Source organism: Desulfuromonas versatilis, assembly GCF_019704135.1.
Classification (GTDB): Bacteria; Desulfobacterota; Desulfuromonadia; order Desulfuromonadales; family NIT-T3; genus Desulfuromonas_A; species Desulfuromonas_A versatilis.
In genome coordinates, this window is record NZ_AP024355.1 from 3876058 (window position 1) to 4106743 (window position 230686).

The 230686-nt window shown below is 64.7% G+C and carries 202 protein-coding genes, 2 tRNA genes, 1 other RNA gene and 4 riboswitches (2 of these 209 running past the window's edge); of the genes, 75 read left to right on the plus strand and 130 right to left on the minus strand.

Annotated elements, in window-relative coordinates:
• Together DESUT3_RS17460 and DESUT3_RS17465 are read left to right on the plus strand one after the other, a co-directional pair.
• Positions 1-1649, plus strand: the 3' portion of a protein-coding gene (locus tag DESUT3_RS17460) for a putative bifunctional diguanylate cyclase/phosphodiesterase (protein ID WP_221249761.1). The gene continues 1135 nt to the left of window position 1, outside the view; the window shows 1649 of its 2784 coding nt (coding positions 1136-2784); its start codon lies beyond the left edge, outside the window; the stop codon is at positions 1647-1649.
• 197 nt (positions 1650-1846) lie between these two features.
• Positions 1847-3892 (plus strand): sensor domain-containing diguanylate cyclase, encoded by a 2046-nt coding sequence (locus tag DESUT3_RS17465; protein ID WP_221249762.1) that lies wholly within the window; start codon positions 1847-1849, stop codon positions 3890-3892.
• Positions 3893-3923: 31 nt separating this feature from the next.
• Here the strand turns inward: DESUT3_RS17465 and DESUT3_RS17470 are convergent, their stop codons facing one another.
• From DESUT3_RS17470 to DESUT3_RS17490, 5 genes are all read right to left on the minus strand, one after another.
• Positions 3924-4838: a DMT family transporter gene (locus DESUT3_RS17470; protein ID WP_221249763.1), complete on the minus strand. Its 915-nt coding sequence runs from the start codon at positions 4836-4838 to the stop codon at positions 3924-3926.
• Between the two features lie 22 nt (positions 4839-4860).
• Positions 4861-6201 carry a hypothetical protein gene (locus DESUT3_RS17475; RefSeq protein WP_221249764.1) on the minus strand — a complete coding sequence of 447 codons (1341 nt, stop codon included), beginning with the start codon at positions 6199-6201 and terminating at the stop codon, positions 4861-4863.
• 56 nt (positions 6202-6257) lie between these two features.
• Entirely contained in the window at positions 6258-7166 is a 909-nt protein-coding gene (locus DESUT3_RS17480; protein ID WP_221249765.1) for a proline dehydrogenase family protein, read from the minus strand.
• Positions 7167-7250: 84 nt separating this feature from the next.
• The gene (gene pruA / locus DESUT3_RS17485; RefSeq protein ID WP_404827055.1) at positions 7251-8885 is read right to left on the minus strand and encodes an L-glutamate gamma-semialdehyde dehydrogenase; all 1635 of its coding nucleotides are present in this window, start codon (positions 8883-8885) and stop codon (positions 7251-7253) included.
• A gap of 433 nt (positions 8886-9318) precedes the next feature.
• Complete coding sequence (locus tag DESUT3_RS17490; protein ID WP_225911552.1) at positions 9319-11049, minus strand: sigma-54 interaction domain-containing protein; 1731 nt, start codon at positions 11047-11049, stop codon at positions 9319-9321.
• Between the two features lie 303 nt (positions 11050-11352).
• Between DESUT3_RS17490 and DESUT3_RS17495 the strand changes: the two genes are divergently transcribed.
• Positions 11353-11640, plus strand: a complete 288-nt coding sequence (locus tag DESUT3_RS17495) for a hypothetical protein (RefSeq protein WP_221249767.1) — start codon at positions 11353-11355, stop codon at positions 11638-11640.
• 137 nt (positions 11641-11777) lie between these two features.
• On the opposite strand, the gene proC is transcribed toward DESUT3_RS17495, so the two are convergent.
• Positions 11778-12590: a pyrroline-5-carboxylate reductase gene (proC, locus tag DESUT3_RS17500; RefSeq protein ID WP_221249768.1), complete on the minus strand. Its 813-nt coding sequence runs from the start codon at positions 12588-12590 to the stop codon at positions 11778-11780.
• 280 nt (positions 12591-12870) lie between these two features.
• On the opposite strand from proC, the gene DESUT3_RS17505 reads away from it, so the two are divergent.
• The 5 genes from DESUT3_RS17505 (at position 12871) to DESUT3_RS17525 (ending at position 17452) form a co-directional block, all read left to right on the plus strand.
• Complete coding sequence (locus tag DESUT3_RS17505; protein WP_221249769.1) at positions 12871-13413, plus strand: helix-turn-helix domain-containing protein; 543 nt, start codon at positions 12871-12873, stop codon at positions 13411-13413.
• Positions 13414-13465: 52 nt separating this feature from the next.
• Entirely contained in the window at positions 13466-13864 is a 399-nt protein-coding gene (speD, locus tag DESUT3_RS17510; RefSeq protein ID WP_221249770.1) for an adenosylmethionine decarboxylase, read from the plus strand.
• A gap of 238 nt (positions 13865-14102) precedes the next feature.
• Positions 14103-14951: a polyamine aminopropyltransferase gene (gene speE, locus DESUT3_RS17515; RefSeq protein WP_221249771.1), complete on the plus strand. Its 849-nt coding sequence runs from the start codon at positions 14103-14105 to the stop codon at positions 14949-14951.
• 129 nt (positions 14952-15080) lie between these two features.
• The gene (gene speA / locus DESUT3_RS17520; protein ID WP_221249772.1) at positions 15081-16997 is read left to right on the plus strand and encodes a biosynthetic arginine decarboxylase; all 1917 of its coding nucleotides are present in this window, start codon (positions 15081-15083) and stop codon (positions 16995-16997) included.
• Between the two features lie 194 nt (positions 16998-17191).
• Positions 17192-17452, plus strand: a complete 261-nt coding sequence (locus DESUT3_RS17525) for a cytochrome b5 domain-containing protein (RefSeq protein ID WP_221249773.1) — start codon at positions 17192-17194, stop codon at positions 17450-17452.
• Positions 17453-17579: 127 nt separating this feature from the next.
• Here DESUT3_RS17525 and DESUT3_RS17530 read toward each other — a convergent pair whose 3' ends face one another.
• From DESUT3_RS17530 to pilM, 16 genes are all read right to left on the minus strand, one after another.
• The gene (locus DESUT3_RS17530) at positions 17580-20471 is read right to left on the minus strand and encodes a DUF6701 domain-containing protein (RefSeq protein WP_221249774.1); all 2892 of its coding nucleotides are present in this window, start codon (positions 20469-20471) and stop codon (positions 17580-17582) included.
• Between the two features lie 10 nt (positions 20472-20481).
• Complete coding sequence (locus tag DESUT3_RS17535; protein WP_221249775.1) at positions 20482-20871, minus strand: pilus assembly protein MshP; 390 nt, start codon at positions 20869-20871, stop codon at positions 20482-20484.
• Entirely contained in the window at positions 20868-21692 is an 825-nt protein-coding gene (locus tag DESUT3_RS17540) for a prepilin-type N-terminal cleavage/methylation domain-containing protein (RefSeq protein ID WP_225911553.1), read from the minus strand. The genes DESUT3_RS17535 and DESUT3_RS17540 overlap by 4 nt, the downstream gene beginning before the upstream one ends.
• 19 nt (positions 21693-21711) lie before the next feature.
• Positions 21712-22179, minus strand: a complete 468-nt coding sequence (locus DESUT3_RS17545) for a type IV pilus modification PilV family protein (RefSeq protein ID WP_221249777.1) — start codon at positions 22177-22179, stop codon at positions 21712-21714.
• Complete coding sequence (locus DESUT3_RS17550; RefSeq protein WP_318835952.1) at positions 22176-22673, minus strand: GspH/FimT family pseudopilin; 498 nt, start codon at positions 22671-22673, stop codon at positions 22176-22178. Before DESUT3_RS17550 ends, DESUT3_RS17545 begins: the two co-directional genes overlap by 4 nt.
• Positions 22674-22794: 121 nt before the next feature.
• Positions 22795-23214 (minus strand): type II secretion system protein, encoded by a 420-nt coding sequence (locus tag DESUT3_RS21250; protein ID WP_221249779.1) that lies wholly within the window; start codon positions 23212-23214, stop codon positions 22795-22797.
• 155 nt (positions 23215-23369) lie between these two features.
• On the minus strand, positions 23370-23921 hold the full coding sequence (locus tag DESUT3_RS17560) for a prepilin-type N-terminal cleavage/methylation domain-containing protein (RefSeq protein WP_221249780.1): 552 nt from the start codon (positions 23919-23921) through the stop codon (positions 23370-23372).
• Between the two features lie 75 nt (positions 23922-23996).
• The gene (locus DESUT3_RS17565) at positions 23997-25220 is read right to left on the minus strand and encodes a type II secretion system F family protein (protein WP_221249781.1); all 1224 of its coding nucleotides are present in this window, start codon (positions 25218-25220) and stop codon (positions 23997-23999) included.
• A gap of 110 nt (positions 25221-25330) precedes the next feature.
• Positions 25331-27091 (minus strand): GspE/PulE family protein, encoded by a 1761-nt coding sequence (locus DESUT3_RS17570; RefSeq protein WP_318835953.1) that lies wholly within the window; start codon positions 27089-27091, stop codon positions 25331-25333.
• 16 nt (positions 27092-27107) lie between these two features.
• Positions 27108-28667 (minus strand): tetratricopeptide repeat protein, encoded by a 1560-nt coding sequence (locus tag DESUT3_RS17575; RefSeq protein WP_221249783.1) that lies wholly within the window; start codon positions 28665-28667, stop codon positions 27108-27110.
• Positions 28664-29584 carry an ExeA family protein gene (locus DESUT3_RS17580; RefSeq protein WP_221249784.1) on the minus strand — a complete coding sequence of 307 codons (921 nt, stop codon included), beginning with the start codon at positions 29582-29584 and terminating at the stop codon, positions 28664-28666. The genes DESUT3_RS17575 and DESUT3_RS17580 overlap by 4 nt, the downstream gene beginning before the upstream one ends.
• 30 nt (positions 29585-29614) lie before the next feature.
• A complete protein-coding gene (gene mshL, locus DESUT3_RS17585; protein ID WP_221249785.1) occupies positions 29615-31354 on the minus strand; it encodes a pilus (MSHA type) biogenesis protein MshL in 1740 nt (579 codons plus the stop codon).
• Between the two features lie 3 nt (positions 31355-31357).
• Positions 31358-31738: a hypothetical protein gene (locus tag DESUT3_RS17590; RefSeq protein ID WP_221249786.1), complete on the minus strand. Its 381-nt coding sequence runs from the start codon at positions 31736-31738 to the stop codon at positions 31358-31360.
• Entirely contained in the window at positions 31731-32402 is a 672-nt protein-coding gene (gene gspM, locus DESUT3_RS17595; RefSeq protein WP_221249787.1) for a type II secretion system protein GspM, read from the minus strand. The genes DESUT3_RS17590 and gspM overlap by 8 nt, the downstream gene beginning before the upstream one ends.
• Positions 32399-32998 (minus strand): PilN domain-containing protein, encoded by a 600-nt coding sequence (locus DESUT3_RS17600; protein WP_221249788.1) that lies wholly within the window; start codon positions 32996-32998, stop codon positions 32399-32401. Before DESUT3_RS17600 ends, gspM begins: the two co-directional genes overlap by 4 nt.
• A complete protein-coding gene (gene pilM / locus DESUT3_RS17605) occupies positions 32995-33972 on the minus strand; it encodes a pilus assembly protein PilM (RefSeq protein WP_221249789.1) in 978 nt (325 codons plus the stop codon). Before pilM ends, DESUT3_RS17600 begins: the two co-directional genes overlap by 4 nt.
• Before the next feature lie 363 nt (positions 33973-34335).
• On the opposite strand from pilM, the gene DESUT3_RS17610 reads away from it, so the two are divergent.
• Positions 34336-35184: a GNAT family N-acetyltransferase gene (locus DESUT3_RS17610; RefSeq protein WP_221249790.1), complete on the plus strand. Its 849-nt coding sequence runs from the start codon at positions 34336-34338 to the stop codon at positions 35182-35184.
• A gap of 28 nt (positions 35185-35212) precedes the next feature.
• A complete protein-coding gene (locus DESUT3_RS17615; RefSeq protein ID WP_221249791.1) occupies positions 35213-35953 on the plus strand; it encodes a hypothetical protein in 741 nt (246 codons plus the stop codon).
• On the opposite strand, the gene DESUT3_RS17620 is transcribed toward DESUT3_RS17615, so the two are convergent.
• Together DESUT3_RS17620 and DESUT3_RS17625 are read right to left on the minus strand one after the other, a co-directional pair.
• Entirely contained in the window at positions 35924-37963 is a 2040-nt protein-coding gene (locus DESUT3_RS17620) for an ATP-dependent helicase (protein ID WP_221249792.1), read from the minus strand. The genes DESUT3_RS17615 and DESUT3_RS17620 overlap by 30 nt on opposite strands.
• Positions 37964-38356: 393 nt before the next feature.
• Complete coding sequence (locus DESUT3_RS17625) at positions 38357-39277, minus strand: TIGR01212 family radical SAM protein (RefSeq protein ID WP_221249793.1); 921 nt, start codon at positions 39275-39277, stop codon at positions 38357-38359.
• Between the two features lie 171 nt (positions 39278-39448).
• Between DESUT3_RS17625 and DESUT3_RS17630 the strand changes: the two genes are divergently transcribed.
• The 7 genes from DESUT3_RS17630 (at position 39449) to DESUT3_RS17665 (ending at position 52606) form a co-directional block, all read left to right on the plus strand.
• The gene (locus DESUT3_RS17630; protein ID WP_221249794.1) at positions 39449-41074 is read left to right on the plus strand and encodes a two-component system sensor histidine kinase NtrB; all 1626 of its coding nucleotides are present in this window, start codon (positions 39449-39451) and stop codon (positions 41072-41074) included.
• Positions 41071-41436 carry a response regulator gene (locus DESUT3_RS17635; protein ID WP_221249795.1) on the plus strand — a complete coding sequence of 122 codons (366 nt, stop codon included), beginning with the start codon at positions 41071-41073 and terminating at the stop codon, positions 41434-41436. Before DESUT3_RS17630 ends, DESUT3_RS17635 begins: the two co-directional genes overlap by 4 nt.
• 105 nt (positions 41437-41541) lie before the next feature.
• A complete protein-coding gene (locus DESUT3_RS17640; protein WP_221249796.1) occupies positions 41542-44061 on the plus strand; it encodes a mannose-1-phosphate guanyltransferase in 2520 nt (839 codons plus the stop codon).
• 153 nt (positions 44062-44214) lie between these two features.
• Positions 44215-46338, plus strand: a complete 2124-nt coding sequence (locus tag DESUT3_RS17645; RefSeq protein ID WP_221249797.1) for a glycoside hydrolase family 57 protein — start codon at positions 44215-44217, stop codon at positions 46336-46338.
• Between the two features lie 60 nt (positions 46339-46398).
• Complete coding sequence (locus DESUT3_RS17650; protein ID WP_221249798.1) at positions 46399-47439, plus strand: galactose-1-phosphate uridylyltransferase; 1041 nt, start codon at positions 46399-46401, stop codon at positions 47437-47439.
• Between the two features lie 30 nt (positions 47440-47469).
• On the plus strand, positions 47470-52401 hold the full coding sequence (glgA, locus tag DESUT3_RS17655; RefSeq protein WP_225911555.1) for a glycogen synthase GlgA: 4932 nt from the start codon (positions 47470-47472) through the stop codon (positions 52399-52401).
• Positions 52394-52606, plus strand: coding sequence for a hypothetical protein (locus tag DESUT3_RS17665; RefSeq protein WP_221249799.1), 213 nt, complete (start codon positions 52394-52396; stop codon positions 52604-52606). The genes glgA and DESUT3_RS17665 overlap by 8 nt, the downstream gene beginning before the upstream one ends.
• Before the next feature lie 93 nt (positions 52607-52699).
• Here the strand turns inward: DESUT3_RS17665 and DESUT3_RS17670 are convergent, their stop codons facing one another.
• Positions 52700-52993, minus strand: coding sequence for an HNH endonuclease (locus tag DESUT3_RS17670; protein WP_221249800.1), 294 nt, complete (start codon positions 52991-52993; stop codon positions 52700-52702).
• A gap of 177 nt (positions 52994-53170) precedes the next feature.
• Here DESUT3_RS17670 and trkA point away from each other — a divergent pair, with 177 nt between their 5' ends.
• From trkA to DESUT3_RS17685, 3 genes are all read left to right on the plus strand, one after another.
• Complete coding sequence (gene trkA, locus DESUT3_RS17675; RefSeq protein WP_221249801.1) at positions 53171-54523, plus strand: Trk system potassium transporter TrkA; 1353 nt, start codon at positions 53171-53173, stop codon at positions 54521-54523.
• Between the two features lies 1 nt (position 54524).
• Positions 54525-55967 (plus strand): TrkH family potassium uptake protein, encoded by a 1443-nt coding sequence (locus DESUT3_RS17680; protein WP_221249802.1) that lies wholly within the window; start codon positions 54525-54527, stop codon positions 55965-55967.
• Between the two features lie 155 nt (positions 55968-56122).
• Positions 56123-56992 carry an alpha/beta hydrolase gene (locus DESUT3_RS17685; RefSeq protein ID WP_221249803.1) on the plus strand — a complete coding sequence of 290 codons (870 nt, stop codon included), beginning with the start codon at positions 56123-56125 and terminating at the stop codon, positions 56990-56992.
• Between the two features lie 51 nt (positions 56993-57043).
• Here the strand turns inward: DESUT3_RS17685 and DESUT3_RS17690 are convergent, their stop codons facing one another.
• From DESUT3_RS17690 to DESUT3_RS17750, 13 genes are all read right to left on the minus strand, one after another.
• Positions 57044-57151, minus strand: a complete 108-nt coding sequence (locus tag DESUT3_RS17690) for an RCKP-type rubredoxin-like domain-containing protein (protein WP_221249804.1) — start codon at positions 57149-57151, stop codon at positions 57044-57046.
• Positions 57152-57479: 328 nt separating this feature from the next.
• On the minus strand, positions 57480-59225 hold the full coding sequence (locus tag DESUT3_RS17695) for a pre-peptidase C-terminal domain-containing protein (protein ID WP_221249805.1): 1746 nt from the start codon (positions 59223-59225) through the stop codon (positions 57480-57482).
• Positions 59226-59508: 283 nt separating this feature from the next.
• Complete coding sequence (locus DESUT3_RS17700) at positions 59509-60156, minus strand: response regulator (protein ID WP_221249806.1); 648 nt, start codon at positions 60154-60156, stop codon at positions 59509-59511.
• A gap of 64 nt (positions 60157-60220) precedes the next feature.
• Positions 60221-60775, minus strand: a complete 555-nt coding sequence (locus DESUT3_RS17705; RefSeq protein WP_221249807.1) for a DnaA ATPase domain-containing protein — start codon at positions 60773-60775, stop codon at positions 60221-60223.
• A 227-nt stretch (positions 60776-61002) separates the two neighbouring features.
• A complete protein-coding gene (locus DESUT3_RS17710) occupies positions 61003-62262 on the minus strand; it encodes an OmpP1/FadL family transporter (protein WP_221249808.1) in 1260 nt (419 codons plus the stop codon).
• A gap of 86 nt (positions 62263-62348) precedes the next feature.
• Complete coding sequence (locus DESUT3_RS17715) at positions 62349-65627, minus strand: BTAD domain-containing putative transcriptional regulator (RefSeq protein ID WP_221249809.1); 3279 nt, start codon at positions 65625-65627, stop codon at positions 62349-62351.
• A 356-nt stretch (positions 65628-65983) separates the two neighbouring features.
• Positions 65984-66304 carry a carboxymuconolactone decarboxylase family protein gene (locus tag DESUT3_RS17720; protein ID WP_221249810.1) on the minus strand — a complete coding sequence of 107 codons (321 nt, stop codon included), beginning with the start codon at positions 66302-66304 and terminating at the stop codon, positions 65984-65986.
• A gap of 75 nt (positions 66305-66379) precedes the next feature.
• On the minus strand, positions 66380-66736 hold the full coding sequence (locus tag DESUT3_RS17725; protein ID WP_221249811.1) for a translation initiation factor: 357 nt from the start codon (positions 66734-66736) through the stop codon (positions 66380-66382).
• Positions 66737-66816: 80 nt separating this feature from the next.
• Positions 66817-67608: a peptidoglycan editing factor PgeF gene (pgeF, locus tag DESUT3_RS17730; protein ID WP_221249812.1), complete on the minus strand. Its 792-nt coding sequence runs from the start codon at positions 67606-67608 to the stop codon at positions 66817-66819.
• A 106-nt stretch (positions 67609-67714) separates the two neighbouring features.
• Entirely contained in the window at positions 67715-68683 is a 969-nt protein-coding gene (locus DESUT3_RS17735; RefSeq protein ID WP_221249813.1) for an RluA family pseudouridine synthase, read from the minus strand.
• Positions 68684-68953 (minus strand): hypothetical protein, encoded by a 270-nt coding sequence (locus DESUT3_RS17740; RefSeq protein ID WP_221249814.1) that lies wholly within the window; start codon positions 68951-68953, stop codon positions 68684-68686.
• Positions 68954-69018: 65 nt separating this feature from the next.
• Complete coding sequence (locus DESUT3_RS17745) at positions 69019-70440, minus strand: DegQ family serine endoprotease (RefSeq protein WP_221249815.1); 1422 nt, start codon at positions 70438-70440, stop codon at positions 69019-69021.
• A 263-nt stretch (positions 70441-70703) separates the two neighbouring features.
• Positions 70704-71525, minus strand: a complete 822-nt coding sequence (locus DESUT3_RS17750; protein ID WP_221249816.1) for an HAD family hydrolase — start codon at positions 71523-71525, stop codon at positions 70704-70706.
• Between the two features lie 92 nt (positions 71526-71617).
• Here DESUT3_RS17750 and DESUT3_RS17755 point away from each other — a divergent pair, with 92 nt between their 5' ends.
• The 8 genes from DESUT3_RS17755 (at position 71618) to DESUT3_RS17790 (ending at position 76810) form a co-directional block, all read left to right on the plus strand.
• Entirely contained in the window at positions 71618-72238 is a 621-nt protein-coding gene (locus tag DESUT3_RS17755; RefSeq protein WP_318835954.1) for a helix-turn-helix domain-containing protein, read from the plus strand.
• Positions 72239-72402: 164 nt separating this feature from the next.
• Complete coding sequence (gene elbB / locus DESUT3_RS17760; protein WP_221249817.1) at positions 72403-73065, plus strand: isoprenoid biosynthesis glyoxalase ElbB; 663 nt, start codon at positions 72403-72405, stop codon at positions 73063-73065.
• Between the two features lie 459 nt (positions 73066-73524).
• Positions 73525-73683 (plus strand): rubredoxin, encoded by a 159-nt coding sequence (gene rd, locus DESUT3_RS17765; protein ID WP_221249818.1) that lies wholly within the window; start codon positions 73525-73527, stop codon positions 73681-73683.
• An 11-nt stretch (positions 73684-73694) separates the two neighbouring features.
• Positions 73695-73886, plus strand: a complete 192-nt coding sequence (locus DESUT3_RS17770; protein ID WP_221249819.1) for a ferredoxin — start codon at positions 73695-73697, stop codon at positions 73884-73886.
• A 49-nt stretch (positions 73887-73935) separates the two neighbouring features.
• Positions 73936-74619: a lipoyl(octanoyl) transferase LipB gene (lipB, locus tag DESUT3_RS17775; protein WP_221249820.1), complete on the plus strand. Its 684-nt coding sequence runs from the start codon at positions 73936-73938 to the stop codon at positions 74617-74619.
• The gene (gene lipA / locus DESUT3_RS17780) at positions 74582-75463 is read left to right on the plus strand and encodes a lipoyl synthase (protein WP_221249821.1); all 882 of its coding nucleotides are present in this window, start codon (positions 74582-74584) and stop codon (positions 75461-75463) included. The genes lipB and lipA overlap by 38 nt, the downstream gene beginning before the upstream one ends.
• Before the next feature lie 4 nt (positions 75464-75467).
• Entirely contained in the window at positions 75468-76400 is a 933-nt protein-coding gene (gene trxB, locus DESUT3_RS17785; protein ID WP_404827056.1) for a thioredoxin-disulfide reductase, read from the plus strand.
• Positions 76401-76405: 5 nt separating this feature from the next.
• Positions 76406-76810, plus strand: coding sequence for a pyridoxamine 5'-phosphate oxidase family protein (locus tag DESUT3_RS17790; RefSeq protein ID WP_221252595.1), 405 nt, complete (start codon positions 76406-76408; stop codon positions 76808-76810).
• Positions 76811-76999: 189 nt separating this feature from the next.
• On the opposite strand, the gene DESUT3_RS17795 is transcribed toward DESUT3_RS17790, so the two are convergent.
• The 6 genes from DESUT3_RS17795 to DESUT3_RS17820 form a co-directional block, all read right to left on the minus strand.
• Positions 77000-79477: a putative bifunctional diguanylate cyclase/phosphodiesterase gene (locus DESUT3_RS17795; protein WP_221249823.1), complete on the minus strand. Its 2478-nt coding sequence runs from the start codon at positions 79475-79477 to the stop codon at positions 77000-77002.
• 267 nt (positions 79478-79744) lie between these two features.
• Positions 79745-80665, minus strand: a complete 921-nt coding sequence (locus tag DESUT3_RS17800; RefSeq protein ID WP_221249824.1) for a radical SAM protein — start codon at positions 80663-80665, stop codon at positions 79745-79747.
• Between the two features lie 81 nt (positions 80666-80746).
• Positions 80747-81004: a DUF504 domain-containing protein gene (locus DESUT3_RS17805; protein ID WP_221249825.1), complete on the minus strand. Its 258-nt coding sequence runs from the start codon at positions 81002-81004 to the stop codon at positions 80747-80749.
• A 10-nt stretch (positions 81005-81014) separates the two neighbouring features.
• Positions 81015-81806, minus strand: a complete 792-nt coding sequence (locus tag DESUT3_RS17810) for an ABC transporter permease (protein ID WP_221249826.1) — start codon at positions 81804-81806, stop codon at positions 81015-81017.
• Positions 81803-82714 (minus strand): ABC transporter ATP-binding protein, encoded by a 912-nt coding sequence (locus DESUT3_RS17815; RefSeq protein ID WP_221249827.1) that lies wholly within the window; start codon positions 82712-82714, stop codon positions 81803-81805. Before DESUT3_RS17815 ends, DESUT3_RS17810 begins: the two co-directional genes overlap by 4 nt.
• A 15-nt stretch (positions 82715-82729) precedes the next feature.
• The gene (locus DESUT3_RS17820) at positions 82730-83329 is read right to left on the minus strand and encodes a hypothetical protein (RefSeq protein WP_221249828.1); all 600 of its coding nucleotides are present in this window, start codon (positions 83327-83329) and stop codon (positions 82730-82732) included.
• Positions 83330-83534: 205 nt separating this feature from the next.
• Here DESUT3_RS17820 and DESUT3_RS17825 point away from each other — a divergent pair, with 205 nt between their 5' ends.
• Complete coding sequence (locus tag DESUT3_RS17825) at positions 83535-83858, plus strand: glutaredoxin family protein (RefSeq protein WP_221249829.1); 324 nt, start codon at positions 83535-83537, stop codon at positions 83856-83858.
• 98 nt (positions 83859-83956) lie between these two features.
• On the opposite strand, the gene DESUT3_RS17830 is transcribed toward DESUT3_RS17825, so the two are convergent.
• Both DESUT3_RS17830 and DESUT3_RS17835 read right to left on the minus strand, forming a co-directional pair.
• A complete protein-coding gene (locus DESUT3_RS17830; RefSeq protein WP_221249830.1) occupies positions 83957-84406 on the minus strand; it encodes a CBS domain-containing protein in 450 nt (149 codons plus the stop codon).
• Between the two features lie 31 nt (positions 84407-84437).
• Positions 84438-85094 (minus strand): protein-L-isoaspartate(D-aspartate) O-methyltransferase, encoded by a 657-nt coding sequence (locus DESUT3_RS17835; RefSeq protein ID WP_225911556.1) that lies wholly within the window; start codon positions 85092-85094, stop codon positions 84438-84440.
• Between the two features lie 271 nt (positions 85095-85365).
• Here DESUT3_RS17835 and DESUT3_RS17840 point away from each other — a divergent pair, with 271 nt between their 5' ends.
• The gene (locus tag DESUT3_RS17840; protein WP_221249832.1) at positions 85366-88065 is read left to right on the plus strand and encodes a 2-oxoglutarate dehydrogenase E1 component; all 2700 of its coding nucleotides are present in this window, start codon (positions 85366-85368) and stop codon (positions 88063-88065) included.
• Between the two features lie 37 nt (positions 88066-88102).
• Positions 88103-89269 carry a 2-oxoglutarate dehydrogenase complex dihydrolipoyllysine-residue succinyltransferase gene (gene odhB, locus DESUT3_RS17845; RefSeq protein WP_221249833.1) on the plus strand — a complete coding sequence of 389 codons (1167 nt, stop codon included), beginning with the start codon at positions 88103-88105 and terminating at the stop codon, positions 89267-89269.
• 87 nt (positions 89270-89356) lie between these two features.
• Here odhB and DESUT3_RS17850 read toward each other — a convergent pair whose 3' ends face one another.
• Both DESUT3_RS17850 and DESUT3_RS17855 read right to left on the minus strand, forming a co-directional pair.
• Entirely contained in the window at positions 89357-89581 is a 225-nt protein-coding gene (locus DESUT3_RS17850; RefSeq protein WP_221249834.1) for a hypothetical protein, read from the minus strand.
• A 16-nt stretch (positions 89582-89597) separates the two neighbouring features.
• Complete coding sequence (locus tag DESUT3_RS17855; RefSeq protein WP_221249835.1) at positions 89598-90404, minus strand: amino acid kinase family protein; 807 nt, start codon at positions 90402-90404, stop codon at positions 89598-89600.
• 216 nt (positions 90405-90620) lie between these two features.
• Here DESUT3_RS17855 and DESUT3_RS17860 point away from each other — a divergent pair, with 216 nt between their 5' ends.
• Together DESUT3_RS17860 and DESUT3_RS17865 are read left to right on the plus strand one after the other, a co-directional pair.
• Complete coding sequence (locus DESUT3_RS17860) at positions 90621-90875, plus strand: hypothetical protein (RefSeq protein ID WP_221249836.1); 255 nt, start codon at positions 90621-90623, stop codon at positions 90873-90875.
• Positions 90844-91497, plus strand: a complete 654-nt coding sequence (locus DESUT3_RS17865) for an ABC transporter ATP-binding protein (protein WP_221249837.1) — start codon at positions 90844-90846, stop codon at positions 91495-91497. Before DESUT3_RS17860 ends, DESUT3_RS17865 begins: the two co-directional genes overlap by 32 nt.
• Before the next feature lie 12 nt (positions 91498-91509).
• Here DESUT3_RS17865 and DESUT3_RS17870 read toward each other — a convergent pair whose 3' ends face one another.
• Complete coding sequence (locus DESUT3_RS17870) at positions 91510-92868, minus strand: penicillin-binding transpeptidase domain-containing protein (RefSeq protein ID WP_221249838.1); 1359 nt, start codon at positions 92866-92868, stop codon at positions 91510-91512.
• A 327-nt stretch (positions 92869-93195) separates the two neighbouring features.
• Here DESUT3_RS17870 and DESUT3_RS17875 point away from each other — a divergent pair, with 327 nt between their 5' ends.
• The 4 genes from DESUT3_RS17875 to DESUT3_RS17890 all read left to right on the plus strand — a co-directional run bounded on the left by DESUT3_RS17875 (position 93196) and on the right by DESUT3_RS17890 (position 99691).
• Positions 93196-94626: an efflux transporter outer membrane subunit gene (locus DESUT3_RS17875; RefSeq protein WP_221249839.1), complete on the plus strand. Its 1431-nt coding sequence runs from the start codon at positions 93196-93198 to the stop codon at positions 94624-94626.
• Between the two features lie 96 nt (positions 94627-94722).
• A complete protein-coding gene (locus DESUT3_RS17880) occupies positions 94723-96009 on the plus strand; it encodes an efflux RND transporter periplasmic adaptor subunit (RefSeq protein ID WP_221249840.1) in 1287 nt (428 codons plus the stop codon).
• A complete protein-coding gene (locus tag DESUT3_RS17885; RefSeq protein ID WP_221249841.1) occupies positions 96006-99140 on the plus strand; it encodes an efflux RND transporter permease subunit in 3135 nt (1044 codons plus the stop codon). The genes DESUT3_RS17880 and DESUT3_RS17885 overlap by 4 nt, the downstream gene beginning before the upstream one ends.
• Positions 99141-99268: 128 nt before the next feature.
• A complete protein-coding gene (locus DESUT3_RS17890; RefSeq protein ID WP_221249842.1) occupies positions 99269-99691 on the plus strand; it encodes a hypothetical protein in 423 nt (140 codons plus the stop codon).
• 84 nt (positions 99692-99775) lie between these two features.
• Here DESUT3_RS17890 and DESUT3_RS17895 read toward each other — a convergent pair whose 3' ends face one another.
• Positions 99776-100309 (minus strand): GNAT family N-acetyltransferase, encoded by a 534-nt coding sequence (locus DESUT3_RS17895; RefSeq protein WP_221249843.1) that lies wholly within the window; start codon positions 100307-100309, stop codon positions 99776-99778.
• Positions 100310-100330: 21 nt separating this feature from the next.
• Positions 100331-101767, minus strand: a complete 1437-nt coding sequence (gene rnhA / locus DESUT3_RS17900; protein ID WP_225911557.1) for a ribonuclease HI — start codon at positions 101765-101767, stop codon at positions 100331-100333.
• Between the two features lie 187 nt (positions 101768-101954).
• On the opposite strand from rnhA, the gene DESUT3_RS17905 reads away from it, so the two are divergent.
• Positions 101955-103796 carry an ABC transporter ATP-binding protein gene (locus DESUT3_RS17905; protein WP_221249845.1) on the plus strand — a complete coding sequence of 614 codons (1842 nt, stop codon included), beginning with the start codon at positions 101955-101957 and terminating at the stop codon, positions 103794-103796.
• A gap of 280 nt (positions 103797-104076) precedes the next feature.
• Here DESUT3_RS17905 and DESUT3_RS17910 read toward each other — a convergent pair whose 3' ends face one another.
• The 4 genes from DESUT3_RS17910 to DESUT3_RS17925 all read right to left on the minus strand — a co-directional run bounded on the left by DESUT3_RS17910 (position 104077) and on the right by DESUT3_RS17925 (position 108577).
• Positions 104077-106392: an ATP-dependent DNA helicase gene (locus DESUT3_RS17910; RefSeq protein WP_221249846.1), complete on the minus strand. Its 2316-nt coding sequence runs from the start codon at positions 106390-106392 to the stop codon at positions 104077-104079.
• 144 nt (positions 106393-106536) lie between these two features.
• Positions 106537-107163, minus strand: coding sequence for an isochorismate family cysteine hydrolase YcaC (gene ycaC / locus DESUT3_RS17915; RefSeq protein ID WP_221249847.1), 627 nt, complete (start codon positions 107161-107163; stop codon positions 106537-106539).
• Positions 107164-107351: 188 nt separating this feature from the next.
• Positions 107352-107735 (minus strand): VOC family protein, encoded by a 384-nt coding sequence (locus DESUT3_RS17920; RefSeq protein ID WP_221249848.1) that lies wholly within the window; start codon positions 107733-107735, stop codon positions 107352-107354.
• A gap of 20 nt (positions 107736-107755) precedes the next feature.
• Positions 107756-108577 (minus strand): alpha/beta fold hydrolase, encoded by an 822-nt coding sequence (locus DESUT3_RS17925; protein ID WP_221249849.1) that lies wholly within the window; start codon positions 108575-108577, stop codon positions 107756-107758.
• Between the two features lie 143 nt (positions 108578-108720).
• Positions 108721-108802, minus strand: a riboswitch (cyclic di-GMP riboswitch).
• A 186-nt stretch (positions 108803-108988) separates the two neighbouring features.
• Between DESUT3_RS17925 and DESUT3_RS17930 the strand changes: the two genes are divergently transcribed.
• The 5 genes from DESUT3_RS17930 (at position 108989) to DESUT3_RS17950 (ending at position 112310) form a co-directional block, all read left to right on the plus strand.
• The gene (locus tag DESUT3_RS17930) at positions 108989-109441 is read left to right on the plus strand and encodes a Spy/CpxP family protein refolding chaperone (protein WP_221249850.1); all 453 of its coding nucleotides are present in this window, start codon (positions 108989-108991) and stop codon (positions 109439-109441) included.
• 35 nt (positions 109442-109476) lie between these two features.
• Positions 109477-109884, plus strand: coding sequence for a hypothetical protein (locus DESUT3_RS17935; protein ID WP_221249851.1), 408 nt, complete (start codon positions 109477-109479; stop codon positions 109882-109884).
• 64 nt (positions 109885-109948) lie between these two features.
• A complete protein-coding gene (locus tag DESUT3_RS17940; protein WP_221249852.1) occupies positions 109949-110218 on the plus strand; it encodes a hypothetical protein in 270 nt (89 codons plus the stop codon).
• A 23-nt stretch (positions 110219-110241) separates the two neighbouring features.
• Positions 110242-110949, plus strand: a complete 708-nt coding sequence (locus DESUT3_RS17945) for a response regulator (RefSeq protein ID WP_221249853.1) — start codon at positions 110242-110244, stop codon at positions 110947-110949.
• Complete coding sequence (locus DESUT3_RS17950) at positions 110946-112310, plus strand: HAMP domain-containing sensor histidine kinase (RefSeq protein ID WP_221249854.1); 1365 nt, start codon at positions 110946-110948, stop codon at positions 112308-112310. The genes DESUT3_RS17945 and DESUT3_RS17950 overlap by 4 nt, the downstream gene beginning before the upstream one ends.
• A 123-nt stretch (positions 112311-112433) precedes the next feature.
• Here DESUT3_RS17950 and DESUT3_RS17955 read toward each other — a convergent pair whose 3' ends face one another.
• Positions 112434-116408 (minus strand): DUF748 domain-containing protein, encoded by a 3975-nt coding sequence (locus tag DESUT3_RS17955; protein ID WP_221249855.1) that lies wholly within the window; start codon positions 116406-116408, stop codon positions 112434-112436.
• Positions 116409-116507: 99 nt separating this feature from the next.
• The gene (locus tag DESUT3_RS17960; RefSeq protein ID WP_221249856.1) at positions 116508-117152 is read right to left on the minus strand and encodes an alanyl-tRNA editing protein; all 645 of its coding nucleotides are present in this window, start codon (positions 117150-117152) and stop codon (positions 116508-116510) included.
• Between the two features lie 187 nt (positions 117153-117339).
• Between DESUT3_RS17960 and DESUT3_RS17965 the strand changes: the two genes are divergently transcribed.
• A complete protein-coding gene (locus tag DESUT3_RS17965; protein ID WP_221249857.1) occupies positions 117340-118725 on the plus strand; it encodes a cytochrome c family protein in 1386 nt (461 codons plus the stop codon).
• 210 nt (positions 118726-118935) lie between these two features.
• On the opposite strand, the gene DESUT3_RS17970 is transcribed toward DESUT3_RS17965, so the two are convergent.
• From DESUT3_RS17970 to DESUT3_RS18135, 34 genes are all read right to left on the minus strand, one after another.
• Positions 118936-119172: a DUF2442 domain-containing protein gene (locus tag DESUT3_RS17970; RefSeq protein WP_221249858.1), complete on the minus strand. Its 237-nt coding sequence runs from the start codon at positions 119170-119172 to the stop codon at positions 118936-118938.
• A gap of 61 nt (positions 119173-119233) precedes the next feature.
• Positions 119234-119716, minus strand: a complete 483-nt coding sequence (gene lspA, locus DESUT3_RS17975) for a signal peptidase II (RefSeq protein WP_225911718.1) — start codon at positions 119714-119716, stop codon at positions 119234-119236.
• A 242-nt stretch (positions 119717-119958) separates the two neighbouring features.
• Entirely contained in the window at positions 119959-122127 is a 2169-nt protein-coding gene (locus DESUT3_RS17980; protein WP_221249860.1) for an AAA family ATPase, read from the minus strand.
• A gap of 130 nt (positions 122128-122257) precedes the next feature.
• Positions 122258-122938, minus strand: a complete 681-nt coding sequence (locus tag DESUT3_RS17985) for an Abi-alpha family protein (protein ID WP_221249861.1) — start codon at positions 122936-122938, stop codon at positions 122258-122260.
• Between the two features lie 296 nt (positions 122939-123234).
• On the minus strand, positions 123235-125106 hold the full coding sequence (locus tag DESUT3_RS17990; RefSeq protein ID WP_221249862.1) for an aldehyde ferredoxin oxidoreductase C-terminal domain-containing protein: 1872 nt from the start codon (positions 125104-125106) through the stop codon (positions 123235-123237).
• Between the two features lie 247 nt (positions 125107-125353).
• On the minus strand, positions 125354-125920 hold the full coding sequence (locus DESUT3_RS17995) for a YcbK family protein (RefSeq protein WP_221249863.1): 567 nt from the start codon (positions 125918-125920) through the stop codon (positions 125354-125356).
• Positions 125921-126215: 295 nt separating this feature from the next.
• Positions 126216-126674 (minus strand): hypothetical protein, encoded by a 459-nt coding sequence (locus DESUT3_RS18000; RefSeq protein WP_221249864.1) that lies wholly within the window; start codon positions 126672-126674, stop codon positions 126216-126218.
• A gap of 166 nt (positions 126675-126840) precedes the next feature.
• Positions 126841-127869: an LOG family protein gene (locus DESUT3_RS18005; protein WP_221249865.1), complete on the minus strand. Its 1029-nt coding sequence runs from the start codon at positions 127867-127869 to the stop codon at positions 126841-126843.
• Between the two features lie 84 nt (positions 127870-127953).
• Positions 127954-128511 carry a hypothetical protein gene (locus tag DESUT3_RS18010; RefSeq protein WP_221249866.1) on the minus strand — a complete coding sequence of 186 codons (558 nt, stop codon included), beginning with the start codon at positions 128509-128511 and terminating at the stop codon, positions 127954-127956.
• A 121-nt stretch (positions 128512-128632) separates the two neighbouring features.
• Positions 128633-129026, minus strand: an RNA gene (rnpB, locus tag DESUT3_RS18015) — RNase P RNA component class A.
• Positions 129027-129113: 87 nt separating this feature from the next.
• Positions 129114-129824: a zinc ribbon domain-containing protein gene (locus tag DESUT3_RS18020; protein ID WP_221249867.1), complete on the minus strand. Its 711-nt coding sequence runs from the start codon at positions 129822-129824 to the stop codon at positions 129114-129116.
• A 67-nt stretch (positions 129825-129891) separates the two neighbouring features.
• Complete coding sequence (locus DESUT3_RS18025) at positions 129892-131022, minus strand: Nif3-like dinuclear metal center hexameric protein (protein WP_221249868.1); 1131 nt, start codon at positions 131020-131022, stop codon at positions 129892-129894.
• Positions 131023-131135: 113 nt separating this feature from the next.
• Positions 131136-131211, minus strand: a tRNA-Ile gene (locus DESUT3_RS18030).
• Positions 131212-131278: 67 nt separating this feature from the next.
• Positions 131279-133036 carry an RNA polymerase sigma factor RpoD gene (gene rpoD / locus DESUT3_RS18035; protein WP_221249869.1) on the minus strand — a complete coding sequence of 586 codons (1758 nt, stop codon included), beginning with the start codon at positions 133034-133036 and terminating at the stop codon, positions 131279-131281.
• Positions 133037-133096: 60 nt separating this feature from the next.
• Positions 133097-134938: a DNA primase gene (gene dnaG, locus DESUT3_RS18040; protein ID WP_221249870.1), complete on the minus strand. Its 1842-nt coding sequence runs from the start codon at positions 134936-134938 to the stop codon at positions 133097-133099.
• Positions 134935-137298, minus strand: a complete 2364-nt coding sequence (locus tag DESUT3_RS18045; protein WP_221249871.1) for an endonuclease MutS2 — start codon at positions 137296-137298, stop codon at positions 134935-134937. Before DESUT3_RS18045 ends, dnaG begins: the two co-directional genes overlap by 4 nt.
• Entirely contained in the window at positions 137299-137805 is a 507-nt protein-coding gene (locus DESUT3_RS18050; protein ID WP_221249872.1) for a CvpA family protein, read from the minus strand.
• A 37-nt stretch (positions 137806-137842) separates the two neighbouring features.
• On the minus strand, positions 137843-138286 hold the full coding sequence (locus DESUT3_RS18055) for a GatB/YqeY domain-containing protein (RefSeq protein ID WP_221249873.1): 444 nt from the start codon (positions 138284-138286) through the stop codon (positions 137843-137845).
• Positions 138287-138644: 358 nt separating this feature from the next.
• Positions 138645-139334 (minus strand): bifunctional phosphoribosyl-AMP cyclohydrolase/phosphoribosyl-ATP diphosphatase HisIE, encoded by a 690-nt coding sequence (hisIE, locus tag DESUT3_RS18060; RefSeq protein ID WP_221249874.1) that lies wholly within the window; start codon positions 139332-139334, stop codon positions 138645-138647.
• A 95-nt stretch (positions 139335-139429) separates the two neighbouring features.
• On the minus strand, positions 139430-140197 hold the full coding sequence (gene hisF / locus DESUT3_RS18065) for an imidazole glycerol phosphate synthase subunit HisF (protein ID WP_221249875.1): 768 nt from the start codon (positions 140195-140197) through the stop codon (positions 139430-139432).
• Positions 140198-140340: 143 nt separating this feature from the next.
• Entirely contained in the window at positions 140341-141072 is a 732-nt protein-coding gene (gene hisA / locus DESUT3_RS18070; protein ID WP_221249876.1) for a 1-(5-phosphoribosyl)-5-[(5-phosphoribosylamino)methylideneamino]imidazole-4-carboxamide isomerase, read from the minus strand.
• A 59-nt stretch (positions 141073-141131) separates the two neighbouring features.
• Positions 141132-141755 carry an imidazole glycerol phosphate synthase subunit HisH gene (hisH, locus tag DESUT3_RS18075; protein ID WP_221249877.1) on the minus strand — a complete coding sequence of 208 codons (624 nt, stop codon included), beginning with the start codon at positions 141753-141755 and terminating at the stop codon, positions 141132-141134.
• Between the two features lie 6 nt (positions 141756-141761).
• Positions 141762-142352 (minus strand): imidazoleglycerol-phosphate dehydratase HisB, encoded by a 591-nt coding sequence (hisB, locus tag DESUT3_RS18080; RefSeq protein ID WP_221249878.1) that lies wholly within the window; start codon positions 142350-142352, stop codon positions 141762-141764.
• Between the two features lie 67 nt (positions 142353-142419).
• The gene (hisD, locus tag DESUT3_RS18085; protein ID WP_221249879.1) at positions 142420-143715 is read right to left on the minus strand and encodes a histidinol dehydrogenase; all 1296 of its coding nucleotides are present in this window, start codon (positions 143713-143715) and stop codon (positions 142420-142422) included.
• 84 nt (positions 143716-143799) lie between these two features.
• Entirely contained in the window at positions 143800-144462 is a 663-nt protein-coding gene (hisG, locus tag DESUT3_RS18090; protein ID WP_221249880.1) for an ATP phosphoribosyltransferase, read from the minus strand.
• Between the two features lie 104 nt (positions 144463-144566).
• A complete protein-coding gene (gene murA / locus DESUT3_RS18095; RefSeq protein ID WP_221249881.1) occupies positions 144567-145820 on the minus strand; it encodes a UDP-N-acetylglucosamine 1-carboxyvinyltransferase in 1254 nt (417 codons plus the stop codon).
• Positions 145821-145871: 51 nt separating this feature from the next.
• A complete protein-coding gene (prmC, locus tag DESUT3_RS18100; protein WP_221249882.1) occupies positions 145872-146729 on the minus strand; it encodes a peptide chain release factor N(5)-glutamine methyltransferase in 858 nt (285 codons plus the stop codon).
• 1 nt (position 146730) lies between these two features.
• Positions 146731-147798: a peptide chain release factor 1 gene (gene prfA / locus DESUT3_RS18105; protein WP_221249883.1), complete on the minus strand. Its 1068-nt coding sequence runs from the start codon at positions 147796-147798 to the stop codon at positions 146731-146733.
• A gap of 86 nt (positions 147799-147884) precedes the next feature.
• Positions 147885-148574, minus strand: a complete 690-nt coding sequence (gene thyX / locus DESUT3_RS18110; protein WP_221249884.1) for an FAD-dependent thymidylate synthase — start codon at positions 148572-148574, stop codon at positions 147885-147887.
• A 117-nt stretch (positions 148575-148691) separates the two neighbouring features.
• Positions 148692-148898: a 50S ribosomal protein L31 gene (gene rpmE / locus DESUT3_RS18115; RefSeq protein WP_221249885.1), complete on the minus strand. Its 207-nt coding sequence runs from the start codon at positions 148896-148898 to the stop codon at positions 148692-148694.
• A gap of 114 nt (positions 148899-149012) precedes the next feature.
• On the minus strand, positions 149013-150260 hold the full coding sequence (gene rho / locus DESUT3_RS18120) for a transcription termination factor Rho (protein WP_221249886.1): 1248 nt from the start codon (positions 150258-150260) through the stop codon (positions 149013-149015).
• 466 nt (positions 150261-150726) lie between these two features.
• Positions 150727-151527 (minus strand): hypothetical protein, encoded by an 801-nt coding sequence (locus DESUT3_RS18125; protein ID WP_221249887.1) that lies wholly within the window; start codon positions 151525-151527, stop codon positions 150727-150729.
• Between the two features lie 50 nt (positions 151528-151577).
• Positions 151578-152525, minus strand: coding sequence for a tRNA glutamyl-Q(34) synthetase GluQRS (gluQRS, locus tag DESUT3_RS18130; RefSeq protein WP_221249888.1), 948 nt, complete (start codon positions 152523-152525; stop codon positions 151578-151580).
• 140 nt (positions 152526-152665) lie between these two features.
• Positions 152666-154390 (minus strand): hypothetical protein, encoded by a 1725-nt coding sequence (locus DESUT3_RS18135; protein WP_221249889.1) that lies wholly within the window; start codon positions 154388-154390, stop codon positions 152666-152668.
• A gap of 363 nt (positions 154391-154753) precedes the next feature.
• Here DESUT3_RS18135 and DESUT3_RS18140 point away from each other — a divergent pair, with 363 nt between their 5' ends.
• The 7 genes from DESUT3_RS18140 to metX all read left to right on the plus strand — a co-directional run bounded on the left by DESUT3_RS18140 (position 154754) and on the right by metX (position 165533).
• The gene (locus tag DESUT3_RS18140; protein WP_221249890.1) at positions 154754-155185 is read left to right on the plus strand and encodes an RrF2 family transcriptional regulator; all 432 of its coding nucleotides are present in this window, start codon (positions 154754-154756) and stop codon (positions 155183-155185) included.
• Positions 155186-155618: 433 nt separating this feature from the next.
• Positions 155619-156575, plus strand: a complete 957-nt coding sequence (gene cysK / locus DESUT3_RS18145; protein ID WP_221249891.1) for a cysteine synthase A — start codon at positions 155619-155621, stop codon at positions 156573-156575.
• A gap of 274 nt (positions 156576-156849) precedes the next feature.
• On the plus strand, positions 156850-160914 hold the full coding sequence (locus DESUT3_RS18150; protein ID WP_221249892.1) for a CheR family methyltransferase: 4065 nt from the start codon (positions 156850-156852) through the stop codon (positions 160912-160914).
• 1 nt (position 160915) lies between these two features.
• Positions 160916-161350 (plus strand): response regulator, encoded by a 435-nt coding sequence (locus tag DESUT3_RS18155; protein ID WP_221249893.1) that lies wholly within the window; start codon positions 160916-160918, stop codon positions 161348-161350.
• A 121-nt stretch (positions 161351-161471) separates the two neighbouring features.
• A riboswitch (SAM riboswitch) is annotated at positions 161472-161592 on the plus strand.
• A gap of 118 nt (positions 161593-161710) precedes the next feature.
• Positions 161711-162865, plus strand: coding sequence for a trans-sulfuration enzyme family protein (locus DESUT3_RS18160; protein WP_221249894.1), 1155 nt, complete (start codon positions 161711-161713; stop codon positions 162863-162865).
• A 107-nt stretch (positions 162866-162972) separates the two neighbouring features.
• Positions 162973-164121: a trans-sulfuration enzyme family protein gene (locus DESUT3_RS18165; RefSeq protein ID WP_221249895.1), complete on the plus strand. Its 1149-nt coding sequence runs from the start codon at positions 162973-162975 to the stop codon at positions 164119-164121.
• A 67-nt stretch (positions 164122-164188) separates the two neighbouring features.
• Positions 164189-164299, plus strand: a riboswitch (SAM riboswitch).
• A gap of 121 nt (positions 164300-164420) precedes the next feature.
• Positions 164421-165533, plus strand: coding sequence for a homoserine O-acetyltransferase MetX (metX, locus tag DESUT3_RS18170; RefSeq protein WP_221249896.1), 1113 nt, complete (start codon positions 164421-164423; stop codon positions 165531-165533).
• Between the two features lie 146 nt (positions 165534-165679).
• On the opposite strand, the gene DESUT3_RS18175 is transcribed toward metX, so the two are convergent.
• From DESUT3_RS18175 to mnmH, 3 genes are all read right to left on the minus strand, one after another.
• Positions 165680-165940, minus strand: a complete 261-nt coding sequence (locus DESUT3_RS18175) for a hypothetical protein (protein ID WP_221249897.1) — start codon at positions 165938-165940, stop codon at positions 165680-165682.
• Positions 165941-166091: 151 nt separating this feature from the next.
• Entirely contained in the window at positions 166092-168170 is a 2079-nt protein-coding gene (locus DESUT3_RS18180; RefSeq protein WP_221249898.1) for a putative bifunctional diguanylate cyclase/phosphodiesterase, read from the minus strand.
• Positions 168171-168236: 66 nt separating this feature from the next.
• Positions 168237-169319, minus strand: a complete 1083-nt coding sequence (gene mnmH / locus DESUT3_RS18185; RefSeq protein WP_221249899.1) for a tRNA 2-selenouridine(34) synthase MnmH — start codon at positions 169317-169319, stop codon at positions 168237-168239.
• 153 nt (positions 169320-169472) lie between these two features.
• On the opposite strand from mnmH, the gene DESUT3_RS18190 reads away from it, so the two are divergent.
• Positions 169473-169549, plus strand: a tRNA-Met gene (locus tag DESUT3_RS18190).
• A 184-nt stretch (positions 169550-169733) separates the two neighbouring features.
• Positions 169734-170264, plus strand: a complete 531-nt coding sequence (locus DESUT3_RS18195) for a hypothetical protein (protein WP_221249900.1) — start codon at positions 169734-169736, stop codon at positions 170262-170264.
• Positions 170265-170294: 30 nt separating this feature from the next.
• Here the strand turns inward: DESUT3_RS18195 and DESUT3_RS18200 are convergent, their stop codons facing one another.
• The 13 genes from DESUT3_RS18200 to DESUT3_RS18260 all read right to left on the minus strand — a co-directional run bounded on the left by DESUT3_RS18200 (position 170295) and on the right by DESUT3_RS18260 (position 188470).
• A complete protein-coding gene (locus DESUT3_RS18200; protein ID WP_221249901.1) occupies positions 170295-171272 on the minus strand; it encodes a chemotaxis protein in 978 nt (325 codons plus the stop codon).
• 142 nt (positions 171273-171414) lie between these two features.
• Positions 171415-172230: a GNAT family N-acetyltransferase gene (locus DESUT3_RS18205; protein ID WP_221249902.1), complete on the minus strand. Its 816-nt coding sequence runs from the start codon at positions 172228-172230 to the stop codon at positions 171415-171417.
• Positions 172231-172243: 13 nt separating this feature from the next.
• A complete protein-coding gene (gene nifV, locus DESUT3_RS18210; RefSeq protein WP_221249903.1) occupies positions 172244-173383 on the minus strand; it encodes a homocitrate synthase in 1140 nt (379 codons plus the stop codon).
• Positions 173384-173676: 293 nt separating this feature from the next.
• Positions 173677-176634: an EAL domain-containing protein gene (locus tag DESUT3_RS18215; protein WP_221249905.1), complete on the minus strand. Its 2958-nt coding sequence runs from the start codon at positions 176632-176634 to the stop codon at positions 173677-173679.
• 160 nt (positions 176635-176794) lie between these two features.
• Positions 176795-176893, minus strand: a riboswitch (cyclic di-GMP riboswitch).
• Between the two features lie 260 nt (positions 176894-177153).
• The gene (locus tag DESUT3_RS18220) at positions 177154-179355 is read right to left on the minus strand and encodes a bacteriohemerythrin (protein ID WP_221249906.1); all 2202 of its coding nucleotides are present in this window, start codon (positions 179353-179355) and stop codon (positions 177154-177156) included.
• Between the two features lie 211 nt (positions 179356-179566).
• A complete protein-coding gene (locus DESUT3_RS18225; RefSeq protein ID WP_225911558.1) occupies positions 179567-181543 on the minus strand; it encodes a methyl-accepting chemotaxis protein in 1977 nt (658 codons plus the stop codon).
• Between the two features lie 265 nt (positions 181544-181808).
• Positions 181809-182474, minus strand: a complete 666-nt coding sequence (locus DESUT3_RS18230; RefSeq protein WP_221249907.1) for a type 1 glutamine amidotransferase — start codon at positions 182472-182474, stop codon at positions 181809-181811.
• A gap of 115 nt (positions 182475-182589) precedes the next feature.
• Positions 182590-183648, minus strand: coding sequence for a molybdenum ABC transporter ATP-binding protein (modC, locus tag DESUT3_RS18235; protein ID WP_221249908.1), 1059 nt, complete (start codon positions 183646-183648; stop codon positions 182590-182592).
• On the minus strand, positions 183645-184334 hold the full coding sequence (modB, locus tag DESUT3_RS18240) for a molybdate ABC transporter permease subunit (RefSeq protein ID WP_221249910.1): 690 nt from the start codon (positions 184332-184334) through the stop codon (positions 183645-183647). Before modB ends, modC begins: the two co-directional genes overlap by 4 nt.
• Before the next feature lie 178 nt (positions 184335-184512).
• The gene (locus DESUT3_RS18245) at positions 184513-185517 is read right to left on the minus strand and encodes an ATP-binding cassette domain-containing protein (RefSeq protein ID WP_221249911.1); all 1005 of its coding nucleotides are present in this window, start codon (positions 185515-185517) and stop codon (positions 184513-184515) included.
• Positions 185514-186200, minus strand: a complete 687-nt coding sequence (locus DESUT3_RS18250) for a GTP-binding protein (protein WP_221249912.1) — start codon at positions 186198-186200, stop codon at positions 185514-185516. The genes DESUT3_RS18245 and DESUT3_RS18250 overlap by 4 nt, the downstream gene beginning before the upstream one ends.
• Entirely contained in the window at positions 186197-187411 is a 1215-nt protein-coding gene (locus tag DESUT3_RS18255) for an ABC transporter substrate-binding protein (protein ID WP_221249914.1), read from the minus strand. Before DESUT3_RS18255 ends, DESUT3_RS18250 begins: the two co-directional genes overlap by 4 nt.
• Before the next feature lie 183 nt (positions 187412-187594).
• Positions 187595-188470 (minus strand): radical SAM protein, encoded by an 876-nt coding sequence (locus tag DESUT3_RS18260; protein ID WP_221249915.1) that lies wholly within the window; start codon positions 188468-188470, stop codon positions 187595-187597.
• A gap of 639 nt (positions 188471-189109) precedes the next feature.
• Between DESUT3_RS18260 and nifE the strand changes: the two genes are divergently transcribed.
• The 6 genes from nifE to DESUT3_RS18290 all read left to right on the plus strand — a co-directional run bounded on the left by nifE (position 189110) and on the right by DESUT3_RS18290 (position 194215).
• A complete protein-coding gene (nifE, locus tag DESUT3_RS18265) occupies positions 189110-190462 on the plus strand; it encodes a nitrogenase iron-molybdenum cofactor biosynthesis protein NifE (protein WP_221249916.1) in 1353 nt (450 codons plus the stop codon).
• The gene (gene nifN / locus DESUT3_RS18270) at positions 190450-191751 is read left to right on the plus strand and encodes a nitrogenase iron-molybdenum cofactor biosynthesis protein NifN (RefSeq protein ID WP_221249917.1); all 1302 of its coding nucleotides are present in this window, start codon (positions 190450-190452) and stop codon (positions 191749-191751) included. The genes nifE and nifN overlap by 13 nt, the downstream gene beginning before the upstream one ends.
• Before the next feature lie 58 nt (positions 191752-191809).
• Positions 191810-192820 (plus strand): nitrogen fixation protein NifQ, encoded by a 1011-nt coding sequence (locus DESUT3_RS18275; RefSeq protein ID WP_221249918.1) that lies wholly within the window; start codon positions 191810-191812, stop codon positions 192818-192820.
• 113 nt (positions 192821-192933) lie between these two features.
• Positions 192934-193344 carry a thioredoxin domain-containing protein gene (locus DESUT3_RS18280; RefSeq protein WP_221249920.1) on the plus strand — a complete coding sequence of 137 codons (411 nt, stop codon included), beginning with the start codon at positions 192934-192936 and terminating at the stop codon, positions 193342-193344.
• A 20-nt stretch (positions 193345-193364) separates the two neighbouring features.
• A complete protein-coding gene (locus DESUT3_RS18285) occupies positions 193365-193781 on the plus strand; it encodes an SseB family protein (RefSeq protein WP_221249921.1) in 417 nt (138 codons plus the stop codon).
• Between the two features lie 68 nt (positions 193782-193849).
• Positions 193850-194215 carry a hypothetical protein gene (locus tag DESUT3_RS18290; RefSeq protein WP_221249922.1) on the plus strand — a complete coding sequence of 122 codons (366 nt, stop codon included), beginning with the start codon at positions 193850-193852 and terminating at the stop codon, positions 194213-194215.
• A 177-nt stretch (positions 194216-194392) separates the two neighbouring features.
• On the opposite strand, the gene DESUT3_RS18295 is transcribed toward DESUT3_RS18290, so the two are convergent.
• From DESUT3_RS18295 to DESUT3_RS18325, 7 genes are all read right to left on the minus strand, one after another.
• Positions 194393-194752: a NifB/NifX family molybdenum-iron cluster-binding protein gene (locus DESUT3_RS18295; RefSeq protein WP_221249923.1), complete on the minus strand. Its 360-nt coding sequence runs from the start codon at positions 194750-194752 to the stop codon at positions 194393-194395.
• 90 nt (positions 194753-194842) lie between these two features.
• The gene (gene fdxB, locus DESUT3_RS18300; protein ID WP_221249924.1) at positions 194843-195112 is read right to left on the minus strand and encodes a ferredoxin III, nif-specific; all 270 of its coding nucleotides are present in this window, start codon (positions 195110-195112) and stop codon (positions 194843-194845) included.
• 94 nt (positions 195113-195206) lie between these two features.
• Positions 195207-195656 carry a nitrogen fixation protein NifX gene (gene nifX / locus DESUT3_RS18305; protein WP_318835957.1) on the minus strand — a complete coding sequence of 150 codons (450 nt, stop codon included), beginning with the start codon at positions 195654-195656 and terminating at the stop codon, positions 195207-195209.
• 114 nt (positions 195657-195770) lie between these two features.
• Positions 195771-197240: a nitrogenase molybdenum-iron protein subunit beta gene (gene nifK / locus DESUT3_RS18310; protein WP_221249925.1), complete on the minus strand. Its 1470-nt coding sequence runs from the start codon at positions 197238-197240 to the stop codon at positions 195771-195773.
• 147 nt (positions 197241-197387) lie between these two features.
• Positions 197388-198839: a nitrogenase molybdenum-iron protein alpha chain gene (gene nifD / locus DESUT3_RS18315; RefSeq protein WP_221249926.1), complete on the minus strand. Its 1452-nt coding sequence runs from the start codon at positions 198837-198839 to the stop codon at positions 197388-197390.
• A gap of 141 nt (positions 198840-198980) precedes the next feature.
• Positions 198981-199859 carry a nitrogenase iron protein gene (gene nifH, locus DESUT3_RS18320; protein ID WP_221249927.1) on the minus strand — a complete coding sequence of 293 codons (879 nt, stop codon included), beginning with the start codon at positions 199857-199859 and terminating at the stop codon, positions 198981-198983.
• Positions 199860-200319: 460 nt separating this feature from the next.
• Positions 200320-200838 (minus strand): O-acetyl-ADP-ribose deacetylase, encoded by a 519-nt coding sequence (locus DESUT3_RS18325; RefSeq protein ID WP_221249928.1) that lies wholly within the window; start codon positions 200836-200838, stop codon positions 200320-200322.
• Between the two features lie 355 nt (positions 200839-201193).
• On the opposite strand from DESUT3_RS18325, the gene DESUT3_RS18330 reads away from it, so the two are divergent.
• Entirely contained in the window at positions 201194-201706 is a 513-nt protein-coding gene (locus DESUT3_RS18330; protein WP_221249929.1) for a L,D-transpeptidase family protein, read from the plus strand.
• On the opposite strand, the gene draG is transcribed toward DESUT3_RS18330, so the two are convergent.
• The 6 genes from draG to DESUT3_RS18360 all read right to left on the minus strand — a co-directional run bounded on the left by draG (position 201687) and on the right by DESUT3_RS18360 (position 207373).
• Complete coding sequence (draG, locus tag DESUT3_RS18335; RefSeq protein ID WP_221249931.1) at positions 201687-202631, minus strand: ADP-ribosyl-[dinitrogen reductase] hydrolase; 945 nt, start codon at positions 202629-202631, stop codon at positions 201687-201689. The genes DESUT3_RS18330 and draG overlap by 20 nt on opposite strands.
• A gap of 151 nt (positions 202632-202782) precedes the next feature.
• Positions 202783-203577: an NAD(+)--dinitrogen-reductase ADP-D-ribosyltransferase gene (locus DESUT3_RS18340; RefSeq protein ID WP_221249933.1), complete on the minus strand. Its 795-nt coding sequence runs from the start codon at positions 203575-203577 to the stop codon at positions 202783-202785.
• Between the two features lie 52 nt (positions 203578-203629).
• Positions 203630-204193 carry an ANTAR domain-containing response regulator gene (locus DESUT3_RS18345; protein ID WP_221249934.1) on the minus strand — a complete coding sequence of 188 codons (564 nt, stop codon included), beginning with the start codon at positions 204191-204193 and terminating at the stop codon, positions 203630-203632.
• A gap of 160 nt (positions 204194-204353) precedes the next feature.
• Positions 204354-205556, minus strand: a complete 1203-nt coding sequence (locus DESUT3_RS18350) for a hypothetical protein (RefSeq protein ID WP_221249936.1) — start codon at positions 205554-205556, stop codon at positions 204354-204356.
• A gap of 22 nt (positions 205557-205578) precedes the next feature.
• A complete protein-coding gene (locus DESUT3_RS18355) occupies positions 205579-206055 on the minus strand; it encodes a cytochrome C (protein ID WP_221249937.1) in 477 nt (158 codons plus the stop codon).
• Positions 206056-206113: 58 nt separating this feature from the next.
• A complete protein-coding gene (locus tag DESUT3_RS18360; protein ID WP_221249938.1) occupies positions 206114-207373 on the minus strand; it encodes a hypothetical protein in 1260 nt (419 codons plus the stop codon).
• 494 nt (positions 207374-207867) lie between these two features.
• On the opposite strand from DESUT3_RS18360, the gene DESUT3_RS18365 reads away from it, so the two are divergent.
• From DESUT3_RS18365 to DESUT3_RS18400, 8 genes are all read left to right on the plus strand, one after another.
• Positions 207868-208308, plus strand: a complete 441-nt coding sequence (locus DESUT3_RS18365) for a hypothetical protein (RefSeq protein WP_221249939.1) — start codon at positions 207868-207870, stop codon at positions 208306-208308.
• 136 nt (positions 208309-208444) lie between these two features.
• Entirely contained in the window at positions 208445-208927 is a 483-nt protein-coding gene (locus tag DESUT3_RS18370; protein WP_221249940.1) for a nitrous oxide reductase accessory protein NosL, read from the plus strand.
• Positions 208924-209211, plus strand: coding sequence for a hypothetical protein (locus tag DESUT3_RS18375; protein WP_221249941.1), 288 nt, complete (start codon positions 208924-208926; stop codon positions 209209-209211). Before DESUT3_RS18370 ends, DESUT3_RS18375 begins: the two co-directional genes overlap by 4 nt.
• Positions 209212-209230: 19 nt before the next feature.
• Positions 209231-210388, plus strand: a complete 1158-nt coding sequence (locus DESUT3_RS18380) for an ABC transporter permease (protein WP_221249942.1) — start codon at positions 209231-209233, stop codon at positions 210386-210388.
• Position 210389: 1 nt separating this feature from the next.
• Positions 210390-211088 (plus strand): ABC transporter ATP-binding protein, encoded by a 699-nt coding sequence (locus DESUT3_RS18385; protein ID WP_221249943.1) that lies wholly within the window; start codon positions 210390-210392, stop codon positions 211086-211088.
• Entirely contained in the window at positions 211085-212092 is a 1008-nt protein-coding gene (locus DESUT3_RS18390) for a hypothetical protein (RefSeq protein ID WP_221249944.1), read from the plus strand. Before DESUT3_RS18385 ends, DESUT3_RS18390 begins: the two co-directional genes overlap by 4 nt.
• Before the next feature lie 50 nt (positions 212093-212142).
• The gene (locus DESUT3_RS18395; RefSeq protein ID WP_221249945.1) at positions 212143-212730 is read left to right on the plus strand and encodes an SCO family protein; all 588 of its coding nucleotides are present in this window, start codon (positions 212143-212145) and stop codon (positions 212728-212730) included.
• Between the two features lie 4 nt (positions 212731-212734).
• A complete protein-coding gene (locus DESUT3_RS18400) occupies positions 212735-214447 on the plus strand; it encodes an amino acid ABC transporter substrate-binding protein (protein ID WP_221249946.1) in 1713 nt (570 codons plus the stop codon).
• Between the two features lie 100 nt (positions 214448-214547).
• Here DESUT3_RS18400 and DESUT3_RS18405 read toward each other — a convergent pair whose 3' ends face one another.
• The 10 genes from DESUT3_RS18405 to DESUT3_RS18450 form a co-directional block, all read right to left on the minus strand.
• Positions 214548-215012 carry a hydrogenase maturation protease gene (locus DESUT3_RS18405; RefSeq protein WP_221249948.1) on the minus strand — a complete coding sequence of 155 codons (465 nt, stop codon included), beginning with the start codon at positions 215010-215012 and terminating at the stop codon, positions 214548-214550.
• Positions 215013-215118: 106 nt separating this feature from the next.
• Positions 215119-216396, minus strand: a complete 1278-nt coding sequence (locus DESUT3_RS18410) for a Ni/Fe hydrogenase subunit alpha (RefSeq protein WP_221249950.1) — start codon at positions 216394-216396, stop codon at positions 215119-215121.
• Entirely contained in the window at positions 216381-217130 is a 750-nt protein-coding gene (locus DESUT3_RS18415; RefSeq protein ID WP_221249951.1) for an NADH-quinone oxidoreductase subunit B family protein, read from the minus strand. Before DESUT3_RS18415 ends, DESUT3_RS18410 begins: the two co-directional genes overlap by 16 nt.
• Positions 217127-219025: a 4Fe-4S dicluster domain-containing protein gene (locus DESUT3_RS18420; protein WP_221249952.1), complete on the minus strand. Its 1899-nt coding sequence runs from the start codon at positions 219023-219025 to the stop codon at positions 217127-217129. Before DESUT3_RS18420 ends, DESUT3_RS18415 begins: the two co-directional genes overlap by 4 nt.
• A gap of 180 nt (positions 219026-219205) precedes the next feature.
• Entirely contained in the window at positions 219206-220390 is a 1185-nt protein-coding gene (nrfD, locus tag DESUT3_RS18425) for an NrfD/PsrC family molybdoenzyme membrane anchor subunit (protein ID WP_221249953.1), read from the minus strand.
• On the minus strand, positions 220380-221309 hold the full coding sequence (hybA, locus tag DESUT3_RS18430; protein ID WP_221249954.1) for a hydrogenase 2 operon protein HybA: 930 nt from the start codon (positions 221307-221309) through the stop codon (positions 220380-220382). Before hybA ends, nrfD begins: the two co-directional genes overlap by 11 nt.
• 3 nt (positions 221310-221312) lie before the next feature.
• Positions 221313-222452, minus strand: a complete 1140-nt coding sequence (locus tag DESUT3_RS18435) for a hydrogenase small subunit (RefSeq protein WP_225911559.1) — start codon at positions 222450-222452, stop codon at positions 221313-221315.
• 86 nt (positions 222453-222538) lie between these two features.
• Entirely contained in the window at positions 222539-223018 is a 480-nt protein-coding gene (locus tag DESUT3_RS18440; RefSeq protein WP_221249956.1) for a hydrogenase maturation protease, read from the minus strand.
• On the minus strand, positions 223015-224580 hold the full coding sequence (locus DESUT3_RS18445; protein WP_221249957.1) for a nickel-dependent hydrogenase large subunit: 1566 nt from the start codon (positions 224578-224580) through the stop codon (positions 223015-223017). Before DESUT3_RS18445 ends, DESUT3_RS18440 begins: the two co-directional genes overlap by 4 nt.
• 474 nt (positions 224581-225054) lie before the next feature.
• Complete coding sequence (locus DESUT3_RS18450; RefSeq protein WP_221249958.1) at positions 225055-226413, minus strand: sigma-54-dependent transcriptional regulator; 1359 nt, start codon at positions 226411-226413, stop codon at positions 225055-225057.
• Positions 226414-226628: 215 nt separating this feature from the next.
• Here DESUT3_RS18450 and hypA point away from each other — a divergent pair, with 215 nt between their 5' ends.
• From hypA to DESUT3_RS18485, 7 genes are all read left to right on the plus strand, one after another.
• Entirely contained in the window at positions 226629-226970 is a 342-nt protein-coding gene (gene hypA / locus DESUT3_RS18455; RefSeq protein WP_221249959.1) for a hydrogenase maturation nickel metallochaperone HypA, read from the plus strand.
• Positions 226971-226972: 2 nt separating this feature from the next.
• Complete coding sequence (hypB, locus tag DESUT3_RS18460) at positions 226973-227716, plus strand: hydrogenase nickel incorporation protein HypB (protein WP_221249960.1); 744 nt, start codon at positions 226973-226975, stop codon at positions 227714-227716.
• An 87-nt stretch (positions 227717-227803) separates the two neighbouring features.
• Positions 227804-228034: a HypC/HybG/HupF family hydrogenase formation chaperone gene (locus tag DESUT3_RS18465; protein WP_221249961.1), complete on the plus strand. Its 231-nt coding sequence runs from the start codon at positions 227804-227806 to the stop codon at positions 228032-228034.
• A complete protein-coding gene (gene hypD / locus DESUT3_RS18470) occupies positions 228031-229122 on the plus strand; it encodes a hydrogenase formation protein HypD (RefSeq protein WP_221249963.1) in 1092 nt (363 codons plus the stop codon). The genes DESUT3_RS18465 and hypD overlap by 4 nt, the downstream gene beginning before the upstream one ends.
• A 115-nt stretch (positions 229123-229237) precedes the next feature.
• Positions 229238-230248, plus strand: coding sequence for a hydrogenase expression/formation protein HypE (gene hypE / locus DESUT3_RS18475; RefSeq protein WP_221249964.1), 1011 nt, complete (start codon positions 229238-229240; stop codon positions 230246-230248).
• Positions 230245-230463 (plus strand): indolepyruvate ferredoxin oxidoreductase subunit alpha, encoded by a 219-nt coding sequence (locus DESUT3_RS18480; RefSeq protein WP_225911719.1) that lies wholly within the window; start codon positions 230245-230247, stop codon positions 230461-230463. The genes hypE and DESUT3_RS18480 overlap by 4 nt, the downstream gene beginning before the upstream one ends.
• Before the next feature lie 103 nt (positions 230464-230566).
• Positions 230567-230686: the beginning of an RrF2 family transcriptional regulator gene (locus DESUT3_RS18485; RefSeq protein WP_221249966.1), read on the plus strand. The gene runs 285 nt beyond the window's last position; 120 of the gene's 405 nt are visible here — the first part of the coding sequence; its start codon is at positions 230567-230569; its stop codon lies off the right edge, out of view.

The following is a 230686-nucleotide window of genomic DNA, read 5'->3' on the forward strand; positions in this document are numbered from 1 at the left end:
TTCTCGAATGCGACACCGAGGGAAGGATCGTCTTCGTCAACACGGCCCTCTGCCGGATCAAGGGCCAGTCCGCCGAAGAACTGGTGGGAACCCCGTGGTGGAGGGTCCTGGTCGATCCCGCACGCCATCAACAGGCCGCCGAGAAGTTTGCCCAAATCCTATGCGAAGCGCCGGCGCCGACCCCCCAGGTGCGGACCATCAGCCGCCCCGGCGGGCAGAGGATCGAGGTGCAGATCGACTGGGACTACCTGCGCAACAAGGCCGGCGAGGTCAGCGGCATCATCGCCGTGGTCACCGACATCACCGAACAGCGCCAGTCGAAACAGACGCTGGAGAGCCTCGCCTATTTCGATCCGCTGACTGGCCTGCCCAACCGCAACAAGTTCAGGGAATGCCTCGAGCAGATTGTCGGCGAAGCCCGGGAGTTCGGCTGGCAGGCCGGGGTCCTGTTCCTGGACCTGGACCGCTTCAAGCATGTCAACGACCTGCTCGGCTTCGAGAGGGGTAACGAGGTGGTGGGCCTCCTCGCGCTGCAGTTGCGCGAGGCGCTGGGCGAGCGGGGGGTGATCGCGCGAATCGGCGGCGACAAGTTCGCCTGCGCCCTGCCCGAGCTTTCCGGGGAGAGCGAAATCGAACAGGTGGCCGGCAACCTGCTTGCCGCCGTCGGCCGCCCCCTGCATATCGGGGGGCATGAACTGCAGTGCTCGGCCAGCATCGGCATCGCCATGTATCCCATGGCCGGCCAGGACGCCGATACCCTGCTGCAGAACGCCGATTCAGCAATGCACCAGGCAAAGTCGCAGACCCGGGGGAGCTGCAGCTTCTACTCCGAGGACATGAAACGGGGGGAGATGCAGCGCCTGGCCCTGGAAACCCATCTGCGCCACGCCCTGCCCCGCAACGAACTGGCGCTGCACTACCAGCCCCAGGTGCATATTGCAAGCGGCCGCACCGTCGGCGTCGAAGCCCTGCTGCGCTGGAGCCATCCGGAACTGGGCATGGTTTCGCCGGCCACCTTCATCCCGGTGGCCGAGGAGTCGGCGCTGATCCTCCCCATCGGCCAATGGATTCTCGAAACCGCCTGCCGCCAGGCCCGGAGCTGGCAGGATGACGGCCTGCCGCCGATCCGCGTCTCGGTCAACATCTCCGGCCTGCAGCTCAAGCAGCCCCACTTCGTCGACCTGATGGAGCAGACCCTGCGGCGCACCGGGCTGGGCCCGGAATGGCTGGAGCTGGAACTGACCGAGACCATCATGATGGAGAACACCGAGGACAATATCCGCACCCTCTACCAGCTGAAGGCGCTCGGGGTGCACCTCTCCATGGACGATTTCGGCACCGGCTATTCCTCCCTGAGCTACCTGAAGCGCTTCCCCATCGACAAGCTGAAAATCGACCGCTCCTTCGTGCGCGACCTGATGACCGACCCGGACGATGGCGCCATCGCCGAAACCATCATCGCCATGGCCCACGGCCTGGGCCTGGAGGTCATCGCCGAGGGGGTGGAGACCGCCGACCAGCTGGAGTTTCTCCAGGCCCGGCACTGCGACAAGTGCCAGGGGTATTTCTTCAGCAAGCCCCTGCCGGCCGCAGAGATCCCGGCATTTCTGAGCAGGAGCCTGCCCGGCAGCTGGGTGGTTCACCTCTGATGCACATCTGCCGGGGCGCACCTGCCGCCCCGGCGGAAAAACGGCTTGATTTTTTTCTCTTAATTCGCATACCCTTCAATTTTTAACCGCTCTTGCCGCCACGGCTGGTCGGGTATTTTTTGTGCACAGGCCGCCTCCGGATTCCTGGTCGAACCGTTCCAACGGGTCTCGCCGGACGGACGCTGCGAGAGAAGGTCATGCCGGCACTTCCCAAGCGCTTCACCACACGGCAAATCAAAACGCACGGCGCCTTCGCCCTGTCGACGGTGCTGGCGATTGTCCTGGCGACCCTGTTTCTCCGCCATACCCTGGTAAAACTCTCGCTCCAGGAAGCCCACACCCACCAGCAGCAACTGGCCCGCGCCATCGCCCATCAATTCGAAGGGGAGATCGGTCACTACCTGGCCAGCCTCGAGCTGGTCGCCCGCAGCGACACCTTCTCCCGCCTGGACCATGCCAAGCACATCGATCCGGCCATCCGCGGTGTCGATCCGGCGCTCGAGCCGGAAAAACATCGCCTGCTGGCGGGCCTGATCGAACCCGCAGGGCCTTTCTCCGCGGTATTCCTGATGCTGCCCAACGGCGACAACTACTTGTCCCACCCTTTTTCCACCCAGCGCAATCTCAACCAGTCCAATTTCGCCGACCGGCCCTATTTCCAGGCCGCCCGGGAGACCCGCAGCCGGGTCGTCACCGGCGGGTTCCTCGGCGCCAGCGGAAACCTGGCGGTGGTCATCGACCTGCCCCTGCTGGACGAGCAGGGCCAACTCCGGGCACACCTGGGAGGGGTTTTTCACCTGGGTCGGCTCTCGGCCATCCTCGACGAAAGCCGCCGCAACGAATTCGACACCGGCTTTCTCGTCGACCAGACGGGGCACCTGATCGCCCACAGCAATCCCGAGTATCTGGAAAACGGAAGGAGCCGCAACCTTGCCGATCACCCCATGCTCCGGCCGGGGGCGGATGAGAAGCAAGGGGGCGGGGCGCCGCGGACTCGTACCTTCACCGACCCCTTGAGCCAAAAGGAGTTGCTCGGCACCATAGTTCCCCTCGACTGGGGATGGCGCCTGGTGCTGGCCAAGGATCTCAGCGGCGTTTACGCCAGGAACCTACCGCCGATTCTGCGGATATCGACCCTGGTCGCCCTGCTGCTGCTGGGCATCAGCGGCCTGGGCCTGGCAACCACCTGGCGCATTGGCCGGCGCTGGGCCCTGGCCGACCGGGCCCTGGTCGAGAGCGAGGCGCGCCTGAAGCACATCTACGACCACTCCCCGGTCATGATGCACTCCATCGACCAGCAGGGGCAGATCTGCAACGTCAACCGCAAATGGCTGGAGGTCACCGGCTACCAACGGGAGGAGGTCATCGGCCGCAGGGCGGATTTCCTGATGAACGAGGAGTCGGCGCGCCGGGCCTTCGCATCGGTGATCCCCAGAATGTGGAAAGAGGGTTTCGTGCGGGATGTGCCTTACCGCTATATCCGCAAGGACGGCAGCGAGATCGACGTGCTGCTCAACTGCGACGCGACCATCGACCCTTCGGGAAAGCCCGTCAGCCTTTCGGTGGTCAGAGACGTCACCGAGCAGAAGGAAGCGGAGGAGGAACTCAGGCGGGCCAAGCAGGAGCTGGAGATCCAGGTGGAGCGGCGCACCGCCGAACTGCGCAAGACCAACGAGGGACTGCGCCAGGAGATCGGCGAGCGCCTGCGGGTGGAGGAGAAGCTGCGCGCCGCGGCCATTACCGATGAATTGACCGGGCTGTTGAATCGCCGGGGATTCTTCAAGATGGCCGATCACCAGCTCAAGGTCGCCCAGCGTGCCGGCCGGGAGCTGCTGCTTTGCTACTGCGACCTGGACGGCTTGAAGCTGATCAACGATCTGCTCGGCCACGCCACCGGCGACCAGGCCATCATCGATGCCGCCGAGGTCCTGCGGCGCACCTTTCGCCAGTCGGACATCATCGCCCGCCTGGGCGGGGACGAGTTCGTGGTGCTGGCCAACGAAACCGCCCGGGACAGCGAAGAGGCACTGGCCACCCGGCTGCACCACCACATCGATGCCCACAACCGCCAGCACAGCCGCCGCTTCAGGCTCTCCCTGAGTTTCGGCAGTCTGCTCTTCGATCCGGAAAATCCATGCGGCATCGACGAACTGCTGGCCCGCGCCGACCGCCTGATGTACCAGGACAAGCAGAACAAAAAAACTGAAGAGACCGACGACTGCAGTTCCGGCAAGCTCTTCTAACCGCCAGGCGCCCCTCCCGGCAATCCCGGCCTCAGCAGACCCCCTTGGCCGATGCTGCCACCTTTCTCCCCCCGACGGTCAGGATCACCAGCCCGCCGAACAAAAGAACGATTCCCGAAAAAGACAGAGCCGTGAGCCGTTCACCGAGAACCACCACACCCAGCAGACCCGCGGTGAGCGGCTCCGCCAGGGACAGGGTGACAGCGGTGGCCACGGAAACCTTGGCCAGGCCCCGGGCGAACAACCAGTAGGCCAGTCCGGCGGTCACCAGCCCCAGGTGCAGAATGACGGCTACCCCCCTGGGTTGGGCCAGCCAGGCCAGATCCCGGCCCAGCATCAGCGGCGCCAGAAGGACCGCGCCGAGGCAGAAAACCACTGCCATTACCGCATCGGGCGAGCGGCCTTCCAACAGCCCCTTGATCGCCAGGGTATAGGCCGCGTAAGAAGTTCCTGCGCCAATGGCCAGGGCAATGCCGAGGGGATCGACGCTGACACTGCCGCCGCTGGCCATCAGCAGGCCGCAGCCCAGAATCGCCAGCGCGGTGGCCAGCAGCCAGCGCCGACCCGGGCGCTCGCCGCGAAACAGCAGGCCCAGCAGGCCGGCCGCCACCGGTGAGCTGCCGATGCCGACGATCGTCCCCACGGCTACCCCGGTTTTGGCCACGGCGGCAAAAAAACAGACCTGGTAAGCGGCGGTAAAACCGGCCGCGCAGGCCGTTGGCAGCAGAGGCCAGTCGCGCAGCCGGCCGAGCCCCCCACGACAGAGCGCCAGAAGCAGCAGGGCAAGACCGCCGATGACCAGACGCAGCGCGCCGATGACCGTCGAGTCGAACCCCGCCGGGGCGAAGGCCTGGGCGGTGCCGGTGGTGCCCCAGAGCACCGCGGCCACCAGCACAAACCCGGCGCCGCCGGATCGACTTGGGGAGGAAGCAGGATCGGTCTGCATGAATCCTCTCTGTAGACGAAAATCAAGGGCTGGAGGCTGGCCCGCCCGGCGGGGCTTTTTTCAAAACCATCGCCTGGGGCCGGACCAGGTAGCCGATGGACAGGAACCGGCCGAAGATGTAGGCCATGGCCGCCCCGGTCATACCAGAGAGCCCGGAGTATGCCACGACCAGCCCCAGAAGTAAAAAGATTGCGGCCGCCTCGATGGCGGTGGCGACGGTGATGGGGCCGGTGAGCCGCCCGACCATGAGGATCGAGCGCTGGAAGCTGATCCAGACCGTCAACGCCGGAATGATCGCCATGATCATCAGCGGGGTGGTGGCGAAGGCGGCAAGCTCCGGGGTCAGCCCCGACACCCCCACGAACCAGACGTCCGCCAGGGGGGTGAAGGCGATCAGGGCCAGCACCGCCGTTGCCGCCGCGGCCACCCGCACGGCAAAATCCCGGAGCATCCGGTAGTGCTCGAAATTCTTTCCGACCAGGGCCAGCGCCACCTCCTGAAAGGAAAGACCGATGGCCCGGAAGACGAAGGTCAGCCCGTAGATGACCGGCATGACCGCCAGCGATTCGACAGGAAAAGCCCCTCGCCCGAGAAAGAAGGTCACCATGGGATGGACGCTCAGGCCGATGAAGGGGGTCAGGGCCAGGGGCAGGTAGAAGCGCCCGATCTCCCGGTAGCCCATGGGCTCGGCATCGGCATCGACCGGCGCGGCCAGGGCGTCGGCGATGGCCCCCGCGGCCATGTAGCGGGTCAGCAAGGCCTCTGCGGTCACCCCCGCCGAAAGGGCCAGGGCGCCGACGCAGGCTCCGGGGATGGCGGCGAAGCGGTAGAGGGCCAGGGCGGTGGCCGCCATGGCCACGACCCGCACGCTGGTGGCGACGGCCACCCGGCGGGTCTTGTGGCCGCGGATCAGCACCCCCTGGTAGAAGCGGCGAAAACCGATGGCCGCCGGCCAGGGGAGCAGCAGCACCAGCGACAAGTGGGTGAGCCGCGCCACCTCGGGGGTCAGCCCGATGAGCCGCCGCCCCACCAGGTCGAAGACCGGCGGCACCACCAAAAGCGCCAGCGCCGCCGTCACCCCCAGGTTGAGGAAAGTGGAGAAATTGCGCAGCCGCCGGTAGGAATCGGCGTCCCTTACCAGGGTGGCGGCGGCGCTCATCAGCATGATGATGGGCGACTCGGCCACCAGCCCGAAGGCATAGGCCACCCCGTAGGCCGCCAGGTTGTGCGCGGTATCGCCCATGCGGGCGATCACCGCCGCCAGAAACGGCCCCTCGATGGCCATCATCAGCCAGGTGGCGGCCAGCGGCGACCAGAAGCGGAAGATCTGGGCGTGGGTAAGCTGGGCGGGAGGTTGGTTCATCGGTTCGGAGCGCCTTGGGTTTTGCTTTTGACCTGCCCATCTCCCCCCGACAGGGGTCAGTAGCGCTTCAACCCCAGCATCTGCCTGAGGGCGTGCTGGGCGATCATGGGGTTTTCCTTGAGCCGGCGCCTGGAATAAGGGAGCCAGGATTCGCCGAAGGGGACGTAGACCCGCAGGCGGTGGCCGGCATCGACGATGATCCTGCGCAGCTCCTCGTCGACCCCGAGCAGCATCTGGAATTCGTAGTCCTCGCGCTTGAGGCCGTAGTTCTCGATCAGGCGCAGCGCCTCGAAGACCAGCTTCTCGTCGTGGGTGGCGATGCCCACGTAGGCCTTGTTCTGGAACATCTTGTCCAGGCAGTGGACGAAGCTGCGGTTGATCACCGCGGGGTCCTTGTAGGCCGCGCTGCGCGGCTCGTTGTAGATCCCCTTGCAGAGCCGGAAATTCATCGGCTGATCGGAAAGCGACTCGATGTCGGCGGGGGTGCGCCGCAGGTAGGACTGCAGCACCACGCCGACCCGCCCGGGGAACTCTTCGCGCAGCCGGCGGTAGAAATCGATGGTGTCGTCGGTGCAGGAGATGTCCTCCATGTCGATGCGCACGAAGTTCTGGTACCGGTCGGCCAGGGCGACGATCTCGCGGATGTTGGCGAAGGCCTGCTGCTTGTCGAGCAGCAGCCCCATCTGGGTCGGTTTGAGCGAGAGGTTGGCGTCGAGTTTCTCGCGGTCGATGGCGTGCAGGATCTCCAGGCACTGCTCCTTGAAGCCGCGGGCCTGGTCGAGGGTGGTGATGAATTCGCCGAGCACGTCGATGGTGCTCATGATCCCCTGGCTGTTGAATTCCCGGGTGACGTTGACCGCGTCCTGGAGCTTCTCCCCGGCGATGTAGTCCCGGGCGAAGTAGCCCACCATGGGGCCGGGGATGTGCATGATGGTCTTGCTGACGAGCAGGTTGAAGAGCGACATGGTGGTCACCTCGGGTAAGGGGCGGTCTCGGCTGGGGATCCTGGCTCCCCTCCCCCGCGGGGGGAGGGGAGCATCACGGCTGCCTTATTTCTCGTTCATGAAGGGGTATTCGAAGGCGACCGGCGCGTCGAAGGTCTCCTTGACGGTGCGCGGGGTCACCCAGCGCATCAGGTTCAGGGGGCTGCCCGCCTTGTCGTTGGTCCCCGAGGCGCGCGAGCCGCCGAAGGGCTGCTGGCCGACCACGGCGCCGGTCGGCTTGTCGTTGATGTAGAAGTTGCCGGCGGCGTTCTCCAGCTTGGCCAGGGCCAGGCTGACCGCTTCGCGCTCGCGGGCGAAGATCGCCCCGGTCAGCCCGTAGGCCGAGCTCTGGTCGCAGAGCTCGAGGGCCTCCTCGTAGCTCTCCTTGTCGTAGACGTAGATGGTGAGCACCGGGCCGAAGATCTCCTCGACCATGGTCTTGAAGCGGGGGGTTTTGGCCAGGATCACGGTGGGCTCGATGAAGTAGCCCTTGCTGTCGTCGTAGCCGCCGCCGATGATGATCTCGGCGTCCTCGGACTTCTTCGCGTAGTCGATGTAGCCGGTGATGTCGCGGAAGGCCCCCTTGTCGATGACCGCGTTGACCAGGTTGGTGAAGTCGCTGGGCGGCCCCATCTTGACCCTGGACAGCTGCTCTTCCAGCCCCTTGCGCACCCCGCCCCAGAGCGAGGCGGGGATGTAGGCGCGCGAAGCGGCCGAGCACTTCTGCCCCTGGTACTCGAAGGCGCCGCGCACCAGCGCGGTCACCAACCGGGGGACATCGGCCGACTCGTGGGCGAAGACGAAGTCCTTGCCGCCGGTCTCGCCGACGATGCGCGGGTAGCCCTTGTAGCGGGCGATGTTCTCGCCGACGGTTTTCCACATCTCCTGGAAAACGGCGGTGCTGCCGGTAAAGTGGATCCCCGCCAGGTTGGGGTCCTTGAGGACGATCTCGCCCATCTGGGCGCCGCGCCCCGGGATGAAGTTGATCACGCCGTCGGGCAGTCCGGCCTCCCGGAGGATCTGCATGAACAGCCAGGGGGTGTAGACGCAGGAGGAAGCAGGCTTCCACAACGCCACGTTGCCCATGATAGCCGGAGCGGTGGGCAGGTTGCCGGCGATGGCGGTGAAGTTGAAAGGGGTCACCGCGAAGACGAACCCTTCCAGGGGCCGGTGCTGGACGAAGTTCCAGACGCCCCGGGAGTGGTGCAGGGGCTGCTCCTCGTAAATCTTCGAGGCGTAATAGACGTTGAAGCGCAGAAAGTCGATGAGTTCGCAGGCCGCGTCGATTTCGGCCTGGAAGGCGTTCTTGCTGGTCGACTGCATGGAGGCGGCGTTCATCAGGTGGCGGTACTTGCCGGCCAGCAGGTCGGCGGCCTTGAGGAAGATCGCCGCGCGCTCCTCCCAGCGCAGCTGCTGCCAGCGCTTGCGGGCTTCGAGGGCGGCCGCGATGGCCTGCTTGATTTCGGCCTCGCCGGCGATGTGATACTCGGCGAGCACATGCTGATGGTCATGGGGCATCACCACCTTGCCGAGGTTGCCGGTACGCACCTCCTTGCCGCCGATGACCAGGGGGATCTCGAGCTGCTTCCCGGCGATCTCCTCCAGGGCCGCCTTGAGCCTGGCCCGCTCCGGGGTGCCGGGGGCGTAGCTCAACTGGGGCTCGTTCTGGGGGAAGGGGACCTTGATGACGGCGTTGTTCATAAGATGCATGGTTCACCTCTTTGATGGCGGGTTTCACCTCTCCCGGCCGGCGGTGAAGCCACCGGCAAGGTTAAGTGATTTATATGATATACCTGCCGCGGTGCGCTTCGCAATTGGCCACCCGGGCAGGCGGGGCGATGGTTCTGCCGACAGCTGGGAATTAAGAGCAAAGGCGATGCCAAATGCCGTTTTGCCCCCTGAAGGGCCCTCGCCGCAGGCCACGGCGGCACCCGTTCCCGCCTGGGCCGCACCTGCGTTTGAAAGGGCCGGCGGGCAGCGGCCGGGCGGGCCTCGGCCGGAGACTGCCCGGGAGGGGAATTTCAGCGTCCGGATTTCCCAACATCGAAAACCAGTTTACCAGAAGCAAACCGACGGCCAAATTTATTCACTTTTGAATAAACAGTCTGCGAGCGGGGAGGCGTCGGGAAGAGGATCAGGAGATGCCGTACTTCTTGAGTTTACGGGCGATGGTGGGCTGGCTGACGCCCAGGGCCGCGGCGATTTCGTCCTGGTTTCTGGCGCGGCCGGCCGCCTTGACCAGCACCGCGCGCTCGGCGCTCTCGATGATCTGGTTCAGCGACATCTGCTCGGGCCAGTCCGGCGGCAGCGGGCCTTCCAGGGCGGCCCGCTTGATGATGTTGCCCGGCAAATCGGGCAGGTCGATGATCTCGGTTTCGGACATGACCACCAGGCGTTCGCAGAGGTTCATCAGTTCGCGGACGTTGCCCGGGTAATGATAGCTGAGCAGGGCATCGGAGGCGGCCCGGGTAAGCCGCTTGATGATGCCGGCCCGGGCGCCGAACAGCTCGAGGTAGTGGCGCGCCAGCGGCAGGATGCAGTCGCGGCGCTCGCGAAGTGCCGGAACGTGCAGGGGGATGACGTTGAGGCGGTAGAACAGGTCGAAGCGAAACGCCCCCTGCTCCACCATCTCTTCGAGGTTGCGGTGGGTGGCGGCGAGGATGCGCACATCGACCTTTTTGCTCTTGGTAGCGCCTAGCCGGGTGATGCGCCCGTCCTCGAGAAAGCGCAGCAGCTTGACCTGCGAGGAGAGCGGCAGCTCGGCGATCTCGTCGAGGAACAGGATGCCGCCGTCGGCCAGTTCGAAATGCCCGGGCTTGCCCCCGGCCTGGGCGCCGGTAAAGGCCCCCTTTTCGTAGCCGAACAGTTCCGACTCGATGAGGGATTCGGGGATCGCACCGCAGTTGATCTTGATCAGCGGCTTTTCGGCGCGCCGGGAATTCTTGTGGATCAGGTCGGCGATCAGGCCCTTGCCGACCCCCGACTCCCCGGTGAGCAGCACCGAGGAGTCGGCGCTGCTCACCTTGAGGGCCTGGCGCAGCGCCTTGATGATGCTCGGGCTCTTGGCGATGATCGGGTTCGCTTCCAGCTCCAGTTGCTGCATCTCCAGCATCTGATGCCGGATCTGGTCCTTGAGCGCCTGCTGCTCCTCGAGCTGGCGCTGCAGCCGGTCCATCTCGGTGATGTCGCGTTCGCTGACCACCACCCGCGCCAGCCGCCCCTGCTCGTCGAACACCGGCGTCCCGGTGGAGATCAGCTTGCGGTTGTTGTGGTTGTGCTGCAGCAGGCTGACCACCCTGCGCTCGCGAATCGCCTCGAGCGCCGCGGAGCGGTCGACGAAGCCGCGGCTGATCAGCTCGTCCATCCTGCGCCCCACCACCTCGTCGGCGCTGATCTTGTTGATCCGCTCGCTGGCCGGGTTGATGCGGATCACGGTCCCCTCGGCATCGCAGATCCACAGCCCGTCGGAGGACGAATCGATGATGGCGTCCAGTTCGCCAAGCGCCTGGTCCATGCCGTGGCTGGCGAGCAGCAGGCACAACCAGGCCCCGGGGGCCGAGTCGGAACCGATGGGGCTCAGCCAGGCCAGGTAGCTGGCGCCGCCCACCTCCACCGGCGCCAGGCGCCGGCCGCCGGCCGCCATGGCGCTGCGGATGTCGGGCCACAGCTCGGGCAGCAGGCTGTCGATTGCCGCCTCGGGTCCCGCCCCGGCCACCTCGGCAAACAGGCCCGTGGCGAGCAGGCTCCGGCCCTCGGCATCGACGACCAGCGCCCCTTCGCCGGCAGCCTCGACCACCGCGGCCATCAGCTCGGCGGCGGCCGGCAGCCCTGGCGGCATTCTGTTCGGGATATTATTTTGTGGCATTTCGCTGGCCCGGCTCCTGTCGGGATGGATGAAGAATTGCAATTATACAGGAGTGAATGGCAATATTCAATATTGCATAAGGATCCACCGGGACACGCTGCGCCGCACCGCCGACTTCGCGCCCTCCAAAGCGGCCTGGATCAGGGATGGGTGCCCGCAACAGGCTGTTATTTCAGCACCCCCAGGCCGCTCCCGCCTCCCTGCCGGCCAGGTCCTGGCTAAAGCGGGAATAAAGTCCAACCTTGGCCCGGTTGGTGCAGAGCCGCCGGTAAATGCCAATCACTCAATGACGAGGTAAACAGCATGGGTCCAGACCAGATTCAGTCGCTTGTCCATGAAGACCAGTCCCTGCAGGTAGGGTCCGAGGTCACCGCCTATTGGACGGCGGCGGGTTTCACTTATCACGCCCGGGCCAGGGTCGCCGCGCTCACCCGCAAACGGGTCAGCGTCGTGCTGCTGGAAAACGCCGGTCGCCACGGCGAGTATCCGCTGGGCCGCACCATCGAACTGCCCCGCATCGCCGATTCCAGCGATTGGTCTTCCGAGTCCTGCGTCCGCATGTGGCGGGAACCGGCACGGATTTACGGCTGATTTCTTTCAGGTTGCTTAAACGGCAAAGGGCCGGTCGTGATGACCGGCCCTTTGCCGTTTTTATCGGCCGCTTTTTATCAGACCGATCGGACGGATCCGTCGGATCGGACGCAGCCGAGGCAGAAGCCCTCTCAGAACTACTTCTGACCAAGCTCCCGTGAGCGCCTTGAGGCCGCCGAGACCGCTTCCATCAGCGTGGCGCGCAGGCCGCGCTCCTCGAGCACCCGCACCGCGGCGATGGTCGTCCCGCCGGGGGAGCAGACCTGGTCACGCAGCAGCGCGGGGTGCTCCCTGGTCTCCTTGGCGAGCAGGGCCGAGCCGAGCACGGTCTGCACCGCCAGAGCCAGGGCCACATCCTTGCGCAGCCCCTCCTGCACCCCGCCGTCGGCGAGGGCCTCGATGACCGTGAACACGTAGCCGGGCCCCGACCCGGAGAGGCCGGTCACCGCATCCATCTGGCTCTCCTCCACCACCTGCACGATCCCCACCGACTCGAACAGCTTGCGCGCGACCTGCAGATCGTCCTTGGTGGCGAACCGGCCGCGGCACAGGGCCGTGGCTCCCATGCCGACCAGGGCCGGGGTGTTGGGCATGGCGCGAACCACCCGGGGCGAATCGTTCAAAAACTTCTCCAGGCTGGCGGTGGATACCCCGGCGGCGATGGAGATGAGAATCTTATCCTTGGTGAACGCGCCGCTGATCTCGCCGAGCACCTCCTCGGCGATCTGCGGTTTGACGGCCAGAAAGATGGTGTCGCAGGCCTTGACCAGCGAGGCGTTGTCCTCCTCGGCCCTGACCCCGTAGGCTTCCACCACGTGATCCCGGCGCTGTTCGTTGGGCTCCGAGACGTGAATTTCCGAAATGGGCAGCCCGGCCTTGATCACCCCCTTGATGAAGGCCTCGGCCATGTTGCCGCCACCGATAAATCCGATTTTTCCCACTGATTCCATGCTGGTGATCCTTTCCGTAACTGCAGGCTCCATCCGGCCCCGGCATGGCTGCCCGGCGGCAGCCGCCCGGCCGGAAGTTTTCCTAGTAAATAGAAAAGATTAACCCCTGTCAAGTGCGGCGAAATCCGGGGCGGGTTCGGTCCTAAAAAAATGATTGACAGGGGGGCTGAACCGGAGTATAAATCCGCCCCGTTCCAACAAGCCACTAAACAGCAAGTTTAAAAATGGTAAACTTGGCTTCTGACATTTGGTTTACCATTGCTAAACCCTGGAGAGACTCGTGAAAATCGGGGAGAAACTCAAAAAGCTGCGCCTGTCCAACTCGCTCACCCAGGAGGAACTGGCCAGCCGGGCCGACCTGACCAAGGGATATATCTCCCAGTTGGAGAACGACGCGACCTCCCCTTCGATCAGCACCCTCAAGGATCTGCTCGACGTGCTGGGGGTATCGATTTCCGAATTTTTCGCCCAGAGTCCGGAGCTCGAGGTGGTGTTCGGCGAACAGCGCCGGGTGGTGGCTTCGGAGGAAGGTGGGCTGAAGGTCGAGCTGCTGGTCCCGGGGGCGCAGAACCGCACCATGGACCCGGCCCTGGTGACCCTGCTTCCCGGCGAGGCGATGGACGAGCAGCCCTTTCACGAGGGCGAGGAGTTCGGCTTCGTGCTGGCCGGGCGCGTCGAACTGATCCTCGACGGCAAGAGCCACCTGGTGCGCCGGGACGAGTGCTTCTATTTCCCCTCGGACCGCCGCCACCAGGTGCGCAACCCCGGCAAGACCCCGGCGAGGATCCTCTGGGTGGTCTCGCCGCCGACGTTTTTCTGTTAGAAACAGTATCCAGGAGTCTGGATTCTTCTTTTTTCAAGAAAGGAACCAAGCCATGAAATCTCTCGGTCAGCAGATTGTCGCCGAATTCTACGAGTGCGATTGCGAAGTTCTCAACGATCCCCAACAAATCGAGGAGATCATGTGCGACGCGGCCCTGGCCGCCGGCGCCACCATCGTCACCAAGACCTTCCACACCTTCAGCCCCCACGGGGTCTCCGGTGCGGTGATCATCGCCGAGAGCCACCTGGCCATCCACACCTGGCCCGAGTACGGCTACGCCGCCGTCGACCTGTTCACCTGCGGCGACACAGTGCAGCCCGAAGTGGCCTACCGGGTGCTGAAGGAGGGGATGAAATCCCGCCGCGCCTCGACCATGGAGATGAAGCGCGGCCAGCTCGAGGTGGTCGGCGAGCTGACCCACAAGCCGGTGGAACTGAAGCAGGCGGTCTGACCAGGGCTTGGTCATTCGGCTATTTACTGGTAAGGTTAGACGGTGGTTTCGGGTTGAGGTTGTTTTTCCAGCGAAACCAGATTAACCACCCGCTCGCGATGCTCGCTGAGGGACACGAAGCGCACGAAGAAAGGCCAAGGACCTTTTATCGTTTCACTTCGTGTTCTTCGTGACCTTCGCGGTGCATATACAATATAGATCGGTGGGCAAATCCCACCCTGCGATCCAGGAGTTTGTCATGGACCTGTGGTACACCGAAAAGCACAGCGAAAACGTCGGCATCACCATGAAGGTGAGCAAAACCCTCTTTTCCGGCCAGAGCGAGTTCCAGGCGCTCGAGATCGTCGACACCCTGGAGTACGGGCGGATGATGCTGCTCGACGGGCTGGTCATGGTCACCGAGCGCGACGAGTTCGTCTATCACGACATGATCACCCACCCGGCGCTGTTCACCCACCCCAACCCGAAGAAGGTGCTGGTGATCGGCGGCGGCGACGGCGGCACCATCCGCGAGATCATGAAGCACAAGGGGGTCGAGCTGGCGGTGCTCTGCGAGATCGACGGGCTGGTCATCGACAAGTCCATCGAGCTGCTCCCCTCCATGGCCTGCGAGATCGACGGCAGCAACCCCCGGGTCAAGCTGCACGTGGACGACGGCATCGCCTACATCCGCGACCACCAGGACGAGTTCGACCTGATCCTGGTCGACTCCACCGACCCCATCGGCCCCGCCGAAGGGCTGTTCGAGGAGGACTTCTACCGCATGGTGTTCGGCGCCTTGAAGAAGGACGGGATCATGGTCGCCCAGAGCGAATCCCCCTTCTACCACGCCGACATCCAGAAGAGCATGTACAAGAACCTGCGGGCGGTCTTCCCCATCGTGGAGATGTACCAGGCGTTCATCCCCACCTACCCCAGCGGCTTCTGGAGCTTCGCCTTCGCCAGCAAGCAGTACCACCCGGTCAGGGACTTCGACCGCGAGCGCGCCGCCAAGCGGGATTTCTACACCAAGTACTACAACGAAGACCTGCACCTGGGCGCTTTCATGCTGCCGACCTTCGCCAAGGAGAACATCGCGGAGAAATAATCGGGCGATAAAATCAAGGGCGAACACATAGGTTCGCCCCTACATCGGACCGATCCCGGTAGGGGCGAACCTGCGTGTTCGCCCTTGCCCCGTTTAAACCGCCCCTACCATCCCAGGAGAACCGCCTCGATGAACCCCAGGCAGATGACCACTTGGACCACTGAAGATTCGGCCAGGCTCTACCGCATCCGCGACTGGGGCGCCGGGTATTTCGACCTCTCGGACAAGGGCGAGGTGACCGCCAAGGTCGGCTTCCCCGCCGGCGAGGTGCAGGTTTCGCTGATGGACATCGTCTCGGGGATCGGCGAGCGCGGGCTGCAGATGCCGCTGCTGCTGCGCATCGAGAACCTGCTCGATGCGCGCATCGCCCTGCTCAACGAATCGTTCCGCGCCGCCATGGCGCGCCAGGGCTACCAGGGGAGCTACCAGGGGGTTTTCCCCATCAAGGTCAACCAGCAGCGCCAGGTCATCGAGGAGATCGCCAGGTTCGGCGCCCGCTACGGCCACGGCCTCGAGGCCGGCAGCAAGGCCGAACTGGTCATCGCCCTCTCCACGCTGCCGGGCAACGGCAGCGTGGTGGTCTGCAACGGCTACAAGGACCGCGAGTTCATCGACCTGGGGCTGCGCTCGCTCAAGCTCGGCTACCGCTGCATCTTCGTCATCGAGACCCCCACCGAGCTGCCGATCATCCTCGAGCGCAGCAAGGCCCTGGGCATCCGCCCGCTGATCGGCATGCGCGCCAAGCTCGCCACCACCGTCGGCGGCCACTGGAACAAGACCAGCGGCGACCGCAGCATCTTCGGCCTGACCACCAGCCAGCTCATCGAGGTGGTCGACGAGCTCAAGGCCCAGGGCATGCTCGACTGCCTGCAACTGCTGCACTGCCACCTGGGCTCGCAGATCCCCAACATCCGCGACATCCGCTCGGCGGTGATGGAGGCCTGCCGCTACTACATCAACCTGGTCCGCGAGGGGGCCCCCATGGGGTTTCTGGACCTGGGCGGCGGCCTGGCGGTGGACTATCTCGGCTCGCGGGCCAACCACACCCAGTCGATGAACTACACCATCGACGAGTACAGCGCCGCCATCGTCGAGGTGGTCATGGAGACCCTCGACGCCAACCAGGTGCCCCACCCGACCATCGTCACCGAGTCCGGGCGCCCCACCGTGGCCTACTACTCGCTGCTGCTGTTCAACATCTTCGACGTCACCCACTTCGAGGCGGGCGCCCTGCCTTCGACGCCGCCGCCCGACGAGAACCCGCTGATCCACCACCTCTACGAGGTCCTCGAGCGGCTCGCCGCCGGCAACCTGCAGCAGTGCTACAACAAGACCTGCTTCTACCGCGACGAGATTCGCGAGCAGTTCAAACGCGGCCAGGTCTCGCTGCGCACCCGCTCGCTGGCCGAGAACCTGATCCTCGAGATCCTCCAGCGCATCCTCGCCATTCTCGAGAAAAACGGCGAGACGCCCCCCGAGCTCGAGGGGCTGCGCGAGCAGCTGGCCGACATCTACTACGGCAACCTCAGCGTCTTCCAGTCGCTGCCCGACCACTGGGCCATCGGCCAGGTGTTCCCGGTGATGCCGATCCACCGCCTCGGCGAGCGCCCCAGCCGCGAGGCGATCATCGCCGACATCACCTGCGACAGCGACGGGCGCATCGACAACTTCATCGATGTGCACGGCACCCGCAAGACGTTGCCGCTGCACCCGCTGAAGGACGGCGAGGAGTACTATCTCGGCGTGTTCCTGGTCGGCGCCTACCAGGAGACCCTGGGCGATCTGCACAACCTGTTCGGCGACACCAACGTGGTCAGCGTGCGCATCAACGAAGACGGCAGCTTCGACCTGACCCGCGAGGACCAGGGCGACAGCATCGCCGACATCCTCGGCTACGTGCAGTACAACGCCAAGGAGCTGTTCGAGCGTTTCCGCAAGCTGGCCGAGCAGGGCGTACGCCAGGGCAGCCTCAGCATCGCCGAGCGCCAGGAGATCCTCGAGTGCTTCGCGGCCGGGCTGCGCGGGTATACCTATTTTGAGAGGTAGAACAAGGACACATTAGTCACCACGAAGAGCACGAAGGACACGAAGAAAGGCCCTTAAAGCCTTTTTTCCTTCGTGTCCTTCGTGTCCTTCGTGGTTAATGGCTTTTGCCCCTTCAGGCCGTCAAGAAGACAACCCTCCGACCCTGTGGTAGACTTCTTCGTGTTTTATCTTCTTTTTTCCAGGGAGGAAACCGGATGACCAAGCAGGAACTGGCCAAGTTTGATGGACGCGAGGGGCGCAAGGCCTATGTCGCGGTGAGCGGGAAAATCTACGATGTGACCGCCAGCGCCCTCTGGGAGAACGGCGACCACCAGGGGCTGCACGCCGCCGGCGGCGACCTGACCGAGGAGCTCAAGACCGCCCCCCACGTGCGATCGGTGGTGGAGCGTTTTCCGGTGGTCGGAACGCTGGATGAGGAGCCGCCGCCGAAGAAGAAAAAGTGGGGGTTGTTCTGAGAGCCCCTGAAATCTGCAGCTGACAGCGAAAAGGCCGTTTCCGGTGGGAAGCGGCCTTTCTGTTTTCCGGGGCAGCGGTTCAAACCACCCTCACCCCTGCCCTCTCCCTTAGGGAGAGGGGGCGAAGCTACTGCACCGACTCGCGCAGGTAGATCAGGCGGGAATTCCCCTTGTAGATGCCGAAGCTGGCGCGGGAGCTGGGGCCGTCGTCGTGGCTGCCGTCGCCGTCCCAGTCGTAGCGCAGCCAGAACAGGCTGCTCAGGTCGGCGCCGAGATCGACGTAGCCGTCCCCACCCGATCCGGGGGCGGAGAGCGCAAGAGGGGCGGCGCCGCCGGCGAAGGGGCCGAGGCTGGCGCTGGTGGTGTTGGGGCTGCTCAGGTTGACCTGGAGGGGATTGAGGCCGGTGGTCGCCCCGGCAGGACTGGAGAGCAGCAGCTGCCCCAGCGGCAGGCTGGTGCAGAAATCGCCGCCGTTGGCGACGAACACCCCTCCGGCATAGTGCTGGGCGGTAAAGGGCACCGGCAGGTTGGCCAATTCGGAGCCGAAGGCGTTCTGCAGGGCGAGCCGACCCCAGCGCATCGATTTGCCGTTGTCGAAAGCGATGCCGCCGCCGGGGGTCGCCGAACCGAAGGCGGCGGGATTGCTCCCATAGGCAATGCCGTCGCTGTCCGCCACGTTGATGCTCAGGGCGATCTCGGCAGCAAAGGGTTCGACGGGTGCAGCCCGGGTGAAGGCCAGCCCGCCCCCCGAGCCGAAGGTCAAAGTGCCGATGCCACCGCCCGAATCTGTGATGACAGGATCGACCGGCGGCAGCAGACCGGTATCGAGGGAGCCCGTTGCGCTGGCGTAGACCGGGGCGCCGAGGCTGGCGTTGGTGATCTTCCACCAGGCCCCGGTGTACTTGCCGGTGGTGGCGTTCTGCTTGTTCTGGGCGGTGACGGTCAGCACCGGCGGGCTGAAGTAGCCGAAGGGCTGGCCGAGGTAGGTGAAGCCGCCCGCGGCGCAGGCGGTGCCGAACTGGGGGGTGTTGGCGGCCACGGCGAAATGATGGGGGGTGAAGCGCCCCACCCGCGCGCTGGTGCCGGTCACGTTGAACCCGGGGGCCAGGTAGTCGGCGGCCACCGCCTGCAGGGTGACGTTGCCGACCTCGGCATACTGGACGTTGTTGACCGTGGCGATTCCGCCGGCGAAGCTGGCCGCGGGGATCGCCCCGTTGACCAGGCCGCCCGGCGCCCCGATGGCCGGTTCGAAGGGGGCGACGGGGGTCAGCGCCACGTTGTTGCTGAAATTGGGGGTCAGCGTGCCGTCGGCGCAGGTCGCCCGGACCTGGACGAAAAAGTCCTCTCCCGCCGGCCAGCGGGGGTTGCCGACGGACCCGGCGTTATCCAGCGGGGTAACCCCGTCGGTAGTGGCCTGCACCCGCAGCTGTGGCGGGCGCACGACGAAGGTGTCGACCCCGGTCATCACCAGGCCGGCCTCCTCGCCGCTGCCTACGTAGCGGGCATTGAGCTGCATCCGGCCGGCATCGGCGTAGCTCACCGCCAGGGTGCTGCGGGCGTTGGCGTCGAAGTTGAGGGTCACCCCGGTGCCCGGGGCGCCTGTGGAAAGGTTGCTGCCGTTGAGCACCAGCGGGCGGGTTCCGGTCGCCGGCGCCAGGTAGCCGGACCAGAAACTCACCGTCTTCGACTGATTGGCAAAGCCCCCGGCCGCCACGCACTGCTGGCTCGTGTTGTCCTTGCGCACCGCGCTGATGGTCAGGTTGCCCGAACCCTGGCAGGAGTTCAGGTCGGGGACATCGAATATGAACCCCGAATCGAAGAACTCCATCCCGCAGCTGGCGAGCACCCCGCCCTGATAGCACTGGACGGGATTGGCCGCCGCCGGGCTGGCCGAGGCGACGCTCAGGGTGACGACCCCCGGGGTGTTCCTGCGCAGTTCGTAGGTGGCCACCCCGCCGTTGAGGGTCTTGGCGTCCCCGCCGATCCACCCCGTGGGGGAGAGGGTCAGGTTGACCGGGCTGGTGTAGAGCAGCGAACAGGCCGCGTTTTGGCACGCCCGCACGGTAACGCTGGCGCGCTGGCAGGTCAGGCCGCTGCCGGTGTGTTCGAGGCGAAAATGGTCAACCGAAGCAGCCGGAGCGGTGATGGTCCCCTTGGCGTAATGGTTGAGGAGCAGCAGGCCGTTCTGGCTGAACAGGTTGAGCCAGAAGAAAACCCCGGGGGCCGACGCCGATCCGGCGAGGCTCGGCACGCTCACCGTGGCCTGGGTGGCGCCGGCGGCGAAATTGACCGTCCCGGTTCGGGCTGTGTAGTCGACCCCGGCAATAGCCGTATCGTCTATGGTCCGGTAGCTCAGCGACTCGCCCCCGGTGGCCGGACGGTCGAGCTGCAGGACGAACACCAGGGATTGTCCCTTGGCAGCGGAGACCTCGGCGACGCTCACCCGGGGCAGGTTGGCCGAACCCTCGTTGGGATTTCCCGGGGTCTCCTGCCCCGAATTGCCCGAGCTCAGTTCGGTCCAGGGGCCGTTGCCGTCGGGGTTGCGAGTCAGGGAGAAGCTGTTGGTGTTGCCGGTCCAGGTGGTCGCGAAGGGGAAGGAGCCACACTGGCCGGCCTGGACCGAATGGTTGTTGACGTTCAGGTAGTCGATGACGTTGCCCGCGCCGTCCTTGAGAATGACATCTAGCCGGTTCTTGCTGAAATCGAGCTGATCCCTGCTGACCCCGGTGTAGAGCACCAGGTAGGGTCCGAATTTCTGGGCCGAGGACAGGGAGAGGTTGCCGGTGCAGCCCTGCCCCTGGGTGCAGACCTGCAGCGTCCAGGTGCTGTAGGCCAGGGAGGTGTCGAGCAGCTTGACTTCGACGAAGGGGGGCGAGCCGCGGTAGAGCTCGTTGATGGTGGCGCGGCCCGAAAGCGACGAGCAGAGGGCCGAGGCCTGTCCGGGGGCAAGCCAGCTGCCCAGCACCATCGCCAGGGCAAAAATTGTCCAGGTGCAGCTTTGCAGCAAAGCGCGTTTCATCCCGCCTCTCTCAAAGGCCATAGACCTTGGCCTGAAGTGAACGCTTGATGTAGTCGGGGGTCCCATAGTTGCCCGGCAGATCCGCCTCGGAGTTGATGACGTAAACCGAGTGGGCGGTGGGGCTGCAGGTGACCGTCACGGTAAACCCCTCCAGAACAAAGTTGTCGCTGGTCGCCGCCGCGCACCAGGCGCTGTTGCGGGCCCGCTCGGCCCCCCACTCGATGCCGCTGCGGGCCGCGTGGTAGGCCTTGGCGGCCTGCAGGGCGCCGCTGGCGGTGCGCCCCTGCACGCCGGCAATTTTCACCATCGCCGCGCCCAGCAGCGAGAGCACCACCAGGATGAAGATGGCCGAGACCAGGGCGAAGCCCCGCTCGTCTTTCCTGAAATCGGAATGGTTCATGGCGCGTTCACCACGTGGACCTGGTGCAGCAGGCTGACCTTCTCCCCCTGCTCCTCGATGGTCAAGGTCAGGGTCGCCAGCGCCGCCCGCTGGCTGGTCCCCGGCGCATAGCTGAAGCCGCAGTTGGTCACATGCTCGGCCACCAGGGCCCCGCTCCCCGCCGGGAAAGAGGTGGTGTTCGCCGTCGGCGAGCCGATGGGGTACCCCGAGTAGCGGGTCAGAGTCCCGGCAGCGGGGTCGCAGACGTAGCTGACCGGGGTATCGACGATGAAAAAGCGCTGCTGGGGCGAAGGTTGGGGGAACAGCTTGGCGGCGCCAAGCACGATGTGCTCGGCGCCCGACGCGGCGCTGCTCGCTCCGGCGTTCAGCAGCTGCCGGTTGTCGCCCTGGTAGGCGTTGTTCTGCACGGCGGTGGCGCTCAGGTTGTAGACCACCACGCTGTTGCCCGCCGCCAAGGCCGCCGGGCTCACCGGCCCCGCGGCGTCGAAACTGGGGTCGGCGGCGATGAAGTCGAGGGGATCGCCCCCCTGGTCCCGGTAACGGCTGCCGTCCACCGTGTGCCACAGCTCCAGGTAGGATATCCCCGCCGCCACGCTGACCCGGATGCTGTTGGGCAGCGCCTGGCGGATGTCGCGCTGCATGCGGCGCAGGGCGCTCTCGGCGCTGTCCACCAGCTCGGCGCGGCGCGCCAGCCCGACATACCCCTCGATGGGCTTGGCGATGAACGCCGCGCCCAGCGCGGCGAGAATGCCGGTGATGACGATCACCACCACCAGTTCCACCAGAGTGAAGCCGGCCGATCCGGCGATCTGTTTTTTCAAGCGTCCCCTCATGCCGGCCTCAGTAATCCACGCACCAGCCGCGCAGGGTGAAATTGGTCCCCTGACCGCTCACCGTCACGGTGACCCGGCTGGCGGAGACCTGGTTTCCCGCCGGCCCGAGATTGTCGGCCGCCACGGTGACCGTCACCGAGTAATTTGGGTCGAGCGCTCCGATCAGCGCCCCGTTCTGGTCCCGCACCTTGGCGTCGGGCAGGTTGTTGTAGTCGGCGACGTTGTCGAAGGTTGCCCGTCCCCCCGGGTGAACAGGGGTAGTGTCCGGCCCGCAGGGGTGCAGCAGGACCTCCTCCAGGTAGGATTCGGCGATGGCCACCGCCTGGTGCTGGAGCATCGGGTCGACGCTGTGGCTGGTGGTTTGGTTTATCACCATCAGCACCCCGGAGAGGGCAACCGCGATAATGACAATGGAGATGATCAGCTCCACCAGGGTTACGCCGCGCTCGCGGCTATCGCCGACAAACACTCTCATGGTGTCTGGATATATCCCGTCTCGCCGATGATCTGAAAGCTGCGAGTCCCCACAGTCACGGTCACATCGGACGGCACTGCCCCGACCAGCGCCCGCCCCATGGCATCGAAGGTCACCGAGGGGTGGCTGGAAGTCAGGGTGACGCCGGCCATGCTTCCGCTGGTGACCGGGTGTTCGGCGGTAAGGGAGATGAAATTCGAATCGGAGCAATCGAGTTCCGGGCGCAGTAGCGTATAGCTTGCGCCGGCAATATCGAGTCTCACCGGGCAACCGGTGGACACAGCCAGCTTCTGCCCATAGCGCGCGGCGGCCTGGACCTCGTCGAAAAAGCCACGTTTCTTAAAGTCGCTGGCATCGAAAAGTTTCGGCAGGGCGACCGCAAAAACGATCCCCAGTAACACCAGAACCACCACTAGCTCAACGAAGGTAAATCCACTTGAATTTCTATCAATCCCGGGATATGGCATTTTCGCAAACGATTCAGCTAGTGACATTTCGAAAAAGGGAAATGAATAGTTGGTCGGCCCTATTTTAATAAAAAAGGCAGGGCCTCATCAAAGCCCCGCCTTTTTCAACTGCATCCCTGAAAATTCAGGTTATACCGCGGTCTTTGACTTACCAATCTTTGGAAATTTTCGCTGCAACAGTCGAAGATTCCACATTATCGATCGTAATTGTGTAGGTAGTTCCGCCCAAGGTAGCTGCCAGGGTATTGGTGGCCGGAGCCCACCCCGTAGGCAATTCGTCAATAGCCGCTCTCAGGCAAGTCCCGCTGTTAGCGCCTTCGATCAAGCCTGTGTTGCAAGTGGTCGCATCAACGTAGGCAGGCAGATTTGCTGCAGGTTTACCAATCAGCTTGGCGGCATGGTTCAGGGCCACGGCAGCTTGAGCCGAAGCATAAACCCCATCAGCCTGGGCTTTGTATGCCTCGGTTTTCATGTCAACATACTTGGGAATCGCTACTGCGGCCAGAATGCCGAGGATGACGATAACCACGACCAGTTCGATCATTGTGAAACCTTTTTCATTCCTCATTGCCTTTTTACCTCCATTTTTTTGTTATGGACCCTGAAGTCCGACTCCATGCATTGCTGCATTCATTAACAATGCATTCCCCGTACCATCTCAAACTTTCCTCGAAATAATTCCCCGATAATTTCTGCGGTCATCCCTCCCTTGCGTGAATTCGGCTACTTACCTCGCAACAAAGACTCATCCAACCAGCCATAGGTCTCCAGGGCCGCCAGCTGCAGACCCACGATGGAGCCGCCTGGCGAGCCGTCTTCCCGATCATCGAACACCGGCAGCACCCTGAACCTGGCCGCCGCAGCGCCCCCCGCCGCCGAGCTGAAGTAAAGTTCGTTTTTCACCCGGTAGACCAGCAGCTGCTTTTTCCTGTCGTAGTACCAGTTGCCGCCTTCCACCCCTTCGGGGTCGGGCCCGTCCAACTCCCCCAGGTAGTTCTTCGGCCTCTCAACCAGATGCTCGATGGGGTTGACGAACACCAGCTCGGCGAGCTTTTGGGGGCGGTCCTGCGCCAGGTAGCGGGCCGCCTGCAGACTGAGGGCGCTGCGCAGGGCTCCGGCCTGCATCTCCATGGTGACGCGTTCGGCGTCGACCTGCAGGCCCAGCAGCCGCCCCAGCGCCACCAGGAACAGGATTCCGACGACGACCACGACCACGGCCAGCTCCAGCAGGGTGAAACCCCGCTGATCCCCACCCTGTCGGTTTTTTGACGTCATCGGTTCGCCATAAGGCCCCACCGGCCTGTTCCTCGTCAAATCCCCGGCCGTCAATTGGCGGGAAGTTCGTCTTGCTCACCGCGCGATGGCGGTAAGATTCCACATGGGGAGAAACACCCCCAGAGCCAGGATCAGCACCATGCCGCCCATGGCCACCACCAGGATCGGTTCGATGGCGCTGGAGAGTTTCTTGAGGTCGTATTCGATCTCCCGCTCGTAAAAATCCGCGACCTCCAGCAGGGTGCTGTCCACCGCGCCGGTCTCCTCGCCGACGGCGAGCATCTGCAGCACCAGGGGGGTGAACAGCCTGGTGTTGCCGGCGGCGTTGGTCAGGGTCTCGCCCCGCTCGATGTTGTTGCGCATCTTGTCGATGCGCCCGCCGACGTGGGGATTGTCCACCGCCCGCGCGGTCAGGCCCAGGGCCTGCACCAGCGGCACGCCGGCGCTGTAGCCCATGGAGAAGGCCCGGGCGAAACGCACCATGGTGGCGCGCAGGATGATATCGCCCACCAGGGGCAGCTTCAGCTTGTAGCGCCCCCAGAGCAGCCTGCCCGAATCGGTTTTGAGGTAGCGCAGCAGCAGCCAGCCGCCGACCAGCGTCCCGACCAGCAGCAGCGGCCAGTAAGTCGTGGTGAATTTGGAGATCGCCAGCAGGATTCGGGTCGGCAGGGGAAGATCGGCACCGAAGCTGCGGAAGACCCTGGCGAAGGCCGGCACCACCAGCAGGTTGATGACCGCCAGGGCCACGGCGATGGCGGCAGTGACGAAGGCCGGGTAGCGCAGGGCCTCCTTGACCCGGTCGCGGGTGTCCTTGTCCTGCTCGAGGTAGCGGGCGACCTGCTGAAAGGCCTCGTCGAGCTGCCCCGAGTTCTCGCCGACCTGGATCATGCTCACCAGCAGCGAGGGAAAGACCCTGGGGTGCCGGGCGAGGGCGGCGCTGAGGTCGCGCCCCGACTCGATGTCCTCCACCACGGCACGCAGGGTACGCGCCAGAACCGGCTTGTGGGCCGTCGCTTCGAGCCCCTTGAAGGCGCGGACCAGGGGGATCCCGGCCCGGGTCAGGGTGTGCATCTGCCGGCAGAAAAGGATCAGGTCTTCGACCTCAGCTTTCTGCCGGGCGCGCCAGACATTCCGCAGGGTCCCCAGCACGTCGGAGCCGGCCTGGACCGCGCTGATCTTCAGCGGCGAGATGCCGTTGGCCAGCAGCTGGCCGGCGACGGCGTCCACCGAGGCGGCCTCCATGGTCCCCTCGAGCAGCTCTCCCGAGCTGCTGCGGGCTTTGTAATGATAGTTGGCCATATCCGTAGGTCTCCCCCCTCCCCTTCAAGGGGAGGGTCGGGGTGGGGATGGGCATTGAGCTTCGGGTACCCCATCCCCCTCCTGACCTCCCCCTTGAAGGGGGAGGAACTTCAGGCTTCCAAGGAAGCCTCTTCCGTAGCTGTCGATGCCGGCTCGCTCTCCAGCAGCGCCTGCTCATCCACCTGCCCCGAAACCCGCAGCACCTCCTCCATGGTGGTCACCCCCTCCCTGGCGTACTGCAGGGCGCAGAGCTCCAGGGGCCGGAACCCCTTCTGACGCGCGGCGATCTCGGCGAAGCCGCCGCTGTCACCGCGGCGCAGGGCATCGGCCAGCGGTTCGCTGATCTCGAGCAGTTCGAACACCCCGATGCGCCCCCGGTAGCCGGTGTTGTGGCACTTGGGGCAGCCCAGCCCGCGGCGGAAGCTCACCCCCTCGGGGATCCCACCGGTTTTGGCCCGCAGCCAGCTGCGCTGCTGGGGGTTCAGGGGGTCGTCCTCCTGGCAGCTGGGGCAGATGCGCCGCACCAGGCGCTGGGCGAGCACCGCCCGCAGGGCGCTGGCCACCACGTACCCCGCGGCGCCCATGTCGAGCAGGCGCAGCGCGGTGCTGACCGAGTCGTTGGTGTGCAGGGTGGAGAGCACCATGTGGCCGGTCATGGCGGCGCGCAGGCCGATCTCGGCGGTCTCCTGGTCGCGCATCTCGCCGACCATGATCACGTCCGGGTCCTGGCGCAGGGAGGCGCGCAGGATGCTGGAAAAATCGAGCCCGATGCGGGGGTGAACCTGCACCTGGTTGATGCGCGGCAGGCGGTATTCCACCGGGTCCTCGACGGTGATCACCTTCTTCTCGGCAAGGTTCAACTCGTTGAGCGCGGCATACAGCGTGGTGGTCTTGCCGCTGCCGGTGGGCCCGGTGACCAGGACCATGCCGTGGGGGCGCTGCACCGCCGCCCGGAAGGGGGCGAGGATCTCCGGGGGCATGCCGACCTGGTCGAAGCCGAGAATCCCCCCCGACTGGTCGAGCAGGCGCATGACCACCGACTCGCCGTGCTGCAGGGGCATGGTCGAGAGGCGGATGTCGATGCTCTTGCCGTGCACCCGGATGTTGAAGCGGCCGTCCTGGGGCAGGCGCCGCTCGGAGATGTCGAGCCCGGAGAGCAGCTTGAGGCGCGAGACCAGGGCCCCGGCGATGCGCTTCTCCTTGATGATCTGCTCGTGCAGCAGCCCGTCGATGCGCTGGCGGATGCGCAGCACCGCCTCGTCGGGCTCGATGTGGATGTCCGAGGCGCCGACCTGCACCGCGTCCTCGAACAGCGAGCGCAGCAGTTTGACCACCGGGGCGTCTTCCAGCTCGCTGGCCGGCAGCAGCTCGGCGAGGTTGACCCCCTGGCCGAGCTCCTCGCCGAGCTCCTCGGCGAGGTTAACGATCTGGTCGGTACGCCGGTAGACGGTGTCGACGGTGCGCAGCAGGTCGGATTCGCGCACCACTGCCTGGTTGACCGGGCGCTTGAGGATCTTGACCAGCTCGTCATAGGCGAAGATGTCGGTGGGATCGGCCATCCCCACCAGCAGCTCGCCGTTGGTCTCGTTGAGCACGATGGCCCGGAAGCGCCGGGCGTAAGTCTCGGGGAGCTTGCGGACGGTTTCCGGCTTGTAGCGGTAGTGCTGCAGGTCGATGTAGGGGATCTGCAGCTGGCGGGCCAGGCACTGCAGCAGGCCGCTGGAGGTGACCATGCCCAGCTCGATGAGGGTGTCGCCGAGCTTGTGGCCGGTCTTTTTCTGGGCGACCAGTGCCTGCTGCAGCTGCTCTTCGCTGATCAGGCGGTTTTCGACCAGCATTTCGCCGATGCGTATTTTCTTGCGGATGGCCATCAATCAGCTCCGTTGTTCAGTGAAGCGCCGCCAGGCGTCCCTCGACGTAGCGTCGCAGGTCGGCACCAAGCTGCCCGCTGCGCAGGGCGCCCTGGTAGGCTGCGGAGGCCTCGGGCCCTCGGCCCTGGCTCTCCAGGGCGATACCCAGCCCCATCCACCACACCCCTGCCGAAGGCGCCACGCTCAGCACCCTCCGGTAGGCCTGTTCGGCCAGGGCAAAGTCTCCCAGGCGCTGGTAGACCGCCGCCAGCAGGGCGTGATGCTCTGGATCGCCCCCGACCTCGGGCAGCCCCCCACGGATGAGCAGGTCGCGGGCCTGGATCAACTCGCCGCGATCGACCAGCAGCCGGGCATAGCCGCGGCGGAACAGGGGATGTCCCGGGTGCAGAGCCAGCCCTTCGTTCAGCAGGGGCTCGGCTTCGCTGATGCGGCCGGCGCCGAGCAGCTGTTCGACCAGCAGTTGCCGGGCCTCGATGCTGGCGGGCTGAAGGCGAAGCGCCTGGCCCAGGAGCTCTTCGGCCTCGGCCGGGCGACCGGCGGCCAGGGCAGTCCGGGCGCGGGCCAGGGCCTGCCCGGCATCCTCGCCGGTGTTGGGCGCCTGGGGGACCTGGCCCGGGGACGGCATGGGCGCGGAGGGTAATTCGGTCGGGGCAGGCGCCTGCGGATTGCGCGCAGCCTCGGCGGGCCCGTCCGCCCTTGCGGAGCTCTGCGGCTGCGCCACCGGCGGGCCGGCAGCATAAAGATCGAGCACCAGGCGGTCGCCGAATCGGCGCCCCTTGCTCTCGAACTGTTCGAGGTAGCGGTAATCCCCCTTCATCTGCAGCACCAGCCGCAGCTGACCCTGGCCTCTTTCCAACTCGATGGAACGAACCAGGGGGCTCTCCCTGGGCGGAGCGGGGAGCGTGCCGTCGAAGCGGGTGTTGGGCAGCTCCACCACCAGGCGACGGTTGCCGGCATCCCGCTGCAGCCGGTAGTCGGGAACCCCCGCGAAAAATGCCACCAGCCGCAGGTAGCCTGCCTGCTCGGTGATGCGCAGGTTGCGCAGTTCCACCGTCGGCGCCGGCGGGAGCGCCGCGGGAAGGTCGCCCGCCGCTTTGGCCGGCGCCCCCGGAGCGGGCTTGGACAAGGCCGGACGCGGTTCGGGGAGAGTTTTTTCTGGGGCGGAAATCTCCACCGGGGAGGTAGCGGCAGGTGGTTCGGCCTCGGCCACAGGGGGCAGCTCCGGCTCCGGGATCGCTGCCTGAGCGAGCGGCGCGGTCGGTTCGGCCTCAGCCGGGGTGTCCGCAAGCGCTGGCTCGGCAGCTTCTGCCTCTGCAGGCTCGAGCGGTGCGGGCGGCACCTGGAGATCGACGACCGCAGGCGGAGCGGCGGGCGGTGTTCCATACCACCCCCAAACGCCCCAGAAGGCGAGCAGGGCCAGCAGCACAAGGCCGGCCGGAACCAGCCGCTGCCGTCTTCCCCGGCCCGGAGCGCCGGGCGTCACGCTCGCCCCGAGCGCCGGGCGGGCGACGGGGTCCGCGGCGGCCTGCTGTTTGCGGGCCTCGAGGTCCTTGAGCATCTGGTTGATCAGGCTCACGGCATACCTCCCAGCGCCCACCGCGCCACCAAGGCCAGCCCGGCCAGGATCAGCGCCCCCGTCAAGGCCAGGCCCCAGACCATCGGCGCGGCGCTCAGCCGCTCGCCGAGCGCCGCGTCGGGGGTGTCGGCGACGGCCGCCCTGACCGGGGCCAGGTCGATGGTGGCCTCGCCCCGCCCGAAGGCGGCCAGCAAGGACTTGTGACAGAGGATGTTGACCAGCCTCGGCACGCCTCGGCTGGCGCGGAACAGGCGGTCGATGGCCCGGCGGGTGAAAATCTGCTGCGGGCAGCCGGCGACCCGCAGGCGATGAGCGACGTAACCGGCGACGTCCTCCCGATTCAGGGGCTCGAGCCGGTAGCCGAAGGTGATCCGCTGGCGCAGCTGACGCAGGCCGGTCCCGGCCAGCCGCTCGTCAAGCTCGGGCTGGGCGAACAGCACGATGTGCAGCAGCTTGCGCTTTTCGGTCTCCAGGTTGCTGAGCAGGCGCAGGGCCTCGAGGCTCTCGTCGCTCATGGCCTGGGCCTCGTCGATGCACAACACCACCTGCCGGCCGGCATCGCTCAGCTCCACCAGCCTGGCGGCGAGGCACTTGAGCAGCTCCTGAACCGTGGCGTCGCGCCGGAACTCGATCCCCAGTTCGTCGGCGACCGCCTGGTGCAGCTGGCGCGGGGAGAGCAGCGGGTTGGGCAGGTAGGCGGTGACACAGTCTTCGCCGAGCGAGTCGAGCAGCCGGCGGCAGAGCAGGGTCTTGCCGGTGCCGACCTCGCCGACGATCTTGATGAACCCTTCCCCGGTGGCAAGCGCCACCAGCAGCACGTTGAGCGCTTCCTGCTGGCCCGGGTGCCGGTAGAAAAAACCGGTGTCCGGGGTCAGGGAAAAAGGCTGTTCTGCAAATCCGAAATGTTCCAGATACATGGTCTGGCGCCTTTGTTCAAATTGCTGACCCTAGCGCGCGGCGGGGCGCACCGAGAAGCCCTGTTGTTCGGTCAGGCTGTGCTGCCACCCCTGCTGGAAGTACGCGCCCATCCCCTCGATGCGCTGCCGGGATTTTGACACTTCACTGTCCCAGGCCTGGCTGTCCTGGACCACCAGCGGTCGCAGCAGGATGACCAGTTCGCTTTTGCGCGAACTGGATTGGGTGTGGCGGAACAGGGGCCCCAGCAGCGGCACCTTGCCGAGGTAGGGGACCGAGGCCACGTCCTTGACCACCGAGTTCTGCATCAGCCCGCCGATCACCACCACCTGGCCGCTGCGGGCCCGCACGATGCTGTCGGACTCGCGCACGGTGCTCAGCGCCAGGGGCAGGATCTGCGGCCGCTCACCCACGGTGACGGTCTTCTGCTGGTCGCGGACCTCGCTGATGGTGGGGTGGATGTGCAGGGTCACGCCGCCGGAGGAATCGATCTGCGGGGTGACATCCAGAGCGATGCCGGAGAAGAAGGGCGTCAGGGTGATGTCCGAGGTGGTGGTGGCGGTGGTGCCGGTCACCGTGTCGCTGGAGATGTCGGTGACGAAGAACTCGTCCGAGCCGACCTTGATCACCGCTTTCTGGTTGTTGACCGTGGAGATGCGCGGGCTGGAGAGCACCTGGACGTTCCCCTGGGTCTCGAGCAGCTCGATGAAGGCGGTGAAGTCCTTGAGGTTGAGCGCGGCGCTGAACACCCCGCCGAAGGCCGAGGTGTCGGTCCCCTCGGGCAGCAGCAGGTCGAGGGGGTTGAGGGTGCCGCTGTTGCCGGCGATTTCTGAGATCCCCTGGTTGAACAGCGTTCCGCCGCCGGTCTGGCCGATGACGATGGTCTTGTCCTGGCCCGGGCGGCCGAGCGCGGCCCAGTTGATCCCCGACTGGAAACCGTCGCTGAGTTCGACCTCGAGAATTTTCGCCTCGAGGATCACCTGGCGCTGCAGGGTTCCCTGGATGGCGGTCAGGTAGGCCTCGACCCCCTGCAGTTCTTCGGGCATCGCCCGCACCACCACCACCCCGGCCTGGGGCTGCACCACGACCTGGCGCCCCTCGTGGCTGCCGACGATGGCCTGCAGCGCGGCGGCGAGCTCCCGCCAGAAATCGGCCAGCGACTCGGTGTCGATGCGGCTGCCGGAGACCGCCCGCTGGCTGTCCTCCTGGCCGTTTTTGTCCTCGACCACCTCGCTCACCTGCCCCGAGCTGACCCGGGTCTGGGAGACCCCCCGGCGCACGAGGTTGAGGTAGTTGACGTAGAACACCTTCGACTGAAGGCCGAAGGGCATGACCTGGAAGCCGGTTTCGGTACGATGGAAGGGATAGCCGTAGACGTTGCGCACCACCTCCATGACCTCGGGGATGGTCGCGTTTTTCAGGCTGAGGGTGATCTCGCCGGACACCTCCGGATGCACCACCATGTTGTAGGGGGAGCCGGCGACCAGGCCCATGAAGAATTCGGCGGCCGGGGTCTTTTTGGCCGAGATGTCGAATCGCGGCTCGGCGGCGGCCATCGGCATCCCCGTTACCGCCGGAGGCAGCAGGGCGGTGGAGATCTCGGGAGGCAGGATCACCGGCCCGACCGGGGCCGGCGCCTGGGCGGGCTCCTGCAGCGCCTGGCCGATTTCGCGGCCGGCATCGGCGCCGCGCGGCGGCGGAGCGCAGCCCCAGGCAAAAAGCAGCGCCGTCAGCAGCAGGCAGCGGGTGGCGGACAGAACGTTAGGCCACATTGGTCATTTCCCCTCTTGATGTTGCGCGGATGGCTCTTTCAGGCGATCCGGAGTCAGGTTCAGGGTGTACTCACGCTTGCCCTTTTGCAGCAGCACCGCGGACGGCGTGATCGCCACCACTCGTGCCCCGTCGATGCGATCGCCCTCCACCACGGCCTGCCCGCTGATCACGGCCACCCGACGCTCGGGGGAAACCAGGATCGAGCTGAGCCGCCAATCGGGGGCTTTGCTCCGCAGCGGTTCGGGGGCCCGCTCGGGGGCGGCGGGGATGGGTGGCCGGGTCGGGTCCCGCAGCTCGGCACCCCGGGCGTCGACCGCCAGGGCGAGGGCCGCCGCGAACAGGATGCAGCAGGAAAACCATTTCTTCCGTGAAAGTTCAGACACCGATCCACCCCCTTTTGAGGCTCAGGGTGTGCACGGTCAGACGCACCCGGGAGGTTGGATGGCGCAGCACCTCGATCTGCAGCTCATCCCAGAAAAGATGCCGCGGCAGAGTCTCCAGCTCGCGCAGGTAGGCCAGGGTATCGACGTAGCTCCCTTCGAACTCGATGCGCAGGGCATGCCGATAGAGGTTGGGCATCTCGCCCGGCAGCGCCGCTCCGGCAGGGGCCTCCAGCAGGGCGACCGGCTCCAGGTTCTCCATCCGCAGCAGCCGCAGCCCTTTTTGCCGGGACAGCACCTGCTCCACCAGCCGGGGCATTTCCCGGGGCGAGACCAGGTTGTCGGCCATCCCTTCCAGCTCCGCTCCGATCGCGGCGATCTCTGCCTCCAACTGCTGCAGCGCCAGGCGGTTTTTCTGGTCGGGATCCTGGCTGTGCAGGGCGATCACCTGTTCACCCTGAGCGGTGATCTGCGCGGTCTGCACATCGATCGCCTGGATGCGCGCCTGGAGCAGGCGCCGGCGCTCCTCGATGGGCTGGTAGAGCAGGGCATGCCAGGCGGCCGCCAGCAGGGCCAATGCCCCGAGCAGCAGCAGGGCGCGCTCGCGCAGCGAGCGCTTCTCGAGGCGCTCGCCCCAGGTCTTGAGGCGGCCCAACAGGGGATTCATCGGCTCACCTCCTGATTGCTCAGAAGAAAATCGACGGCGTCGGGCCGCTGTTCGGAGCGCTCGATTTCGAAGCGGCTGAACTCGAGGCCGCCGAACACCGGCTCCTCGGAAAGTCGTCCCACCAGCCGGGGCACCAGTTCCGGGTTCAGGGCGCTGCCCGCCAACGACACCTGCCGGCCGCCCCCGGCCAACTCGATGCGGCGCAGCCAGACTCCCGCCAGGGATTGGCCGGCCAGCCCTTCGAGATGCCCGGAGAACCCTCCGGGCTCCTCGAGCCCGGCCTGGAGCAGGGCGGCCAAGGGCCGCTGCGCCTCCCGTTCGACCGTCAACCGGGCCAGCTGCTGTTTCAGGAGCTGGCTTTCCTGGCGGGGGGGATACTGGTTCTGGATCTCGTCCAAACGCCTGGAGGCTTCTGCCTGATGCTGCTCGATCCTGCCCAGTTCATCGTTCAAACGGTTGGCCTGGGCAAGAAAAGCCAGGGAGGCGATGGTCAGCAGCGCCACGGCGCCAAGCAGCACGCCGAGCATGGTCGGTGCCGAAAGCATGACCCGGGGCTCCAGGGCGGCGCTCTGAAAAAGGTTGATCTGCTGCTTCATGGCGCCCCCTCGACATCGCGCAGGGCGGCTCCGAAAGCCGGCAGGCAGCGGGCCTGGTCCAGGGGCGAGAGCGCGGCCCCTTCGAAAAGCGCCGCCAGGTCCAGCCGGCGCACCGAAATCCCCAGGTAATCCGCCAGGTATTCGGTGAGCCGCGGCACCTCCTGCTCGAGGGGGGCGACCACCAGGCTCTGGATGGCGGGAAGGGAGAAGCTGCTGCCGTAAAAGTCGAGGGAGCGCTGGATTTCAAGCACGATGGAGTCGAGCATCCCCTGCAGCCGGTAGCCGGCTTCCTCTGCGGACTGCCCATCCCCCTCGGCGGCGATCTCCGCCAGGTCGGCCGCGCCGACACTGATGCTGCGGGCCAGGTAAAGGACGCCGCCGCGGCTGATGGTGATCTGTCCCCGGTGCCGCCCCAGCTGCAGCAGCGCCAGTCCCCGCTCCTCCTCGGGCAGCAGGGTCGCCAGGTTGCGCAGCACGAGCTCGGGGATGTCCATGGCGCTGACCTTGAGGCGGGCCGCCCGCAGCAGGGCCGCCCGGTTGCGGACCTGGACCCGGGGAGCAGCCACCACGTAGGCCATTTTTGCCCGCCCCGGCTGGGCGGGGTTGGGCACGAGAAAGTAATCGATGATCGCCTCCTCGACGGGATAGTCGATCAGGTCCCTGATATGCCAGCAGACCGCGGAGGAGATCTCCTCCTCGGGCACCTCGGGGGGATCGACCTGCAACAGGCTGTAATTGCCCACCCCCATCACCCCCACGCAGCGGCTTCGCCCCAGACCGTGAAGGCGAATGGCCTCCTGCAGCAGGGCAGTCCGGTCCTGTTCGCGGCGGGCCTCGATGAATCGGCAGACCGTCACCTGCGGGCGCTCGCCCTCACGGCGCTTGAGATGCACCACCCCGAGCCCGTCGGGGTGTTCGCAGATGCCGGTGACTCCGTCCTGGGCTCCGGCTTGTCGAAAGGGGAATTTCAGCATGGTCACTCCGTTTCGCCCGGCAGGCTTATCCTGTCCCACCGGCCGCTGCGGCTCATTTCATACAACAACTGTGCCAGAAACCCTGCCATCCCGGGTTCTCCGCTGGCCTGACGGGGCCTGAAAACTTAAAAATGTAGCCGGGTTACCAATGTCACACTGGAAACGGGGCTTTTCCAGCGGTACTTGGAGAAAGGGGATTAACGACCGGCCGGTTGAAAGGGGAGAAAATCGCGATAGGCTTTCCTGAATAGAATTAAAAATTCCAAACCGCAAGCGGTGAGTCAAAATTCCGTCTCTCCCCCCCGGCCGAGCCAGCGGAGACAACGCCTGGGGGGGGGCTCAACCAAGGGGGACCAGCCAAGCATGGTCAAAGACTGTTCAGATAGCATCCTCCGCTGCATCACCGAGGGAGATTTCGCAGCCTGGCGCACTCAGCAGGGGGCGCGGGTGGTCTGCCACCGGGGGCGCTATTGGGAAGCTCAGCCCGCGGGGTTTTTCAACGGACTGCACCTGATGGCGCGCATGGCCGCTGCCGAAACGACCAGGCCAACCCCTTTCTGCTGGGGGTATCGGGCCACCCTGCGGATGGAGGAGAGTGCCCGGGCCAACGGGGCCATGCCGGTGCATCTGCTGGGTGATGTGCAAAACTACACATTCGAAAACATCAGCTCGAGAAGGCGCAACAAGATCCGCAACTGCCGAAAACAGGCCGAAATCGTCGAATTTCTGGACCCGCAACCGCTGCTCGAGGGTGGCTACGAGGTGCTGGTTTCGGCACGCCGGCGTACCGGCTACGGCAAGATTCCGCCTGTGGAGGCATACCGCAGGGAGATGGCCGGGTATTTCGGCTCGCGCAGAGGGCTGGTTCTGGCCGCCAGGAGCGAGGGGAGGCTGTCAGGCTATATCGCGGCATTTGCGGTGGAAGGCACCGCCTATGTCCAGAGCGTGGAGCTGGCCAGCGAGGCATTGAGCACCAACATCGGCACGACCCTGGTGTTCGAACTGGTGCAGGCCTGCAGGCGCAGCGGGACCATCGACGAAATCGTGTACGGGCTGCATTCCCGCGAGGATCAGCCGCTTTGCCACTACAAGGAACAGATGGGTTTCCCAGCGGTTCAGGTTCCCGCCCGGGTCTGGTTCATCCCCCTGGCCGCAAGGCTGATCCGCAGCCTTCGGCCCCATGCCTTCTACCGGCTGACCGGCCATGACTGACCGCCGCCTCACCAGGGAGGTGCCCGGCATGCTGGTTCTCCGTCCCCAAACAATCGCCAGGGTCCTTGGCACGATCGTCCTGCTGCTGACCCTGGGTCATATCATTGGCGGGCTCTACGTCTATCTGCGCGGCTTAACGGTCATCCCCTGGGGAGTGGCCCTGTTCCATTTCGACCATGAGGCCAACCTCCCATCGCTCTACTCGGCGCTGGCCCTGTTGCTGGCCGGACTGCTCCTGCTGGCCATCGCCCATGCCGAAAAAGCCGGTCGCTGGTACCGCTACTGGCTGGGGCTCGGGCTGGTTTTTCTGTTTCTGGCCACGGACGAGGCGGTGATGATCCACGAGCAGCTGATGCCGGTGCTGAGGGAGGCCTTCGGCCTTTCCGGTCTGCTGTATTTCGCCTGGGTGATCCCCTACGGGCTTGGCCTGCTCGGGTTGCTGGTCATCTATGCCAGGTTCATCTTCTCCCTGCCGGCCAAAACCCGCAACCTGTTTCTTCTCTCGGGGGGGATTTACGTATTGGGCGCGCTGGTGATCGAGCTGTTCGAGGGGGCCCAAATGGAGGCTGCGGGGGCGAGAAACCTTCGCTACCAGGCCCTGATGAGCTGCGAGGAACTGCTGGAGATGATCGGGGTGATCCTGTTCATCTACGCGCTCAGCGATTACATCGCCGAGCGCCTGCCCGGGCTCCGGATCGGCTTCGGCAACGGCCGCTCGACCGGGGCGGGGCGCCCGGGTTCAATCCCCGAGCATGGCGCGGATCCCTGAGAAGAAGTTGTTGGCCATCGTCTCCTGCTCTTCCTCGCTGGCGGGGGGGCGGCCTTCGCTGGTCTGCGAATCGAGCAGCTCGCCGGGAATCTCCTGAAGAAAGCGACTGGGGATGCGCGGCTGCAGCTGGCCGTATTTCTTGCGCTGGGCGGCGCCGGTCAGCACCAGCTGGCGCTGGGCGCGGGTGATGCCGACGTAGCACAGGCGGCGCTCTTCCTCGACGTCGGCCCCCTGGTTGAGCACGTTCTTGTGGGGCAGAAATTCCTCCTCCATCCCCACCATGAAAACCACCGGGTACTCCAGCCCCTTGCTCGAATGCAGGCTCATCAGGGTCACCGCGTCGCGCTCGAGCTTCTTCTCCTTGCTGTCGCGGTCGGGGCGGTCCTCGTCGAGCAGCGAGACTTTTTCGAGAAAACCGGAAAGGCTCGGCTTCTCCTCCCGCTCCAGATAGGAAGCCATGGCGTTGACCACCTCTTCGAGGTTCTCCACCCGCCGGCGGGCCTTTTTCGGGTCGTCGGTCCCGCGGTAGATCTCGTCCTCGAGCTTGATCTCGGCAAAAAACTCCCGGGCCGTGTCGGCCAGGTTCGGGGTGCGGGCGAAGCGCTGGGCGTAGCGCTCCATCAGCGCTACGAAGCCGCTCACCGCCTCCTGGGCCTTCTCGCCGAGGTCCTCGATCTCGCCCGCGGCGCAGAGCACCTCCCAAAGGGGGCGCTCGCCTTCGGCCGAGGCGCGGATCAGCCGGTCGGCGGTGGTCTCGCCGATGCCGCGCTTGGGGTAGTTGAGGATGCGCAGCAGGTTGACCTCGTCGCGGCGGTTGACCAGCACCTTGAGGTAAGCCACGGCGTCCTTGACCTCCTTGCGGTCGAAAAACTGCTGGCCGCCGATCAAGACGTAGGGGATGTTCTCGTAGCGCAGCTGCTCCTCGAAGGCCCGCGACTGCACGTTGGTGCGGTAGAGGATGGCGAACTCGCGGTACTGCAGCTCGTGGCGGAAGCGTTCGGCGTGGATCCGCTCCATGACCACGCGGGCCTCGTCCTCCTCGTCCATGCAGCGGACAAGCTCGATTGGCCGCCCCTTGTCACCCGAGGTCCAGAGGGCCTTTTCCTTTCTCTGGCGGTTGTTGCCGATCACCGCGTTGGCCGCGGCGAGGATGTTGCCGGTGGAGCGGTAGTTCTGTTCGAGGCGGATGACCGCCGCGCCGGGGAAATCCTTTTCGAAGTCGAGGATGTTGCCGAGGTCGGCGCCCCGCCAGCCGTAGATCGACTGGTCGTCGTCGCCGACCACGCAGAGGTTGCGCCGCTCTCCGGCCAGAGAGCGCAGCAGCAGATACTGGGCGGCGTTGGTGTCCTGGTACTCGTCGACCATCAGGTAACGGAAGCGCTGCTGGTATTTCTCGAGCACGTCGGGGTGTTCGCGGAACAGCCGCACCGTGAGCATGATGATGTCGTCGAAATCGATGGCGTTGAAGGCCTTGAGGGCCTTCTGGTACTTGGGGTAGACCTCGGCGGCGAGGTATTCGTACTCGTCCTGGTAGCGGACGGTGTAGGATTCGGGCGGGATCAGGCGGTTCTTGGCGTCGGAGATCATCCACTGGATGCGCTCGGCGTCGTACTTCTTGCCATCCACGTTCACCGCCTGCATCAGGTCCTTGATCAGCCGCACCTGGTCGGCGGTGCCGTAGATGGAGAAGTTTTTCTTGTAGCCGAGCCGCTCGATGTCCTCCTTGAGGATGCGCACGCACAGCGAGTGGAAGGTGGAGATGATCATCCCCCGGCATTGGCGCTTGCCCACCAGCTCCTCGACCCGCTCCTTCATCTCCTTGGCGGCCTTGTTGGTGAAGGTCACGGCCAGGAGTTGCGCCGGGAGCACGCCCCGTTGGCGGATCAGGTAGCCGATGCGGAAGGTGATGACCCGGGTCTTGCCCGAGCCGGCGCCGGCGAGCAACAGCAGGGGGCCATCGGCGTGGCGCACCGCGGCGAGCTGCTCCTGGTTGAGGGTGGTCAGATCCATGAAAAAAAGCGCCCTTTAGAAATGCAAAAGACAGCGCGGCAGAAAGGGTGCCCGGCTGTCGGGGAGGTCTCCATCAGGAGGAAAAATAGCACAGGAAACTTTTTCGGGGCAAGGGGGCCGGAGGGGCATTTTCACCCCTTGATTTTTAATCCACCTTTCTGTATTTTACGCGCCATGTTTAGAATCATGGTACTCGTCATCAGTGTTGCATGGGCGTCGCTGCTGCTGGTTTCCTGGGGCGGCACTGCGGAACTGCAGTCCGGCCAGACCCCCGCCGCCCATTACCAGAACCAGGGTTACTGAGCCCCAAGGGGTTTCGTCTTTCCGCTGGCAGGCGTTCGGCAGAGCTTTCCGAACCGGACGCCACAGGTTTCTCTACCCTCCCCCGCCGCCTCAGCGGCCCTGCACCCTGCTCCCCTGCCGGGTTCCCCGGCGTTCCAGTTCGTCGTCGATCGCGTTCAGCACCTCCCACTTGTTCAACGACCAGAGCGGCGCCAGCAGTATGTCCCGCGGCCCGTCCCCGGTCAGCCGGTGAATGAGCGTCGCGGGGTGGAGCCGTTCGATGAAATCCGCCGCCAGCTCCACGTACTCGGCCTGTTCGAGAATCGGTACCTGACCCTGCCGGTACAGGTCTCCCAGGGGGGTGCCCTCGAGCACGTGCAGCAGGTGGATCTTGATGCCGTCCACCCGCAGCCGGGCCAGCTCGGCCGCGGTCTCCAGCATCATCGCCCGGTCCTCCCCGGGGAGCCCGAGAATCACATGGACGCAGAGCCGAAGGCCGCGTTCTCTGGCGCCGTGGCAGGCCTGCAGGAAGGTCGCGTAGTCGTGGCCGCGGCGCAGGTAACCAAGGGTCTTGTCGTGGATGCTCTGCAGCCCCAGCTCGAGCCAGAAATAGGTGCGCCGGTGGTACTCGCCGAGCAGGTCGAGCACCTCGGCCGGCAGGCAGTCGGGGCGGGTGCCCACGGCCATCCCCACCACCCCCTCGACGCCTAGGGCCTGGTCGTAGAGGGCGCGCAGCTGCGCCGGGGGGGCGTTGGTGTTGGAGAAGGGCTGGAAATAGGCCAGAAAGTGCCTGGCCTTGTACTTGCGCACCATGATCTCCTTGCCCCGCTCCAGTTGTTCGGTCACCGGGAATCCACGATCAATGCCCACCGCCCCCGATCCGTCGGGGTCGCAGAACAGACAGCCGGGCCGGTTGCGGGTGCCGCCCCGGTTGGGGCAGGAGAAACCGGCGTCGACGGAGATCTTGTGGACGCGGCCGCCGAAGCGCTCTTTGAGGTGGCTGGAAAAGACCTGGTAGCGTTTTTCTCTCATGGGCCGATGATGCCACCGCCGCACCGCCCAGGCAAGGACAAAGCGCCTGCGGGCGGGACCATTAGCCGCCGCTAAAGCCCATTGCAAAGCCGGCCCCGATTGTTATACTTTGGCTCGACTCGCCGGCGCATTCCGCAGCCGCTGCCTTGAGGCGGATTAGGGTGAATTGAAGTGGATCCAAGCTGTTGCTGGAACAAAGAACAGATTGCCGTCGAGGAGTGCCCTTACATCCAGGGGTGGGACCAGCAGCTGCTGCTGAACCGCAAGAGACGGTTTCTGCTGCGCTGCATCGAGTGCCCGCGTTTTCTCGAGGATCTGCGGGCGATGAACGGGCAGCTCGACGGGCTGGCGGGGCTGTTCCCCTATGCCATCGAGGAGCTGCTGGCCCTGAAGATGGAGCTTCAGTCACTGCGCAGCCTCAACGAGACGCGCAGCCGCGAGATCAAGTTCCTGCATGAAGTCAGCCTGGTGCTGCAGACCTCGGTGGACATGGACGAGGTCATCGCCATGGCCCTGACCGCGGTCACCGCCGGCCAGGGCTTCGGCCTCAACCGGGCGATCCTGCTGCTGGTCGACAAGGAGCGGCAGAACCTCAAGGGCTACTTCGCGGTGGGACCGCGTCGCCGGGAGGAGGCCGGCCGCATCTGGCAGGAGATCGCCGAACGCGACCTGACCCTGCGCGAGCTGGCCAGGCATTTTTTCGAAGAGAAGATGGCCGCCGAGCGGGAGCGCTTTCGCGACCTGCTGGAGCTGCTTTCGGTGCCGTTGAGCGACAACGGCCACCTCTTCGTGCGCACCCTCAACGAGTTGACCTCCCGGCATATTACCGATCTGCTCCGTGAACCGCACCTCACCCGCGAACAGGCCGAGGCCCTCGGGGTGCGCGAACTGATCCTGGTGCCGCTGATCAGCAAAAACCGCAGGATCGGGCTGCTGCTGGCCGACAACATCATCAACGGCCGCCCCATCAGCGGCGAGGATCTGCAGTCGCTGGAGACCTTCGCCCTGCCGGTCTCCTTCGCCATCGAGCGGGCCTCGCTCTACGAGCGGCTGCAGGAGGAGCTGGAGCGGCTGACCGACGCCAACCGCCGGCTCCAGGAGCAGCAGGAGCAGATCCTGCGCATGGAGAAAATGGCGCTGGTGGGGAAGATCGCCTCCAACATCGCCCACTCGATCCGCAACCCGCTGACCATCATCGGCGGATTTGCCCGCAGCCTGATCAAGACCACGCCCGAAGACGACCAGAAACGCCGCTACATCGAATCGATCGTGCGCGAAACCAGGCGCCTCGAGGCCGTCCTGCAGGAGGTTCTCTCCTACTCCGAATCGCTGCACCCCACCCTCGACCTCTGGGACGTCAACCAGCTGGTCACCGGGGTCTATGCCGGGATGCAGGAAGACTTCAAGCTCGCCAGGGTCACCTTTCAACTCGACCTCGAGCCGAATCTGCCCCTGGTGCACATCGACTACAAGCAGATGGCTTACTGTCTGCGCAGCATTCTCAACAACGCCCTCGAAGCCATGCCCGGCGGGGGGCTGCTGGAAATCGCCACCCGCCGCGTCGACGACCAGTTGCACCTCACCCTGAAGGACAGCGGCAGCGGCATGAGCGCCGAGACCCTGCGCTCGATCACCGCACCTTTCTTTTCGACCAAGGACCAGGGGAGCGGCCTGGGGCTGTCTCTGTGCGCGCGCATCCTCGAGGGACACGGTGCGGAGCTGGGTGTCGAAAGCCGCGAGGGCGCAGGGACGACCTTTACCATCCGACTTAAAATAACCCAGGGAGGAACCACATGACCCGACTGCTGGTGGTCGATGACGAAAGGGATATCCGGCATCTTTACGCCGCCGAACTCGAAGACGAGGGATACCAAGTGGATACCGCCGGCTCGGGCAACGAAGCCGCGGAGCTTCTGGAGAGACAGGCCTACGACCTGATCGTGCTGGACATCCAGATGAAGGGGGAGAGCGGCCTGCACATCCTGCAGAAGATCGTCAAGCAGAAATCGGACCTGCCGGTGATTCTCTGCACCGCCTTCAGCTGCTACAAGGAGGATTTTTCCTCCTGGCTGGCCGACGCCTACGTGGTGAAAAGCTCGGACCTGACCGAACTCAAGCAGGAGATCAAGCGCCTGCTGGAGAAGAAATCAAAAACTTAAAAAAGAAAAAGCGACTTAAGATTCCAGGAGCCGTGAGGGAAGATCGGTAAGGTTTTTTTCTGACTCCTGAAATCTTTTTCTGGCATTCACAAGGAGGCTCCCTCAATGAAAGCTGTCATCATGGCGGGCGGTTTCGGCACCCGCATCCATCCACTCACCATCAACCTGCCCAAGCCGATGATTCCGCTTTTCAACCGCCCGATCATGCTGCACATCGTCGAGCTGCTGAAAAAGCACGGCATCGACGAGCTGGTGCTGCTGCTCTACCACCAGCCCGAGGTCATCAAGAATTTCTTCGGCGACGGCAGCGAGTTCGGCGTGCGCATCTCCTACGTCACCCCGCTGGAGGATTTCGGCACCGCCGGGGCGGTGAAGGCGGCCTCCAAGTACCTGACCGAGCGGTTCATGATCATCAGCGGCGACCTGCTCACCGATTTCGACCTCTCGGAGGTCATGCGCTTCCACGAGCAGAACAAGGCCCTGGCCACCATCACCCTCACCTCGGTCAAGGACCCCCTGCAATTCGGGGTGGTCATCACCGACAAGCAGGGTCGCATTACCAAGTTTCTCGAGAAGCCGGGCTGGGGGGAGGTCTTCTCCGACACCATCAATACCGGGATCTACGTGCTCGAGCCCGAGGTTCTCGACCTGATCCCCACCGGTGAGAACCGCGACTGGTCCAAGGACGTCTTTCCGAAGATGCTCCAAGAGCAGATGGCCCTGCTCGGCTGCAACCTGAAGGGCTACTGGGCCGACATCGGCAACACCGACGCCTATTTGGAGGCCTGCAGCGACATCACCCAGAAAAAGGTTCAAATTGATGTGAGGGAACGCAGGGCCCGGGAAAGCAAGCCCGACATCCACTTGGGCGAAGAGACCCTGGTCGCCGCCGGCGACCTGTCCCTGCTCGAGGGGATGGTGGTGCTCGGCGACAACACCCAGGTGCTCGGCCGGGCCAAGCTGAAAAACTGCGTGGTCGGGCGCAACTGCGTCATCGAGGACGGCGCCGAACTGCAGGACGCCATCCTCTGGGACAACGTCTACGTGCGCAAGGGCAGCCGCATCACCGGCGCGGTGCTCTGCCACAACGTGCGGGTCGGCCAGGGGGTGGTCATCGAGGAGGCGGCGGTCATCGCCGACGAGACTACCATCGGCGACGAGGCCTTCATCAAAAAGGACGTCAAGGTCTGGCCGCGCAAGGTCATCGAGGGGGGCGCCATCGTCACCACCAACCTGATCTGGGGCGAGAAGTGGCGCAAGAGCCTCTTCGAGGGCGCCCAGGTGCACGGGCTGACCAACGTCGAGCTGACCCCCGAGTTCTCGGCCAAGCTCGGCGCCGCCTACGGCTCGACCCTGCCCAAGGACGCCTTCATCCTCGCCGGGCGCGACGCCATCCGCTCCTCGCGGATGCTCAAGCGCTCCTTCGTCGGCGGCCTGCTCTCCAGCGGGGTCAACGTGCGCGACGTCAAGATGATCTCCCTGCCGGTGCTGCGCTACAAGCTCTCCACCTTCGGCGAGGTCGGCGGTATCCATTTCCGCCAGTCCCCCGAGGACTCGGCAGCCACCGAGATCATCTTCTTCGACGGCGACGGCAACGAGATCTCCTCCTCCACCGCCAAGGGGATCGAGCGCATCTTCTTCAAGGAGAACTTCCGCCGCGTCCACTACTCGGAGCCGGGGGGAATTTCGGAGCTGCCGCGCATCTACGACTACTACCGCGAAGGCTACCTGCGCGCCCTCGACGGCGACATCCTGCGCAAAACCCGACCCAAGATCGTTATCGACCTCAACCATTCCCCGGCGGGGGACCTGCTGCCGGCGCTGCTCAACGAGCTGGGCTGCGAGGTGATCGAGCTCAACTCCCACGTCTTCGAGAGCAGCAGCGGCCACACCCCGGACCAGGACCAGAGATCGCTGGCGCAGCTCTCGCGCATCGTGGTCACCCTCGAGGCCACCGCAGGGGTCTGGCTCGGCCCCTCGGGGGAGCGGCTGACCCTCATCGACGAGGCCGGCGAGGTTCTCACCGACGTCGAGGCCCTGACCGTGCTGGCGGCCCTGGTCTGCCGGGCCGAGCGCAAGGGCACCCTGGTCATGCCGGTGCCGGCCCCGCACAGCGTGGAGCGGCTGGCCGCCGAATCGGGGCTCACCGTCCTGCGCGCCAAGTCGGACGGACGCTCCCTGGTCGAAGGGGCCAAGGGACGCCAGGTTCAGCTGGCCGCCTCCATGGACGGGCGCTTCGCCTTCCCCGGTTTCCAGGCCAACTTCGACGCCCTGTTCACCGTGGGCAAGACCCTCGAGCTGCTCGCCCGCACCGGCCAGAGCCTCGGCGAGATCCGCCGCACCCTGCCCAAGCGCAGCTACCGGCACGTCAAGCTCCCCTGCTCCTGGGAACTCAAGGGGGGGCTCATGCGCAAGATGAGCGAGGACTCGGTGGACCTCGAAGCCTCCTTCATCGACGGCGTCAAGGTGCAGATGGGCGATGACTGGGTGCTGATGCTCCCCGACCAGCACCGCCCCCTGGCCCACATCGTCACCGAAGCCGCCGACGCCAAGCGGGCCGACCAGCTGCTGGAGACCTACCGGCAGAAGGTCGAGAGCTGGAAGAAGGAGCTGATGGGGGCTTAGCGCCCTGTTTAGGCTCCTCCCCCTTCAAGGGGGATGCCAGGAGGGGGATGGGCCACTTCGGGGCGACCCCCATCCCCACCCCGACCCTCCCCTTGAAGGGGAGGGAGCATCAGGAACCCTTTTCACCGCTTCTAAGTTTTGAAAGTATCGCCCATGAAACCCTTGAAAGTCGCCATCCTCTGGCATATGCACCAGCCTGACTACCGGGATCCGGTTTCGGGGCGCACCCTGCTGCCCTGGACCTACCTGCATGCGGTCAAGGATTACGCAGAGATGCTGCGCACCGCCGAGCAGGTTAAAGGGGCACGGATGACCTTCAACCTGGTGCCGACCATGCTCGAGCAGCTCGAGCGCTACGCCCGGGGCGAGGCCCAGGATCTCTGGCTGGAGTCGGCGGCCCGGGATCCTGCCCACATGAGCCACGAGGAGCGCGAGTTCATCCTGGCCCAGTTTTTTTCCGTGCACTCGGAGCGCCACATCCTCCCCTACCCCCGCTACCGCGAGCTGGCCCGGCGCCGCGACACGCTGGGCAGCCAGGCCGCCCAGGGCTTTTCCGACCAGGACCTGCGCGATCTGCAGGTCTGGTTTCTGCTGGCCTGGAGCGGCCACCACCTGCGTCAGGAAGAGCAGCATGTCGCCTACCTGCACGACAAGGGCGAAAAATTCAGCGAAACCGACAAGGCCCGGCTGATCGCTCTCTACGACCGGGTGGTGGCCGGGGTGGCCGAACGCTACCGCCAGCTGGAAGCGGCCGGAACCATCGAAATCTCCGTCACCCCTTACGCCCACCCGATCCTGCCGCTGCTCTGCGGAACCGACACCGCCGCCCGGGCAACGCCGGGCATCCAGCTGCCGGCCACCGCCTTTCGCCACGCCGAGGACGGGCGCCTGCAGGTGCGCCTGGGGCTCGATTTTGTCAGTGCGCAGCTGGGGGAGCGGGCACGGGGGATGTGGCCGGCCGAAGGGGCGGTGAGCGAGGAGGGGCTGCGCATCATGCGCGAGGAGGGCGCGCTGTGGGCGGCCTCGGACGAGGGGATTCTGGCCAAGAGCCTCCCCGGCGGGCTCGGCGACCGGCGCCGGCTCTACCGGCCCTACAGCTTCGAAGGGCTGCCGCTGCTGTTTCGCGACCGCGACCTCTCGGATCGCATCGGCTTCGTCTACGCCCACTGGGATCCCCAGCGGGCCGCGGCGGACCTGCTCGGGCAGCTGCGGCGCATCGCCGAGGCGGTCCCGGGCGGGGTGGTGCCGCTGATCCTCGACGGGGAGAACTGCTGGGAGCGCTACCAGGACAACGGCCATCCCTTCCTGAGCGCGCTCTACCGCGGCCTGCTCGAGGACCGCGCCCTGGAGATGACCACCATCTCCGAGGCCATCGCCGCCAGCGAACCGGTGGCGATCGAGCGCATTGCCCCCGGCTCCTGGATCAACTCCGATTTCACCATCTGGATCGGTCATCCCGAGGAGAACACCGCCTGGGAGTGGCTCGAGCGGGGCCGCCGCGACGTTTTTGGCAAAAGCACCCTGCGGCAGGCCATCGCCGAGGCCGGCGGCGACATCCCCGAGACCGTGATGCACCTGCTGCGCGCCGAGGGGAGCGACTGGTTCTGGTGGTTCGGCGACGATCACGTCAGCGCCCAGGCCGACATCTTCGACCGGCTGTTCCGCCGCCACCTCGAAGCCCTTTACATGGAGGCCGGGCTGGCGGTCCCCCAGCACCTGCACCAGGCCATCAAGCCGCCGCTCAAACCAGGCGCGGTTCACGAGCCGACGGCGCTGTTCACCCCCACCATCGACGGGCGGATCACCGACTACTTCGAGTGGCTGGCGGCCGGTTTCGCCGACCTCTCCGCCGGCGGCGCCATGCATGCCGCCCACGGCGAATTCGAAATGCTGCACTACGGCTACGATGAGCAGAACCTCTACCTTCGCCTCGACCCCAAGGAAGAGCTGCAGGGGCTGATCGGCCCCGGCGGACGCCTGGAGGTCCGCCTCGCCGCCGGCGCTGTGTTCAGGGCCACCCTTCACCCCGGGGCGGCTTCCCTGCCGATTTTCGCCGAGGGTTCAGCCGGGGCTGTCGGCGAGGGGCGCTGCGCCTGCCGGCGCATCGTCGAGGCCGCCATCCCCCTGGCCATCCTCGAGCTGCAGGCGGGGCAGAGCTTCACCCTTTCGTTTCACCTGGTTACCGACGGCAGCGAGTCGGCCCGCTGGCCCGCCGAGGGCCCGCTCAAGCTGGTCTACCGCGGCTCCCCGCTCGGCATCGATGATTGGTATGTTTGAGGCAGGACAAAGGCTGAAGGCTCGCGCCTGGTTACTCCCGCCTCCTGAAAGGAGCATTTCGTGTCCGAACTGCGCTGGGACCCGCTGAAAAAAAACTGGGTGATTCTCGCCAACAACCGCGGCCGCCGGCCCCAGGATTTCATCATCGACCGGGAGAAGGTCGTCATGTCGGCCTGCCCGTTCTGCTACGGGCGCGAAGAGAAGACCACCCACGAGGTATTCGCCATCCGCACCGACGGCAGCCGGCCGAACACCCCTGGCTGGCGGGTGCGGGTGATTCCCAACAAGTACCCGGTACTCGGCATCGAGGGAGACCTCGACAAGCGGGGAGCGGGGCTTTACGACGTCATGAACGGCATCGGCGCCCACGAGGTGATCGTGGAAAACCCCGACCACGAGCGCAACATGGCCGACCTCAGTCCTCTGGAGATCGCCGACGTCCTCAAGGCTTACCAGGCCCGCCTGCTCGACCTGCGCCGGGACTCGCGGTTTCGCTATATCCTGATCTTCAAGAACCACGGTCTCGAGGCCGGAGCCACCATCCCCCATTCCCACTCCCAGCTGATCGCGGTGCCGGTCACCCCGCAGGCGGTCTCCACCAAGCTATCGGCCTGCCGTGAGTATTTCGAACGCAAGGAGCGCTGCCTGATCTGCGACCTGCTCAACCAGGAGCTGGCCAACGGCAGCGGTGTGGTCCGGGACGACGGCGACTACGTCGTCTACACCCCCTACGCCTCGAGCCAGGCCTTCGAAATGCGCATCGTCCCGCGCCGCCACAGCCACGATTTCGCCCTGCTCAGCGAGCAGGAGATCGCCGCCCTGGCCCGAGCGCTCAAGGACAGCCTGATGCGGCTGCGCAGCGTGCTGCGGGACCCGCCTTTCAATTTCGTGCTGCATACCGCTCCGCCCATGCACCTGCGCCTGGGGAAGCCCCATTACTGGAACTCGCTCCCCTACGATTTCCACTGGCACATCGAACTGGTGCCGCGGCTGACCCGCATCGCGGGCTTTGAGTGGGGTACCGGCTTCCATATGAACCCCACCAGGCCGGAGGACGCGGCCCGCTTTCTGCGGGAAACCGACCTTTCCGTTTCTTTCTGACCCCCCCGAAGACCCGGTGATTCCTATACTATGACCCAAGCCAACCAGCACCGCCGTGACTATTTCCCCCTGGCCCTGCAGATCTCCTCCCGGGCCCGGGAAACTTTCGAGCTTCCCGCCGAGCTGCTGCGTGAACGTCCGCCCTCCAGGCTGCGCCCGCTGCAGCAGGTGGCGGGCAGCCTCACCCGGCGCCGCCCCCGGCAACCGGCAAGTGCCGCCCAGCTCAACCTGCTGGCGCTGCTCAACGAGATCTTCCGGCTGGTCGCCGGGCGCTTTCTCGAAGCCCACCGCTGCAGCGTCGGCCGCGACGCCATCCGCATCGACGGCCAGACCCTGACCCTGCCCGCCCTCGGCCGGGCCCAGCAGGTCTTCGTCGGCCTGTTTCCGCCGGCGCAGGTTCTGCACGGCCAGCCCCAGGGCGAGTTTCTGGAGGGGGAGCAGGCCGCCGCCAACCGCCGCGACACCCTGGTGGAGCTGTTCATCCTCGCCACCCAGAGCGCCAACCCTGCGGCGCAGCGCTACAGCGAGCTGTTCGACGATGCCGAATTGAGCCGCGCCGTCGCCTACCGGCAGGCCCTGGCGGAGCTGGACAGCCGGCTGCAGCTGGTGCCGGCGGCGGGGCTGCTCGGCCGCTCGCTGCTGGCCCTGCTGCGGGCGCCCATCGAGGCCGCGCCCGACTCGCTGGCCGCCCAGGTCGCCCACATCCGCGACCACTGGGGGGAGCTGATCCCCGAAGAACTGCTGCGCGGCCTGCTGGTGGCCCTCGACGTGCTCGCCGAGGAAGAGACCATGCGCGGCTTCGGCCCCGGTCCGGCCCAGGTGCCGCTGTTCGCTGGTCCCGACCTGCATTACGCCGAGCCCGAAGCCTTCTCGGCCGACACCGCCTGGATGCCCAACGTGGTGCTGATCGCCAAGACCATCTACGTCTGGCTCGACCAGCTTTCGAAAAAATACCGCCGCCCCCTCACCCGCCTCGACCAGATTCCGGTCGAGGAACTCGACCAGCTGGCCCGCTGGGGCTTCAACTCGCTGTGGCTGATCGGCATCTGGGAGCGCTCGACCGCCTCGCAGAAGATCAAGAGAATCATGGGCAACCCCGAGGCGATGAGCTCGGCCTACTCGCTTTACGACTACATCGTGGCCGCTGACCTGGGCGGCGAGGACGCCCTGGCGGTGCTCGAACAGCGCTGCCTCGAGCGGGGCATCCGCCTGGCCAGCGACGTGGTCCCCAACCACACGGGGATCTTTTCCAGGTGGCTGGTGGAGCACCCCGACTGGTACATCCAGCTCGACCAGCCCCCCTACATCAATTACCGCTTTACCGGCCCCGACCTCAGCTACGATTCGGCAGTCAGCCTGCAGATCGAGGACGGCTACTGGAACCATTCGGACGCCGCGGTGGTCTTCAAGTACCACGACCGCCGCGACGGCCGCACCCGCTACATCTACCACGGCAACGACGGCACCCACATGCCGTGGAACGACACGGCCCAACTCAACTACCTGCTTCCCGAGGTGCGCGAGGCGATGATCCGCACCATCATCCGGGTGGCCCGGCGCTTCCGGGTGATCCGCTTCGACGCCGCCATGACCCTGGCCAAAAAACACTACCAGCGGCTCTGGTTCCCCCAGCCCGGCGGCGGCGCCGGGGTCCCCTCGCGGGCCGAGCACTGGCTGAGCCGCGAAGAGTTCGAACGGGTCTTCCCGGTGGAGTTCTGGCGCGAGGTGGTCGACCGGGTGGCCGCCGAGGTCCCCGACACCCTGCTGATCGCCGAGGCCTTCTGGCTGATGGAAGGCTATTTCGTGCGCACCCTGGGGATGCACCGGGTCTACAACAGCGCCTTCATGAACATGCTCAAGCTCGAGGAGAACGCCAAGTACCGCAGCGTCATCAAGAACATCCTCGAGTTCCAGCCGGCCATCCTGCAGCGCTTCGTCAACTTCATGAACAACCCCGACGAGGCCACGGCGGTAGAGCAATTCGGCAAGCTGGACAAGTATTTCGGTGTCGCCGTGCTGCTGGTGACCATGCCGGGGCTGCCCATGTTCGGCCACGGCCAGGTCGAGGGGCTCAAGGAAAAGTACGGCATGGAGTACCGCAAGGCCTACTGGGACGAAGCTCCCGACGAAGCCTTCATCCGCCACCACGAGGCGCAGATTTTTCCGCTGATGCACCGCCGGCGCCTGTTCAGCGGCGCCGAGAACTTCCAGCTCTACGATTTCTGGAGCGGCGGCCACGTCGACGAGAATGTCTTCGCCTACTCCAACGCCCTGGGGGAGGAGCGGGCCCTGGTCGTCTTCAACAACCACTACGGCGACACCGGCGGCTGGATCCACCACTCGGTGCAGCGCAACCTCCCCGAACCCGGCGAGGAGACCCGCCTGGTGGGCACCACCCTCGCCCAGGCCCTGGGGCTTTCCGTCCAGCCGGACCATTACCTGCGCTACCGGGACCACCGCCAGGGGCTGGAGTACCTGCTCCCCTGCGGCGAGCTGGCCGAGCAGGGGCTGCATCTGCAGCTCGGCCCCTACGAATACCGGGGGTTTCTCGATTTTAAGCAGATCCACGACGCCGACGGCCTCTGGGGCCAGCTCTGCCGGGACCTTGACGGCCGCGGCGTGCCGAGCCTCGACTGGGAGCTGCGGCGGATCCGCTACGCCCCCCTGATCCGGGCCTTCCAGGCGCTGATGGCCCTGGATTTGTTGCAGCAGCTGCCCGCCGCCCTGGCCCTCTCCGCGGCGGCCCGCAAAAAGGAGCCGGCCTGGCTGAAGTTCAGCGAGGGACTGGAGAGTTTTCTCCTGATCCTCACGCAGTTGGCGCCGCACACGGCCCCAGCCGGCCAGCAGCAACAGCGGATTTTGGCAGAAATGACCGCCCTGGCGGCCCTGGCCGGGCGCAAGGGGCGCCGCAAGGAGGAGCAGCAGGCCCTGGAACTGCTGCGCGCCCAGTTGGCCGGCGACGGATTCCCGCGCCGGGCGCTCCCCTACCTGGTGGCTCACCGGCTCGCCGAACCCGAGCCGGGCATCCGCTCGGCCCAGCGCTCGGCCGACTGGTTCGAACAGTTCCTGCTCGAGCACGCCCTGCAGCAGGCTCTGGGCGGCCCAGCCGCCGGCCGCGATGCCCACCTGGTCAGGGTGCTGATCCGCCACCAGCACTTCTGGGCCCCCGGCGGCGGGCAGCGCAATTTCGCCCGCCTGCTGCGCGACCCGCAGGTGCGCGGTTTTCTGCAGGTGAACTGGGCCGACGGGATCGAATGGTTCAACCGCGAGGCACTGGAGGAGTTGAGCGAAGGGCTGTTCACCGCGGCGGTCATCGAGGCCCGGGTTCAATTCGCCGACGATGCCCCGGGACTGCTCGCCCATCTGGTGGCGACCCACGGCGAGCTGCAGCGGCTGCAGGCGCACGCCGTCCAGGCCGGCTATCAGCTCGGCGCCTTCCTCGAACTGGTCCGCAGCGATCTGCAGGAGCGCTTCCCCCGGCCGGCCGTGGGCAAGGCCGCCAAGAAACGCAAGATCCTGCTGGTCTCCTCGGAAGTGACCCCCTTCGCCAAAAGCGGCGGGCTGGCCGACGTGGCCGGCTCGCTCCCCCAGGCGCTGCGCCGCCTGGGGCACGACGTGCGTATCATCATGCCCTTCTACCAGGCCGTCGCCCGGCGTGGCGAGACCCTGGAGAAGCGCGTCGCCAGCCTCGAGGTGGAGATCGCCGGGGCGGCGCACATCGCCAATATCCACCGCGGGGCCCTCGGCAAGGTGCCGGTCTATTTTGTGGAAAACCGCGAGTATTTCGAGCGCGAGGGGCTCTACGGCACCCCCGCCGGCGACTTTGACGACAACCACCGCCGCTTCGGCTTTTTCTGCCGGGCGGTGCTCGAGGCGCTGCCGCTACTCGACTTCCGCCCCGAGGTGATTCATCTCAACGACTGGCAGAGCGGGCTGGTGCCGGCGCTGCTGCGCAGCGAATACGGGGACGACCCCTTCTACTCGGGGACCGGCACCCTGCTGACCATCCACAACCTCGGCTACCAGGGGATGTTCGGCCGCGAGATCCTCGACGAGCTCGGCCTCGACCCGGCCCTGGGCTCGATGCACGCCCTCGAGTACTACGGCGGCCTCTCCTTCCTCAAGGGCGGCCTGATGTTTTCCGACCTGCTCAACACGGTCTCGAAAACCTACTGCCGCGAGATCCAGACCCCCGAGATGGGGATCGGCTTCGACGGCATCCTGCGCCACCGCGGCGCCGACCTTCACGGCATCGTCAACGGCATCGACCCGGGGTTCTGGAATCCCGCTGCGGACCCCGCCCTGCCCGCCCCCTACGATGCCGAGCACCTGGAGGGCAAGGCGCAGTGCAAACGGGCCCTGCAGCAGCAGCTCGGCCTGGCCGTCGACCCCTCGGTCCCCATCCTCGCCATGGTCACCCGGCTCGACACCCAGAAGGGGTTGGAGATCGTCGAGCAGGCCTGGGAGGGGCTGATGCAGCGGCACCTGCAGTTCGTGCTGCTCGGCACCGGCGATCAGAAACACATGGAGCGCTTCACCCGCCTCAAGGACCGCTACCCGGGACGGGTCTCCATCAACCTGAGCTTCGATGACGCCCTCTCAAGGCGCATCTACGCCGGCAGTGACCTGTTTCTGATGCCGAGCCTCTACGAACCCTGCGGCCTGGGGCAGCTGATCGCCCTACGCTACGGCGTGGTGCCGGTGGTGCGTGAGACCGGAGGGCTGGCCGACACCATCATCGACCCGCAGCAGGACCCGGCTCGGGCCAACGGCTTCAAGTTCCGCGAGCCCCAGGCCTGGGCCCTGCTGGGCGCCCTCGACCGGGCGCTGACCCTGCATGCCGAGCGCCAGGGGTGGCGGCAGCTGGTGCAGCACGGGATGCGGGGAAATTTTTCCTGGGAAGGCTCGGCCCAGCGCTATCTGGAGCTGTACCGCAAAGCGATCGAGAAGAGGAATGGCTGAGGATACTGAGGATAAAGAAACTCCCCCGGCAGGAGGGGAGAAGGCCGAGGGGGGCGGCTGCCGTTTTCCCGGCCTCGAGGCGCTGCAGCGCGAGGTCGAGCAGCGCATCCGCGACAACCGGCGGTTTCTGGAGAAATTTCTCGACGAGAACTACGTCGATGAAGAAGCGGAAGAGGACGACCAGGCGCCCGAGGAGGAACTGTAGGGGCACCCCTCGTGGGTACCCGGGGTTTTCGGCGTCCCATCGCCTGGTGCCTGGGGAGGTCCCACGGGAGTTGGGCAGGCACGAGGCCTGCCCCTACGATTTGCCCAGTTTCTCCAGATATTCCTCCCACTCCATCGGCAGCAGGCTCTGCTTTTTGCTGTTGCACTCCTTGCAGGCGGGAACGCAGTTGCCCCGGGTGCTGCGGCCGCCGCGCACCAGGGGCACGACGTGGTCCAGGGTCAGCTCCTTCGGCGGCACCTGGGTCTGGCAGTAATGGCAGCATCCGGCGGCGATGCGGTTCTTCCACCACTGGCTCTTGCGCAACTCGCGGGCCTTCTCCCGCTCGCGGCGCAGCTGCTCTTCAGGCACATCCAGAAAAAAATCCATATTGACAACCTCCTTCGGTTCGGCCCGCCATTGTAGCCCATCCCCGGGCCGGCAACAACCGGGACCAGCGTCCTTTGCTGCGGCCTGCTTGCAGAAAATCGTAATTTATGCCATTTATTAGAGCGCTTCGCCGGACATCAACGGCCCTCACAGCCCCTAAACCAGCGTGAACCCATAATGAAAATCCTGATCATCGGCGCCGGCCAGGTCGGTTACTTTCTCTGCGAGCGCCTCTCCCTGGAAGGTCACGAGGTCACCCTGCTGGACCGCAACCAGGAGCACCTGAGCCGCGCCCAGGACCGCCTCAACGTGCTCGGCATCCTCGGCAACGGCGCCAGCGCCGAAACCCTCGAGCAGGCCGGGATCAAGCAGACCGACATCTTCATCGCCGTCACCGATCTCGACGAGGTGAACATCCTCGCCTGCCTGCTGGCCCGCGAATACAACGTCACCACCCGGGTGGCCCGGGTCAAGAGCATCGAATACTCCAGCCGGGGAGCGGTGCTCTCCAAGGAGAAGCTGGGCATCGACCTGCTGATCAACCCCGACGACGCGGTGGCCGACGAGATCGTCAAGATCGCCTGCCGCAGCGGGGCCTTCGACGTCGCCGAATTCGTCGAGGGGCAGATCCAGTTCATCGGCTACCGCATCAACGAGACCAGCCCCCTGTGCGACCTGACCCTGCGCGAACTGGGGGAGATCCGCGGCATGTACCGCTTCGTGGTGACCGCCATCGGCCGCGGCGGGCGCACCATCATCCCCCGCGGCGATGATACGATCCAGGCCGGCGACAGCATCTTCATCCTCGCCCACAAGCAGGACCTGCCCGCCATCCAGTACATGCTCAAGCTCGAGGACGAGAAGAAAAAGCGCCGCCCGCGGGCCTTCATCCTCGGCGGCGGCCACATCGGCCTGCACATCGCCGCGGATCTGGAGAAGATGAGCTTCGACGTGCGCCTCATCGACCGCGACGAGGCGCGCTGCGAAAAACTCTCGGCCAAACTGAGCAAAACCATGGTGATCCACGCCGAGGGGACCGACGTCCGCACCCTGATCGACGAGGGGGTGGACGGCGCCGACATCTTCGTCGCGGTCACCGACAACGACGAGACCAACATCCTCTGCTCGCTGCTCGCCAAACAACAGGGAGCGCGGCGCATCCTCACCCTGGTCAACAAACCCGAACTGCTCAGCCTCGCCCCGAGCCTGGGCATCGACGCCTGCGTCTCGCCGCGCCTGGCGGCAGCCGGCACCATCCTCAAGTACGTGCGCCGCGGCGAGGTCATCTCCCTGGCCGCCATCGAGGGGAGCAACGCCGAGGTCATGGAGATCCAGGTCAAGCCCGACAGCGGCTGCATCGGCACTCCGCTGAAGAGTTTGAACTTCCCCCACGGAGCCATCATCGGCGCCATCGTCCACAAGGAGAGCTACGAGGTCCCTACCGGCGAAAGCCGCATGGTCGAAGGCGACCGGGTGGTGATCTTCGCCCTGCCCGAGGCGCTGCCCAAGATCGAAAGGTTCTTCGAGTAGCATGAACGCCCTGACCACCCTGCGGATCCTGGGCGCACTGCTGCTGTTTCTGGCCGCCGCCCTGCTGGTGCCGATCCCCTTCTCCCTGTACTACGGCGACGGCGCGGCCTGGGCTTTTCTGCTGGCGGCCGCGGTATCGGTCATCGTCGGCGCGGTGCTGTTCAAGACCTGCCGCAGCGTCAGGGACATTTCGGTGCGCGAAGGGTTCGCGGTGGTCACCTTCGGTTGGACCGTGTTCGCCCTGTTCGGTGCGCTCCCCTTTCTCTTTTCCGGGGCCATCCCCTCCTTTGTCGACGCCGTGTTCGAGACCATGAGCGGTTTCACCACCACCGGCTCGACCATCCTCACCCAGATCGAGGGCCTCCCCGAAAGCATCCTGCTGTGGCGGGCGCTGACCCACTGGCTGGGCGGGATGGGGATCATCGTACTGTCGCTGGCCATCCTGCCGATGCTCGGGGTCGGCGGCATGCAGCTGTTCAAGGCCGAAGTCCCCGGCCCCACTGCCGACCGCCTGAAGCCGCGCATCCAGGACACCGCCAAGCTGCTCTGGGGGGTCTACGTGCTGCTGACCGGCGCCGAAACCGCCCTGCTGATGGCCGGCGGCATGAGCTTCTTCGACGCCCTCTGCCACGCCTTCGCCACCCTGGCCACCGGCGGCTTCTCCACCAAGAACGCCTCGGTGGGCGCCTACGACAGCGCTTACATCGACTGGGTGATCACCCTGTTCATGTTTCTTGCCGGGGTCAACTTCTCCCTGCACTACCAGGCCCTGCGCGGGCGGCTGCGCGAGTACTGGCGCAACGAGGAGTTCGTCTTCTACCTGGCCATCACCCTGGGCGCCACGGTGGTGCTGGTCTGGCTCAACCAGGGGACGGTCTACCAGAGCCTGGCCGACAACCTGCGCTTCAGCGCCTTCCAGGCCTCCTCCATCCTCACCACCACCGGTTTCGGCACCGCCGATTACGAGGCTTGGCCGGTGCTCGCCCAGTACGTGCTGATCTTCCTCATGTTCATCGGCGGCTGCGCCGGCTCCACCGGCGGCGGCATGAAGGTGGCGCGCATCCTGCTGCTGTTCAAGCACGCCCACGTCCAGCTCTACCGGCTGATCCACCCCCGCGCGGTGCGCCTAGTCAAGCTCGGCGAGACCCCCGTCGACAAGGAGGTCATGCAGTCGATCCTCGGCTTCTTCGCCCTTTACATGGGGGTCTTCGTCACCGCCAGCTTCCTGATGGCCGCCCTCGGCATGGACCTGGTCTCGGCCGGCGCCTCGGTCATCGCCACCCTGAGCAACATCGGCCCCGGGTTAGGCTCGGTAGGTCCGGTGGACAACTTCGCCCACGTGCCTGCCCTGGGCAAGCTGGTGCTGACCTTCTGCATGCTGCTCGGCCGCCTCGAACTGTTCACCGTGCTGGTGCTGTTCTTCCCGACCTTCTGGCGCAAGTAGGGGCGAACCTATGTATTCGCCCTGGCAGGTTTAGACACGCCTCCTGGTAGGTAAGCAGGTCCCGGGCAGACACCCAAACCCAGGGCAGACACGCAGGTCTGCCCCTACGGTTGGCGGGCGGGCAGTGCGAATTGGGTGAAGGTATAATGGGGGATATGAACCGACTCCTGCCCCCTCTCGCGCTGGCGTTCGCCCTGCTGATCCTCGGCACCGCAGCGTTGGCCCCACAACCTGCCCTGGCCGCCATGGACCATCAGTTCGTCTTTTTTCCCGAAGCCCACCTGGTCGCCACCCCGGCCCTCTACGACCTGCCCTTCGAGGAGGTTTTCTACCCCACGGCCGACGGCGAAACGATCCACGGCTGGCTGGTCCCGGGTGACCCCGAAAGGCCGCTGGTGCTGTTCTGCCACGGCAACGCCGGCAACATCTCCCACCGGCTGGACAATCTTCGCCTGTTTCACCGCCTGCTCGGCCTTTCGGTGTTCATCTTCGACTACCGGGGTTACGGCAAAAGCAGCGGCAAGGCCAGCGAGGAGGGAACCTACGCCGACGCCCGCGGGGCCCTGGCCTGGCTGCAGCAGCGCGGCTGGCAGCCGCAGCGGATGATCTACTTCGGCCGCTCCCTCGGCGCCGGGGTCGCCGTGCAGCTCGCCCTGGAGCAGCCCCCGGGGGCGCTGGTGCTCGAGACCCCCTTCCCCTCCATCGCCGCCATGGGCTGGCGCCACAACCCCATCCTCTACCTGCTGCTCGGCTGGGCCCTCGACGCCCGCTACGACAGCTTCAACAAGCTGGCCAGAATCCACGTCCCCCTGTTGATGTTCCAGGGCGACCGCGACCACATCGTCCCCGAAAAAATGGCCCGCGGCCTGTTCGAGAGAGCCAATCAGCCCAAGACCTTCCACCTGATCCGCGGCGCCGGCCACAACGACACCTACGAGGCCGGCGGCGAGGCCTACTGGCAGCAGTGGCGGGAATTTCTCCAGCGGCATTTTCCCCCTCCCGAAAAACAGCAAGGGGAAGGCTGAGCGCCTTCCCCTTGTTGTCGGAGAGAAGAGAGAGTCTATGTGATGGGGGGATTACCCCTTTTTGACGAAGTTGGTCTGCTCGTTACAGGTGGGGCATTTCTTGGGCTTGCAGCGCCCTTCCTTCTCATGACCGCACTTTTCGCAATTCCAGGTAGCCATTGGCCAAGTCTCCTTTCGCGCTCGGGTTTAATTTAATACCAAATTGGTCCTTATTTTAGCGGAGCGGTTAGAGATGTCAACTCTTAAATGAACGAAATTATCTGTTGACGCCGAGGGAGACCACGGCCACTGTGTCGATAGATTTTTCGAAATCGGCCATCTGTGGTTGGCTGACCGCGCAACCTGAAAAAAAGAACACGCCCCCCGCAAAAAGAGATAACCACAGTTTCGACAGGTCATGCCCTCCCATTTTCACTCAAGTTGAAGGTGCGGAAGTTAAAACAGGGGGCAAACCATTTCATGGATTGCCCCCTGTTCAAGCCAAAGGTCAATTAAGCGAAGTGTTGCTGATCTGATTAATTATCGTCAGGTTCCGAGTGCTGCCATCCACTTCCAGGACATTCCACCAAAGACCTGAGCCCGTAGTGGGGATATCAAGTTCTTCAACTAGCCCAAGGTTGTCAAAGATGGACACCTTGGCCTGGGAGTTGACAATATCGGGGCTGCCGCTGAAGTTGTGAACGGAGTATTTGTAGGTCCCCGGGAAGAATTCCTTAACGGTTATGGTTTCGGGACCAAACCCTGAGGTATCGTCTACGTCCAGGCCCACGAACGGGGAAACCTCGGGATCCAGCTGGTTGCCGAAATAAATGTGATGCGAAAGCCCCTCGATCGAAGGCGTCACCATGTGGCTGTCCAGGTCCCTCGGTGATTCCCCCCAGGTAAGGACGAACCGCATGTCTCCCCGGTTGGTGATGGCCTCCCCCCCGACGCTTGAAGAACTGATGTTGTACATGTTGCCGTCCCACTGGCCGCCTGTGTTGCTGACCTCCAGGTAATACCATCCCGCCGTGGCGTTGGTGGCTCCCACCGCCTCGGTGTTGCCCGTACCGGTGGACTGGTCGATGAGGGTCTGGTCGGGCCCGTAGAGGTTGAGATCGATATTACCCTTGGCATTTAGGAAGCTAACCTCGACATTCAGACTGTCACCGGGGTTCAGGTAATAACGGTAGAAGTCAGGGTTCTGCTGGTAGACAACCAGATTGTTTTCCGAGGTTGTGCGGAGGGTCTTGGCCGCCGCCAACGAGTTATTGTCTTCGTATTGGTCATCCCAACTCAAGGGGAGAATCTTGATATCGACGTCATACAGGAAATCGTTGCCTACCGAATCCCAATTTTCAATGACCACCCATATCTCGGTATTTTCGGTGATGTTGTCCCCGTAGAGGGATGCTGAGCTAACACTTGCCAATTCATTCAAAAGCATCCCGATTATGGCAGATGAGCTTTCGTTGATAACCATCCCAAAAGCCGACCATCCGTCGGTAGGAAAGGGAATGCCGGCAGTTATATAGTTCAGGGCAAGGGAGATGGTGGCGCTTTTTCCACTGTAATAGGCCGACATGTAATCTGCCAATTCACCAACGGTTGAGCGAAACACCCCATAGCCCGGGGAAACACTGGCAGCGTTGGTGATGTGGTACCTGTTCATCTGGTAGACATCGGTGATGTAATCAAGTTCGGCCAAGGTAATGGATACCACGGTAATTAAAAGCAGCGTACCGGTCAGCAGCACCTGAGGCTGCACCCGATAGGGGGCTCCGCCGGTTGACTGAACCGAAGCCGTGGTCGGGGATGTGGGGTCGCCCTGGTACATGGTCGGCGCCCATTGTCCGGAGGGATCGGAGGTCACCACCTTGAGCATCCCCTGATGCGCCATCCACTGGACATTGATGTTGGGCAGAACCTGGCCGGTAACTTCATCGACGACCTTCACCGTGATGTCATCGCGAAGCTGAGTGCTTGAAATCACCGCTGTGCCATCACTTTCGGTCGGAGAGACCCCAGCTTCGCCAACATAGTTGGAAAGGGTCATGGCTCCGCCATCTGCCATTCCATCTCCGGGAAGAGTGAAGGGTTCGTTGTTCCCAAGCTCATTCGAGGTTGCTGGTTGGTCGTGTCCTCCACCTCCTCCCGAGCATCCAACAAGCGGAAGCACGCTGAATGAAACAAAAAAGTAGAGAACGGTAACGGAAATCCAGCGCAAGCAACCCTTTTTTTTCATCATTTTCATTTTCCACCTCCATTTTTTGGGCCAAATGGCCTTAATGACATCCCAATTGCGGCGGCACTCTTTGCACTCCTAAGCGCAAACTTTCAGTCTTGAATGGTCCAATTGTTTATTAGTTGCCGTAATTGTCCTAATTGCTCTGAGGTTGCTCATATCGAAGAAGGTATTGAGACTCCGCATAACCCTATGGAAATGAAACACAAATAACAATCCGTACATACCCTGATTTTTCACCGGGAAAACCCTGAAAATCACCTGGCCGCGCCCCTCCCCCCCCCAACGCTTTTCACAGATCGATCAGGCCTTCCCGGATCGCGAATTTTATCAAGTCGGCGATACTGTTCAGGTTCAGCTTTTTCATGATGCTGGCACGGTGGGTTTCGATGGTTTTGGGGGCCAGGTGGAGTTCGTCGGCAATGTCCTTGCTGGTTTTTCCCTCGGCAACCAGGTGAAGAATCTCCTTTTCCCTGGCGCTGAGCAGATCCAGTCCGGCCACCGATTCCGCAGGCGTATGGTTCAGGTAGTCATCCACCACCAGGTCGGTGACGCTGGGGCTCAGGTACATTTTCCCCGCCATGACCACCTGGATCGCATGCACCAGCTCGGAAAAAGCACACTCCTTGGAGACGTACCCCCGCGCCCCGGCACGGAACATCTCCATCACCCGTCTGCCGTCCGAAACCACCGAAAGCCCGATGACCCGCACCTTGGGGTTCTCCTGCACGATCTGCCTGGTGGCTTCGATGCCGTTGAGGGCCGGAATCATGATATCCATGATAATGACATCGGGGCTCAGATCTCTGGCCAGTTTGACGGCAGTACGGCCGTTGTTGGCCACGGCAAGGATCTTCATTTCTGTCTGGGAATCGAAGAAATGACGCATGCAGTCATGGAACACTTCATGATCTTCCACGTACAAAATGCCTATGCTCAAGGGCGCCAGTTCTCCCGCCTAATAAACAACCCGACCAACTTCCCACCGACCACGGGCTTTCTTGTCAGTTTTTTACCATCGACCCAGAATCCACCCCAAGGTCCACACGGAGCATCCTGGAGCAACTGAGCTGGATTCGGTCGGTTGCCTCATTCACGTCCAACTCGTCCAGCGAACCGGTAAGGACAACCTGGCCTCCCGCCTGAATGCAGTAGGCCACGAAACGAGCCAGAAACTCGAAGGCTTCCCGTTGGTTGTCGAGAACCTCGATGCCGTCAATAAGTACCGCCCAGACTCCGGAGGGAGGTTCATTGAGGAGCGCTTGTTTCCACACCTTGAGCAACTCACCGCCGGGCTCGAAAAAGGCAGCGGCAGGCAGAGGGAAGATTCTGGCAGTTGGGTGGCACCTGCGAAGCTCGCGATGAAAATAGTGCAGCAATCGGGTTTTTCCGCTGCCTTTCGGTCCCTGAATCAACAGCGGGTTGCCGATCCGGGCCGGCTTGAGGGCAACAACCTGAACGGCTGCGAAGGCCGGAAGATTCGCCGGGGAACTGAGTAGCTGTTCAAGAAGCTGAGAGCAAAAAGGATGAATTTCCCGTTCTTCAGTCATAGTGAACATTGTCCCACCATTGCCAAAGGCATCCGATTTCAGGGTGGCGGGCTGGCGCCCAGCCTCGGCCTGTTCGGCTCCGAGATTTAATGATGGGAATATACGATTTGCCTGCTCACAAATTTCTTACAGCCGATGCCATGCAATATTATTTTTACCCAATAAAAAAAACGGCCGCCCCGGGGATTCCGGGACGGCCTGGCTGGAAAAGGGCAGAATGCGAGGTTGGATGCTGCCTACAACAGCCGCCAGGTCAGGCTCAGCCCGACCATGTGGATCTCGGTTCGATAGGTGCCGTTGGCCGCGCCCCCTTCGGCGGCCCCGACGGCATTGTCCTTGTCGCGGTCCCGGTATTTCTGGAAGGCATAGCCCAGCTGCACCCGGTAGCGCTCCCGGTCCAGATCGACTCCGACGGACACCATCTGGGATTTCGCGGTGGGGATGGAGGGGTCGAAGGTCCGGTCCGGCGCGGGGGTGCCGTCGTAGAGATAGCCTGCCAGCAGCCCCAGGTCCTCGGACAGCTGGTAGCGCCCACCCAGGTGGTAGCCGAACACGTCCTTCCAGTCCCGTTCGGTGGTCGTGGACAGCCCGGAATCGAGGTCGATCCGCAGCCGCTCGAAGTCCGACCAATCCTCCCAGCGGGCCCCGACTTCCACCAGCAGCCGGGGTACCCCCTTGAATGCCAGCCCGGCCTGGGCCTGGCGGGGCAGGGTGATGCGGGTTTCGCCGTCGGTGTTCTGCAGCATGGCGCTGATGACGGGCGGCGTACCGGCAGGCAGCGAAAAGCGGGCCTCACCTTCGATATCGATGTCGATCTCGCTGCGGTAGTGCAGCCCCAACGCCAGGCTCTCCCCCAGATCAAGCAGCAGGCCGAGGTTGTAGCCGAGCCCTTCGCCGTCGCCGCGAAACCTCTGCTCCCCATCGGGCAGGGGCGAGAGCGCGAGCTTTTTCTTCAAGGTGGCGTCGAGCAGCAGCAGGTCGACCCCGCCGGCCAGAGAGAGCCCGGGCAGGGCCTGCCAGCAAACAACGGGGTTGATGTTGAAGGTGGTCAGCTCCGAGCTGGTGGCGATGTACCGGCCTTCCCAGTCCTCGTCCCAGCGGGTACCGAGCCCGAAGGGGGAGAAAACCCCCAGGCCCGCCGAGAGCCGGGGGTTGAAGCGATGGGTGACATACAGGGTGCTGGGAAAATGATTGTCCCCTTCCCCCTCGAAGGTGCTCCCCGAAAGGTCGCTTTCGAACTTGCGCGAGGCATGGATCAGCGTGGTGCCGGCCTGGAACTGGGTCCCGGGCAGCTTGCCGATCAGGGCCGGATTGAAGAATATGGCCGAGGGGTCGTCGAGGTGGGCGACAACCGCATTGCCCTGGGCCAAAGCCCCGGCGCCCTGGGTATAGACCGCGTAGCCGGAGCCGAAGGCTGAGGTCCCCCAAAGGACCAGCGGGAGCAAAAAGGTGATGATTCGGCAAACGTTGCCCGGAAACTGCATTGACCAGTTCATGAAAAAAGCGACCCTCCAGTTGTATTAAATAAAAAAAGAAGGCCGGGATGATTCCACCCCGGCGCGAATGCACCCGACAAAACCGCTCAGGGGGCCGGCGCCCAGAGGGACTCCAGCGCCTGGCCGATCTCCGCGGGAGAATATTCCTCCCGCTCCAATTGCTCGCGGTAGGCCTTGAGGACCTTGCCGGCCTCCACGGGGTTGCCCGCCTGGGTGTACAGCCCGTAGAGAAGCTGCACCAGCGAATGGTTGGTGGGGTCGAGCTTCAGGGCGGCGCTGGCCACCTCGATGGCCTCGGAGACGAGGCCGGCTCCCGCCCGCAGCCGCGCCCAAAGGCCGACGACCTTGAAGTACAGCCCCTCCAGTTCGGCACGCAGCCGGTCCACCGACTCGTCCACCGCCAGCCCGCCCAGGTAGGGTCCTCTCCAGAGCTCCACCGCAAGGTCCAGAGCGATGGCGCCCTGCCAGGGCGCTTCTCGCTGGGCATGGCGCAGCCCGCCCCTGGCGGCGGCCACGAATGCTTCGGCATCGACCCGGCAGTTTTCCAGGCAGAGAATTCCCTTCTGCAGGCTGAGATAATGCTTCACCGGGACGGGATGGAGCAGGGGCTCGAGGGTCTTGCGCAGGCGTGAAAGCAGCGTATCGAAGGTGGAGCGGGATTTTTCCGCGGAGCTGTCCGGCCACAACAGCAACTGCAGCTGTTCCTGGGCGATGCGCCGGCCGGGCGCGGAAATCACCAACGCCAGCAGCTGGCGCTGGGCCGGGCTGAGGTCGGTCTCCCGGACCCGGGTCTCGCCCCCCAGGGCCAGGTTCAGCCCCCCGAAGGCGCGAATCTCCAGTAACGGAATGCAGCCCCCGTCGTTGAGCAGGGCGGTATCGAGGCGCTCTGCGGCCAAGTCCCTGGCGAACTCGGCCTCGATCCCCGAGCGCGCGGCCTCCTGCAGCAGCGCCTGCATCACCTCGGGAATCCAGCCGAAAAAATAGACATAGCCGTTTTTCTTCATGAGCGCCAGGCCGCGGGCCAGGTCCTCGCGGGCAGGCCCGGTCTCCCCGAGTTGCATCCGCAGGTAGGCCCGGTGCAGCAGGGCGCCACTCAGCAGATGCTCATCCGCGTAGGCCTGGGCGACCTCGCAGGCCCGCTCAAGCATGGCATGTGCTTCGTCAGGGCGCTGCAGGCGGGTGAAGGCCGCGCCCAGGACCATCTGGTTGAGGGCGTCGAAGCGCCCGGGGCCAACCTCGATACGCAATCGCCGGGATAGCTCCGAGGCCCGCAGCGCGCCCTCGCCGTCACCGTCCCAGGCGCGGGCCAGGGCCTCGAAATGCAGAAACTGACTGCGGTGATGAGGGCTTGCGCCGACACCCTCGAGGGCGAGCCCATCTTCGGCGAGCCTCCTTAACTGCTGCAGATCCCCCTGGGCCAGGGCGAGGTAGGCATCGTAGATGAGCAGGAAGGGCGTTGCGACGCTCTGGGCCACCAGGCTTTTTTCAAGGGCCCCCCGCAGCAGCACCTTGGCCCGGCGGTAAGAGCGGAAATCGCCTTCCAGAATCAGCCAGCTGGCCTGGGTCATGGAGGTGGTCAACTTGGCCTGGGCGCTTACCCGGGGGTTGAGCAGATAGGGGAGGGCCTGCTCGATCTCTTCGCGCAGGGCGCGCCAATTGCCGACGAAGGCATGCCGATAGCAGCGGATCGCCCGGGTGGTGGCGGTGTGGTTGTCCAGCCCCAATCGCTCGGAGAGTTCCAGGGCCAGCCGCGAGTAGGTGTCGGTCCTGCCCATGTCGTAGTCGAAAAAGCAGTGGCCGCCGGCAATGGCCTGGGCGATGCGGATCTGCCCCGGAGCGTCCAGCCGGTCGCGGTAACGCGCGAACAGCTCCTCGAGCCGCCCCAGGTAGGGCCGGCCGAGATTGTGCCGGGCATCGATCGACACATGGTAGTGCATCAGCTGCGCCAGGGCGAGCATCTCACCCAAGTCATCGCCCTGATCGGCGAAGCACTCCCGGGCCCGGTCCAGGTGCGGCAGGGCAGCCATGGGATCATGGTCCATGCAGATCACGCCGGCATAGAAGGAAAGCCAGGCATGCCGGAACACCACCTGCTCGGGAATCTGCTGGAGAAACCCCTTGAGGGTGATGACCCGGTTGACCGCCATCAGCGCCATGCCGGTTCGCCGCAGGATGGCCTCGGCCAGGGAGAAGTCTCCGGCCGGCAGAACGTATCGCAGCGCCTTGACCGGATCCCCCTGGTCGAGGTAGTGGCGGCCCGCAAGCAACAGGGCGCCGCTGAGCTCTTCGCCGGAGAGCTCCGCCGCCGCCTGTTCCTGGAGAAATTCCCTGAACAACGCGTGGAAGCCCAGGACCCGGTTTCCCTCGTCCAGCCCGCGCAGGAAGAAATTGCGGCGGCGCAGGGTTTCCAGGACCTCCTCGACATCCGGAACCTCCGCCAGCTCCCGCGCCAGCGACAGGGGGATCTCATCGAGCAGAGCGAGCTTATAAAGGGTGCGCCGCAGATGGCCCGGGACCCTGGAGAAAATCTCGGTCTTGAAAAACTCCAGGATCCCCCCCCGTTTGAGCAGTGAGCGGGGCGGATGCGCCGGGATCGTCGTGTAGTGGAAGACCGTTCCCTGGAAGCCGTGTCCCGCCAGGATCAGGCCGGCGATCCACCCCTCGGTGGCGGCATGCAGGTCCTGGACTTCCTGTGGGGACAGGGGAATCCGAAAAATCTCGTTGAACAGGCTGGCGATTTCCGTTTTATCCAGGGCCAGGTCGCTGTTGCCGATCATCGCGCCCCGGCCTCCGTCGACCAGCGGTTCCCAGCCATCGGGGATTTTTTCCCGGGAAAGAATGATCAGCCGCAGGGCTCGGGGGGACAGTTCGGCCAGAGACTGGAGGAAGCAGAGGCTGAAAGAGGCCTGGCCAAGCAGGTGGAGGTCGTCGAAAACCAGGGACAATTCCCCGCTCAGGCTGCCGGCCAGGTCCTTGGCCAGAACCCGGGCCAGGGTCGGGGCCTCGGCGGCCGAGGCTTCGCCTGCGGCCAGCATCTGCTCCAGCAGCGGCGAGCTGAACTCCGGAAGCTTTTCCATCAGCCCGGCCAGCAGGGCGGCGGCCAGAAACACGGGGTCTTGGTCTTCGGGACCCAACTGGTACCAGACATAGGGAGCGGTGGATTCGGACAGGTATTGCATGGCCAGGGTCGATTTACCCTGGCCCGCCTGTCCTTCGACATAAATCAGCTTGGGGGAGGTTGAACCAGCCTTGAGGCGGGTATTCAGCAGGTGTTGGCGAACCAGGCAGGCCCCGGTGGCGTAGCCGGGAGGGTAGAACTTGTTCTTGGGGATTCGGGCACGAATGCGATCGAACCAATGTTCCATCTTGTTCCCTCTTCGCGATTCATCAAATACCGGCCGCGCCGGATTCGTTCAAAGACCAGAAAGCCTTCGGAGCGGATAAGGTTTGCCGATCCGTTGGGGGTTAGTCATTTATTACACTGATCTGGCCACTTGAGTCAATTTTAATCTGACAGAAAGGGCATTTTTCCTCCTCTTTCCCTGCACCGGTTCCGGCAGGGGAAAACCGGAAGCAAAGAACGCATCGAGAGGCGGGAATGGATTGCAAAGGTTCGTGCAGGAGAGGGACGGGGTAAAGCCCCGGTGGTGGGCCGCCGGAAAACAAAAGGGGCTGCACCGGCGAACGCCGGGCAGCCCCTTGGAATGTCGGCTTCTCGAATTCAGTATTTCCTGGCCTCGATGACCTCCTCGACCCACTGGCTGGCGGCGATCATGGCGGGAAAACCGACAGTAGTCAGGGCCAGCAGGATCGTGTGGCGAACCTCATCGGCCGTGGCGCCTTCCTCCAGGGCCCTTCGGGCGTGGGATTTAACCGCTCCTTCGGACTGCTGGCCGATGGCGATGCCCAACTTGACCAGGCGTCTGGTCGCCTCGGGAAGCGGACCGGCATTGTGGCAGGCCAGGGCCAGTTTTTCATAGGCCTTGGCCAGTTCCGGGTGTTGGTCGACAAAACGCTTGTAGGGCGAAGGCAGATAGGACATGGGCGGCTCCTTGGTGGTAGAGGGATTTTCACTCTGCAAGGATAACCCAGGCTCCCCGGCCGTCAAGGGCGTCGGTCAGCCCCCCTTGACGCGAAACCCCTTGCCCTCGAACAAGGCCCGCAGCGTCTCGCGCTGGTCGCCCTGGATCTCCAGTTCGCCGTCCTTGAGCGTCCCGCCGGCCCCGCAGCGCGCCTTGAGCTCCTTGAGCAGCGCCTTGAGCTGCGCCTCGCTCATCACCAACCCCGCGGCGACGGTTACCGGTTTGCCGCGCCTTTTCTCCAGGCGCAGCCTGGCCAGCTGTTTGTGGGCCGGCAGCGATTCCGCCGGCGCCTGGGGACAGCGGCAGTCGGTTTCGGGACGCCCGCACCCGGAGCATTCCCGGGTGACTCCCCAGCCCCTGCCGCCGGTCAGCTTGATCGATTTTTCGGCCATCTGAATTTTTTCCGGGTTGATTTCTGAATGCTGAATCCTGAAAACCGCCGGCCGAAAAGTCCTTTCCGGCCGGCAGCGCCTTACAGCATCAGGAACCCGAGTTGGCGGCCGGTCACCCCGCCGTCGCGGCGGTGAGAGAAAAACAGCTCGCGGTGACAGCAGGTGCACTCCTCGGCCGCCTCGATGCGGGCCGGGTCGAGCCCGGCATCCTGAAGCTGGAGCAAGACGCTCTTGCGCAGGTCGAGGTTCCATTTGCCGAGCGCCACCTCCTTGGCGATCCTCTCCCAGTGACCGGTCCCCTTGCGGAAACCGTCGCGCACCGGGCGATCGACCTCGTACTTGTGGGCGCCGATGCCGGGGCCGACGGCTGCATGGACCTGTTCCGGACGGCTGCCGAAGTTGTTCCCCATGGCCTCGACGGTCTTGCCGAGGATGCCGCTGGCGGCCCCCCGCCAGCCGACGTGCACCACGGCGGCGGCACGGTTGACCGGGTCGAACAGCATCACCGGATAGCAGTCGGCGGTCAGGACGCCGATCATGATCCCCGGCTGATTGGTGACCACCGCGTCGCACTCGACGTTGAGAAAATGGGACAGGTCCGGGTTGGGTTCATCGATCAGCAGGATATCGTTGCCGTGCACCTGCTTGACGGTCAGCAGCAGGTGGGGCTGCAGGTCGAAGGCCCGGGCCAGCGACGAGCGGTTGCCCTCGACGTTGTGGCGGGGGTCCTCGGTATTGTAGCCGAGGTTGAGCGAGTTGTAGGGGGGGCGGCTCACCCCGCCGTTGCGGGTGGTGAAACCGGCATGAATCGAAGCCCCCGGGGCCCAGGAGGGCTGCAGGTAGCTGATCTTGCCCTGGCGTGCGATTTTCATGGAAAACTCCGTTTTCAGAATAAAAGGTGCGAGGACAACGAAAAACGAAAAAGCCAAAATCCCGGGGGATCAGGCTTTGCCTTTATCCTGGCCTCGTTCCTCGCGCCTATTCTTTATACTTTTCGTTGAGATAGTCAAGGATTTCGGCCAAATCGGCCGGGAGGGAGCTTTCGAACTCCATGTAGCTGCCGGTGGCTGGATGCACGAAGCCCAGCAGGCGGGCATGCAGGGCCTGACGCTCAAGGCGCAGCACGAGCTTGCGCAGCTGGGGGTCGCGAAGAGCGTTGGCCCGGCTGCTGTTGCCGTAAATCGGGTCGCCGACGATCGGCAGGTTCATCTCCGAGAGATGGACCCGGATCTGGTGGGTGCGGCCGGTCTCCAGGGACAGCTCCACCAGGGTGAGCCCGTCGCCGTCGAAACGCCGCAGCACTTTCCAGTGGGTCACCGCCCGCCGGCCGACCCGCCCCCGGGTGCTCATCTTCTTGCGGTCGCTGGGGTGGCGGCCGATGGCCTTGTCCACCGTCCCCCGCTCCTGCTGCAGCTGCCCGTGCACCAGCGCCACGTAGCGCCGGGAGATGGAGTGCACCTTGAACTGCCTGGCGAGGGCATTGTGGGTGGCATCGTCCTTGGTGGCCACCATGACCCCCGAGGTGTCCTTGTCGAGACGGTGGACGATGCCGGGGCGCAGCTCACCGCCGACCCCGGAGAGGTCGCGGCAATGGTGCAGCAGGGCATTGACCAGGGTTCCTCCCCGGTGGCCCGCCGCGGGATGCACGACCATCCCGGCGGCCTTGTCCACCACCACCAGGTGCGGGTCTTCGTAGAGGATGGTCAGGGGCAGCTGCTCCGGCAGCGCCTCGGCGGGCGCGGACTCGGGGATGGCGACCTCCAGGACCTCGCCCCCCTTGAGCTTGAGGCCGGCCTTGACCGGGCTGCCGGACAAAAGAACCCGCCCCTCGTCGATAAGCTTCTTCAACTGGGAGCGGGTCAGTTCGGGCAGGCAGTCGGCAAGATAACGATCAAGCCGCTCGGCAGGGCGGCCCCGTTCAAAACAAAACCGGTAGGATTGCCCCATTTACCAGATGGAACTTTCTATTTTGCCGGCCTGTTTGATCATCACGTCGACGATGGCCCGGTCATAAAGGTGGTCGCGATTGGCCATTTCGGCGGCGGTGCGACTGTGGAAATGTTCGCGCCCCTCCTCCAGTTCCTCGGCAAGCAGGTCAAAGATGTTGTCGTTCTTTATCCCTTCCTTGACCTTTTCCTGGTTGTAAAGGGCGATGTCCGAGACGATGGCCCGCGCCAGTCGAAAGGCGAGCTCCGGGTTATCAACAAGCCTGGCCATGTTTCCTCCCATGTCCTGGTGTAACTGCTTGGTCAATCAACGGTTGCAATCGGCGGTTTCGCTGTTCAGGGTGCCGCGAAGGCCAGGTACAGGGTGGTCTCTGCGCGCCTGACCAGCAGCACCACGTTTTTCGCATCCCGCGCCTCCTGGACGGCCCGATCGAAGGATGCCAAATCCTTGACTTCCCGGCGATTGACCGACAGGATCAGATCGCCGGGCTGGACACCGGCCGCGGCAGCCGGGGACGCTTCGTCCACCGCTTCGACCAGCACCCCTTCATTCCCTTCGGCGGGGGCCACGCTCAGGCCGAAAACCTCTCCCTGGGGCGCAGCGCCGGCCTCCAGAGCGGCTTCCTGAGCCTGCTGCGCCGCCAGGGCGACCTGCAGGTTCAGCCGCTTGCCGTCCCGCAGCACCTCGAGGGAAACCTGTTCCCCTGCCGGGGTCCCGGCAACCTGCTGCTGCAAATCCCGTACCCCGCGGATCTTCCTGCCGTTGAAACCCAGCAGAATATCTCCCCGGCGCACCCCCGCCCGCTCGGCCGGGGTGTCGGGCAGGACCTGGTTGACCAGGGCCCCGGTGACCTGGTCCAGGCCGAAGGACTCGGCCAGTTCCTGGTTGAGCGGCTGAATGCTCACCCCAAGCCAGCCCCGGGTCACCTCCCCTTTTTCGATGAGCTGGTCGGCGATGGCCTTGGCCATGTTGATCGGGATGGCGAAGCCGATCCCCTGCCCGGAAGCGACGATGGCGGTGTTGATCCCCACCACCTCGCCATAGATGTTGAGCAGCGGCCCCCCCGAGTTGCCCGGGTTGATGGAGGCGTCGGTCTGAATGAAGTTTTCGTAGTCCTCGATGCCGATCTCCGTGCGCCCGGTGGCGGAGATGACGCCGACAGTAAGCGTACGGTCCAGGCCGAAGGGATTGCCGATAGCCAGCGCCCACTGCCCCACCTGCAGCGCTTCGGAGTCGCCCAGCACGGCGGCGGTCAATTTCTCGCGGGTTTCGATTTTCAGCACGGCCACGTCGGTGCGCGGGTCGATCCCCACCACCTGGCCGTCATAGACCCGCTGGTCGGAGAGCTTGACCTTGATCTGCTCGGCCCCCTTGACCACGTGTTCGTTGGTCAGGATGTAGCCATCCGCGCTGATCAGGAACCCGGAGCCGAGGCTGTGCTCCTTGCGCTGGGCCTGGGGGAGGTCGCCGAACAGATCGCCGAAAAAGTTCTCGAACAGCGGCCCCAGTTCGCCTGCAGAGCGCATCCGCTCGGCGCTGATGTTGACCACCGAGGGGGTGACTTTCTGTGACACTTCGATAAAGGCGGCCTGGGTGGAGAGCAGCTCGGGGGCCGGTTTTTCCACCGGAGGCTTGACCTTGGCGTCGCGCACCGAGGTGGGGACCCGCGCCTCGCGCTGCTCCCGGCACCCCGGCAGCCCCGCCAGAAACAGCAGGGCCGCAAGCAGGGCAACTGCGCCGATTGCCGAACGTTTCATGAGCATATCCTTTCGTACCGCAAGCCTGGGAAGATTAGCGAAGAAAGGGATTTATGTCAATTCTTCGCCCCTTCCCCCGGATCAGGGCCCGAATCCCGAAACTGGCGGGGGATCAGGCCCGGCCAGGATCCGCCGCCCGTTTTGCGGACCGAGGACGCTGAGACGGCGGCAGATGCGAGGCGCAGAGCCGATCTGGGCGCAGGCGTAGCCAGAGCTACGTTGAGCACCAGAGCGGTGAAGGCAACGAAGCAGATGCCCCCGGATCAGGGTCCGAATCCCGAAATTGGCGGTGGATCCTGGCCCAACCTGCCGACGAATTCGAGAAGATCCTCGTGCCCACCCCGGTAATCGGTGGTGAAGCTCCCCTGCTGACGATCCACCAGCCAGGTGTCGACCAGGAACGTGGGGATCCCGGCCTGGCGGGCCGCCAGGTCGTGCTCGGTATCGTTGCCGACCATCACGCACTGGCCCGGCTGCAGCCCGACGCTCTGCAGAATATCCTGGAAATAGCCGGGGTGGGGCTTGCAGTAACGGCAGTTTTCGTAGCTGGTCACCAGGGCGAAGGGAAAATCGTGCAGATTGCCCCACTGCAGGCGGGCGTCCACCAGAGGCTTTGGAAATACCGGGTTGGTGGCGACCACCACCTGCAGATTCCGCGAGAAGCAGCGCTCGAGAATCTCCCGGGCCAGCGGCAGGCTGGTAATCAGTTTTTCCAGATCCTCCAGCCCCTCCCGAAAAAACGCCGCCAGCCCCTGTTCCCACTTGGCGCGGCCGATCCCCAGGTGCAGGCCCACCGCCTCGAGGAGCATCTCCTGGTTGCTGCGGCTGCCGTCGTCGCTGCGCAGCAGGGCAAAGGTGGTGGCGGTCAGCACCCGGGCAAAGGCCCGCCGGTCCACCTGGTCCGCGAAATGTCCAGAAAGCCCCTCCAGGTAGGCGGGGATGAACTTGCTCATTTCGACCCCGAGCAGCGTTCCGTCAAGATCGAACAGTACGGCCCTGACCTGCTCCAGCGGGGGATTTTCCATGCTCATCGACCAGTCCGTTCCTTCCTTGCGCTCCGGCCCGACGCCGACGCCAGCGTCCACAGTACCACAACCCCGTGGCCGGAAAAACCGTTAATCTACCGCCCCGCCTCCCCACAAAGCCCTTGACTTGGCACCGGTCTCAGGTTAAAAACATGAGAAAAAACAGTGAGGTAACTATGGAAAACATCCGGGAGGAAGTCAAGGAGCTGCAGATCGGGATGAAAATCCGCCGGCTGCGCCAAGAGCGCCGCATGACCTTGCAGGCTCTTGCCGACGCCACCGGACTCTCCAAGCCCCTGCTGTCCCAGATCGAAAACGAGCAGGTGATCCCCCCCCTGGCGACCCTGCTGCGCATCTCCAAGGCCTTCAAGGTCGAGCTGCAGACCTTCTTCCAGGAGGAAGGGAGCAACGAGAAGTGCATCCTGGTGCGCGCCGGCCAGAGCCGCAAGTTCCAGCGCCGCAGCGGCCCCGGCGAGGAGCCGCCCCCCTACGCCTATCACTCCCTGGCCTTCGGCAAGAAAAACCGCAACCTCGAACCCTTTCTGGTCGAGTTCGAAGCCCGCCAGTGGCGCGAGGACCTGCAGGTAAGCCACGACGGCGAAGAGTTTCTGTTCCTGCTCGAAGGGACCCTCGAATTCCACTACGGCGACCAGGTCATGACCCTGCAGCCCGGCGACTCGGTCTACTACGATTCTTCCGAGCGCCACGGTTACGTCAGCAAGGGAGATGGCCCGGCCAAGGCCGTGGCGGTTCTCTACTCCCGGGGGGTCTGAGCCCCCTCCCTCCGCCCGCAGCGGCTTGACATCCGTTCGGTTTTTTCTAGGATTTCTTGAATGGCGGCCCGGCACCCCGGGGCGGGGCAGACAACGCCCCTGCAGACCGGGTCCGGGCGAATGCGCCTGATTCTTATCTTTCATTCTCATCACGGAGGTTGCTCATGGCGAAAGTTGGCGTGGTACTTTCCGGCTGCGGCGTCTACGACGGCGCGGAAATTCACGAGGCGGTCATCACCCTGCTGGCCCTCGACCGGGCCGGCGCGGAAGCGGTCTGCATGGCCCCGGACAGCGAACAGATGCACGTCGTCAATCACCTGAGCGGCGAGGTGGCCGAGGGGGAAAAACGCAACGTACTGGTGGAATCGGCCCGCATCGCCCGGGGCCAGATCAAAAACCTCAAGGAGGTCAAGGCGGCGGACATCGACGCCCTGATCTTCCCCGGCGGCTTCGGGGCCGCCAAGAACCTCTGCGATTTCGCCGTCAAGGGGGCCGACTGCAGCGTCCATCCCGAGGTGGCCCGCCTGGTCCGCGAGGTGGTCAAGGCGAAAAAGCCTCTCGCCGCGGTCTGCATCGCCCCGGCTCTGGTTTCCCGGGTGCTCGGCAATGACCAACTGGCCCACAAGCTGACCATCGGCACCGACGAGGGGACCGCCCAGGCCCTCGGCGCCATGGGGACCCAGCATGTGGCCTGCCCGGTCCACGAATTCGTTGTCGACCGGGAGAACAAGCTCATCTCCACCCCTGCCTACATGCTCGCCGGGCGCATCAGCGAGGCCGCCGAGGGGATCGAAAAAACCGTCAGGGCCCTGTTGGAGATGATCTGAGCGCGGCCTGGCCGGCTCCTCCACCCGATATAACAGCAGCCGGACTGCCCGAGGGCGGCCCGGCTGTTTTTTTGACATCTACTGCCAGAATGCCTCGTCCCAGTACCTGAAGCCCCGGTCGCTATCCGAAAAATCGCCATGGCGCTGAGGCTGGTCGCCTCGGCCCGCTCCTTGCACATTCCTCCCCACCTTCATGGCAGTGTTTCCTCCCCCGGAAAAGTCTCCGGCGACGCCACGGCAGCCCAGCGGCCAGGAGCAGCACCTCCTCCGTTTTTTTACAAATTCTAATCCCAATATCCTCTTAATCGCCCCTGGTCAACACCCGGCGGACAATCGGCCAGGAGGCCTGGGTTCTTGCCAGATGAAAAATTTCGTCTAAAATGGTCAGGATATTCGGCTACACCACCCAACCCGGCCGCTGCGGCGGCCCAACTTCAGATGCATTGAACGGAGGATTTCATGGACAAGTACCGCTGCGTCATCTGCGACTATATCTACGACCCCGCCGAGGGCGACCCGGGCAACGGCGTCGCGCCCGGCACCGCCTTCGCCGACCTGCCCGACGACTGGGTCTGCCCCCTGTGCGGAGCGGACAAGAGCAACTTCGAAAAAGTCTAAGGAGACTGACCATGGCCAGGACCCCCTACGTGGACAAGGACGTCTGCATCAGCTGCAACCTCTGCGTCGACTCGGTGCCGGAAGTGTTTCGCCTCGACGACGACGGCGTCGCCGAAGTCTACGACCCCGCCGGGGCCCCCGAAGACAGGATCCAGGAGGCCATGGACGCCTGCCCGGTGGCCTGCATCCACTGGCAGGACTGACCACCTGTCCGGCTGGCCCGCGGGCCAGCCGGACAGGTTCGAGCCAACCATGGGCAGTTTCAGAACCCTGAGACCCGGGCGCCTCCCCTATCGGGAGGCGCTTCGACTGCAGGAGAGGCTTCTCGAGCGCAATCGCCCCGGCTTCGGCGACGTGCTGGTGCTGCTCGAACACCCGCCGGTGATCACCCTGGGCCGAAGCTCGCGGCCGGAGCATCTGCTGCTCTCCCCCGCCGAACTCGAGCGGCGCGGCATCGTCTGCGAAGCCGTCGCCCGCGGCGGCGACGTGACCTATCACGGCCCCGGACAACTGGTCGGCTACCCGATCATCGACCTCGAACGCCGGGGGCGCGACCTGCATCGCTACCTGCGCACCCTCGAAGAGGTCCTCATCGACACCCTGGCGGGCTTCGGCCTGAGCGGGGAGCGGATCGCGGGCAAGACCGGCGTCTGGGTCGGTGGCGAGAAGATCGCCTCCATCGGCGTCGGCGTGCGCCGTTGGGTGACCTTTCACGGCTTTGCCCTCAACGTCGCCGCCGATCTCGCCGGCTTCGAGGCCATCGTCCCCTGCGGCCTGCCGGGCGTCCGGATGACCTCCATGGAGCGGCTGCTGGGCAGGCCCATCGCCATGGCCGAGGTTCAGCGGCAGGTCATCGCCAGTTTTGCCCGCAGCTTTGCAATCCGTAATGCAGGAGATTATGAAGAACCCATCACCCCGCAAACCGGACTGGCTTAAGGTCCGTTTTCCCGCCGGCCCGAGCTACGCCCGGATCGACCGCTACCACCGCGACCAGGGCCTGCATTCGGTCTGCCGCAGCGCCGCCTGCCCCAACCAGGGCGAATGCTGGAGTCGCGGCACGGCCACTTTCATGATCTTGGGCGATATCTGCACCCGCGGCTGCAGCTTCTGCAACGTGGCCTGCGGCGCGCCCTTGGCCATCGACCCCGAGGAGCCCGCCAAAATCGCCCGCGCGGTGGCGGAACTGGGCCTGAAGCATGCCGTGATCACCTCGGTGACCCGCGATGACCTCCCCGATGGCGGCGCTGGGCATTTCGCCAGCCTGGTCCGCGCTATTCGCGCCGAGGCACCTGGCTGCCGGGTGGAGCTGCTGATCCCCGATCTCGCCGGCAGTCGCCAGGCGCTTGGAATTATAATGGAAGCTGGGCCCGACGTTCTGGGGCACAATGTCGAAACCGTCCCCAGGCTGTATCCGGTGGTGCGCCAGGGAGCGGACTTCCGGCGCTCGCTCGGGCTGCTGGCGGCAGCCCGCGAGCTGGCGCCAGCGGTCCCCACCAAGTCGGGAATCATGCTGGGCATCGGTGAAGAGCGGCATGAGGTCATGCAGGTGCTGGAGGAGCTGCGGGAGGTCGGCTGCTCGCTGTTGACTCTGGGACAATACCTGGCGCCGACCCGCGCCCATCACCCCGTGGCCCGCTACGTGCCGCCCGAAGAGTTCGCCGAGCTTCGCGAAGCCGGGTTGCGGCTCGGCTTCACCCACGTGGAGGCGGGCCCCCTGGTGCGCTCGTCCTACCACGCTGAACAACAGTTCGAGGAGTCCCAACATGCCTCAGGCCTGTAAAGCCATCCGCGAAACCCTCATCCTCGGCTCGGGACCGGCGGGGCTTACCGCCGCCATCTACGCCGCCCGCGGCCGCTGCTGCCCGCTGCTGATCCACGGCCAGCAGCCCGGCGGCCAGCTGACCACCACCACCGTCATCGACAACTTTCCCGGCTTTCCCGAGGGGGTTGACGGGACGGCGTTGATGGACCGCATGCAGGAACAGGCCGAGCGTTTCGGCACCGATTTCGTCGAAGGGGAGGTCACCCGGGTGGAGTTGGCAAAGCGCCCTTTCAAGGTCTGGCTCGGGGATGAATGCTACCAGTGCCAGACCCTGATCATCGCCACCGGCGCCTCGCCGCGGATGCTCGGCCTGCCCAATGAGTGGGAGCTCTACGGCCGGGGGGTTTCGGTGTGCGCCACCTGCGACGGCTTTTTCTACAAGGGGAAAAAGGTCGTGGTGGTCGGCGGCGGCGACACCGCCATGGAAGAGGCCTCGTTTCTGACCCGCTTCGCCGACCATGTCACCGTGGTACACCGGCGCGACACCCTGCGGGCCAGCCCTCCTTTGGAGAAACGCGCCCGGGAGAACAAGAAAATCACCTTTCGCTGGGAAACCGTGGTCACCGAAATCCTTGGCGACAAGCAGAGCGGGGTGACCGGGGTGCGGGTGCTCCACCACCCCTCCGGGGAGGAGGAGGAAATCCCCTGCGACGGCGTCTTCATCGCCATCGGGCACACCCCGAACACCAAAATATTCAAGGGACAGCTGGAGATGGACCCGGAGGGCTACCTGATCACCCGGGGCAACTGTGAAACCAACATCCCCGGAGTATTCGCCGCGGGGGACGTGCAGGATGCGCACTTTCGCCAGGCGATCACCGCCGCCGGTTCGGGCTGCATGGCGGCGATTCTGGCCGAACGCTATCTCGAAGGACTCGACGATCAGGAGGAGTGAGGATCATGATCTCGGAGCGGATGAAGATATTTATCGAGAAGGTCAACCTGGCCTTCGTCGCCTCGGCCGATCTGGATGGAGAGCCGCACCTCGGCGCCGGGCGCGGGCTCGAAGTCACCGGCCCCAATCACCTGGTCTTCGAAGCCTGGTTCTGCCGAAAGACCCTCAACAACGTCGCTCAGAATCCCCAGGTGGCCATCGCGGTCATGGACCCCGAAAGCGAGGCCGGCTACCAGTTGCGCGGCATCGTGGAAAAGGTCAGCGACGTGGCCATGCTCAACGGCTATGTGCCGCGCCTCGAGGAGCCCGGCATGCCCCAGGTCCAGTCGCGGATCGCAGTGCGCATCGATAAGATCATGGAATTCTCCCACGGCGCCCACACGGACAATCCGCTCTCCAAGGAGGCCTGAAACCGGAGACGCGCCCAGGCTGTGGACAAAGCTGTGGACAATCCCACCCGCATCCGGGGCGAACCCTTCCCTCCGACATTTCCCCACTCGTCACAGCCACAGCAAGGGACTGAAAATAAAGATTTTTTTCAGAAGATCGCCGCCACCTACCGGCCATTTCCGGTTTTCCCCAGGCGCTCCCGCTGGCTTTCAGCCTGTTGACAAAGTCCGCACCGCGCACCTGGCGCCCCGGGCAAGCAATTTCTCGATCTCTGCGGCCGGCATCGGCGCGGCGAAATAGAACCCCTGCATCTCCAGGCAGTTGTGAAGGCGCAGAAATTCCAGCTGCTCCTTGGTCTCCACCCCCTCGGCTACCAATTTCAGCTTCAGGCTCCTGGCCATGCCGATGATGGTCTCGACAATCGCCGCGTCGTCCTGATTGTCGGGCAGATCACTGATAAAGGAGCGGTCGATCTTGATCCGGTCGACCGGGAAGTGCTTGAGGTAGCTCAGCGACGAGTAGCCGGTACCGAAATCATCGATGGCCAGGTGGATGCCACGCCTCTTGAGCTCGGTCAGGGTCCCGATATTGGCCTCGGCCGATTCCATCAGGACACTTTCGGTCAACTCCAGTTCCAGGTCCTTGGGTCGCAGGCCGGTTTCCTCCAGCGCCTGGTCCACCATCTCCAGCAGATCCCCCTGGCGCAGCTGCACCCCAGAAAGGTTGACGCACATGCGCAGGGCGGGATACCCGGCCTGCTGCCAGAGCGCCGCCTGGGCACAGGCGCTGCGCAGCACCCAGCGACCCAGGGTCTGAATCAGGCCGGTGTCCTCGGCCAGGGGGATAAACAGCGAGGGCGGGATCAGTCCCTTTGCGGGATGTCGCCAGCGCAGCAGCGCCTCCACCCCGCTCATTCGGCCCGACCCCAGGTCGTACTGGGGCTGGTAGACCAGGAACAACTCTTCCGTGGCCATGGCTTGGCGCAGGCTCACCTCGAGCTCGTGGCGCTTGCGGGCCCGACGGTTCATCTCCTCCGAGAAGAAATGGTGCATATTCCGCCCCCCCTGCTTGGCCGCGTACATGGCCATGTCCGCATGTTTCAGCAGGGTTTCGGGCTGGCCGCCGTCTTCGGGGAACATGGCGATGCCGATGCTGAAGCCGACCACCACCTGCCGGTCCTGCAGGTGGAAAGGGGTCTTCATTAGCTCGAGGATCTTCTCGGCCACCATGACGGCCTCGCGCTGGCTTTTGATGCAGGAAAGCACCAGGATGAATTCGTCACCACCGAAACGCCCCAGGGTGTCACTCTGGCGAATGGTCGGCTTGAGGCGCTCGGCGACCATCTGCAGCAGCTGATCGCCGACGGCATGGCCGTAGGTATCGTTGATGTCCTTGAAGCGGTCGATGTCCATGAACAGCAGCCCCACCTGGTGGCTCTCGCGGCGCGCGGTGGCCAGATCGTGCTCGAGGCGGTCGAGCAGCAGGGCCCGGTTGGCCAGCCCGGTGATGGCGTCGGAAAAAGCCATGCGCCGCATGTCCAGCTCGGCCCGCTTGCGGTCGGAAATGTCGATCATGGTGCCGACGATTCCCCCCGGCTGCCCATCCGGATCGGCAAACACCGACTTGTGAAACAGCACGGTGCTCTGGCGACCGTCGGCCGCCTCCACCGCGGTCTCGTAGACCTGCACCGCTCCCTCGCGCAGCAGGGCCAGGTCCGCCTCGTGATAGACCCGCGCCTTTTCCGCCGGGGCCACGTCAAAGGCGGTATGGCCGACAATCTTTTCCCGGGAATAGCCGATGTGCCGGGCGAAGGCGTCGTTGCAGCCCAGGTAGACGCCTTGCCGATCCTTGAAGAATATCGGCGCCGGGATGGCATCGATGATGGTCTGCAGGAGGTTTTTCTGCGTTCGCAATTCCAGCTCCGCCCGCCTTCTGAGCTCGTTCATCTCGCGCAGGTAAACCCCGCCGAGCAGGAACACCCCGCTCAGATAGAGCCCGTGCCGAATCGGCGCAAAGACCCCCTCGTATACCTCGCCGAGGGCCATGTCGGGGATTTTCAGGAATTCGTGCAGAAAAAAGAAGCTGAGCGCCGTCACCACCAGGTTGCGCAGCCAGCCCGAGGTCTCGCGCATCAGCACCAGGGGCGGATAGATCAGCCAGAGGCTGGCGTTGATGCGAAACAGCCAGTCGCACCAGGTCTGGCCGAACTTGGAGCTGGGATCGGCGGTGATATGCCCGGCCCACCACCAGAAAGTGGCCAGGTAACAGATGGCAACGGCGGCGAGACTCCCCAGCAGGAAGCGACGAAAACGCTCCTGGCGGCCCAGCAGAAAGCTCAGGAAGGCCGCCGCCACGACCATGAAGGCCATGTTGCTGAGCGCATGCTCGAGGGGTGGGAAAACCACGTGCAGGTCGTCGTGATGGATGATGCCCAGGGCCTGGAGAAATGCCATGGAGATCATCATCAGTTCCCGGGCCAGCCCCAGGGCGAAGCCCCAGATCAGCAACCGCTCGCGGGCCCCTTCGGCCTGGCGCCGCCGCGACCAGGCCACCGTCAGCAACAACCCCCACATGATGCCGGCCAGGCCGAACTGCACGATGTTGTGGTCGATCCCGCCGCGACCGCCGGTGAACTGGGAAATCAGGTCGAGAATGACGGTGATCGGCTGCGCTGCCCTGTCCTCCATTGCCCCTCCCGAAAAGGTGAAAATCTCTGAATTAGTTTAAGCCAGCAAAAACCGGGCCGCGCCGAGAATCCGCCCTGGCGGGCCTTGGCCCTTCGGGGCCCAGGGCCCGCACCCGCTCCGCTTCTGTCCCGGTGGGGGGGGGGAAAGACCGGTTAAATGGCGGGGAACCGGCGAAAGGGCTTGCCCCGCTCGCCCTTGCCGGTAGCCGGGGAGAAAGCTTTGTCTTGATGTTGGATACCCTGAAAGGGGATGAGAACCGCAAAAAGCTCAGGCCCGGTCAAGCCGCTGCAGGCCCAGTTCCCGGGCGCGGGCCACCGTCGCCCGAAACTCGGCCCGGGTCGGCCGCCGGTCGAGGGGCGGGTATTCGTCGGCCCGGTAGCAGGGGCGATACTGGTCCATGAGATTGAGGTAGGTTCGGGGGGAGATCTCCAGGGCGAGAAACTCGAGGATTTGGTCGCTGCCGGCCTGGTTCTCCGGCAGCACCAGGTGGCGCACCAGCAGGCCGCGCCGGGCGAGGCCGGTCTCGTCCAGCACCAGGTCGCCCACCTGGCGGTGCATCTCCTTGACCGCGGCCCGGTTGACCTCGGCGTAGTCGGACACCTTGAGATAGCGACGGGCGACCTGCGAGTCGGCGAACTTCATGTCGGGCATGTAGATGTCGACCACTCCGTCAAGCAGGGAGAGAGCCTCGGGGCTGTCGTAGCCGCCGCTGTTGTAGACGAGCGGCAGGCGCAGGCCGCGCCCGGCGGCGATCGCCAGCGCGCCGAGGATCTGCGCCACCACGTGGCTGGGCGTGACCAGGTTGATGTTGTGGCAGCCCATCTGCTGCAGGCCCAGCATCAGTTCGGCCAGTTGGGCGTTGCTGAATTCCCGCCCCTCGCCCTGCTGGCTGAGGTCGTAGTTCTGGCAGAAAATGCAGGAGAGGCTGCACCAGCTGAAAAAGATCGTCCCCGATCCCCGCCTGCCGACCAGCGGCCGCTCTTCGCCGAAATGCGGGCCGCTGCTGCAGACCACCGCCCGCTCCCCGGTGCGGCAGCGCGCCCCCTGGGTGGCGAGCAGCCGGTTGACGTGACAGCCGTTGGCGCACAACTGGCAGCGCTGCATGTGGGCCAAGGCCCGCTTGGCGCGGGCCTCCAGCTCACCCGACTCGAACAGCTGCAGATAGGCCGGGGCGAATGTCTCGGCCATGCTCACCTCCTTGGAGAATCCTGCGGCTCCTCCCCTTCAGCACAACCATAACAAGCCGCTCGCCCCTGTCAAAGTGGCCCCTCAGTGCCGCTCCCGGTGCCAGATCGACACGCCGTTGCGCCAGATCTCGTAGACCCGGTGGAAGGGGATGGAGTGCTCCTCGCCCCAGGGGTCGACCAGGCGGAAGACGAAGTGCTCGCCCTCGGGGAATTCGAGCCGCTCGAAGGGGACCCGCAGGATCTCGTCTTCGAGCCGGTCGTAGTAGCCGATCTCGAAGCTGGCATCGCCGAACTCGGGGTCCCAGCGGATGCGGTTGAGGATCTCCTGCACCGGCTGCATCGCCGACCCCTTAGCGGATCAGCCGCCGGCGCATGCGCGCCAGCGACAGGGGAAACAGGACCAGGCCGAACAGCAGCAGGTAGCCTAGGTGCCAGAGCAGGGCCGGTTCGAAAAAGCCCATGGTCATGGCGCGCACCAGGGCGACCAGGTGGGTCAGGGGCAGCAGCTGGGCCAGGGTCTGCGCCCAGGCGGGGAGCTGGTCGAGGGGGAAGAAGGTGCCGCTGAACAGGAACATGGGGGTGATCAGCAGGAAGATCGGCACGTTGAAGGTCTCGATGTTGGGCACCAGCGAGGTGCAGAGCATGCCCAGGGCTGCGAAGGCGAGCCCGCCCAGCAGCGCCAGGGGGAGCAGCAGCAGGCCGCCGGGGTAGCTGATAAGGCCGAACAGGCTGATGACCGCCTGCATCAGCGCGGTGGCGATCAGCGACTTGGTGGCGGCCCAGGCGATCTCGCCGGTGATGATCTCGTCGAGGGTCAGGGGGGTGGCGAGGATGGCGTCGAAGGTCTTCTGGTAATACATCCGCACGAAGGAGGCGTAGCTGGTCTCGAAGAACGCATTATACATGATCGCCACCGCCAGCAGCGCCGGGGCGATAAAGCGCACGTAGGAAACGGCTTGGCCGCGGAAGCTGAATTCGCCCACCAGGGCGGAAAGCCCCACGCCGAAGGCGAGCAGGTAGAGCATCGGCTCGAGCAGCGGCGGCAGGAAGCTGATCTTCCAGGTGCGCCGGTAGACGCTGAAGTTGCGCTGCCAGACCCGCACGAAGCGCCGGGATATTTTGGGTCCAACCACCCCGCTCATTCGCGCAGCTCCCTGCCGGTCAGGCGCAGAAACACGTCCTCCAGGTTGGCCAGGCGCAGGGTGCAGCCGTCCTGGCGGAAATCGCGGGTCAGGTGGATGAACAGCTCGTCGCCCGGCAGGTTGTAGACCAGCAGGCGCCGCCCCAGGTCCTCGAACTCGACGGGCTGCCCCTGCAGGTAGCCGCGCAGCTCGGCGCTGGGGGCGACCACCTCGATCACCTCGCGGCCGACGTAGCGGCGCACCAGTTCGGCGGGCTGGCCCTGTACCAGGATCTTGCCGCGGTCCATGATGATCAGCCGGTCGCAGAGCCGCGAAGCCTCCTCGAGGTAGTGGCTGGTCAGCAGGATGGTCAGTCCGCGCTCCTTGAGCTCTTCGAGGCGCTGCCAGACCTGGTGACGCGACTGGGGATCGAGCCCGGTGGTCGGCTCGTCGAGGATCAGCAGTTCGGGGCGGTTGATCAGCGAGCGGGCCAGCACCAGGCGGCGCTTCATGCCGCCGGAAAGCTCCTGGATGGAGGATTTGGCCCGGCCGTCCAGGGCGAAGAATTTGAGCAGGCTCCAGGCCTCGGCCTCGGCCCGGGCGCGGGGGATGTCGAAATAGCGGGCGAACACCAGCAGGTTCTCCAGTACCGGCAGGTCGGGATCGAGATTGTCCTCCTGCTGGCAGACGCCGATGCGCTGCTTGGCTTCGCGCAGATGCCCCGCAAGGTCCCGGCCGAAGACCTTCAGACCACCGCCGCTCAAGGGGCTGTAGCCGTAGAGCATGCGAATGGTGCTGGTCTTGCCGGCCCCGTTGGGGCCGAGCAGGCCGAAGCACTCGCCGCGGCGCACCTGGAAGGAGATGCCGTCCACCGCGGCGAATTCGCCGAAGCTCTTGCGCAGGTTTTCGGCTTCGATCACCGTGGGCATGTCAGGGCCCGCCCTTCATTGTACGTTCAGGCTGAAATCGAGCACCACCTCAAGGGCGTCGGCCTGGGGGCGGATGGAGCGGACCTCCAGCCCGGCCACCTGGACCTGATAAGGCCCCTGCCGGGAGGCGTCGGCAGCGGCTTGGCGCACCTCGCTGAGCAGCGGGTAGCGAAAAGCCCGTGCCAGGGTGTCGCGGAAGAAGCCGCGAATCAGGTCGTTGTAGATGGGCCTGGGGGTTTCCACCTGCAGCTGGTCGAGCAGCAGCTCGCCGCTGCGGTAGACCGGCACCCCGCTCATCACCACCTGAAAAGCATCCGTCGCGCCGACGCATTCGCCCCCCAACTCGACCCCGGCGCGCCCGCGGAACTGGGCGGTCACCCGCAGCCGCCCTCCCGGCGCTGCCGCAATGACGGGATTCTCGAGCAGGGCGTGGCGGCAGGAGGCATCCGAGCCGCCGTACAGAAAATGGCGCCCGCCCTGCTTGAAGACCTGCTGCAGCAGCACTTTGCGCAGGGCCTGGTAGTGGATCCTGGCTTCGGCGGCCGGCAGGGGCGCGGGGTGGATCAGGAGCAGGGTGCAGGCCAGCAGCAGGCCGGCCGAGAGCCTTGGGTTCATCTGTACAAACCTCCGGGGAAAGGGTGGTCGACCATCGCTAATTGTACATCCATACGGGCCGGCGGGCATCCGCCTGCGAGTTTTTTTCATCCCGTTTTTCCCGAACCCTCGGCAAAAAGACGCGTTGACAGGCGCCCCTCGAGCAGCCATACTTCAAAGAAATCTTTAATCTTGTCTCGTCGATTACCATCGGAGGGTCCAGCCCGTGCGCCAGTTTCTGTTGCTTTTGCTCCTGTTGACCTTGGCCGCCCCTGCCCTGGGAGGGCAGGCCGGGGAGCTGTACGCCAGCTCTGCCACCCCCAAGGTCGAACTCTACACCACCAGTTGGTGTCCCTACTGCAAAAAAGCGGTAAATTTCTTCCGTTCCCGGGGGATTTCTTTCGTCGAGTACGACATCGAAAAGGACAAGCAGGCGGCCCGCCGCAAGCAATTGCTCGACAGCCGGCCGGGAGTGCCGCTGGCGATCATCAACGGCAACCTGGTCCATGGATTCTCCGAGAGCCTCTACCTGGAGGCATTGGGCAAATAGGGCCCGCCGCTGCCCGAGCCAGACCGATAGGCAGCCAGCAAAAAACGCCTCCACAGAGGAGGCGTTTTTTGCTGGCTGTTGGCAACCGCGCCCGCCGTTCAGGGGCGCCGGTTCTGCTCGCGGCGCTGCTCCACCGAAACCAGCTTGACCAGGTCGCTGAGCTGCTCGGCGGCCAGATCGATCAGATCATCCACGGCCAGAATCCCCACCAGCCCCCCGGCCGCGTTGACCACGGGCATGCGCCGCACCCCATGGTCACGCATCCGCTTGATCGCGGTGCTCAACGGCTCCTGCTCGGCGACGGTCACCAGCTCTGAGGTCATCACCTCGCCCGCGTTCACCGCCCCCAGGTCGATCTCCTCGGCAATCAGTTCCACCACGATGTCCCGGTCAGTGAAAACGCCCACCGGAATCCTCTGTCCACCCCGGTCATCGGTGACGATCACGTCCCCGACATGATATTTGCGCATGACCCTGGCCACCTCGATGATCGAGGCGCCACGCTCAACGGTCACCACCTCGCGGTTGCAGGCTTCGCCCACGTTCATTGACATACTCTCCCTGAAATCGATTTTTTGTCTAACCGCGGCGCTCTGCAGGGTCCACGCCCCCCACCAGCGGCACGAAGGCCACACCCAGAACCTCCCGCGTGGAAATATTGCCTGCCTCATCCTTCTCCAGCACCATCAGCTCCTGGTGCAGGTAAGGCAGACCGATGGGGATCACCAGCCTCCCCCGGGACGCCAGCTGCTTTTTCAGCGCCGGCGGTACCAGCGGCGCGGCGGCGGTCACCATCACCCCCTCGAAGGGAGCGTGCTCGGGCCAGCCGTGGTTGCCGTCCCCCAGGCGAACCTCGACGTTGCGGTAGCCGAGCCGCTGCAGCCGGCGGCTGGCCTGTTCGGCAAGCTCGGGGATCACCTCGACGCTGTAGACCTTGCGGACCAACTGCGAAAGCACCGCCGCCTGATACCCCGAACCGGTGCCGATCTCCAGCACCCGGTGGTCTTTCTCGGGTTCCAGCAGGTCGGTCATCAGGGCAACGATGAAGGGCTGGGAGATCGTCTGCCCCAGGCCGATGGGCAGGGCGTTGTCGGCATAGGCGAAGGGGCGCATCGGCCCAGGCACGAACTCCTCGCGGGGCACCTTGGCCAGGGCCTCCATGACCCGCTCCCGCAGCGCGCTGCGCCCCGTCTGACGGCTGGTGAGGCGGGTCTCCGCCTCAATGGTCGCCAGCATTTCCCTTACCTTAGGGGACACCATGGCCGCTCCCCGGTATTAGGTCCAGATAATTTATTTTAAACTATTTTCCGCGAAATTCCCGCAGAGGGACAGGACCCCGCAGGCCCCGGGCCGGCGCCGCCCCCTGCGGACCGGTCAATCCACTTGTCTTTCCGGCACTTTGCACCGGCCATTCATTGCAAGGGGCATACGGCCCTGCTATACTTCTCAGGCTTGCCTGCTTCCAGCGGGTATCTTGATTTATTTAATCCCTCAGGACGGCCATGCCATGAGTTTCGTCGACTATCTCAGCCCCGCCTTCCTCGAAGCCCAATACCAGCTGTGGAAGGAATCTCCCGCCAAGGTGCCCTTCGAATGGCGGGTCTTTTTCGAAGGCTACGAACTGGGGGAGTGGACGCCCCGCGCGCCGTTGGCCGAGGCGCCCGTCTCCGAGGCGATGGCCATCAAGCAGGCCGCGGTGCAGTCGCTGCTCTACCGCTACCGCGACATGGGCCACCTGCAGGCCTGCACCGACCCGCTGAGCCCCTGCCCTGGCGAACACCCCCAGCTGGCGCTGGAGGCCTTCGGCCTGAGCGAGGCCGACCTCGACACGGTCTTCTACACCACCCGCTTCTACAAGCAGAGCGCCACCCTGCGCGAGATTCTCGAGACCCTGCGCGACACCTACTGCCGCTCCATCGGCGTGGAGTACATGCACATCCCCGACCCCGCCGAGCGCCAGTGGCTCAAGGAGCGCATGGAGCCGGTGCGCAACCGCCCCGCCCTGAGCCGCGAGCAGAAGCTGGCGATCCTCAAGAAGCTCCAGGAGGCCTCGCTGTTCGAGTTGTTCCTGCACCGCAAGTTTATCGGCCAGAAGCGTTTCTCCCTCGAAGGGGGCGAGGTGATCATCCCCCTGCTCGACCACCTGGCCCACCAGGCCGCCGCCCTCGGGGTGCGCGAGCTGGTGCTGGGGATGGCCCACCGCGGGCGCATCAACGTGCTGGCCAACATTTTCGGCAAACCGCTGGCCAACATCTTCGCCGAATTCGCCGACACCCAGAAGCTGGCCTTCGTCGGCGAGGGGGATGTGAAGTACCACAAGGGGTTCTCCTGCGACCACCGCTACCCGGACGGCAGCCACATCCACATGAGCCTGGCCTCCAACCCCAGTCACCTCGAGGCGGTGGACCCGGTGGTGGTGGGCAAGTGCCGGGCCCGCCACAGCTTTTTCGGCCCCGGCGGCAAACAGCGGGTGCTGCCGGTGCTGGTCCACGGTGACGCCGCCTTCGCCGGGCAGGGGATCGTCCCCGAAACCCTCAATCTCTCCCAGCTCGACGGCTACCAGACCGGCGGTACGCTGCACATCGTGCTCAACAACCAGATCGGCTTCACCACCGCCCCGGCCCATGCCCGCTCGACCCGCTACGCCACCGACGTGGCCAAGATGCTCAGCGTGCCGATCTTCCACGTCCACGGCGAAGACCCGGAGGCGGCGGTTTTCGTCGCCGGGCTGGCCCTGGAGTACCGTCAGCGTTTCGGCCGGGACGCGGTGGTCGAGATCATCTGCTTCCGCCGCCACGGGCACAACGAAGGGGACGAGCCGGCCTTCACCCAGCCACTGATGTACGACAAGATCAGCCAGCGGCCGCCGGCCAGCCAGGTCTACAGCGAGCGGTTGATCGCCGAGGGGCTGGACAAGAACCTCATCGCCCGCCAGGCCGCCGAGTTCAGCGAACGCCTCGAGGAGGCCCTGCAGGGTGACGGCGGGCCCCAGGACACCGGCTACCAGGGCAAGTGGACCCACATCCAGCGCGACTACCAGGTGCTCGAGACCGCCACCGGCGTCGCCGCGGAAACCCTCAAGGAGCTCGCCGCCAAGATCACCGCCATCCCGGAAGCCTTCACCCCCCACCCCAAGCTGGCCAAGCTCTACGAAAAGCGCCGCGAGTCGGTGCTGGAAGACAGCGGCATCGACTGGGGGACCGCCGAGTCGCTGGCCTTCGCCAGCCTGCTCGCCGAAGGGACGCCGGTGCGCCTCTCCGGGCAGGACTGCCGGCGCGGCACCTTCAACCAGCGCCACTCGACCCTGGTCGACATCAAGACCGGTCAGCTGCACGTGCCGCTGGCCTTTCTCGGCCCGGGCCAGGCGCCGGTGCAGATCTACAACAGCATGCTCTCCGAGGCCGCGGTGCTCGGCTTCGAGTACGGCTACTCCCTGGAGGTGCCCGACGGCCTGACCATCTGGGAGGCCCAGTTCGGCGATTTCGCCAACGGCGCCCAGGTCATCATCGACCAGTTTCTCGCCAGCAGCCATACCAAATGGGACCGGGCCAGCGGCCTGGTCATGCAGCTGCCCCACGGCTTCGAAGGCCAGGGCCCCGAGCACAGCAGCGCCCGCATCGAGCGCTATCTGCAGCTGTGCGCCCACGAGAACCTGCAGGTCGCCTACCCCTCGACCCCCGCCCAGCTCTTCCACCTGCTGCGGCGCCAGGTCAAACAGCCCTTCCGGCGCCCGCTGATCATCTTTACCCCCAAGAGCCTGCTGCGCCACCCGCTGTGCCGCTCGCAGCTGGCCGAATTCACCGAGGGCGGCTTCCGGGAGATCATCCCGGCGCCGAACAACCCGAAAAAGGTCCGCTCGGTGCTGCTCTGCTCGGGGAAGATCTATTTCGACCTCATCGAGCAGCTGGTCCAGGAGGAGCACAAGGAGGTGGCGGTGATCCGGGTCGAACAGCTCTACCCGCTGCGCCGCGACCTGCTCAAGCAGGCCCTCGAGCCCTTCGTCGGCGGCAAGGCCCGGGTCGCCTGGCTGCAGGAAGAGCCGAGCAACAGCGGGGCCTGGTGGTTCATCCGCCACCACCTGGCCGAGATCCTCGGCAGCGAACCGCTCTACGTCGGCCGCGACGAGGCCGCCTCGCCGGCGGTCGGCTCGCACCGCATCCATACCGAAGAACAGAAGCAGCTGCTGGCCGAAGCGCTGGCGCTCTGACCTGCAGATTTCAATCGACATGTGACGGGAGTTTTCCATGGACATCAAGGTTCCCGAGGTAGGCGAATCGATTTTCGAGGCGACCATCGCCAAGTGGCACAAAAAGGAGGGGGAAACCGTCGCCAAGGACGACCTGCTCTGCGAGCTGGAGACGGACAAGATCACCCTGGAGCTCAACGCCGAGGTCGGCGGCGAACTCTCCATCCAGGTCGCCGAGGGCGAAACGGTCAAGATCGGCACGGTGATCGGCAGCATCCGCGAGGCCGAGGGGGCTGCCGAGGAGAAGGCCGAAGCGCAGGAACCCGCGGCGGAGAAGAAGTCCGCCAAGGAAGAAAAAGCCAAAGCCGAGGCCAAGGAGAAGCCCGCGGCGAAGCCTGAAAAGCCCAAACCCGCCGCAGCGGCGCCCGCCAAGCAGGAGAAGGCCAAGCCAGCCGCCGAGGCGAAAAAGTCCGCCCCCCCGGCCGAGCCGCCCCGCGCGGCCCCCCAGCCGACCCGGGTCACCGACGAGCGGGTCACCCGCAAGCCGATGAGCTCGCTGCGCAAGCGCATCGCCGAGCGCCTGGTGGCGGTGCGCCAGCAGACCGCCATGCTCACCACCTTCAACGAGGCCGACCTCTCCAGGGTCATGGCTCTGCGCAAGAAACACAAGGAGAGCTTCCAGCAGCGCCACGGGGTGAGCCTCGGCTTCATGTCGTTCTTCGTCAAGGCCTGCGTCGAAGCCCTCAAGGACTTCCCCGAGGTCAACGCCCGCATCGAGGGGGACGACATCGTCTACCACAACTTCTACAACATCGCCATCGCCGTCGGCTCGGAGAAGGGGCTGGTGGTGCCGGTGCTCAAGGACGCCGACCGCATGCAGTTCGCCGAGATCGAAAAGGCCATCCTCGGCTTCGTCGACAAGATCAACAGCAACAAGCTCGATCTGGCCGACCTCGAGGGGGGCACCTTCACCATCACCAACGGCGGCGTCTACGGCTCGCTGCTCTCCACCCCCATGCTCAACCCGCCGCAGAGCGGCATCCTGGGGATGCACGCCATCAAGGAGCGCCCGGTGGCAATCGACGGCAAGGTGGAGATCCGGCCGATGATGTACCTGGCCCTTAGTTACGACCACCGCATCATCGACGGCAAGGAAGCGGTGAATTTCCTGAAGCGGATCAAGGAGCTGATCGAGGAGCCCGAGGAGATGCTGTTGGAGCTTTGACTTGGGGGGGCGGGAGCCAGGCTGCCTGGACGGGGCCGACTGTTTTATGCGAAAAAGCCCGGAGCGATCCGGGCTTTTTCATTGGGGTCAGACTTCGATCTCCTCCTCTTCTTCCCCCTGGTGCTTGGGTCCCCGCGGCAGCAGCACCAGCTCGGCGCCCACCGTCTCGGCGATGTGCCTGAGCTCGCTCATCCGCAGGTGCTTGCCATAGACCTTAAGGTCGACCCCGGCGACGGCGGCCAGCTGGTAGCGCGGCGTTTTCGACCCGTCGACGTATTTCCTTCTTTCCCGGTAAAACAGTTTGCCTGCCATAGTCAGCTCCCTTTCCTCAGGTTCGGATCCTGGTACCGACCCGCTCGCCCAGAATCGCCTTCTCGATGTTGCCCCGTACGTGGCCATTGACGATCTTGACCTCCTTGACATGATGAGCGTCCTGCAGCAGGTAAAGCAGCTTGCGCTCCATCGCCAGATCCTCCAGGTCCATGCGAAGCAACTCCTCCACGGTGACGTCCTCGATGAGCTCGGCCTTGGGGTCGATGCGCGGATCGGCGCTGAAAAGGCCATCGACGTTTTTCACCAGGATGCAGTTTTTCGCCCCCAGGACCTCGGCCATCAAAAAGGCCCCCGTGTCGGTGCGGTGCGGCGGAATCAGCCCGACCCCCGGCGGGTGCTCGTACAGCCCGTAGGGCGGGGTGCCGTGCATGACCGGCAGCAGCCCCAGGTGCAGCAGGGTCGGCAACTCCAGCAGCTCGCCGGTCTTGACCCGGGTGCCGCCCCAGCGCGAGAGCAGCAGCGCCATCATCTCGGCGTTCTGCTCGCTGATCTTGCCCGCCAGCTCGGCCAAAACCCCCGTCGGCATGCCCAAGTCGATGCCGATGTCGAGCATGTGCCGCACCCGCACGCCGCCTCCGGTGACCACCAGCATCTTGTGGTTTTTCGACAGTTCGCCGATCTCCTCGATGAGCGGCAGGACCACCTCGCGTCCGTAGTCGATGGCCCCGTGGCCGCCGATCTTGACCACGTTGAGATCCGGCACGATGCGCAGCTGAGCCATCTGCGCATGCCTGTTCATCAACCCCTTGCGGACCAGGGTCTCCCCTTTCAGCCGCGAATCCAGCTCATGTCTCTTGCTCATTGTTCGCATGCCCCCATTTTGCAGAAAACCATCCAAATCCAGTCTCTATTTTTCAATTTTACCCCACAATGGCAGGAACTTCCTCTTTCTGCCTGCGATTGGAGACATGCGAACATGGGAAAGGAAATACTTCGGTGCCTGGCGGCCGGTTCAAGGTTTTTCTTATGGCCCGAGCTATACTGGAAACAGGTTGAAAGCCCGCGTGGGAGAAGATCAATGCCGGGAATGATATTTTACCGAAAACGCCTCGTGGCCGAAGGCGGCCTCGAGCAACCCAGATTTCAACTTGTGGCCCTGGCCGGGGTGAATCTGCAGATTCATGGCAGACATCTGCGGCTGGGTGAACTGAGGTTTATCGCCGAAGCCCTGGACGCCGAGCTGATCCAGCTCTCTGCGCCGGAATCCGGCGCAGAAAAGGAAACCATGGAGAGAGGCTCCCATGGAACCTCTTTACACCCTGCACAACATTGAAAAGAAGGTGGGGGAGAACTTCCTGCTGCGGGTGGAAAAACTCGAGCTGTTCGCCGGAGGGCTCTACTCGCTGGCCGGGCCCAATGGGGCGGGCAAGAGCACGCTGCTGAACATCTTGGCCTTTCTGACGTCGCCGGACCGGGGGGAGCTGTTCTTCGCCGGGGAGCGGGCCAGTTGGACGGCAGGCTGGCTGCAGCACAAACGCCAGGAGGTGACCCTGGTGCCGCAGAACCCGTTTCTGTTTGAGGGGACGGTAGGTAACAACCTCGCCTTCGGCCTGAAGGTGCGCGGCATCATGGGACGCAGGCAGCGGGAGCGGATCTACGCCGCCCTCGGGACAGTGGGGCTCGAGGGGTTCGAAAAGCGTCGGGCGCGCGGGCTCTCCGGGGGCGAGATCCAGCGGGTCGCCATCGCCCGGGCCCTGGCCCTCGATCCCCGGGTGCTGCTGCTGGACGAGCCGACCTCCAACATCGACTCAACGCATATAATGCGGCTGGAACAGCTGGTCCCCGAGTTGAGCCGGCGCGGGGTGACCGTGGTCATGGTCACCCACGACCAGGAACAACCCCGCCGGATGGGTTGCTCCATCCTCCCCATCCAGGGAGGCGTCCTGCAATGCTGAGGGGCGCGGGGGTCAATTGCGGCCGGGGGATTCCTGGCCAAAATAGCGGGTCATGGCCATGCGGGCGTATTGGCTGGCGCGGGTGCCGATGAACTTTTCGTGGGCCACCATGGCGGCCACCACCAGTTGGCGCGGCCCCTGGCGCTCCTTGGCGAAGCCCACGAACCAGTCGTAGCGCGCCTCGTGGTCGCTGCTGTCGATGCTGCCGGTCTTGCCGCCGATCTCCAGGTCGGCCAGCGCCCGGTCCTTCTGGTAACCGCGGAAAAATTTGCGGGCGGTTCCCGATTCGACGGTCCCTTCCATCATGCGGCTCAACACCGAGGAGGCCTTGGCGCTCATGGCCTGGGGGCCCCACTGGGGCTGCGAGAGGTAGAGCTGTTCGCCGTCGGCGCCCACGACCCGGTCGACGATGGAGGGCTCGACCATGCGTCCGTCGTTGAGCACCGCCGAGGCCATCAAGGCCCCGTGCAGGGGGGAGATGGTGGTCTCCCGGTTGAACCCGCTGGCCAGCTCGGCCCAGTGGTAAGGCTGATCGCTGATGGTGAAATGACTCGGGGCGAGGGGCAGTTCGAAATCGAGGGGCTCGTTGAAGGCGAAGGCGCTGGCGGACTTTTCCAGTTGCTCCCGACCCAGGCTCAACTGGCCGAGTTTGCCGAACACCGGGTTGACCGATTGGGCAAAGGCCTCCTCGAAGGAGAGGGTATTGGTATTGCGGTTGACCGCCTGGGTCAGCTGCCGCTTGTACAGGGTGTGTTTGTAGCCGTTGAATTGCATCGGCGAATCGGCGGTGTAGCCGCACTGGTCCACAGCCGAGGCGGCGGTGACGATCTTGAAGATGCTGGCCGCCGGAAACTCGCTGAGCAGACAGGGGTTGCCGGAAGGGTTCTCCCTGTCGAAACCGACCATGGCCAGAATCCGGCCCGTGTCGGCTTCCATGACCACGATGCCGAGATAGCGCGAGTGCTTGCGGTCGAGCCGCTCGAGCAGGTAGTTCTGCAGATCGACGTCCAGGCTGGTCTCCACCCGCAGCACCTGGCCGTCGACCGGCAGGTCGAGAGCTTTTTCCGTCAGGTTGTTGAAGGCCTGCTGGTCCAGCAGCTGCCGCAGTTCTTTCTTGCCGGTCAGTCCCGCAGCGGGAAGTGCGGGGAGCGAAGCCTGGGCCGCGCCGATCGGCGAGGGGGAATCTCCGCCGCGGGGCAAGGCCTGCAGACCGAAGAACAGCCCCGTCCCCAGCAGGGCGACCACCAGTCCCCGCAGGGCGACCCGCCGGAAAAGGCGCCTGCCGTTCGATCGCCGCTGCAGCCCGGCCTGGTAATCACGCCAGCTGCCACCCTGCGACTGACGCGAGGAATGCTTGAATGATTTTCGCATGAATCGACTGTCCCTTTCGGGTTCGCCGCACAGGGCCGCTTTCCGGTGATTCTGGACGCCGGGTGGCTTGCCGCCTCCCAAAACAGCCCTTTTTATCATTTTCCCATCGGGAGATCAATCCATTGCGGCAACCAGCGCTGCTGCCGGCGCTCGCCGCCCCGCATCCACAGCCCCCCCTTCCGCCCGCCGAACCGGCGCCAGCCGGACGTTTTTCCCCTTTACAAAATTTTACAATCGGCAGATATCTCTTAACCCCCGCTTTAGAGTATCGTGGGTAAGCTGATTAAAAGGCAGCCCGATGCGATACAGGAAGGATGAACCGCTGGCATGCACCCTGACTTCACCCTATCAAAACCCAGCCGCCGGCGGCTGCTGGGCGTGGCCACGGCGCTCTGGCTGAGCGCCTGCGCCCCGGTCACCCCGCAGCTGCAGCCGCCCGTCGAGCCGCCGGCGGCCTTTTCCGCCGCGGGCGACCAGGCGCTGCCTGAACGCTGGTGGCTGGCCCTCGACGACCCTGGCCTGGACGGGCTCATCGAGCGGGCCCTGGCCGGCAACCTGAGCCTGCAGAGCGCCTGGGACCGCCTCGACCAGGCCCGGGCCCTGGCCCGCCGGGCGGGCGCCGACCTCTACCCCAGCCTCGACGCCGAAGCGAGCGTTTCGCACCTGCGGCTGCGCGAGGGGGGCGAGACCAGCAGCAGCGACGAACTGGGCCTCGGCCTGGTGGCCGGCTACGAGCTCGACCTCTGGGGCCGGATCCGCTCCAGCCGCGAGGCCGCCCTGCTCGACGCACGGGCCAGCGCGGACGATCTGCAGACCGCCGCCCTCACCCTCTCGGCCCAGGTCGCCGCCACCTGGTACCAGCTGGTCGAGCAGTACGGCCAGCTGGAGCTGCTCGAGGCCCAGCGGGCCCTCAACCAACAGGTGCTGGAGCTGGTCACCCTGCAGTTTCGCACCGGCCAGGCCGGCATTGCCGACGTGCTCCAGCAGCGCCAGCTGGTCGAGTCCAACCGCGGCGAACGGGCCCAGGCCGAGGCGCGCGCCGGTCTCCTCGAGCACCAGTTGGCGATTCTGCTCGGCAGCGCGCCGGGGGAGCCGGTGGCTCCCCGGCAGAGCGGGCTGCTGGAGTTGCCGTCGCTGCCCGCGACCGGGCTGCCCGCCGAGCTGGTCCAGCGCCGCCCCGACCTGCGCGGCGCCTGGCACCGGGTGCTGGCCTCCGACCGCAACCTGGCCGCGGCCATCGCCGAGCGCTTCCCCCGGCTCAGCCTGACCGCGCAGCTGAGCACCTCGGGCGGCAAGGCGAGCGACCTGTTCAACGACTGGCTGACGAGCCTCGCCGGCAACCTGATCGGCCCCCTGGTCGACGGGGGCTTCCGCCGGGCCGAAATCGACCGCGCCCGGGCGCTGGCCGCCGAGGATCTGCACACCTACGGCCAGGCGGTCCTCGACGCCTTCGGCGAGGTGGAGGACGCCCTGCTGCAGGAGCGGCGCCAGCGCGAGCTGATCGCCAGCCTCGACCGGCAGCTGGAGCTGGCGGCCACGGTCATCGAGCGGGTGCGCGACCGCTACACCAAGGGGGCCGTCGACTACCAGCGGGTGCTCGACGCGCTGCTCTCCCATCAACAACTGCAGCGCACCCGGCTGAGCGCCCAGCGCGAACTGATCCAGAACCGCATCGACCTCTACCGGGCCCTGGGCGGCGGCTGGGAGCTGGCGCGCGGGGAGCGGGTCACAAGCTTGACAAGCACCGGCCGCGATTGATCCGACGGATCAGTCTGATCGGTCGGATCCGCCGGATCCGACGCGGCCCATTTTTAAGAGAGAAATTCACCGATACCACCACAATAGGAAGTTGCCATGCCCGATAGCGAAATCAAACAGACCGGCCCAACCTCGCAGCAAGCCTCGCCCCTCGCCCGGGCCCTGCGTCTGCTGCTCCCCGTGGCGGTGCTCGGCGCCGGGGTCGCCATCGCCCTCTGGCTGCTGGAAACCAAGCCCCAGGCCAAACCCCGCCCCCAGGGGCGCAACGCCACCCTGGTCGAGGTCCGCCCCGTGCTGTTCGGGCCCCAGGCAACCCGGATCGAGGCCATGGGGACGGTCAAGGCGGCCCGCGAGGTCCAGCTTCGCCCCCAGGTCAGCGGCGAAATCCTCGAAATCAGCGCCGACCTCATCCCCGGCGGTCATTTCCGCGAGGGGCAGCGGCTGCTCAGGATCGACCCCACCGACTACCGCCTGGCGCTGCGCCAGCTCTCCAGCGAGGTCGCCAAGGTGGAGTCGGAGCTGCAGATGGAGCAGGGCAACCAGCTGGTCGCCCAACGCGAGTTCGAACTGCTTGGCGAGGCGGTCAGCCCCGAAGAGAAGTCCCTGATGCTGCGCCAGCCGCAGCTGCAGACCCTGCGGGCCTCCCTCGAGGCGGCCCGGGCCAAATTGGAACAGGCCGGCATCGACCTCAAGCGCACGGAAATCGAGGCCCCCTTCAACGCCGTGGTGATGAGCCGCGAGGTCAACCTCGGCGCCCGGGTCACCCCGACCAGCACGCTTGCCACCCTGGTGGGTACCGACGAATACTGGGTGGAGGTCTCGGTGCCGGTCAGCCAGCTGCGCTGGATCCGGGTCCCCCGGGGCCAGTCCGAGCAGGGCTCCCTGGTTCGGGTCTACGACCGGGCGGCCTGGGGCGAAGGGGTCTATCGGCAGGGCCGGGTGATCCGCCTGGCCGCCGGCCTCGAGGAGCAGGGGCGCATGGCCCGGCTGCTGGTGCGGGTGGAGGATCCCCTTAACCTGAAAACAGAGAACGCCGGGCAGCGCGCCATGCTGCTCAACTCCTACGTGCGGGTGGAAATCGAAGGGGAACAGCTCCCCTCGGCGGCGGCCATCGAGCGGGGTCTGATCCGCGATGGCGACAGCGTCTGGGTGATGGACGGCGAAGGGCGCCTGGAGATCCGCCCGGTGACCATCGCCTTCCGGGGCAGCGAGCAGGTGCTGGTCAGCGCCGGGCTCACCCCCGAGGACCGCCTGGTGGTCTCCGACCTGCCCGCGCCGGTGGCGGGGATGGCCCTGCGGCTGAACGGCGAGCCGGGCACCGCGCCGGAGCGCACCGCCGCGGCGCCGAGCCAAGCGGCCCCCGCCGTGGAGGCCAGGCCATGAGCGCCCTACCTCGCAAGCGCCGGGAGCGCGGGCCGCTGGCCTGGATGGTGCAAAACCGCGTCACCCCCAACCTGCTGATGCTCTTTCTGCTGCTGGGCGGCCTGTTCATGACCACCCGCATCAAGCAGGAGGTGTTCCCCGAGTTCGACCTCGATATGGTCACTGTGCAGGTGGCCTACTCCGGGGCCAGCCCCGAGGAGGTCGAACGGGGCATCGTGCTGGCCGTCGAAGAGGCCATCCGCGGCATCGAGGGGGTCAAGGAGATCAACGCCAGCGCCGCCGAAGGCTCCGGGACGGTCACCGCCGAGCTCGAGGAGGATGCCGACCAGCAGAGGGTCTACCAGGATATCCAGCAGCAGGTCGACCGCATCACCACCTTCCCCGACGATGCCGAAGAGCCCCAGGTCTCCCTGGTCACCCGGCGCCGTGAGGTGCTGCTGATCCAGCTGTACGGCGAGGTCGGCGAACGGGCGCTGCGCGAAACCGCCGAGCAGGTGCGCGACCGGCTGCTGCAGAACCCCGGCATCACCCAGGTCGATCTGGCCGGCGAGCGCGACTACGAGATCCTGGTCGAGGTTTCCCGGGAGCAGCTGCGCGCCTTCGGGCTGACCCTGGGCGATGTCGCCGCGCGCATCGACACCGCCTCCGAAGAGCTTCCCGGCGGCTCGCTCAAGACCACCGGCGGCGACATCCTGCTGCGCATCAAGGACCGCCGCGACTGGGCCAGCGAATTCGCCCGCATCCCCATCCTGACCACCCCCGAGGGGAGCGTGGTCACCCTCGGCGAGCTGGCCGAGGTGCGCGAGGGCTTCGAGGAGACCGACCGCTTCGCCACCTTCAACGGCGGGCGCAGCATCGGCCTGGACGTCTTCCGGGTCGGCGAGCAGACCCCCATCGGCGTCTCCGACGCGGCCCGCGCCGCGATGGCCGAAATCGCCGCCGACCTGCCCGAGGGGATCGACTGGCAGATCAGCCGCGACAGCTCGGAGGTCTACCGGCAGCGCCTCGAGCTGCTGCTGAAAAACGCCTTCATGGGGCTGGCGCTGGTGCTGCTGGTGCTCGGGTTGTTTCTCGAGTTCAAGCTCGCCTTCTGGGTGACCATGGGGATCCCCATCTCCTTTCTCGGCGGCCTGCTGTTCCTGCCGCTGATGGGGGTGTCGATCAACATGATCTCCATGTTCGCCTTCATCATCGCCCTGGGGATCGTGGTCGACGACGCCATCATCGCCGGGGAGAACATCTACGAGTACCGCCAGCAGGGGATGGGCTTCGCCCAGGCGGCGATCCGCGGCGCCCGCGACGTGGCCACCCCCATCGCCTTCAGCATCCTGACCAACGTGGTGGCCTTTCTGCCCATCTCCTTCGTGCCGGGGATGATGGGCAAGGTCTGGGCGGCGATCCCCCTGGTGGTCATCACCGTGTTTCTCATCTCCTGGCTCGAGTCGCTGCTCATCCTCCCCTCCCACCTGGCCCACACCGGCAGCCGCCCCTCCAGCCGCCTGGGCGCCCGCCTGCACGGCTGGCAGCAGGCCTTCGCCGAGAGGTTCGGCCGCTTCATCAACAGGGTCTACGGCCCCTTCCTGGATCGCTGTCTGCGCTGGCGCGCCCTGACCGTGGCCACCGGCCTGGCGCTGCTGCTGGTGGTGCTCGGCTACGCGCTGAGCGGACGCATCGGCATGATCCTCATGCCCCGGGTCGAGTCGGACCGCGCGGTGGTCACCGCCGTGCTGCCCGTCGGCAGCCCGCTGGCGCGGGTCACGGCGGTGCAGGAGGAGCTGGTTGGCGCCATGCAGGCTGTGGCGGAACAGAACGGGAGCGAGCGGCTTTTGGAGGGGATTTATTCCGAGGTGAACGAAAACCAGGTGGAGGTTACGGCTTATCTCACCCAGCCCGGGGTGCGCCCGCTCACCACCGCCGAAGTCACCCACCTCTGGCGCGAGCGGGTCGGGCCGCTGGTGGGGCTGGAATCGCTGCGCTTCCAATCGGACCGCGGCGGGCCGGGCTCGGGCGCCTCGCTGACTGTGGAGCTTTCCCACCGCGACATCGAGGTGCTCGACCGGGCCAGCGTGGCGCTGGCCGAGCGGCTGGCCGAGTTTCCCAACGTCAAGGACGTCGACGACGGCTACACCCCCGGCAAGCAGCAGCTCGATTTCCGGATCAAGCCCGAAGGGCAGAGCCTCGGGCTGACCTCCAGCGAGGTCGCCCGCCAGGTGCGCCACGCCTTCTCCGGCGTCGAGGCCCTCAAGCAGCAGCGCGGCCGCAACGAGGTGACGGTGCGGGTGCGCCTGCCCGAGAACCAGCGCGCCAGCGAGTTCGACGTGGAGCAGCTGATGATCAGCACGCCGGCCGGCACCTTCGTGCCGCTGCTGGAGGTCGCCGAGGTCAGCCGCGGCCGCGCCTACACCACCATCGCCCGCCGCGACGCCCGCCGCACCCTGACGGTGAGCGCCGACGTCGAACCCATCGGCGAAACCGGCCAGGTCATGGCCGCCCTCAACGCCAGCGTGCTGCCCGGCCTGGCCCGCGACTTCCCCGGCCTCTCCTACGGCTACGAAGGGCGCCAGGCCGAGCTGGCCGAGAGCATGCGCAGCCTGGTGGGCGGCTTCGCCCTCGCCCTGCTGGCCACCTACTTTCTGCTGGCGATCCCCTTTCGCAGCTACAGCCAGCCGCTGATCGTGATGATCGCCATCCCCTTCGGCATCGTCGGGGCGGTGCTCGGCCACCTGATCATGGGCTACAACCTCAGCCTGATCAGCATGATGGGGATCGTCGCCCTCTCCGGGGTGGTGGTCAACGACTCGCTGGTGCTCATCGACTACGCCAACCGCCGGCGCCTGGGGGGGGAAACTCCCGGCGAGGCGATCCGCGCCGCCGGGGTACGGCGCTTCCGGCCGATCATCCTGACCACCCTGACCACCTTCGGCGGGCTGGCGCCGATGATCTTCGAGACCTCGCGCCAGGCCCGCTTCATGATCCCCATGGCCATCTCCCTGGGCTTCGGCATCCTCTTCGCCACTCTCATCGTGCTGGTGCTGGTCCCCTGCCTGTACTTGGTGGTCGAGGACCTGCTCGGCTGGCTGCGGCTCGGGCCGGCCTCACAGGACGAAGGGGCGGTTGCCCCCGCCGAATGATCCGCGGCCTGGGCTTTTACAAAACTTTACCCGGCTTGACCCAGACTTTACCCAACTTCAAGGGGAGGTTCGCTACCATAGAGACATGAAGGGAAGACAGCTCGGTCCCGCAACCAGGGAGGTCCCTCATGAAAAACACGCTGCGAACCCAAACCACCACCGGCCGCAACCGCTTCGGGAGGCGCTCCGCCAACGGCGCCGGAGCGCAGCGCCGGAAGCATGCCGGCCATAAGATCTGCAGTTCCTGGATCCGCACCGCCTGGATCGGCGAGTACGCCCTGCATTATCTGCTGGTTTCCCGCAACGGCGAGCCGAAAACCGACGTGGTGCTGCTGCTCACCGGCCCCGACGGGCGCCAGGTGCCCGATGCCCGGGTGACCTGCACCCTCACCGACCGGCTCGGCAGGGTCCGCGAGGTGACGGGGGTCTTCTGGGAGGGGGGCTACCTGCTCGCCCTGGGCCGGATGCTCGGCCGCATCCGCCGCCTCGGCATCCTCACCGCCGTCGCCGGGCGCACGCTGCACGACGACTTCAGCCTCGCTCCGGGGTAGAAGCCTGCTGCGCCGGAGACAACGAAGCCGCCCCCATCCGGGGCGGCTTCGTTGCGTTCGGAGACTCGGGTTCCCCGGCCGGACTCAGCGCCGTTTCTTCCCCCGGGAGCGGGGTTCGGCCGGCTTGGCTGCCGGCTTGGCCGCGGTTTTGAACTCCGGCTCGTAGCCGACGGTGAAGGGCGCGGTGGCAGCGTTGCCCAGGCTCAGGAAATGGGCGTTGTTTTTATCGAAGGGGCAGATGGGCTGAGGGCAGGGCTCAAAGCCGAACCTTCTGTAATAGCCGGGTTCGCCCAACACGAACAAGGGCTGGCTCTTGACCGGCTCTTGCCTAAGGGCAAACCGGAGCAGTTCCGAGCCCACCCCCTGCTTTTGAAATTCGGGGGACACCGCCATGGGGGCCAGATGCAGCCCGCAGACCTCGTTGCCGTTGAAGGCATTGGAAAAGGCAATATAGGCGATGACCTTGTTGGTGTGAATGCAAACCCATTCATGCACCGGTTTGCCGTTTTCGTGGAGTTTCTGAACCAGCCCGGCTTCGTATTCACTGCCGGGAAAGGCACGGCGCAAAAGCGCATAGACCTTGGCGTGGTTTTCTTTCGTGACTTTCTGTATTTTCATCTTGAGAGCCCCTGGATTGATTCAACACAGCCGCAGTTGACCGTCCTCTTCGACCTCGAATTCCGACTCCTCCCTGACCGGAACCGGTGCCTGGTTGGCCGGCCCGACGGGCGCAGGGATGACCTTCTTCTCTTCCAATGCGGGTTCCCCGGGCAGCTCGGCCGCCCGCAACCCCTCCTCTGCCGCCCGCTTTGCCAGCTGGTCGCAGCGCTCATTGAAGGGGTGCCCCGCATGGCCCCGCACCCAGTTCCAGGTGACCTCATGTTTGCGGGACAAGGCAACCAGCTGCTGCCAGAGATCCTGGTTCGCCAGGGCATCGGGGGTCTCCAGGCGACCGTCGCGGATCCAGCCATGAATCCACTCGCTCATCCCCCGCACCAGGTACTGCGAATCGCTGAACAGGCGCACGGTCCTCGGGTTGTTCAGGGCTTCCAGCCCGCGGATCGCCGCCAGCAGTTCCATGCGCTGCGAGGTCGAGGCACACTCGTAACCGCTCAGCTCCTTCTCCAGCTCCCCGTAGCGCAGGACCACTCCATAGCCCCCGGGCCCGGAACTGCTTCCCGAGCCGTCGCTGTAGATCTCGACGACGCCCGGCGGCGGCGGGGTGAAGGCCACCTCCAGGGCCTCGAATTCCAGTTCGCGCAGCAGCGGGATAAGCTCGGCCAGGTTCGGTCGCTGGCGCTGCAGGTCGGGCAGACGGATCTCCAGGGGAACGTCCCGACGGAGGGTGGCCAGGGTTTTCGAGAGCCGGGCCTGGTCGGCATGGGCATGGAGATTCTCCTGGCGCTTTCTGCCGTTCACCAGGTGTTTCCACTCAAGAACCGCTTCCAGCGACCCGAAGCGCGCTACCAGTTCGGCCGCGGTTTTCTCGCCGATCCCGGGAACCCCAGGGATATTGTCCGAGGTGTCGCCGGCCAGGCCCAGGACATCGGGCACCCGCTCGGCAGGCACACCGAAGCGGTCGAGAACCTCTTGCGGCCCCGAACGCCTGCCCTTCATCGTGTCCAGCAGGCCAATCCCGTCGCCGACAATCTGCAGCAGGTCCTTGTCTCCGGTAACCACCGTGACTCCGACCCCTTCAGCGGCATGACGGCGGGCCAGAGTGGCGATGACATCGTCGGCCTCAAACCCGGGGGCTTCCAGGGCGGGGATATTGAGGGCCTGCAGGACCTTCCGGACGTAGGGAAGCTGGAGTGCCAGCTCCTCGGGCATGGCGTCCCGGTTCGCCTTGTAGTCGGGATAAAGGGTTCTGCGAAAGGTCTTTTCCCGGGGAGGGTCGAAAACGACCGCCAGGTAATCCGGCCGATGTTCCTGAAGCAGGCCCAGGAGCATCCGGGTGAAACCGAACACGGCATTGGTCGGCAGACCGCCGGAGGTGGCAAGGTCTCGAATTCCATAATAGGCGCGATAGAGGTAGCTGGACCCGTCCAGCAAATAGAGCTGTGGCGAAAATTTCAAACTTCCTCCCGAGGTGTGCATTCGTTCCTGGGGTTCTGCTCGCTGCATGGCAGGGGTTAGAATCGCACAGACCAGGAATGGAGCAAAACCTTTTTACGCGACCAGAGCGCAAAACCCTGCGTGCCGCATCACGGCAGGAATGCTATGATGGGAAACCCCGTCCCAATTAACACCGACAGGATCGCCCTTGAAATACCCGCCCTTGGCCACCGACAGCAACCCACCCTCCCGACGTTTTTTCGACGTGTTCCGCTACAGCCGCCGCGCCCTGGGGCTGGTCTGGTCGACCAGCCGCCGGCTGGCGCTGATCTTCGCCGTGCTGACCCTGCTCGCCGGGGTATTCCCCGCGGCCGTGGCCTGGATCGGCCAGCTGATCGTCGATGGGGTGGTCGCGGCGATGGGGCAGCACCGGGAGACCGGCAGCGCCGATACCACCTGGGTGCTGCTGCTGGTCGCCGGCGAGGCGGGGGTGGTGGCGCTGATTGCCGGCGCCCAGCGCGGCATCGCCACCTGCCAGGCGCTGCTGCGGGCGCTGATGGGGCAACGGATCAACCTGATGATCCTGGAAAAGGCGCTGACCCTCAAGCTGGCCCATTTCGAGGATTCGGAATTCTACGACAAGCTGACCCGCGCCCGGCGCGAGGCCTCGACCCGCCCCCTGAGCCTGGTCACCCGCACCTTCGGCCTGGTGCAGAACGGCATCTCGCTGGTCAGTTACGCGGTGCTGCTGGTGCAGTTCTCCCCCTGGACGGTGCTGATCCTGGTGGCCGGCGGCATCCCGGAATTCCTGGCCGAGGCGAAGTTCTCCGGCGACAAGTTCCGCCTGTTCCGCTGGCGCTCGCCGGAGACGCGGATGCAGATGTACCTGGAGACGGTGCTGGCCCGCGAGGACTACGCCAAGGAAGTCAAGCTGTTTCGCCTGGGGCCGAAGCTGCTGCAGCGCTACCGGGCGATCTTCGAAAAGCTCTTCGCCGAGGACCGCCGGCTGACCCTGCGCCGCGACAGCTGGGGCTTCGCCCTCGGCCTGCTCGGCACCGCCGCCTTCTACGGCGCCTACGCCTGGATCGCCCTGTCGGCCATCCGCGGCGCCATCAGCCTCGGCCAGATGACCATGTACCTGCTGCTGTTCAGGCAGGGGCAGTCGGCGGTCTCGGCCAGCCTTTCGGCGATCAGCGGCATGTACGAAGACAACCTCTACCTCTCGAACCTCTACGAATACCTCGAGCAGCCGGTGCCGCCCCCCCAGGGGGAGCTGCGCCAGGGGCCGCGGCCGGGCGACGGGGTGCGCTTCGAAGAGGTCAGTTTCCGCTACCCGGGCAGCGAGGAGCCGGCCCTGCAGCTGGTCAGCCTGCATCTCCGGCCGGGCGAGAGCCTGGCGTTGGTCGGCGAAAACGGCTCGGGCAAGACCACCCTGATCAAGCTGCTGACCCGTCTCTACCGGCCGGACTCGGGGCGCATCCTGCTCGACGGCCTGGACCTGCAACAGTGGGAAAGCGAGGCGCTGCGGGCGCGAATCGGCGTCATTTTCCAGGATTTCGGCCGCTACCAGTTCCTGGTCGGAGAGAACATCGGTGCCGGCGACATGCAGCATTTCGAAGACCGGCAGCGCTGGGAACAGGCGGCCGAGAAAGGGATGGCCAAGGAGTTCATCGACAAGCTGCCGCAGCGCTACGATACCCAGCTCGGCAAATGGTTCAAGGGCGGGCGCGAACTCTCCGGCGGCCAGTGGCAAAAGATCGCCCTGTCCCGGGCCTTCATGCGCACCCGGGCCGACCTGCTGGTGCTCGACGAACCGACCTCGACCATGGATGCCGCCGCCGAAGCGACCATCTTCGAGCACTTCCGGGACTTAAGCCGCGGCAAGATGACGATCCTGATCTCCCACCGCTTCTCCACCGTGCGCATGGCCGACCAGATCGTGGTCATCGAAAAAGGGCGCATCGTCGAGCAGGGGAGCCACGAACAGCTGATGGAACGAGGCGGCCAGTATGCCTACCTCTTCTCCCTGCAGGCGCAGGGGTATCGCTGAGGGGTGTTCCTCCACGAGTTCGACCATCTGCAGGGGCTGGTATTCCTCGATAGGCTGGAGAGCAGCCGCGGCCTGGTGACCGAAAAGGAATACCTGCGCATCCTGGCCGAGCGTTCCTGAACCGCCCCGCCCGGCTTGTCCCTGCGCCATTGCCCCCTCCCCTTTGATGCTCTTCGCGTCCTTAGTGTCCTTAGTGTCCTTAGTGTCCTTTGCGTCCTTTGCGGCTTCGCGGCTTCGCGCCCTTCGCGGCTTCGCGTGAGCCAAGGACCTTTTTCCGGCTTCAGCCGAACCCGCCCTCCCCCAGCCCCCACCAGGCCGGCAGCAGGCGCAGGGCCTCGGGTCGGGCGAAGCGGTCGTCGATCAGGTAGATCACCCCCCGGTCCTGGCGGGTGCGGATCACCCGCCCGGCGGCCTGCACCACCTTCTGCAGCCCCGGGTAGAAATAGGCATAGTCGTAGCCGGCGCCGAACAGCTCGCCCATGCGCCCCCGGATCTGCTCGTTCACCGGGTTCAGCTGGGGCAGCCCCAGGGTGGCGATGAAGGCGCCGATCAGCCGCTCGCCGGGCAGGTCGATCCCCTCGCCGAAGGCGCCGCCGAGCACGGCGAAGCCGATCCCCCGGCGGCCGGGGGCGAAGCGGTCGAGAAACTCCTGGCGGGCGCTCTCGTCCATCTGGCGGGCCTGGCGCCAGGCGGGGATTCCGGGATGGCGCTCCTCGAACAGCCCCGCCACCTGCTCCAGGTAGTCGAAGCTGCTGAAAAAGGCCAGGTAGTTGCCGGGCCGCTCCGCGAACTGCCCGGCCAGCAGCGCCACGATCGGCGCCAGCGAGGCGTCGCGGTCCCGGAAGCGGGTCGAGACCCGCTCGACGATCCGCACCGAGAGCTGCTCGGCGCAGAAGGGGGACTCGACCTCGACGCGGAAGGTTTCGGCGGGCAGCCCCAGCAGGTCGCGGTAGAAGCGGTCCGGGCGCAGGGTCGCCGAGAACAGCACCGTGGCGGCGGCCGCCTGGTAGCGGGGGAGCAGGAAGGGGGCGGGGACCAGGTTGCGGATGCACAGCGCGGCATTGCGACGGCGGCCGGGCAGAAGCCGGATATCGAACAGAAATTGGCGGTCGAACAGTTCGGCCAGCCGGCAAAAGTGCAGGGCGTCGAGGTAGAAGCTCTGCAGGGCGCCGTCGAGCCCCGCCGGGTGCTCGGCGAGGTAGTCGGTGACGGCGGCGATCGCCTTCTGCAGGGCCGCCAGCAGCGTCTCCGGCACCTCGTCGTAGACCCGGTAGGGCTCCTGCTGCTCCTTGCAGGCCGCGTTCCAGCAGCGCTGGAGCCTGTCGAGGGGCTTTTTCAGCGGGGCCGGGGCGGCGCTCCGCGCCCCCCGGAAGGCGAGCTGATCCAGCTCGGCGCTGTACATCCCCCGGGCCCGCTCGACCAGGTTGTGGGCCTCGTCCACCAGCACGCCGACCCGCCACTGGTGGGCGGCCGTCAGGGCGTAGAGCATGGCGTGGAGGTCGAAATAGTAGTTGTAGTCCCCCACCACCACGTCGGCCCAGCGCGCCAGCTCCTGGGCCAGGTAGTAGGGGCAGAGCTGGTGCGAACGCGCCGCCTCCGCCAGCCCCTCGCGGTCGAGCCGGCCGCCGTCCAGGGCGGCCTGGCGGGCCGCCGGCAGCCGGTCGTAGAACCCCTTAGCCAGGGGGCAGGAGTCGCCCTGGCAGGCCTTGTCGGGGTGCTCGCAGGCCTTGTCGCGGGCGACCAGCTCCAGCACCCGCAGCGCCAGATCCGGCGCGTTCTGGCCGATTTGCCGGAGGGCCTCGAGGGCGAGGCGGCGGCCGGGGGTCTTGGCCGCCAGGTAAAAGACCCGGTCCAGGCGGTGCCGAGGCATGGCCTTGAGCATGGGGAACAGGGTGCCGAGGGTCTTGCCGATGCCGGTGGGCGCTTCGGCCAGCAGGCAGCTGCCGGCGCCCACCGTCCGGTAGACCGCCTCGGCCAGCGCCCGCTGGCCGGCGCGAAACTCCGGGAAAGGAAAGCCCAGCGCGCTGAGGCCAAGGTCCCGGGCCAGGCGGTGGGCCCGCTCCTGCGCGGCCCAGGCGAGAAAGCGCTCGCACTGCTGTTCGAAAAACCCCTGCAGCTCCGCCGCCGCGAAGCGCTCCTCGAAGCGGGTCTCGCGCTGGCTGAAAATGTCGAAATAGACCAGCGCCAGGCGCACCTCGGCGAGCCCCTCGGCCCGGCAGAGCAGCCAGCCGTAGATCTTCGCCTGAGCCCAGTGCAACCGCCGATGATTCTCGGGCATCAGAGCCAGCTCGCCCCGGAAGGTCTTCACCTCCTCGAGCAGGCCGCGCCCCGGGTCGTAGCCGTCGGCGCGGCCCCGCACCAGCAGTCCCCGGTACTCGGCCTCGAGCGGCACCTCGCGGCGGTAGCCCTCCCCGCGCCGCGCCGCGACCACGCCGTGCCCGGCAATCCCCTCCTGGGCGGATGGGGCCGGGGTAAAGCGCAGGTCCAGATCGCCGCTCTTGGCGGTGAACTCGCACAGCACGCGCACCGCCACCTGGTAGAGGGGCGCACCCTGCACCTGCGGTTCGGAGGATTTTTCCTGGGGTCTGCTGGTCATGCCGGACTTATGAAGGAGAGGAAAATCTTAGCATAGCAAGATGGGGCCGAGTCGGACAAGGGGAGCCGCGACAACGCCCTGGTGTCGGGCGATCCGATAACCTGCCGCTCGGGAAAATCCTCCCCTGCCCCGCGGCCCGGGGCATCACTCAGACCTGGTGAAATAGCTGGTCATGAGGTTGCGGTAGTTCGGAATGTGGTTCGAAAAGAGGGTTCCGAGGCCTTCGATGTCGTTGCGCCAGTCCCGATGCAGCTCGCAGGCCATCCCGAACCAGTTCAGCAGTTGCACCCCCGCCGCCTGCATCCGCAGCCAGGCGCTGTGCCGGGTGACCTCGTTGAAGGTCCCCGAGGCGTCGGTGATCACGAACACCTCGTAGCCTTCCTCGAGGGCCGAGAGGGCCGGAAAGGCCACGCAGACTTCAGTCACCACGCCGGCGATGATGAGCTGCCGGCGGCCGCTCTTTTTCACCGCGGCGACGAACTCCTCGTTGTCCCAGGCGTTGATATTGCCTGGCCGGGCGATGTAGGGCGCATTGGGGAACATCGCCTTCAACTCCGGCACCAGGGGGCCGTTGGGGCCATTCTCGAAGCTGGTGGTGAGAATGGTCGGAAGCTTGAAATAGACGCCGCAGGCCGCGACGGCCAGCACGTTGTTCTTGAACTCACTGGGGGAAAAGTCCTGCACCAGAGAGATCAGCCCTGCCTGGTGATCCACCAGCAGCAGGGCCGCGTCGTCCTTGGCAAGGCGGTTGTATTTGAACGATTTTTCCATGGTTGTGTCCTTCCATGCTTGCCCGGTCCGCGCGGGACCGGGTTAGGGATGGGCCTAGCCGTCCCCGATTTCACTGTAATCCGGATGCCACAGAGCTAATCCGCAGATAAGACCGACCGGCTGTGCCATCCAAATTACCTGGGCCATGACCATCCTCTCTTCGCCTCGCGGAGGCGGGTCTGCGCCCCTCAGCCACCGGCCGGGTCCTGGCCAGGCGCCTGGTCCCGGCAGACCAGGTGCACGATCCCCGCCGGGCTGCAGATCCAGAAACCGTCAAACCCCTTCGGCAGAGCTTCGACCCCGTCGCAGCGCGCCACCCCCTGCTCTTCCAGGTACTTGGCCGCGGCCGCCGTGTCGTCGGTGGTCACCTCCAGCCAGAGCTCGGCCTGGCTGAGCTGCGGGACCTCGTCCAGCCACAGACGCATGCCGGCATAGTCGAAGACCACCAGGGGCTGCTCCTGCTCGATCTGCACCAGGCCGAGGATATCGCGATAGAAGGCCAGGGTCGCGGCGAACTGGTGTGAGGGGATTTTAAGGGCGATATTGCGGCCGGCGCCGAATCGGGGTTTCATGGATTATCTCCAAGCCGTGGCTACTCGCCGAGAAAGGCGAGCAGGTCGGCGTTGACTTGGTCCTTCTGGGTGGTGCAGATCCCGTGCGAGCCCCCCTCGTAGACCTTGAGCCGGGCGTTTTTGACCAGCTTGACCGCGAGCTGCGCCGAGTTGGCGATCGGCACGATCTGGTCGTCGTCGCCATGGATAAGCAGGGTCGGCACGTCGATCTTCTTCAGGTCCTCGGTCAGGTCGGTCTCGGAAAAGGCCTTGATGCAGAAGTAGGCGGCCGGAAAACCGGCCATCATCCCCTGCAGCCAGAAGGACTCGCGCACCCCCTCGGAGAGCATGGCGCCCGGCCGGTTGTAGCCGTAGAAGGGGATGGGCAGCTCCCTGAAGAAGCTCGAGCGGTCGGCCAGGACGTTGGCGCGGATGCCGTCGAAGACCTCCATCGGCAGGCCCCCCGGGTTGGCGGCGGTCTTGACCATCAGCGGCGGCACGGCGCCGATCAGCACCGCCTTGGCCACCCGCTTGCTGCCGTGGCGGCCGAGGTAGCGGGCCACCTCGCCGCCGCCGGTGGAGTGGCCGATATGAATCGCGTTTTTCAGGTCGAGTTTTTCCACCAGCTGCGCCAGGTCGTCGGCATAGGTGTCCATGTCGTTGCCGTGCCAGGGCTGGCTCGAGCGGCCGTGGCCGCGCCGGTCATGGGCGATGCAGCGGTAGCCCCGCGAGGCCAGAAAGAACATCTGGTCTTCCCAGGCATCGGCGCTGAGCGGCCAGCCGTGGCTGAAGACCACCGGCTGCCCGCTGCCCCAGTCCTTGTAGTAAATATGGGTACCGTCTTTGGTGGTGATGGTAGGCATGCAACTCTCTCCTTTCCACGGACTCCCCGGAAAAAAAGGGAGCCGCCTGGGCATACGCCCGCCCCCTCTCCGGGGCGCAGGCGCAAAGCGTTCCCCTCCTCCAAAAAACACAAGCCGAACCACCGGTTTCGGATGTGCAATCCTTCGGCAGCTCGGCCATCTCGCAAGCCTCTGAGACCCGCGGCTTTCTGTCCCTGCCTCACGGCAGGTTTGGCGTTTTCGGGATCATTTCAAAGCTGGTATCACATTACCCCCGTTTGCTGACCTGTCAAGTCAGGTATTATTTCTCCAAACAGGCGGGAGCGGGGCTTCATGTTTCTTCACAATTCCGACAAAAACCGGCAACGCCCCCCTGGTAGATTCGGATCTGAAACATCCACCAGAAGCCTTCCTGTCGAAAAGGAGACGAGCATGCGAAACATCACGAAGTCATTGGTTCTACTGCTGGTGCTGGGCCTCACCGCAAGCCTGCTGGGGGGCTGCAGCCATCGGCACGGCCACCACGGCGACCCCGACAAAATGGTCGAAAAAATGCTGAAGCACCTGGAACGGGGGCTGGACAAGATCGACGCCAGCGACCAGCAGCGCGAGCAGATCCGCCTGATCGCCGGGCAGATCGCCGAGGACGCCAAGCAACTGCACCAGGAGAACGCCCGGGAGCGCGGCAGCATGGTCGCCGCCCTGCTCGCCGATGCCCCCGACCGCGAGGGGCTCCATCAGCGCCTCGACGCCCGGGCCCTGACGCTGACCGAGTTCGGCCACCGGAGCCTGGACCGGCTGCTCGAGATCAACGCGATCCTGACCCCGGAGCAGCGCGCCGAGTTGCAGCAATGTCTTGCCGAGGCCCACGGCACCGCCCGCTGAATGAACCCTGAATGAAAACCCGAAGGAGCCTGCAAATGCCCGAGATCGCCATCGACGAGAACCTGAAACGCCACTTTCACCTGTTCTGGGACAACTTCCCCGCCCCGGTCCTGCTGCTCCACAAGGACCGCACCATTCTCGCGCGCAACCAGGCGGCCGAGGCGGCGGGGATGGTCCCCGGAACCCGCTGCAGCGACCGCGGGGGGGCCGAGGTCCACCGGGGCTGCCTGGCCGTCCAGGCCCTGCGCGAGCAGAGCGCCAAGCGTTCGGTGGAGTACATCGAACAGCTGGGGGTGGTGATGGATTCCTACTGGATCCCCCTGCCCGGCCATCCCGACCTCTACGTCCACTTCGGCATCGACATCACCGCCTTCGCCGCCGAGCGCCTGTTTCCGTCCGCCTGCCGGGGGGGCGCGGCCTGCACCTCCTGCTCCGGCGCCTGATCGGCCCACCTGGGGCCGTCGAACCCCAACTTGGTTCGACGGCCCCGCCCGCGAGGAAATCGCCATGCCTCTTCACAGTCAACTTCCCTGGGAACTGCTCGCCCTGTTTCTGGGGACCGCGCTGGCCAACGCCCCCCTGGGCTACCTGCGCCAGGGGTCCGCACGGTTCAGTTTCGGCTGGTTCTTCTATGCGCAGCTGTCGCTTCCGGTTATCATTTACCTGCAGGCCAGGGCCGAGCCGGGAGTCGCTTTCCTCCCCCTGTGCCTGTCCGGTGCCGCCTGCGGGCAGCTGCTCGGCGGCCTGCTGAACCGCCGGCGCGGCGCCGAAATCTGAAATCCCCGGAAAGGACCCGAGAGATGGAACGCGAGCCGCTGATCAACCTGCTGCTGATCGAAGACGACCTGCGCCTGGCCCAGCTCACCCGCGAATACCTGGAGCGCAACGGGGTGGTCGTCACCCTGGAGGCCGACGGCGAACGGGGGTTGCAGCAGGCGCTGCGCCACCGCTTCGACGCGGTGCTGCTCGACCTGATGCTGCCCGGGCGCGACGGCATCTCGGTCTGCCAACGGCTGCGCGAGCATTCGGATGTCCCGGTGCTCATGATCACCGCCCGCGACGAGGAGGCCGACCGGGTCCTCGGCCTGGAGATCGGCGCCGACGACTACCTCCCCAAACCCTTCTCCCCCCGGGAGCTGCTCGCCCGCATTCGCGCCGCGGTGCGCCGCGCCCGCGGCCAGGCCGGGCCGCGCAGCGCCCTGGTGCGCATCGGCGACCTGGCACTCGATCCCGGCAGCCTGACGGCGACCCTGAACGGCGCCGCCCTCGATCTGACCAGCTACGAATTCGCCCTGCTGCAGGCCCTGGCCGAACGGGCCGGGCAGGTCCTCTCCCGCGAGCGGCTCATGGAGCTGGCCCGGGGCAACGCCGAGGAGGCCTTCGACCGCTCCATCGACGTCCACATCTCGCGGCTGCGGCACAAGCTCGGCGACGACCCGCGCAACCCGCAGCGCATCCGCACCGTGCGCGGCGCCGGCTACCAGTACCTGGCCGGGGGGCGCGAATGAGGCGGCCGCGACGGCGGCTGTTCTGGCGCATCTACCTCAACGGCCTGCTGCTGATCCTCGCCGCGACGGTGGCGGTGACCGCGACCGCCCTGTTGGTGCAGCCCGAATCGCGCTTCCACGGCCGCCCCGAGCGCCTGCACCAGCTGCTCGCCGCCGAACTGCAGCGGCATCTCGAGGCCCCCGCCGAACTCCAGGCCACCCTGGAGCGGTTCTGCGCCACGCTGCAGCGCAGCGGCGCCGTGTATCGCCGCGACGGCACCCGCCTGGCCGCGGCGGGGACCGCGCCGCCAGCCCCCCTCGCCGGGGAGGAGCTGCCCAGGATCGGCGGCTGGCACCCGCTGCGCCAGGCCGACCAGGGGTGGGTGTACGCCACCGCCGTCGGCCCCGGGGACGGCCCCTACCTGCTGCTGGCGGGGCCCGATTCGGGGGGCCTGCGCTTTGCCCTGGCCCTGGCCGCGGTGCTGCTGGTGGTGGCGCTGGTCTCCTGGCCCCTGGTGCGGGCCCTGGCCGGCCCGCTGGAGAGGCTCACCCGGACCTCCCGGGCCCTGGCCGCCGGCGACCTCTCCGCCCGCAGCGGGTTGGCCCGCCGCGACGAGGTGGGCGAACTGGCCCGCGCCCTCGACGAGATGGCCGGGCGCCTCGAGGAGCGCCTGCGCAGCGAGAAGGAGCTGCTCGCCAACATCTCCCACGAGATCCGCACCCCCCTGGCCCGGCTGCGGGTGGCCCTGGAGCTGTGCGAGGACTCCCCCGGCGACGCCGCCCAGACCCTGGAGCGGCTGCAGGGGATGGGGGCCGACCTGGCCGATTTGGAGCGGCTGGTGGACAACGTGCTGACCAGCGCCCGGCTCGATCTCGCCAGTGGCGGCCCGGCGGGCCTGCCGCTGCGGCCCCGGGAGGTTTCCCTGGGGCGGTTCTTCGCCGACACTGCCGCCCGCTTCGATCGCCATCACCCGGCCCGCTTTCTGGAGCTGCGACTTGCCCCGGAGCTGCCAGACGCGCAGTTCGACCCCGAGCTGGTCAACCGGGTCTGCGACAACCTGCTCGACAACGCCGTCAAGTACAGCCCCCCCGACCAGCCGGTGCGGCTGGATGCAACCCTGGCGGAGGGGGGGCTGCGGGTCGAGGTCAGCGACTTCGGCGAGGGGGTCCCCGAGGCGGACCTGCCGCGACTGTTCGAGCCCTTTTTCCGCAGCGACCGCAGCCGCTCCCGGCAGACCGGCGGCACCGGGCTGGGGCTGACCCTCTGCCGGCGCATCATCGAGGCCCACGGCGGCCGGATCGCCGCCAGCCCCAGACCGGCCAAGGGGATGACCTTCGGCTTCACCCTCCCCCTGCAAAGCGATCGACCGGAACCGTCCTAGCCGCGGCCACGACCCTGCCCGCGCCAGCCGGCACGCCCCTCCATCATTGTTTCCCCTGGCCAGACTTTCCCTGTCTGCGCTCCGTTCACAGGGTCGGTTCGGCCCGTATGGCTTGACCCTTTGCTAAGGGGTTACAACCCCGAACTCCACCCGGCTGGCGCCGGCGCCCTGCTCCTCGGGCGCCTTGAACACATCCTGGCGCTGCAGGAAGATCCGCTCCGGGGACAGTTTCCCCTCCTGGATGAGGTAGTTTCTCACCACCGTGGCCCGCCCCCAGGCCAGGGCGCGCATCTGCTCCTCGCCGGCCGGCAAGTGGGCCAGCAGCAGCTTCTCCATCTCCGCCGCCGGCAGCCCCTTGACCATGCCGAAGAAATTGCGCGGCTTGGGGAAATCGGCCTGCCGGTAGACCTGCTCGAGATAGTCCTCGTACTGCTCGGCGGGGACTTCCATCTGCTCGATGGTGCGTCCCCCCAGATCCGCCCCCGCGGCGGCCAGCTCGTTGTAGCGGGCGCTCTTCAGCAGATTCTGCAGGCGCTCCTTGCGGTAGGCCTCGGGGTCGCTCTGCGGGTCGGCAAAGCCGCTCACCTCCAGCTTGAGTGCCGGGCGCTTGTCGAGGATCTCGGCCAGATTGGTGAGCTTTTCCCGCTCCGGCGGAGCCAGGCGGGCGCTGCCCAGCGGGAAGCTGATGGTGCTGATGTCCTGCTGGCCGCCGCCGAGCATCGAGGCGAGCAGGGAGAAGGGGGCCGTGGCCGCCTTGACCACCAGGTTCTTGAGCAACTTCATCACCACCCCGAAAACGCTGAACTCGGGATCGTCGGTGCGCCCCGAGACCGGCAGGTCAAGATGGATCTCGCCGTTGCGGTCCTTCATCAGCGCCACCGCCAGCTTGACCGGAAGGCCGGTCGCCTGCTCGCTGGGCACCTTGTCGCCCAGGGTGAACTGGTCGAGAAAGACGTGGTTGGAGGAGTCGAGCCGCTGCTGCTCGATCAGGTAGCGCAGGTCGAGGGTGAGCTTGCCCCGCTCCACCGGGTAGCCGAGGTAGGTGGCCGTGTAGGGGGTCAAAGGGGAGAGCTCGATGTTCTGGAAGCTCACCTCCAACTCGGCGAAGAGCTCGCGGCCCAGCGGGTTGATGCGGCCGGTGATGGTCAGGGGGGACTGGTTTTCCAGGTTGCCCCGCAGGTCGACCTCGGCGCTGCTCTGCGGGTCGGAGGAGAGCCCGCTGACCCGCCCGCCGAGGTTGAGCATGCGGGTGGAAAAGCTGGGGGTGAGGTGGTTGTCGGCAAAATCGAGCACCCCGCCCTGCAGGGTGATGGCGTCGATACGCACCGGCGCCGGCTCGGTGGGAGGCGTCCTCTCCGGGGGCTCGCCGGCGGTCGGTGATACCGGCTCCTGCTGATAGAGCTGCTGCAGGTTGAGGCGGCCCTCCTCGTCGATGATGACCAGGGCCTGGTAGTTGCTGAGGGCGACCTCGGCGATGTCGAGCGTAAAAGGGGCCAGCTGCCCCTTGACCCCGTCGAGCTGGAGGCTCTCCCAGCTGAGCAGCTTCTGCCGATCGACGCCATCCAGACAAGAGAAGTTGCGGATGCCGAGCTGGCCCCCGAAATCCCCCCGCAACGCATCCTTCTGCCGGCGCAGGCCGAGATCGACCCTGGCGTCGAGGCTGCCGCCGGTCAACTCGACGAGCAGCTGCTCGGGGAGATAGGCGACGAAATCGGTGAGCGGGATGCGCCCCAGTTCGATCCGACCGCGAAAATCGAGGGGGGCGGGGACCACCTTGCCCGACGCCTTGAGCGAGCCGCCGCGGCCGTAGCGCGCCGCCAGCCGGAAGGGGCTCGCCGCGGGCCCGGGCCCGGAGAGCCCCTCCAGCGCAAGGCTGAGCCCGGTCATGTCGAAGGCCGGCTGTTTTGGCTGCATCGCGTCGCGAAAGTGAATCGCCAGCTCCTTGGCGTCGATGGCGCCGACGCGGTAGCCGAAGGGGGCGGGGGTCTCTGCGGCCTGAGGCTCCGGCGCCTTCTCGCCCGCCGGCGGGAGCAGGGCCAGCAGGGAGAGCTCGCCCTGGGCATCCCGGGAGAAGCGCAGCTCCCCGTCGGCCAGCGCCACCATCCCGATCTCCAGGCGCCGGGCCCCCAAATCAAGGGTGCCGCCTTGGACATCGAGCCGCCCCAGCCGCAGGCGGTCCCCCTCGGCCAGCGGGACCGCCAGCTCCCGCAGCTCGACCCCGAATCCTGCCAGCCGCAGCCCCTGCTTCGCGTCGACGCTCAGGGCCGGCGCCCCTTTTTGGTCGCCTCGCAAGGCCAAGTCGAGCCCACCCAGGGTGTAGGCCGGCTGCAGGGGCGGCAGCCGGTCGGTGAAGGCCACCGCCAGGCTGCCGGCGCTGATCGAGCCGATCCGCAGGCTGAAGGGGGCGCCCTCCGCCGGCGGCTTTGCCGGCGCGGGCTCGGCCGCCGGACGCGGCCGCAGCAGCACCGTGGGGGAGAAGACGCCCTGGGCGTCGCGGGAGAGGCGCAGTTCCCCGGCGCCGACCTCCACGGTTTCGACGTCGAAGCGCCGCGCCGCAAGATCGGCCGTCCCGCCGGCGAGGCGAACCCGCTTGAGGGTCAGGCCGTCGTCGCCGACGAAGGGGACGCTCAGCCCCTCCACCTGCAGAGCGGCATCGGCCACCCGCAGCCCCTCGGGGCGGCTCAGGGAGAGCTCGGCCGAGGCGCCAAGCAGTCCTTCGAGCGGGGCGCTGAGCGTGTCGGCCAGGTAGGGGTAGTAGGCCCGCAGCGGCGCCGCGGCCAGGTCGAGGGCGACCCGCAGGTTAAGGGGCTCGAGGGTCAGCGCGCCCTCGGCGCTCCCCTTCTCGCCCCGCCTGGAACGCAGCGCCAGGGTGAAACTCGCCGCCTCGCCCGGGGCCGTGGAGAACTTATCCACGGCGAGGTCGATGTGCTCGATTTCGCTCCTGAAGCCTCCCGGTGGCAGCCGGTCGTCGAAGTGGAATTTCCCCTCGAAGAGCCGCGCCTTTTCGATCCTCACCTGCAGAGGGGGCACGGGCGGCGCCTCGGGCTCCGCCACCAGCGGAGGCTCGGGACTGTTGCCGGCCAGGCGCGAATGGCTCCAGGCCCCGTTGCGGTCGCGGGAGAGCCAAACCTCCATGTCGTAGAGCATCAGCGAGGAGAGCGAAAGCTCGCGCTCGAGCACCCGCGAGGGGTCGATTTTGGCCATCACCAGGGGCAGAAAGAAGACCCGCTCGCCGGTGGCGTCGGGCAGCGTCAGCACCGACAGGGCGAGCTCGCCCCCCACCTTGAGCAGCGGCTTCTCGGTGGCACTGGCCAGGTAACTGATGCGCAGGTCGCTGGAGATGTTGGCGAACTCCACCCGGAAGGGGAGTTCGGTGGGCAGGTAGGCCAGGTAGTAGGGGGCCTCCAGCCGGTCCAGGGCAATCCGCACCGAGGCTTCCATCGCCTCGGCGAAGGGCTTGAGCTCGCCTTCGAGGAGAAAGGGCGCCCCGTTGACCAGGGCGCTCAGGGTCGGGGTGACGTACTGTTCTTCCAGGTGGGGGATGTTGCCGATAAAGGGGACGCTCAGCTCGAGGTCGCGAACGCGGTGAGACTTGGGCTCGGCCAGGGCCCGGTCGACGAAATCGAGGGAGCCCCCGCTGAGGCGGATGTTGTTGACCGAAAAGCGCGGCGGCTCACCGGCCTGCTCCTTATTCGGGGCGGGCGGTCCGCCCAGCTCGAGCAGGTCGGCGAAGTTGAAGCGGCTGTCCGCCTCGCGCACCAGGCGCAGCCGCGGGCCGACCAGTTCGACCTCGCGGAGGATCAGGGCGCGATCGAACAAGGAGCGGGAGCTGACATCGAGCAGCAGCCGCTCGAAGGCGGCGAACTCGGCAGCATCGCCCGCCTCGCTGAGGCCGACCCCGCGCAGCTCGATCCGCCAGGTCAGGGGGTTGATGCTCAACCCCTCGATGCGCAGGGTGCGCGCGGTATGCTCCGCCACCCACTGCGCCGCCTGGTGCCTGATCACCACCGGCAGCACGAAGGCCACGGCGCCGGCCAGCAGCACCAGCGCGACAAGCAGGCCGGCGGCGATCTTCAAGGGAAGTTTCGGGAGGTTCATGACTGATCCGATCTGCTGTCGAATATCCTCTCAAGCTTATCGGACCCGGCAACAATTTCCAGGGGTTCGGGCAAAACCGGCGAGGCGCCGGCCCGGGGCTCAGCCCTCCTCCAGGTAGATCTCGATCCGCTCCTTGCCCTTGCCGATGTTGTTGCGCTTGAGCCGCAAGGGGCCGACCTCCCCGGTACGACGGACGTGGGTGCCGCCGCAGGCGACCCGGGAGAAGCCCTCGATCTCCCAGAAGCGGCGCTCGTTCTCCTGGTCCTCGAAACCGGTGCGGATCGCCAGGTCGAGGCCGATAATCCGGTTGGCCTCGGCGGTGAAGTTCGCCAGCAGCGGGGAGATGCTCCGCTCCCAGGCGAAATCGATCCTGGCCTTGTCCTGGGCGATGTGCGCGCCGATCTTCTCGACCCCCTCGATCTCCCGGTAGACCAGCTCCAGCACCAGCTCGGCGGCAAAGTGCAGGCGCATCAGCCGATAGCGCCGCGCCCAGTCGATCTCCACCCGGACCTTCTGCCCGGGGACCAGCCCGTGGGCTTCCGGCAGGGTGTAGACGATCTCCAGCCCCTCCTTGCGCGCCGCGAGCACCGGAGCGCCGGCAATGGTCCCCCGGTCGCTCTCCTGCCCACCGGCGAAGGCGAAGAAGATGCTGGCATCGAGGGTGATTTCCGCCCCGTTCACCGAGCTGACCGCCGCCTCCAGGGCGGTTTGGTAGGGGTCGTTCCAGAATTCTTTTCGCGTCATGGGATTCCCTTTAGAAATGCCGCCCTCGGCGGCCTGAGGCTGCCCCCCGATGAATCCTCGGGTTGAGTTCTCCGCATACCTTACTCGTTTTCTTGCCCCGAAGAAATCCCCGGCATGATTGACAACCCGGCAGCCACCAGTATATTAAAGACCACTATTTAAAAACACTCATACCAAAGGAGTCAGCATGAATCGTCTCGTCCTTGTTCTCATGGCGGCATTGCCTTGTGTTCTGTTTTTGGGGTGCGGTTATTTCAGTGCCTCAGGCGAAGCCCCGCCGGCAGCCGGGGTGGAAACCATGCCAGCGGCTGAGGTCGCAGCTGCGCAACCGGAGGAGGCGGCCGCCGCGGTCGAGACAAAAGCTGCAGAGCCCCAACTGTTCGAGCCCGGAGCGTTCGAGGATCCCGAGGTCTGTTCGACCTGCCACGGCAAAATCTACGACGACTGGTCCCGTTCCATGCATGCCAATGCCTGGCAGAACCAGTGGTACCAGCCCGATTTTCTGCTCGCCCACCAGGAAACCGACGGCGCCACCGACCTGCTGTGCGGCGCCTGTCATGCGCCCATTGCGGCGCGCACCGGCCTGCTGCCCCCAGCCGACGGCAGCAAGTTCGATGCGACCTCGCGCCGGGGCATCTCCTGCGACTTCTGCCACACGGTAACCGGCGTGGAGCAGATGTTCAACATGGGGCACGTCTCCGAGCCGGGCAACGTGAAGACCGGCCCCCGCGGCGACGGCAATTCACTCTATCACGAGGTGAAATACACCGAGATCCACACCAAGGCCGATTTCTGCGGCTCCTGCCACATGGTCATCCATCCCGCCACCGGCGTGCACATCATCGACACCTGGGAAGACTGGAAAAGCAACGAGTACGGCAAGCAGAACATCACCTGCCAGGATTGTCACATGACCCCCACCCCCGGCGTCAGCAAGACCCCCGGCCGAGCCGCGCTGATGGGCAAGCTGCGGGATAATCTCGCCCACCACGGCTTTGTCGGCGGCAGCTCCTACATCCAGGAGGCGCTTGGCAACCAGGAGCAGGCGGAAAGGTCCCGGGAATTCCTGCGCGCCGCCGCCGAGCTCAAACTGGCCGAACAGGTCAGCGCGGACGGAACCCTCGAGCTGACCGTAGAGGTGCACAATGTCGGCGCCGGGCACAAGATTCCTACCGGCACCACCTACATCCGCGAGATATGGCTGCAGGTCGAGGTCAAAGACCAGGCCGGAAAGGTCGTCTACAGCTCGGGCCACGTCGACGACCAGAACCATGTCGACCCCAACGCGGTCGTCTTCCGGGTCCTCTTCAAGGATGCCGAGGGGAACCTGACGCCCAAGAGCTGGCGCGCCCACGGCATCGGTTATGACCGGCGCATCCCGGCCAAGGGCAAGGACAGCGAAACCTACCGCATCCCCCTGCCCGCCAAGGGCGAATACCAGGTCACGACACGCCTGATGTACCGCTCGTTCACGCAACAGTCACTGGATGAGGTTTACCAACGCACCGGCAAGAAACTGCCGCCGGTGGCCAGCGCCGAGATGGCTGCCGCGAAAACCACGGTCAGGTTCTAGACCGCCAGGTTCAGGGGTGTTGGAAGTTCGGATAAGCAAAGCCCTCCCGGTTCGGGGAGGGCTTTGCTTGTATTCGCGCAGGACTTGAATTTGGGGAGGGAGGGGGATTTTACCTGGACGTCTGGTCACATTCTACACAGGCGAAGGGCACGAAGAGAAGAAACTGGATCAATTTCGCCCTCCACGGTTGACTTGGTTAGACCCCAGGTTTTATCTCTGTTCAATGAGCTCAACAGATATAGTCTCGGGGCTAAAATCCTGCTCGTTGGGCCAGACCACCCCGCCGTAAGCCGCTTTGACCTGTTTAAAATAGGAAGGATTTTTGAGCTCTTTAAAAATACCTCGTTCCAGGTAGGGGCCAACATCGAAAGTTCCTTTACGACCGTCGGAAAGCTCGACCAATAGGGTGTTAGGGCTGTTGGGGATGGCACTGATGACTTTGATCATGGTTTGATCCTTTTCTGGCTTTACCGGAGAATTTTAGAAACACAGCTCCGATTCGAATTAATTAATGTTGCACGTTGCCGCGTTGTTTTTTTACGGAAAGAGCCAGAACCATAACGCATCCTGCCGAGATGGCGATATCGGCGACATTGAATACCCCGGTGCGTAAGGGGCCGATCCCCATGTTCATGAAGTCGATCACTCTGCCGTCGTTGCATATGCGGTCAATCAGGTTGCCGATCCCCCCGCTGAAAACTAGGGAAATGCCCACAACACCCGCCATCGCCATGTTTTTACTGGCAATGAGGTATGTCAGCAGGCCCACCAGAAGGATGCCCACGAAGACGGTGAAAACCCAATACCGCAGATGATCAGGCGTGCCCGCGCCCAGGCCCAGGAAAGCGCCGGGATTTTCGGCGTACTGGAGGCGGAATACGTCGCTCAGGAAACTGATCGGTTCCGAGCCCGCCAAGGTTTTTCTGGCGATGGTTTTGGTCGTCTGGTCACATCCCACACAGGCGAAGAGCACGAAGAGAAAAAGCGGGATCTTTTGCCATTTTCATTTCTGATGCCATCTGCCCTTATAGGCTTGATTTTGGTGCTGAAAATTGACCCATGGGTCCTAATCGGGCTCAAAATACTGGCTCTTTTTATGTATTTTCAGTCAGTTAACTTGATCCGACCCTGCACTTTTGCTGAGCATGGGTCCAAACCGGGGGGAAATTACTGGTGATTTTCGTGTATTTTCGGGCAGTTGACTTGGTCCGACCCGGTCCCCTACCCACATCTCTACAACCTTGACATCGCCTTAAAATGATCAGAGTATCCTGTCTTTTCAAACACTAGTCTTAGTCCGTCCTTGAAGATCTCGTAGTTGAATTCTTTCATGTCAATTATATTTTGACCAAGAGAATGAGATTCACGATTAACATAACGGCAAAACGCCTGAAACTTCATATCCTTAAGTTCAGGCATCTGAAACACGTTATTGAGATCTTTTCGTCTTACAAAATTGAAAAAGTATTCCACAATGTTTCGCATGCAGTTTGCGATAAGGGCCGGCGGTTGCGTCGTGTCATTAACCACTGACCAGTACGCTTGATAGTCATTTTGAATCTCTTCGTATGTCATTTCTTGTATGTCGCTACCGGTTGCTGACTTAGAGATTCGAAAAAGTTTTTGATTTTCCTTCCGGCGCTCATGGTTGGGATCGGTGAGTTCATAGAAAAAATACAAACTATGCGTCAAAACAAATACTTGACTGAAACGCTCAGACTTAAAAAATACGGTTCTTATTAGTTGCCCTACATTGAATATAAAGACGTGAGATAGGCTGGATATTGGGTCATCAATCACTACGATTCGTCTAGCGTGTGTATCCTCGGTGCTAACCCTGCCCTTGCACAGTTCACAGAAGTATAAGAAGCTAATCATCATTTTTTCGCCTTCACTCAGTGAATGGAAGGCATCCCCAGATTCGCCCGATCTAACAACACGATATAGGCGGTCTGAGTGCTTCTTTATCATGAAGTCATCAATGCCAAGATCAAGAAGTCCAGCATTAATTGATGATACAGCATCGTCAACATTGACTGTCTCTTTTTGAGCACTTGCAATCAAACCCTTCGCTGAGGAGATTTCAGTGTAAATTTGACTGATCTCACCTTCAAAAGCCATAATACTTTTGTTCGCCTCTTGGCGGTCTTTATCGAGACGAGAGAGGGTTTGGTCATACTGCCAACGCATCATCGACCAAAATTCGGCCTTGAGAATCTCCAATGAATTCTTTGAATTTTTGAGTCGGTCGTTGTAAGTCAGAATTGCGGCATTAATGCTTCTGACCTCGTCATTGAAAGCAGAAATTTTCGCGGTAGAATCAAACAGGGCTTGAGGTGCTTTTGGGTTTCTTATTTTCTGCTCGATAGCGATTGCGTTGCTGCCAAGTGTAGCTAATAGCTCTTGGTGCCTGGTCGTAAGTGTAGCAATGCTCTCCTTTGCGAAAGGGTGCCCCAGGTAAGTGTTGAGATCCTGTAATTCATTTCGTGCTTCAAGGTATTTTTTTTTAAGACCTTCAAGTGTGTCGATGTCTGCTTGGTACGTTTCATCGAAGTAATTTATTATACTATTGATAACCTCTGAAGTGATCGTTTTTTCTTGGCAAAAGGGACAGGGGTGACTAGTCTCTCCTATGTTTTCCGGGAGATACTCGAGGCCCTGCTTTACCCAATCGGCATTGCCAAGCTTGTCTATAAGTGCAGCAACCCCACTATCATCGTTACCAACTATAGGTTTGACGAGAATGGGATGCGATTCGACATCATGAGCGACGAACGCGAGTTCTGGAAGAATTTCTTGAGGTTGGGCAGAATCCCCCCTCAGACCTTCGACTTCGTCTCGAATAGCCTTGACTGACTTTCCCGGTTCACTTTCGGGCTTGGCAATAGCCACCAAGTGGGAAAAGAGTCTATCTTTTTGCCCTTTCAAGCCATCGAAACAATACTCAAGGACGCGGTCACCTCCTGAATAGGTTGCTTTAATTCTCCAAACCTCGTCTACCGCCTTCTGTTTCTGACCTTCAAACGCCTGCGACACCTTCTGCTTCTCTATCTGCTTGGTATTTAAACGGATCTCCGCTTCTTCAAGGGTAGCGCTAGCCTTTTTGATTTTTTCTTCGGCAGCTCTGTTCTCTTTCGAAAGACTGAAAATTCCCCTTAGGCTGTCGGCAACAAAAAAATTGTCACGGATGAATTTTTGGTTGTAAACCAATATTGGGTCGGAATTCTCCTGAATCTTTCGGCACTTGGTAAAGTTTTCTCCTGCCTGGCCATATAGGTAGTTAGAAATAGTTGATTTGCCCGTGCCGTTCAGGCCGTAGATCAAGTTGATCTTTTTATCTGTTTTCAGCGAAGTAGCATGCTTAAAGCTTGCAACCCCATCCATTTGAAGTTCAGTTATCATGATTGGCCACCCTCGAATTCAATGCACATAACGAATTGCTATAACTGGCGACGCCGTACCGGCACCAATTGATAGAAGCTCTTTCGGGAAGCACCTCTGTATTGTCCGGTTAATTGGCGTGATACTTGTATTATTTCCCAATAATTACTTCTGGGTCACTGGCCGCCTCAATAAAAGCACGACCAGTGTTTGTTAAAACCCATTTTCCAGAAGTTTTTTGAATAAGATTAAGATTGCTTAGGTGCTCAGCAGTGAAATCGGTTGGTTCGTCTGGGATGCTAAATTCAATTCCTGCAACTGCAAGCTTAATTGATTTAATAAATAGGGTTGCCTGTTCTTTTATAGATTTATCAGAACTTTCTTCTGCTATTTTGGCCAAACGCTTCGCGTCCTTTGCATCCATCCGTTTTAAAATATTTATAAAATCTGGATGGACAGATCCACCAATAATTTCCTGAGCTATTAGATTGGCCCAAAGTTCTTTTATTATTTCATCTGTTTCATACGATGAACACTCTATTACATTAATTAATATATTAATTTTTGGCTTATTTTCAACAGTCTTTTTTGTGTTTTTTACTTTTTCATTTGCCTTTTTAAAATGCTGACTAACAATAATTTTTTCAGATTCAACTAAACGCTCAAATTTGGCGTCTATCAATCGACCTAATCCACTTGCTGTAGAAGTTATTGGAGAAATGCAATCTTTAAAGGTTGTGCATGCGGTGTCAACAATTTGAACCCATGCTTTTTGAGGGATTGCCTTTGCTAACTTTCCGACACCGTCTATATCAAGCCCCTCTTCTGTCATAAACATTTGTCCTTTTATTGATTTTTCCCAACGAAGTTAGACAGAATCACGAATATCAAATGCGGCAACGTGTTCTGATATGTGATACACAACATTCCGCGCAGCATGTGAACCCACTCCTTAATCCTTCCCAATAAAGCTACATATTGAAAAAGCGGCCCCATAATGTCAAGCGGAAATCAAACGAAGGCTCACATCCCCCCAAAAAAACCAAGGGCAGGCACACAGGCCTGCCCCTACAAAACGGTCGGTTTCGGATATTCTGTTTCTGTCTTGTGAACTAACCGACTCCCACCTCAGAAAAACTCCCGCAAACTCTCATCAATCCCCATCAGCATCTGGTACCAGAACTCCCGCGCCGCTTCGTACTTGTCCGCGGCGAATTTGTCCAGCCACTCCGCCAGGCGCGGATCGTCGACCTTGTCCACCTCGAGCTTGCGCTTGAGGAAGCTCAGCAGGTAGTCGACGTTGCGCTCGGACTCCCAGAAAATCGGGCTGTTGCGGCTGCTGATGCGGCTGGCGAGCACGTCGACGGCGCGCAGGAACCGCTCCTTGCTGTCGTAGAGCGAGCCCATGACCTCGGGGAGCATCTCTTCGGCCCAGCCGCGGTGGAAGCGGCAGGTGCCGAGGTTGTCGAGCAGCAGCTCCTTCTTCATCCGCTCGGCGCACATCCGCCCCAGGGTGCGGGGCGGGACGAAGTCGAAACTGTAGATCATGTAGTACTTGCCCATGATCGCCATCGGGGCGAGCACCCCGGCGACCCAGTACTGGTTGGGGACCATCCAGCCGCGCCGGTTGTGGGCGGTGTAGACCAGCCGGTCGTGCAGCGCGGTCCCCTTCCGGCGCGAGTGGATGCGGCTCCACTTGCGCACCCCTTCGCGAAAATCGAGGATCCCCCGCTTCTCGAGGATGGCGTCGATCAGCTCGCAGCCCAACTCGGCGTTGTGCGCCGAGTCCTGCTCGAGGTCGAAACCCTGCACCTGCCAGCGGGGCATGCGGGTGACGCCCAGCTCCTGGGGGGAGAGGACCTTTTCGTCGAGCAGGTCCATCAGCCAGGCCAGCACGCCGCCGCCGGAGATGGCGTCGAAACCCATGGCGTCGCAGTGGTGGTTGAGCTTTTCGGCGGCCCGCTGGTCGAAGATGCCGCACAGCGGCCCCAGGGTCTGGTAGGGCTCGTAGTCCTTCTTGTAGATGCCGTGCATCTTCTTGCACACCGCCACGCAGGGTTCGCCACAGGTGGCCTGCTGGCGGGGCTTGATGGTCTCGTCGTTGAACTGCTTGAGGTAGTGCGCGACGATGAAATCCCGGTGCAGCGCCAGGCGCTCTTCTTCGCGCCAGGCGTTGCTGCGGTAGTTGAAGGCCATAACGCGCCCGCCGACCGAGGCGTAGTTGACGCCGAAGGTGCCGCCGGTATCGAACTTTTCGTCGAAGCGGTACTTGCTGGTCACCTCAAGGTCCTTTTTCATCAGGCGCTGGTTGTACTTGTTCTGGAACCACTCGTCGGCCACCTTGCGGTCGCGAAAGTCCTCCTCGACCAGGGTGCCGCCGTAGATGATGGCCACGATGCCGTGGTTCTGCACCAGGGCGCTGCCGAAGCCGCCGCGCCCGGCCCAGGTGTCGACGTAGCTGATCTTGCCCTTGTTGATCGGCACCGACATGATGCCGCCCATGTCGGTGTGCAGGGCCGCGGGGCCGGTGACCAGGATCCGCGGGTCGTTGGCGTAGCGGCCGCCGAACTGCTCGTAGACCCGGTCGGTGAGGGAGTAGACCCCGGTGCGCCCGGTGCGCCAGATCCCCTGGGCATCGACGGGGACCAGGTCGACCTCGATCTCTTCGCCGTGGTTGCGGTTGAGCACCAGCACCGAGGGGGACGGCGCCCTGCCCACCAGGCTGAGCATGTTGATCCCCAGGTTGTTGAACACCAGTCCCGCGCCCCCCATGGAGCTGATGTAGTTGCCCTGCCAGCAGGGGGAAAAGCCGGTCACTACCAGGCGGTTGGAGCCCGGCAGGATCGAGCCGGCGAAGGGGCCGACGCCGAAGTTGAGGCTGCGGTACTTCTCGGCCATGTGCATGCCCAGATCCACCGGCCCGAAATAACGGTCGAACCCGTATTTTTTCGTCTTGTAGAAACCGCTCCCGGCATCGACCAGAAGTACCCGCTGAAACATGTTCAAGAATCACCTCGTGCGTGGAAGTTTATTGGCGGACTTCCCCCCTCGCTCTATCAGCTATCAAGGATACCAATAAAAACACCCCAGCCGGGGAGTTCAGGGGAAAAAACTTGCGGAAAGAAGACCATGGGACCTTTCCGGAGAATGGCGCCCCGAACCAGCCGGCAACAAAAAAGCCCCTCCGAAACCGGAAGGGCCATGCTCTGTCTTTGTTTGGTTTTGTCTCTGCCGCCGGCGCAGCGAGCTACCAGCTGCGCACCTTGCCGGTGTCGACGTGGACGAAGCCCGATTTGGGGTAGTAGCCGACGCCGCCGACCTTGAGGCCGAGCGCGGCCTTGCGCAGGATGCCCAGATCGCGCCCCGGCAGGGAGATGTCGGCGGCCTTGCCTTCCATGTGCAGGCTGTGCTTGGCCACCCCCGAGCTGGCCTTGCGCAGCTGGGCGTTGGTTTCCGGCGAGCGGTAGCCGGAGATGATGTGCACCGGGTCTTTCTCTTCGAGCCGTCGCCGCAGGGCGAACAGCAGGTCGCAGAGGCGGGGGTCGATTTTCTTGACCTTGTTGGAGCGATGGTCCCGCAGCAGGTGATTGATCTCGGCGAGGGTTTCCGGGACGTAGACCCCTTCGGCCCAATAGACTGCTTTTCTGAGGGTTTCCCCGGTATGGATATTATAGAGAGATAAGGTTCGTTCGGGGAGCTTGAATTCCGGCAGGCGCGCCCAGGTGGTGACCGGCAGGGCCAGACCCGCCGCTGCCGCCAGGCCGAGCTTCAAAAACCGCCGGCGGTCGCAGGGGCTGCTTTTCAGGTTTTCCATTCCATTTTCATAAGGCATGCAAAGATCGCCTCCTGTCCTGATTTTTTTAGAACACGACAGGTTCCGCGCGACTTTAGTACAAACTTCATGCCGGTGTCAATCAAGTAGCGACCGACGAAGGTTAGCCTTGATTCACATGACCGTTTTTGGGTCGGTTTTCAGGGCCGGAGAGCGACGACCGGTGGGTCTTGGGGGACAGGGCAGAGGTGTCGGTTTGTTGGCAGATGCAGACACCTGCCGCCAATTGGTGCCCTTTTGCGTTCGCCGGGCCCGGGATATGGCCGGGGCAAACCGCTTAGTTGTGCCGCGGGGCAGCGACCTCCTCCCGGGATTGGCGCCTGCCGAGGGGCGCGGCGGGCAGCCGCTGGTAGTGGGCGGTGATATCCTCGAGAATCCGCGTCGATTCCTTGATCTGGCGAATGATCTCCTTGAAGGCGTGGTTTTCCCAGTCGCACTGGGCGTCGAGATTGATCCGCTGGGGGTTTTTCTTGGTGGTCATGGAGCGGTTGCGCCCGTCGGAAACCAGGAAAATCCAGGCATCGGCGAATTCGTCCTCGACGATCGACTCGGCCGGCAGCCGGGCCCCCTCGACCAGCAGCACCTTGGCGCCGAACAGGTCGGCCACCCGCTGGATCGCCTCGCGGTGCCGCGCCACCAGCTGATAGGAGCGGGCAGCATCGGTGATATCGATAAATATCGCGACCTTGGCGGAACCCAACCTTCCATAATCGACCAGCGCCTGGGAACGGATCATGAGCGGACACCCCTTTTTTAGCGTATTCTCACCCGACGAAGTTTACATACTAGCCGGATATTTTCAGGACGCAAGGCGCCGGGGTACTTTTTGGGCAGGGGCAAGGAACAGGCGGGCGTTCATGGGAAGGCGGGGGCCACAGCCCCCGCCAGTGGAAGGGATTGCCTCAAAAGGAATTGATCCGCCGGATGAAGGCCTTGAGCAGGCCGTAGCTGCGGTGGCTGAATTCAAAGCTCAGCCGGGGCAGGTGCAGCAGATCGGGCTGGTCCTTCTCCTCGGGGTAGGGGCCGGTCTGGTGCAGCGAGTTGCCCGGAACGATGATCTCGCTGAACTCGCTCTCCAGGGTCCGGATCTGCTCGGTGGCCAGCGGCTTGTTGAGCCGGATCACCAGTGTTTCGCCGATAAAGCGGCTGGAGTGGTAGACCCGGTAGAACTGGTCGATGATCTCCACCGCCTCGGCGGGGTCGCGGGTGATGGAGAACAGGCTGAAGTCCTCGCCGGAGATGAGCCCCTTCTTCAGCAGGGTCTTGCGCACGAACTCGAACCAGACCTCCCAGTAATCGCCCTTGTCGTCGTCGATGAGCACCACGGGGATCGGCGGGTTCTTGCCGGTCTGGATCAGGGTCAGCGCCTCCATGGCCTCGTCGAGGGTGCCGAAGCCCCCGGGGAACAGGGCGATGGCGTGCGCCTCCTTGAGAAAGGCGACCTTGCGGTTGAAGAAGTACTTGTAGGTGATGACCCGGTCGCTCTGCGACATGACCGGGTTGGTCTCCTGCTCGAAAGGAAGGCGGATGTTGACGGCGAAGGAGTTCTCCTCGCCCGCCCCCTCGTTACCGGCCTGCATGATACCGCCTCCGCCGCCGGTGATGGCCATGTAGCCGCGCTCGGCGAGCATGCGTGAGAAACCCACGCACTTCTGGTAGATCGGCTCGCTGGGCTCGGTGCGCGCCGAACCGAAGATGGTCACTTTCTTGCGCTGGCGGTAGGGGCCGAAGACCTTGTTGGTGTAGCGCATCTCCTTCATGGTGGTGCGCATCAGCTTGAGGTCGGCCAGGTAGTCGTTCTCCTGCCCGGCCTTGAGGGCGCTGAGGATCATCTCCCGCACGATGGCCGGGTGATGGACGCCAACCTTCTCCATAAGCGCGTCGATCAGGGGATCGATCTCGGTGTTGGTCCGGGTGAAATGCAATTCCATGGACAATAGTTCTCCTCCAGAGAAATCAACCCTCCCCCGGATTTTCTACCGGGCGGAAAGGGCTTTGATTATACCACGCCCGGGTCAGATCCGGTCGAGAAAAGCCCGCTCGCCGAGGCGCTCGGCGCGGATCAGAAAACCGCGCAGGCTCGAGCCCGCGTAGCGCTTGTCGAAGGCCAGGTAGAGGGCCCGCAGCCGCTTCTCCAGCCGGTAGAAGGTGTCGCGCTCGGCGGGGGCGAGGCGCTCTTCGACCTGCTCGCAGATGAAGGTCACGCAGTTGAAGGGGCGCCGCCCCACTTCGAGCCGGCAGCCGGCGGGACCGAGAAACGGGCAGGTGGAGGAAAAATCGGGGTCGGGGACCGCCTCGCCGGCCAGCAGAAAGTCCAGCAGGTTGGCCAGGGTCAAATGGTGGGTGCCCCGCTCGCAGCAGGCCCCCCGGCAGAGCCGGCAGAGTTCGTCGCCGCCGGCCTTTTCGAAAAAGGCGTGCAGCTGCCGCTGCAGCTGCGCGATCTCGGTCAGCCGCCCGGCGATCCACTCGCGCTCGGCCGGGGACAGCGCCTCGACCTCGCGGCGCAGGCGCGCCAGCGATTGCTGCCACAGGTTTTGCAGTTGCTGTTGGTTTTCCATTCGCTGTAAAAACAAGCGGCACCTCCCCGGAGGGTGTGCCGCTGCCTTTTGGAATGCGTTAGGGACGGCCCCCTGCGGCGCCCAGGGCAGGCACGCAGGCCTGCCCCTACAATCCCATCGATTCAAAAACATGCATGGCCGGAGAAGGCCGTAAGCCGGGTTCTGTTCCCCGGAGCGGTTACCCGCACCCGGGACGATGATCATTCCTCTAGGACCGCCGTTGCCGACGGCCTCCAGCAGCCAACCCGGGAGCCTCGGACGGGCCGCCCTCGAACGCTCCCCTATTCGGCCTTGCTCCGGATGGGGTTTACCTAGCTTCCGACGTCACCGCCGGAACTGGTGAGCTCTTACCTCACCCTTTCACCCTTACCCGCCGAAGCCGATGCAGGGCATCGGCACAGGCGGGCGGTCTGCTCTCTGTGGCACTTTCCCTGGGGTCGCCCCCGGTCCCCGTTAGGGACCATCCTGCCCTGCGGAGCCCGGACTTTCCTCCCGCCCCCGAAGGGGCCAGCGATCATCCGTCCTTCTCCGGCCATGCACCCTGAAATCCAGCGTCAGAATCCACAAAGTGCTTTTTGCCTTTTCTGAATTCTGATTCCTGAATCCTGCAGGCTTTTCTACTGCCCCTGCTCCACGTAGAGCAGCCGGTTGCAATGGGGGCAGGTCTGCAGGTCGTCGGCCTTGAACAGGCTGTTGAACAGCTGGGGCGGCAGGTGCATGTTGCACCCCTGGCAGGCGCCGTTGCGCGCCTCGACCACGGCGATGCCGCCGCGCCGGTCGACCAGCAGCTGGTAACGGCTGCGCAACTGGGCCGAAAGCTGCTTGAGCAGCTGATCGCGCAGCTCGCCCTTATCAGCCAGTGCGCCGTCGAAATCGCCCAGGGCGGCGCTGATCTCGCTGCGCCGGCCGCCGACCTGCTCGCTCAGGGAAGTCAGCTCGGTCTGCTTCTCTTCCTTGTCCCGGGTCAGGGCCTCGATCTCCCCGTCCTTCTCCCGGATGCGATCCTGCAGGTCCTTGTTGAGCTTTTTGGCGGTGTCGATCTCCTTGAGGACCGCCACATACTCCTTCTGCGTCTTTATCCCCGGCAACCTGCCTTCGGCCTTTTCCACGTTTTCCTGCTCCAGGCCGAGCGCCTGGGCCAGTTCACGGCGGTCGGCCTGCAGCCCGTCGACCTCGGCGACCAGGCTGTCGACCATGGTCTGGATGCGCTGCACATCGGCATCCAGGGCCGCCTGTTCGTCCTCGAGCACCCGCCGTTTCTCGCGAATGGCCTTCAGCTCCTGATCAAGCCCCTGCAGTTGTTTCAGCAGTTGCAGTTTCTCTTGCACGTCGCTCCTCCAATCTGCGTTTCTGTTTCTTGATTCTGCTACGGTATTGCCAAAAAAGGAAGGGGATTCAGACCACCTTGAACGGGTCTTCCTCCCCTGCCATTTCGATAAATTCCATGTTGATGCCCCGAGCGCCCGCCTCGGTCCGCAGCGTCGCGGCCAGCTCCCGGACCATGATCCGCTCGGTGGGGAAATGCCCGGCATCGATCAGCGCGATCCCCTGGCTCTGGGCGTTCTTCGCCTCGTGGTACTTGACGTCGCCGGTCACCAGCACGTCGGCCCCCTGGCGGGCGGCCTCGGCCAGCAGCGAGGCGCCGCTGCCGCCGCACAGGGCCACCTTGCGCACCAGCGCCGCGGATTCGCCGACCAGGCGCACGGCGGGGGTGTCGAGGGCCTGCTTGACCTGCTCGGTGAACCGCCCCAGAGGCAGGGCCTCGGGCAGACGGCCGATGCGCCCCAGCCCCACCTGGGGGCGGCGGTTGGCCAGGGGGATCAGGTCGTGGGCCACCTCTTCGTAGGGGTGGGCCTTGAGCATGCGCTCGACCACCTTGCCGACCAGTTCCCGGGGAACGACGGTCTCCAGGCGCACCTCGCGAACCTTCTCGAACTCGCCCTGGCGGCCGATGAAAGGGTCGGTGCCCGGCCCGGGACGGAAGCTGCCGGTGCCCGGGGTGCGGAAGGCGCAGCAGTCGTAGCGGCCGATCTTGCCGGCGCCGGCCTTGAACATGGCCCCGGCCACCGACTCCTCGTAACCGGAGGGGACGAAGACCACCAGCTTGAGCAGGTCGGCGTCCCCTGCCAGCAGCGGGGCGGCCTGCTCCAGCCCCAGGCGCTGCGCTAGCCAGTCGTTAAGCCCGCCGACGGCGCGGTCGAGGTTGGTGTGGGCACAGAGCACGGCGATCCCCTCGCGCACCGCGCGGAACAGGATACGGCCGGTTTCGTCGTGAGGGACCAGGGATTTGAGGGGGCGGAAGATCAGCGGGTGATGGGTGAGCAGGGCCTGGGCGCCGGCGGCGCGGGCAGCCTCCAGGGCCGCCTCGGAGGGGTCGAGGGCGACCAGCACCCGGCCCGCCTCGGCCCCCGGTTCGCCTACCTGCAGCCCCACGTTGTCCCAATCCTCGGCGAGGGTGGGGTGATAAAGGCTGTTGAGCAGACCGACGAGATCCTGAATACGGGCGGGGCGTTCTTTTTTCATCATCCGGCAGATTGGGGCTGGAAAAAAAGAGAGTGCAACTTTGGTATCGTTGCACTCTCCCTGAGCTATGGCGTTACATGATTCGAAATGAGTTGGCGACTCATGTCTTCCTTGGGTGGTGGGCCCACCAGGATTCGAACCTGGGACCGACCGGTTATGAGCCGGTGGCTCTACCAGCTGAGCTATAGGCCCTGAACACGAACAATCAGTCTATGCCTTGCCGCAGCTTCTGTCAAGAGTGTTAAACGGGTTCCGGCCGCTACTCGACGAAGCTCTTCAGACGCTTGGCGCGGCTCGGGTGGCGCAGCTTGCGCAGGGCCTTGGCCTCGATCTGGCGGATACGCTCGCGGGTGACGGCGAAGTCCTGGCCGACCTCCTCGAGGGTGTGGTCGGACTTCTCGCCGATGCCGAAGCGCATGCGCAGCACCTTCTCCTCGCGGGGGGTGAGGGTGGCCAGCACCCGCGAGGTCTGGTCGGAGAGGTTCCCCTTGATCACCGCCTCGAGGGGGGAGACCACTCCCTTGTCCTCGATGAAATCGCCCAGCGAGGAATCCTCCTCCTCGCCGATGGGGGTCTCCAGGGAGATCGGCTCCTTGGCGATCTTGAGCACCCGGCGCACCTTCTCCAGGGGCAGCTCCATGCGCTCGGCGATCTCCTCGGGGATCGGCTCGCGGCCCATCTCCTGGACCAGCTGGCGGCTGGTGCGGATCAGCTTGTTGATGGTCTCGATCATGTGCACCGGGATGCGGATGGTGCGGGCCTGGTCGGCGATGGCGCGGGTGATGGCCTGGCGGATCCACCAGGTGGCGTAGGTGGAAAACTTGTAGCCGCGCTGGTATTCGAACTTGTCCACCGCCTTCATCAGGCCGATGTTCCCCTCCTGGATCAGGTCGAGGAACTGCAGCCCGCGGTTGGTGTACTTCTTGGCGATGGAGACCACCAGGCGCAGGTTGGCCTCGACCAGCTCGGTCTTGGCCGACTTGGCGCGCCACTCGCCCTTGTGCACCTCCTTGAGGGCCTCGAGCAGCTCCTCGGGGGCGAAGCCCGATTCCTCCTCGACCCGCTTGAACTTGCGCTGGGCGCTCTTTAGGCGCTTCTCCACCACCAGCAGGGTGTCCATGGGCGCGCCGAGTTCCTCGGAGACCTTGCGGGCCTCGTCCTCGCTCTTGCGCATGCGGCGCAGCAGGCGCTTGATGTCCTTTTGCGGCTTGCCCAGCTCCTTCTCGCAGGCGGCGACCTCGGCCAGCCCCTTCTTGACCTGCTCGGCCAACTCCTTGAGGCGGTCGACGATCTTGGCGATCTGGAAATCCTTGAGACGGATCTTGCGCATCAGCTCGGCGACCTGCCCCTTGATCTCCTTGCACTGGCCTTCCAGGGACTTCTTCTCCTCCCGGGTGACCTCGCCGGCCAGCTGCTCGCGCAGAGACATGAAGCGGGTATCGAGCTCGCGGATCTCGCCGACCAGCCCGAGGATGCGCTGGCGCTGCTTCTCCTCCTCCTCGCTCCCCTCTTCCTCCTCGTATTCCTTGGTGATCTCGGCGACGCTGATCTGCCCCTTCTCGAGGCGCTCGCCGAGGTTGATGATCTCCTTGAAGGCAATGGGGGTGCGGATGATGACGCTGGTCACCTTGGTCTCGCCCTCTTCGATGCGCTTGGCGATCTCGACCTCGCCCTCGCGGGTCAGCAGCGAGACCTGGCCCATCTCGCGCAGGTACATGCGCACCGGGTCGCTGGTGCGCCCCAGGGTGCCGGCCTCGAACTCGGACTCTTCCTCCTCGTCGTCGTCGCCGCCCCCCTCGTCGTCCAGGTCCCGGTCCTTGCGCAGGGCTATTTTCTGCTCGGAGTCGACCACTTCGATGTCCATCTCGCCGAACATGCTCATCACGTCGTCGAGCTGGTCCGAGGAGACCATGTCGGCGGGCAGGATATCGTTGACCTCGTCGTAGGTCAGATACCCCTTCTCCTTGCCGAGGTCGATGAGCTGTTGTACTTCTTCCATGCTGGTTTTCTTCGACATGCCGTCTCTTCCCCTCTTGCCGCCGCCTCTTTGCCGCGGCCTGTGGTTTGCCTGTACTACTTAATAATTGCCGGATTTGAGCTTCCGGTTGAGTTCCATTCGTTCGCCGAGCAGCGCGGCGTGCAGCTGGCCATTGCCCGCCTGCTCGGCGGTGCGCAGCCTGGCGTCGAGCTCGCGCACCTGCTGCTGCAGCCGCTCCTTGGCCACGGCACGGCGGCAGCCGTCGAAGACCCGCTCGAGGTCTTCGGCAAAGGCCGCGTCATCCTTTATAAGAATACCCGAGAGCAGCGCTTTTTGCTCTTCGCTGAGGCTCTCGCGGTGGAGAATTTCGCCGATGCGTTCCTCGTCCCCCGCATAGGCGACTGCCTCCCGGGCGATGGCGAGAACATCGCCGTTGGAGAAGAAGGCCTCCGGCCCCTCGGCGGCGACCCGGCCGCGCACCTCGGGGTCGCGCAGCAGCATCAGCAGCAGCCACTGCTCGGCCTTGCTCCCCCCCGCCTGGGGCGGGGCCTCGCGGGGCCTGGCGGGACCCCCCTGCTGGCGCGGCGGCGCGGGCTGCGCCGCGGGGTGCCCCGGAGGCGGCTCCGGAGGCCGGGCCGGCTGCTGCTGGCGGCGGGGGATCTTCTGCCGCAGCAGCGCCTCGTCGAGCCCCGTGCGGGCCGCCAGGGCCTTCAGATACAGGCTGCGCTCGATGTCGCCGGGGAGCAGCCGCAGCTGCTCCAGCACCTGCTCGGCGGCGCGGGCCTTGCCTTCGATGTTCTCGCCCTGGGCGGCGAGGATGTTCTCCATGAACACCTCGAACACCGGGCGCGCCGCCTCAAGGCGCTCGCGGAAGGTCTCGGCCCCATGCTTGCCGATGAAGGAGTCGGGGTCCTCGCCGGGGTCGAGCCCGACCACCGCCACCGACAGCCCCCCTGGAAGCAGCGCCTCCATGGCCCGGAAGGTCGCCTTCTGGCCGGCGCTGTCCTGGTCGAAGAGCAGCAGCACCCGCTTGGCGTAGCGCTTGAGCAGCTCCGCGTGCTCCTCGGTCAGAGCCGTGCCGCAGGTGGCCACCGCGTTGCAAAAGCCGGCGCGGTGCAGGGCCAGCTGGTCGAAATACCCCTCGACGACGATCACCTCGTCGGTCTTGCGCATCTCCTCGCGGGCCAGGGAGAGCCCGTAGAGCACCCGCGACTTGTGGTAGATGGGCGACTCGGGCGAATTGATGTACTTGGGCAACGAGTCGTCGAGCACCCGCCCGCCGAAGGCCACCACCCGCCCCGAGGGGTCGCTGATGGGAAACAGCAGGCGGTTGCGGAACAGATCGTAGTCCCCCCGCCCCTCTTTGCCGGGGCGGATCAACCCCAGCTGACGCGCCCACTCGGGGTCAAAGCCCTTCTGCGCCAGGTGCTCGGCGAGCGCCTCCCAGCGCGCCGGGGCGAAGCCCAGGCGGTGCGAGCGGGCCGCCTCGCCGCCGTAGCCGCGGTCGCGCAGGTAACGCCGCCCCGGCGCCCCTTCGGGCGCCTCGAGCAGCAGCTGGTGGTAGAACTCGCAGGCCACCTCGCTGATGCGCAGCAGCCGCTCGCGCTCCTCGCGGCGCTTCTCCTCGGCGGGGCTGAGTCGCTCCTCCTCCACCTCGATGCCGACCCGCTCGCCCAGGCGGCGCACCGCCTCGGGAAACGAGAGCCCTTCCATGCGCATCAGGAAGGAAAAGACGTTGCCCCCCTCGCCGCAGCCGAAGCAGTGAAAGATCTGCCGCGGCGCGTTGACGTTGAAGGAAGGGGTCTTCTCCGCGTGGAACGGGCAGAGCCCCTGGTGGTTGGCCCCCGAGCGCTTGAGCGGCAGGTAGCTCGAAACCACGTCGACGATATCGACCCGGTCGCGGATCTCCTGGATCTTCTCTTCGGGTATCCGTCCGCTCATGCCCCCCTCAACTCGACCACGGTGACGTTGTCCCCGCCCTGGGCCACGTCGGCGGCGTGAAACGCCCTGACCTCGCGGTGGCCTGCCAGGTACTCGCGCACCGCCTTGCGCAGGATCCCCTCGCCGGCGCCGTGCACCACCTCGACCTGGCGCTGGTTGGCGAGCAGCGCGTCATCGAGAAATCGGTCGAGCAGCAGCAACGCCTCCTCGGCGCGCTTGCCGATCAGCAGCAGCCGCGGGTTGAAGCCGCCGCGCTCCACCGAGCTGCGCACCCGCCCGGCGGGGCGCTTGCCGGCGAATCGCCGCGGCCTGAATTGCTCGAGCTGCTCCAGGGGCAGGCGCAGCTTCTTGCCAAGCACCGAGAGCTCCACCTCGCTCCCCTGAACCCGCACCACCTCCCCCTCGGTCCCCAGCGAGGTGATGCGCAGAATTTCCCCGACCCGGGTTTCCCGGGGCACCTGCCCCTGGCGGCGCGGCTCGGGGCGCTTTTCGGCCAGGCTCTCGCCGACCTCGCGCAGCTCGCCGACCATGCGCGCCTGCTGCTGCACCTCGACGCCCTCGCGGGCCTGGCGCAGCAGCTCCTTGATCTTGCCTTCCGCCTCGCGCACCAGCTGCTCGCCGCGGCGGGTCGCCTTGGCGAGGATGCCCCTTTTTTGCTCCTCAAACTCCTCAAGCAGGCGCTTGCGCTTGTCGCGCTCCTGGCGGGCTCGCTCGCGCAGGGTCGCGGCCTCGGCCCGGTCGGCCTCCAGCTCGCGGCTGAGGCGGTTGAGCCGCTCGAGCACTTCGAGCCCCTCGCGCTGGTCGCTGCCCAGATACCCCTCGGCACGGGCCAGCACCTCTTCGGGCAGCCCCAGGCGGCGGGCGATGGTGAAGGCGCTGCTCGCCCCGGGAATACCGTAGTGCAGCCGGTAGGTCGGCGCCAGGGTCTGGCTGTCGAACTCGACGGCAGCGTTTTCCACCCGGGCCTGCAGGTGGGCGTAGCCCTTAACCAGGTTGAGGTGGGTGGTCACCACGGTACGCGCCCCCCGGGCCCGCAGGCTGTCGAGCACGGCCATGGCCAGCGCCCCCCCCTCGGCGGGGTCGGTGCCGGTGCCGGCCTCGTCGAGCAGCACCAACGACTCGCCGTCGGCCTCGCGCAGGATCCGCCCGATGCGGGTCAGGTGCCCCGAAAAGGTCGACAGGTTCTCCTCGATGCTCTGCTCGTCGCCGATGTCGGCGAACACCCGGGCGAAGCGCCCCACCCGGCTGTCGGGGTGACAGGGGATGTGCAATCCCGAGCGCACCAGCAGGGTCAGCAGCCCCAGGGTCTTGAGGGCCACGGTCTTGCCGCCGGTGTTGGGGCCGCTGATCACCAGGGTGTCGATCCCTTCGCCGAGCAGCAAATCGACGGGAATCGCCTCGCCCTGGCGGGCCGTGCCGTCGGCGTTGAACAGCAGCAGCGGATGACGGGCGGCCTTGAGCTCCACCAGCGGCTGTTCCACCAGGCGCGGCGCGACGCCGTCGCTGGCCAGGCTGAAGCGGGCCGCGGCGGCGACGAAATCGAGGCGGCCGAGAATCCGTTGGTTGCCGGCCAGGGGCTCGGCTTCGACCCGCACCTGCCCGGAGAGCCGGCGCAGGATGCGCTCTTCCTCCCGCTTCTCCTCGCGCAGCTGGGTCTGCAACTCGTTGTTCCACTCCAGCACCGAGACCGGCTCGACGTAGAGGGTCTGGCCGCTGGCCGATTCGTCGTGGATGAAGCCCTTGACCTGGCCACGGTGGTCGGCCCGCACCGGCACCACGTAGCGCCCGCCGCGCTCGGTGATGATCCGGTCCTGGAAGGCGCCGGCCAGCCGCTCCGAGTTGAGCAGCGCCTCGAGGGAGCGCTTGATCCGCGCGCGCAGCTGCAGCAGCCGCTGGCGGATCTCGCCCAGCTCGAAAGAGGCCCCGTCGAGGATCTCGCCGCGGGCGCCGATGCTCTCGCGAACCGCCCGGCGCAGCTCCTTGAGCCCGTCCAACCCCTCGGCCAGGGCGCCGAGGCGCGGCGCCCGCTCGCGGCCGCCGAAATAACCGCGGCACTGGTGGGCGGCCTCGGCACTGGCGAGCACCTCGAGCAGCGCCTCGGGCTGCAGCCAGGTCCCCTCGGCGCGCAGGTGGCGCAGCAGCTCGCGCAGGTCGCTGCTGCCGCCGACGGGCGGACTGCCCTGCTGGCCGATCAGCGCGCACATCTCGGTGATCTGTGCCAGCGACTCGGCCACCTGCTCGGCAGCCGGCAGGGGCGCAAGCGCCTCGACCAGCATGCGGCCGGGGACCGTGACGGTGAATCCGGCCAGCAGCTGCTTGATCTTGTCGTACTCCAGGACCCGGAGGGTTTCCTCGATCATCTAGATTCCGGTACCTTCAGGCTGTTCGGCAAACGCCCGGCCGCTGCCCTGGAACACCGCCTCGCCCAGCTCGACAAAGGGCGGCGCCAGTTCCGCTTCCTTCAGCGAGCGCTGCATGGCGCTGGGCAGATTGGCCAGGGAGAGGCCGAAAAGCACCACGGCCAGCAGCACGCCCCCCTGCACCAGGCCGAAGAAGCCGCCAGCCACCCGGTTGAGGCCACCGAGAAAGATCAGCTTGACGAAACGCGACAGCAGGTAGCCCAGCACCCCGAAGAACATCACCGTGGCCAGAAACAGCGCCAAAAAGGCGCCGATCACGCAGAGCCGGGCCGGCAGGCCGAAGCTGCCGACCATCAGCTCGGCCAGCGGGGCATGGTAGCGAAAGGCGAGAAACGCCCCCACCAGCAGGCCGGCCAGGGAACAGACCTCCTTGAGCAGGCCGCGCAGCAGCCCCTTGATGATGAAGCCCCCCAGGATCACCAGGATGGCGATGTCCACGAAATTCATCGCTCGCTTCCGTTCCAGGCTCGTTCGCCGGGGCGGGTCAGGCCAGGCGCGCCTTGACCAACTCGCTGACCACCCGGCCATCGGCGCGGCCGACGGTCTTGGCGGAGACGATCTTCATCACCTTGCCCATGTCGCGCATGGAAGAGGCGCCGGTCTCGGCGATCGCCTCCTCGATGAGCTGCCTGATTTCCTCTTCGCCGAGCTGGCTCGGCAGAAACTCCTGGACGATGGCCAGTTCAGCCTCTTCCTTCTCGGCCAGGTCGGGCCGCTGGTTGTCGCGGTAGACCTGGGCCGCCTCGCGGCGCTGCTTGACCAGGGTGGAGAGCACGCCGATCACTTCCTGATCGTCCAGCTCCCGGCGTGCATCGATCTCGCGGTTCTTGATGGCGGTGCGCATCAGGCGGATGACGTTGAGCCGGTCGCTCTCCTTGGCCTTCATGGCCTCTTTCATCGCCGCCAGCAGGTCGTTCTGAATACTCATGGTTGTCTACCCTTCAGGTCAGTTGCCCGACCAGCGCAAAGAGGGCAGCCGGTCGGACCGGTGCCCCTTTGATAAGTTGAATTCGATGTTTCTATTATCACGAAGGACACGCAGGGCACGAAGTTAAAACCTTTATCCCAAAAAACCTCAATCAGCCACGGATAAGATCGGATAACATCTGATAAACCAAAGGCAATGCCATTTTACAGAGCATGACCTTCCGGAATTCGATCCGAATTCTTTTTATGCCTTTAAAATCCGATTTGATCAGATTTGATCCGTGGCCAAATATGTTTTCAGATTAACGGGTTCAGCTTTTCTTCGTGTCCTTCGTGGTGAAAAAGCCTTTAAGAAAAAGTCATTTAGACCGACTTTCCTTTTCCTCGATGCCGGAGAGCCCGAAACGTCGCCGCAGCTCGTCGTAGACCCGCTCGGGGGGCAGGTCGTAGTAGCCGAGCAGCACCAGGGTGTGGAAAAACAGGTCGGCGGCCTCGTAGACCACCTGCTCCGGGTCTCCACCCTTGCCGGCGACGGCGGTCTCGGTGGCCTCCTCGCCGATCTTGCCGAGGATCTTGTCGAGCCCCTTGGCGAACAGGGAGGCGACGTAGGACTTTTCCGTGGGGTTCTGGCGCCGCTCCTGGATGACGTGGTAGAGCGCATCGAGGATGTCCTTGCGGGCGTAGATGGCGGTGGCGTCCACCTCCTTCTCCCCCTCGACGCGCACCGCCCCGCGTTCCCACTTGCGGTAGAAGCAGGTGCGATGGCCGGTGTGGCAGGCGGTGCCCTGCTGGTCGACGGTCAGCAGCAGGCAGTCGGCATCGCAGTCGAAGCGGATGTCGATGAGCCGCTGCACGTGCCCGGAGCTCTCCCCCTTCATCCACAGCTTGCGCCGGGAGCGGGAGTAGTAATGGACCTTGCCGGTGGCCAGGGTTTTGTCCACCGCCTCGGCGTTCATGAAGGCCATCATCAGCACCTCGCCCTCGGCGTCGCGGGCGATGGCCGGGATCAGGCCGTCCCTGTCGAATCTCAACTGTTGGGTAAGAGACATTTGTAAACCTCGTGAGGCGTGAGGGGTGAAGGGTGAGGAGGAAAACCAGATTCGACTGTCAACCCCTCACTCCTCACCCCTCACTCCTCACCATTCTAAAGCCTGACCGCCACGCCGTGCCGCTGCAGGTATTCCTTGCACTCGTGGATGGTGTGCTCGCGGAAGTGGAAGATGCTGGCCGCCAGCGCCGCGTCGGCACCTCCTTCGACCAGACCTTCGCGGATATGTTCCAGGTTGCCGACGCCGCCCGAGGCGATCACCGGGATCTCCACCCGGTCGCTGATGGCGCGGGTCAGGGCGATGTCGTAGCCGTCCTTGGTGCCGTCCTTGTCCATGGAGGTCAGCAGGACCTCGCCGGCGCCGTACTGCTCCATGCGCACCGCCCACTCGACCACGTCGATGCCGGTGGGGTTACGCCCGCCATGGGTGTAGACCTCCCAGGCCTGCGGGTCGGAGCCGGGCACGCGGCGGGCGTCGATGGCCACCACGATGCACTGGGAACCGAAGCGCTCGGCCGCCTCGCGGACGAACTCAGGGCGGTGCACCGCCGCGGTGTTGATCGAGACCTTGTCGGCGCCGGCGTTGAGCAGGTTGCGGATGTCGGCGATCTCGCGCACCCCGCCGCCCACGGTCAGGGGCATGAAGACCCGCTCGGCGGTGCGGGCGACCACGTCGAGGATGATGCCGCGCTTGTCGCTGGAAGCGGTGATGTCGAGAAAGGTCAGCTCGTCGGCGCCCTGGGCGTCGTAGGCCTCGGCCGCCTCCACCGGGTCGCCGGCGTCGCGCAGCTCGAGGAACTGGACCCCCTTGACGACGCGGCCGTCCTTGACGTCGAGGCAGGGTATGATGCGTTTGGTCAGCATGGGCGTTCGCTCAACTTATGCATGGTGCCGCCAATTTTCAAGGGCGGCGGGATTTTTTATTATCGTAGGGGCGAACCTATGTGTTCGCCCTTGGCGGAGACCGGCAGAGATCCGACAAGCAGGGCAGACACGCTGGTCTGCCCCTACCGGCCCTTTTTGGTCAGCGCCACGGCCTCGCGCAGATCCAGCGCACCGGTGTAGATGGCCTTGCCGGTGATCACCCCGACCACCCCGGAGCTTTCGATGGCCAGCAGGTTTTCGATGTCCCTGAGGCTGGAGACACCGCCCGAGGCGATGACCGGGATGTTGATCGATTCGGCGAGTTGGCGGGTCGCCTCGATGTTGGGCCCCTGCATCATGCCGTCGCGGGCGATGTCTGTGTAGATGATCGCCTCGACGCCGAATCCTTCCATCTCGCGGGCCATTTCGCTGGCGCGCTTCTCGGTGACGTCGGCCCAGCCGCGCACCGCCACCAGGCCGTCCTTGGCGTCGATGCCGACGACGATGCGCCCCGGAAATTTCCTGCAGGCCTCCTCGACCAGCCCGGGGTTCTCCTTGGCCACGGTGCCGAGGATCACCCGGTCGACGCCGAGCTCGAGATAGGCCTCGATGGTGGCCAGGTCGCGGATGCCGCCGCCCAGTTCGGAGGGGATGTCGATGGCCTCGACGATCGCCTTGATCGCCTCGCGGTTTTTCGGCACCCCGGCGAAGGCGCCGTCGAGATCAACGATATGCAGCAGCTCGCCCCCCTGCTCCTGCCAGATGCGCGCCTGGGCGGCGGGGTCGTCGTGGTAGACCGTGTCCTTTTCCATCAGCCCCTGCTCCAGGCGGACGCAGCGGCCGTTTTTCAGATCGATTGCCGGCAGGATGATCATGGTGAACCTTTCGTAGGGGCAGGCCTCGTGCCTGCCCGGGGCACCCACAAGGGGCGCCCCTACATTTCGCCGAAATTTTTGAAAATACTCAGCCCCACATGCTGGCTCTTTTCCGGGTGGAACTGGGTGGCCAGGATGTTGTCGCGCCACAGCGCGGCGCAGAACTCCACCTCGCCGTAGCGGCAGCTGGCGGCGATATCCCCCGCATTCTCCGCGGCGCAGTAGTAAGAGTGGACGAAGTAGACGAAGCTGCCGTCCTCGATGCCGTTGAAGATCGGCGCCGGGCGGCGGATGCGGATGTTGTTCCAGCCCATGTGCGGCACCTTGAGCCGCTCGCCCTTCTCGAGCATGCCCGAGGGGAAGCGCAGCACCTTGCCGGGGATCAGCCCCAGGCCCTGGTGGCGGCCGAACTCCTCGCTTTCGTCGAAGAGCATCTGCATGCCGACGCAGATGCCGAGCAGCGGCTTGCCGGCCGCGACGTGGGCCCGCAGCGGCTCGACGAAGCCCCCTTCACGCAGGTTGTGAATGCAGTCGCGAAAGGCGCCGACGCCGGGCAGTACCACCTTCTCGGCCGAAGCGATGTCCGCCGGGTCGCTGCTGACGCGGGCGCTGAAGCCGAGGGTCTCGAAGGCCTTCTGCACGCTGCGCAGGTTGCCCATCTCGTAATCGATGATGTTGATCATGGCGCGCTATTCCAGTTTACCCTTGGTCGAGAGCACCCCCTTGACCCGCGGGTCGAAGCCGGTGGCCTCGTCGAGAGCCCGGGCGAAGGCCTTGAAGATTCCCTCGATGATGTGGTGCAGGTTGTCGCCGTAGGCCAGGTTGACGTGCAGGTTGGCGCCGGCGTGGTTGCAAAAGGCGACGAAGAACTCCTCGACCAGCTCGGTGTCGAAGTCGCCGACCTTTGCCTTGGGCATGTCGACGTTGAACACCAGGAACGGTCGCCCGGAAAAGTCGATGATCACCGAGGCGAGCGCCTCGTGCATCGGCATGGTGCCGCGCCCGTAGCGGCGCACCCCCTGCTTGTCGCCGAGGGCCTGCTTGAAGGCCTCGCCGAGGCAGATGCCGATGTCCTCCACTGTGTGGTGGGCGTCGATCTCGATGTCGCCGGTCGCCTCGACCTCCAGGTCGAAAAAGCCGTGGCGGGCCACCTGGGTCAGCATGTGGTCGAGAAACGGCACCGAGGTGCTGATGCGGTTCTTCCCCTCCCCGTTCAGCTCCAGGCTCAGGCGGATGTCGGTTTCCTTGGTCTTGCGTTCGATTTTCGCGCTGCGGCCCATGGTGATCTCCGATGGCGATGGTGGGGGCGATCCCGGGGATCGCCCTGGGCGAATACGTGATTCGCCCCTACGATTTTTCCAGCCGGATCGAAACCGACTTGGCGTGGGCCTCGAGCCCTTCGAGTTCGGCGATGTGCACGATCTGTCTGCCGAGCCGCTCGAGCCCGGCGCGGCTGAAGGAGACGATGCTCGACTTCTTGACGAAATCATCCACCCCCAGCGGCGAGAAAAAGCGGGCGGTGCCGCCGGTGGGCAGGGTGTGGTTGGGCCCGGCCAGGTAGTCGCCGGCCGCCTCGGGGGTGTGGTGGCCCATGAAGATCGCCCCGGCATGGCGGATCAGCGGCAGGATCTCGAAGGGATTGTCCACCGCCAGTTCCAGATGCTCGGGGGCGATGCGGTTGGAAAAGGCGATGGCCTCCTGGAGGTTTTCGGCGACGATCACCGCCCCGTAGCTGTCGATGGACTGGCGGGCGATGGCTTCGCGCGAGAGCTTGCCGAGTTGCTCCTCCAGCGCGGCGGCCACCTTCAGGCCGAAGGCCTCGTCGGTGGTGATCAGCACCGAGGAGGCGAGCTCGTCGTGCTCAGCCTGGGAGAGCAGGTCGGCGGCGATGTGCGCCGGGTCGCCGCTGCCGTCGTTGATGACCAGGATCTCGCTGGGCCCGGCGATCATGTCGATGTCGACCTGGCCGAAGACCTGCTGCTTGGCGGTGGCCACGTAGATGTTGCCCGGTCCGGTGATCTTGTCGACCCGCGGCACGCTCCGGGTGCCGTAGGCGAGCGCCGCCACGGCCTGGGCGCCGCCGATCTTGAAGATTTTATCCACACCGGCCAGGTGGGCGGCGGCCAGCACGTGGGGATTGACCTCGCCGCCGGGCATCGGCACCACCATGATCACCTCGGCCACCCCGGCCACCTTGGCGGGGACCGCGTTCATCAGCACCGAGGAGGGGTAGGCGGCCTTGCCGCCGGGGACGTAGATGCCGACCCGGTCGAGGGGCCGCACCATCTGCCCGAGCAGCACGTCGGGCTCGTCGGTGGAGAGCCAAGTCTCGGTCTTCTGCTTGCGGTGGTAGGCGGCGATGCGCTCGGCGGCCAGCTTCAGCGCAGCCAGGGACTCTTCGCTGACCGCGGCCAGCGCCCGCTCGATCTCACCCTGGCTGACCTGCATGGTCTTGGCGTTGAGCTGCAGCCGGTCGAACTTGGCGGTGTAGTCGAACAGCGCCTGGTCGCCGCGCTCGCGCACGTCGGCGATGATGTTGCCCACCGCCACCTCGACATCGGCCTGAGCGGCTTCGCCGCGCCCGACGATCTCGGCGAAGGCGGCATCGAAACCCGGGTCGCTGAATCGCAGAATCTTGATCATGACATCTCCTGGAAACCGGGGAGCAGGAAGACGGGAGGGAGGATATGGCTTTTTCTTCTCACTTCTCCCTTCTTCCGTCTCCCTTTATACAGACAGCTTGACCTGGTCGCCGATGACCTTTTCCAGCCCCTCGATGATGCGGGTGATGCGCTGGTGCTTGGTCTTGAGGCTGGCGCGGTTGACGATCAGCCGGGTGGTGATCTCGGCGATGGTCTCCACCTCGACCATGCCGTTCTCCCGCAGGGTGGCCCCGGTGGAGACCAGGTCGACGATGCGCTCGGAGAGCCCGACCAGCGGCGCCAGCTCGATGGAGCCGTAGAGCTTGATCAGCTCGACCTGGATCCCCTTGGCGGCGAAGTAGCGCTCGGTGACGTTGGGGTACTTGGTGGCCACCCTGATGTTGGACCAGTTGACCGGGTCGTCCTCCCGGCGCAGCTCCTTGGGCTCGGCGACCACCATGCGGCAGTAGCCGAACTTCAGGTCCAACGGCTCGTAGAGGTCCTTGCCCTGCTCGAGCAAGGTGTCCTTGCCGACCACGCCCAGGTCGGCGCAGCCGTACTCGACATAGGTCGGCACGTCGGTGGCGCGCACCGCCATGAAGCGGAACTTGCTCTCGGGGTTTTCGAACACCAGCTTGCGACTCCCCTTCTCCATTTCGGGACAGGTGATCCCGATCTTGGCGAACAGTTCCATGGAGTCCTGCATGATGCGCCCCTTGGGCAGGGCGAAGGTGATGTAGTCGCTCATTGAAAACCTCGTGATGCGTAAGCCGTAAGGCGTAATAGGTAATTGGCGAAAGAAGGGGTTTTACCAGTTACGAATTACGAATCACCAATTACGGATTTGCCGTATTAAGCCGGCGCCCGCTCGATCTGGGCGCCCAGGGCCTTGAGCTTCTCCTCGATGCGTTCGTAGCCGCGGTCGAGGTGGTAGATGCGCGAGACCTCGGTGGTGTTGTCGGCGGCCAGCCCCGCGAGCACCAGCGAAGCGCTGGCGCGCAGGTCGGTGGCCATGACCGGGGCGCCGAGCAGCCCCTTGACTCCCTTCACCGTGGCTGTATGCCCCTCGATGCGGATGTCGGCCCCCAGGCGCTGCAGTTCGCAGACGTGCATGAAGCGGTTCTCGAAGACGTTCTCGGTGATCGAGCTGGTGCCGCCGCCCAGCGTCATCAGCGCCATGAACTGGGCCTGCATGTCGGTGGGAAAGCCCGGGTGCGGGCTGGTCTTGATGTCCACCGAATTGATCTTGCGCGGACCCTTGACGCGGAGGCCGCCGTCCTCGGCCCAGACCTCGGCGCCGGCCTCGCGCAGCTTGGCGATCAGCGCCTCGAGGTGGTCGGGAATCGCCCCGTTGACCAGCACGTCGCCGCGGGTGATGGCGGCGGCGACCATGAAGGTCCCGGCCTCGATGCGATCGGGCATCACCGCGTAATCCATGGGCCGCAGCTCCTCGACCCCCTCGATGACCACCGTGTCGCTGCCGGCCCCCTCGATGCGCGCCCCCATCCGGTTGAGAGCCTCGGCCAGGTCGATGATTTCCGGTTCGCGGGCGGCGTTCTCGAGGATCGTGGTCCCCTTGGCCAGCGCCGCGGCCATCATCAGGTTTTCGGTGCCGCCCACGGTGGGCAGGTCGAAATAGATGCGGGCGCCGTGCAGGCGCTTGGCGCGCGCCTCGACGTAGCCGTGGTCGAGGGAGATCTTGGCCCCCATCGCCTCGAGCCCCTTGAGGTGCAAGCCGATGGGCCGGGCGCCGATGGCGCAGCCGCCGGGCAGACTGACCCGGGCATGGCCGAGCCGGGCCACCAGGGGACCGAGCACCAGCACCGAGGCGCGCATGGTGCGCACCAGGTCGTAGGGGGCTTCGACGCTGCGGATCTCCCCGGCGTCGATGGCGAAGGTGCCGTTTTCGCGAACAACATGGGCGCCGAGGATCTTCAACAGCTTCTCGGCGGTGTCGATGTCCCGCAGGTGTGGGACATTGGCCAGACGGTGCCGCCCCGGGGCGAGCAGTGTGGCGAACAGCAGCGGTAGCGAGGCGTTTTTTGCCCCGCTGACCTGGACCTGGCCCTTGAGACGGTTGCCGCCGTGAATGATGATCTTATCCAATTCTATACCCTGCAGGCGCCCGCCAGGGGGCGCGGAAAAAAGGCCATGGCGCTACGAAACGGCCGCCTTGCGACCGCCGACCACCCGGGGCACCCCGGCGTAGTCGTCCCGGCAGCAGATCTCGCTGAGCCCGGCAGCCGCGAACAGCCGCTGCACCGACTCGGCCTGGTCGATGCCGACCTCGACCAGCAGCCAGCCGCCCTGCCGGAGCATGGCCGGGACCCTGGCGGCCAGAATCCGGTAACAGTCCAGCCCGTCGGCCCCGCCGGCCAGGGCGAGGCGGGGCTCGAAGTCTTTCACCTCGGGCATCAGCCCGGCGAGGTCCCCCTCTGGGATGTAGGGGGGATTGGAGACCACCAGGTCGTAGGGTCCGCCTTGGAAAGAGGCCAGATCCGCCTGGCGGAAGTCGACCCGGGCGGCCACCCCGTTGCGTTCGGCATTGCCGAGGGCCACCTGCAGCGCCGCGGCGCTGAGGTCGATGCCTTCGACCTGCGCTTCGGCCAGTTCGTGGGCCAAGGCGATGGCCACCGCCCCGCTGCCCAGGCCGATATCGAGAATGCGGCAGGCGCCCGAGACCCGCTTGAGCCCCTCCTCGACCAGCACCTCGGTGTCGGGCCGGGGGATCAGCACCGCGGGGGTCACCTGCAGCGGCAGGGACCAGAACTCGGTATGGCCGAGAATGTACTGCACCGGTTCGCGCCTGGCGCGCCGGCCCACGAGGGCCCGGAAGGCAGCCTGTTCGTCGGGGGTGAGGGGCTTGTCGTAGTTGAGGTAGAGCCCGACCCGGTCGAGCCCGAGCAGGTCGGCGAGCATGATTTCGGCATCGCGCCGCCCTTCCTCGATCCCCCTCTCGCGAAAATAGCCTGCGGTCCACTGCAGGATCTTCAGCACCGTCCAGCGTTCGGCCAAGCTACTTCTCCTGGCTCGCCATCGACTCGCTCTGGTAATGGGTGGTCAGGGAGTCGACGATCTCGTCGAGGTCCCCGGCCATGATGCTCTCGAGCCGGTAGAGGGTCAGGCCGATGCGGTGGTCGGTGCAGCGCCCCTGGGGGAAATTATAGGTGCGGATGCGCTCGCTGCGATCGCCGCTGCCCACCTGGCTCTTGCGGTCGGCGGCCATCTTCGCCTCCTGCTCGGCGCGCATGCTGTCGAGGATGCGCGACTTGAGCACCTTCATCGCCTTGGCCTTGTTCTTGTGCTGGGACTTCTCGTCCTGGCAGGAGACCACCACCCCGGTCGGGAGGTGGGTGATGCGCACCGCCGACTCGGTCTTGTTGACGTGCTGGCCGCCGGCGCCCGAGGCGCGGTAGACGTCGATGCGCAGGTCGCCGGGGTCGATGTCCAGGTCCACGTCCTCGGCCTCGGGGAGCACCGCCACGGTGCAGGCCGAGGTGTGGATGCGCCCCTGCGCCTCGGTCTCGGGGACCCGCTGCACCCGGTGGGTGCCGCTTTCGTACTTGAGCCGCGAGTAGACCCGCTGGCCGCTGACCATGGCGATGACTTCCTTGAAACCGCCGGCGTCGGACTCGGCGGCGCTCAGCAGCTCGACCTTCCACCCCTTGGTGTCGGCGTAGCGCGAGTACATGCGAAACAGGTCGCCGGCGAACAGAGCGGCCTCGTCGCCGCCGGTGCCGGCGCGCACCTCGAGGATGATGTTCTTCTCGTCGTTGGGGTCCTTGGGCAGCAGTAGCACCTTGAGCTGCTGCTCCAGCTCCTCCTGGCGCTGCTCCAGTTCCTCGAGCTCGGCGCGGGCCATCTCCTTGATCTCCGGATCGGCGTCGCGCAGCAACTCGCGGTTCCCCTCGATCTGCTCACGGACCTTGCAGTAGGCGCCGTAAACCTCGACCACCTCGGAGAGATCGGCGTGCTCCCGGGTCAGGGCACGGAACTTCTCCTGGTTGGCCATGACCGACGGGTCGGAGAGCAGCCCCTCCACTTCGCGGAAACGATCGACGACTTCTTCGAGCTTGGTGAACATCCGGTTCAATCACCATGTAGGGGCGCAACATCTTGCGCCCTTTGATTATTTATAGTCCGTTGCAACCGGGCGGGGTGACCCCGCCCCTACGATAATTCCGCGAATTCCTTGCGTACCTCGAGCATCTTGCCGCAGGTCATCTTCCCCTCGGGGCAGGCGCCGGCGACACAGCCGGGGCCGGCGTCGGCGAACAGCACCGGCGCGGCGCGGCGGGCCAGGCGCAGCATCTCCACGGCCATGGCGCGAATCTCCCACTGGGCCCGGCGGCAGCAGCGCAGGGCGAAGAAATGCCTGAGCTCGCGGCCGTTCATGCTGACCACGATCTTGGTCTCGGCGGCGTTGGGCAGCACGAAACGGGCGTCCTCGGCGGGGATGCCGGCCTCGAGCAGCTGGCCGTAAACCTGGTGGATCTCGTCGAGCAGGCTGTCGAAACGCTCCCTGAGAGCCGGCTGCGCGGCAATCGAAGGGGGCGTCACCGCGGCAAAGCGCTCCTTGTGGGAGACGTAGCGCTGGCTCTGCTGGGAATAGGAGGCGATGCGGTGGCGCACCAGCTGATGCGAGCAGGCCCGGCTGATCCCCTCGATGCCAAAGGTGAAGCAGGCGTGCTCGAGCACCGACAGGTGCCCCAGCGAAAGGATCTTCTGCAGGAAAGCCTCGCGATCGGTGCGGCTCTTCTCCAGAAGCTGTTCGATGGATGAGGCGGAGTAGCAGAGCCGGGCCGCGGCGGCGACCACCTGTTCAGGATCGGGCGTATGGGTCAGTAACTGGACGAGCATGGTTCCCTTGATTTAGGTCCCTGCCGCAGGGCACTCCGGCCGGAGGGGAGAATCCTGAAATCCGTGCGCCGGACAAAAAAAAAGAGACGGCCCCGGAGGGCCGTCTCCGGCGCTTGATTACTTCTGGCCGTACTTTCTGCGGAAACGCTCGATGCGCCCGGCGGTATCGATCAGCTTCTGCTTGCCGGTGAAGAACGGATGGCAGGCAGAGCAGATCTCGGTGGAGATTTCGCCGCCCTTGGCGGTGGAGCGGGTTTCGAAGGTATTTCCGCAGTGACACTTCAGCGTCACGGCTTCGTATTTGGGGTGAATGCCTTCTCTCATGATTCGGTCTCCTTGGTGGCCTGGCTGGTACAGGCCGGATTATTAAACTACGGGCAAAGGAAACTAAATACCACCATCGCCCGGAGCATGCAAGCTTTTTCTGCGGAGGGGGACCTACTGGTTCATGGAGTCGAAGAATTCCTTGTTGGTCTTGGATTCCCCCAGTTTCTCCAGGAGAAACTCCATGCTGTCGACCACGTTCATCTGCGAGAGAACCTTGCGCAGCAGCCAGATGCGCTGCAGGGTGGTCTTCTCCACCAGCAGTTCCTCGCGGCGGGTGCCCGACTTGTTGATGTCGATGGCCGGGAAGGTGCGCTTGTCGACCAGGCGCCGGTCAAGGTGCAGCTCCATGTTGCCGGTCCCCTTGAACTCCTCGAAGATGACCTCGTCCATCTTGCTGCCGGTGTCGACCAGGGCGGTGGCGATGATGGTCAGGCTGCCACCTTCCTCGATGTTGCGCGCCGCGCCGAAGAAGCGCTTGGGCTTGTGCAGGGCGTTGGAGTCAACGCCGCCCGAGAGGATCTTGCCGCTCGGCGGGACCACGGTGTTGTAGGCCCGGGCCAGACGGGTGATGGAGTCGAGCAGAATGACCACGTCGCGCTTGTGCTCCACCAGGCGTTTGGCCTTCTCGATGACCATCTCGGCGACCTGCACGTGGCGGGTGGCCGGCTCGTCGAAGGTCGAGGAGATGACCTCGCCGTTCACCGAGCGCTGCATGTCGGTCACCTCTTCGGGGCGCTCGTCAATGAGCAGCACGATCAGGTAGACCTCGGGGTGGTTGGCGGTGATGGAATTGGCGATGTTCTGCAGCAGCATGGTCTTGCCGGTGCGCGGCGGCGCCACGATCAGCGCGCGCTGCCCCTTGCCGACGGGGGTGACCAGATCGACCACCCGCGCCGAGTAGTTGTCGGGGGTAGCTTCCAGCACCAGGCGCTCCTCCGGGTAGAGGGGGGTGAGGTTGTCGAAGAGGGTCTTTTCGCGGGCCACCGAGGGGTTTTCGAAGTTGACCTCGGAAACCTTGAGCAAGGCGAAATAACGCTCGCCCTCCTTGGGGGGGCGGATCTGGCCCGAAACGGTATCGCCGGTGCGCAGGTTGAAGCGGCGGATCTGCGAGGGAGAGACATAGATGTCGTCAGGACCGGGGAGATAGTTGGCGTCGGGGGCCCGCAGAAAGCCGAAACCGTCAGGGAGGATTTCCAGCACCCCTTCGCCGAAGATCGCGCCGTTCTTCTCGGCGGTGGCGTTGAGGATGGCGAAAATCAGGTCCTGCTTGCGCATCCCGGGGGCGCCTTCGAGCTTCAGATCCTTGGCAATGGCCGCCAGTTCGGTGGCCTTTTTCTCCTTGAGTTCCTTCAGGTTCATTGTTTCTCCTCGACCGCCGTCGGCGGTGCGTCGGGCAGGATCGGTCGCCACGAACGCGCTGCGAGGCCTGCCGCAAGTTTGCTGCAATGTTTAGTGGTGTAAGGGCTTGTTATTTGGAGACGGTTCAAGTGGTTTTATTCGAGAATGGTCGCCGCGCAGGCAGGATATACCCACGGCTCCGCGATCGCATGCAAGTGTGTCACCGCCGATGTCGACTCAGGTGCGACGATGGGCAGGCACATGACTTATCAAGAAAAAGAATAACAGGAAATTCCGAAAGGGTAGCTTCAGGCTGCAGAAAAAGGGGGATTTCGACCGTATTCTGGCCATTCTTACTATCTTTGCGCCCGGATGTCAATGGCTTTTATTGCCAGGCGCCCGCCACAGCCCGGTCCCGGGAAGCTGCCGCCCGGCATCCATCTGGGGCCGGGCGGCAGCGGCTCGGCGCTGCTCGAATGGAACAGGGTCAGCTCGGCTGCTTGCCCTTGAGCATGTTGAGCATGCCGGGCTTGAGCTCCCCGACCAGCTTGTCGAAGAGCGTCTGGTACAGGTTCGGGAAAGAGCTGCGGTTGAAGATCCCCTTGCCTGACTCGGTCAGGGCGCGATCCAGGCCCGGGAGGGTGATCTCCTTGATCTTCACGGCATCGGATTTGTTGTAGTAGGCCTCGTCGAAGTCGGGGTACTGCAGGGGCAGAAACGCCTCGCGGCCCGGGTACTCCCAGACGATCTCCCCGGTGGGGGCGACCACCGCCGCGGTGACCAGGATCGAGTTGTAGGGGGCCTCGAGATAACTGAGCAGGGCCCGGTCCCGGCGGGTCTCAGTCCGGGTGACGCCGTTGAGAATGACCACCAGGATACCGTCCACCAGGTTGCGGTCGGCTATCTGGCGCACGGCCTGGGGATCGAAACGGTAACTGCGATAGGCCTGGTCGCCCTGGCCGCGCATGGTGGCGCCGGTGACCAGGCTGGAGAAGAACTGCTCCGGATCCCCCGCCACGCTCCTGATGTCGAAATAGGCCTTCTCCTCGCGCAGCATGTTGACCAGACGGATCTCCTTGCCGGCATTGTGGCGCCGCAGCAGGGTGACTACGTCCTCCCGGTCGCCCCGGGAAATGGTCGAGCCGTTATCGTACATCAGCGGCAGCACGCCGAGGGTCTGGACCCGCTGGCGGTACTCTTCCTTGGGAATCTTGTAGAACCCGTTTCCGCAGCCGGCCAGCAGCAGGGCCAACAGCAAGGTCAACAGCAGGGCGAACAGACGACGCATGGGAGAAACCTCCTTGGAGAAAAAATTCAATCGCGGAATTGTACCCTAAATCAAAGCGAATGTGTATAGCCGGTGGTGGCGGACAAATCGAAATACCGCGAGGCGGCGGGGATGCGGGCCGGGTCGAAGTACGCGGACCCCCAAGCCAGCACCTCCCTGGCCGGGGCCCCGGCCAGGGCCGCGGGCACCGGCTGGCCGAGAAAGCTCAACACCGCCTGCAGCAAGGCGCCCCCCTGCCCGAAAGGGGGAAGCTCCAGCTGGCCGTGGCGCTTGCTGATCTTTTCGCCGTCGGCGGCCAGCGCCAGCGGCAGGTGCAGGTAGCGGGGCACCGGGTTGTCCAGGCAGCCGTGCAGGCAGATCTGTCGGGGGGTCGACCAGAGCAGGTCGGCGCCGCGCACCACCTGGTTGACCCCGGCCTCGGCATCGTCCACCACCACCGCCAGCTGGTAGGCGAACAGCCCGTCGGCGCGGCGCAGCACGAAGTCGCCCACCCCGTCGGCCAAGTGCTGCTCGAGGGGGCCGAACAGGCCGTCGGTGAAGCAGACCGCCTGCTCCGGCACCCTAAAGCGCAGGGCCCGCGGCCGCCGCCCCGGGGGCAGGCCGTCGCGGCAGGTGCCTGGGTAGATCGGCCCCTCCTCCCCCACGTGGGGGGCGCTGGCCGTCACCTCCTTGCGCGAACAGGCGCAATCGAACACCAGGTGCTTGGCCCGCAGCCGCTCCAGGGCGGCCTCGTAGGCCGAGGTGCGCCGGCTCTGGTAGACCACCTCGCCGTCCCATTCGAAGCCCAGCCCCTCGAGGGTGCGCAAAATGGCGTCCGCGGCCCCGGGAACCACCCGCGGCAGGTCGAGGTCCTCCATGCGCAGCAGCCAAAGCCCCCCTTCGCGGCGGGCCAGGCAGTAGCTGCCCACGGCGGTGACCAGCGAGCCGAAGTGCAGCGCGCCGGTGGGACTGGGGGCAAAACGGCCGATCGTCTTGGATTGTTGGCTGTGGGGGGACATGGAAAAGCGCAGCTCCGGGAAAGCTGCTAAATGATGCCCCCGGGCCGTCGCGACTGTCAAGAATTTCCGCGCGGGAAAAAGGCTGGGGCCCGCCAGGGGACCCCAGCCCTTTATGCTGGCCGATGGAGCCTTCGGACCGGCTACCTGGTCCGCCAGGGGCTCAGCCAGGAGGATCTGGGCTTGGCAAGGCGCAGCAGCTCCCAGCCCCCGTCCTCTTCGAGATTCATCGGGTTGGCCGTACCAAGCAGCAGGGCATCGGCATCCCGCTCGTCGGCAATCATGGTGCGAATCCCGTAGTTCAAGTGGTTCTTGATGCCATCGAAGCTCTCGCACACCGCCGGTTGATAGGAATTTTTGAACCGCCACAAGTCGGCGCCATAGCCCTGCCACAACTGGACTGGAAACAACTGGGTCAGATCATCCAGGACACCGAACAGCGGGGCCATCTGGCCACCCAGCAGATCGGCCACCATTTTGTCGAACAGGTAACGCCAATCCATGGTCCCGACGAACAATTGGCCGGCCGCCACCTGCATGGTCCAGGTGTAGTTGTTGAAGGGGTTGCCGAACCCCGAAGCGCCGTAACGCGGGGTCATCCCGGTGGGTGTGTCGACGAACCGCCCGCGGCTCGCATCGAAGGCGGGCAGCCGCTTTTCGCCGTAGAGCAGTTGGATCTCCGGACGAGCCGAGTCGAGGTAGCGCCCCCGGAAAAGGGCTATGGCCCGGTGGGTAGCGCGCACCGCATCGAGCGCCTGACGGGCGGACTCCGGGTTGCCGTAGACCTGGAAATGGGCCACGGCCGATAGCAGCGGCACGTTCATCGTCCCCCAGTAGAGCCAGCCGTCGAAGAAGGCCAGCGCGCCACCGCCATAGGTAGCCGCGGTGACCGGATCCGGCTCGTACCGATCGGCGCTCCAGACCTTTTTCCAGCCGCCTGCGTCGGCGGCCGTCAAGCCGCCGGCGGGAACCACCGGACTGATGAACACCCCGGCGCGGGCCGCCCCCGGCCAGGTGGAAACCGCGAGGCGCTCGCCCATGGAGGCGAGTTCGGCGCCGCTGCCGTCAAGATTGCCGACCACCTCGAAGGACCAGGGATCAGCCAGGCTGCCTGTCCATTTGAGGACATGGCCGCCGCCGCTGAGAAATTCGTTGCCGCCGAAGCCGACCGCGGTATAGAGCCGCCCGCCGTGGACCAGCCACTTGCGGATATTGTTGTATTGGGCGAAATTCTTCGAGCCCAGGTATTCGCCGCTGCGGGCGTTGAAGGCAAACAGGTTGATCCCGCCCACCAGCGCCGGCCCGCCGAGAAAAACCACATCCCCCAGCGCCCCCGCCGAGCGGATGCCGAGGGTTCCGGCCAGGCGCGGGTCGGGCGGCGTGCGCTTCACCAGGTTATGACCGGCCAGGTCGTAGGTGTAGATACTTGCCGGCCGCCAGTCGCCGATGCTGGAGGGGATGCCGAGGGTGCGCGACGGCCAGCCCTGGCCGAACTCGCAGGTCCAGGAGCTGTTTTCCATCGGCGAATCCATCCCCAGGTAACCGCCGAGCACCAGGCAGTGCACGTTGGGGGCCGTCCCCAGCCAGAGCATATTGCCCGCCTGGGCGAGGCCCCAGACATAGGCCTCGTTGGTTTTCGGCAACGCGTCCCCGGGGCAGCCCCCCGGAGGAATCCCCGGGCCATTCTGCCCGAGCCCGGTAAAACATTCATCGGGCTGGGCGCGGGCGAGCAGTTCGTGGTCCATGATGGAAATCGCGAAACCGCTACCCGTCACCCCGATCTCGAACCCTGCGGCCAATGCCGGCACCATGGATAACAGGGCCACCAGCAAAACAATGCATGAACCTCCCTTCGACCCTCGCTCCATCGCAGCAACCTCCTTTTCAGAAAACCTGCGGGGACCAGACTGCAGACAAAACTTCCGAGAAAATCCAATTAGGCAATTTTAACGCCAAAAGAAATTTCACCTGATTTCGGCGCGATAGGCCGCGCGAGGAGAGCCAACCTGTAAATTGGGCGGACAGGCGGGCTTTACACACTCAGCCCCGTTTTACACCGCGGCTGCCGGCGGACCCCGGCCCCCGATCCCGCAGGAGAAGGAGGGCCGGGGTCCGGAGGCCTTCCCCATCTCCCACCTGAGCGGGCACCGAGTCAAGCCGGCCTTTGCTGTTGACAAACCGCCGGGGGGAATGTATCTATAACCCGTTGAGTAAACAATAGGAGACCCAGCGTGATCATTACCCGCGCCACCGAATACGCCATCCGCGCCCTTTTCCACATGGCCAAGCAGCCCCGGGGCGAAGTCGTCCTGAAAAAGGACATCTGCCAAAGCCAGGAGATCACCCCGGCCTTTCTGACCAAGATCCTGCAGCCGCTGATCCGCAAGGGGATCGTCGGCTCGCAGCGCGGCGTCGGCGGCGGCTTCTACCTGCTCAAGGACCCGGCCGAGGTCACCCTGCTCGACGTCATCGAGGCCGAGGAGGGGCCGCTCTACCTCAACCAGTGCCTCGCCCCCGAGGGGTCCTGCAAGCGGGATGTCTTCTGCCCGATGCATGGCGCCTGGCGGGAAATCCGCGGGGAAATGATGGCGGTGATGGGGCGCTACAGCTTCGCCCGGCTGGTGCAGGACGAAAGCCTGCTGCCCCGGGCGAACAAACCCTGAACGAGTCTCGCCCCCCCCAGAAGAGCAAAAGGCCGCCGCTTCAGCAACGAAGCGGCGGCCTTTTTTTCTTTCGGCTCTGGACAAAAAACACCCTGGAGACCAGGAGGGTAAGTCATCCAGGGCGAATAGGGAAGCTGCGTCCAGCTCCCCGGAAACTCAAAGGTCTGCTGTTTTCTTTCTTCGCCTCCATTATACTCTTATCATCCGCATTCGCAAACCCGACAGCCGGGCCCGCCGGGTCGCCCTCAGGCAAAACGGACATTCTACAGCCACAGAGTATGGTTCATATTTTTTTTCCACAGCTGAGTATGCAGTTTTTTGATTTATTGCTTGACAGGCAATTGGATAAAGAATTATTTTCAGCATGACCGCCGGGCCAGCCCTGTCTATCCGGCGCCTTATCTGAATCACCCGTCATGGAAAGGAGTTCAGGATGAGCCGGATTTTCGAAGATAATTCCCTGTCGATCGGCCGCACCCCGCTGGTCAGACTGCACCGCCTCGCCCCCCAGGGGGGAGCGACCATCCTCGGCAAGATCGAGGGGCGCAACCCGGCCTATTCGGTCAAGTGCCGCATCGGCGCCTCAATGATCTGGGATGCCGAGAAAAAAGGGCTGCTCGGCCCGGGCAAGGAGATCGTCGAACCGACCAGCGGCAACACCGGCATCGCCCTGGCGTTTGTCGCCGCGGCCCGGGGAATCCCCATCACCCTGACCATGCCCGAGACCATGAGCATGGAGCGCCGCAAGGTGCTCAAGGCCTTCGGCGCCAACCTGGTGCTGACCCCCGGCGCCAAGGGGATGAGCGGCGCCATTGCCGCGGCCGAGGAGTTGGCCGGATCCGCCCCGGACAAATACGTCCTGCTCCACCAGTTCAAGAACCCGGCCAACCCGGCGATCCACGAACAGACCACCGGCCCGGAGATCTGGGAGGATACCTGCGGCGACGTCGACGTGCTGGTCTCCGGCGTCGGCACCGGCGGCACCATCACCGGCATCTCCCGCTACTTCAAAAAGACCCGCGGCAAGCAGATCCTCTCGGTGGCGGTGGAACCCGCCGACAGCCCGGTGATCACCCAGCGGCTCGCCGGCCAGGACCTGCAGCCGGGCCCCCACAAGATCCAGGGGATCGGCGCCGGCTTCATCCCCGACACCCTCGATTTGGCGATGGTCGACCAGGTCGAGCAGGTAAGCAACGACGAGGCCATCGACTTCGCGCGGCGCCTCGCCAAAGAGGAAGGGATTCTCGCCGGCATCTCCTGCGGCGCTGCGGTTGCGGTGGCTTCGAAGCTGGCGGCCAAGCCCGAATTCAAGGGAAAAAAAATCGTCGTCATTCTTCCCGACTCCGGTGAGCGCTACCTGAGCAGCGTCCTTTTCGAAGGGATCGTCTGACAGGGGGCGACACCCCCTGGTTCTTCAACTCGCCCAGGCCGCCGGATTTCCGGTTGACGGATTAGTCCCGGATGGGGGAGAATAAACCCTCATGTGAGTCACTCAATGGGGGCTGCCGATGGCATAGCGATGATCAGAGCCGTTTTTTCCGGTTTAGGAGAAAACGGCTTTTTTCATTCCGTATAGAGCGCCCCGCCCGCCCGGCTGGGGGAGGTTGCAGGCCCGGATGGGGATTGCACCACTCCCTTGAGGCAACGAAACGGAAAGGCGGCAGATGAGCCAGTACCAGGATTCGCCCATGGGCCCCGCCGTGGAGCCGGGCGCCGGGCATTCGCCGGCGGCGCCGCAGGAGGCTCCCCGAAAGCCCTGCCTGATCGTCGGGATCGCCGCCGCGGCAGGTGGGCTGGCAGCACTTGAGCAACTGTTCACGGCACTGCCCGCCGACTGCGGCCTGACCATCGTCCTCGCCGCCCTGCCCCCCTCTCCCACCCCCGTGCAACTCGTCGAACTGCTCGGCCGCTGCACCCCCATGCCGATCGTTCTGGCCGAGGAGGACATGCGCCTGCAGCCCGATCGCGTCCATGTTCTTGCCGCCGGCGACGGTCTGGTCGTGAACGAGGACGGGTTCAGGGTGGAGACAGGCGCACCGGGCGGTGCCGGCCCGCACCCCCTGGATCACTTTTTCCGCGCCCTCGCCCGGGAGGCCGGCGACCGCGCCCTGGCCGTGATCCTCTCCGGGATCGGCAACGACGGAGCCGAAGGGGTGAAGGCGGTCCGCGAAGCCGGCGGGACGGTCCTCGTCCAGGAGCCGGGCTCGGCCCTGAATCCGGCCCTGCCCAGAAGCGCCGCAGCCACCGGCGAGGCCAGCCTGATTCTGCCGCCGGAACAACTGGCCGGCAAGCTCGCCGAGCTGGCCCGCCAAGCCTGCCCCCTTCCCGCCAAGGCCTGCCGGAGAGCCCCCTTCGAAGAGGACCTGGCGGCGATTTTCGCCATCGTCAAGGCAAGAACCGGACACGACTTCAGCTCCTACAAACGCAGCACCGTCATCCGCCGCATCGAAAGGCGCATGGCGGTCAACGACGTGGCAGGGATAAAGAAGTACATCATCCTGCTCGAGACCAGCGCGCAGGAACCGCGGGCCCTTTGCCAGGAGATCCTCATCGGGGTCACCAGCTTCTTCCGCGATCCCGAAGCCTTCGAGGTGCTGCGCCGCGAAATCATCCCGCGGCTGTTCGCCAACCGGGACACCGAGGAGCCGGTGCGCATCTGGCATGCTTGCTGTGCCACCGGTGAAGAGGTCTATTCCACCGCGATTCTGATCTGCGAGTTCCTCAAGGAACAGCGCCTGGCGGCCCGCGTGCAGTTCTTCGCCACCGATATCGACGAGACCTCCATCGCTCAGGCCAGGGCCGGCCAGTATGCCGACGAGAGCGTCCAGAGCATCGGGGAAAACCGGCTCAGGGAGTTTTTCACCCGCGTCGACGGGCGCTGGCAGGTCGCCAAGCAGCTGCGGGAAATGATCGTCTTCGCCCACCACAGCCTGATCAAGGACCCGCCTTTCTCGCGCCTCGACCTGCTGGTCTGCCGCAATTTCCTCATTTACCTCAACCCGGAGATGCAAAAGCGCCTGACCACCCTGTTCCACCAGGTGCTCAAGCCCAAGGGGCTGCTGTTTCTGGGCGCCGCCGAAACCACCGGCCGCACCCCCCAGCTGTTCGCCCCCCTGGACAAGAAATGGAAGATCTTCGAACGCCTGGATGGCACCCGCAAGGAGGAGGTGGTTTTCCCCTTCGCCACGCCGGCCCGGCGCTTCAACCGCTCGGGACTGGCGCCGCGCGCGGCCCAGCCTGGCGAGCCCGATCCGGGGAGAATGGCCGAGAGGCTGCTGATCGAGCGCTATTCGCCGCCATGCGTGGTGGTGAACGAAAAATACGAACTGGTCCATGTCTCCAGCCGAGCCGGCCGCCTCCTCGAGGTCCCCGTGGGCGAGCCGACCCGGGACCTGCTGCAGATGGCCAGGGAGGAGCTGCGCCCGGCCCTGCGCGCGGCCATCTACAAGGCCTTCAGCGAAAAGCAGCAGGTGGCATTTCGCGGGGTAAAAATCCCCTTGGGCACAGAGCAGCAGGCGATCAACGTGCTGGTCGAGCCGCTGAAGACCACACCGCCCGCCGAGCCGCTGGTGGTGGTGGTCTTCGAGCCAGCGCCGCGTCCGGCGGAGCACAGCGAAGGCCCCGGTAGCGCGGCCCAGGGCACCGAGCGCGAGCACTCCAAGGACCTGCTGATCCGGCAGCTGGAAGAGCAGCTGCGCATCACCCACGAACAGCTGGTGGCCGTCACCGAACAGCTCGAGAGTTCCAACGAGGGGTTCATGTCGGCCAACGAAGAGCTGATGTCGATCAACGAGGAGTACCAGTCGGCCAACGAAGAGCTGCAGTCCACCAACGAGGAGCTTGAGACCTCCAAGGAGGAGCTGCAGGCCCTCAACGAGGAGATGGCCACGGTCAACGCCGAGCTGCAGGGCAAAGTTGAAGAGCTCGACCGGGTCAACAGCGACCTGGAAAACCTGCTCGCCAGCTCGGAAATCGCCACCATCTTTCTCGATCCCCAGCTCACCATCCGCCGGTTCTCTCCGGCGATGGCCCAACTCTTCAACCTGATCCCGGCCGATGTCGGCCGCCCGTTTCGCCACCTGGTCGGGGCCATCGACTGGGGCGCCCTGCCGCAGGACGTCGACTCGGTACTGGAGTCCCTGGAGCCGGTGGAGCGCGAGGTGGCGGCGCCGGGAGAGCGCCGCCACTACCTGATGCGGGTCCTCCCCTACCGCAACTCCCAGGGAGAGACCGAGGGGGTGGTGGTCACCCTGGTCGACATCAGCGAACACAAACGGGCCGAAGAACAGATCTACAGTACGGCCCTGTTCCCCGAGGAAAACCCCTATCCGATCCTGCGGGTGAGCAGGGACGGACTGCTGCGCTATGCCAATCGCGCCGCCGGCGAACTGCTCGGCCTCTGGGGGTGTTCGGTCGGGGGGCAGGTTCCGGAGCCGGTGCGGCGGGAACTGGCGGCCGCCCTGGAGAGCGGGACCAGCCGCGAGCTGGAAGTTCGCTGCAAAGAACGGGATCTCTCTTTCGTCCTGGTACCCATCGGCGCACGGGACTACGTCAACCTCTACGGGCGGGACTTCACCGAGCGCAACCGCGCCGAGGAAGCCCTGCGGGAGAGGGAGCAGCGCTACCGCAACCTCTTTCACCACAACCATGCGGTAATGCTGCTGATCGATCCGCAGGGCGGGGCGATCATCGATGCCAACCAGGCCGCCTGCAGCTATTACGGCTATACCCTGCAGCAGATCACGGCGCTGAAGATCACCGACATCAACACCCTGCCCCCGGAGCAGGTCCGCTCGCAGATGGAAAAGGCCGAGGCGAAACAGCGCCGGCATTTTTTCTTTCAGCACCGCCTGGCCGACGGGCGGATCCGCGACGTGGAGGTGTTCAGCGGGCCCATCGCCATCGATGGACGCGAACTGCTCTACTCCATCGTCCACGACATCACCGAACGCAAGCAGGCCGAAAGGGCGCTGCAGCAGGCCCATGCCGAGTTGGAGGACAAGGTATCCGAGCGCACCGCCGAGCTCCGGGAAAAGGACCAGCTCCTGCTGCAGCAGAGCCGCCAGGCGGCCATGGGCGAGATGATCAACAACATCGCCCACCAGTGGCGCCAGCCTCTGAACGCCCTGGGGCTGATCATCCAGTCGCTGCCCATGCTCAGTGAAGCGGGGCAGAACAGCCAGGACCATCTCGAGTCCACCACCGAAAAGGCCATGGGGATCATCCTGGACATGTCGCAGACCATCGACGATTTCAGGAACTACTTCAAACCCGAGCGGGAGAAGGTCGCCTTTCATCTCAGCGACCCGGTCTCCCGCACCGTGCACCTGGTCCTGGAGAGCTTCAAGGACCTCAAGATCGCCATCGAGGTCGAGACCGCCCAGGATCCGCTCGTCAACGGCTATCCCAATGAATTTGCCCAGGTGCTGCTCAACATCCTGATGAATGCCCGGGACGCGATTGTCGAGCGCCGGGTGGACGCAGCGAAAATCTCGATTAAAATAACATCGGAAAACGGCCGGGCCAGCATCAGGATCGCTGATAACGCCGGGGGGATTCCGGAGGACATCCTGGGCAAGATTTTCGACCCCTATTTCTCCACCAAAAGCCCCGACCATGGGAGCGGGATCGGGCTTTTCATGTCGAAAAACATCATCGAGAAGAACATGGGCGGACGCCTGCTGGCCCGCAACTCCGGCAGCGGTGCAGAATTCACCATAGAGGTCTGATATGCAGCCACCCCAGGGCGCCACCCCAAAGCCGGGCAAGGGGCCGTACATTTCCATCCTGTGCGTCGAAGACGAACCGACCACCAGGGAGTTTCTGAGCAAAATCATCGCCATCAAGTTCCCCGCCCAAACGATCCATACCGCGGAGAACGGCCAGGCGGGGCTGGAAATGTTCCGCAAGACCCGGGCGAAAATCGTCCTGACCGACATCAGCATGCCGATCATGGACGGGATCCAGATGGCCCGGGAAATCCGCCGGCTCGAGCCCGATGCCTACATCGTCGCCCTCTCGGCCCACAGCCGGGCGGAATATCCGGCCCAGGAGCTGGAAGCCCTGTTCGCCCGCTACATGCTCAAACCGGTGAAAACCAGGCAGCTCTGCGAGGCCATCGACGAAGGGATCGCCCGCAGCAGGGTGGAGCCGCCTCAGATGTGAGGACCGGGATCGGGGCCGTTCCGGCGCCGGGCCCCTATTCAGCGTTTTTTGGTTGACAAATTCCGTTTCATTTCTTATCGTTGCAGTCAACATTCGGCTCACCAAAGCCGACCAAGCATCGTCTTTATCGAGAGTGGTGGAGGGATAAGGCCCGACGAAGCCACAGCAACCGGTCCGCGACGCGGATGCCAGGTGCTAATTCCTTCCCGCCCAAGCCACAGCGCAGGCGGGAGAGATGGGGACGGAGCTTCGATGACCGGACGCCACTTGCGTGCCTACCGCCCTCGAAGCCCCTTCTCGTCTCCGCGAGAAGGGGCTTTTTCGTGCCCCGAAGACATTCCATTCCAAGGGGGATGACCGATGAATCAGAACAACCCGCAGCTCAGCCTGGAGAGCCGCATTGTACAGATCGGCGTGGGGCGCGACGAGCGCACCGGCGCCATCAGCTTTCCCATCTACCCGAGCGCCACCTACCGCCACCCGGCGGTGGGCGAGAGCACCGGCTTCGACTACACCCGCTCGGGCAACCCCACCCGGCAGGTCCTCGAGCAAGGGCTGGCGACCCTCGAGGGGGGCGAGCGGGCCCTGACCTTCGGCTCGGGGATGGCCGCGCTGACCACCCTGTTTCTGCACTTTGCCTCCGGCGACCACCTGGTGGTATCCGAAGACCTCTACGGCGGCACCTACCGGGTCCTCGACCAGATCTTCGCCAAGCTCGGCCTGAGCGCCAGCTACGTCGACACCAGCAACACCGAGGCCGTCGAGGCAGCCCTCACCCCCAATACCCGCGCGATCCTGGTGGAGACCCCGGGCAACCCGCTGCTCGGCGTCGCCGACCTGCGGGCGCTGGGCGAACTCTGCCGTCGCCGCGGACTGCTGTTCATCGTCGACAACACCTTTCTCACCCCGGTGCTGCAGCGCCCCCTGGAATTCGGCGCCGACGTGGTGATCCACTCGGCGACCAAGTACCTGGGCGGCCACAGCGACCTGTGCGCCGGGGTGCTGGTGGCCCGCGAGGCACAGCTGGGCGAGCGGCTCTACTTTCTGCAGAACTCCACCGGAGCGATTCTGCCGCCCCAGGACTGCTGGCTGCTGATCCGCAGCCTCAAGACCCTCTCGCTGCGCATGGAGCGCCACTGCGCCAACGCCCTGCAGGTGGCCCGCTGGCTGAAGACCCACCCGAAGGTCGGCGCGGTCTACTATCCCGGGCTGGAGGACCACCCCGGGCACCAGCTCTCCCGGCAGCAGGCCAAGGGTTTCGGCGGCATGCTCTCTTTCCGCGTCGATTCGCCGCAGACCGCCCGCCAGGTTCTGAAAAGCCTGCGGATGATCTCCTTTGCCGAGAGCCTCGGCGGGGTCGAATCGCTGATGACCCTGCCGGCGGTGCAGACCCACGGCGACATCCCCGAGGCCGAGCGCCTGCGGCTGGGGATCTGCGAGAGCCTGCTGCGGCTCTCGGTGGGGATCGAAAGCGCCGATGATATAATTGCCGATCTGGAACAGGCGTTGGCCTGACAAACCCTTGAACCACGAAGGACACGAAGACCACGAAGAAACCCAGAAAAGGGGGTTTCTCTTCGTGTCCTTCGTGCTCTTCGCGGTGAATTGAAAGAAGATTCGCCATGACCCAAAAAGCCTACCGCACCGCCACGCTGCTGGTTCACCAGGGCAAAGACCGCGACCCGGCCACCGGGGCCTCGGTGGTCCCCATCTACCCGGCCTCGACCTATCACCATCCCGGGGGCGTGCCCGGCGAGTTCGACTACTCGCGCAGCGGCAACCCCAGCCGCGAGCAGGTGGAGGAGGCCATCGCCCTGCTCGAGGGGGGCTGTCGGGGCTTCGCCTACGCCACCGGGATGGCGGCGGTGGGCAGCGCCCTGGCGCTGCTCAAGAGCGGCGACCACCTGATCGCCCCCGAGGACCTCTACGGCGGCTCCTGGCGCTACATCTCCACGGTGCTCCCTCAGCAGGGGATCAGCGTCAGCTCCGTCGACACCAGCGACCTGGCAGCCATCGAGGCGGCGATCCGTCCGGAAACCCGGGCGATTTTCCTGGAAACCCCCTCCAACCCGCTGTTCAAGATCACCGACCTGCGCGCCGTGGCCGAACTGGCCCGGGCCCGGGGGCTGCTGACCCTGCTCGACAACACCTTCATGACCCCGCTGCTGCAGCGCCCCCTGGAGCTGGGGATCGACGTGGTCATCCACAGCGCCACCAAGTTTCTCGGCGGCCACAGCGACCTGATGGCCGGGCTGGTCACCACCGCCGACCCGGAACTCGGCAAACGCCTGAAGTATTTCCAGAACGCCTTCGGCGCGGTGCTCTCCCCCTTCGACTGTTTTTTGCTCTCGCGGGGGATCAAGACTCTCAAGCTGCGCCTGGAAGCCGCCCAGGCCAGCGCCCAGGTGCTCGCCGAGCGCCTGCAGCAGCACCCGGCGGTGACCCGGGTCTACTTTCCCGGCCTGCCCGACTTCGCCGGCCGTGAGCGCCATTTCGCCCAGGCCGGCGGCGCCGGCGCGGTGCTCTCTTTCGAACTGAAGGAGAAGGCCCTGATCAAGCCGCTGCTCGAGCGCATCGCGCTGCCGATCATCGCCCCGAGCCTCGGCGGGGTGGAGACCATCCTCACCCACTGCTGGTCCATGTCCCACGCCGCGATCCCCGCGTCGACCAAGGAGAAACTCGGCATTCGCGAAACCCTGGTGCGCATCTCGGTGGGCATCGAGGACGTGGAGGATCTCTGGGAGGATCTGGCGGCGGGGCTGGCCGACTGACCGCAAGACCATTGACAACGCTGAGGGTTTCCAGTAGAGTTCATCCTCACAATCGCATAGCGCATCGTCTTTATCGAGAGTGGTGGAGGGAAAGGCCCTGTGAAACCACAGCAACCGACTCGCCGCCGGCGGGTGTCAGGTGCTAATTCCTACCCCCTGGGAGGGGGAGAGATGGGGACGGAGCCCGAAGATACCGCCCTTCGCGTATTCCCAAGGCCCCTTCCTGTCGTTCATGGAAGGGGCTTTTTCTATTTAATCGTGGGGTGAATCCGGTATTCGCCCCTGCGTGGGTGGGAAGGTTGACTGATTCCGTAGGCATCGTTAAAACCGAATACGCCGAGTTCGACATCGAGTTGCAGCTCGAAAGCGGCCGGTTGCTCGGGCCGATCACCCTGGCCTACGAGACCTACGGCCGGCTCGACCCCGCCAAGTCCAACGCGGTGCTGGTCTGCCACGCCTGGACCGGCGACGCCCACGCCGCCGGCCGGCACACCGCCGAGGACCGCAAGCCCGGCTGGTGGGACGACATGATCGGCCCCGGCAAGGTGCTCGACACCGAGCGCTATTTCGTCATCTGCTCCAACGTCATCGGCTCCTGCAAGGGCTCCACCGGCCCGACCAGCGTCAACCCCCGCACCGAAAAGCCTTACAACCTCAGTTTTCCGGTGATCATGGTCCGCGACATGGTGCGGGCCCAGAAGCTGCTCATCGATCACCTAGGGCTCGATTCGCTGCTGTGCGTCATCGGCGGCAGCATGGGGGCGATGCAGGCCCTGGAGTGGGGCATTCATTACCCGCAGATGGTGCGCTCGATCATCCCCATCGCCGGCACCGGGCGCACCTCGCCCATGGCCATCGCCCTGAACGCCCTGGCCCGCCAGGCGATCTTCAACGACCCCATGTGGAAGAAGGGGAACTACAAGACCGAGCATCCCCCCTCCGACGGACTCGCCCTGGCCCGGGCGGTGGGGCACATCTCGTTTCTCTCCGACGCCTCCATGCACCTGAAGTTCGGTAGGCGCTTCTCGGCCCGCGACGGCATGTTCGACTTCTTCGGCCAGTTCGAGGTGGAGCGCTATCTCGAATACAACGGCGGCAGCTTCGTCGAGCGCTTCGACACCAACTCCTTCCTCTACCTGGCCAAGGCCCTCGACCTCTATGACGTGGCCTGGAACTTCGACGGGTTGGAGGATGCCCTCTCGCACCTGCGGTGCCCCTCGCTGTGGTTCGCCTTCAGCTCCGACTGGCTCTACACCCCGGATCAGCCCGAGCAGATTGTAAAAACCCTGCAGGCCCTCGGCAAACCGGCCAGCTACCACCTGGTCCAGTCGGACTACGGCCACGACTCCTTCCTGGTCGAGCCGGAAAAGTTCACCCACCTGATCGTCGAATTCCTCGACCGCCTCCAGTGAAAAAGGCGGCCCCGTCGCGGGTGCCGCCTTTTTTGTGTCTGATGTCCCGTCCTGCTCCAAGCCAGAGGTCAAAACCTGAAGGCAATTGGACGCGGATCAAATCTGATCAAGTCTGATTAAAAACCTGATCAAGGCCTTTACTGGTCTTATCCGTCCTTATCCGTTCCTTCCGCCTTTTCCCCTACTATTGCCTTTGCGCCCTTGTTCGGCGCTTCGGGTTTATCCTTTGTGCGCTTTTTCCCCCCGCCGAACAGGTCGAGCTGGTCGAAGCGGTGCTCGGCGACCTTGAAGGGGCGCGGCTGGAAGCGCGGGCAGTCGAGCAGCAGGGCCTCGCCCGGCTGCTTGCAGCTGCGGATGCATTTGCGGCAGAGCGCATTGCAGGGTGGCTTTTTGTCGATCCTGGTCAAGCTCGAGTCCCTCGCGGTAAAAGTTAACAAAGCTGCGAGCTGCACGAAAAATACGAAGTCGCCGACAATCTTGCCTGGGTCCTCTTCGCGTGCTTCGCGGCTTCGCGTGAATAACCAATTTTGCAGTTGTTTCGCCCGCGGCAGCAGCAGGTCAAGCCAAATACTGCTCGACCTCCTGCACCGGCAGGGGCATGGCGGCCAGGTAGCCCTGCACCTCGTCACACCCCTGCTCGCGCAGGAAAACCCGCTGCGCTTCGGTCTCCACCCCCTCGGCCACCACCTTGAGCCGCAGGCTGTGAGCCATGGCGATGATGGCGCGGACGATGGCGGCGTCCTGGGGGTCGCTGAAGATCCCCTTGATGAAGGTATAGTCGATCTTCAGGCAGTCCACCGGCAGCCTTTTGAGGTAGCTCAGGGAGGAGTAGCCGGTACCGAAATCGTCGAGGGTGATGCGAATGCCCATGGCCCGCAGCTGCTCGAGGATGGCCACCGCCCGTTCGGTGTCCTGCATGATGACGGTTTCGGTGATCTCCAACTCCAGCCAGTTGGAGGCGAGGCCGGTCCTTTGCAGCACGCCGCGCACCGTGGCGACCAGGTCGCGGTCCCGGAACTGCTGGGCGGAGAGGTTGACCGCCACCCGGAACGGCGGAAAGCCCCTGGCCTGCCAGGCCCGGTTCTGGGCACAGGCGATCTCCAGCACGCTTTCGCCCAGCGGCACGATGAGCCCGGTCTCCTCGGCGAGCGGGATGAAGTGGCTCGGCCAGACCAGCCCCCGCCCGGGGTGCTGCCAGCGGGCCAACGCCTCCAGGCCGGTGAAGCGGCCGCTGCGGCTGTCGAACTTGGGCTGGTAATGCAGCAGGAATTCGTCCCGGCTCAACCCCTGGCGCAGGTTGTTCTTCAGCAGCAGCCGCTCGCGCACCTGATGGTTCATGCGCTCGGAGAAAAAGACGAAACGGTGCTTACCCGCCTGTTTGGCGTGGTGCATGGCGGTCTGGGCATTGCGGATCAGTTCCTCCCCGCTGAGCCCGTCGTGGGGGCTGAGTGCCACCCCGGCGCTGGCATTGAGAAACACCTCCCCGCCCAGGGTCGTGAAGGGCCGGGCAAAACACTCGAGCAGCCTTTCGGCCATCCCCGCGGCTTCTTCCGAGAGGGAGAAACTGCGCATCAGCACCGCGAACTCGTCACCGCCGACGCGGCCCACCGTGTCCCGCTCGCCGATGCACCCCTGCAGCCGGCGGGCGATCTCCCGCAGGACCTCATCGCCGGCCTGGTGGCCAAGGGTCTCGTTGATCTCCTTGAAATCGTCCAGGTCCAGGTAGAACACCGGAACGATGCCCGTCGGTATCCTCTCTGCAAGGCTCTGCTGGAGGCGCTCGCCGAAGCGCAGCCGGTTGGGCAGGTCGGTGAGCGGGTCGAAGTTGGCCAGGTAGTGCAGCCGCTGTTCCGTCTCCCGGAGCCGCGAAAGGTCAGCGGCGATGGCCACGAAGTGGCTCACGCCCCCTTCCTCGCCGTGAACCGCATTGATCGCCACCAGCGCGGGGAAGCTCCCGCCGTTTTTGCAGCGGATCCAGAACTCCCCCTTCCACTCGCCGCGGGTCACCAGGGAGGCCCGCAGCTTGCGGGCGAAGGCGGCATCATGGACATCGGCCATCAGCGCATCGAGCCCGAGCGCGGGCAGGGCCTCGGGCGGATAGCCGGTCAGCCGGCTGAAGGAGGCGTTGGCGTCGACGATGCGCCCTGCAGGGTCGGTCACCAGGATCATTTCGCCACTGCATTCGAAGACCTTGGCCGAAAGCCGCAGGCGGGCCTCGTTCTGGCGCAGGTCGGCAAAGAGCCGGCTGGAGCGCAGGATGTAGCGGATGTGGTGGTTGAGGTGCGTGGCGTTGATCGGTTTGCTGATGAAATCCGTGGCGCCGGCGCCATAGGCGAGGTTGATGGTGGCAGTGTCCTCGGCCGCGGTCACCATGAGGATGGGCAGGTGCTCCCCCTCGGGCCGGCGGCGCAGGCGGGCGCAGGTGGCGATGCCGTCGAGCTTCGGCATGACCACGTCGAGCAGGACCAGGTCCGGGCTGTGTTCCCTGGCCGCGGCCAGGGCCTCGAGACCGTCCCGGGCCTCGAGAACCGCATATCCCCCTTGCTCCAGTGCATCGCGAAGAACCTTTCTCATGAAAGCTTCGTCGTCCACCACGAGCACCAGGGGAGTCTCGCTTCGAGCGGCAGATTGGCTCATCTGGCTGCTCCTCGCTCCAGGGCCACCCGTCTAATCATCGGGCCAACCCGGAACACATCGGTTTTCTTAGCCGTCGGTCCCGGCCGATGCGGCGACAGTTTTCTTACCAGCCCGCAGGATGCTATCGATGGCGGCCTTGAGGCCGGCCAACCCCTCGTCCTCGGCTTCGATGTCGATCTCGATGCGCTGCTCGGGCCGGGTATAGCTGTAGAGGGGGTCGTAATAAAGCACCATCAGTTCGCGCACCAACAGGCGCCACTGCCCGACCTCCAGCAGGCCGAGCAGGCGTTCCACCGTCTCCCCCCCCAGGCGGCGCTTCAGGGCCTTGATCGGGCCGGTGAAGGCGGCTTTCAGCTCATCCCGGGCCGGGTACTCCTGAAGGATGATCTCCACCCGGTAATCGAGGGAGGCTTCGATCCAGAGGGAGGTTTCCACCTGCAGCGCCTCATAAAGCCGCGGTGGCAGGGCCACCCTGCCGATCAGCTTGCTTTCGCCTTCGGTCAGCGCAAAGCCGTCGACGGGGATCCGCCGCAGGGCATCCCACAGGCTGGCCTCGAAGGCCTTCTGGCTCGGTTGGGCCGAGAGCCCCAGGGCCCCGAAGGCGCTGCCCCGGTGGTTGGCCAGCGCCTCGAGGTCAAGCACCGGATACCCCTGCGCCTCCAGCCGTTTGAGCAGCCTGGTTTTGCCCACCCCGGTCAGCCCGCGCAGCACCAGCAGCCGGCCCCACTCGCCACATTCGAAAAAATCGCGGACCAGCGCCCGAAACTTCTTGTGCCCCCCCACCAATTGCAGCGCCGGGATGCCGGCCAATTCCAGAAAAGCAGTCAGGGCCCTGCTGCGCATCCCGCCTCGCCAGCAGAATACCACAACCGGGCGATTGGAATCACCCCGGGCGGCCAGGGCCTGGTCGACCATGGCCGGGATCTTGGGCGAGACCAGCTCCACCGCCAGGCGGTAGGCTTCGACCCGGCCCTGCTGCTTGTAGACCGTGCCGACCCGGCTGCGCTCGAGGTCGTCGAAAACCGGGATGTTGATGGCGCCGGGGATGGTGGCTTCGGCAAATTCGCCGGGAGAGCGCGCATCCACCAGCAGGGCGCCCTGGTCGCGCAGCGCCAGGGCCAGGGTCAGTTCAATCGTCGGGCCAGACATTTGATTCTCAGGAAAGGTTCGGAAAAACAAGTGATTAAGTCTGTCAGAGTTCTACCAGAAATCCGCCCCCGGCACAAGACGAAACCCACCTGCCGTCGCTGAAGGAAAAAGGTTGACTTGTCTTTTTAAATTATGTATTGTTTGCAACCTCGACGCGGGGTGGAGCAGTCTGGTAGCTCGTCGGGCTCATAACCCGAAGGTCGGAGGTTCAAATCCTTCCCCCGCAACCAAAACCCATCAAGGCCTGCCTTCCCGGCAGGCCTTTTTTGTATCCGCCCGCCCATCACGTCCCTGCCCGGAATCGTCGCCTGAACTGCGGTTGTTATTGGCCAGCGTGCAGATTATAATGGCCTTATGGAATCTCGAGGAATTTTCTCAAGGAAGGAGTGGCTGATCTCTGGTCGGGTACTGGCAATGGTCCTGGTGTTGGCATGGTGCGGCAGCGGCCTGGCCCTGGAGCCGGCCAGCGGCTCCAAGGCCACCAACCTGCCGGAACTCAAGCGCCTGCATCTGGACAAAGAGGTAGCCTTGAAGCGGTTTGCCAAGCCCCGCTTCAGCCTGATGCAGCCGGCCCCCAAAGCGCCGGAGCGCAATTTGCTGGATCCTGATGGGGCGCTGCTACTCGGCTCGATGGGAGGGATCACCGGTTTCTGCCTGCGCAGCGAGACCCCCACCGGCCCCTACCTGGCGGCAGGGATCGCCGATTCGGCCAGCCCCGAAATCGTAGCGGGCCCGGGGACGGCACAACCGGAAACGGCCGGAATGGATCTCGCCTACCAGGTGGGGATGGGCCTGGCCTGCAACCTGGGGGACGGGACCCGCCTCGATTTCGGCTACCGTTTTCTTCCCGAGGCGCTGTTAGAGCGAGGAATTTTTCTCGAGGAAAGTCCCGGCAACGCCCGCGACGACCACAGCATTTCCATCGACCTGAAGGTCCCCTTCTGACCCCAGGTCGCCTTCCCCCGCCGAGACGAATCAGTCCTGCAGGCAGTAGCGATCGAGCAACTCGACCAGTTCGGGGATCTGCGGCTTGCTGACATAGCCGTCAGCCCCGACCTCCTCGCAGCGCACGATCATCTGGTCGGTAATCAGCGAGGAGAACATCAGCACCGGCACCTGCTCGAGCCCCAGATCCTGCTTGATCTTGCGGCAAAGGGTCAAGCCGTCCATTTCCGGCATTTCGATATCCGAGATCACCAGCTTGAGGCTGCGGGAAAAATCCTCCCCGGCCTGCTGCGCCCGCTGCTGCAGGCCGCGGATGGCCCGGTAACATTCCTCGCCGTCGACGAAGGTCTTCAGGTTGGTGTAACCCGCCGCGCCGAGCACCCTGACAATCCCCTCGCGGATAATGGCCGAATCCTCGGCCAGCATCAGCGGCACCTGGCGGCGGCGCTCGGCCAGTTCGGCCACCGGGTTGGCCGGGGAGCCGGCCGCGGGTTCGCTGACGTCATAGGGTTTGACCATCTCCGGGTCGATCTCGGCGACGATATGTTCGAAGTCGACGATCAGGATCTCCTTGCCGTCGATGCTGATGCTCCCGGTAAAGCGCGGATGCTGGCGACCGAGAAAGTCGGAGATGTGATTGACATCCTTCCAGGAAACCCGGTGGATCTGGTTTACCCCGTCGACCAGGAAGCCGTTGACGGTGCGGTTGAACTCGCAGATCAGCACAATGCGCCGCTGCGGTTCGGCGGCGGCGGGTTCGGCCTTCCGGCGCAGATGCTTGCCCAGATCGATCAGGGTCAGGGAGCGGCCGCGGACCAGGATGGTGCCGATCATCGAATCCCCCCCGCCGGGGAGCCTGGTGACGTTGGTCCCGTCGTAGGGAATGATCTCGCGCAACTTGTGGACATTGATCCCGAAGGCCTGGCTGCCGAGATAGAACTCCATGATCTCCATCTCGTTGGTGCCGCTCTCGAGGAGGATCTCCTGCTTCTGGGTCGCCATGGTCATGTCGCACGTCTCCACTTCTCTGTGTTGAATACTCTTTCGGGCCGGGCCGGAGTTCGGCTACGGTTGGCAGTCCGCGAGAATGCAATATCCGTGCTAAATTTTCATGCGGGAATTTTGACAGGGAGGGAGCGCGCGGGGCTGTTCAGCCCATGCTGCCGAGGCTGGCCAGGGCCACCAGCGGGGCCAGCTCCACCCCTTCGCGCGGGCCGCGCGCCATCAGATCGCAGCGCCCCTTGGGGGTGAAGCCGGCGGCGCTTAGCAACATGCGGACCGGGGAGGTTTCCAGAAGATCGACGACCAGTTCGACGCCGGCGCCAGCGGCCGCCAGCACCGCCATGAGCAGCTGGCGATTTTCCCGGGGGCAGAGTTCGGGACTGATCCAGGGGCCCAGCACCTGGAGGGGCCCGGCCTGCTGCAGCAGGGCCACGCTGTTGCCGACCGCGAGCACCTGGCCGCCTCCGGCAAGGGGGGAGAGCAGCCGCTGGCGCGACTCCCCCCACACCAGGGCGTCGCCGGCGAGCAGCAGGGATGCGTCTCCCGGCGGGGCACAGGGGGGCAGTTCGGAGCCGACCACGGCGAGGGACCAGCGCTCGATGCCGCCGATCACCTGGAAACCGTGCTGTTCGTAGAGCGGCCGCCCCATGGGCGAGGCGGTCAGCCAGACGGACTCTACCCCGCGCGCCTCGAGCACCTCCAGGCCGTGCCGGAACAGCAGCCGCCCGTAGCCCCGCCCCCGGAACTCGGCGGGGACGATCAGGTTGCCGATCCAGCCGCTGCGCTGGTGGACCAACGCGGTGACAAAACCCCGCGGTTCGGCTTCGCAGCTCAGGCAAAAGGCGCAATCGGCAAGCTCCCCCTTAAACAGGGCGAGCTCCTGGGGCGGTACCCGCCAGCCTTCCAGGGAGGCCAGTTCGACGAATGCCGGCCAGTGCTCCGGCTTGATCGAGCGTATTTCCACGGCCGTGCTCCCCTCAGGCCACGTGATGGAAGGACCGGCAGAGGGTCAGCAACTCGGGATCGGTCAGCGGCCGCTTGTTGCGCTGGGAGATGCTGCGCACCCGGTCGAGCAGGTCGTTGGCCTCCAGGCGGTTCAGCTCGATGCCGAGTTGGGAAAGGCGGTGGATGAGGCCATGGCTCCCCGAATGCTTGCCCAGCACCAGGTGACGCGCAAGACCCACTTCCTTCGGATCGAAGCTTTCGTAATTGCTTGGATTTTTAATCACGCCGTCGGCATGCAGGCCCGACTCGTGGGAAAAGACCTTTTCGCCGACCACCGCCTTCCACTCGGGCACCGGCCGGCAGCTCGCCTGGCCGACAAAGCGCGAGATTTCCACGAAGCGCCGGGTGTCGATTCCCGGGTCGATGCCGCAGGCGTACTTGAGGGCCATCACCACCTCCTCGAGGGCCGCATTGCCCGCCCTCTCCCCCAGGCCGTTGACCGTGGTGTTGACGAAGGTGGCGCCGGCCTTGATGCCGGCGACCGCGTTGGCCGTCGCCATGCCGAGATCGTTGTGGGTGTGCACCTCCAGGGGCAGATCAACCCGCTCACGCAGGTATTTGACATTTTCGTAGGTGGTAAACGGATCGAGAATCCCCAGCGTGTCGCAGTAGCGGAAGCGGTCCGCCCCCAGGGCGCGGGCGACATCCATCAACTCCACCAGAAAATCGCGATCGGCGCGGCTGGAATCCTCCCCCCCTACCGACACATAGAGGCCACGCTGCTTGGCGAAACCCAGGGCCACTTTGAGCTGCTCCTTGACCCACTCGCGGCTCTTGCGCAGCTTGTTGCGGATGTGGATGTCCGAGACCGACAGGGAAATGTCCACCGCCCCCACCCCGGCATCGATGGAGGCCTGGATGTCGGAAACCACCGCGCGGTTCCAGGTGATCAGGCGCGCCTTCAAGCCCAGATCGACCAGGGCCTTGACGGTGGCCTTCTCCTCTGCCCCCATGGCCGGGATGCCGCACTCCAACTCACCCACCCCCATCTCGTCGAGGGTGCGGGCGATATGTTTTTTCTCCTCGAGGGAAAATACCACCCCCGCGGTCTGTTCCCCGTCACGCAAGGTGGTGTCGTCGATGATGACCTGACTGGCTTTCAGCTCGTTCATGGCTGGCCTCCGGGAGAAAAAAATAAAGCCCCGGGGTCGAATCGACCCTGGGGCTTCATTGCCTGGGAACCGGCGACGGCGCCGGCTTTTTGATCAGTTTTCACTTATCTTGATAGCAGGCTCCGTGCCAAAGCAGGTTTTACAGTAATACCAGCAACTTAAAAAGACCCTCCAAGGCCAGCTGATGCATTTTCAGGCAGCAGGGCCATGACGATGCCCGTTAAAATCGCACGGACGGAGGTTGTTTCGCCGGCAATTGGGGCAATTGCTGTTACCGCGGCCCCTGGTTTCCGTCAAGCGCCTGCCATTTCAAACATTTCGGACAACGCCTCGGCCGGCAGCGGCTTGCCGAAGAAATACCCCTGCAGTTTCTGGCAGCCCCAGGAGGTCAGGAGCCGGACCTGCTCGTCGGTCTCGACACCCTCCGCGATAACCTCCAGGTGCAGGGTTGCCGCCAGGCCGATGATGGCATTGACTATCGCCTCATCGTCCTCGCTGCCAGGCAGGTGCGACACAAAGGACCGATCAATTTTCAGCCGGTCGATGGGGAACTGGCGAAGGTAGCTCAGGCTCGAATATCCGGTGCCGAAATCGTCGATGGACAGCCGGATGCCGCGGGCCTTCAGGTTGTTCAGGGTCTGGATGGTTTCCTGAACATCCTCCATGATGACGCTCTCGGTCACCTCCAACTCAAGGCAGCCGGGGTCAAAGCCCGTCTCTGCCAATACCCGGTCCACCGTGGCCACGAAATCCTGCTGACGAAACTGCTTGCCGGATACGTTGACCGCCATGCGCAATGGAGGCAGTCCCGCATCCCGCCACAGCTTGGCTTGGGTGCAGGCGGTAAACAACACCCACTCGCCCAGACGGATGATCTGCCCGGTCTCCTCGGCAACGGGGATGAACTGCGCGGGGGACACCATCCCCAGGCGGGGATGGTGCCAGCGCAGCAAGGCTTCCACCCCCACCACTTTCCGGGTCGCCGCTTCTACCTGGGGCTGATAATGCAATTGCATCTCCCCCCGGTCCAGGGCGTGGCGCAAATCGTTCTCCAGATGCAACCGCTCCTGGGCTTTTGCCGTCATGGCGGCCTGAAAAAACTGGTAGTTGTTCCGTCCCTGGCCCTTGGCGTGATACATCGCCGCGTCGGCGTTCTGGATCAGGGTGTCGACATCCATGGAGTCGGCTGGATAAAGGCTGATGCCGATGCTGCAGGAGATATAGACCTCGCGGTCGCCAAGCTTAATGGGATGGCCCAGACTGCCCAGAATCCGCTCCGCCACCCGAGCCGCATGATCGGGATCATCCAGATTTTGCAGCAATAGAATGAACTCATCCCCGCCGGGACGACTGAGCGTATCCGAGTCGCGCAACAAAGACTGCAGCCGTTCGGCCACCCGCTGCAATAACTGGTCGCCGGCCTGGTGCCCCAGCGAGTCGTTGATGGTCTTGAAGCGGTCAACATCCAGGAAACACAGGGCGCCGCACTCCCCATGCCTTCGCGAATGAGCGAGGGCCCGCTCCAGGCGGTCGCTGAGCAAGGTCCGATTGGCCAGGCCGGTCAGCGGGTCGTGGAAGGCGAGATACTGGACCCGTTCCTCGGCCCGCAAACGGTCGGTCACATCGAAAACCAGGGAGTAGAGCAGGGACCGTCCCTCAAGTTCCACCGGGCCGGAGAAAACTTCCACATCGCGGGTCTCGCCGCTGGCCAGGCGGTGACGGAACCTGAAGTGACGCCGTTGTTCCGCTTTGGCTGCGGCCATTTCCCGCAGCGCCTCATCTCTGGACAGGGTATTAATGTCACTGATCTGCAATGCGGTCAGCTCCTGCCGGGAATAACCGTAAAATCTGCAGGCAGCCGGATTGGCATCGACTACCGCCCCGGAGGCATGGTCGATCACCAGCATCACCGAGGTATTGTGTTCAAACAGGCTGGCATAACGCGCCTCGCTCTGTTTCAGGCGCTGTTCGGCCGTCCGACGCTCGGTCTGGTCCCGAGTCACTTCGACCAAAGCCAGAATCTGGCCAAGCTCCCCCTTCACGGGCGCGACCGTGGTCTCCAGATGACACTCGGCCCCCTCGCGGAATTGTAGGATCTTTTCCTGCCGATGCACCTGGCCGTCCGCCAGAGCGGCCGTGAGGGCGCAGGAATCGCAATCCGGCCCCAGGTACCGACGGGCCTGGAAACAGTACTGGCCAACCTGGTCACCAAGCAGGGCCCGCTGACTTGAGTTTTGATAGATGATCCGCTTTTCTGGATCGAGAATGGTCACGCCATCGCCAATGGCCGCAAGAATGGCGTCGGTCTTGGCCTTGGCCTCGCGCTCCTGGCCGATGGCGGTCTCAAGGCGTGCCACCAGGTGATTAAGCCTGGCATTGGTCCGGGCCAGGGGTTCACGAATCAACCCCGTGGCAGCAAAGGAAAAATCGCCCTTGGAAAGGTGATCGAAGGCAGTGAGAATCTCATGCTGCAAATTGTCGGCGAAGGCATCCATAACCTTCGCCAAACGACCGATCTCGTCGTTCTGGTAAAGGTTGAGTCGATGATCAAGTTCGCCCCGCTCCAGGGCTTCGATCATCTGCACCGCTTTGCCCATCGGCGCGGCGATGCTTCGGGTTACCTGGACGATCAGCATTATCGCCCCGCCGAGCACCAGCAGGACAATGATCCCCGAGGAGGCGACCACCCGGGCCAGCATCCGGTCGATATCGTCCAGATAGTAGCCGGCACCGATAACCCAGTGCCATTCGGGAAACAGCATGACATAGGAGGTCTTGTCAACCGGCGCCGTCCCCCCGGGTTGCGGCCAGCGGTAGGAAACAAATCCCCCCCCCTCGCTCAGCGCCAGACGGTTCATTTCCAGAAACAGCTGCCGGCCGTCTGCATCGCGGACCCTGTCCAGCGCCGCCCCCTCCAGCAACGATTGCTCTGGGTGCATGAGCATTCGGGGCGCGGTATCGCTGACCCAGTAATAGTTCCCGTTGTCAAATCTTTGACTGCGAAGTATGTGCAGGGCTCGGGACTGCGCCTCTTCGACGGTAAGAGGCCCGTCCGTGACCAGGCGAGCCTGGCTCTCCAGCAGTTGCCAGCCTGCTTCCACCAGGGTCCTGACTTCCTGCTTACGGGCCTCGATCAGACTGCTGCGATACTGAAGCAACAACCAGCCGCCCAGCAACAGGAAGGCGAGCCCCACCGTTGCACTCAGGCGATAGATGCGTTGAGCCAGACTCAAATTTTTCAAGGCCTGCATCAGCCACTCCGTTTACCACACCGGCAACCCAGGGCATCTGCCGTCTGAGAGGCCATTTGCATATTCTACTGCCCGGCACTGCTATTGCGGCGTTACCCCATAAAAAAAACGCACGTTCCGGTTGCCGAAACGAGCGTTTAGAGAGGCAATGCCCCCTTTCTTCGGCAACCCGGCTATCCCAGCTGGCATATCGTAAGACAATCCAGCAGGACCCGTGGCTTTGCGTCACCGGATTACTCCGGTTTTGCTCTTATCGGAAGATGATAACACTGAGCGAAAAGCAATTATCATTCCCATATTTGCAACAACCAACCATAAATCCTTAAATCAGATTCCGCAATTAGCAGACCCCCCATTTACACAGGGCAATCACCATCCCCCCACCCGAAAACACCGGATTCGCCGATTGCCCCCCCGGCCCGACAACCTGCCGCGGATCCCTGGCAAGAAAAAACCCCGGAGCCTGGCGACTCCGGGGCTGGTGATGAAAAATTTTCTAGCGTGGGAAAAGTCAGGGGGCTAACGCACCCCGCGTTCGTTGAAATAACCGCTGTAGGCCTGATCCTCTTCCTTGATATGGTGCAGCAGCCAGGACTTGAGGAAGTTGAACAGGTCGCTGGAAACCACCGCCGCGCCGGATTTCACCTTGGCCTGGAATTCGCCGACCCGGGCCACCAGGCGCTCGTGGGAGGCCTTGTGCTCCTCGTAGTCGGGGTACTCGTGGGCCTGCATCATCCGCTCCTCCTCGGCGAAATGCATTTGGGTGTAATCGACCAGTTTGTCCAGCACCGAGCGCATCACCTCGTTCCCCTTGCCCTGGCGCAGGGCACTGTACAGTTCATTGACCATGTCGACCAGCTTGCGGTGCTGGCGATCAATCAGGCCGATATTGACGCTCAGGGAAGGGTCCCAGCGGATCACCTCTTCGCTGCCGGAGGCGGGCCAGGCCGGCGGCAGGCTGGCCTGGGCCTTTCTCGGCCGGGGTTTTGCCGCGGGGGCCGCGGGGGCGTAGACATGGGAGGCGCTCGAGGTGCCGCGCAGCTGGAATTTGCCCACCAGCTGCCGCAGCTGCTCGGCCTGGGAGGCGAACTCCTGGGCTGCCGCTGCGCTCTGTTCGGCGTTGGCGGTATTGCGCTGGGTCACCTGGTCGATCTCCAGCAAGCCCTGGTTCACCTGGGTTATCCCCGCGGCCTGCTCGTTGGAAGCGGTGGCGATGGCCGCCACCAGCTCCGAGACCTGGGTGATCTGGGTGACGATGCCGCTGAGGGCCTCCGAACTGGCGTTGGCGATGCGCGCCCCATCTTCCACCTTCTTGACCGACCCTTCGATCAGTTCGGCGGTCTCCTTGGCGGCCCTGGCGCTGCGCGCGGCGAGGTTGCGCACCTCTTCGGCGACCACGGCGAAGCCTTTGCCGTGCTGGCCGGCCCGGGCTGCCTCCACGGCGGCGTTGAGGGCCAGCAGGTTGGTCTGGAAGGCGATCTCGTCGATGGTCTTGATGATCCGCGAGATGTCGTGGCTGGACTCGTTGATTTCGGTCATGGCGGTGACCATCTGCTGCATCTGGACATTGCCCTGCTCGGCGGAGGCCCGCGCCTGGCTCGAGAGCTGGTTGGCCTGGGCGGCGCTCTCGGCGTTGCTCTGCGTCTGGGCGTTCATCTGGTTCATCGAGGCCGAGATCTGCTGCAGCGAACTGGCCTGCTCGGTGGCCCCCTGGGAGAGGTACTGGCTGGTGTCGGATACCTGCACCGCGCCAGAGGCGATCTGCTCGCAGGCGCTGCGAATCTGCTGCAGGGTGCCGTCCAGATCGATGCCCAGGGACTGCAGGGCACCGCGGACCACGTCCCTGTCGCTGCGCGGGGAGACGGAAAAGGTCAGATCCCCTTCGGCGAGCCGCTGCAGGCTGGAGACCACCTCGGTCTGCAGGCTTTCGGCGAAATCATCCAGCGATTTGGCCATCTGTCCGATTTCGTCCCGCTGGGTCAGCCCCAGCGGCGGCACCTGGTGGCCGCTGGCCATTTCCTCCACCATCAGGCCCACCTTCTCGAGGGGCCTGCGCACCGCCCGGCCCAGCAGCAGGTAAACCGCCAGGATGGCGCCGAACAGCCCGCCCAGGCCGGTGAGGACCCCGGTCCAGATCGAGGAGGCTTCGGCCGCGGCCATCTCCCCGGACAGCGATTCCCGGGCCACCGCCAAATCCTTCATGCTGTAGCGGACGTAGAGCACGCCGGCCAGGTCGCCGACCTGGGCACTGTCATGACAGTCGAGGCAGGCCTGGTCCAGGCGGTGGGCCCGGGCCAGGGTGACCGCCTCCAGGTCGCCGGACTGGTAGGCCTCGGAGCCGGCGCTCTGCGAACCGTTGAAGACCTCGGGGGCCAGGGGCTGCTTGAGCATGCCTTTCTGGCTGGAGAATACGATCTGGCCCGTCGGGTTGGTCAGGCCGACCTCCATCACCCCGGGGATATTCCCCAGCTCGCCCAGCATCTCCTCGAAGATCTCCATTTCACCCCGCTCCACCGATCCCCCGGCGGCGGTTTCGAGGCTGAGGAACACGTTTCGCGCCCTCTCCTCCCCGGCCTTTTCCAGGGCGGCCAGGGCCCGTTCACCGGAATCGCCGAGCCGGGCCAGGGTCTGCCAGGTGGAGATGCATACACTGACGCCGAAGGCCAGGGCGAGCACTACAAAGAGGGCTCCGCTGACTTTTGCCTGCAATCCGAAACGCATAAGAGCTCCTTATCTTGTAAAATTTCCAAGTCGGCAATGCCTATGGTACCGGTACATTGCCCCCAATAATTTCTTGACACCCCGGCTTGGATTCAAGTCCCGTACCAATTCGCACCAAAAAATTTCGACGGCACGGTCTCGAGGCGGGGCAGCACAAAGGGCCGCCGTATCGTCCGGCGGCCCCTCGCGGCCATCCTGCCCTCAGAAAGGATCAGTACCTGCCGAATTCCTGGTCTTCCAGGGCGATAAACGTCTCCGGGTGCCGTTTCGGGGCCGCTTTGGGTTCGGCCTCGGCCATGGAGCTCCAGGAGATCGCCTCCTGCTTGGGGCTGGGCTTGGCCGGAGCTTGCTTGGTAATTTCCCCGCCCACCTGGCCTTTCAGCTTGAAGCGGTGGAGCATCTGCCCCAGCTGGGCGGCCTGCCCGGAGAGTTCCTGGGCCGCCGCGGCGCTGGTTTCGGCATAGGCGGTGTTCTGCTGGGTCACCTGGTCGATCTGCCCCAACCCCTGGTTGATCTCGCCGAGGCCGGTCGCCTGGTCACGGCTGGCCTCGGCGATTTCCGCAACCAGCCCGGAAATGCGGGTCACCATGCCGACGATCTCCTCGAAGCCGGCCGCGGTCCCCCCGGCGATCCGGGAGCCCGCCTCGGTCTTTTTCACCGACCCGGCGATCAGCTCGGCGGTCTCCTTGGCCGCCGCGGCGCTGCGGGCGGCCAGGCTGCGCACCTCCTCGGCGACCACGGCGAAGCCCTTGCCGTGCTGGCCGGCCCGGGCCGCTTCCACCGCCGCGTTGAGGGCCAGCAGGTTGGTCTGGAAGGCGATCTCGTCGATGGTCTTGATGATCCGCGAGATGTTCTGCCCGGCCTGCTGGATTTCGGCCATGGCCGCGACCATCTGCTTCATCTGCTCGTTGCCGCGGTCGGCGGCCCCCTGGGCCTGGCTGGTCAGCTGGTTGGCGTTGGTGGCGTTTTCGGCGTTCTGGGTGGTCTGGGCCGCCAGTTGGGTCATCGAGGCCGAAATCTCTTCCAGGGAACTGGCCGATTCGGTGGCCCCCTGGGAGAGGGCCTGACTGGCCTCGGCGACCTGGCCGCTGCTGGCGGTGAACTGTTCGGCAGCCCCCTGCACCTGGCCGAGCAGCCCGTTCATGTCCTCGGCCATTTTCTGCAATGCGCCGCGCAGTTGATCCTGGTCGTCCACCGGATGCACCTCGATGTCCAGATCCCCGTGCGCCATGGCCTGCAGCGCAGCGACCACCTCGTGCTCCAGATTGTCGGCGAAGGCGTTGAGGGCCCTGGCCATGTCGGCGAATTCGTCCCGGCGGGCACCGACCTCCAGGCGGGCCGAAACCCTTCCTTTCCCCAGGTCTTCCGCCATGGCCACGGTCCTTTTCAAAATTTTGATCATGGAGACGATGAACCAGACGAACAGGGGGAATAGAACCGCTACGGTCGCCAGCAGGGCGATCCACAACCCGTTTTGGGCTTTTCCCGACGCGCTCGCCAGGCTCGCCTGGGCAGTGGCGGTCAGGCGGTCGGCCTCCTCGGAGACGCGGGTGAAATCCGCCTGGGCCCGGGCGGCGCCCTGGTGGATGTTCTCGGAGAGTTCGCCGAGGGTGCGGGAGATGAAGAAATACATCTTGGCCATGGAAACCAGCATCGAACCCTGCCGGCCGACAAACTCCGGCGTACCGGGCTCCAGGGCGAAGAGATCAGGTAGCTCGTATTCGAGCAGAACCTGCACGTCGCTGAAATTGCCGATGATCTGATCGGCCAGGGTGATGCCGTTGGTCCCGGGAATTGCCCGGTCGGCGCCGGGCATCTCCCGCACCACCTCGGCCTGCCTGACCAGGGCCGCGGCCTGGCCCATGATCTCTTCGACGGTGATCCCTTTGCTGCGCAGGTTGGACCCGTCGACCACGGCCTGCTGGAGGCTGATCAGGCCGGCATTGAGCTTGCCCAGCGCCTGGACCTGGGCTTCCAGGGTCAGGGCGTGGTCGGCGGACTCAGCGAGTTGCTGGCGGGTCTGGATCTGCGCCAGGAAAACGGACTGGGCCGAACGGGAGAGAAAGGTGCTGGCCCAGTAGCCGATGCCGGCGATTGTCAAAAAACCGACCAGGCCCACCAGGGAGATCAGCGTCATTTTCATCCCGATGGTGCGCTTCTCCAACAGCCTGAATCCCCCTGCTTTCATGACCGACTCCTTCCGATAACTGGGCCCACAGATTCCACGTCTGGCTACCGGGGAAACCATTATTGCAATTGCCGCACCAAGCAAGAGACAAGCCGGCTCTGGACCCAAGTCATGGATATTTAGAGGTTCTGCGAAAGGGTCACGCACAGGACGCGGCGGAGCGCCGGCAGGACCAAGGAAAGCCGGCTGCCCAGGGGAGTCGGCTAGGGGAAACCCGTTGCAAGGGGGGAGGGAAAATCGGCAGGAAACGCGGGGCGGGATCGGGTCAATCCGCCTTGCCAAGCAGGCGCAGGAAATTGGCGAGGAGCCTCCCGGAGGTCGCCAGATGCCGGTCCAGGCCGGCGCGAAAACCCGTGACCACCTCCTCCCCGGCGCCGGTAAAACGGCTCCAGGCGGCGACGATCGTCTCGTCCACCTCGGGATGAAACTGCAGCCCCCAGGCGCGCCGATAGCGAAAGGCCTGGCCCGGGCAGTGCCGGGAAAGGGCCAGGTGAACGGCTCCGCCCGGGATGTCGAAACTGTCGCTGTGCCATTGCAGCGAATGGAAGGTCGGGGAGACCCCGGCAAAAAGCGGATCGCTCTGGGCTGCGGGGGTCAGCTGCAGCGGCAGCAGGCCCCGCTCGCCGCGGTGGTTGCAGGTCACCGGGGCCCCCAGCACCTCGGCCAGCAGCTGTCCGCCCAGACAGATGCCGAGCAGGGGAATTTCCCGCTCGACGGCCGCGGCCATAAACTCCTTGAGCGGGGTCAAATAGGGGTAGCGCAGGGTGTCGTGCACGCTCATGTAGCCGCCCAGCACCATCAGGCCGGAAACCTGGGAGAAATCGGGCAGCGGCTCGCCGTCGCAGAGACGCACGACCCGCGCGGGCCGATCGGCCCGCGGCCCGAACAGCCCAGCCGGAACCCGCTGGTCATTTTGAATGATGGTAAGCATCCGCTCCCTCGTGATTCGTGATTCGTGATTCGTGATTCGTGATTCGTGATTCGTGATTCGTGATTCGTGACCGGTGACTCGTGACTGGTGACTCCTCACTCCTGAATTCTGCCCCTCAATACAACCGCCGGAAAGCCGAGGCCTTGATGATCGCGTAAAGTTCCGCTCCGCGGCGGATCTCCAGGTCGCGGGCGGCATCGTGCACCACCTGGGACACCAGCCGCTGGCCGCCGCAGTCGAGCTCGACCCCCACCCGGTTGCCCGTCTCGAACACCTCGGTGACCCGGCAGTGCAGCAGGTTGCGGGCGCTCGAGGCCTCGGGATGGCGCTTGAACAGGGTGATGTCCTTGGAGGAGAGCTCGTACATGGCCGCGCCGCCGCCATTGGCCCCGTCGGAGAGGACCAACTCGTGCTCCCCCCAGCGGTAGGCCCAGAGGTCGTCCTGGGGACGGGGGCTGTGCAGCTCCATCAGGTTGATGTAACCCACCTGACTGGAGGCCATCCGCTGCCGGGCCAGATCTTCCACGGACACCTGGGCGGCCAGGCGCCCGGCCTCGAAGACCAGCACCTCCTCGGTCATCAGGCGCATCTCGTTGAGGGAGTGGGAGATGAACAGCAGCGGGATGTCGAATTCGGAAAAGACCTTCTGCAGGTAGGGGATGATCTGGTACTTGAGCCCCTCGTCGAGCCCGGTCAGCGGCTCGTCCATGAGGATGAAGCGCGGGCAGGTGAGCACCGCCCGGCCCAAAGCCACCCGCTGGCGCTCGCCGCCGGAAAGGGTGCCGACCCCGCGCCCGAGCAGGTGGGTGATGTTGAGCACCTCGGCGATGGCCCCGGGGTCGATCTTGCGCTCGTGCCCGGGGGTGCGCCGGTAACCGTAGAGCAGGTTGCGCTGCACGCTAAGATGCGGAAACAGGTGGGCATGCTGGAAGACCACCGCCAGGCGGCGCCGCTCGGGCGAGAGCCGCACCCCTGTGGCCGAGTCGTAGAGGGGCTCGCCGTCGAGACGAATGTACCCGGCGTCGGGGTGAACCAGCCCGGCCAGCATCCCCACCAGGGTCGATTTGCCGCTGCCCGATTTGCCGAAAATGCCGATGCGGCTCACCTCCACGCGGAACTCGGCGTCGAAGCGGAAGGAGCCGAAACTTTTTTGCAGGCAGACCTCCAGCCTCATCCCCGCACCTCCCGCCGGAAGCGCCTCACCAGGGCCTCGTTGCCGAGCAGCACCGCCAGGGAGAGAACGATGGAGACCAGGCACAGCGACAGCGCCAGGCGGTCCCCCCCGGGCGTGCTGGTGTAGTCGTAGATGGCCAGGGGAATGGTCTGGGTCACCCCGGGGATGTTGCCGGCGATGATGATGGTGGCGCCGAATTCGCCGAGGCTGCGGGCGAACATCAGGGTGGCGCCGGCCAGGATCGAGCGGCCCGAGAGGGGGAGGATGACGGTGAACAGGGCGTCGAGACGTCCGGCCCCCAGGGTGCGCGAGGCCTGGATCAGCTTCTCGTCGATCCCCTCCATGCCGATGCGGATCGAGCGCACCAGCAGCGGAAAGCCGACCACCATCGAGGCGATCACCGCCGCCTTCCAGGTGAAGATGACGCGAATCCCCAGCTGCGCCAGCAGCCCACCGAGCCAGCCCTTGTTCCCCAGCAGGAGCAGCAGCAGATAGCCCACCACCACCGGCGGCAGCACCAGCGGCAGGTTGATGACCCCGTCGAAGAGGGCCTTGGCGCGCATGCGGGTGAACACCAGCAGGTAAGCGGCGACGAACCCCAGGGGGAGCGAGGCGACGGTGGCCACGGTGGCCACCTTGGCCGAAAGCCAGATGGCCTGAAAATCTGCGGGGGTCAGCTCGAGCATGGACGCGAATGACTCGTGATTGCCAATGGGTGAGGGGTGAAATGGGCCTGGCCGCGCGACCCGGGACTCTCCGACAATTCGCGAAACCCGGGTGAAGAAGGCCGGATGAAATTGTCCAACATCTTCGCGGAGAAAGCAAGGCGGGAGAAGGCCGCGGGGCACCTGGCGCCAGCCCGGTCTAAAAATCGAAATCGATGGTCTCCCCGCGCCGCAGCGCCTCGCGCACCGCCAGCAGGCGCCGGTCGAGGGCCTCGAGGGCGCGGCGGTTGGCCCGCTCGCGCTCGCTGGTGACCAGCACCTGGCGGATGCCGCCACCGGCGATGACCAGCCGCCGGTCGCCGGAGAGAGCCAGCAGCGGGTCGTGGGTCGCCATGAGCACGATCTTCTCCTTTTTCACCAGCAGCTCCAGGGCGCGGCGCCGATCGACCCCGGCGTTCTCGATCTCGTCGATGAGCACGATGGGCGAGGCGCTCAGACAGGCCGTGTCGGCGATCATCAGCGCCCGCGACTGCCCGCCGGAGAGGGCGGTGACCGGCGTCTCGGCGGTGAACGGCTCGCCGGCCAGCTCCACGGCGGTGGCGAAGATCTGCTCGACCACCGCCTGGCTGTCGTCGACCAGGCGGCTTTCGGCGTGCAGGGTGAGAAACTCGCGCACCGAGAGGTCCATGACGAAATTCATGTTCTGCGAGAGCTGGGCGACCAGGCGCTGCTCCCCCGAGAGCCGCGCCGCCTCGTCCGGCGGCCGGTCGTCGAGCAGGATGCGGCGGCCGCTGGGGGTGTCCCCCTGGGCCATGCATTCGATGTCGGCCAGCAGCCGGCTCTTGCCCGAGCCGGTGGGGCCGACCACGCAAACCACCTCGCCGGGGGCAAACTCCAACTGGACATCCTCGGGCCGCCCCTGCTTGTCGCGCCCGCCGAGCAGGGTCACCTTGCGCACCGGTTGGTCTCCGCCGTGCTGGAACTGCTCCATGTGCCGGGCGAAATCGACGAACTGGGCGGCCAGCGCGGCGTGGTCCAGGCCGAGCTCGGCTAGCTGCGCGGCCTGCAGGCCGGCGAAAAAGGCGGCGGGGCACTGCCCCGGGCCCGGCATGCCGAGCTGCAGGGCGACAAAGAAATCCCGCAGGTAGGGTCGTTGCTCGAGCAGCTCGCTCACCGGCTGCTGCAACAGCTCGCGTTCGCTCATGAGAAATCCATGGTCTTGACGTTGCCGATCTGGCAATCGCGGCCGATGCGGGTTTCGCCCAGGCAGTAGGAACACAGGGCCGCGGGCATGCTGAAGCGCAGCCGCACCTGCTCCAGGCTGTCGGTCTCGGCGGCCCCCTGCAGATGCTTGTGCAGCAGCAGGGCCCCCTGGCCGGTGAGGCCGTTGACCGGCAGCACCGCCGCGCGGGGATTGACCTGGCGCACCCGGAAGGCGAAGACCTCGCGCTCGGCCTGGGAGACGATGTCCCCCTTGGTGATCACCACCACGTCGGCGGTCTTGAGCATGGGGCCGATCTTGCGCGGGGTATGCACGCCGCTCAGGTTGTCGATCACGCACACCGCCAGCACCTCGCGGATATGCGGCGAGCAGCGGTTGCAGAGCCCGGCGCTCTCCACCATCAGCAGGTCGAAGCCGCTGCGCCGCCCCCACTGCACCCCCTGCTCGATGTTGGCGACGAAGAAATGGTCGGGGCACAGCCCCCCCGCCAGGCCGGTCTTCACCGGGATGCCGGCCTTCTCGTAGCGCTGCTGGTCGTCGCTGGAGAGGCAGTCGAACTTGATGACGCCGACCCGCAAGCCCGCGTCGGCCAGCCCCTCGGCAACCCGCAGCACCACCGAGGTCTTGCCGCTGGAGGGGGGACCGGCCAGGGTGACCAGCTTCACTTGAGCACTCCCTGCACCGCCGGGAGAAACACCTTGTCGATGGCGGCGTTGACCGCCTGGATGTCGTTCTCGCGCAGCCAGTCCCAGCCCAGCCACTTGAGCGGGGCGTCCTGCAACTCGCCGGCCACCTCGGCGTGGGGGACCGGGAAGCGGGCCCCGACCAGGGCCCTGGCCAGGTCGGGGCCGGTCAGGTAATCGAGCACCGGCTTGAGCTCGGCGACCTTTTCCCGCTTCACCTGCAGGGTCACGGGGCTGGCCAGGGCGCCGTCCTCGGGCCAGATGATGGCGAGTTTTTCCCGGTTCTTGACCCGGTGGGCGAAAAACTCGGGCATGACGTAGAGCGCGCCGCCGCTGCCGGCGTCGATCTGCTTGACCATCTGCGCCGGGTGCAGCCCCTGCATGACGTTGGGGGCCAACCGCAGCAGCGCCTCGTTGCCGCCTGCCTGGTAAATGGGCAGCAGCACCGCGTGGCAGAAAAAGTCCTGGTTGCCGCGCAGGGTGACGCTCCCCTTCCAGATCGGGTCCTGCAGATCGTCCCAGCGCTGGGGCAGCGGCCGATCGCCGAGCGTCTCCAGGTCGGCGACGATCACCAGGGGATTGACGCCGAAGACGAAATACTGCTCGAGGGGATCGGGGATGCCGGCGGCGGCAAAGGCCGGGGTCGGCCGGAGCGAGCCGTAACTGACGTAATGCCCCGGCTCGACGAAGCGCTTGTAGAAGCCGTGGTAGTAGAAGACGTTGAAGTCGGCCGAGACGATGATGTCCGGCAGCTCCTCCAGCGTCTCGATGGTGCTGACGAAGGGGTAGTAGGAGAGCTCCTGGTTGAGGTTGCCCTCCACCGCGTAGGTGATGTCGAGCCCCTCGCGCTGCTTGAGCTCTTCGAGAAAGCCGCTGATCACCCGCCCGAAGGGGACCTTGAGCCCGCAGGGCATCAGCGCCAGCAGGGTCAGCTCGCCCGCCTTGCGGATGTCGTCCAGCCCCGGCGCCTCGAAGACGTCTTCCACCATGAGGGTTTCCTGGAGCAGCCGCACGAAGGAGTCGGCGGCGATCCCCCGGCTGCGCAGGGCGGTCCCCAGGGTAAGAAACGGCGCCAGCACCCGCAGGCCGTCCTCGCTGACCAGCGCCCCCAGCCCATGGGCGGCGAACACCGGGCGGGTTTCGGGGTGGCGGGTCAGCAGATTGGCGATGGTCTGATCGAGTATTTCGTTCATGAGTTACCCCAGAGAAAGCAATTGGCCACGGATAAAATCTGATCAAATCTGATTTTCAAGGGCAAAAAATGCGGCCCGAAACCTAGACCTTTATCCAGACCCAACCAAGGCCTTTGATTTATCGGACTTTATCCGATCTTATCCGTGGCCGATTGCCTTTTAATGGTTTGCCTTCCCGTTCTCCTACCCCGCCTTGGCCTCGAGGGCGGCCAGGTCGATGTCCTGCCCCACCACCCCGGCGGCGTCGGCACGGCACTGCTTGCAGTGGCGGGCCTGGGAGAGGATCAGCTCGGCCTGGTTGCGCACCATCTCCATGGTGGCCTCGCTGGGCGGATCGATGTCTTTGAACAGCCCCACCGGGATAACCGGCATGATGTTCATCATGCTGGCGCCCAGCTCGCGCACCTTGACCGCCAGCTCCAGGGTTTCATGATCGTTGACGCCGGGGATGTAGACGTGGTTGATCTTGACCAGCATGCCGGCCGCGGCGGCCAGTTTGAGCCCCTTGAGCTGCTGGTCGATGAGGATGGCGGCGGCCTCCTCCCCCTCGAGCTTGTGGCCGCTGACCTTGATCCATTCGTAGACCTTGGCGCCGGTCTCGGGGGTCAGGGCGTTGATGGTTATGGTCAGGCTGTGCACGTCGTGCTCGACGATGGTCTCGACCATCTCCGGCAGGCGCAGGCCGTTGGTCGACAGGCAGAGGGTCATCTCCGGAAAGGCCTCGCGCACCCGCTTGAAGGTCTCGAAGGTCTTGGGATTGGCCAGCGGGTCGCCGGGGCCGGCGATCCCCACCACCTTGAGCTTGGCGCCGCCCTGCTTTTCCATGTGCCGCTGGACCAGCCGCACCCGCTCCACCGCCTGTTCGGGGGTCAGCACCCGGCTGGTGACGCCGGGCCGGCTTTCGTTGGCGCAGTCGAACTTGCGTTCGCAGAAACCGCACTTGATGTTGCACCCCGGCGCGACGGGGAGATGAATGCGGCCGGCCTTGCTGTGGTCGCCGCCGAAGCAGGGGTGATCGGTCTGGGCCTTCATCTTCATCATGGGGCATCCGGTAGCCATGGTCGCTCTCCTTTTTCAGGGAAAACAAACGGCGCTTTTCGGGTTGATCCGAAAAGCGCCGTTGCCGGTTTGAACGAAAAAAGCCCCGGGAGGAGTCGTCCTCGCCGGGGCTTCTTTGCCATATTTTCAAGGACACCCCATTGTGCCCCCGATGTTTGGGATTTGCCTGTCTTCAAAGCATGGGGCGTGCCAAGCCGATAAGCCTCTGAATTCATTGAATTCACAATCTGCCGCCTGCCTTGCCTGCTTATCTTTTGGGCAGATGAGCCAGCAAAGCGAAGCATTTTTATGCATTCGGCGGGAGCGATCGGGGGCAGCACTGGCGCGTGAATTCAGGCTTTCCAGGTCAAGCCAATGGAATCATAAATTTTTTTCTCTTTTCAGACGGACATGGCGAGGCTTTTGCAGTTGCTTCCAGACAAATAAAATCTTTTCTTACCACGAAGGACACGAAGGGCACGAAGAAAACGCCCGATATTTTGCCTTTACTTCGTGTTCTTCGTGTCCTTCGTGGTGAATTTACCCATTTTCGAATTCAAACCATCGCCCCGGCACCGCCGCCGGGCACGCTGAGCCCCCTCCCAACGGTGCGACGGGACTGATTGATTCTCTGGAAGCTTTTTCAGAAAGGATCGGACCTTGGCACCCAAACCGAAAATCCGCGAACTGCTCGACGAAAGCGCCTGCACCCATAACAAGACCAAGAAGGCCGCCTGCAACGCGCCGACGCCCGGGGCCACCACCGGCGGCTGCGCCTTCGAGGGGGCGCAGATCTCGCTGTTCCCCTACGCCGACGCCGCCCACCTGGTGCACGGCCCCATCACCTGCCTGGGCGCCTCCTGGGAGACCCGCGCCACCCGGACCAGCTACCCGGGGCGCGACCTGACCCAGATGGGCTTCACCACCGGCATCTCCACCAACGACGTGGTCTTCGGCGGCGAACAGAAGCTGCTCGACTCCATCGCCTATATCGTGGAGCATTACGCGCCCGAGGCGGTGTTCGTCTACGCCACCTGCGTCACCGCGCTGATCGGCGACGACCTCGACGCGGTCTGCAAGGCCGCCAAGCAGAAATACGGCATCCCCGTGGTGCCGGTGCACGCCCCCGGCTTCGTCGGCAGCAAGAACCTCGGCAGCCGCCTGGGGGGCGAGGCGGCCCTGGCGCACCTGGTGGGGACCAAGGAGCCCGAGGTCAGCACCCCCTTCGACATCAACCTGATCGGCGAGTACAACGTCACCGGCGACATGTGGCAGTACACCCCGCTGCTCGAGGAACTGGGCATCCGCGTGCTCTCCACCCTGAGCGGCGACGGGCGCGTGGCCAGCATCCGCACCGCCCACCGGGCGCGGCTCAACGTCATCGTCTGCGCCAAGTCGCTGATCTCCCTGACCCGCAAGATGGAGGAGAAGTACGGCATCCCGTCGATCTCCCTCTCCTTCTACGGCAAGCGCGACACCTCGAACGGCCTGCGGGCCATCGCCGAGGCGCTCGGCGACGCCGACCTTGTCGCCCGGACCAACGCGCTGATCGAGCGCGAGGAGGCGCGGCTGGAGGAAAAGTTGCGCCCCTACCGGGAGCTGTTTAAAGGCAAGAAGGCGGTGCTCAACACCGGCGGCAACAAGACCTGGTCTATCGCTTCGGCCCTGCAGGATCTGGGGATCGAGGTGGTGGCGACGGCGGTCAAAAAAGCCACCGAGAGCGACCGCGAGAAGGCCCGCGAGTACCTGGGCGAGAACGGGGTGCTGATGATGGACCCGGGCAGCGAGCAGGCCAAGATCATCGACGCCACCGGCGCCCACCTGCTGCTGGCCGGCGGGCGCAGCCTCTACACGGCGATCAAGAAGCGCATCAGCTTCATCGACGTCAACCAGGAAAAGAAAAAGAGCTACGGCGGCTACGACGGGCTGCTGAACCTGGCCGAGGATCTGAAAAACGCGCTGGAAAACCCGGTATTCAAAACCGTCGCGAAGAGGGCCCCATGGGAGAAGTAATCCGCAAACCGATCAAGCCGCTGCAGGTCAACCCGATCAAGCTCTCCCAGCCGATGGGGGCGACCCTGGCGTTTCTCGGCATCGACAAGTGCATGCCGCTGATGCACGGGGGCCAGGGGTGCGCCTCGTTCACCAAGGTGTTCATGACCCGCCATTTCAGCGAGCCCATCGCCATCCAGACCACGGCGGTCACCGACGTCACGGCGATCCTCGACGGCGGCGACTACAGCATCGTCGAGGCGATCAAGAACATCACCAAGAAGGCCAGCCCCAGCCTGATCGGCCTGCACACCACGGGGCTGCCCGAGACCAAGGGGGACGACATCCGCGGGGTGGCCGCGAAGATCGACTTTCCGCTGGTCCACGTCAACACCCCCGACTACGAGGGGGGGCTGGAGAGCGGCTGGGCGCTGGCGGTCAAGGCGATCATCGAGCAGCTGGTCGAGGCCAGCGAGGAGCTCGACGGCAACAAGCTGGTGCTGCTGCCCCACGTCAGCCTGCAGCCCATCGAGGTGGAGAAGCTCAAGGAGTTCATCGCCGGCTTCGGCTTCGAGGTGCTGGCCCTGCCCGATCTCTCCACTTCGCTGGACGGTTATCTCGGCGAGAAGCAGGGCTCGCTGAGCGGCGGCGGCATCAGCGTCGAGCAGATCCGCGCCCTGGCCGATGCGGGCCTGGTGCTCTCGGTGGGCGATTCGATGCTGGGGGCCGCCAAGGCGCTGCTGGAAAAAAATCCCGCCATGCGCCACCACCATTTCGCCCATCTCTCCGGGCTGGAGGCGACGGACGCGCTGGTCGAGCGGCTGCTGGCCGAAACCGGTTTCCAGAAGCCGCCGGCGAGCGTCATCCGCTGGCGCAAGCGCCTGCAGGACGCCATGCTTGACAGCCACTTTTCCCTGGGCCAGACTCGTTTTGCGGTGGCCGCCGAGCCCGACCAGCTGGCCGGCGTTTGCGCCTCGCTCCGCGAGGCGGGTGGCCGGGTGCGGCTGGCCATCGCCACCGTCGATTCGCCGCAGTTGGTGAAGATCCCGGCGGAGAAGGTGCTGGTCGGCGACCTGGAGGATGCCGAGAACCTGCAGGACGATTACGACCTGATCGTCGGCAACTTTCACGCCGAGGCCCTCGCCCATCGCTTTCACAAGGGGCTGGTGGTGCGCGGTTTCCCCAACTGGGAGCAGATCGGCAACCAGCTGAAGAACGACGTGCTCTACGAGGGCGGGGCGTATTTCCTGTTCGAGGCGGCCAATGTCGCGGAGGCGATGCGGGCTGCAACCCATCACGGCCGCGACTGATCTGACCGATCGGCCGGATCCGACGGATCGGCCGCGGCCCAAGGCGAAAAGGCAGAAAATGACTGGCTACACCGACACCATCCTGCGCTGGGCCGCCGATACGCGGCGGGCCGGCGAGTTGCCCGAGCCCGACGGCGTCGGCGAGGTGGGCCTGGAGGCCGGCGAAGCCGGCCGACGCCTGGCGGTGCGTTTTGCCATCCGCACCCGCGAAGGCCGGGTGGCGGATCTACGCTTCCAGGTCTTCGGCTGCGGCTTCACCATCGCCGCCTGTGCCGTCGCGGCCGAACTGGCGGTCGGCCACACCCTCGAGGAAGCGCTGGCGATCTCGCCGGCACGCGTCGATGCCGTGCTCGAAGGACTGCCGAACGAGCGCGGCTATTGCGCCGAGCTGGCCGTGGAGGCCCTGCACGGCGCGGTGGAAAGCGCCCGCGCCCAGGGCCAAACGGTCCAGGCCGACCACCGGAGCGCCCACCCCGACGAGCATGGCCCGCTCCTTGACGCCGAGGACCCGCTCTACCGCGCCCTTATGCGCAGCGCCGCCCCCGAAGGGGTGGCCCGGGAGGACCGCCACCTGTTCGCCTGCCTGCTTGCCGTGGCGGCCCAAGAGCCCCACGGCCTGGCCTCCTCCCTGGGCCTTTCCGCCGAGGAGTTGGAGGCCCTGCGCCAGTTGTTTTTCCCCGGCTTCGACCCGGCGCTTCTCCCCGCCCCCCCCGAGAACCGCCGGCCCGCGCCGGAAATCAACCCGGAAATCCTGGAAATTCTGCTTTCCCATGTCCCTGGCGGTCCCGACGAGGCGCTCCGCCAACCCGCCGCCTGGCTGGCCAGGATCATCGCCGCCCGCGCCGCGCACCCCGGCCACCTGTGGGTCGCCATGGGCCTGTTCGAGCGCCCCGAGCTGAGCGCGGCCATCCGGCGGCTGCTCCCCTCCCTGGCCGCCGCCAACGACAAGGGGATGCGCTGGAAGCGCTACCTGTTCAAGCAGGTCTGCGAGCGGCACGGCTCGCAGCTGTGCAAATCCCCCAACTGCGGGGTGTGCAGCGACTACGCCCTTTGCTTCGCGCCGGAGTAGGCCAGTACGGTTGCAATGAGGGGCAGTGCCTGGCCTGAATAAATTTTTCAAAAAATCTGGGCCGTACCCATCGGCTCTCGAGAATTTTTTACGCAGATAAAGGAGTGACCGCTATGGCCCGCATCATTTTCTGGGAAAAGCCCGGATGCAAGGGAAACGCCCGACAGAAGGAGATCCTGCTCGCCTCCGGGCACGAGCTGGAGGTGCGCAACCTGTTGACCGAACCCTGGACGCAGGAAACCCTGGCCCAGTTTTTCGGCCAGCGCCCGGTGGCCGAGTGGTTCAACCCGAGCAACCCCCAGGTCAAGGCCGGGACCATCGATCCCGCCGCGGTAAGCGCCGAACAGGCGCTCGAGCTGATGGTCCAGGAGCCTCTGTTTATCGTCCGCCCGCTGATGCAGGTCGGCAGCGAGCGCCTGGCCGGCTTCGATGTGCAGCAGGTCCACAACTGGATCGGCCTGGCCCTCGATTCGGTCGGCCCCCGGGACCCGAAAAACTGTCCCTGCGTCACCACCAACCGCTGAGCAGCGAAAAGGAATTTGCCATGAACGAACTGGACAAGGCCCTGGATAAATATATCCAGGACGCTAACGAGCAAGGCCCCTATTACGAGCTGGTGCTCAATACCCAATTCTTTATCCCCACCAACGACGAGCAGGCCTGGGCCGGAAAAACCGAAATCGCCGCCAACGAGTCCATCGCCCCGATCATTGTTCAGTCCGAGGGCAAGCGCTACATGATGCTCTTCGACAGCGAGCAGCGGCTCAGCCAGTGGGCCAAGAAACAGGTCAGCTACGCCGTCCTCCCCGGGCACGCCATCGCCGGGATGACGCCCCCGGGTCTGCACTGGGCGGTGAACATCGGCAGCGGCTTCGCCAAGGAGTTCGTCCCCGATGAGATCGCCTGGCTCAAGAAACTGGTCAGCCAGAGCGACGAAACGCAGGAGGGGCAAGGCGAATAAACAGGGGGGGAGACGCTGCTGCGCTATAATTTATCGCGCCGGTGGATCAATAGCGAAATCCTGCTTTTGTGGTAGGGGCGCGGTTCCAGCGCCCAGGGCGGCAAGACCGCGCCCCTACCGGCAGAAAGGAGTCGCCCCATGGACAGCAGCGAACTCTCCCGCTACCGCGAGTTTCTCAAGGACTCGCTGGGCTGACCATCAACTTCCATCTCACCGACCAGCACCAGGGGATCGACCCACCGCCCCTGCAGAAGCCACCCCGCCCCGACCAGCCCCTCATCCCCCTGCCCGGCCGCGAATCCTTCGGCGGCTTTGCCGGCACCGACCTGCTCGAAGCCATCGCCGCCTACCATCAGCAGCGGATGGACCGTCTGCCGGCGGTGGACGGCGAGGAGGAATTCACCCTCTACCTGGCGCCGGTGGGCAAGATCTGACAGGCCTGCGCCCCGGTGAAAAAACAAAAAAAAGGGCAGAAAGGCTCCCTCAAAACCTTTCTGCCCAAGCCACAGGCAATTGCATCTCTGGAAATGGAACGGCAAAAGCGTGATGAGTAATGAGTGATAAGTGATCAGCAAAGGCTTTTCAACTCCTCACTTATCACTCATTACTCATCACTTGTTACAAGTCTGACACCCTCCGCCGCACAACCGGTCGTGAACCGCGGCGAGAACCTTTTCGATGGGGCCGGCGACACTCAGGGCCTCGATCCCGGCCTTTTTCAACTCCTGCTTGGGGTAGTCGCCGATCATGGCGCTGACCACCGCCCGGCAGTCGTGCAGCCCCTCGGTGATGGTGTCCAGCCGGTTGTGCCGCATGGGGTTTTCCGCGTCGAAGGAGCAGTACTTGTCCACCGGAACCTCCCGGACCAGGGTGGACCCATCGCGGGAGTAATCGTAGACCAGAAACCGTTCGGCATGCCCGAAGTGTTGGTCGACTTCCTTGCCGGATTTTGATGCGACGGCGATACGCATAAAATACTCCGTGAGGGGTGAGGCGTAAGGAGTGAGGAGTTGAAAAACGCTTTTTGCGCCTCACTCCTCACCCCTCACTCCTTACGGTTGTCAAACTTCCATCGGTTTAAAGCTGAAGCACTTCTTCGGGCAGCCCACGCCACAGCCGGCGCAGCCGATGCAGTTGTCCCCGGCGACAATGGTCATGACCATGCGGATCGATTCGCTTTCCTCGTCTTCCAGGTCCAGGGGGCCAAGCACCTTGCGGGCGCAGGACTTGAAGCAGCGGCCGCAGCCGATGCACTTTTCCTCGTCGATCGCCTCGACGAAGGTCGGGGTCCAGGTGGCGCCCCCTTTGGTCAATCCGGTCAGATAAGCCATGGGTACTTCTCCTTCTGGTTAATGATCTGTAGGGGCAGAGTTGTGTGTCTGCCCTTTTTCCCGTGAAGGGCGCACACCCAGGTGCGCCCCTACGTTAATTGTCGGCAAACCCCGGCCGTTCGCTTTTCAGCATCGCCTTACGCAGCCAGGGGGGCGGGTTGCCCTTGAGGACCTCCTGGAGCTTGGCGATCACGTCGGTGATCGGTTCCCTGTCCTTGCTCTTGAGCGGGTGGATCCGCTTGGCAACCAGCCGGGCGGCCGCCGGTCCGCCGATTTCGGCGACATAGACCAGCGCGCAATCGGCGAGCGCCGCACCGCGCGCTTCGATCTTGTCGTCGCTGTGGCCCATCTCGGCCTCGGCCTGAACCTGCACCACGCCGGCAAAACTCGCCTCTTCCGGCCCGATGTTCCAGATGTAGAATTCTTCGGCCTGGCCGAAATGTCCATCGATGTGCACTTTGTCGGTACTGGCGAACGCGACTTTCATGGCAAGTCCTTTCCTGGTGCTGCCACCGATAATGTCGAAACGGCGGGTGCGGATCATGACGTTTCCCTTCGGGAAACAGGTTTCAGGAGTCAGGAATCAGGTGTCAGAAAATTCCTTTTCCTTCCTGATTCCTGAAACCTGACTCCTGGTGCCTCGCTAAGGCCTGAGGCCTTAGCGCATCATTTCAAACTGCCGCTCTTCGCAGGTCTCGTCGACGATGTCGAGGAACTTGTTGCAGATGGCGCTGAGCATGTTGATCGCGCCCTGGTAGCCGATGATCGGGCTGCGATGCAGGTTGACCCGGTCGAAGACCGGGAAGCCGAAGCGGAACAGCGGGATCCCTGCGTCGCGGGCGATGAACTTGCCGTGGGTGTCGCCGATCAGGCCGTCGACCGGGTCGGTCATCAGCAGGCTGCGCATGTGCCAGAGGTCCTTGCCCATGTAGATCTTCCCCTGCTGGCCGAAGGGCGAGCTGTCGAGCAGCGCCTGGATCTCCTTGGCCACCTTCTTGCTCCCCTTGCTGCAGAGGATGTGGTAGGGAACCGCACCCATTTCGAGCAGGAAGGAGATGTAGCCGAGCAGCTGGTCCGGGTCGCCGTAGAGGGCGAATTTCTTGCCGTGGATGTACTGGTGGGCGTCGGTCATGGCGTCCACCGCGCGGCCGCGCTCGGCCTTGAGGCTCTCGGGAATCGGCTTGCCCATCAGCTCGCTGATCTGCATCAGGAAGGCGTCGGTCTTGGCGATGCCCAGCGGCATGGGGATGGCGGCGTGCTTGCCGGCGTAATTCTCGCCAACCCACTTGAAGGTCTTGGCCGCCGACCAGGGGCCGAGGCTGATGGTGGCCTTGCCGTTGATGGAGTCGCCGGCTTCGTCGAGGGGAGTCCCGCCGGCGTAGACCCGGTAGGTGCCGTCGAGGGGCGAGTCGAAGACATCGGAGATGTCGCCGAGGATCACCCCTTCGATGCCGAACTCGGCGAAGATCCGCTTGTACTCGCGGAAGTTGCCGGTGTTGGCGTCGAAGCCGGGGATCAGGTTGAGCTTGCCGGTGCAGCGCCCGTCAACCTTCTTCTCTTCGGTGAGGGTCTGCAGGATCGACAGCAGCATGGCGTCGTAGCCGTGGATGTGCGAGCCGTTGAAGCTGGGGGTGTTGGCGTAGGGGGTCGGGATCTCATCCGGCACCAGCCCCTTGTTGCGGGCGTTCTTGATGAACGCGGTCAGGTCGTCGCCGATGATCTCCGGCATGCAGGAGGTGAAAATGGAGATCATCTTCGGCTTGTACAGGGCGATGCAGTTCTCCAGGCCCTCGTGCAGGTTGTTCTGCCCGCCGAACACCGCGCCGTCCTCGGTCATGGAGTCGGAAACCGCCGGCGCCGGCTCGCGGAAGTGGCGGTTGAGGGTCGAGCGGTAGTAGGAGGCGCACCCCTGGGAGCCGTGCACGAAGGGGAGCGAGCCTTCGAAGGCGTGGGCGACCAGTTCGGCGCCCAGCGGCTGGCAGGTGTGGGGCGGCATGACCACCAGCGCTTCGCGCTTGAAGTTGAGCTCTTTGTACTCTTCGGTATTGATCCAGTTGGCGACCCGTTCGATCTCCTCGGCGGGAGTCTCGGTCACCGGCTTGACTTCTAATCCAAGATTGTTGGCCATCGTCGTATCTCCTGGCAGCGGACTCATCCGTCACGCCGCCGAAAAATATTGCGTTTCTTCGTAGGGGCGAATCTACCATTCACCCTTGCCTGGGCACTCGCCCGGTCCAGGGCGACCACAAGGATCGCCCCTACATATCGTTCAACCTCAGAAGGGCGACTTGACCAGGTCCCAAGTGGGCGAGTTGATCGCCATGTCGATGTCGCGGGCGAAGATCGGGAAGCCCTTGTAGCCATGGTAGGGACCGGAGTAGTCCCAGCTGTGCATCTGGCGGAAAGGCAGGCCCATCTTCTGGAAGACGTACTTCTCTTTGATCCCGGAAGCCACCAGGTCGGGCTTCATGGCGTGGGCGAAGTGCTCCAACTCGAGCTCGGAGGCGTCGTCGAAGACCACCGTCGCTTCGGGCATCTCCGGGGCGGTGCGGTCGTAGTCATCCGAGTGGGCGAACTCGTAACCGCTGCCGACGCAGGTCATCCCCAGGTCTTCGTAGGCGCCGATGGTGTGACGGGGGCGCAGGCCGCCGACGTAGATCATGACCTTCTTGCCTTCGAGGCGAGGCTTGACTTCGTCGATGATCGCCTGGCAGACCGGGTCGTACTTGGCGATAACCGCCTCGACCTTCTGCTTGATGTTGTCGTCGAAGAGCTCGGCCAGCTTGCGCAGCGATTCCCTGATCTTGGTCGGACCGAAGAAGTTCAGTTCGATCCAGGGAATCCCGTACTTCTCTTCCATGACCTTGCACATGTAGTTCATGGAGCGGTAGCAGTGGATGACGTTGAGCCGCACCTGGTGGGTGGCGGCGATCTTCTCGAGCTCGCCGTCGCCGGTCCAGACCGACTTGACGTTGAAGCCGCACTCCTCGAGCAGAGGCTTGGTCGACCAGGCGTCGCCGCCAATGTTGTACTCGCCGATCAGGGCGATGTCGTAGGGGCCGATGGGCTCGGCAAACTCGCGGGTTTCGATGATGTAGTCGCGGATGGTGTCGTTGGAGATGTGGTGACCAAGCGACTGGGAGACCCCGCGGAAACCCTCGCAGTTACAGGGGATGACCGGAATATCGAGCTCCTGGGCGGTCTGCTTGGCGACGGAGTTGATGTCATCGCCGATCAGGCCCACCGGGCACTCGGAGAGGACCGAGACGCCCTTGGCCAGGGGGAAGAGCTCCTTGGCCTCGTGGATCAGGGTCTTGAGCTTCTTGTCACCACCGTAGACGACGTCTTTTTCCTGGAAGTCGGAGGTGAACTGCATGCCGAACTGATCGACACCCAGCTTGCCGGTCATCAGGTTGCGCCGGGTCCCCCAGGAGTACCAACCGCAGCCGACCGGGCCGTGGGAGACGTGGACCATGTCGCGGATCGGGCCCCAGACCACCCCTTTGGCGCCGGCGTAGGCGCAGCCGCGGGCGGACATGACACCGGGGACGGTCTTCTTGTTCGACTGCACGCAGGCCTTGCCGGAGCTCTGGTCGTTGGGCGCCAGGTGCTTGGCCCGTTTCTTCTTGCCTTTGGCGGGATAGATCTCGAGGACCTCGTCGATCACCGCCTGGGTCGACTCCTTGGTGACCCCTTCGATAAATTTTTTCTCTATTTTTTCAGACATGAATAACTCCTCGTGAGGCGTGAGGTGTGAGGAGTGAGGAGAAAGTCCCCGCCCCATCCACCAACGATTCAGTCAAGGTCAGGGTGAGGGTTAGGGAGAGGCTTTTGCACCTCACCCCTCACGCCTCACTCCTCACCGAATTTACGCGTTCTCGGCCTTGCCGACAATCGACTCGTCCTCGGCTTCCATGATGCCGAACTCCATCAGCAGGTCTTCGAGTTCGTCCATCTCCAGCGGATTGGGGACGACCAGCATCTTGTTCTCGGAGATTTTCCGGGCCAGTTCACGGTACTCGTCAGCCTGCTTGTGCTCGGGGGAGTACTCGATGACGGTCATGCGGCGCAGTTCCGCGCGCTGCACCTGGTTGTCGCGGGGGACGAAGTGGATCATCTGGGTGCCGAGACGCTCGGCCAAGGCCTCGATCAGCTCGGCCTCGCGGTCGGTGTTACGGCTGTTGCAGATCAGGCCGCCAAGGCGCACGCTGCCGGAAGAGGCGTACTTGACGATCCCCTTGCAGATGTTGTTGGCCGCGTACATGGCCATCATCTCGCCGGAAACCACGATGTAGATCTCTTCGGCCTTGTTCTCGCGAATCGGCATGGCGAACCCGCCGCAGACGACGTCGCCGAGAACGTCGTAGAAGACGAAGTCGAGGTCGGGGGTGTAGGCACCCTCTTCCTCGCAAAAGTTGATGGCGGTGATGACGCCGCGCCCGGCGCAGCCGACGCCCGGCTCGGGACCACCGGACTCGACGCACTTGACGTCGCCGTAGCCGACCCGGAGAACGTCGGAGAGTTCCAGGTCCTCGACGGTGCCGAGCTCGCGGACCTTGTCCATGACCGTCTCCTGCGCTTTGGCATGCAGAATCAGGCGGGTGGAGTCAGCCTTGGGGTCGCAGCCGATGATCATCACCTTCTTGCCGAGGGCGGCCAGGCCGGCCACGGTGTTCTGGGTGGTGGTGGACTTGCCGATGCCGCCTTTGCCGTAGATTGCGATCTGACGAAGTTTTTTCTCTGCCATGACTCTTTCCTCTCTTTTCTGTGTTTTTTCCGGCACCCTCTTTCCGTCCTCCCCCGAGGCGGCATCCCCGTTGATTCGTCCGGGTCGGTGGAAAGAAGTGCCGATCTGAAAAAAAGCGGGCCCCACCCGGACTGTCCGGATGGGGCCCCATTGCCCTTGCGGCTCCGCCATGGCGCCGCGCCTAGGTTGTTTGGTTGAGTTGCGAGTGGAACAAAAAAATACCCGCGGAGAGATTTCCTCCAGCGGGCGTCGTTGCCGATGGATCGACCGGCACGTCCTCGTGCGGCGATCGCGTTACGGTCGCCTATAAAGCAGGGGCCGTGCCAAAACCCGGCAGCAACCTGCAAGAGCATGAAACCACTGAGCTATTTATTTCCAGCCCGGTTTGTGCCGCGGACCGGCCGGGGGCGAGTGTGCACAGAACTTCAGCAAACCCTGCCCAGCCCTTGGGCAAAAAAGTCTATGCCCCCTCGGCGGCGGCATTTTGATAAGCGAGCAGGTCGGCGGCCGAGAAACAGATGAAATACGCTTTCTCCACCACCTTGGACGCGGCGAGAAATGCCCGCACCTCGCGGAGGGCGATGCGGCAGGCCCGCTCGATGGGGAAGCGGTAGGCGCCGGTGCTGATGGAGGGAAAGGCGATGGTTTTGACGCCGTTTTGTTCGGCCAACCTGAGGCAGTTGCGGTAACAGTCGGCGAGCAGCTGCTCCTCGCCGCGGCCTCCGCCGCGCCACACGGGACCGACGGTGTGAATGACATGGCAGGCGGCAAGCCGGTAGCCTTGGGTGATCCGGGCCTGGCCGGTGGGACAGCCGCCAAGCCCACGGCACTCCTCGAGCAGTTCCGGCCCGGCGGCGCGGTGAATCGCCCCGTCGACGCCCCCGCCGCCGAGCAGTGTCGAGTTGGCCGCGTTGACTATGGCATCCACAGCCATTTGGGTTATATCCCCCTGCACGATCTCGATCCGCTCCGATCTCATCGGCCACCTCCTGTGGACAAAAGAGCCCCGTGCCTTCTTTTCAATGATACTCGATCCCCAGCGGAGGGAAACCCCGCCCAGCAAGACAGTCGGGTATTTGACAAAACTAAGGCCATAACACGGAGCGCGCCTGAGTCCTTGACCCCGTCTGGGCTCACCGGGCGGTAGCCAGGTTATTGGTTAACAGGCTGAAAGGACTAGGGAGTTTTCGAGGGAGAGGCTGAGGCCTCACAGTGAGGCACGGGCCTTGCTAAAGCAATAGGGCACGGACCGTCTTCGGAGGCGGATTGTCATTGTTTTTCATGCACTTGGATGCGCTGTCAGGAGAAAGACACCGGGCCAGGAGAGGTTGCGCATGACACGACTCGGACAAACCCTGCTGACATTTCTGATCCTGGCCCTCGCCCAGGGCTGGGCCGGGCCGGCGTTGGCCAGCCCTGCCCCGAAAGTCGACCGGGTGGTGGTGAAAAAATCGATCCGCACCCTGTACCTCTACCGCGGGAACAAGGTGGTCCGCTCCTTCCCCGTGTCCCTGGGAAAAAATCCCCGCGGCCATAAGGTCCGCCGAGGCGACCGCCGCACCCCGGAAGGGCGTTACGTACTCGACTGGCGCAACGAACAGAGCCGCTTCTACCGTGCCATCCACATCTCCTACCCCAACCAGGACGACCTGCGCCGGGCCCAGCAGCTGGGGGTTCAGGCCGGGGGTGCCATCATGATCCACGGCCTGCCCAATCGCTACGGCGACGACGAGGATTACTTCCTGAGCCGCGACTGGACCGAAGGGTGCATCGCCGTGGGCAACCGCGACATGGACGAAATCTGGCGCCTGGTCGCCGACCAGACGGTCATCGAGATCCACCCCTGAGGGTTGCCCGCCGCTCGCCACTGCTCGCCAGCAGGGGAGACAGGCGCACCAGGGCGGCAGCTGCCGCCTCCACCTCTTCGCGGATGACCGGATCCATCTTCTTCACCCAGCGCCGGGGGAAGGCGTCGAGGCCGTAAAATGCCCCGGCGATCATCCCGGCGATGGCGCCGGTGGTGTCCGCGTCGCCCCCCTGGTTGACCACGCCGACCAGGCATTCCTCAAAAGTGGCTGTGGAGAACAGAAAATGGAAGACGGTCTGCAGGGTATCCACCACGTAGCCGGTGGCGTTCCCCCGGTAGTTGTTGAACTGGAAATTGGGGTGGGTTTCGACCAGCTCACGGGTGATGGTGTGCAGGTCGAAGCGGTCGGCGCCGAGCAGCGCCTGCTGCACCATGCGCCCCACGGTGATGCAGGCGGCATCGGAAAGCGGGTGATGGTGAGTGATGCGGGCCTGTTCCAGGGAACACTGCCGAAGCAGGGTTTCGTCGCCGAGAGTAAACAACGCAACCGGGGCCATGCGCATGACCGCGCCGTTGCCGGCGTCCCACTCGTTGCAGGGGGTTTCGAGCTGCCCCTTGCGCATGTAGTCGCGAATCCCCTTGCGGCAGGTCGAGCCGATGTCGATGGGCTTGGATCTCATCCAGCCCACGAAGTTCTCGGCGATCCCCTGCAGGTCCCAGCCGCCGGCGGCGGTCAGGGCGCGGGCGATGCACAGGGACATCTCGGTATCGTCGGTGACCTGCCCGGGCTTGAGGTTCAGCCAGCCGCCGCCGACGATCTTGCGATGCACCTTGAACTGGACGCGGATCTCCCCCGGGGTCATGAACTCGGTGGTGGCGCCCAGGGCATCGCCGATGGCCAGCCCGAGAAAGGCGGCCCTGGCGCGGGAGAGGATGGCGTCTTTTTTGGGGGGGGATACTGTCATTTAATCACAAGGTCGGGGTGCACTGCCGGTTGAACCCATATGTGCTTCCGGCCGCGTCAGATCCGTCGGATAGGTCTGATCCGACCGATCGGTCAGATCAGATGCGGCCGAAGCCCACCAATAACCAATCACCAGCAACCAGCCTCCGATTTCATCCCCCCGTCAGCACCTTCACCTCGAACTCCCCGCCGATCACCAGCACCTCCTCTTCCCCCTTGAGCAGGGAAGAGGGGAGAATGCCGCTGCGGTAGAAGATCTTGCTGACCGGCACCCGTGCCTCGAGAACCTTGCTGCCGAATTCCCAGGCCCTTTCGAAATCGCTGGTGAAAGAATTGAGGTTGTTCAACCGCACCAGGTAAAGATTCCGCTCCAGCTTCTCCAGGATCTTGTGCTCGGCAAAATCGAAGACCCCACGGTAGAGGGTCAGGTGCGGGGTTTCGCCGAGCGAGCGGCGCAATTCGTACTGGACGAACTCGAAGAGCACGTCGAACTGGGCATGGATGGCGCTGGTGCGGGCGGCGCCCTGCATCCGATCGACCATGAACTGGTAATAGGCCTCGGAGCTGATGCTCTCGATCGGCTCGCGATGAAAGGTCGGGCTGAGCCCGAAGCGGCTCTCCACCCAGCCCTTGAGCACCGCGCCGGCCGGGGAGTTGGAATCGAACATCCACCCCTTTAAAAACCGCAGGTAGCTGTTCTTGAGGCTCTTGCGGCTACTCGCCGAGGTTTCCTGCTGCCACTGGTGCAGTTGAAAGGTCACGTCCATGTAGTCGTGAAACAGCTCAGCCCGCTCCCGCGGCGAATCGAGCCGCTCCAGCCGCTCGAACAGCAGCCGGTTCGTCTGCCGCACCCCCTGGATCTCGAGGGGCTTGGGATGGACATTGAAATGCCTGGAAGCAATCGCCCATGGCGGCAGATTGCAAAGATTCATCGGCGAAGCTTCCATCCATCCCCCCCGCTTTTCCTTGACCCTTTATCCCTTCTGCTCGAGCCCGCTCTCAGCTTTCCATCAGCAGGATCGCGTCGGCCACTTCGCGAAGCGTCTTGCGCTTGTCCATGGCGATCTTCTGCATCTTGCGGTAGGCCTCGGGTTCGCTCATCCCCTTGCTGATCAAAAGCCCCTTGGCCTTTTCCACCACCTTGCGGGTCTCCAGGGTCTCCTTCAGGCTGGCGACCTCGTCGCGCAGGGAAGAAACCTCGATGAAGTGGTGAATGGCAAGATCGACGGCCGCGTAAACCTGCGCCTCGCGAAACGGTTTTACCAGGTAGTTCATGATCCCGGCTTCCCGGGCGCGCTTGACGGTGTCGGGATCGGCGGTGGCAGTCAGCAGGACGATGGGGGCGGAAACCTCCTTGCCCATTTTTTCAGCAGCAGTGATGCCGTCCATAACAGGCATGGATACGTCCATGATGATCAACAGGGGCTTTTTCGCCCGGGCGAGATCCACCGCCTGACGGCCGTTCTCCGCCTCCACGATCTCGTCAAAACCATAATTTTCCAGGGTTTCTTTGACCTGGCGGCGAATCAGGGGCTCGTCGTCTACGACCAGAGCTATTTTCATCTGCGGAAACCTCCATGGTTTTTTGATGGATGCACTCCAAGGACAGTGCATAAGCGGTGCCGGTTCGAAATGCGGGGCCGAAAAATGAAAACTGCCGCCCGGGGCAGGTAGCCAGACCGGGCAGCAGCGGTTGAGCGGAAGGAAAAATTTCCGGGACGACCTATTGGGGAAACAGGTCGGTGTGGCATTCCGCACAGTCGCGGGGGACCAGGATCTCGAACAGCCCGGTGTCGGGATTGAGTTGGAAGGCGTGACAACTGTCGCAGAAATAGATGTCCCCCACGTCGCAGGTCCCCTGGGCCAGGCAGGGGGCCACCGAGCCGGCCGGGATCGGCGTGCCCACCAGCAGGTGATGGCGGTTGACGTTGCGCCTGGGGTCGTTGATGAAATCGGGATCTTCGGGGTCCCCCTGCGGCTCGACATGGCAGACGCGGCAGTCTTCCTGCGAATCGCGCTGGGCGAAGGGGATGGCGTCGTGCTGCAGGTGTCCCACGCGGGCCGCCCGGGTGCCGCTGGCGGGATCGTCGATGACCACCTCCTCGCGCCTGGTGACCTCGCCCAGGAACACCGGATCCCGGGTGTCCGCTCTGCCGAGGCGGGCAAGGTAGGCCGCAGGGGCTTCCACCGGCCGCCCATGGCAGGAGATGCACCCGGCGACGTTGGCCAGGGGATCGCTGCCGTGGCAGGCGAGACAGGACGGGCCGACCCCGCCGCCCAGACCGGCCCCATGACACAGGGCGCAGGAGCCGGAGAGATTCCCCGCATCGTAATGACTCAGGTAATACAAGGGGGCGGCCACCCCGCCGACCCGGTAGACGATCTCGGTGCCGTACCAGTGAAGCTGGTCCTGTTTGAGCGGGGCGTTGGGATCGAAGGCCGGATGGCCGGCTCCGAGATTGTGCCCCCATTCGAAGCCATTGTTGCCGTGACAGCCCACGGCGCTCTCGCACCCCTGCTCCAGGCGCCCGATGGGGACGTCGAAACGGGGATTGCTGCCCGGGCCGCCCTCGCGGCCGTGGCAACCCTGGCAGCTGCGGATATCGCGCCGTGCCCAGGTGCCGTGATTGACCGGGAAGCGCCATTCCAGCGCAGCCTCGACCGGATCGGGGTGGATGCGGAACGGGGGGCCGCCGATGTGGCAGCTGAAACAGCTTGGTACCGGTGAGTTGCCCCGAAAATCCACCCCGTGGCAGACCTGGCAGCTGAAGATATCCTCCTGGGCCTCGGTATCGTGCAGAAACCGCCAGCCTGCCTCATGGACCTTGCCGGCAGCCGGAGCGTCGGAGCTGCTCGAGTTGGAAGAGCACCCGGCAAACAGTGCCGCCAGCAACAGGCCAACGGCGAGCCCGACAGCGCAACGCATCTTGAATCCTTTCATCGAACTGCTAGCGGCCATGGCAGGGCTGACAGGTTTTGGAGGATTTGGGGTTGCCGTGGCAACGGAAACAGGAACTGGGGTCGACCCGCCCGTCGATGCGATGCCGGGAGAGGTAATCGCCTCGGTGCTGGGTCCGCCGGAAATTCTCGGTCTGGTTCTTCAGCGACGGCTTGAGCTCGGAGCGGGTGACGTGGCAGTCGTTGCAGAAGCTCTGCTGGTGGCAGAGGCTGCAGACTTTCTCGTCCTGGTAGGCGAGCAGCCGGTGCGAATCGGTGAAATAGGCCGTGTGATTGTAGCGCGCGAAGGGAATCGGCTCGGTTTCATGCCCGTGACAGCGCACGCAGAACACCCGCCTTTCGCCCATCTCGTAAATGGGCGGGTGTTTCTCCGGCAACCGGTAGCTATCATTCATCGACGCGCAGGAGATGATCAGCAGCGGTGCCAACAGCGCCGCCAACACTCCGGCAAACAGTTTCTTGTCCATCCTGACTCCTGATCGTGCGGGCCCGGCTCAACCCCGCTAGCCCGGGGTTGCAAGCGAGTCACCGATCGTACTGGTACTCGGCGACCAGCAGGGTGCGAATATCCTCGTCATTATACGGGTCGGAGCTGTAGTCGGCCGAGAGCTTGAGGCGCAGGGCGTTGCGCAAAAATCGCCGGCCGACCCCCAGCGAGGCGAAAAGCGAGCTGTCCTCGTTGTAGAGCGCCTCGTCGTAATCGACATAGACGACGTCGCCGGTAACGAAGGCCGGGGCCAGGTCGAGGTAGAAGAAGCCCCGGCCCAGGGTATAGCGGTTCTCGTCCACGTCCCCTTCCATACGCCCCGCTTCGGCGCCGAAATGGGAGAAGATCTTCCATTTCCAGGTGAAGATCGCCGAGAGGTAATCGGACTCGCCGAAGCGCTTGTCGTATTCGTAATGTCTGGCCTTGAGGCCGATCTCGTAGTCTTCGCTGGGATAGAAGTAGGCCTCGGCCCCGTAGATCCGCGTATCGGATTCGAGAAAGGGCTGGGCCCGGAAGGGCCCGGAGGTGTTGTCCTTGTCGGAGAAAAACCCGTCGGAAGTGTAGTACTGGTACTGGGGGCGGAATTCGAAGCGCCACAGGGGAATCCGCGCCTCGACGGAGTGCTCCCCCCATTGGTCGGCCAGCAGGTTGCGGGTGGCCTGTCCGAGCAACGTGACGTTGGCCGGCAAGCCCAGGGAAAGGTCGATGCCGGCCAGTTCCTCGTCACGATCGGAGTCGTTGGTCAGAAACTTGTAGGACAGACCAAGATCGTATTTCCCCAGCCGGTGCCAGGAGACGCGGCCGCCGACAATGCCGTCGCCGGCCCGGCCGTCGGCCACCTCGAGGCTGACCGGCATCCCCAGGTATCCGGAGAAGGAGAGCCAAGGATTGATGTCCACCGCCCCGTAGAGCCCGTCGACGCTCTCATTGGCGACCCCCTCGAAGACATACTGGCGCCCGAGGCGCATCTGGAAGTCGCGGTCGCGGGGGGCGTACTGGAGATAGGCGTAAAGAAGCTCGCCCTGGGTGTCGTCCTGGAAAAAGTCATCCCCCAGGTTGACCCGCATCCAGCCATAGGCATGGAAGGATGCCGCCGAGTCCTGGCCGGGGCGATAATCCAGGCGCAGGTACTCGTAAACCGGCAGAACCTGATTGTTCCGCTCGGTGCCGACGTCTCGCTCGAAATAGTGAATCAGCGTATCGGATTTCAGCTGGATATCCGGTTGGGCGGCGAAGACTGGGCAGGCAAGCGCAAGGCAAAGCGCAACAAGCAGCCAGGTCCTGATAAAAGGCCCCATCAGAGCATTCCCCATAACTTGATTATTCATTTCAGCGCACTGGGCCTTTTCCCCGGTCATGGAGTCGAGCAGGCCAATCACTCCGTGCGATCCACCCGGGCTGCGAAGCGGTCAAAAACCTTTACTTCAGCCAGATGATAAGGTTAATGGATTCAGCGTCCGTTGGCAAGTGCCAATCCTTATTTCCGGCCCCGGCGCCACCGGTTCGTCTGCCGCCTTCCGGTCCCCTTTGGTTATTCACCGCAGGCTTTCCCCAGTTTTAGGATTAAAAAGATCCGCTTGGAGGCGGGCGCCAAACACACTACATCAGTAAACAAAAAGGACCAGGCAATTTAGGACACAACTAAAAAACAACAACTCAACCAGCTATTGAAGGCAAATGTCATGATAGAAAAAAACAACTTGATGAACAATCATCATTTTGATACTTTTCGATGAACAACCAAGCTTTGCGTTTTACAATTCTTCAATTTTCAATCGAGAGGAGATCCTGAATGAACCTGTTTTCCAGAACCTGCTACCTGCTACTGATTGCTTTTCTACTGGTCATCGCTGGTTGTGCCGCCCACAATCGGTCGGCCGCCGATACCGGGCGCAACGACGTGCTCTACGTCTGCGACTGCGGACCGCAATGCTCCTGCAACACGGTGAGCGCCGAGCCTGGCAAGTGCGCCTGCGGCAAGGATCTCAAGTGGACCCATGTGGTCAAGATCGAGGGGGACGAAGCCCTGCTCTGCACCTGCAAGCAGGGGTGCACCTGCGCCATCGACGCCAAGGACCCGAGCAAATGCGGCTGCGGAATGCCGCTCAAGCGGGTCAGCCTGAAGGGGACCGGTATCCACTTCTGCAACTGCGGCGGATCCTGCTTCTGCAACACGGTGGCCGCCAAAGCCGGCCAATGCCGCTGCGGAATGCCGCTTAAGCAAAGCAACTGATTCCGGACCCATACCAGGAAAATCAAACCGAAGGGGGAGTCGCACTCCCCCTTCGGTCTTTTCCAGGTGCCCGTCCTGTGGTATGAATATTACTGATCCCCCCACCCTGCCCTGCAACCCAAGCCGGAGCCGTCCCATGAACGTCAAACTGATTCCCGGCCTTGCCCTCGCTCTGCTGCTTTCCGCGACTCTGCTCACCCCTGTGTCCGCCGAAGAGGCCATCAGCCCCGGCCCAGGTGACCGCTGCCCGGTCTGCGGCATGTTCGTCGCGCCCCACCCGAACTGGGTGACGGCCATCGCCTTCAAGGACGGCTCCCGGGTCTTTTTCGACGGGCCCAAGGACATGATCCGCTACTACCTCTCCTTCGCCGACTACAACAAGACCCGCACCCTTGAAGATGTCGCCGGAGTGTTCGTGACCGAATACTACTCGACCCGGCAGATGGCCGCCGAGGAGGTGTTCTTCGTCCTCGGCAGCGACGTCATGGGGCCGATGGGCAAGGAGCTGATCCCGATCGCCGGACGGGAGGCCGCCGAGACCTTCCTGCGCGACCACCGCGGCGAAAAAATCACCACCTTCGCCGAGATTGTCGGCCCCGGAGTCCCGCAGAGCCGATGAAGCGCCACCGCGCCTACCTCGCCGCGACCCTGGCCGCCCTGGCGCTGCTGGGCGGACTGCTGGCCCAGGGCCGGGAGCAGGTGAGGCTCCGCCAATCCCGGGAGCTTGCCGGCAAACTGCAACTGGTGAGATCCCTCGGCCTGACCGACCTGGCCATCTGGAGCGAAGCGCGCTACACCCGGCACCCCTCGCAGGCCGACCATTTCACCCCGTTTCAGGAGTTTCCCGGCTCGCTGGAGCACTTCCCCGCCGGCTCGATACTCGCGCCGCCGCGCGACCACTAAGAGGAAAACCCGCTGCCCCATGATCCGCCATCTGAAAATCCTCGAATTCGCCCTGGCCTCGCTGCTGCGCCGCAAGTTCAAGAACCTCTCCCTGATCCTGGTCTACGCCTTCACCGTCGCGGTACTGGCCTCGATCCTCTTCATCACTCACGCCCTGCGCCAGGAAGCCGGGCAGCTGCTCGCCGAGGCGCCGCAACTGGTGGTTCAGCGTCTGGCCGCCGGCCGTCATGACCTGGTCCCGGTGGACTACGCCAGGCGGATCGGCACCATCCCCGGGGTCGGCGAGGTGCGCCCCCGCTACTGGGGCTATTATTACGACGCGCTGACCAAGGCCAACTACACCCTGCTCGGGGTCTCCGGCGAAACCCCGGGACTGGAACTGCTCGAGGGGCGGATGCCCTCCGCCCCCGGCGAATGCGCCGTCGGCGTGGGCGTCGCCGAGGTGCGCATCCTCGCCCCCGGCGACGACCTGATCATCATCGACAGCCGCAACATCGGCACCCTGTTCGAAGTCACCGGCGTCTTCCGGGCCGAATCGAGCCTGCTGACCAACGACCTGGTGGTGCTCGGCGAGCAGGATGTGATCGAATTTTTCGGGCTCCCCGAGGGGATGGCCACGGACATCGCCGTGGAGGTGTTCAACGAGCGGGAGATCGACACCGTGGCGGTCAAGATCAAAAAGGAACTCCCCGACAGCCGCCCCATCACCCGCGGCGAAATCGTGCGCACCTACGACGCGGTGTTCAACTGGCGCAGCGGCATGATGCTGACCATCTTCGCCGCCGCCCTGGCGGCCTTCTGCATCCTGGCCTGGGACAAAGCCACCGGCATCAGCGCCGAGGAGAAACGGGAGATCGGGGTGCTCAAGGCGATCGGCTGGGACACCTCGGATATTCTCGAGTTGAAGTTCTGGGAAGGGGTCGCCATCTCGGTGAGCGCCCTGCTGCTCGGGCTCATCGGCGCCTACCTGCATGTTTTCAAGCTGGGCGCGACCCTGCTCGCCCCGGTCCTCAAGGGGTGGTCGGTGCTGTTTCCCAGCTTCGACCTGGTCCCCTACGTCGATCTCTACCAGGTGTTTGTATTGAGCTTTCTGACTGTCGCCCCCTACGTGGCCAGCACCGTGATCCCGTCCTGGAAGGCGGCGGTGACCGACCCGGAAACGGTGATGAGGAGTTGAGATGGAATCCACGATCCTGATCGACGCCGCGGGCGTGAGCAAGATCCACAACCGGGGCAAGCCCGATGAGGTCGCCGCGGTCCGGGACGCCTCGCTGCGAGTGCGCCGCGGCGAGACGCTGGTTCTGAAGGGCCCGAGCGGCTCGGGCAAGACCTCGCTGCTGAGCCTGGTCGGCTGCATGGCGCGCCCATCGGCCGGCAGAATCCTGGTGGAAGGGCGCGACGTGGCCAAGCTCCCGGAGCGCTTTCTCACCGAAGTGCGCCGTTCGACCTTCGGCTTCATTTTTCAGCAGTTCAACCTGGTGCGCGATCTGAGCGTGCAGGACAATGTGCTGCTGCCGCTCTTCCCCCTCGACACCAGGCTGGCCGAGATGCGCCGCCGCGCCGCGGCGGTGCTGGAGAAACTCAGCCTGGCCGGAAAAAGCCAGCGCAAGGTACGCCAGCTCTCCGGCGGCGAGCAGCAGCGGGTGGCCATCGCCCGGGCGCTGATCAACAACCCGCGGATCCTGGTGGCCGACGAGCCGACCGCCCATCTCGACAGCCGCCTGGCCGCCGACCTGCTCGACATCCTGAGCGGGCTGAAAGCGGAAGGGAAGACCATTCTCATCGCCACCCACGACCCCTACATCTTCGAGCACCCGCTGGTGGACCGCAGCATCGAGATGCACGACGGCCGCATCGCCGGAGCCGCGACGCCATGATCCTGCACGGGGGCATCCTGGCGCTGCTGGCCGGCTCGGGCATCGTCTTTCTCATGATGCTCTACGCCTGCGCGCTGGCGCTGCGCATCCTCGCCCGCTGGGATTTCCGCAGCAGCTCCGACGTTCAGCTCGCCCTGGAGCGGCGCACCTACCTGGTCTCCACCATCGTGCATTACGCCCTGGGATTCGAGATCATTTCCCTGGTGCTGTTCGTCCACACCCTCGACGATATCCACCCGCTGTTCGTCGGCGCCATGTGCGCCACCGGTGCGCTCAACGCCAACCCCGTCGGCTGGAGCGCACTGACGGTCAAGCTGGTCGCGGTGTTCGCCGCGGCGCTCTGGCTGGGTGCCAACCATCTCGACCAGCGCGCCGAGGATTCCCCGCTGGTGCGCCCCAAGTACGGCGCGCTTTTGCTGCTCACCCCGCTGCTGGGCGTCAGCCTCTACCTGCAAGGGAGCTACTTTCTGGGGCTGCAGCCGGAGATCATCACCTCCTGTTGCGGGTCGCTGTTCGGTTCGGGGGAAGCCGGGGTGGCCGGCGAACTGGCCGGGCTGCCGCCGGAGCCGACGATGAAGGTCTTCTACGGCAGCCTGCTCGCCTGGTTCGGCTGCGTCGGCCTGGCGCTGAAAAGCCGGCTGGGGCTCTGGCGCTACCTGGTGGGCCTGCTTTCGCCGGCGCTGTTCTTTATCTCCCTGGCCTCCGTGGTATCCTTTATCTCGCTTTACATCTACCAGCTCCCGACCCACCACTGCCCTTTCGACATGTTCCAGGGGCACTATCGGTTTATCGGCTATCCGCTATACCTAGGGCTGTTCGGTGGGACCCTGTTCGGCCTTCTCACCGGGCTGGCCCAGCCGCTGAAAAGGCGGGCGAGCCTGCGCGGGGAGGTGGAGCGCAGCGAAAGACGCTGGCTGTGGCTGGCATTGGTGTGCATGCTGATGTTTCTCACCACGGCTTCCTGGCAGATGCTGTTCGGCCAGTTCACCCTGCTGGGATATTGATCTTGGTCCGGGCCCCGCGGGCCCCCATTGCAATCAGACGAGGTTTCAAGATGCTCAGATTCAGGTCGTTTCCTCTCTTCAGCCTGCTGCTGGCGCTGCTGGTTCTTGCCCCCGCCCTCGGCGCCTCGGCCGCCGATTCGCCCCGTTACCGGCGCAGCGTTGAAAACTACCAGGTTCCCGACGTGATCCTGACCAACCAGAACCGCGAGAAGGTCCGCCTGGTTGAACTGCTCGATTCCGACATTCCGGTTATGGTCGATTTCATCTACGGCACCTGCACCACCATCTGCCCGGTACTGAGCGCCGGTTTCTCCAACCTGCAGAAGAAACTGAGCCCCGACGCAAAACAGAAGGTGCGCCTGGTCTCGGTGACCATCGACCCCGAATATGACACCCCCGAGATCATGACCGAGTACCTGAAACGCTACCGCGCCCAGGAGGGGTGGGACTTTCTCACCGGGACCCGGGAGGACATCGATCGGGTCATGCATGCCTTCAACGCCTATATCCCCGACAAAATGGGACACTACCCCCTGAACCTGCTCAAGGGCCCCGGAAAGGACCAATGGGTGCGCATCTACGGATTGCTGAGCACCCGCGACCTGATGAGCGAATACGACCAACTTCTGGAGAAATGATCCCATGTCCCTGCGCCAGGTAGGTAAAGAAGGTGGATACAGGATTCTGCTGCCGGCCCTGATGCTGGTGCTGGCCTGGGCGGGCCTGGGATGCGCCGAGCCCTCCGGGGTGGCGGGTCTCTCCCATCAGGAAGCCCTCCGCCAGGGAGAAGCCATGTACCGCTTCGGCATCCTCCCCTCGGGAGAACCCATGCAGGCCATCGTCCAGGGGGACATCCCCGTCGACGGCACCATGTTCAGCTGTGAAAGCTGCCACCTGCGCGGCGGCCTGGGGGCCCTGGAGGGCAAGATCATCACCCTGCCGACCAACGGGCGCGAGCTCTACAAGCCCTACATCAAGGCAGCCGAGGAAACCCTGCCCAAATGGGGCTCCATGCACCCGAGCATGCAGCCCAAGGAACTGCGACCGGCCTACACCGACGAGACCCTGGCGCGGGTGCTCTGGGTGGGGGAAGATCCCGCCGGCCGGGTGCTGAGCTACACCATGCCGCGCTACGAGCTCGACGAGCGGGACATGGCGATTTTGGTCTACTACCTGAAAAACCTCAGCGCCGAGCTCTCCCCCGGGGTCGATCCCACCACTTTGCGCTTCGCCACGGTCTATTCGGAGGATGCCGATCCGCAGCGCGTCGAGGTCATGCTCGGGGTGCTCGATGCCCACGTCCGGGCCAACAACGGCCAGTCCCGTCTGCAGGAGCGCCGGGCCAAGGAGGGCCCCTTCTACAAGAAAAAGAAATCCACCGCCTATCGCAAGTGGACCCTCGAGCGGTGGGTCCTCAAGGGCGATCCTTCGACCTGGCCCGACCAGCTCGAAGAGTACTACCGCAAGCAGCCGGTGTTCGCCCTGCTCGGCGGGATGGTCCCCGGCAGCTGGCAGCCGATCCACGAGTTCTGCGAGAAAAACCGCATCCCCAACGTGCTGCCCATCACCGATTATCCGGTCATCTCCGGCAGCGACTGGTACACCGTCTATTTCTCCAAGGGGCACTACCAGGAGGGCGAGGGGGCCGCGCGTTTTTTGCGGACCCAGGATGAGGAAACCCGCAGCCGCCCCATCATCCAGGTCTTTCGCGACGACCTCCGCGGTCAGACCCTGGCCAAGGGCTTCCGGGAAACCTGGCAGCTACTGGGCCAGAGCCCGGCGGAGGAGCGGCCCTTGGCCGCAGGTGCCGAGTTGGACAAGGGCCTGCTGGGCGGGATCTACGCCGAGCATCCTTCGGCGACCGTGCTGCTCTGGCTTGAGCCCCGGGACCTGGAAGCCATCAAGATCCCGGAGCAGGGGCAAGGCCGAGTGCTGATCGGCTCGGCGAGAATGCTCGAAGGGCACCTGGGGAAAATCCCCGAGACGCTGCGCCAGAGCCTCTACCTGACCTACCCCTACCGGCTTCCGGAAGACATGGCCAAGGGGGAACTGGTGCTGCGCAGCTGGCTCAAGATGAAGAAACTCTCCCTGAGCGACCTCCGGGTCCAGTCGGACATGTACTTTGTCGGCTGGATGCTCGCCGGGGTGACGATGATGATGGAAAACGACTTTTTCCGGGAAAACTTCCTGGATGCCATCGATATGATGAACGACGAAACCTACGCCATCGTCACCTATCCGCGCCTGAGTTTCGGCCAGGGGCAGCGCTATGCCTCAAAGGGGTGCTACCTGATCCAGCTCGGCCCGGGGCCCCAGCCCGAACTCATCCCCAGGAGCGAATGGGTCATTCATTGACAGGTCCGGGGAGCCCCAACGGGGTAATCGGGAACAAGGGCGAAAATTAGGTAGGGGCGCGGTACCCGCGCCCCGGCATTTCAATATTTAATCACCACAGTCAATAGCCGCCCAGTTCCCGCAGCAGCTGCGCCAGAAGCGGCTCCAGGGCGGCCGCCACCGGCGGCGAAAGCCCCAGCTGCCGGCTCACGGACTCGGGCTGCACCCCGAATATGACAATCTTCTCCGGCAGGCAGCCGAGCTCCCTGCCGAGGGCCAGCACCTGGGCCAGGCCGGTTTCGTGCAAGGAAAGCCCGCCTCCGCCGGCGTCCGCCGCGACCACCTCCTCCGGGGTGAAGCGCACCAGCGATCCCGGCACCTTCCCCATCTCCACCGCATCGACCAGGACCACCCGGTCGGCCCCATCCATCAGCGTGAGCAGGGTCAGGCCGCCGGTGCCGCCGTCGATCACCTCCACCCCTTCGGGCAGCACCATGGCCGCCAGCCGTTCGGCGGCGGCAATGCCGATGCCGTCGTCGCCCATCAGGGGGTTGCCGACGCCGATGAGGCGGGTTGTTTCAGGCATAAATTTTTCCAGTAGGAAAAATTCGCGGCCGCGCCGGATAGGACCGATCGGTCGGATCCGACCTATCCGACGGATCGGGTGCGGCCGCGACCATCAAAATGAGCATTCACACAAACTCAACCTTCAGCAGGTGGGTCGAGCAGCTGATGCAGGGGTCGTAGGCGCGCACCAGCATCTCCAGGCGCCGAGTCAGCTCGGCTTCCGGCAGCCCGAGCAGGCTTGGCACCAGCGCGCGCAGATCGGCCTCGATGTTGGCCAGGTTCTGGGCCGTGGGGATGACGCAGTCGGCGGTCTCGATGCAGCCTTTTTCATCGTAGCCGTAGGCGTGAAACAGGGTGCCCCGGGGGGCCTCGATCGCCGCGGCGCCCTCCCCTCCCCCCTCGGGGGTCCGCAGCGCTTCTTCGCGAAGGCCGGCGAGCAGGACGGCGTCGATCAGGTGGATCGCCTCCTCGACGCAGTGGATCACCTCGACCAGCCGGGCGAGCAGACTGTGGTAGGGGTTGGTGGCCGAGGCGCTCAGCCCCATGGCGGCAGCGACCTGGCGGGCCATGGGCGAAAGCCTGGCGAAGGCGTTGCGGGCGCGGGCCAGCGGCCCGACCATGTAGCTTTCGCGGGTCGCGCGGGCGAACTTGGCGGTGGAATGGGGGACCAGGTACTCCTCGATGGTGGCGGCATATTCGGCCACCGGGGCGCAGATGCCGTCGCTGGAGACGATGCTGTCGCCGAAGATCGGGTAGTCGCTGCCGCCGCCCAGAGACAGGTACTCGGTCTCCCGCTCGAACTCGGGAACCGGCAGGGAGGAAAACAGCTCGACCGTCTCCTCGAGATCGGGCAGGGCCTGCACCAGCTGCCGCCGCAGCCCCTGCAGGGCGGAGGCCTGGGGCAGCGCCGAGAAGCCGCCGACGCAGGGGGTGACCGGGTGCACCGGCCGCCCGCCGACCACGTTGCAGATATCGTTGGCCAGCTTTTTCAGGCGCAGGGCCCGGCTGACCAGGTCGCGGCGGCTGCGCGCCAGCGGAAAGATGCTTGGCACCCCCAGGTAATCGGGGACCGCCATGAAGTAGAGCTGCAGAATGTGGCTCTGCAGAATCTCGCCGTAGGCGAGCAGCCTGCGCAGGTTGCGGGTCTGCCGGCTGATGGGGATCCCCAGCGCCCGTTCGGTGGCGGCCAGCGAGACCAGGGTGTGGGAGTTGGAGCAGACCCCGCAGATGCGGGCGATGATCGGCGCCACGTCGCTGTAGTGGCGCCCCTTGAGCAGCCCCTCGAAAAACCGCGGGGACTCGACGATCTCCAGGCGGCACTCCTTGAGCTCGCCGCTGACAGCGTCCACCACCAGGTTGGCGTGCCCCTCGATACGGGCCAGATGAGCTACTTCGATGCGCATTGCTTGCCTTTTCCCAGCACGTTGAAGGTGCGCAGTTCCTGGAGGATGTCCTCGGCGCAGAGCCCGTGTTCTTCGAGGATGCGGTAATAGGGGTCGCTGCGCGGGTTGTCGATCACCCCGCGGCAGCCGCGGCAGCGGTCGCCCGCCTCGATGCACAGCGCCTTGCACCCGGCGCGGGTAACCGGGCCGAGGCAGACCTGGTCCCTTTCGAAGGTGCAGGGCAGCTCGGCCAGCTTGCATTCCACGCACAGCGAATAGCTCGGCAGCTCGGGCGGCCGCCCCATGAGCAGCGCCTGCAGCACGGCAAGAAATTCCCGGCCGTCGATGGGGCAGCCGGGGACCCGGTGGTCGACCTGCACCCAGGCCTGCAGTGGGCGCGGCGGCTCGGTCAGCAGCTGGGGCGCATCGCCGCCGTAGATCTCGCGGCGCATCTGCTGCAAATCACGAAAGTGCCCCAGGGCGTTGACCCCGGCGGTATCGGCGCAGGCACCCAGGGCCACCAGGGTCTTGCTGCGGGCGCGGATCGCCTTGAGCCGCTCCACCTCCTGCGGCCGGCAGATGCTCCCCTCGACAAAGGCGATGTCCAGGGATTCGGCGGCGCCGGACATCACCTCGCGAAATTCGACGATCTCCACCAGCTCGAGCAGTTCGAGAAATTCCTCCTCGAGGTTGAGCACGGTCAGCTGACACCCCTCGCAGCCGGTGAAATCGAAAAAGCCGATGCGCGGTTTCATCGTTCTATGGCCTCCCGCAGGTGCTTCACCCGGCTGTAGGCAAATATCGGGCCGCACTCGCAGACGCAGATGTCGTTGATCTGGCATTTGCCGCATTTGCCCAGCCCGCACTTCATGTGCCGCTCGAGGTTGAGATAGATCTCCTGCTCGGCAAAACCGAGCCGCCGCAGCAGCGGCGTGGTGAAGCGGTACATGGCCGGCGGGCCGGAGACCGCGGCCACGCTGCCGGCCGGGGCCACCTCGAGGTCGCGAAACAGCTGGGTGATATCCCCACGGGCCACGCCCCAGCTCGCATCGGGGTTGTCGACGGCGAAACGGCAGTCGAGCAGCCCGCTGCGATGCCATTCGAGCAGTTCGTCGCGGAACAAAAAGGATGCGGCGTCCCGCACCCCGTAGAGCAGGGTGACCCGGCCGAATTCGGCCCGCCGGGAGAGGATCGTCAAAAGCAGCGAACGCAGGGTGATCATCCCCAGCCCGCCGGCCACCAGCAGCACGTCGCGTCCGCAGAAATTCTCCAGCGGAAAACCGCTGCCGAAGGGGCCGCGGATGCCGACCTCGTCCCCCTTCTGCAGCCGGTGCAGGGCCCGGGTCAGGTTGCCGGCGGAGCGCACCACGATATCCAGGACGCGCCCGTCCGTGGGGGCAGAAGCGATGGTGAAGGGGGCCTCGCCGAGGCCGAACACCGACACCTGCATGAAGGCCCCCGGGGCAAAGCTCACCGGGTCGGGCAGCCGCATGCGAAAGATCTTTTCTTGCTCGGTGAGGTCCTGCATTTCGATGATCTGGGCCAGCTGCGGATGGTATTCGGAGCCCGGGGCCCCGACCATGGCGGGCAGCGCCTGCTCCTCGAACAGGGTGTGGAGCACCGCCGGAGGATCGATGCGGCTCAGGCACTCGCGGCTGCAGCGGCCGCAGCCGACGCAGGCGGTGCGCTGGTGCTTCTCCCAAAGGTACTTGTACTTGCGGAAGAAGCGGTGGCGCTGGCGGTCGGCCTGGTGGGCGCGGAAATCGGCGCCCCCCGCAACCCGGGTGAACTGGTCCAACTGGCAGGAATCCCAGGTGCGGACCCGTTCGCCCCCCTCGAGGTCGAGATCGAGGCGGTCCTGGACGTTGAAGCAGTAGCAGGTGGGGCACAGCAGGGTGCAGGCGCCGCAACCCAGGCAGCGCTCGCCGATCTGTTTCCAGATCGGATGATCGTAGCTGCCCCCCAGCAGCGGCGCCAGCGACTCCACCGGGAAATGCAGGCTGTGGCCGCACTGCTTGGCCTGCAGGGCCAGCGGCGGGGCGCCCGCCTGGCCGGCCACCAGCGGCGCATGCCTGGCCAGCAGCGCCTCGCCCCGGGAGCTTCCGGACTGGACCAGGTAGCCGCCGTCGGCCTTGTGAAAGAACAGGTCGAAGCCCTCGGCGATACGGTCGGTCCCCATGCTGGTGCAGAAGCAGTGCTCGTCGGGGACGCAGTCGACGCCGATCAGCACCGTGGCCTCGCGCTTGGCCCGGTAGGCGCTGTCCGCCTCCCCCTCGAACAGGCAGTCGTCGAGCACCTGCACGGCGTGCAGGTCGCAGGGGTGCATGCCGAAAATGATCCGCGGAACGGCGGCCTTTTCCGGCTCGAGCAGCACCCTGCCGCCGAGCCGGAAGCGAAACAGCTTCTCCCAGTTCGGAAACAGGTATTTTTTCGGCGAATGTACCTGGGGGGGGAATTCGAGCTGCAGCTCGGCCGGGTCGTCGATGCGATCGAGGGTCAGGCGCCCCCGCCGGTCCCTGACCCCCACGACCTCGAAGGCGCTGCTCAGCGAACGCACGAACAGATCGATCTCGCCGCGGCTCATCTGCCGCCAGCGTGGACTGCCGGAATAGCGGCCTTCCTGATCCACCCCTGAGGAACCGAACTTCAAGATTCGTTGACCTTTCCGGAGATCGGCTCGGGAGATCCCCCCGATCCGGACCCAATGAACACTGTTCGATCCGCCCAGTCTACGGGAGGCGGCCCCGAGGAGTCAAGGCGCCGCAAACTCGTGAGCCCGCCGGACAGGCGGGCTCGCGAGGACATCACGACAGCTTCGAGCCGGTCTGGCTCAGTGCTCCTTTTCAAGAATCGGCAGGTAGTTGACGGCGATCTTGTAGAGCAGCACCCCGAAGGCCACGAAGGCGAAGGTCACCGCCCATTCGCCCACCGAGGGGAAGTAGCTCCACTCGGGCCCCATGTCCATGCCGATGAGAAAGACGTTGAAGCGGTTGAGCACCACCGCCAGGATCACCGACAGCGAGCAGAGGAACAGGGTGGTGGGGTTGCGGCGGATCTTGCGGCGCTTGAGCAGGAAATAGGGGACGGCGAACAGGGCGAACTCGAGCAGAAAGGCGTTGCCCTGCAGGCTGCCGTCGAAAGCGCTGGCCAGCACGCCGCGGTAGGCCAGGTCCCCCACCCGCAGCAGCAGGTAGGTACCCAGGAACAGCGGGATATACTTGGCGATGCCGGAAAGCAGTTCCGTCTCGGGCTTGCGGCCGAAAAACTTGGCCGCCAGGGTCCCCTCGAAGACCACCATGGGGATGCCGACGCTCACCGCCGAGGTCAGAAACAGCAGCGGCGAAAGCGGCGTGTACCACAGCTCGTGCAGCTTGTAGGGGGCGATCAGCATCATGGTGCCGAGCGAGGACTGGTGACCGAAGGAGAGCACCACCCCGGCGATGACGAAAAACGCCATGGTCTTGTTACAGAACCAGTCGAGCCGGTGCAGCAGCCAGTCGGCCAGGCCGTTGAGCGCAGCCAGGGGGCCCGGCAGACGCACGTTCCCCTTGAACTGCTCGACCACGTTGGGCAGGTTCTCGATAGCCAGCACGCTCAGGTAGAGCATGACGCACCAGGCCACCTCGAAGAGCACCGAGGTGCCGTTCCAGTACACCAGGGCGTGCCAGATGTTGTAGTACTTGCCGAGGTCGAAAAAGACCGCCAGGCCGACCAGGAAATAGCCGATGAAGGCCGTCAGGATGGCCGGGCGCACCAGGGCGTGGTACTTGTCGCGGCCGAAGATCTCGACGATCGCCGCGGTGGTGAAGCCGCCGGCGGCCAGCGCCACGCCGCAGGCCACGTCGAAGGCGATCCACACCCCGAAGGGATAGGCCGGGTTGAGGTTGGTCACCGAGCCGAAGCCGTGGAAAAAGCGGAAGTAGGCGAACACCGCCCCGGAGCCCATGAAGAACAGCAGGATCCAGAGGTTGGGGGTCACAAATTTCTGGTGCAGGGGAGCTGCCTTAATACTCATCGTCGCCTCCTTCGATACCGGCGTTCTTCTTCCGGCGCTGATTGTAGACCATGATAGCGCCGAGAACGCCGTAGACCGCGATCGGGGGAATGAAATACTGGAAGATGCGGTGCTGGATGCTCTCGGTCAGGCCGGAGACGGGCCGATAGTCGAAATCGGGCAGGCCGAGGGCGGCGTAGCTGACCTTTTTCTTGCTCAGGTAAAAGACCCCGGTCCCCCCCACCTCGTGTTCGCCGTAGATGGTTTCGGCATAGCGCCCCGGCTCGGCGGCGATGCGCTCCCGGGCGATCTGCAGCAGGTCGTTGCGCTTGCCGAAGGTGATGGCCCCGGCCGGGCAGGCGCTGGTGCAGGCGGTCGGCTGCCCCTTGTCCAGGCGGGTCTCGGAACACAGGGTGCACTTCTTGATCGAGGGGATGGCCTTCTGCCACTCGAACTGGGGAATGTTGAAGGGGCAGGCCACCATGCAGTAGCGGCAGCCCATGCACATGTCCGCGTCGTACTTGACCGCCCCGTTGGGCTGCTTCTTCAGCGCCCCGACGATGCAGGCCGACTGGCAGGCGGCATCGACGCAGTGCATGCACTGACGCTTGACGAAGGTGGTCTCGCCGGACTGCTCGTCCCGGTGCAGCTTGATCAGCGTATAGGTGTTCTCCGACAGGCTGCGGGGCGAGTCGTAGATCGGCTGACCGAACTGCTCCCGGTCGCCCAGGGTCGATTCCGCCTCCAGCTTGTTCTCCTTCTTGCAGGCGACCTGGCAGGCCTTGCAGCCGATGCAGCGGGTGGAGTCGTTGAGCATGCCATACCAGTTGGGGTCGGGCTCTTTGGGCCCGCGCGCCTGGGCCGGCGTGGCCACGCTGCAGGCGGCCGTCCCCCCGGCGGCCGCGGTGATCTTCAGAAATTTTCTGCGACTGATATCCATGCCCTACTCCTCCCGGTCCTGGTCCTGGCTGCTTTCGGCGGGCTTCTTCCCGAACATCCGGGCCCCCACCACACCGGCCGCGGCGCCGGCCAGGGCCGCGTAGGCGGGGGTCACATCGACCTTCTGCTTGCGGTCGGTGAAAATCGGCGGATAAGCCGCCGGGGGAGTGGCATCCTTGATGGGGACCGTGCCCCACATGGTCTGCTCGTAAGGGTACTCGGGCTGGGTGCAGCCCTGGCAGGGGTGGCCGTTGTCGATGCACCAGTTGGTGCCCGAGTTGAATTTCTTCTCGGGACAGTTGGAGCGGGTCACCGGCCCCTTGCAGCCGAGCTTGTAGAGGCACCCCTCGTCGCCGAACTTCTGGGCGAACTGGCCGGCGTCGAACTGGCCGCGCAGGGGGCAGTTGTCATGGATGAGCTTCTTGTAGATCATCTCCGGCCGGCCGTGCTCGTCGACCTTGATCGCCTCGGGCCCGCCGAGCAGCAGCGCGGCCACGGTGCCGATGAACCAGTCGGGGTGGATGGCGCAGCCCGGCAGGTTGACCGCCGGAGTGTTGATCCCCTTGGCGCGCAGCACCTCGATGGCCCCCTTGGAGCCGGTGGGGTTCATGTTGGCCGCCGGGACGCCGCCGAAGGAGGCGCAGCTGCCCACCGCGATGACCGCCTTGGCCTTGCGGCCCAAGCGCTCGAGGTGCTCCACGGAGGTGATGCCGTGGCCGTGCTTCTCGCCGACCTCGCAGTGGCGGCCGCCGTCGGCGGTGGTGATCGAGCCCTCGACCACCAGCAGGAAGGGACGCTCCTCGGTATCGTACATGGCCTGCATGGCGAGATCGCCCGAGGCCGCCATCACCGTGGGGTGGAAGGCCAGTTCGGTGTGGTGCCCCGGGATGACCTGGTCGAGCAGCACGTCCTGGATGCGCGGGGCAAGAGCGTTGAGCAGCGACACGCTGCAGCCGCTGCAGGCGCCGGCCGCCAGCCAGATGATCGGGGTCTCCTGAACCGCGCCGGCGAAGGCCTTGCGCAGCATCGGGTTGTCGAACAGGTTGACGCCCAGCGCAGCGGCGCCGCCGGCGGTGAACTGCAGAAATCTACGTCTGGAAATAGCCATGGGTTTATCTCTCCTAAAAAATCGTTGGGAATTCATGCGTAGGGGCGAACCTCGTGTTGGCCCTGGGGTTTGCCTGGGACCTTGGGTCTTCCGCGACCGCGGGCAGACACACAGGTCTGCCCCTACGATTCAATTTCCTTCAAGACCAATTTCACCGCCTGGTCGACGGCCTCCCGAACCGGATCGCTGAGGCCGATGCCGAGCCCGGTGTCGGCCGGCTGGCAGCCGATCACCAGGGTGCTTTGCGGCTTGCAGTCGACCAGCTCGCCGAGCTTGAGCGTCTCGAGCAGGCCGACCTGGTGCAGGCTGTTCATCGGCAGGGCGCCCGCTTCGACCTGTTCGGGGCTGAAGCGGTAGAGGGTGCCGGGGGCCTGGCCGCCGCGCACCGCGTCGAGGACGATGAGCCTCTGCCGGTCGTGAAAGACGTCCATCAGGTCGATGGCCGAGGTCCCCGCGTCGAACAGCTCGACCCGCTCCGGCAGCTCCAGGGCCTCCAGCGCCTTGAGGACCGCGTCGGCGAAGCCGTCGTCCCGGCGCAGGATATTGCCCACCGCCATCACCAGGATCGGCGGGCGTTGCGGTTGGAGGGCCGGAATCATCATTCGGCCCCGACCACGAAGCGGCTGAGATCCTCGCCCTTGGGGGTGACCACGTGCACCGCGCAGGACAGGCAGGGGTCGTAGGAGCGGACGATGCGCACCAGCTCGAAGGGGTTGCGGTTGTCCTTGACCCGGGTGCCGAGCAGCGACTGCTCCATCGGCCCGGGCTGCCCTTTGCCGTCGGCGGGGCCGGCGTTCCAGGTGGTGGGGACCACCGCCTGGTAGTTCTTGGTCTTGCCCCCTTCGACCACGATCCAGTGGCCGAGGGCGCCGCGGGGCGCTTCGTGCAGGCCCATGCCGCGGGCGGTGACCTCGAGGGGGAAGTCGGTGAAGGTCGGCTCGCCGGGCTTGAGCTGCAGCACCCACTGCTTGAGCTGCTCGGCGACCAGCTTGCACTCGATGGCGCGGGCGGCGTGACGGCCGAGCACCGAGAACAGGGCCTCGGGCGAGGCGCTGAACTTGGCCAGCACGTCGTTGACCATCCCCTGCACCTGCTTGTCGCCGCCGGCATAGCTGGCCAGCATCCGCGCCAGCGGGCCCACCTCGAGCACCTCGCCGTCGTAGCGGGGGGACTTGACCCAGCTGTAGGCGCCGGCCTTGTCGCGGTCGGGGACGGTCTGGCCGTCGTAGGGGTGTACGGCCCCGGTCTCCTTGAACCAGCTGTTCTGCACCTCTTCGGTGATCCTGGCGGGGTCGAGTCGGCGCAGCTTGAGGTCGGCCCCCTTGACGATCCCCTGGGGGATGAAGCGCTGGCGCTTGGTCAGGTCGGGGTCGCTGTCCAGGTCGAAAACGCCGAAGGAGAGGTACTGCCTGCAGCCGGCGCCGATCCCGAAGTAGTCGCTGTAGCGCCCGGCGACCATCAGCACGTCCGGCAGGTAGTAGGTGTCGATGAAGTCGGTGAGCTGCTCGAGCTTCCACAGGAAGCTGGCGATCTTGTCGACGCTGGGGGCGGCGGTGACGCCGCCGGCGACGATCGACATGTTGTGCGGCATCTTGCCGCCGAACACCGCCACCGCCTCGTGGGCCAGGCGGCGCATATTGAGCGCCTCGACATAGTGGGCCACGGCTGCCCGGTTTTCCTCCTTGGAGAGCCGGTAGTCCCCCTCATAGCGGGGCACGAAGGGCCCGAGGTGGCCGCGGGCGATGAAATCCTTGACCTTCTTCAGGGTCGGGTCGGCGCCGCTGTAGTCGGCCACGGCGGTCACATCGACATAGTCGAGGGCCGCCAGTTGGTAGAAGTGCAGGATGTGGGACTGGACGAAATTGGCGCCCTGGATCAGGTTGCGCAGGATACGGCCGTTGTCGGTGATGCTGCCGTTGACCCCGTAGACCTCGTCGAGGGCAAAGGCCGCGGTCAGCCCGTGGGAGGTGGGACACACCCCGCAGATGCGCTGCATGATGCGTGCGGCATCGCGAGGGTCGCGTCCGATCAGGATGTTTTCCAGCCCGCGGTACATCATCCCCGAGCTCCTGGCCTCTTTGACTACCCCGCCGTCGACCACCGCCTCGATCTTCAGGTGGCCCTCGATACGGGATACCGGATCAATCACAATCTTTTCTGCCATGCACTCTCTCCTGGAAATGGATTTTTATTTCCCGCCGGAAAAAGCGTTGACCATCTGTTTTCCGCGGGAAAAGGATCATCTGCGATCCAGCAAAACTGGCAAGGAGCATGCCGCGGCCTCGGCAAAAATTTAAAACCCCAGTCAAAACGACTTTTTAAGCGCAATTTTGTATACAGTAAACGATTTGCTTCAGCCGGCAGCCAAGGGACAGCATTCCCCATTTTGTATACTTTTGTCGCATCAGGTCGAGGCCCGCGGCTGTCCCACTCAGGCCAAAAGGACACATCGACACGGCCGCCGAGGGAACATCCTGGCGCAAAGTACCCAGCGGGGCAAAAAGTACCCACCGGTGGCCGCGGTCGGATCGGTCGGAACCGACCGGGCCGCCGGTGATCGGCGGCAAAGGCAGAAAAAGAAAAACCCCGCCGCCGGATATACCGGGGCGGGGCCTGTCAAGGGGAATGGGCGATCCGGCTATTCCTCGCGGGAGATGTCGTACTGCTGGAGCTTGCGATCGAGGGTCTTGCGGGAGATCTGCAGGATCTGAGAGGTTTTCACCTTGTGGAAGCGGGTCTGCCGGAAGACCTGCTCGATGTACCTGGCTTCCAGCTCGGCCATGGACATCTGCTCCTGGGGCAGGGCGAACTCCACCGGCCGCCCCTCGGCCACCTTCACCGGCAGGTGTTCCGGGGCGATCTCCCGCCCGTCGGCGAGGATCGCCGCCATTTCGATAACGTTTTCCAGTTCGCGCACGTTGCCCGGCCAGTCGTAGCTGCGCAGCAGGGCCAGGGCGTCGCCGCTCACCCCCTGGGAGCCGCGCGAGGCATATTTGCGGAGGAAGAACTCGGCCAGCAGCTGGATGTCATCGCGCCGCTCGCGCAGGGGCGGAACATTGAGGGTGACGACGTTGAGTCGGTAATAGAGGTCCTCGCGGAAATTGCCCTTGGCGACCTCCGCCTCGAGGTCGCGGTTGGTGGCGGCGATAAAGCGCACGTCGGCATGACGCACCCGGGTCGAACCGACGGGGATGAATTCCCTCTCCTGCAGCACGCGCAGCAGCTTGGCCTGCAACGAGGCACTGACGTCGCCGATCTCGTCCAGAAACAGCGTCCCCCGGTCGGCCTCCTCCACCAACCCGCGCTGGGTCCCCACCGCTCCGGTGAACGCCCCTTTGACATGGCCGAACAGCTGGCTTTCAAGCAGGGTGTCGGTGAGCGCCGCGCAGTTGATGGTCAAAAAGCGCTGGTCGCGCCGGCGGCTGCTGTAATGGATGGTGGAGGCGATCAATTCCTTGCCGGTGCCGCTCTCCCCGAGGATCAGCACGCTGGCGTCGGAGGGGGCGACCTTCTTGGCCAGTTCGAAGACCCGCTTGAACTGGCTGCTGCGGAAAATCACCTGGTCCGGATCGAAGCGCCGGCGGATCTCGGCCTTGAGGGAGCGGTTCTCCTCGACCAGCCGGGTGCGCTCCACCACCTTTTCCAGCAAGTCGGTCAGGTCGTCGGCCACCACGGGCTTGGCCAGGTAGTCGAGGGCTCCCTGCTTCATGGCCTCCACCGCGGTGCGCACCGTGGCGAAGGAGCTGACCAGAATCAAGCCGGTTTCAGGGCGTGCCGCCTTGATGCGGCGCAGCGCCTCGAGCCCCTCGAAACCGGGTTGCCGGACATCGAGCAGGATGACGTCGGGCGGCTGCTCCCGAAACTCGTCCAGGTGCATGAGAAGCTGGGCGCTTGCGGCGAAGCATTCAACCGCGTATCCCCGCCCCTCCAGCAGAACCCGCAGGTACTCCCGGGAGCCCTGTTCCTCGTCGCAGACGTAGATTCTTCCCTTTTCCATGCAGCAGATCCTCGCCGGTAGATGAAGGCCAGCCTGGCCGGACTTCAAGATAGCAGACCCACCCCCCTGCCACAAGAGGATGAATTCCGCATCGCGTATACGCCAAGCCGGATTGTCGGGCCTTGATTTTTCCAAAACGATCCCCTTATATTGGTTCTTTGTCCCCCGATACCGACCGCCCCCGATTGCCGCGGCCAAAACCGAAAAAGTCCCCCATGCACGAAGTAGGCATTACCCAGAGCATTGTCGAAATCGCCGAGCGGACGGCCCGCAGCGGAGGCGCCAAGCGGGTACTGTCGGTAACCGTGGAGATCGGCGCCCTGTCGGGGGTCATCCCCGAAGCGGTGGAGTTCTGCTTCGAGGCCTGCTCAAAGGGGACGTTTCTGGAGAATGCCAGGCTCATCATCGAGCGAGTGCCCGGCATGGGACGCTGCCCCAACTGCGCCGGGGAAACGGAGATCGACGCCTACAGCTGCGAATGCCCCGCCTGCGGGGCCTTCGGCCTGGAGACCCTGCAAGGCAAAGAGCTGCGCGTCAAGGAAATGGAGATCGACTGACCATGTGCATCGATTGCGGCTGCCCCTCGCCCGGGCACGATCATCACCACCACAAGGCACACGACCATGACCACGGACACGATTCCCGCACCGTGCGCATCGAGGAGGACCTGCTGGCCAAGAACGACCGGCTGGCCCGGGCCAACCGGGAGCTTTTCCGCGACAAGGGGCTGTTCGTCCTCAACCTGGTGAGCTCTCCGGGCTCGGGCAAGACCTCGATCCTCGAGCGGACCCTCGCCGACCTCGGGGCGCAGACCGGCTTCGCGGTGCTCGAGGGAGACCAGCAGACCGCCAACGACGCCGAGCGCATCGCCGCCACCGGGGTGCCGGTGCACCAGATCAACACCGGCGCCGGCTGCCACCTCGACGCCCACATGGTCGGCCACGGGGTAGAGCGTTTTGACCTCGATGCCGTGGATATCCTGATGATCGAGAACGTCGGCAACCTGGTCTGTCCGGCCTCCTTCGACTTGGGCGAGGACCACAAGGTAGCCGTGCTCTCGGTCACCGAAGGCGAGGACAAGCCCCTCAAGTACCCGCAGATGTTCCAGGCCGCCGACATTCTGCTGATCAACAAGATCGACCTGCTCCCCTACCTGCGCTTCGATGTCGAGAAATGCAAGCAGTTCGCCCGCCGCGTCAATCCGGCCATCCGCATCTTCGAACTCAGCTGCCACAGCGGCGTGGGGATGGATGCCTGGTACGGCTGGCTGGCGGAGGGAGTGGCGAAAAAGCGTAAGCAGTAATGAGTAATAAGTGATCAGGGAAAGACAAAAGCTTTAGGCTTTTACTCGTCACTCATCACTCATCACGCCTTTAAAGGAGTTCGAATCATGTGCCTAGGCGTACCGATGCAGGTCAAGAGCATTGCAAACGGCATCGCCGTCTGCGAGATCGACGGCGTGCGCCGCGAGGCGAGCCTGATGATGGTCGAGGGGGTCGAGGTCGGCGACTTCGTGCTGATCCACGCCGGCTTCGCCATCGAGAAGCTCGATGAAGCCGACGCCGAGCAGACCCTACAGCTGTTTCGCGAGGTGCTCGCCTCCGGGGGAGGCCCGGCGTGAAGTACTCCAGCGAATTCCGCGACCCCGCGGTCGCGAAAAAACTCATCGAGCAGATTGGTGAAGCGGTGGCCGGCTTCGACGGGCAGATGACCCTGATGGAGGTCTGCGGCACCCACACCATGGCCATCTACCAGCACGGCATCCGCGCCCTGCTGCCCAAGAGCATCCGCCTGATCTCCGGGCCCGGCTGCCCGGTCTGCGTCACCCCGGTAAGCTACGTCGACCACGCGGTGGCCCTGGCGCGGCGGCCCGGCACCCTCATCACCACCTTCGGCGACATGGTCCGGGTGCCCGGCTCGAGCAGCAGCCTGCAGCGCGAAAAGGCCCGCGGGGCCGACGTGCGCATCGTCTACTCGCCGCTCGACGCGGTGGCGCTGGCGGAAAAGACCCCCGAGAAGCAGATCGTGTTTCTCGGCGTCGGCTTCGAGACCACCACCCCCACCGTGGCCGGGGCGATTCTCGAGGCCAGGCGCCGCGGGCTGTCGAACTTCTTCGCCCTGTGCGCCAACAAGACCATCCCGGGACCCATGGCGGCGCTGGCCGGCGACCCCGAGCTGAAGGTCGACGGCTATATCTGCCCGGCCCACGTCAGCGCCATCATCGGCGCCGAGGCCTACCGGCCGCTGGCCGAGCAGCTCAAGGTCCCCTGCGTGGTGACCGGCTTCGAGCCCCTCGACATGCTGCAGGGGGTGCTGATGCTCGCCCGCCAGATCGTGGCCGGCGAAGCCCGGGTCGAGACCCAGTACAGCCGCATCGTCAAACCCGGCGGCAACCCCAAGGCCCGGGCGATCCTCGAAGAGGTCTTCGAGCCCTGCGACACCGCCTGGCGGGGCATCGGCGTGATTCCGCAGAGCGGCCTGAAGATCCGCGAGAGCTACGCCGCCTTCGATGCCGAGCGGCAGCTGCCCGTCGCGGTTGAAGAGCCCCGCGAAGCCAAGGGCTGCATGTGCGGTGAAATTCTCAAGGGGAAGGTCACCCCCACCGAGTGCCCCCTGTTCCGCCAGGCCTGCACCCCGGAAAATCCCATCGGCGCCTGCATGGTCTCCAGCGAAGGGACCTGCGCGGCGGAGTACAAGTACGGCACCTGAAACCCGTTACTGGTGATTGGTCTAAGGCTTGGTTTTGATGCTTTTACCATTCACGAGTCACGAGTCACCAATCACGGTTCTTCAGTTTTTCAACCAGTCACCAATCACGGTTTTTATGACAGACATCATCCTGCTCGGCCACGGCAGCGGCGGAAAGCTGAGTCATCAGCTGCTCGACGAGCTGATCATCCCCACCCTCTCCGGGGTGGCGCAGCGCGACCAGAACGACGCGGCGGTGCTGAACCATGGCGGGCAGCGGCTGGCCTTCACCACCGACTCCTACGTGGTCGACCCGATCTTCTTCCCCGGCGGCAACATCGGCGATCTGGCCATCAACGGCACGGTCAACGACCTGGCCATGGCCGGCGCCCGGCCGGTGGCGGTGAGCGTCGGGCTGATCCTCGAGGAGGGGCTGCCGCTGGAGGACCTGCGGCGGATTCTCGCCTCGATGAAGCAGGCGGCGCAAAGCGCCGGGGTGGCCATCGTCACCGGCGACACCAAGGTGGTGCCCCGGGGCAAGGCCGACAAGATCTTTATCAACACCTCGGGGATCGGCGTCTTCGACCATGACTACGAGGTGCGCGGCAGCGGCGCCCGGGTCGGCGACAAGATCCTGATCAACGGCAGTATCGGCGATCACGGCATGGCGATCCTGGCCAGCCGCGAAGGGCTCGACCTGGAGGCCGACATCCGCACCGACAGCGCCGCGCTGCACGAGCTGGTGGCCGAGATCATCGCCGCCGGCGGCGAGGCGGTGCACGCCCTGCGCGACCCGACCCGCGGCGGGGTGGCCACCACCCTCAAGGAGATCGCCCTGCAGTCTCAGGTCGACATCACCCTCGAGGAGGCGGCCCAACCGGTGCGCCAGGAGGTGGCCGGCGCCTGCGCCATCCTCGGGCTCGACCCGCTGTTCGTCGCCAACGAGGGCAAGCTGCTGGCCGTGGTCGCCCCCGAGGCGGCGGAAAGCGTCCTCGCAGTCATGCGCCGCCACCCCCACGGGGCCGAAGCCACGATCATCGGCGAGGTGACCGGCGCCTCGGACGGCAAAGTTTTCATGCGCACCGCCATCGGCGGGCTGCGCGCCATCGAAATGCTCGCCGGCGAACAGCTGCCCAGGATCTGCTGAACCCCAATCATTTAGCGCGAAAGGACACTTCCATGAAAATCGTCGTCGATCCCCAAACCTGCACAGGCTGCGGCGCCTGCATCGAGGTCTGCCCGGCAGCGGCGATCTCCCTGGAGCAGAACGTCGCGGTCATCGACCCGCTCCGCTGCGACCTTGACGGCATCTGCATCCCCGCCTGCCCCGTCGACGCCATCTCCTTCCAGGAGACCGCCTGAACCCTCACCTTTTGACCGCCGCCCCGTCAACCTGAAATTCAGCATCTTGACTTGGCGCGCATTTGGGCTTAAATAAGACCAAAGAGGTCTTTATGGTTGTCTTATGATGGGATTGACCCGAAAAGGAGAATACGCGATCCGCGGCATGATCTATCTGGCCCAGCAGCCGCCGGGCGAGATGGCTCTGATCAGCGAGATCGCCACTTCAATCCAGGCCCCGCGG

Bases quoted from the DNA above. Each gene is read 5' to 3' on its own strand.
- hisIE (WP_221249874.1), bottom strand. From the start codon at position 139,334: ATGTCTCTTACCCAACAGTTGAGATTCGACAGGGACGGCCTGATCCCG.
- DESUT3_RS18390 (WP_221249944.1), top strand. From the start codon at position 211,085: ATGATCCTGCACGGGGGCATCCTGGCGCTGCTGGCCGGCTCGGGCATC.
- DESUT3_RS18220 (WP_221249906.1), bottom strand. From the start codon at position 179,355: ATGCGTTTCGGATTGCAGGCAAAAGTCAGCGGAGCCCTCTTTGTAGTG.
- DESUT3_RS18330 (WP_221249929.1), top strand. From the start codon at position 201,194: ATGACACGACTCGGACAAACCCTGCTGACATTTCTGATCCTGGCCCTC.
- DESUT3_RS18005 (WP_221249865.1), bottom strand. From the start codon at position 127,869: ATGGAATTGCATTTCACCCGGACCAACACCGAGATCGATCCCCTGATC.
- DESUT3_RS18245 (WP_221249911.1), bottom strand. From the start codon at position 185,517: ATGAGCGAACGCGAGCTGTTGCAGCAGCCGGTGAGCGAGCTGCTCGAG.
- DESUT3_RS17525 (WP_221249773.1), top strand. From the start codon at position 17,192: ATGACCAAGCAGGAACTGGCCAAGTTTGATGGACGCGAGGGGCGCAAG.
- DESUT3_RS18355 (WP_221249937.1), bottom strand. From the start codon at position 206,055: ATGGACAAGAAACTGTTTGCCGGAGTGTTGGCGGCGCTGTTGGCACCG.
- DESUT3_RS17795 (WP_221249823.1), bottom strand. From the start codon at position 79,477: ATGGAGGACAGGGCAGCGCAGCCGATCACCGTCATTCTCGACCTGATT.
- DESUT3_RS17850 (WP_221249834.1), bottom strand. From the start codon at position 89,581: ATGGCAGGCAAACTGTTTTACCGGGAAAGAAGGAAATACGTCGACGGG.
- DESUT3_RS17745 (WP_221249815.1), bottom strand. From the start codon at position 70,440: ATGAAACGTTCGGCAATCGGCGCAGTTGCCCTGCTTGCGGCCCTGCTG.
- DESUT3_RS17465 (WP_221249762.1), top strand. From the start codon at position 1,847: ATGCCGGCACTTCCCAAGCGCTTCACCACACGGCAAATCAAAACGCAC.
- DESUT3_RS17740 (WP_221249814.1), bottom strand. From the start codon at position 68,953: ATGGCCAGGCTTGTTGATAACCCGGAGCTCGCCTTTCGACTGGCGCGG.
- DESUT3_RS17695 (WP_221249805.1), bottom strand. From the start codon at position 59,225: ATGAAAATGATGAAAAAAAAGGGTTGCTTGCGCTGGATTTCCGTTACC.
- DESUT3_RS18230 (WP_221249907.1), bottom strand. From the start codon at position 182,474: ATGCTTACCATCATTCAAAATGACCAGCGGGTTCCGGCTGGGCTGTTC.
- DESUT3_RS18340 (WP_221249933.1), bottom strand. From the start codon at position 203,577: ATGGAAGCTTCGCCGATGAATCTTTGCAATCTGCCGCCATGGGCGATT.
- DESUT3_RS21250 (WP_221249779.1), bottom strand. From the start codon at position 23,214: ATGAGGAATGAAAAAGGTTTCACAATGATCGAACTGGTCGTGGTTATC.
- DESUT3_RS17855 (WP_221249835.1), bottom strand. From the start codon at position 90,404: ATGAGCAAGAGACATGAGCTGGATTCGCGGCTGAAAGGGGAGACCCTG.
- DESUT3_RS17495 (WP_221249767.1), top strand. From the start codon at position 11,353: ATGGGTCCAGACCAGATTCAGTCGCTTGTCCATGAAGACCAGTCCCTG.
- DESUT3_RS17945 (WP_221249853.1), top strand. From the start codon at position 110,242: ATGGAACGCGAGCCGCTGATCAACCTGCTGCTGATCGAAGACGACCTG.
- DESUT3_RS17835 (WP_225911556.1), bottom strand. From the start codon at position 85,094: ATGCTGGCGACCATTGAGGCGGAGACCCGCCTCACCAGCCGTCAGACG.
- DESUT3_RS17995 (WP_221249863.1), bottom strand. From the start codon at position 125,920: ATGGAAAACCTGAAAAGCAGCCCCTGCGACCGCCGGCGGTTTTTGAAG.
- DESUT3_RS18445 (WP_221249957.1), bottom strand. From the start codon at position 224,580: ATGGCAGAAAAGATTGTGATTGATCCGGTATCCCGTATCGAGGGCCAC.
- DESUT3_RS17815 (WP_221249827.1), bottom strand. From the start codon at position 82,714: ATGCCCACGGTGATCGAAGCCGAAAACCTGCGCAAGAGCTTCGGCGAA.
- DESUT3_RS17715 (WP_221249809.1), bottom strand. From the start codon at position 65,627: ATGGAACATTGGTTCGATCGCATTCGTGCCCGAATCCCCAAGAACAAG.
- modC (WP_221249908.1), bottom strand. From the start codon at position 183,648: ATGAGGCTGGAGGTCTGCCTGCAAAAAAGTTTCGGCTCCTTCCGCTTC.
- hisF (WP_221249875.1), bottom strand. From the start codon at position 140,197: ATGCTGACCAAACGCATCATACCCTGCCTCGACGTCAAGGACGGCCGC.
- DESUT3_RS18045 (WP_221249871.1), bottom strand. From the start codon at position 137,298: ATGATCGAGGAAACCCTCCGGGTCCTGGAGTACGACAAGATCAAGCAG.
- DESUT3_RS18195 (WP_221249900.1), top strand. From the start codon at position 169,734: ATGGTCCTGGTGTTGGCATGGTGCGGCAGCGGCCTGGCCCTGGAGCCG.
- DESUT3_RS17970 (WP_221249858.1), bottom strand. From the start codon at position 119,172: ATGATCAAAGTCATCAGTGCCATCCCCAACAGCCCTAACACCCTATTG.
- DESUT3_RS18155 (WP_221249893.1), top strand. From the start codon at position 160,916: ATGCAGCCACCCCAGGGCGCCACCCCAAAGCCGGGCAAGGGGCCGTAC.
- DESUT3_RS18160 (WP_221249894.1), top strand. From the start codon at position 161,711: ATGAATCAGAACAACCCGCAGCTCAGCCTGGAGAGCCGCATTGTACAG.
- DESUT3_RS18260 (WP_221249915.1), bottom strand. From the start codon at position 188,470: ATGGCTACCGGATGCCCCATGATGAAGATGAAGGCCCAGACCGATCAC.
- gspM (WP_221249787.1), bottom strand. From the start codon at position 32,402: ATGAATCCCCTGTTGGGCCGCCTCAAGACCTGGGGCGAGCGCCTCGAG.
- prfA (WP_221249883.1), bottom strand. From the start codon at position 147,798: ATGTTCACCAAGCTCGAAGAAGTCGTCGATCGTTTCCGCGAAGTGGAG.
- DESUT3_RS17635 (WP_221249795.1), top strand. From the start codon at position 41,071: ATGACCCGACTGCTGGTGGTCGATGACGAAAGGGATATCCGGCATCTT.
- DESUT3_RS18400 (WP_221249946.1), top strand. From the start codon at position 212,735: ATGTCCCTGCGCCAGGTAGGTAAAGAAGGTGGATACAGGATTCTGCTG.
- DESUT3_RS17680 (WP_221249802.1), top strand. From the start codon at position 54,525: ATGAACGCCCTGACCACCCTGCGGATCCTGGGCGCACTGCTGCTGTTT.
- pgeF (WP_221249812.1), bottom strand. From the start codon at position 67,608: ATGAAAATCGCACGCCAGGGCAAGATCAGCTACCTGCAGCCCTCCTGG.
- DESUT3_RS17960 (WP_221249856.1), bottom strand. From the start codon at position 117,152: ATGACGCGAAAAGAATTCTGGAACGACCCCTACCAAACCGCCCTGGAG.
- hisH (WP_221249877.1), bottom strand. From the start codon at position 141,755: ATGATCAACATCATCGATTACGAGATGGGCAACCTGCGCAGCGTGCAG.
- nifD (WP_221249926.1), bottom strand. From the start codon at position 198,839: ATGTCTGAAAAAATAGAGAAAAAATTTATCGAAGGGGTCACCAAGGAG.
- rd (WP_221249818.1), top strand. From the start codon at position 73,525: ATGGACAAGTACCGCTGCGTCATCTGCGACTATATCTACGACCCCGCC.
- speE (WP_221249771.1), top strand. From the start codon at position 14,103: ATGGACCTGTGGTACACCGAAAAGCACAGCGAAAACGTCGGCATCACC.
- rho (WP_221249886.1), bottom strand. From the start codon at position 150,260: ATGAACCTGAAGGAACTCAAGGAGAAAAAGGCCACCGAACTGGCGGCC.
- DESUT3_RS17860 (WP_221249836.1), top strand. From the start codon at position 90,621: ATGCCGGGAATGATATTTTACCGAAAACGCCTCGTGGCCGAAGGCGGC.
- gluQRS (WP_221249888.1), bottom strand. From the start codon at position 152,525: ATGTCCCCCCACAGCCAACAATCCAAGACGATCGGCCGTTTTGCCCCC.
- DESUT3_RS17490 (WP_225911552.1), bottom strand. From the start codon at position 11,049: ATGCCACAAAATAATATCCCGAACAGAATGCCGCCAGGGCTGCCGGCC.
- DESUT3_RS17735 (WP_221249813.1), bottom strand. From the start codon at position 68,683: ATGGGGCAATCCTACCGGTTTTGTTTTGAACGGGGCCGCCCTGCCGAG.
- rpoD (WP_221249869.1), bottom strand. From the start codon at position 133,036: ATGTCGAAGAAAACCAGCATGGAAGAAGTACAACAGCTCATCGACCTC.
- hisG (WP_221249880.1), bottom strand. From the start codon at position 144,462: ATGAGCGACTACATCACCTTCGCCCTGCCCAAGGGGCGCATCATGCAG.
- modB (WP_221249910.1), bottom strand. From the start codon at position 184,334: ATGCTCGAGCTGACCCCCGCAGATTTTCAGGCCATCTGGCTTTCGGCC.
- DESUT3_RS17950 (WP_221249854.1), top strand. From the start codon at position 110,946: ATGAGGCGGCCGCGACGGCGGCTGTTCTGGCGCATCTACCTCAACGGC.
- DESUT3_RS18360 (WP_221249938.1), bottom strand. From the start codon at position 207,373: ATGGGGCCTTTTATCAGGACCTGGCTGCTTGTTGCGCTTTGCCTTGCG.
- DESUT3_RS18215 (WP_221249905.1), bottom strand. From the start codon at position 176,634: ATGCAGGCCTTGAAAAATTTGAGTCTGGCTCAACGCATCTATCGCCTG.
- DESUT3_RS18345 (WP_221249934.1), bottom strand. From the start codon at position 204,193: ATGAAAATAGCTCTGGTCGTAGACGACGAGCCCCTGATTCGCCGCCAG.
- DESUT3_RS17530 (WP_221249774.1), bottom strand. From the start codon at position 20,471: ATGAAACGCGCTTTGCTGCAAAGCTGCACCTGGACAATTTTTGCCCTG.
- DESUT3_RS17980 (WP_221249860.1), bottom strand. From the start codon at position 122,127: ATGATAACTGAACTTCAAATGGATGGGGTTGCAAGCTTTAAGCATGCT.
- DESUT3_RS17965 (WP_221249857.1), top strand. From the start codon at position 117,340: ATGAATCGTCTCGTCCTTGTTCTCATGGCGGCATTGCCTTGTGTTCTG.
- DESUT3_RS18165 (WP_221249895.1), top strand. From the start codon at position 162,973: ATGACCCAAAAAGCCTACCGCACCGCCACGCTGCTGGTTCACCAGGGC.
- mnmH (WP_221249899.1), bottom strand. From the start codon at position 169,319: ATGTCTGGCCCGACGATTGAACTGACCCTGGCCCTGGCGCTGCGCGAC.
- DESUT3_RS18435 (WP_225911559.1), bottom strand. From the start codon at position 222,452: ATGAATTCCCAACGATTTTTTAGGAGAGATAAACCCATGGCTATTTCC.
- nifX (WP_318835957.1), bottom strand. From the start codon at position 195,656: ATGATCCGCACCCGCCGTTTCGACATTATCGGTGGCAGCACCAGGAAA.
- DESUT3_RS18375 (WP_221249941.1), top strand. From the start codon at position 208,924: ATGAAGCGCCACCGCGCCTACCTCGCCGCGACCCTGGCCGCCCTGGCG.
- DESUT3_RS17875 (WP_221249839.1), top strand. From the start codon at position 93,196: ATGCACCCTGACTTCACCCTATCAAAACCCAGCCGCCGGCGGCTGCTG.
- fdxB (WP_221249924.1), bottom strand. From the start codon at position 195,112: ATGGCTTATCTGACCGGATTGACCAAAGGGGGCGCCACCTGGACCCCG.
- ycaC (WP_221249847.1), bottom strand. From the start codon at position 107,163: ATGGAAAAATCGTTCAAATACAACCGCCTTGCCAAGGACGACGCGGCC.
- DESUT3_RS17640 (WP_221249796.1), top strand. From the start codon at position 41,542: ATGAAAGCTGTCATCATGGCGGGCGGTTTCGGCACCCGCATCCATCCA.
- DESUT3_RS18295 (WP_221249923.1), bottom strand. From the start codon at position 194,752: ATGCGTATCGCCGTCGCATCAAAATCCGGCAAGGAAGTCGACCAACAC.
- DESUT3_RS17645 (WP_221249797.1), top strand. From the start codon at position 44,215: ATGAAACCCTTGAAAGTCGCCATCCTCTGGCATATGCACCAGCCTGAC.
- DESUT3_RS18285 (WP_221249921.1), top strand. From the start codon at position 193,365: ATGAACGAACTGGACAAGGCCCTGGATAAATATATCCAGGACGCTAAC.
- DESUT3_RS17545 (WP_221249777.1), bottom strand. From the start codon at position 22,179: ATGAGAGTGTTTGTCGGCGATAGCCGCGAGCGCGGCGTAACCCTGGTG.
- DESUT3_RS17615 (WP_221249791.1), top strand. From the start codon at position 35,213: ATGCTGGTTCTCCGTCCCCAAACAATCGCCAGGGTCCTTGGCACGATC.
- speA (WP_221249772.1), top strand. From the start codon at position 15,081: ATGAACCCCAGGCAGATGACCACTTGGACCACTGAAGATTCGGCCAGG.
- DESUT3_RS17820 (WP_221249828.1), bottom strand. From the start codon at position 83,329: ATGAACCCAAGGCTCTCGGCCGGCCTGCTGCTGGCCTGCACCCTGCTC.
- DESUT3_RS17985 (WP_221249861.1), bottom strand. From the start codon at position 122,938: ATGACAGAAGAGGGGCTTGATATAGACGGTGTCGGAAAGTTAGCAAAG.
- DESUT3_RS18280 (WP_221249920.1), top strand. From the start codon at position 192,934: ATGGCCCGCATCATTTTCTGGGAAAAGCCCGGATGCAAGGGAAACGCC.
- DESUT3_RS17880 (WP_221249840.1), top strand. From the start codon at position 94,723: ATGCCCGATAGCGAAATCAAACAGACCGGCCCAACCTCGCAGCAAGCC.
- nifH (WP_221249927.1), bottom strand. From the start codon at position 199,859: ATGGCAGAGAAAAAACTTCGTCAGATCGCAATCTACGGCAAAGGCGGC.
- DESUT3_RS18365 (WP_221249939.1), top strand. From the start codon at position 207,868: ATGAACCTGTTTTCCAGAACCTGCTACCTGCTACTGATTGCTTTTCTA.
- lipA (WP_221249821.1), top strand. From the start codon at position 74,582: ATGAAGAACCCATCACCCCGCAAACCGGACTGGCTTAAGGTCCGTTTT.
- lipB (WP_221249820.1), top strand. From the start codon at position 73,936: ATGGGCAGTTTCAGAACCCTGAGACCCGGGCGCCTCCCCTATCGGGAG.
- DESUT3_RS18380 (WP_221249942.1), top strand. From the start codon at position 209,231: ATGATCCGCCATCTGAAAATCCTCGAATTCGCCCTGGCCTCGCTGCTG.
- DESUT3_RS17580 (WP_221249784.1), bottom strand. From the start codon at position 29,584: ATGTATCTGGAACATTTCGGATTTGCAGAACAGCCTTTTTCCCTGACC.
- DESUT3_RS17930 (WP_221249850.1), top strand. From the start codon at position 108,989: ATGCGAAACATCACGAAGTCATTGGTTCTACTGCTGGTGCTGGGCCTC.
- hisA (WP_221249876.1), bottom strand. From the start codon at position 141,072: ATGATCATCCTGCCGGCAATCGATCTGAAAAACGGCCGCTGCGTCCGC.
- nifV (WP_221249903.1), bottom strand. From the start codon at position 173,383: ATGAACGAGCTGAAAGCCAGTCAGGTCATCATCGACGACACCACCTTG.
- pruA (WP_404827055.1), bottom strand. From the start codon at position 8,885: ATGAACAACGCCGTCATCAAGGTCCCCTTCCCCCAGAACGAGCCCCAG.
- DESUT3_RS18200 (WP_221249901.1), bottom strand. From the start codon at position 171,272: ATGACCATGGCGACCCAGAAGCAGGAGATCCTCCTCGAGAGCGGCACC.
- DESUT3_RS18025 (WP_221249868.1), bottom strand. From the start codon at position 131,022: ATGATGAAAAAAGAACGCCCCGCCCGTATTCAGGATCTCGTCGGTCTG.
- nrfD (WP_221249953.1), bottom strand. From the start codon at position 220,390: ATGAGTATTAAGGCAGCTCCCCTGCACCAGAAATTTGTGACCCCCAAC.
- DESUT3_RS17830 (WP_221249830.1), bottom strand. From the start codon at position 84,406: ATGAACGTGGGCGAAGCCTGCAACCGCGAGGTGGTGACCGTTGAGCGT.
- mshL (WP_221249785.1), bottom strand. From the start codon at position 31,354: ATGTGGCCTAACGTTCTGTCCGCCACCCGCTGCCTGCTGCTGACGGCG.
- DESUT3_RS18225 (WP_225911558.1), bottom strand. From the start codon at position 181,543: ATGAAAGCAGGGGGATTCAGGCTGTTGGAGAAGCGCACCATCGGGATG.
- DESUT3_RS17755 (WP_318835954.1), top strand. From the start codon at position 71,618: ATGAGAAAAAACAGTGAGGTAACTATGGAAAACATCCGGGAGGAAGTC.
- DESUT3_RS18150 (WP_221249892.1), top strand. From the start codon at position 156,850: ATGAGCCAGTACCAGGATTCGCCCATGGGCCCCGCCGTGGAGCCGGGC.
- DESUT3_RS18325 (WP_221249928.1), bottom strand. From the start codon at position 200,838: ATGAGATCGGAGCGGATCGAGATCGTGCAGGGGGATATAACCCAAATG.
- DESUT3_RS18440 (WP_221249956.1), bottom strand. From the start codon at position 223,018: ATGATGATTCCGGCCCTCCAACCGCAACGCCCGCCGATCCTGGTGATG.
- DESUT3_RS17890 (WP_221249842.1), top strand. From the start codon at position 99,269: ATGAAAAACACGCTGCGAACCCAAACCACCACCGGCCGCAACCGCTTC.
- DESUT3_RS18055 (WP_221249873.1), bottom strand. From the start codon at position 138,286: ATGAGTATTCAGAACGACCTGCTGGCGGCGATGAAAGAGGCCATGAAG.
- DESUT3_RS17670 (WP_221249800.1), bottom strand. From the start codon at position 52,993: ATGGATTTTTTTCTGGATGTGCCTGAAGAGCAGCTGCGCCGCGAGCGG.
- DESUT3_RS17895 (WP_221249843.1), bottom strand. From the start codon at position 100,309: ATGAAAATACAGAAAGTCACGAAAGAAAACCACGCCAAGGTCTATGCG.
- DESUT3_RS17600 (WP_221249788.1), bottom strand. From the start codon at position 32,998: ATGAAGCAGCAGATCAACCTTTTTCAGAGCGCCGCCCTGGAGCCCCGG.
- DESUT3_RS17935 (WP_221249851.1), top strand. From the start codon at position 109,477: ATGCCCGAGATCGCCATCGACGAGAACCTGAAACGCCACTTTCACCTG.
- hypA (WP_221249959.1), top strand. From the start codon at position 226,629: ATGCACGAAGTAGGCATTACCCAGAGCATTGTCGAAATCGCCGAGCGG.
- DESUT3_RS18255 (WP_221249914.1), bottom strand. From the start codon at position 187,411: ATGAACGAAATACTCGATCAGACCATCGCCAATCTGCTGACCCGCCAC.
- DESUT3_RS17685 (WP_221249803.1), top strand. From the start codon at position 56,123: ATGAACCGACTCCTGCCCCCTCTCGCGCTGGCGTTCGCCCTGCTGATC.
- DESUT3_RS17990 (WP_221249862.1), bottom strand. From the start codon at position 125,106: ATGTTTCAGCGGGTACTTCTGGTCGATGCCGGGAGCGGTTTCTACAAG.
- proC (WP_221249768.1), bottom strand. From the start codon at position 12,590: ATGGAATCAGTGGGAAAAATCGGATTTATCGGTGGCGGCAACATGGCC.
- glgA (WP_225911555.1), top strand. From the start codon at position 47,470: ATGACCCAAGCCAACCAGCACCGCCGTGACTATTTCCCCCTGGCCCTG.
- DESUT3_RS17940 (WP_221249852.1), top strand. From the start codon at position 109,949: ATGCCTCTTCACAGTCAACTTCCCTGGGAACTGCTCGCCCTGTTTCTG.
- DESUT3_RS18395 (WP_221249945.1), top strand. From the start codon at position 212,143: ATGCTCAGATTCAGGTCGTTTCCTCTCTTCAGCCTGCTGCTGGCGCTG.
- DESUT3_RS17610 (WP_221249790.1), top strand. From the start codon at position 34,336: ATGGTCAAAGACTGTTCAGATAGCATCCTCCGCTGCATCACCGAGGGA.
- DESUT3_RS17725 (WP_221249811.1), bottom strand. From the start codon at position 66,736: ATGGCCGAAAAATCGATCAAGCTGACCGGCGGCAGGGGCTGGGGAGTC.
- DESUT3_RS18410 (WP_221249950.1), bottom strand. From the start codon at position 216,396: ATGCGCATCGAAGTAGCTCATCTGGCCCGTATCGAGGGGCACGCCAAC.
- DESUT3_RS17625 (WP_221249793.1), bottom strand. From the start codon at position 39,277: ATGAGAGAAAAACGCTACCAGGTCTTTTCCAGCCACCTCAAAGAGCGC.
- DESUT3_RS17480 (WP_221249765.1), bottom strand. From the start codon at position 7,166: ATGTCGCTCTTCAACCTGCTCGTCAGCAAGACCATCATGCACATCCCC.
- pilM (WP_221249789.1), bottom strand. From the start codon at position 33,972: ATGCTGAAATTCCCCTTTCGACAAGCCGGAGCCCAGGACGGAGTCACC.
- DESUT3_RS17535 (WP_221249775.1), bottom strand. From the start codon at position 20,871: ATGAACCATTCCGATTTCAGGAAAGACGAGCGGGGCTTCGCCCTGGTC.
- DESUT3_RS17790 (WP_221252595.1), top strand. From the start codon at position 76,406: ATGATCTCGGAGCGGATGAAGATATTTATCGAGAAGGTCAACCTGGCC.
- nifN (WP_221249917.1), top strand. From the start codon at position 190,450: ATGGGAGAAGTAATCCGCAAACCGATCAAGCCGCTGCAGGTCAACCCG.
- DESUT3_RS18180 (WP_221249898.1), bottom strand. From the start codon at position 168,170: ATGAGCCAATCTGCCGCTCGAAGCGAGACTCCCCTGGTGCTCGTGGTG.
- DESUT3_RS17920 (WP_221249848.1), bottom strand. From the start codon at position 107,735: ATGAAACCCCGATTCGGCGCCGGCCGCAATATCGCCCTTAAAATCCCC.
- DESUT3_RS17570 (WP_318835953.1), bottom strand. From the start codon at position 27,091: ATGGCCATCCGCAAGAAAATACGCATCGGCGAAATGCTGGTCGAAAAC.
- DESUT3_RS18370 (WP_221249940.1), top strand. From the start codon at position 208,445: ATGAACGTCAAACTGATTCCCGGCCTTGCCCTCGCTCTGCTGCTTTCC.
- DESUT3_RS18275 (WP_221249918.1), top strand. From the start codon at position 191,810: ATGACTGGCTACACCGACACCATCCTGCGCTGGGCCGCCGATACGCGG.
- nifK (WP_221249925.1), bottom strand. From the start codon at position 197,240: ATGGCCAACAATCTTGGATTAGAAGTCAAGCCGGTGACCGAGACTCCC.
- DESUT3_RS18415 (WP_221249951.1), bottom strand. From the start codon at position 217,130: ATGAAACCGCGCATCGGCTTTTTCGATTTCACCGGCTGCGAGGGGTGT.
- DESUT3_RS18350 (WP_221249936.1), bottom strand. From the start codon at position 205,556: ATGCGTTGCGCTGTCGGGCTCGCCGTTGGCCTGTTGCTGGCGGCACTG.
- DESUT3_RS17705 (WP_221249807.1), bottom strand. From the start codon at position 60,775: ATGTTCACTATGACTGAAGAACGGGAAATTCATCCTTTTTGCTCTCAG.
- elbB (WP_221249817.1), top strand. From the start codon at position 72,403: ATGGCGAAAGTTGGCGTGGTACTTTCCGGCTGCGGCGTCTACGACGGC.
- DESUT3_RS18450 (WP_221249958.1), bottom strand. From the start codon at position 226,413: ATGGAAAAGGGAAGAATCTACGTCTGCGACGAGGAACAGGGCTCCCGG.
- DESUT3_RS18465 (WP_221249961.1), top strand. From the start codon at position 227,804: ATGTGCCTAGGCGTACCGATGCAGGTCAAGAGCATTGCAAACGGCATC.
- hypE (WP_221249964.1), top strand. From the start codon at position 229,238: ATGACAGACATCATCCTGCTCGGCCACGGCAGCGGCGGAAAGCTGAGT.
- DESUT3_RS17805 (WP_221249825.1), bottom strand. From the start codon at position 81,004: ATGCAGCCGGTGCAGGAGATCCTCAACCGCATCCGCTGGGACCCCGAG.
- hybA (WP_221249954.1), bottom strand. From the start codon at position 221,309: ATGGATATCAGTCGCAGAAAATTTCTGAAGATCACCGCGGCCGCCGGG.
- DESUT3_RS17810 (WP_221249826.1), bottom strand. From the start codon at position 81,806: ATGAGCGGGGTGGTTGGACCCAAAATATCCCGGCGCTTCGTGCGGGTC.
- DESUT3_RS18000 (WP_221249864.1), bottom strand. From the start codon at position 126,674: ATGATCCGTTCCCAGGCGCTGGTCGATTATGGAAGGTTGGGTTCCGCC.
- thyX (WP_221249884.1), bottom strand. From the start codon at position 148,574: ATGCTCGTCCAGTTACTGACCCATACGCCCGATCCTGAACAGGTGGTC.
- DESUT3_RS17690 (WP_221249804.1), bottom strand. From the start codon at position 57,151: ATGGCTACCTGGAATTGCGAAAAGTGCGGTCATGAGAAGGAAGGGCGC.
- hisB (WP_221249878.1), bottom strand. From the start codon at position 142,352: ATGGGCCGCAGCGCGAAAATCGAACGCAAGACCAAGGAAACCGACATC.
- DESUT3_RS17550 (WP_318835952.1), bottom strand. From the start codon at position 22,673: ATGTCACTAGCTGAATCGTTTGCGAAAATGCCATATCCCGGGATTGAT.
- DESUT3_RS17720 (WP_221249810.1), bottom strand. From the start codon at position 66,304: ATGTCCTATCTGCCTTCGCCCTACAAGCGTTTTGTCGACCAACACCCG.
- speD (WP_221249770.1), top strand. From the start codon at position 13,466: ATGAAATCTCTCGGTCAGCAGATTGTCGCCGAATTCTACGAGTGCGAT.
- DESUT3_RS18125 (WP_221249887.1), bottom strand. From the start codon at position 151,527: ATGCGTCGTCTGTTCGCCCTGCTGTTGACCTTGCTGTTGGCCCTGCTG.
- trkA (WP_221249801.1), top strand. From the start codon at position 53,171: ATGAAAATCCTGATCATCGGCGCCGGCCAGGTCGGTTACTTTCTCTGC.
- DESUT3_RS17770 (WP_221249819.1), top strand. From the start codon at position 73,695: ATGGCCAGGACCCCCTACGTGGACAAGGACGTCTGCATCAGCTGCAAC.
- DESUT3_RS17865 (WP_221249837.1), top strand. From the start codon at position 90,844: ATGGAACCTCTTTACACCCTGCACAACATTGAAAAGAAGGTGGGGGAG.
- DESUT3_RS17840 (WP_221249832.1), top strand. From the start codon at position 85,366: ATGAGTTTCGTCGACTATCTCAGCCCCGCCTTCCTCGAAGCCCAATAC.
- DESUT3_RS17470 (WP_221249763.1), bottom strand. From the start codon at position 4,838: ATGCAGACCGATCCTGCTTCCTCCCCAAGTCGATCCGGCGGCGCCGGG.
- cysK (WP_221249891.1), top strand. From the start codon at position 155,619: ATGAGCCGGATTTTCGAAGATAATTCCCTGTCGATCGGCCGCACCCCG.
- DESUT3_RS17475 (WP_221249764.1), bottom strand. From the start codon at position 6,201: ATGAACCAACCTCCCGCCCAGCTTACCCACGCCCAGATCTTCCGCTTC.
- DESUT3_RS17565 (WP_221249781.1), bottom strand. From the start codon at position 25,220: ATGGCCAACTATCATTACAAAGCCCGCAGCAGCTCGGGAGAGCTGCTC.
- DESUT3_RS17665 (WP_221249799.1), top strand. From the start codon at position 52,394: ATGGCTGAGGATACTGAGGATAAAGAAACTCCCCCGGCAGGAGGGGAG.
- dnaG (WP_221249870.1), bottom strand. From the start codon at position 134,938: ATGAGCGGACGGATACCCGAAGAGAAGATCCAGGAGATCCGCGACCGG.
- DESUT3_RS18050 (WP_221249872.1), bottom strand. From the start codon at position 137,805: ATGAATTTCGTGGACATCGCCATCCTGGTGATCCTGGGGGGCTTCATC.
- draG (WP_221249931.1), bottom strand. From the start codon at position 202,631: ATGACAGTATCCCCCCCCAAAAAAGACGCCATCCTCTCCCGCGCCAGG.
- DESUT3_RS17800 (WP_221249824.1), bottom strand. From the start codon at position 80,665: ATGGCCGAGACATTCGCCCCGGCCTATCTGCAGCTGTTCGAGTCGGGT.
- DESUT3_RS18385 (WP_221249943.1), top strand. From the start codon at position 210,390: ATGGAATCCACGATCCTGATCGACGCCGCGGGCGTGAGCAAGATCCAC.
- DESUT3_RS17620 (WP_221249792.1), bottom strand. From the start codon at position 37,963: ATGGATCTGACCACCCTCAACCAGGAGCAGCTCGCCGCGGTGCGCCAC.
- DESUT3_RS17910 (WP_221249846.1), bottom strand. From the start codon at position 106,392: ATGACCAGCAGACCCCAGGAAAAATCCTCCGAACCGCAGGTGCAGGGT.
- DESUT3_RS17710 (WP_221249808.1), bottom strand. From the start codon at position 62,262: ATGAACTGGTCAATGCAGTTTCCGGGCAACGTTTGCCGAATCATCACC.
- DESUT3_RS18135 (WP_221249889.1), bottom strand. From the start codon at position 154,390: ATGGAGCGAGGGTCGAAGGGAGGTTCATGCATTGTTTTGCTGGTGGCC.
- DESUT3_RS17885 (WP_221249841.1), top strand. From the start codon at position 96,006: ATGAGCGCCCTACCTCGCAAGCGCCGGGAGCGCGGGCCGCTGGCCTGG.
- DESUT3_RS18405 (WP_221249948.1), bottom strand. From the start codon at position 215,012: ATGCCTGAAACAACCCGCCTCATCGGCGTCGGCAACCCCCTGATGGGC.
- rpmE (WP_221249885.1), bottom strand. From the start codon at position 148,898: ATGAGAGAAGGCATTCACCCCAAATACGAAGCCGTGACGCTGAAGTGT.
- DESUT3_RS17925 (WP_221249849.1), bottom strand. From the start codon at position 108,577: ATGCCTACCATCACCACCAAAGACGGTACCCATATTTACTACAAGGAC.
- DESUT3_RS17870 (WP_221249838.1), bottom strand. From the start codon at position 92,868: ATGCGAAAATCATTCAAGCATTCCTCGCGTCAGTCGCAGGGTGGCAGC.
- hypB (WP_221249960.1), top strand. From the start codon at position 226,973: ATGTGCATCGATTGCGGCTGCCCCTCGCCCGGGCACGATCATCACCAC.
- odhB (WP_221249833.1), top strand. From the start codon at position 88,103: ATGGACATCAAGGTTCCCGAGGTAGGCGAATCGATTTTCGAGGCGACC.
- DESUT3_RS17560 (WP_221249780.1), bottom strand. From the start codon at position 23,921: ATGACGTCAAAAAACCGACAGGGTGGGGATCAGCGGGGTTTCACCCTG.
- DESUT3_RS17955 (WP_221249855.1), bottom strand. From the start codon at position 116,408: ATGAACCTCCCGAAACTTCCCTTGAAGATCGCCGCCGGCCTGCTTGTC.
- hisD (WP_221249879.1), bottom strand. From the start codon at position 143,715: ATGATCAAGATTCTGCGATTCAGCGACCCGGGTTTCGATGCCGCCTTC.